Source organism: Streptomyces sp. NPDC037126 (genome assembly GCF_055605965.1).
Genome location: NZ_JBVJTD010000001.1, coordinates 1 through 230686 on the forward strand (window position 1 = coordinate 1; position 230686 = coordinate 230686).

The 230686-nt window shown below is 71.9% G+C and carries 189 protein-coding genes, 4 tRNA genes and 6 pseudogenes (1 of these 199 cut by a window edge); 115 read left to right on the forward strand and 84 right to left on the reverse strand.

Annotated elements, in window-relative coordinates; translation table 11 throughout:
* Window positions 1-604: 604 nt before the first annotated feature.
* From ACZ7FF_RS00005 to ACZ7FF_RS00015, 3 genes are all read right to left on the reverse strand, one after another.
* Window positions 605-1060: a DUF7144 family membrane protein gene (locus ACZ7FF_RS00005; RefSeq protein WP_470808132.1), complete on the reverse strand. Its 456-nt coding sequence runs from the start codon at window positions 1058-1060 to the stop codon at window positions 605-607.
* A gap of 360 nt (window positions 1061-1420) precedes the next feature.
* On the reverse strand, window positions 1421-2323 hold the full coding sequence (locus ACZ7FF_RS00010; RefSeq protein WP_470808133.1) for an NmrA family NAD(P)-binding protein: 903 nt from the start codon (window positions 2321-2323) through the stop codon (window positions 1421-1423).
* 188 nt (window positions 2324-2511) lie between these two features.
* Complete coding sequence (locus ACZ7FF_RS00015) at window positions 2512-4086, reverse strand: MFS transporter (RefSeq protein WP_470808135.1); 1575 nt, start codon at window positions 4084-4086, stop codon at window positions 2512-2514.
* A 236-nt stretch (window positions 4087-4322) separates the two neighbouring features.
* Between ACZ7FF_RS00015 and ACZ7FF_RS00020 the strand changes: the two genes are divergently transcribed.
* Window positions 4323-4919, forward strand: a complete 597-nt coding sequence (locus ACZ7FF_RS00020; RefSeq protein WP_470808137.1) for a TetR/AcrR family transcriptional regulator — start codon at window positions 4323-4325, stop codon at window positions 4917-4919.
* A gap of 695 nt (window positions 4920-5614) precedes the next feature.
* On the opposite strand, the gene ACZ7FF_RS00025 is transcribed toward ACZ7FF_RS00020, so the two are convergent.
* The 4 genes and pseudogenes from ACZ7FF_RS00025 to ACZ7FF_RS00040 form a co-directional block, all read right to left on the reverse strand.
* Window positions 5615-5917: a hypothetical protein gene (locus ACZ7FF_RS00025; protein ID WP_470808139.1), complete on the reverse strand. Its 303-nt coding sequence runs from the start codon at window positions 5915-5917 to the stop codon at window positions 5615-5617.
* On the reverse strand, window positions 5914-6645 hold the full coding sequence (locus ACZ7FF_RS00030; RefSeq protein ID WP_470809537.1) for a GntR family transcriptional regulator: 732 nt from the start codon (window positions 6643-6645) through the stop codon (window positions 5914-5916). Before ACZ7FF_RS00030 ends, ACZ7FF_RS00025 begins: the two co-directional genes overlap by 4 nt.
* 8 nt (window positions 6646-6653) lie before the next feature.
* A pseudogene (locus ACZ7FF_RS00035) lies at window positions 6654-6879 on the reverse strand (hypothetical protein).
* Window positions 6880-7395: 516 nt separating this feature from the next.
* On the reverse strand, window positions 7396-7680 hold the full coding sequence (locus ACZ7FF_RS00040; protein WP_470808140.1) for a hypothetical protein: 285 nt from the start codon (window positions 7678-7680) through the stop codon (window positions 7396-7398).
* 79 nt (window positions 7681-7759) lie between these two features.
* Between ACZ7FF_RS00040 and ACZ7FF_RS00045 the strand changes: the two genes are divergently transcribed.
* The 4 genes from ACZ7FF_RS00045 (at window position 7760) to ACZ7FF_RS00060 (ending at window position 11584) form a co-directional block, all read left to right on the forward strand.
* Entirely contained in the window at window positions 7760-8515 is a 756-nt protein-coding gene (locus ACZ7FF_RS00045) for a GntR family transcriptional regulator (RefSeq protein WP_470808141.1), read from the forward strand.
* Window positions 8516-8798: 283 nt separating this feature from the next.
* Window positions 8799-10463, forward strand: a complete 1665-nt coding sequence (gene ettA, locus ACZ7FF_RS00050; protein ID WP_470808142.1) for an energy-dependent translational throttle protein EttA — start codon at window positions 8799-8801, stop codon at window positions 10461-10463.
* Between the two features lie 6 nt (window positions 10464-10469).
* Window positions 10470-10907, forward strand: a complete 438-nt coding sequence (locus ACZ7FF_RS00055) for an acyl-CoA thioesterase (RefSeq protein WP_470808143.1) — start codon at window positions 10470-10472, stop codon at window positions 10905-10907.
* Window positions 10904-11584, forward strand: coding sequence for a DUF8185 domain-containing protein (locus tag ACZ7FF_RS00060; protein WP_470808144.1), 681 nt, complete (start codon window positions 10904-10906; stop codon window positions 11582-11584). Before ACZ7FF_RS00055 ends, ACZ7FF_RS00060 begins: the two co-directional genes overlap by 4 nt.
* 109 nt (window positions 11585-11693) lie before the next feature.
* Here ACZ7FF_RS00060 and ACZ7FF_RS00065 read toward each other — a convergent pair.
* A pseudogene (locus tag ACZ7FF_RS00065) lies at window positions 11694-12896 on the reverse strand (FtsX-like permease family protein); the annotation flags it as partial.
* 149 nt (window positions 12897-13045) lie between these two features.
* Window positions 13046-13450: a globin gene (locus ACZ7FF_RS00070; RefSeq protein WP_470808145.1), complete on the reverse strand. Its 405-nt coding sequence runs from the start codon at window positions 13448-13450 to the stop codon at window positions 13046-13048.
* Window positions 13451-13528: 78 nt separating this feature from the next.
* Here ACZ7FF_RS00070 and ACZ7FF_RS00075 point away from each other — a divergent pair, with 78 nt between their 5' ends.
* The gene (locus ACZ7FF_RS00075; protein ID WP_470808146.1) at window positions 13529-14506 is read left to right on the forward strand and encodes a methyltransferase domain-containing protein; all 978 of its coding nucleotides are present in this window, start codon (window positions 13529-13531) and stop codon (window positions 14504-14506) included.
* A gap of 13 nt (window positions 14507-14519) precedes the next feature.
* On the opposite strand, the gene ACZ7FF_RS00080 is transcribed toward ACZ7FF_RS00075, so the two are convergent.
* The 15 genes from ACZ7FF_RS00080 to ACZ7FF_RS00150 all read right to left on the reverse strand — a co-directional run bounded on the left by ACZ7FF_RS00080 (window position 14520) and on the right by ACZ7FF_RS00150 (window position 34846).
* Complete coding sequence (locus ACZ7FF_RS00080; RefSeq protein WP_470808148.1) at window positions 14520-16517, reverse strand: FHA domain-containing protein; 1998 nt, start codon at window positions 16515-16517, stop codon at window positions 14520-14522.
* A gap of 57 nt (window positions 16518-16574) precedes the next feature.
* Complete coding sequence (locus ACZ7FF_RS00085; protein WP_470808150.1) at window positions 16575-17906, reverse strand: vWA domain-containing protein; 1332 nt, start codon at window positions 17904-17906, stop codon at window positions 16575-16577.
* A gap of 111 nt (window positions 17907-18017) precedes the next feature.
* The gene (locus tag ACZ7FF_RS00090; RefSeq protein WP_470808151.1) at window positions 18018-19340 is read right to left on the reverse strand and encodes a PP2C family serine/threonine-protein phosphatase; all 1323 of its coding nucleotides are present in this window, start codon (window positions 19338-19340) and stop codon (window positions 18018-18020) included.
* A 3-nt stretch (window positions 19341-19343) separates the two neighbouring features.
* Window positions 19344-21806 (reverse strand): serine/threonine-protein kinase, encoded by a 2463-nt coding sequence (locus ACZ7FF_RS00095; protein ID WP_470808152.1) that lies wholly within the window; start codon window positions 21804-21806, stop codon window positions 19344-19346.
* Window positions 21803-23077, reverse strand: coding sequence for a hypothetical protein (locus tag ACZ7FF_RS00100; protein WP_470808154.1), 1275 nt, complete (start codon window positions 23075-23077; stop codon window positions 21803-21805). The genes ACZ7FF_RS00095 and ACZ7FF_RS00100 overlap by 4 nt, the downstream gene beginning before the upstream one ends.
* 41 nt (window positions 23078-23118) lie before the next feature.
* A complete protein-coding gene (locus ACZ7FF_RS00105) occupies window positions 23119-24150 on the reverse strand; it encodes a glutamate ABC transporter substrate-binding protein (protein WP_470808156.1) in 1032 nt (343 codons plus the stop codon).
* A 14-nt stretch (window positions 24151-24164) separates the two neighbouring features.
* Window positions 24165-25598 carry a hypothetical protein gene (locus tag ACZ7FF_RS00110; RefSeq protein ID WP_470808157.1) on the reverse strand — a complete coding sequence of 478 codons (1434 nt, stop codon included), beginning with the start codon at window positions 25596-25598 and terminating at the stop codon, window positions 24165-24167.
* A 254-nt stretch (window positions 25599-25852) separates the two neighbouring features.
* Window positions 25853-26848, reverse strand: coding sequence for an N-acetylglucosamine kinase (locus ACZ7FF_RS00115; RefSeq protein ID WP_470808158.1), 996 nt, complete (start codon window positions 26846-26848; stop codon window positions 25853-25855).
* Complete coding sequence (locus tag ACZ7FF_RS00120) at window positions 26839-28104, reverse strand: 6-phospho-beta-glucosidase (protein WP_470808159.1); 1266 nt, start codon at window positions 28102-28104, stop codon at window positions 26839-26841. Before ACZ7FF_RS00120 ends, ACZ7FF_RS00115 begins: the two co-directional genes overlap by 10 nt.
* Before the next feature lie 7 nt (window positions 28105-28111).
* Window positions 28112-29008 (reverse strand): carbohydrate ABC transporter permease, encoded by an 897-nt coding sequence (locus ACZ7FF_RS00125; protein WP_470808160.1) that lies wholly within the window; start codon window positions 29006-29008, stop codon window positions 28112-28114.
* Window positions 29009-29010: 2 nt separating this feature from the next.
* Entirely contained in the window at window positions 29011-29952 is a 942-nt protein-coding gene (locus tag ACZ7FF_RS00130) for a carbohydrate ABC transporter permease (RefSeq protein WP_470808162.1), read from the reverse strand.
* Between the two features lie 2 nt (window positions 29953-29954).
* The gene (locus tag ACZ7FF_RS00135; RefSeq protein WP_470808163.1) at window positions 29955-31298 is read right to left on the reverse strand and encodes an ABC transporter substrate-binding protein; all 1344 of its coding nucleotides are present in this window, start codon (window positions 31296-31298) and stop codon (window positions 29955-29957) included.
* A gap of 47 nt (window positions 31299-31345) precedes the next feature.
* Window positions 31346-32557: an ROK family transcriptional regulator gene (locus ACZ7FF_RS00140; RefSeq protein ID WP_470808164.1), complete on the reverse strand. Its 1212-nt coding sequence runs from the start codon at window positions 32555-32557 to the stop codon at window positions 31346-31348.
* A gap of 587 nt (window positions 32558-33144) precedes the next feature.
* A complete protein-coding gene (locus ACZ7FF_RS00145) occupies window positions 33145-33555 on the reverse strand; it encodes a Uma2 family endonuclease (protein ID WP_470808166.1) in 411 nt (136 codons plus the stop codon).
* A 190-nt stretch (window positions 33556-33745) separates the two neighbouring features.
* Window positions 33746-34846: a mechanosensitive ion channel family protein gene (locus ACZ7FF_RS00150; protein WP_470808167.1), complete on the reverse strand. Its 1101-nt coding sequence runs from the start codon at window positions 34844-34846 to the stop codon at window positions 33746-33748.
* 325 nt (window positions 34847-35171) lie between these two features.
* On the opposite strand from ACZ7FF_RS00150, the gene ACZ7FF_RS00155 reads away from it, so the two are divergent.
* Window positions 35172-35708: an HNH endonuclease gene (locus ACZ7FF_RS00155; RefSeq protein WP_470808168.1), complete on the forward strand. Its 537-nt coding sequence runs from the start codon at window positions 35172-35174 to the stop codon at window positions 35706-35708.
* Between the two features lie 104 nt (window positions 35709-35812).
* Here the strand turns inward: ACZ7FF_RS00155 and ACZ7FF_RS00160 are convergent.
* From ACZ7FF_RS00160 to ACZ7FF_RS00170, 3 pseudogenes are all read right to left on the reverse strand, one after another.
* Window positions 35813-36073 (reverse strand): annotated as a pseudogene (locus ACZ7FF_RS00160) (ABC transporter permease); the annotation flags it as partial.
* Window positions 36061-36677, reverse strand: a pseudogene (locus tag ACZ7FF_RS00165) (ABC transporter ATP-binding protein); the annotation flags it as partial. The pseudogenes ACZ7FF_RS00160 and ACZ7FF_RS00165, both read right to left, overlap by 13 nt.
* Window positions 36674-37039: pseudogene (locus ACZ7FF_RS00170) on the reverse strand (PadR family transcriptional regulator); the annotation flags it as partial. The pseudogenes ACZ7FF_RS00170 and ACZ7FF_RS00165, both read right to left, overlap by 4 nt.
* A 134-nt stretch (window positions 37040-37173) precedes the next feature.
* Here ACZ7FF_RS00170 and ACZ7FF_RS00175 point away from each other — a divergent pair.
* The 3 genes from ACZ7FF_RS00175 to ACZ7FF_RS00185 are packed head-to-tail and all read left to right on the forward strand — an operon-like array spanning window position 37174 to window position 39868.
* Window positions 37174-37431, forward strand: a complete 258-nt coding sequence (locus ACZ7FF_RS00175; RefSeq protein WP_470808169.1) for a hypothetical protein — start codon at window positions 37174-37176, stop codon at window positions 37429-37431.
* Window positions 37432-39534, forward strand: a complete 2103-nt coding sequence (gene malQ / locus ACZ7FF_RS00180; RefSeq protein ID WP_470808170.1) for a 4-alpha-glucanotransferase — start codon at window positions 37432-37434, stop codon at window positions 39532-39534. It begins immediately after the preceding gene.
* A gap of 58 nt (window positions 39535-39592) precedes the next feature.
* Entirely contained in the window at window positions 39593-39868 is a 276-nt protein-coding gene (locus ACZ7FF_RS00185) for a hypothetical protein (RefSeq protein WP_470808171.1), read from the forward strand.
* 218 nt (window positions 39869-40086) lie between these two features.
* On the opposite strand, the gene ACZ7FF_RS00190 is transcribed toward ACZ7FF_RS00185, so the two are convergent.
* The gene (locus ACZ7FF_RS00190) at window positions 40087-40644 is read right to left on the reverse strand and encodes a TetR/AcrR family transcriptional regulator (RefSeq protein WP_470808172.1); all 558 of its coding nucleotides are present in this window, start codon (window positions 40642-40644) and stop codon (window positions 40087-40089) included.
* Between the two features lie 128 nt (window positions 40645-40772).
* Here ACZ7FF_RS00190 and ACZ7FF_RS00195 point away from each other — a divergent pair, with 128 nt between their 5' ends.
* Window positions 40773-42272, forward strand: a complete 1500-nt coding sequence (locus ACZ7FF_RS00195; RefSeq protein WP_470808173.1) for an FAD-dependent monooxygenase — start codon at window positions 40773-40775, stop codon at window positions 42270-42272.
* A gap of 108 nt (window positions 42273-42380) precedes the next feature.
* Here ACZ7FF_RS00195 and ACZ7FF_RS00200 read toward each other — a convergent pair whose 3' ends face one another.
* The gene (locus ACZ7FF_RS00200; RefSeq protein WP_470808174.1) at window positions 42381-42878 is read right to left on the reverse strand and encodes a MarR family winged helix-turn-helix transcriptional regulator; all 498 of its coding nucleotides are present in this window, start codon (window positions 42876-42878) and stop codon (window positions 42381-42383) included.
* 126 nt (window positions 42879-43004) lie between these two features.
* Here ACZ7FF_RS00200 and ACZ7FF_RS00205 point away from each other — a divergent pair, with 126 nt between their 5' ends.
* The 3 genes from ACZ7FF_RS00205 to ACZ7FF_RS00215 all read left to right on the forward strand — a co-directional run bounded on the left by ACZ7FF_RS00205 (window position 43005) and on the right by ACZ7FF_RS00215 (window position 45879).
* On the forward strand, window positions 43005-43976 hold the full coding sequence (locus ACZ7FF_RS00205; protein ID WP_470808176.1) for an EamA family transporter: 972 nt from the start codon (window positions 43005-43007) through the stop codon (window positions 43974-43976).
* A gap of 68 nt (window positions 43977-44044) precedes the next feature.
* Window positions 44045-44950 (forward strand): DMT family transporter, encoded by a 906-nt coding sequence (locus ACZ7FF_RS00210; protein ID WP_470808177.1) that lies wholly within the window; start codon window positions 44045-44047, stop codon window positions 44948-44950.
* A gap of 17 nt (window positions 44951-44967) precedes the next feature.
* Window positions 44968-45879 (forward strand): LysR family transcriptional regulator, encoded by a 912-nt coding sequence (locus ACZ7FF_RS00215; RefSeq protein WP_470808181.1) that lies wholly within the window; start codon window positions 44968-44970, stop codon window positions 45877-45879.
* 191 nt (window positions 45880-46070) lie between these two features.
* Here ACZ7FF_RS00215 and ACZ7FF_RS00220 read toward each other — a convergent pair whose 3' ends face one another.
* The gene (locus ACZ7FF_RS00220) at window positions 46071-46547 is read right to left on the reverse strand and encodes a DUF1203 domain-containing protein (RefSeq protein WP_470808186.1); all 477 of its coding nucleotides are present in this window, start codon (window positions 46545-46547) and stop codon (window positions 46071-46073) included.
* 113 nt (window positions 46548-46660) lie between these two features.
* Here ACZ7FF_RS00220 and pepN (ACZ7FF_RS00225) point away from each other — a divergent pair, with 113 nt between their 5' ends.
* Complete coding sequence (gene pepN / locus ACZ7FF_RS00225) at window positions 46661-49234, forward strand: aminopeptidase N (RefSeq protein ID WP_470808187.1); 2574 nt, start codon at window positions 46661-46663, stop codon at window positions 49232-49234.
* A gap of 133 nt (window positions 49235-49367) precedes the next feature.
* Here the strand turns inward: pepN (ACZ7FF_RS00225) and ACZ7FF_RS00230 are convergent, their stop codons facing one another.
* A complete protein-coding gene (locus ACZ7FF_RS00230) occupies window positions 49368-50387 on the reverse strand; it encodes an aspartate-semialdehyde dehydrogenase (protein ID WP_470808189.1) in 1020 nt (339 codons plus the stop codon).
* Between the two features lie 330 nt (window positions 50388-50717).
* Here ACZ7FF_RS00230 and ACZ7FF_RS00235 point away from each other — a divergent pair, with 330 nt between their 5' ends.
* The gene (locus ACZ7FF_RS00235) at window positions 50718-51275 is read left to right on the forward strand and encodes an RNA polymerase sigma factor (protein WP_470808190.1); all 558 of its coding nucleotides are present in this window, start codon (window positions 50718-50720) and stop codon (window positions 51273-51275) included.
* Between the two features lies 1 nt (window position 51276).
* The gene (locus ACZ7FF_RS00240) at window positions 51277-52272 is read left to right on the forward strand and encodes a hypothetical protein (RefSeq protein WP_470808192.1); all 996 of its coding nucleotides are present in this window, start codon (window positions 51277-51279) and stop codon (window positions 52270-52272) included.
* Window positions 52273-52394: 122 nt separating this feature from the next.
* Here ACZ7FF_RS00240 and ACZ7FF_RS00245 read toward each other — a convergent pair whose 3' ends face one another.
* A complete protein-coding gene (locus ACZ7FF_RS00245; protein ID WP_470808194.1) occupies window positions 52395-55688 on the reverse strand; it encodes a S8 family serine peptidase in 3294 nt (1097 codons plus the stop codon).
* Between the two features lie 156 nt (window positions 55689-55844).
* The gene (locus ACZ7FF_RS00250) at window positions 55845-56387 is read right to left on the reverse strand and encodes a CGNR zinc finger domain-containing protein (RefSeq protein WP_470808195.1); all 543 of its coding nucleotides are present in this window, start codon (window positions 56385-56387) and stop codon (window positions 55845-55847) included.
* Window positions 56388-56533: 146 nt separating this feature from the next.
* On the opposite strand from ACZ7FF_RS00250, the gene ACZ7FF_RS00255 reads away from it, so the two are divergent.
* The 5 genes from ACZ7FF_RS00255 (at window position 56534) to ACZ7FF_RS00275 (ending at window position 61675) form a co-directional block, all read left to right on the forward strand.
* Window positions 56534-56980: a VOC family protein gene (locus tag ACZ7FF_RS00255; RefSeq protein ID WP_470808197.1), complete on the forward strand. Its 447-nt coding sequence runs from the start codon at window positions 56534-56536 to the stop codon at window positions 56978-56980.
* Between the two features lie 2 nt (window positions 56981-56982).
* Window positions 56983-57870: a pyridoxamine 5'-phosphate oxidase family protein gene (locus tag ACZ7FF_RS00260; protein ID WP_470808198.1), complete on the forward strand. Its 888-nt coding sequence runs from the start codon at window positions 56983-56985 to the stop codon at window positions 57868-57870.
* Window positions 57871-57879: 9 nt separating this feature from the next.
* A complete protein-coding gene (locus ACZ7FF_RS00265) occupies window positions 57880-58362 on the forward strand; it encodes an NUDIX hydrolase (RefSeq protein ID WP_470808199.1) in 483 nt (160 codons plus the stop codon).
* 200 nt (window positions 58363-58562) lie between these two features.
* Window positions 58563-60314: a TIGR03767 family metallophosphoesterase gene (locus ACZ7FF_RS00270; RefSeq protein WP_470808200.1), complete on the forward strand. Its 1752-nt coding sequence runs from the start codon at window positions 58563-58565 to the stop codon at window positions 60312-60314.
* Window positions 60315-60475: 161 nt separating this feature from the next.
* Window positions 60476-61675, forward strand: coding sequence for a glycosyltransferase (locus ACZ7FF_RS00275; protein WP_470809539.1), 1200 nt, complete (start codon window positions 60476-60478; stop codon window positions 61673-61675).
* A gap of 80 nt (window positions 61676-61755) precedes the next feature.
* On the opposite strand, the gene ACZ7FF_RS00280 is transcribed toward ACZ7FF_RS00275, so the two are convergent.
* Together ACZ7FF_RS00280 and pepN (ACZ7FF_RS00285) are read right to left on the reverse strand one after the other, a co-directional pair.
* A complete protein-coding gene (locus tag ACZ7FF_RS00280; RefSeq protein WP_470808201.1) occupies window positions 61756-62823 on the reverse strand; it encodes a hypothetical protein in 1068 nt (355 codons plus the stop codon).
* A gap of 207 nt (window positions 62824-63030) precedes the next feature.
* Window positions 63031-65619 carry an aminopeptidase N gene (gene pepN / locus ACZ7FF_RS00285; RefSeq protein ID WP_470808202.1) on the reverse strand — a complete coding sequence of 863 codons (2589 nt, stop codon included), beginning with the start codon at window positions 65617-65619 and terminating at the stop codon, window positions 63031-63033.
* A 139-nt stretch (window positions 65620-65758) separates the two neighbouring features.
* On the opposite strand from pepN (ACZ7FF_RS00285), the gene ACZ7FF_RS00290 reads away from it, so the two are divergent.
* Window positions 65759-66421, forward strand: coding sequence for a mycothiol-dependent nitroreductase Rv2466c family protein (locus ACZ7FF_RS00290; RefSeq protein ID WP_470808204.1), 663 nt, complete (start codon window positions 65759-65761; stop codon window positions 66419-66421).
* Between the two features lie 310 nt (window positions 66422-66731).
* On the opposite strand, the gene ACZ7FF_RS00295 is transcribed toward ACZ7FF_RS00290, so the two are convergent.
* From ACZ7FF_RS00295 to ACZ7FF_RS00305, 3 genes are all read right to left on the reverse strand, one after another.
* The gene (locus ACZ7FF_RS00295; protein WP_470808205.1) at window positions 66732-68159 is read right to left on the reverse strand and encodes an FGGY family carbohydrate kinase; all 1428 of its coding nucleotides are present in this window, start codon (window positions 68157-68159) and stop codon (window positions 66732-66734) included.
* A gap of 18 nt (window positions 68160-68177) precedes the next feature.
* Entirely contained in the window at window positions 68178-69200 is a 1023-nt protein-coding gene (locus ACZ7FF_RS00300) for an NAD(P)-dependent oxidoreductase (protein WP_470808206.1), read from the reverse strand.
* A gap of 78 nt (window positions 69201-69278) precedes the next feature.
* The gene (locus ACZ7FF_RS00305; RefSeq protein WP_470808207.1) at window positions 69279-70112 is read right to left on the reverse strand and encodes a DeoR/GlpR family DNA-binding transcription regulator; all 834 of its coding nucleotides are present in this window, start codon (window positions 70110-70112) and stop codon (window positions 69279-69281) included.
* Between the two features lie 174 nt (window positions 70113-70286).
* Here ACZ7FF_RS00305 and ACZ7FF_RS00310 point away from each other — a divergent pair, with 174 nt between their 5' ends.
* Together ACZ7FF_RS00310 and ACZ7FF_RS00315 are read left to right on the forward strand one after the other, a co-directional pair.
* A complete protein-coding gene (locus ACZ7FF_RS00310; RefSeq protein ID WP_470808208.1) occupies window positions 70287-71729 on the forward strand; it encodes an FGGY-family carbohydrate kinase in 1443 nt (480 codons plus the stop codon).
* Window positions 71726-72334: a histidine phosphatase family protein gene (locus tag ACZ7FF_RS00315; protein ID WP_470808209.1), complete on the forward strand. Its 609-nt coding sequence runs from the start codon at window positions 71726-71728 to the stop codon at window positions 72332-72334. Before ACZ7FF_RS00310 ends, ACZ7FF_RS00315 begins: the two co-directional genes overlap by 4 nt.
* A gap of 109 nt (window positions 72335-72443) precedes the next feature.
* Here the strand turns inward: ACZ7FF_RS00315 and ACZ7FF_RS00320 are convergent, their stop codons facing one another.
* The 8 genes from ACZ7FF_RS00320 to ACZ7FF_RS00355 form a co-directional block, all read right to left on the reverse strand.
* Window positions 72444-73091 (reverse strand): superoxide dismutase, encoded by a 648-nt coding sequence (locus ACZ7FF_RS00320; protein WP_470808211.1) that lies wholly within the window; start codon window positions 73089-73091, stop codon window positions 72444-72446.
* 125 nt (window positions 73092-73216) lie between these two features.
* The gene (locus ACZ7FF_RS00325) at window positions 73217-74599 is read right to left on the reverse strand and encodes an amino acid permease (RefSeq protein ID WP_470808212.1); all 1383 of its coding nucleotides are present in this window, start codon (window positions 74597-74599) and stop codon (window positions 73217-73219) included.
* A gap of 120 nt (window positions 74600-74719) precedes the next feature.
* On the reverse strand, window positions 74720-75610 hold the full coding sequence (locus ACZ7FF_RS00330; protein ID WP_470808213.1) for a TauD/TfdA dioxygenase family protein: 891 nt from the start codon (window positions 75608-75610) through the stop codon (window positions 74720-74722).
* An 11-nt stretch (window positions 75611-75621) separates the two neighbouring features.
* The gene (locus ACZ7FF_RS00335) at window positions 75622-76962 is read right to left on the reverse strand and encodes an LLM class flavin-dependent oxidoreductase (RefSeq protein ID WP_470808214.1); all 1341 of its coding nucleotides are present in this window, start codon (window positions 76960-76962) and stop codon (window positions 75622-75624) included.
* The gene (locus tag ACZ7FF_RS00340) at window positions 76959-77693 is read right to left on the reverse strand and encodes an ABC transporter ATP-binding protein (protein ID WP_470808215.1); all 735 of its coding nucleotides are present in this window, start codon (window positions 77691-77693) and stop codon (window positions 76959-76961) included. The genes ACZ7FF_RS00335 and ACZ7FF_RS00340 overlap by 4 nt, the downstream gene beginning before the upstream one ends.
* The gene (locus tag ACZ7FF_RS00345) at window positions 77669-78514 is read right to left on the reverse strand and encodes an ABC transporter permease (protein ID WP_470808216.1); all 846 of its coding nucleotides are present in this window, start codon (window positions 78512-78514) and stop codon (window positions 77669-77671) included. The genes ACZ7FF_RS00340 and ACZ7FF_RS00345 overlap by 25 nt, the downstream gene beginning before the upstream one ends.
* Window positions 78511-79554, reverse strand: coding sequence for an ABC transporter substrate-binding protein (locus tag ACZ7FF_RS00350; RefSeq protein ID WP_470808217.1), 1044 nt, complete (start codon window positions 79552-79554; stop codon window positions 78511-78513). Before ACZ7FF_RS00350 ends, ACZ7FF_RS00345 begins: the two co-directional genes overlap by 4 nt.
* A gap of 206 nt (window positions 79555-79760) precedes the next feature.
* Window positions 79761-80960, reverse strand: coding sequence for an ROK family protein (locus tag ACZ7FF_RS00355; RefSeq protein WP_470808218.1), 1200 nt, complete (start codon window positions 80958-80960; stop codon window positions 79761-79763).
* A gap of 448 nt (window positions 80961-81408) precedes the next feature.
* Between ACZ7FF_RS00355 and ACZ7FF_RS00360 the strand changes: the two genes are divergently transcribed.
* Window positions 81409-81990 (forward strand): biotin transporter BioY, encoded by a 582-nt coding sequence (locus ACZ7FF_RS00360; RefSeq protein ID WP_470808219.1) that lies wholly within the window; start codon window positions 81409-81411, stop codon window positions 81988-81990.
* A 79-nt stretch (window positions 81991-82069) separates the two neighbouring features.
* On the opposite strand, the gene ACZ7FF_RS00365 is transcribed toward ACZ7FF_RS00360, so the two are convergent.
* Entirely contained in the window at window positions 82070-83497 is a 1428-nt protein-coding gene (locus ACZ7FF_RS00365) for an amino acid permease (RefSeq protein ID WP_470808220.1), read from the reverse strand.
* 269 nt (window positions 83498-83766) lie between these two features.
* Between ACZ7FF_RS00365 and ACZ7FF_RS00370 the strand changes: the two genes are divergently transcribed.
* Window positions 83767-84252, forward strand: a complete 486-nt coding sequence (locus ACZ7FF_RS00370) for a ribose-5-phosphate isomerase (protein ID WP_470808221.1) — start codon at window positions 83767-83769, stop codon at window positions 84250-84252.
* Between the two features lie 77 nt (window positions 84253-84329).
* Window positions 84330-85139, forward strand: coding sequence for an Fpg/Nei family DNA glycosylase (locus ACZ7FF_RS00375; RefSeq protein WP_470808222.1), 810 nt, complete (start codon window positions 84330-84332; stop codon window positions 85137-85139).
* Window positions 85140-85208: 69 nt separating this feature from the next.
* Here ACZ7FF_RS00375 and ACZ7FF_RS00380 read toward each other — a convergent pair whose 3' ends face one another.
* Window positions 85209-86450 carry a GNAT family N-acetyltransferase gene (locus tag ACZ7FF_RS00380; protein ID WP_470808223.1) on the reverse strand — a complete coding sequence of 414 codons (1242 nt, stop codon included), beginning with the start codon at window positions 86448-86450 and terminating at the stop codon, window positions 85209-85211.
* A 175-nt stretch (window positions 86451-86625) separates the two neighbouring features.
* Between ACZ7FF_RS00380 and ACZ7FF_RS00385 the strand changes: the two genes are divergently transcribed.
* Both ACZ7FF_RS00385 and ACZ7FF_RS00390 read left to right on the forward strand, forming a co-directional pair.
* Window positions 86626-87798, forward strand: coding sequence for a SpoIIE family protein phosphatase (locus tag ACZ7FF_RS00385; protein ID WP_470808224.1), 1173 nt, complete (start codon window positions 86626-86628; stop codon window positions 87796-87798).
* A 78-nt stretch (window positions 87799-87876) separates the two neighbouring features.
* Complete coding sequence (locus ACZ7FF_RS00390) at window positions 87877-88320, forward strand: HD domain-containing protein (protein WP_470809540.1); 444 nt, start codon at window positions 87877-87879, stop codon at window positions 88318-88320.
* Window position 88321: 1 nt separating this feature from the next.
* Here ACZ7FF_RS00390 and ACZ7FF_RS00395 read toward each other — a convergent pair whose 3' ends face one another.
* Window positions 88322-89431, reverse strand: a complete 1110-nt coding sequence (locus ACZ7FF_RS00395; RefSeq protein ID WP_470808226.1) for an acyltransferase family protein — start codon at window positions 89429-89431, stop codon at window positions 88322-88324.
* Between the two features lie 512 nt (window positions 89432-89943).
* On the opposite strand from ACZ7FF_RS00395, the gene ACZ7FF_RS00400 reads away from it, so the two are divergent.
* Window positions 89944-90138 (forward strand): hypothetical protein, encoded by a 195-nt coding sequence (locus ACZ7FF_RS00400; protein ID WP_470808227.1) that lies wholly within the window; start codon window positions 89944-89946, stop codon window positions 90136-90138.
* A gap of 594 nt (window positions 90139-90732) precedes the next feature.
* On the opposite strand, the gene ACZ7FF_RS00405 is transcribed toward ACZ7FF_RS00400, so the two are convergent.
* Window positions 90733-90803, reverse strand: a tRNA-Gly gene (locus tag ACZ7FF_RS00405).
* A 161-nt stretch (window positions 90804-90964) separates the two neighbouring features.
* Between ACZ7FF_RS00405 and ACZ7FF_RS00410 the strand changes: the two genes are divergently transcribed.
* From ACZ7FF_RS00410 to clpX, 5 genes are all read left to right on the forward strand, one after another.
* A tRNA-Pro gene (locus tag ACZ7FF_RS00410) sits at window positions 90965-91041 on the forward strand.
* Window positions 91042-91220: 179 nt separating this feature from the next.
* Window positions 91221-92591: a trigger factor gene (gene tig / locus ACZ7FF_RS00415; RefSeq protein WP_470808228.1), complete on the forward strand. Its 1371-nt coding sequence runs from the start codon at window positions 91221-91223 to the stop codon at window positions 92589-92591.
* Window positions 92592-93030: 439 nt separating this feature from the next.
* Complete coding sequence (locus ACZ7FF_RS00420; RefSeq protein WP_397987296.1) at window positions 93031-93636, forward strand: ATP-dependent Clp protease proteolytic subunit; 606 nt, start codon at window positions 93031-93033, stop codon at window positions 93634-93636.
* 67 nt (window positions 93637-93703) lie between these two features.
* Window positions 93704-94369 carry an ATP-dependent Clp protease proteolytic subunit gene (locus ACZ7FF_RS00425; RefSeq protein ID WP_470809542.1) on the forward strand — a complete coding sequence of 222 codons (666 nt, stop codon included), beginning with the start codon at window positions 93704-93706 and terminating at the stop codon, window positions 94367-94369.
* A gap of 169 nt (window positions 94370-94538) precedes the next feature.
* A complete protein-coding gene (gene clpX, locus ACZ7FF_RS00430; RefSeq protein ID WP_470808229.1) occupies window positions 94539-95825 on the forward strand; it encodes an ATP-dependent Clp protease ATP-binding subunit ClpX in 1287 nt (428 codons plus the stop codon).
* A 66-nt stretch (window positions 95826-95891) separates the two neighbouring features.
* Here clpX and ACZ7FF_RS00435 read toward each other — a convergent pair whose 3' ends face one another.
* Window positions 95892-96881: a hypothetical protein gene (locus ACZ7FF_RS00435; protein WP_470808230.1), complete on the reverse strand. Its 990-nt coding sequence runs from the start codon at window positions 96879-96881 to the stop codon at window positions 95892-95894.
* A 137-nt stretch (window positions 96882-97018) separates the two neighbouring features.
* Here ACZ7FF_RS00435 and ACZ7FF_RS00440 point away from each other — a divergent pair, with 137 nt between their 5' ends.
* The 11 genes from ACZ7FF_RS00440 to ACZ7FF_RS00490 all read left to right on the forward strand — a co-directional run bounded on the left by ACZ7FF_RS00440 (window position 97019) and on the right by ACZ7FF_RS00490 (window position 112525).
* Window positions 97019-99643, forward strand: a complete 2625-nt coding sequence (locus tag ACZ7FF_RS00440; protein WP_470808231.1) for a valine--tRNA ligase — start codon at window positions 97019-97021, stop codon at window positions 99641-99643.
* 173 nt (window positions 99644-99816) lie between these two features.
* On the forward strand, window positions 99817-101331 hold the full coding sequence (gene folC, locus ACZ7FF_RS00445; RefSeq protein ID WP_470808233.1) for a bifunctional tetrahydrofolate synthase/dihydrofolate synthase: 1515 nt from the start codon (window positions 99817-99819) through the stop codon (window positions 101329-101331).
* Window positions 101332-101341: 10 nt separating this feature from the next.
* Window positions 101342-101698: a DUF4233 domain-containing protein gene (locus ACZ7FF_RS00450; protein ID WP_470808234.1), complete on the forward strand. Its 357-nt coding sequence runs from the start codon at window positions 101342-101344 to the stop codon at window positions 101696-101698.
* Between the two features lie 66 nt (window positions 101699-101764).
* Window positions 101765-102178 (forward strand): nucleoside-diphosphate kinase, encoded by a 414-nt coding sequence (gene ndk, locus ACZ7FF_RS00455; RefSeq protein ID WP_470808235.1) that lies wholly within the window; start codon window positions 101765-101767, stop codon window positions 102176-102178.
* 271 nt (window positions 102179-102449) lie between these two features.
* Complete coding sequence (locus ACZ7FF_RS00460) at window positions 102450-103469, forward strand: rod shape-determining protein (protein WP_071374336.1); 1020 nt, start codon at window positions 102450-102452, stop codon at window positions 103467-103469.
* Between the two features lie 163 nt (window positions 103470-103632).
* Complete coding sequence (mreC, locus tag ACZ7FF_RS00465) at window positions 103633-104571, forward strand: rod shape-determining protein MreC (RefSeq protein WP_470808236.1); 939 nt, start codon at window positions 103633-103635, stop codon at window positions 104569-104571.
* A 13-nt stretch (window positions 104572-104584) separates the two neighbouring features.
* Window positions 104585-105262, forward strand: coding sequence for a rod shape-determining protein MreD (gene mreD, locus ACZ7FF_RS00470; RefSeq protein ID WP_470808237.1), 678 nt, complete (start codon window positions 104585-104587; stop codon window positions 105260-105262).
* A gap of 167 nt (window positions 105263-105429) precedes the next feature.
* Entirely contained in the window at window positions 105430-107688 is a 2259-nt protein-coding gene (gene mrdA / locus ACZ7FF_RS00475) for a penicillin-binding protein 2 (protein ID WP_470808238.1), read from the forward strand.
* Window positions 107685-108881 (forward strand): rod shape-determining protein RodA, encoded by a 1197-nt coding sequence (gene rodA / locus ACZ7FF_RS00480; protein WP_470808239.1) that lies wholly within the window; start codon window positions 107685-107687, stop codon window positions 108879-108881. The genes mrdA and rodA overlap by 4 nt, the downstream gene beginning before the upstream one ends.
* 112 nt (window positions 108882-108993) lie before the next feature.
* Window positions 108994-110493 (forward strand): CYTH and CHAD domain-containing protein, encoded by a 1500-nt coding sequence (locus ACZ7FF_RS00485; RefSeq protein ID WP_470808240.1) that lies wholly within the window; start codon window positions 108994-108996, stop codon window positions 110491-110493.
* A gap of 70 nt (window positions 110494-110563) precedes the next feature.
* The gene (locus ACZ7FF_RS00490) at window positions 110564-112525 is read left to right on the forward strand and encodes a TIGR03960 family B12-binding radical SAM protein (RefSeq protein WP_470808241.1); all 1962 of its coding nucleotides are present in this window, start codon (window positions 110564-110566) and stop codon (window positions 112523-112525) included.
* A 757-nt stretch (window positions 112526-113282) separates the two neighbouring features.
* Here ACZ7FF_RS00490 and ACZ7FF_RS00495 read toward each other — a convergent pair.
* From ACZ7FF_RS00495 to ACZ7FF_RS00505, 3 genes and pseudogenes are all read right to left on the reverse strand, one after another.
* Entirely contained in the window at window positions 113283-114542 is a 1260-nt protein-coding gene (locus ACZ7FF_RS00495) for an SNIPE associated domain-containing protein (RefSeq protein WP_470808242.1), read from the reverse strand.
* Window positions 114543-114658: 116 nt separating this feature from the next.
* Window positions 114659-115939: a hypothetical protein gene (locus ACZ7FF_RS00500; RefSeq protein ID WP_470808243.1), complete on the reverse strand. Its 1281-nt coding sequence runs from the start codon at window positions 115937-115939 to the stop codon at window positions 114659-114661.
* A gap of 653 nt (window positions 115940-116592) precedes the next feature.
* Window positions 116593-117048, reverse strand: a pseudogene (locus ACZ7FF_RS00505) (transposase); the annotation flags it as partial.
* 698 nt (window positions 117049-117746) lie between these two features.
* On the opposite strand from ACZ7FF_RS00505, the gene ACZ7FF_RS00510 reads away from it, so the two are divergent.
* Together ACZ7FF_RS00510 and ACZ7FF_RS00515 are read left to right on the forward strand one after the other, a co-directional pair.
* Window positions 117747-118634, forward strand: coding sequence for a hypothetical protein (locus tag ACZ7FF_RS00510; protein ID WP_470808245.1), 888 nt, complete (start codon window positions 117747-117749; stop codon window positions 118632-118634).
* 47 nt (window positions 118635-118681) lie between these two features.
* Window positions 118682-118954: a hypothetical protein gene (locus tag ACZ7FF_RS00515; RefSeq protein WP_470808247.1), complete on the forward strand. Its 273-nt coding sequence runs from the start codon at window positions 118682-118684 to the stop codon at window positions 118952-118954.
* Between the two features lie 70 nt (window positions 118955-119024).
* Here the strand turns inward: ACZ7FF_RS00515 and ACZ7FF_RS00520 are convergent, their stop codons facing one another.
* Complete coding sequence (locus ACZ7FF_RS00520; RefSeq protein ID WP_470808248.1) at window positions 119025-120638, reverse strand: recombinase family protein; 1614 nt, start codon at window positions 120636-120638, stop codon at window positions 119025-119027.
* Window positions 120639-121181: 543 nt separating this feature from the next.
* Between ACZ7FF_RS00520 and ACZ7FF_RS00525 the strand changes: the two genes are divergently transcribed.
* Window positions 121182-122792 (forward strand): MFS transporter, encoded by a 1611-nt coding sequence (locus ACZ7FF_RS00525; protein WP_470808249.1) that lies wholly within the window; start codon window positions 121182-121184, stop codon window positions 122790-122792.
* A gap of 163 nt (window positions 122793-122955) precedes the next feature.
* On the opposite strand, the gene ACZ7FF_RS00530 is transcribed toward ACZ7FF_RS00525, so the two are convergent.
* The 5 genes from ACZ7FF_RS00530 to ACZ7FF_RS00550 all read right to left on the reverse strand — a co-directional run bounded on the left by ACZ7FF_RS00530 (window position 122956) and on the right by ACZ7FF_RS00550 (window position 127003).
* Window positions 122956-123453, reverse strand: coding sequence for a hypothetical protein (locus ACZ7FF_RS00530; protein WP_470808250.1), 498 nt, complete (start codon window positions 123451-123453; stop codon window positions 122956-122958).
* Window positions 123454-124435: 982 nt separating this feature from the next.
* Window positions 124436-125206: a TetR/AcrR family transcriptional regulator C-terminal domain-containing protein gene (locus ACZ7FF_RS00535; RefSeq protein ID WP_470808251.1), complete on the reverse strand. Its 771-nt coding sequence runs from the start codon at window positions 125204-125206 to the stop codon at window positions 124436-124438.
* A 226-nt stretch (window positions 125207-125432) separates the two neighbouring features.
* Window positions 125433-125855, reverse strand: a complete 423-nt coding sequence (locus ACZ7FF_RS00540; RefSeq protein ID WP_470808253.1) for an arsenate reductase ArsC — start codon at window positions 125853-125855, stop codon at window positions 125433-125435.
* Between the two features lie 30 nt (window positions 125856-125885).
* Complete coding sequence (locus tag ACZ7FF_RS00545; protein ID WP_470808254.1) at window positions 125886-126626, reverse strand: aquaporin; 741 nt, start codon at window positions 126624-126626, stop codon at window positions 125886-125888.
* Window positions 126623-127003: an ArsR/SmtB family transcription factor gene (locus tag ACZ7FF_RS00550; protein WP_470808255.1), complete on the reverse strand. Its 381-nt coding sequence runs from the start codon at window positions 127001-127003 to the stop codon at window positions 126623-126625. Before ACZ7FF_RS00550 ends, ACZ7FF_RS00545 begins: the two co-directional genes overlap by 4 nt.
* Before the next feature lie 79 nt (window positions 127004-127082).
* On the opposite strand from ACZ7FF_RS00550, the gene ACZ7FF_RS00555 reads away from it, so the two are divergent.
* On the forward strand, window positions 127083-127553 hold the full coding sequence (locus tag ACZ7FF_RS00555) for an ArsI/CadI family heavy metal resistance metalloenzyme (RefSeq protein ID WP_470808257.1): 471 nt from the start codon (window positions 127083-127085) through the stop codon (window positions 127551-127553).
* A gap of 78 nt (window positions 127554-127631) precedes the next feature.
* Here the strand turns inward: ACZ7FF_RS00555 and ACZ7FF_RS00560 are convergent, their stop codons facing one another.
* The 3 genes from ACZ7FF_RS00560 to ACZ7FF_RS00570 are packed head-to-tail and all read right to left on the reverse strand — an operon-like array spanning window position 127632 to window position 131525.
* Entirely contained in the window at window positions 127632-128186 is a 555-nt protein-coding gene (locus tag ACZ7FF_RS00560; RefSeq protein WP_470808259.1) for a flavin reductase family protein, read from the reverse strand.
* Window positions 128183-130300, reverse strand: coding sequence for a tetratricopeptide repeat protein (locus ACZ7FF_RS00565; RefSeq protein ID WP_470808260.1), 2118 nt, complete (start codon window positions 130298-130300; stop codon window positions 128183-128185). Before ACZ7FF_RS00565 ends, ACZ7FF_RS00560 begins: the two co-directional genes overlap by 4 nt.
* A complete protein-coding gene (locus tag ACZ7FF_RS00570) occupies window positions 130287-131525 on the reverse strand; it encodes a hypothetical protein (RefSeq protein WP_470808261.1) in 1239 nt (412 codons plus the stop codon). The genes ACZ7FF_RS00565 and ACZ7FF_RS00570 overlap by 14 nt, the downstream gene beginning before the upstream one ends.
* Before the next feature lie 712 nt (window positions 131526-132237).
* On the opposite strand from ACZ7FF_RS00570, the gene ACZ7FF_RS00575 reads away from it, so the two are divergent.
* The 9 genes from ACZ7FF_RS00575 to crcB (ACZ7FF_RS00615) all read left to right on the forward strand — a co-directional run bounded on the left by ACZ7FF_RS00575 (window position 132238) and on the right by crcB (ACZ7FF_RS00615) (window position 139398).
* A complete protein-coding gene (locus tag ACZ7FF_RS00575) occupies window positions 132238-132597 on the forward strand; it encodes a transposase (RefSeq protein ID WP_470808263.1) in 360 nt (119 codons plus the stop codon).
* Between the two features lie 351 nt (window positions 132598-132948).
* Window positions 132949-133563 carry a nucleotide-binding protein gene (locus tag ACZ7FF_RS00580; RefSeq protein ID WP_470808265.1) on the forward strand — a complete coding sequence of 205 codons (615 nt, stop codon included), beginning with the start codon at window positions 132949-132951 and terminating at the stop codon, window positions 133561-133563.
* Window positions 133560-133790 (forward strand): hypothetical protein, encoded by a 231-nt coding sequence (locus ACZ7FF_RS00585; RefSeq protein ID WP_470808267.1) that lies wholly within the window; start codon window positions 133560-133562, stop codon window positions 133788-133790. Before ACZ7FF_RS00580 ends, ACZ7FF_RS00585 begins: the two co-directional genes overlap by 4 nt.
* Before the next feature lie 240 nt (window positions 133791-134030).
* Window positions 134031-134555 carry a hypothetical protein gene (locus ACZ7FF_RS00590; RefSeq protein ID WP_470808268.1) on the forward strand — a complete coding sequence of 175 codons (525 nt, stop codon included), beginning with the start codon at window positions 134031-134033 and terminating at the stop codon, window positions 134553-134555.
* 169 nt (window positions 134556-134724) lie between these two features.
* Entirely contained in the window at window positions 134725-135879 is a 1155-nt protein-coding gene (locus ACZ7FF_RS00595; RefSeq protein ID WP_470808269.1) for a DUF4331 family protein, read from the forward strand.
* Entirely contained in the window at window positions 135879-136952 is a 1074-nt protein-coding gene (locus ACZ7FF_RS00600) for a tetratricopeptide repeat protein (protein ID WP_470808270.1), read from the forward strand. Before ACZ7FF_RS00595 ends, ACZ7FF_RS00600 begins: the two co-directional genes overlap by 1 nt.
* Window positions 136953-136999: 47 nt before the next feature.
* Window positions 137000-138334: a Dyp-type peroxidase gene (locus ACZ7FF_RS00605; protein WP_470808272.1), complete on the forward strand. Its 1335-nt coding sequence runs from the start codon at window positions 137000-137002 to the stop codon at window positions 138332-138334.
* A gap of 198 nt (window positions 138335-138532) precedes the next feature.
* Window positions 138533-139027 (forward strand): fluoride efflux transporter CrcB, encoded by a 495-nt coding sequence (gene crcB / locus ACZ7FF_RS00610; protein ID WP_470808273.1) that lies wholly within the window; start codon window positions 138533-138535, stop codon window positions 139025-139027.
* Entirely contained in the window at window positions 139024-139398 is a 375-nt protein-coding gene (gene crcB, locus ACZ7FF_RS00615) for a fluoride efflux transporter CrcB (RefSeq protein ID WP_470808274.1), read from the forward strand. Before crcB (ACZ7FF_RS00610) ends, crcB (ACZ7FF_RS00615) begins: the two co-directional genes overlap by 4 nt.
* Before the next feature lie 100 nt (window positions 139399-139498).
* Here crcB (ACZ7FF_RS00615) and ACZ7FF_RS00620 read toward each other — a convergent pair whose 3' ends face one another.
* Window positions 139499-140071, reverse strand: a complete 573-nt coding sequence (locus ACZ7FF_RS00620; protein WP_470808275.1) for a winged helix-turn-helix transcriptional regulator — start codon at window positions 140069-140071, stop codon at window positions 139499-139501.
* Window positions 140072-140156: 85 nt separating this feature from the next.
* On the opposite strand from ACZ7FF_RS00620, the gene ACZ7FF_RS00625 reads away from it, so the two are divergent.
* Both ACZ7FF_RS00625 and ACZ7FF_RS00630 read left to right on the forward strand, forming a co-directional pair.
* Window positions 140157-140858 carry an SDR family oxidoreductase gene (locus ACZ7FF_RS00625; RefSeq protein WP_470808276.1) on the forward strand — a complete coding sequence of 234 codons (702 nt, stop codon included), beginning with the start codon at window positions 140157-140159 and terminating at the stop codon, window positions 140856-140858.
* 32 nt (window positions 140859-140890) lie between these two features.
* Window positions 140891-141316, forward strand: a complete 426-nt coding sequence (locus ACZ7FF_RS00630) for a tautomerase family protein (RefSeq protein ID WP_470808278.1) — start codon at window positions 140891-140893, stop codon at window positions 141314-141316.
* A gap of 9 nt (window positions 141317-141325) precedes the next feature.
* On the opposite strand, the gene ACZ7FF_RS00635 is transcribed toward ACZ7FF_RS00630, so the two are convergent.
* From ACZ7FF_RS00635 to ACZ7FF_RS00645, 3 genes are all read right to left on the reverse strand, one after another.
* Window positions 141326-142267, reverse strand: a complete 942-nt coding sequence (locus ACZ7FF_RS00635) for a D-2-hydroxyacid dehydrogenase family protein (protein ID WP_470808280.1) — start codon at window positions 142265-142267, stop codon at window positions 141326-141328.
* A gap of 117 nt (window positions 142268-142384) precedes the next feature.
* The gene (locus ACZ7FF_RS00640; RefSeq protein WP_470808281.1) at window positions 142385-143590 is read right to left on the reverse strand and encodes a cytochrome P450; all 1206 of its coding nucleotides are present in this window, start codon (window positions 143588-143590) and stop codon (window positions 142385-142387) included.
* Between the two features lie 669 nt (window positions 143591-144259).
* Window positions 144260-144925 carry a DUF4097 family beta strand repeat-containing protein gene (locus tag ACZ7FF_RS00645; RefSeq protein ID WP_470809543.1) on the reverse strand — a complete coding sequence of 222 codons (666 nt, stop codon included), beginning with the start codon at window positions 144923-144925 and terminating at the stop codon, window positions 144260-144262.
* A 232-nt stretch (window positions 144926-145157) separates the two neighbouring features.
* Between ACZ7FF_RS00645 and ACZ7FF_RS00650 the strand changes: the two genes are divergently transcribed.
* Both ACZ7FF_RS00650 and ACZ7FF_RS00655 read left to right on the forward strand, forming a co-directional pair.
* The gene (locus ACZ7FF_RS00650) at window positions 145158-145901 is read left to right on the forward strand and encodes a helix-turn-helix domain-containing protein (RefSeq protein WP_470809544.1); all 744 of its coding nucleotides are present in this window, start codon (window positions 145158-145160) and stop codon (window positions 145899-145901) included.
* Window positions 145902-146135: 234 nt separating this feature from the next.
* Entirely contained in the window at window positions 146136-146813 is a 678-nt protein-coding gene (locus ACZ7FF_RS00655; protein ID WP_470808283.1) for a GAP family protein, read from the forward strand.
* Between the two features lie 43 nt (window positions 146814-146856).
* On the opposite strand, the gene ACZ7FF_RS00660 is transcribed toward ACZ7FF_RS00655, so the two are convergent.
* Window positions 146857-147798 carry a YhjD/YihY/BrkB family envelope integrity protein gene (locus ACZ7FF_RS00660; RefSeq protein ID WP_470808285.1) on the reverse strand — a complete coding sequence of 314 codons (942 nt, stop codon included), beginning with the start codon at window positions 147796-147798 and terminating at the stop codon, window positions 146857-146859.
* A gap of 162 nt (window positions 147799-147960) precedes the next feature.
* On the opposite strand from ACZ7FF_RS00660, the gene ACZ7FF_RS00665 reads away from it, so the two are divergent.
* On the forward strand, window positions 147961-150420 hold the full coding sequence (locus ACZ7FF_RS00665) for a SpoIIE family protein phosphatase (RefSeq protein ID WP_470808286.1): 2460 nt from the start codon (window positions 147961-147963) through the stop codon (window positions 150418-150420).
* A 96-nt stretch (window positions 150421-150516) separates the two neighbouring features.
* On the opposite strand, the gene ACZ7FF_RS00670 is transcribed toward ACZ7FF_RS00665, so the two are convergent.
* Both ACZ7FF_RS00670 and ACZ7FF_RS00675 read right to left on the reverse strand, forming a co-directional pair.
* Window positions 150517-151422, reverse strand: a complete 906-nt coding sequence (locus tag ACZ7FF_RS00670) for an NADP-dependent oxidoreductase (protein ID WP_470808287.1) — start codon at window positions 151420-151422, stop codon at window positions 150517-150519.
* 107 nt (window positions 151423-151529) lie between these two features.
* Entirely contained in the window at window positions 151530-152600 is a 1071-nt protein-coding gene (locus ACZ7FF_RS00675) for an alkene reductase (protein WP_470808289.1), read from the reverse strand.
* A 239-nt stretch (window positions 152601-152839) separates the two neighbouring features.
* On the opposite strand from ACZ7FF_RS00675, the gene ACZ7FF_RS00680 reads away from it, so the two are divergent.
* From ACZ7FF_RS00680 to ACZ7FF_RS00700, 5 genes are all read left to right on the forward strand, one after another.
* On the forward strand, window positions 152840-153436 hold the full coding sequence (locus ACZ7FF_RS00680) for a MarR family winged helix-turn-helix transcriptional regulator (RefSeq protein WP_470808290.1): 597 nt from the start codon (window positions 152840-152842) through the stop codon (window positions 153434-153436).
* A gap of 38 nt (window positions 153437-153474) precedes the next feature.
* Window positions 153475-155109 (forward strand): serine hydrolase, encoded by a 1635-nt coding sequence (locus ACZ7FF_RS00685; RefSeq protein ID WP_470808292.1) that lies wholly within the window; start codon window positions 153475-153477, stop codon window positions 155107-155109.
* 175 nt (window positions 155110-155284) lie between these two features.
* Complete coding sequence (locus ACZ7FF_RS00690; RefSeq protein ID WP_470808294.1) at window positions 155285-155773, forward strand: DUF485 domain-containing protein; 489 nt, start codon at window positions 155285-155287, stop codon at window positions 155771-155773.
* 26 nt (window positions 155774-155799) lie between these two features.
* Window positions 155800-157380, forward strand: a complete 1581-nt coding sequence (locus ACZ7FF_RS00695; protein ID WP_470809545.1) for a sodium/solute symporter — start codon at window positions 155800-155802, stop codon at window positions 157378-157380.
* Between the two features lie 427 nt (window positions 157381-157807).
* Window positions 157808-158221 (forward strand): STAS domain-containing protein, encoded by a 414-nt coding sequence (locus tag ACZ7FF_RS00700; protein ID WP_470808296.1) that lies wholly within the window; start codon window positions 157808-157810, stop codon window positions 158219-158221.
* Between the two features lie 67 nt (window positions 158222-158288).
* Here ACZ7FF_RS00700 and ACZ7FF_RS00705 read toward each other — a convergent pair whose 3' ends face one another.
* From ACZ7FF_RS00705 to ACZ7FF_RS00715, 3 genes are all read right to left on the reverse strand, one after another.
* Entirely contained in the window at window positions 158289-159572 is a 1284-nt protein-coding gene (locus ACZ7FF_RS00705; protein ID WP_470808297.1) for a phosphatase PAP2 family protein, read from the reverse strand.
* 318 nt (window positions 159573-159890) lie between these two features.
* Entirely contained in the window at window positions 159891-161234 is a 1344-nt protein-coding gene (locus ACZ7FF_RS00710) for a serine hydrolase domain-containing protein (protein WP_470809547.1), read from the reverse strand.
* Window positions 161235-161383: 149 nt separating this feature from the next.
* A complete protein-coding gene (locus ACZ7FF_RS00715; protein WP_470809549.1) occupies window positions 161384-162343 on the reverse strand; it encodes a M56 family metallopeptidase in 960 nt (319 codons plus the stop codon).
* 283 nt (window positions 162344-162626) lie between these two features.
* Here ACZ7FF_RS00715 and ACZ7FF_RS00720 point away from each other — a divergent pair, with 283 nt between their 5' ends.
* Both ACZ7FF_RS00720 and ACZ7FF_RS00725 read left to right on the forward strand, forming a co-directional pair.
* Window positions 162627-163259, forward strand: coding sequence for a phosphatase PAP2 family protein (locus ACZ7FF_RS00720; protein WP_470808299.1), 633 nt, complete (start codon window positions 162627-162629; stop codon window positions 163257-163259).
* A gap of 196 nt (window positions 163260-163455) precedes the next feature.
* Complete coding sequence (locus tag ACZ7FF_RS00725) at window positions 163456-166002, forward strand: amino acid permease (RefSeq protein ID WP_470808301.1); 2547 nt, start codon at window positions 163456-163458, stop codon at window positions 166000-166002.
* A gap of 98 nt (window positions 166003-166100) precedes the next feature.
* On the opposite strand, the gene ACZ7FF_RS00730 is transcribed toward ACZ7FF_RS00725, so the two are convergent.
* The 4 genes from ACZ7FF_RS00730 to ACZ7FF_RS00745 all read right to left on the reverse strand — a co-directional run bounded on the left by ACZ7FF_RS00730 (window position 166101) and on the right by ACZ7FF_RS00745 (window position 169259).
* Window positions 166101-166403 (reverse strand): SHOCT domain-containing protein, encoded by a 303-nt coding sequence (locus tag ACZ7FF_RS00730; protein ID WP_470808303.1) that lies wholly within the window; start codon window positions 166401-166403, stop codon window positions 166101-166103.
* 4 nt (window positions 166404-166407) lie between these two features.
* A complete protein-coding gene (locus ACZ7FF_RS00735) occupies window positions 166408-166884 on the reverse strand; it encodes a DUF6325 family protein (protein ID WP_470808304.1) in 477 nt (158 codons plus the stop codon).
* Window positions 166885-166991: 107 nt separating this feature from the next.
* On the reverse strand, window positions 166992-167861 hold the full coding sequence (locus tag ACZ7FF_RS00740; protein WP_470808306.1) for a YhjD/YihY/BrkB family envelope integrity protein: 870 nt from the start codon (window positions 167859-167861) through the stop codon (window positions 166992-166994).
* 192 nt (window positions 167862-168053) lie between these two features.
* Complete coding sequence (locus ACZ7FF_RS00745) at window positions 168054-169259, reverse strand: alpha/beta hydrolase family protein (protein WP_470808308.1); 1206 nt, start codon at window positions 169257-169259, stop codon at window positions 168054-168056.
* 182 nt (window positions 169260-169441) lie between these two features.
* Here ACZ7FF_RS00745 and ACZ7FF_RS00750 point away from each other — a divergent pair, with 182 nt between their 5' ends.
* The 9 genes from ACZ7FF_RS00750 to ACZ7FF_RS00790 all read left to right on the forward strand — a co-directional run bounded on the left by ACZ7FF_RS00750 (window position 169442) and on the right by ACZ7FF_RS00790 (window position 183730).
* Window positions 169442-170041, forward strand: a complete 600-nt coding sequence (locus ACZ7FF_RS00750; RefSeq protein WP_470808310.1) for a hypothetical protein — start codon at window positions 169442-169444, stop codon at window positions 170039-170041.
* A gap of 145 nt (window positions 170042-170186) precedes the next feature.
* Complete coding sequence (locus ACZ7FF_RS00755; RefSeq protein WP_470808312.1) at window positions 170187-170963, forward strand: TIGR03936 family radical SAM-associated protein; 777 nt, start codon at window positions 170187-170189, stop codon at window positions 170961-170963.
* A gap of 263 nt (window positions 170964-171226) precedes the next feature.
* Window positions 171227-175471, forward strand: coding sequence for an Rne/Rng family ribonuclease (locus tag ACZ7FF_RS00760; protein ID WP_470808314.1), 4245 nt, complete (start codon window positions 171227-171229; stop codon window positions 175469-175471).
* A 339-nt stretch (window positions 175472-175810) separates the two neighbouring features.
* Entirely contained in the window at window positions 175811-176131 is a 321-nt protein-coding gene (gene rplU, locus ACZ7FF_RS00765) for a 50S ribosomal protein L21 (protein ID WP_392069235.1), read from the forward strand.
* 14 nt (window positions 176132-176145) lie between these two features.
* Entirely contained in the window at window positions 176146-176400 is a 255-nt protein-coding gene (gene rpmA / locus ACZ7FF_RS00770) for a 50S ribosomal protein L27 (RefSeq protein ID WP_020940020.1), read from the forward strand.
* A 121-nt stretch (window positions 176401-176521) separates the two neighbouring features.
* Entirely contained in the window at window positions 176522-177970 is a 1449-nt protein-coding gene (gene obgE / locus ACZ7FF_RS00775; RefSeq protein WP_470808317.1) for a GTPase ObgE, read from the forward strand.
* Between the two features lie 484 nt (window positions 177971-178454).
* Complete coding sequence (locus ACZ7FF_RS00780; RefSeq protein ID WP_470808319.1) at window positions 178455-179951, forward strand: D-ribitol-5-phosphate cytidylyltransferase; 1497 nt, start codon at window positions 178455-178457, stop codon at window positions 179949-179951.
* Window positions 179952-180103: 152 nt separating this feature from the next.
* Window positions 180104-182209 carry a hypothetical protein gene (locus ACZ7FF_RS00785; RefSeq protein WP_470808320.1) on the forward strand — a complete coding sequence of 702 codons (2106 nt, stop codon included), beginning with the start codon at window positions 180104-180106 and terminating at the stop codon, window positions 182207-182209.
* A gap of 360 nt (window positions 182210-182569) precedes the next feature.
* Window positions 182570-183730 (forward strand): glycosyltransferase family 2 protein, encoded by a 1161-nt coding sequence (locus ACZ7FF_RS00790; RefSeq protein ID WP_470809551.1) that lies wholly within the window; start codon window positions 182570-182572, stop codon window positions 183728-183730.
* A 59-nt stretch (window positions 183731-183789) separates the two neighbouring features.
* Here ACZ7FF_RS00790 and ACZ7FF_RS00795 read toward each other — a convergent pair whose 3' ends face one another.
* A complete protein-coding gene (locus ACZ7FF_RS00795; RefSeq protein WP_470808321.1) occupies window positions 183790-185208 on the reverse strand; it encodes a polysaccharide pyruvyl transferase family protein in 1419 nt (472 codons plus the stop codon).
* Between the two features lie 212 nt (window positions 185209-185420).
* Between ACZ7FF_RS00795 and proB the strand changes: the two genes are divergently transcribed.
* From proB to ACZ7FF_RS00820, 5 genes are all read left to right on the forward strand, one after another.
* Window positions 185421-186527, forward strand: coding sequence for a glutamate 5-kinase (gene proB, locus ACZ7FF_RS00800; protein ID WP_470809552.1), 1107 nt, complete (start codon window positions 185421-185423; stop codon window positions 186525-186527).
* Window positions 186528-186647: 120 nt separating this feature from the next.
* On the forward strand, window positions 186648-187073 hold the full coding sequence (locus ACZ7FF_RS00805; RefSeq protein WP_470808323.1) for a hypothetical protein: 426 nt from the start codon (window positions 186648-186650) through the stop codon (window positions 187071-187073).
* A gap of 72 nt (window positions 187074-187145) precedes the next feature.
* The gene (locus ACZ7FF_RS00810; RefSeq protein WP_470808324.1) at window positions 187146-188432 is read left to right on the forward strand and encodes a glutamate-5-semialdehyde dehydrogenase; all 1287 of its coding nucleotides are present in this window, start codon (window positions 187146-187148) and stop codon (window positions 188430-188432) included.
* A gap of 108 nt (window positions 188433-188540) precedes the next feature.
* A complete protein-coding gene (locus ACZ7FF_RS00815) occupies window positions 188541-189101 on the forward strand; it encodes an SCO2584 family spore wall biosynthesis protein (protein WP_470808325.1) in 561 nt (186 codons plus the stop codon).
* Between the two features lie 89 nt (window positions 189102-189190).
* Window positions 189191-190258 carry an SCO2583 family membrane protein gene (locus tag ACZ7FF_RS00820; RefSeq protein WP_470808327.1) on the forward strand — a complete coding sequence of 356 codons (1068 nt, stop codon included), beginning with the start codon at window positions 189191-189193 and terminating at the stop codon, window positions 190256-190258.
* Between the two features lie 58 nt (window positions 190259-190316).
* On the opposite strand, the gene ACZ7FF_RS00825 is transcribed toward ACZ7FF_RS00820, so the two are convergent.
* Complete coding sequence (locus ACZ7FF_RS00825; RefSeq protein WP_470808328.1) at window positions 190317-191432, reverse strand: M48 family metallopeptidase; 1116 nt, start codon at window positions 191430-191432, stop codon at window positions 190317-190319.
* A gap of 103 nt (window positions 191433-191535) precedes the next feature.
* Here ACZ7FF_RS00825 and ACZ7FF_RS00830 point away from each other — a divergent pair, with 103 nt between their 5' ends.
* The 9 genes from ACZ7FF_RS00830 to ACZ7FF_RS00870 all read left to right on the forward strand — a co-directional run bounded on the left by ACZ7FF_RS00830 (window position 191536) and on the right by ACZ7FF_RS00870 (window position 196885).
* Window positions 191536-191700, forward strand: a complete 165-nt coding sequence (locus ACZ7FF_RS00830; protein WP_470808329.1) for a hypothetical protein — start codon at window positions 191536-191538, stop codon at window positions 191698-191700.
* A gap of 144 nt (window positions 191701-191844) precedes the next feature.
* Window positions 191845-192000, forward strand: coding sequence for a hypothetical protein (locus tag ACZ7FF_RS00835; RefSeq protein WP_470808330.1), 156 nt, complete (start codon window positions 191845-191847; stop codon window positions 191998-192000).
* A gap of 56 nt (window positions 192001-192056) precedes the next feature.
* On the forward strand, window positions 192057-192752 hold the full coding sequence (gene nadD / locus ACZ7FF_RS00840) for a nicotinate-nucleotide adenylyltransferase (RefSeq protein ID WP_470808332.1): 696 nt from the start codon (window positions 192057-192059) through the stop codon (window positions 192750-192752).
* 16 nt (window positions 192753-192768) lie between these two features.
* Window positions 192769-194484, forward strand: coding sequence for an LCP family protein (locus tag ACZ7FF_RS00845; protein ID WP_470808333.1), 1716 nt, complete (start codon window positions 192769-192771; stop codon window positions 194482-194484).
* 102 nt (window positions 194485-194586) lie between these two features.
* Window positions 194587-195030: a ribosome silencing factor gene (gene rsfS, locus ACZ7FF_RS00850; RefSeq protein ID WP_470808335.1), complete on the forward strand. Its 444-nt coding sequence runs from the start codon at window positions 194587-194589 to the stop codon at window positions 195028-195030.
* Complete coding sequence (locus ACZ7FF_RS00855) at window positions 195030-195698, forward strand: histidine phosphatase family protein (protein WP_470808337.1); 669 nt, start codon at window positions 195030-195032, stop codon at window positions 195696-195698. Before rsfS ends, ACZ7FF_RS00855 begins: the two co-directional genes overlap by 1 nt.
* A 95-nt stretch (window positions 195699-195793) precedes the next feature.
* Window positions 195794-195866 (forward strand) — tRNA-Ala (locus ACZ7FF_RS00860).
* A gap of 593 nt (window positions 195867-196459) precedes the next feature.
* Window positions 196460-196693: a hypothetical protein gene (locus ACZ7FF_RS00865; RefSeq protein WP_006136074.1), complete on the forward strand. Its 234-nt coding sequence runs from the start codon at window positions 196460-196462 to the stop codon at window positions 196691-196693.
* Between the two features lie 119 nt (window positions 196694-196812).
* Window positions 196813-196885 (forward strand) — tRNA-Ala (locus tag ACZ7FF_RS00870).
* 119 nt (window positions 196886-197004) lie between these two features.
* Here the strand turns inward: ACZ7FF_RS00870 and ACZ7FF_RS00875 are convergent.
* Both ACZ7FF_RS00875 and ACZ7FF_RS00880 read right to left on the reverse strand, forming a co-directional pair.
* Window positions 197005-198615, reverse strand: a complete 1611-nt coding sequence (locus ACZ7FF_RS00875) for an NADH-ubiquinone oxidoreductase-F iron-sulfur binding region domain-containing protein (protein WP_470808338.1) — start codon at window positions 198613-198615, stop codon at window positions 197005-197007.
* Entirely contained in the window at window positions 198612-199904 is a 1293-nt protein-coding gene (locus ACZ7FF_RS00880; RefSeq protein WP_470808340.1) for a cytochrome b/b6 domain-containing protein, read from the reverse strand. The genes ACZ7FF_RS00875 and ACZ7FF_RS00880 overlap by 4 nt, the downstream gene beginning before the upstream one ends.
* A 401-nt stretch (window positions 199905-200305) precedes the next feature.
* Between ACZ7FF_RS00880 and leuS the strand changes: the two genes are divergently transcribed.
* The 8 genes from leuS to holA all read left to right on the forward strand — a co-directional run bounded on the left by leuS (window position 200306) and on the right by holA (window position 211755).
* A complete protein-coding gene (gene leuS, locus ACZ7FF_RS00885; protein ID WP_470808342.1) occupies window positions 200306-203188 on the forward strand; it encodes a leucine--tRNA ligase in 2883 nt (960 codons plus the stop codon).
* Between the two features lie 137 nt (window positions 203189-203325).
* Complete coding sequence (locus ACZ7FF_RS00890; protein WP_470808343.1) at window positions 203326-204069, forward strand: hypothetical protein; 744 nt, start codon at window positions 203326-203328, stop codon at window positions 204067-204069.
* Window positions 204070-204141: 72 nt separating this feature from the next.
* Complete coding sequence (locus ACZ7FF_RS00895) at window positions 204142-204987, forward strand: DegV family protein (RefSeq protein ID WP_470808345.1); 846 nt, start codon at window positions 204142-204144, stop codon at window positions 204985-204987.
* Between the two features lie 125 nt (window positions 204988-205112).
* Window positions 205113-206243: a ComEA family DNA-binding protein gene (locus ACZ7FF_RS00900; RefSeq protein ID WP_470808347.1), complete on the forward strand. Its 1131-nt coding sequence runs from the start codon at window positions 205113-205115 to the stop codon at window positions 206241-206243.
* A gap of 952 nt (window positions 206244-207195) precedes the next feature.
* Window positions 207196-209085, forward strand: coding sequence for a ComEC/Rec2 family competence protein (locus tag ACZ7FF_RS00905; RefSeq protein WP_470809553.1), 1890 nt, complete (start codon window positions 207196-207198; stop codon window positions 209083-209085).
* A gap of 83 nt (window positions 209086-209168) precedes the next feature.
* Window positions 209169-210005, forward strand: a complete 837-nt coding sequence (locus tag ACZ7FF_RS00910; protein WP_470808349.1) for an arylamine N-acetyltransferase family protein — start codon at window positions 209169-209171, stop codon at window positions 210003-210005.
* 280 nt (window positions 210006-210285) lie between these two features.
* Window positions 210286-210531, forward strand: coding sequence for a hypothetical protein (locus ACZ7FF_RS00915; RefSeq protein ID WP_470808351.1), 246 nt, complete (start codon window positions 210286-210288; stop codon window positions 210529-210531).
* 234 nt (window positions 210532-210765) lie between these two features.
* Entirely contained in the window at window positions 210766-211755 is a 990-nt protein-coding gene (gene holA, locus ACZ7FF_RS00920; RefSeq protein WP_470808353.1) for a DNA polymerase III subunit delta, read from the forward strand.
* A 580-nt stretch (window positions 211756-212335) separates the two neighbouring features.
* On the opposite strand, the gene rpsT is transcribed toward holA, so the two are convergent.
* Window positions 212336-212596, reverse strand: a complete 261-nt coding sequence (gene rpsT, locus ACZ7FF_RS00925) for a 30S ribosomal protein S20 (RefSeq protein WP_470808354.1) — start codon at window positions 212594-212596, stop codon at window positions 212336-212338.
* 226 nt (window positions 212597-212822) lie between these two features.
* On the opposite strand from rpsT, the gene lepA reads away from it, so the two are divergent.
* The 4 genes from lepA to hemW all read left to right on the forward strand — a co-directional run bounded on the left by lepA (window position 212823) and on the right by hemW (window position 220180).
* The gene (gene lepA, locus ACZ7FF_RS00930) at window positions 212823-214697 is read left to right on the forward strand and encodes a translation elongation factor 4 (RefSeq protein ID WP_470808356.1); all 1875 of its coding nucleotides are present in this window, start codon (window positions 212823-212825) and stop codon (window positions 214695-214697) included.
* 261 nt (window positions 214698-214958) lie between these two features.
* Entirely contained in the window at window positions 214959-216833 is a 1875-nt protein-coding gene (locus ACZ7FF_RS00935) for an AMP-dependent synthetase/ligase (RefSeq protein ID WP_470808358.1), read from the forward strand.
* Window positions 216834-217099: 266 nt separating this feature from the next.
* Window positions 217100-218920 (forward strand): SpoIIE family protein phosphatase, encoded by a 1821-nt coding sequence (locus ACZ7FF_RS00940; RefSeq protein WP_470809554.1) that lies wholly within the window; start codon window positions 217100-217102, stop codon window positions 218918-218920.
* Window positions 218921-218947: 27 nt separating this feature from the next.
* Window positions 218948-220180 carry a radical SAM family heme chaperone HemW gene (gene hemW / locus ACZ7FF_RS00945; protein WP_470808360.1) on the forward strand — a complete coding sequence of 411 codons (1233 nt, stop codon included), beginning with the start codon at window positions 218948-218950 and terminating at the stop codon, window positions 220178-220180.
* A gap of 48 nt (window positions 220181-220228) precedes the next feature.
* Here the strand turns inward: hemW and ACZ7FF_RS00950 are convergent, their stop codons facing one another.
* Together ACZ7FF_RS00950 and ACZ7FF_RS00955 are read right to left on the reverse strand one after the other, a co-directional pair.
* A complete protein-coding gene (locus tag ACZ7FF_RS00950; protein ID WP_470808361.1) occupies window positions 220229-221089 on the reverse strand; it encodes a DUF3097 domain-containing protein in 861 nt (286 codons plus the stop codon).
* A gap of 34 nt (window positions 221090-221123) precedes the next feature.
* A complete protein-coding gene (locus ACZ7FF_RS00955; RefSeq protein WP_470808363.1) occupies window positions 221124-221846 on the reverse strand; it encodes an MBL fold metallo-hydrolase in 723 nt (240 codons plus the stop codon).
* A gap of 162 nt (window positions 221847-222008) precedes the next feature.
* Between ACZ7FF_RS00955 and hrcA the strand changes: the two genes are divergently transcribed.
* From hrcA to ACZ7FF_RS00995, 8 genes are all read left to right on the forward strand, one after another.
* Window positions 222009-223025: a heat-inducible transcriptional repressor HrcA gene (hrcA, locus tag ACZ7FF_RS00960; protein WP_470808365.1), complete on the forward strand. Its 1017-nt coding sequence runs from the start codon at window positions 222009-222011 to the stop codon at window positions 223023-223025.
* Window positions 223026-224162: a molecular chaperone DnaJ gene (gene dnaJ, locus ACZ7FF_RS00965; RefSeq protein WP_470808366.1), complete on the forward strand. Its 1137-nt coding sequence runs from the start codon at window positions 223026-223028 to the stop codon at window positions 224160-224162.
* Window positions 224163-224362: 200 nt separating this feature from the next.
* Complete coding sequence (locus ACZ7FF_RS00970) at window positions 224363-225439, forward strand: nitronate monooxygenase (protein WP_470808368.1); 1077 nt, start codon at window positions 224363-224365, stop codon at window positions 225437-225439.
* A complete protein-coding gene (locus ACZ7FF_RS00975) occupies window positions 225436-226182 on the forward strand; it encodes a 16S rRNA (uracil(1498)-N(3))-methyltransferase (RefSeq protein ID WP_470808370.1) in 747 nt (248 codons plus the stop codon). The genes ACZ7FF_RS00970 and ACZ7FF_RS00975 overlap by 4 nt, the downstream gene beginning before the upstream one ends.
* A 17-nt stretch (window positions 226183-226199) precedes the next feature.
* On the forward strand, window positions 226200-226592 hold the full coding sequence (locus ACZ7FF_RS00980) for a VOC family protein (protein ID WP_470808372.1): 393 nt from the start codon (window positions 226200-226202) through the stop codon (window positions 226590-226592).
* Window positions 226593-226679: 87 nt separating this feature from the next.
* On the forward strand, window positions 226680-227225 hold the full coding sequence (locus ACZ7FF_RS00985) for a hypothetical protein (RefSeq protein WP_470808374.1): 546 nt from the start codon (window positions 226680-226682) through the stop codon (window positions 227223-227225).
* 46 nt (window positions 227226-227271) lie between these two features.
* Window positions 227272-230493: a S41 family peptidase gene (locus ACZ7FF_RS00990; RefSeq protein WP_470808376.1), complete on the forward strand. Its 3222-nt coding sequence runs from the start codon at window positions 227272-227274 to the stop codon at window positions 230491-230493.
* Window positions 230494-230551: 58 nt separating this feature from the next.
* Window positions 230552-230686: the 5' end (the start) of a histidine triad nucleotide-binding protein gene (locus ACZ7FF_RS00995; RefSeq protein ID WP_470808378.1), read on the forward strand. It continues 219 nt past the right edge of the window; only the first 135 of its 354 coding nucleotides appear in the window; it begins with the start codon at window positions 230552-230554; the stop codon falls past the right edge of the window.

Consider the following 230686-nt stretch of genomic DNA (forward strand, 5'->3'; position numbering starts at 1 on the left):
AGACACGCCGCAACGACGCGCACAGAAAAGCCGATCACGGCCACTGTCAACCATCAGCTGGGACCGAACTGTCAAGCATCACCCGGGATCGGACACAAGCGCCTCATCCCGACGGGATAAAACCTTCTCTCCTTCATCAAGTGCCCGCGCAAGGCGCGGGCTGGCCCCTGGGCCCGGCCCCCCACACGCCTACGGCGCAGGGGCCCGGGCCCTGGGGCCGCAGCGAGCTACGGCCCCGAGTCGAGACCTGGACGGGCAAGCCGCGGTCAGAACAGTGCCTCCGGCGGGGGATCGGCCGGCACCGGGATGGAGGGGGACCGTCGCCGACCGCAGGTCCGTCGTGGCGGATGCTGGGGGCTCCCATCCCGCACACCATCGACCCAGGCAGAGCCGAGCAGACGCGGCCCCTGGCGTCCAGTCGTTCGTACAGTGGCGCGCTCCACCTGGACGCCAGGAACCACGCCCGCTCCACGGTGTGTGGGTCGACGGCGTACGGGATGGGAGCTTAGGCGGCGGGCAGCTGAAGCCGTGTCTACCGTCTGCGCTGTCATCCCACTGTTGGTCTATCCGTCCTGATTCCAGTCAACAATCGCCCCGTCCGGGTTCACTGACCGCCTCTGGTCTCGATGTGGACCCTCGTCAGCGCAAACAGGATCAGGAGGTCGAGTGTCATCACGGGGATGGCCCACAACGGGTAGTACGGAACGAACATGAACTGGGTGATCAGGCTGATCGCTGCCACCGCTACACCGGCCCCGCGACCCCAGCTCTGGCCTAGCAGGACTCCCAGGCCGGCAATGACGAGAGCCACTCCGATCACAAGGTGGATCCAGCCCCAAGCCGTCAGGTCGAACCGGTAGGCGTACCGGGACGCGGCAAACAGGGAGTCCTGTGCGATTCCGGATGCGCCCATCAGAATGCTGAGGGGCCCGCTGAGCATCATCAGGATACCGGCGAACGAGGAGGCATCGATCATTTCGCTGCCGCCGGGCCCCCCGTGTCGCTGTGTCCTGTTCGGCGCCGTTGTCATGGCCGCAGCCTTCCTGTACAGCGCGGTCACCGACGCACACTGCCCGTGCGAAGCCAGCCACGCTCCCCTGACAGCATCACCGCGATCCTTCGGCACCGCGACTGCAACCCACGTCGCCGTGGCTGAACCATGCGCCCGGACCTGTCCAGGAGGCCGTGAACCCATGACATCAATGCCTGACACCAACAGTCGCGGCCATCGGCGGTTGACGTCGGACCTCAGCGAACCATCGGCCAAAGCACAGAGGCAGTTGATCGAAGCCGATGATGGCCGTAACCGACCTGATAAGGATGAGGCCACAGGCTCAAATCCTGTCAGCCGCACTGAAGCCACGGCCAGGGCCGGCCCCGTGACGGCAGTCGCCCTGGGGCCGGTCGTGGCCGGGACGGCTCAGCCCAGGTAGAAGTCCTTGCGGGCGGCCACGAACGCCTCGATCGACTGGGCGGGGACGCCCGTCACGCGCTCGACATCGTCGGCCGTACGGTCGTAACGGTTGTCCCGGTGCAGCTGGGCCATGGTGGCGACGTGCTGTTGAAGGTGCGGTGGCATCCCCAGCTTCGGGAGCTGGGCCTCCCACCGCTCCAGCGGCAGGTCCACGTAGGACACCGGACGTCCCAGCGCCGAAGAGAATTCTGCGGCCAGCTCCGTCATGTCGACCGAGCGCGGTCCGGTCAGCTCGTAGACCTGTCCGATATGCGGAGCCGGGTCGCGCAGCACGGTCGCGATGACCCGGGCGACGTCGTCCACGGCGACGGGAGAGGTGCGTCCGGTGCCGAACGGCAGGGCGATCGTGCCGCTCTCCTGGATCGAACGCGCGGCCATCGTGGTGAACAGGGGGGTGTCCAGGAACGCTGTCGGCCGGATGTGCACCACGGGCAGGCCCGACCAATTGAAGACCTGCTCGGCCAGCCAGTGCAGGCGCTGTTGGTGCGACTCCTCGGTACTGGTGGCGGTCATCTGTGACACCGTCATCTGCGACAGGTCGATCAGGGCCTCCAGGTTCCCGTACTCCTTCGCAACGGAGGCCACCACAGTCGCCGCCAGCAGGTGGTCCGGCGACACGCGCATCGCGAAGTACATTCGCGTCACGCCCTGCAACGCGACCGCTACCGTCTCGGGCCGGGTCAGGTCGCCGATGACGACCTCCGCACCGAGTGCCCGCAGCTCAGCCGAGCGCTCGTCCTCGCGGCGGACCATGAAACGCACCGGCACATCCTGAGCGCGCAGTTGTTCGAAGACCGTGCGGCCCACGCCGCTGGCACCGGGGATGAGAACAAGGTTGTCGGCAATCATCAGTCGACCTCTCTCGGAGTAGTGGAATAACTGGGTTGAGGTGTGGTCAGAGCCTCAGTGGAGCTGTCGGCGAGCGTCCGCAGCGCGGTCTCGATGACGGGGTATCCGCGGCGGCGGCACTGCGGGCATGTCCCCGCCGGGCGGTCGCCTCTGGTGTGTCGCGGGACGGTGCGTGATCACCCGTGGGTTCAGACGGTCTGGCGCCGGGACTTCTCACCGCCGGCGGCCACTGCGGCGCCCCTGCCCGGCAGGAAGAGCAGCACGACGGCCGCGCCGACCAGGGCGACGGCCGCCGACCCCATGGCGGTGATGTGCATGGCGTGGATGAAGGCGTCGTGCGCGGGCCGTACCAGCGCCCTGCCGGCCGGTCCCAGCTGCTCCGCGACGGTAAGGGTCGCCTGGACGGATTCACCCGCGGCGTGCCGGTCGGAGACGGGCAGTACGCCCAGGTGGCCGTCGATGCCGTTGCGGTATGTGGTGGACAGCAGCGACCCCAGCACCGCGACCCCCATGGCTCCACCGACCTGCCGGAAGGTGTTGTTGACCGCGGACCCCGAGCCGGCCTTCTCCCGCGGCAGCGACGACATGATCATGACGGTGGCGGGCGGCATCACATGGGCCATCCCCGTGCCCATCAGGAAGAACAGCACTTCCAGGACCCAGATCGGAGTGTCCTGGCCGAGCAGTAGGAAGCCAGCGAAGCCCACGGCGGTCAAGGCGAGGCCCGCGGCGCACACGGCGCGGGCACCGAAGCGGTTGACGACCAGCCGGGCCCGCGGGGCGAAGAACATCTGGGAGGCGGCCAGCGGCAGCACGAGCAGACCGGACTGCAGGACGCTGTAGCCCCGAACGCTCTGGTTGTAGAAGACGGAGAAGAACGTGACGCCCATGAGGGCGAAGAAGACCAGGCCGATGGCAGCGACGGAGGCGGAGAACCGCCGGTTGCGGAAGTAGGCGACATCAAGGGCCGGATGGTCGCTGCGGGCCTCGTACACCACGAAACCGGCGAGGACCGCCAGGCCGCCCAGGATTGTCGCCCACGCTTCGGGCCGGGTGAAGTCGCCCAGCTCGCCGCCCTTGATGATGCCGTAGACCAGCACCGCCAGACCGACGATCGACAGCAGCACGCCGACCGGGTCAAGCCTGCCGGGCCTGGGATCCTTGGAGTCGGGGACGATCGCCACCATCGCGGCCATCGCGGCGGCCACGATCGGCACATTGACCAGGAAGACCGAGCCCCACCAGAAGTGCTCCAACAGGACGCCGCCCGCGATGGGGCCGGCGGCTATGGCGAAACCGACCACACCGGTCCAGATGCCGATGGCCTTGGGCTGCTCCTCGGGCTCGAAGACGTTCATGATGATCGCGAGGGTGGCGGGCAGGATGAAGGCGCCGCCGAGGCCCATCACGGCGCGGAAGGTGATCAGCTGCCCTGGGGAGTCCGACAGCGCGGACAGCACGGATCCCGCGCCGAATACCAGCATGCCGAAGAGCAGCACTTTCTTGCGGCCGAGGCGGTCACCGAGCAGCCCAGCGGTGAAGAGCATTCCGGCGAAGACCAGCGTGTAGGAGTTGACCGCCCACTCCAGCTGGCCCTGGGTGGAGCCGAGTCCCGTGGGAGCGGGCTGGGCGATGGTCTTCATCGCCACGTTGAGGATCGAGTTGTCCAGCATCACCACCAGGAGGCTGCAGGCAAGCACGGTCAAGATGACCCAGCGTCGGCGGTGGACCACCTCGGAAACCCTCCGTCGCTGGGCAGGCAACGTGGACGCCGCGGAAGTCGAGGAATCGGTGGGTGGTGATGCCACAGGGGGCCTCCAGTGCTGTCGCTGGTTCTGCGATGGCGAGGCGGAGACCGTAGGCCTCGGATGGCCGGAGGAGGCGCAAGGCCCCACTTGATCCACCGGGAGATCTCACCAAACACAAATAGATGTCGCAACTAATCTAAACAAGGCTTAGGATAGATGGCAAGCGACATCCATTCGAGGAGAGTGATTCCATGGGCCGTGTGTCCCAGGCGCAGGCACAGGTGAACCGGCAGCGTGTCGTAGCCACCGCCTCCCGGATGTTCCGCGAGAAAGGCACTGCGGTCAGCGTCGCCGACCTGATGAAGGCCGCCGGGCTCACCCATGGCGGGTTCTACAAGCAGTTCGCCTCCAAGGAGGACTTGGTCGATGAGGCCATCGCCCACGCTTTCGCCGAGCAGGCGGCACACTCGGCGGTGGCACTCGAGGAGCACGCTGCGGAGCGAGAGGCCGCCCGCCGGACGCTGATCGAGGACTACCTCTCGGTCTGGCACCGCGATCACGCCGGGGACGGCTGCCCCGTCTCCGGATTCGCCGCTGACCTCGGGCGCGAGCCCGACCAGGCCGCCCGCGCACGCCACGCCTACATCAATGGAGTACGGAACCGCGCCGCCCGGCTGGCCACCGGGGACAACGACGGCATGGCCCAGCTGTGCACCATGGTCGGTGCCCTCGTCCTCGCCCGCGCCACCCGGGGCAACCCGATCTCCGAAGAACTGCTGCAGGCCGCACGCACGGCTCTCACCGAGAGCGGCACCGGGAGGTCCGAACCACAGCAACGCACAGACTGACCGAGAGCCAGCCGACGTCTACCTCGCGAAACCGACGCCGACATCCTCGGCAAGAGCGCGGACCCCGACGTCACCGGCGACGGCTGCTGCACCAGCCGGCCCACCCGGGCGACAGCGGCGGCAAGGGGCTGTAGCTGCGGCTGAACAGCAGCTCTCCGCAAATGCGGTGGTGGTTGCAGTACAGCAGCGAAGCACGGCAACCACCCCGACCGCAGCTAACTACCAGCGGCCCCCGGCCCCATGACCAGCCTCCTGGACTGCAATAGTTGCGTGGCGGATACGTCGGGGGTCGTGCCAGACGCATGCCAGATCGTGCGGTGAACCACGGGGAACACCGGGGATTCGAACCACCCGCCCAGCGGACGTTCTCCTTTTCAGGCCCGGTCAGCACCGCAGCGAGCCCAGGATCACCTCAGCTTCCCAAGCTGATGGCTCAGGCAAGTGGGGGTGCGGCGAGACACACGCGCGCCTGGTCGGTCGTCGCGCCCCCCGTCGTGACTGACTTTCGTCGGCTGAGGCTCAGATGCTCGTGCGTTGCGACGGTGCCGTCTCGATCAGGGCGAGCGCACGGCGTATCGATCAGGACCAGTAGAAGACTCAACAGGGAGAGGAGCCCGGAGCCTTGTCCGGGCTCCTCTCCCTGTGCGCACTGAAAGGACTGCTGCCGCTGGCAGCCGTCGTTGCCGACGGTTCCTTCAGGAGCGCTGAGGTTCGCTCGCCGCCAGGAGGCGACCGCGGCTGATCGCTACGCGGAGTACGTCTCGCAGGGATCCAGTCAGCTTGTCGGCCAGGAGGCGCACTTCCTCGGAATCTGAGTCTTCGGCGCTGAGGGTTTCCGAGGCCTGGTCCAACAGTTCGGCAGCCATGCCGAGTTGTACTGCCTCGATGTTGTCCGCCAGGCGGGACATGTGGCCGTTTCCGTCGTCGGTGCTGAGGTAGCAGGGTTTGCCCTCCCGGCCCGACCACGGGAGGAGTCGCAGTTCGTTCCGTGCCGTCATCCCTGCGTCTTCCTCTCATTGATCATGTGGTGGGTGGTGAAGACCGCGTCGACGCGATCTCCCGGGAACCTCAGGAGCGCGGCCTCGACGGCTCGCCCGGCCGCGTCGGCTGCAACGCGTGTGATCGCGAGGACCGCCGAGACTGAGCTGATACGGAGGGTCGACACCTCATCTGGTGTCGGGAGGCGGGCGGAGACCGTCTCCCGGACTTCTGCCGGCGGAGGGTTCAGCACGGGGGAGCTTGCTTCCGCCCGCCCGCGTGGGAATCCGTCGCCGAGCACTGCAAGTGGCGCCAGGTCGTGCGGGACGTAGATGCGGGCCAGGCTGTGCGGGGACTCTCCCTCGTGGCTGATGCAGAGGAATTCGGTCAGGGGGCTGCCGTTCGGGACCCGCAACAGGGATGTCAGATTCCCGCGCGCGCCCATTGCAGTGGTGCGGACCGTGACGCGCAGATCCGCGTCAGTGGCGGTGCGGGGGTCCAGCGTGCCCCACCCTCCGACGTATGTGATCTGGCGGAGGGGACGGCGGACGAAGTTTCCCTTGCCGTGGATCTTCTCGACGAGGCCTTCACGCTGAAGCACGGTGAGAGCGCTCCGTAGCGTCGCCGTACTGACCTTGTATTGCTGGGCCAGTACGGACTCAGATGCCAGGCGTTCGCCGGGCTTGATGCGGCCGGTCGTGATCTGGTGCCGGAGGTCGTCGGCGATGCCGTGATGACGAGAGGGCATGGAGCCGATCACCGCCTTCTCATCATCCGCACGGCAGCGAGCCGGGTCCGTGTGTGTATGGTCAGCAGCTCGCCCGACTCGAAGAGAAGTTGCTTTGCTCCGTTGGGCAGTTGGAAGAGGTTGCCTACACGGTATGCCTGGCCACCGACCTGGATGATGTCGCCGCGCCGAACGGTGGTCGCGGTGACCCTCGACGTTGGATGCCAGCGCGCCGCCGGGGACAAGGGGGCTCACCGCTTCACCTCCGTGGGCGCGGACGGGACGAACGTCGAGTGGCACGGGCAGTCGCACGTCTCGTAGACAACCGGCAGGTCGACCGGTGCCGGGGCGGGGGAGGACTCCGCGCAAGCGGGGTGCGTACCGATCCGGCATGCGGTCGATCGGTAGGGGACGGCCGAGGCGTCCTCGATGTGGGGCTGTTGACGGGAAGGCATCAGCGGGCCCCCGCTAGGGTCGACCAGGCTTCAGCCGGCAGATGGGAAGCGACGACCACTGCGCGCGGCCGTGCTCGCTTCTCCCAGGCCAGCACGTACGGGCGGACGAGCGCGTTTTCCTCGCCCCTGAGCGGGTGTCGGTGGTTCGCGCTGTCGGGAGCCTGGCCCAGGACAACCGTCGACGTGTCAGCGGACACGGGGAACGTGAGGGCGGTCGGCGGCCGGGAGGGCTTTAAGCGCCTGCGGTGCCTGCCCTTGGGGGCGTACCGCGCTCTGGTGAGCGAGACGGCACGGCGGATACGGTTGAGCACGCTACTCAGCTCCTATCGCTGATGGCATGTCCCCCGACATCGCCCGTCGTGGGGACCGCTTTGCGTACGACCGCCCAGAGGGTGCGGCCGTTCAGGCTGGTGGCGACGAGACCGAACCGATCGGCTTCCGCCACCGCTTCCAGGACCTCCCGCCATAAATCGGCGGAGAGCGAGTCCGGCACTTCCGCTTCGACCGACGCGTACCGGTCGTGCTCCTCAACGCGCGCGGGGAGCCCGGCGGCGGACAGCCGGGCGGCGATGGCCGCCGCGCTAACTCCCGTAGCGGGCACAGGGCAGCCTCCGTCAACCGGCGATCACTTTCAGTGAACCTAGTTAACTAGGTTAGAGCTAGTGGACTAGATTTTCCATATGCCTGAGCAGCCGCCCTATCTCCGTATCGCCGACGAACTCCGGCGGCGGATCGCGGAGCACGTATGGGAGCCCGGGGACCGTCTGCCGTCCCGCGCCCAGATCGGCCAGGAGTGCGGCGTGGGCGAGAACGTCGTCCGCCGCGCGCAGGAGCTGCTGATCTCCCAGGGTGTGCTGGAAGGCCGCGCAGGGTCGGGCACGTACGTCGCCGAGCCCCGGAAACGGGTCCGGGTCGTCCGGTCGTCGGCCCGGGAGCAGCCCAGCGGATCGCCGTTCCGCACGGATATGAAGGCCGTGGGCAAGCAAGGCGATTGGGAGAGCCGGACCGATGCCAAGGTCCCGGCGCCGGCGGACATCGCGGCGCGGCTCGGCATCGCCGAGGGTGAGCTGTGTGTCCGGACGACGTACGAGTTCCTGGCCGACGGCAGGCCAGTGCAGTTGTCCACGAGTTGGGAGCCGTACGACCTCACGGCCGGCACCCTCGTCGTCCTCCCTGAGGGAGGGCCGCACGCCGGAGCGGGTGTCGTGAATCGCATGGCCGCGATCGGCGTCACGGTAGGCCACGCCGCGGAGCAGCCCGAGCCGAGGCAGGCGACCGCAGAGGAGGCGTCGATACTCGGCATCCAGAAGGCCGCGCTCGTCACGCACATCCGGCGGACGTACTACAGCGACCAGGGACGGCCTGTGGAGACGGCGGACATCGTCGTGCCCGCCACTCGCTGCGAGATCGTTTACGAGATCCCGATCAACCGTTAGCCGACAGTCGACGGCGAGCCCGCCCCCCGATGCCCAATAGGTCTGGCGCGGGCATGCCCGTTCAGTGCCCGATCGATGTCCCGCGCTGGGCCGTCCCTGGGCCGTGCGAGGGTGCCCGAGGCCGATCGTTGACGACCGACGGTGACAAGTGAGGCAGAGGCGCCAACCAGGAAACCCCAGGTCACAGCCCCCGAACCAAACGGGTTAACACCCAAGCCTGGCGTTCAGGCAAGATGGGGTGTATCTGCCCACTGCCAGATTTCAAGCTGCCGGACGGTTTCTCTTGGCTGAGTTCATTTACACCATGCGCAAGGCGCGCAAAGCGCACGGCGACAAGGTGATCCTCGACGACGTCACCCTGAGCTTCCTGCCGGGAGCGAAGATCGGTGTCGTCGGCCCGAACGGTGCCGGTAAGTCGACCGTGCTGAAGATCATGGCCGGTCTCGAGCAGCCGTCCAACGGTGACGCCTTCCTGTCGCCGGGCTACAGCGTGGGCATCCTGCTCCAGGAGCCCCCGCTGGACGAGGCGAAGACCGTCCTGGAGAACGTCCAGGACGGCGTCGCCGAGGTCAAGGGCAAGCTCGACCGGTTCAACGAGATCGCCGAGCTGATGGCGACCGACTACTCCGACGCGCTGCTCGACGAGATGGGCAAGCTGCAGGAGGAGCTGGACCACGCCAACGCGTGGGACCTCGACGCGCAGCTGGAGCAGGCCATGGACGCCCTGGGCTGCCCGCCCGGCGACTGGCCCGTCACCAACCTCTCCGGTGGCGAGAAGCGCCGCGTCGCGCTGTGCAAGCTGCTCCTGGAGGCGCCCGACCTGCTGCTCCTCGACGAGCCCACCAACCACCTCGACGCCGAGTCGGTGAACTGGCTGGAGCAGCACCTGGCCAAGTACCCGGGCACCGTCGTGGCCGTGACCCACGACCGGTACTTCCTGGACAACGTCGCCGGCTGGATCTGCGAGGTCGACCGCGGCCGCCTGCACGGCTACGAGGGCAACTACTCCAAGTACCTGGAGACCAAGGCCACCCGTCTCAAGGTCGAGGGCCAGAAGGACGCCAAGCGGCAGAAGCGGCTCAAGGAAGAGCTGGAGTGGGTGCGGTCCAACGCCAAGGGGCGTCAGGCCAAGTCCAAGGCGCGCCTCGCCCGGTACGAGGAGATGGCCGCCGAGGCCGACAAGATGCGGAAGCTGGACTTCGAGGAGATCCAGATCCCGCCGGGCCCGCGCCTGGGCAGCGTCGTGGTCGAGGTCGACAAGCTCAACAAGGCCTTCGGCGAGAAGGTCCTGGTGGACGGCCTCAGCTTCACGCTGCCGCGCAACGGCATCGTGGGCGTCATCGGCCCGAACGGCGCCGGAAAGACCACGCTGTTCAAGATGATCCAGGGCCTGGAGACCCCGGACTCCGGCGACATCAAGGTCGGCGAGACCGTCAAGATCTCCTACGTCGACCAGAGCCGTGAGAACCTCGACCCCAAGAAGACGCTGTGGGAGGTCGTGTCCGACGGGCTCGACTACATCAACGTCGGCCAGGTCGAGATGCCGTCCCGCGCCTACGTGTCCGCCTTCGGGTTCAAGGGCCCGGACCAGCAGAAGCCGGCCGGCGTCCTCTCCGGTGGTGAGCGCAACCGCCTCAACCTGGCGCTGACCCTGAAGCAGGGCGGGAACCTGCTGCTCCTCGACGAGCCCACCAACGACCTCGACGTCGAGACCCTCTCCAGCCTGGAGAACGCGCTGCTGGAGTTCCCCGGCTGCGCCGTGGTCGTCTCCCACGACCGGTGGTTCCTCGACCGGGTCGCCACGCACATCCTCGCCTACGAGGGTGAGTCCAGGTGGTTCTGGTTCGAGGGCAACTTCGAGTCGTACGAGAAGAACAAGATCGAGCGGCTCGGCCCGGACGCGGCCCGTCCGCACCGCGCCACCTACAAGAAGCTGACCCGGGGCTGATCGATCTTGCGCCACCTCTACCGCTGCCCGCTGCGCTGGTCGGACATGGACGCGTACGGACATGTCAACAACGCGATCTTCCTCCGCTACCTGGAGGAGGCCCGTATCGACTTCATGTCCCTCCGGGACAAGGAGTCGAAGGACGGGTCCGTGGTGGCACGCCACGAGATCGACTACCGGCGCCAGCTCGTCCACCGGCCCGCGCCCGTGGACATCGAGCTGTGGGTCACGGAGATCAAGGCCGCGTCCTTCACCGTCTCCTACGAGGTGAAGGACGCGGACACGGTCTACGTGCAGGCCGCGACCGTGGTCGTCCCCTTCGACTTCGAGGCCGGGCGGCCCCGGCGGATCACGCCGCTGGAACGCGAGTTCCTGCAGAAGTACACGGACGGGACCGGCGCGGACGAGGACGGCGCTGAGGACGGGAAGGCCGTCGCCGCATGACGGTGCTGCACCTCGCCGACGAGACGGAGGCGGCGGATCTCGCCGCCTTCCTCTCCCGGCTGCTCCACTACGACCGTGGGGCGGCGGTGCGCCTCCAGGCGGCCGGCACCGCGCTCGCCGTCTTCGGGCGGCCGCCGTCCTTCGAGGTGCTGGCCGTGCGCGCGGTGCGGCTGGCGAAGCCGTACGAGGACGGCCTCGACGTCACCCTCGACGTGACCGTCTCCGCCGGTGAGTTCCTGGAGTCCGTGGACGAGCGGGCGGCCACCGCGGCCGTACCGGCCGCGGTCACCGGGCCGCCGTGGGCCGGTGTGCTGCCGCCGCGCGGCGGCTGGCGGCCCGAACCGGGCCTGCCCGCCCCGGACGCGCTGCGCGCGACCGTCGCCGCGGCGGTCGCCGAGTTCCGGTCGCGTACCGAGGAGCTGGCGCCCGGGCTGCGCAGCCGCGCGGAGCTGGACCGGATCGGGCGGGACATCTGGTCCCGGGAGACAGGGCACACCCGGCTCCCGGTGCGGGCCGTGCACGCGGCACAGTCCCTGGGCTTCCTGCGCCCGGCGACGGAGGCCGCCGACACGGGTCTGTACTCCTCGGGGGCGTGGCTGCGGCTGCGCACCCCGTACGGCTCCGTCGCCGTCCGGCGTGCGGGGCTCGGCGCCCTCGGCGTCACCGTCGGCCGCTGACCCGCCTCAGCGCTCCCCGCTGTCGTCCGGCCACACGCCGATGTGGTCGGACTCCAGTTCCAGGGCCACGCGTTCACGCATGTCGAGGGCGCGCAGATACTCGGCGGGCAGCCACCGCGACGGCGACCGCCCAGACGCCGGGGCCGCCGGCCGGGGGCAGGGTGAGACGCAGGCCGAGGCGGGCCAGCGGGCCGTGGCCGGCCAGGAGGGCGGTGAGGGGGCCGGCCAGGAGTGGCGCCGCGACGGCCGCGGGGAGGGCGAGGAGGGCGGCCTCGGCGGCGGCGAGGAGGGCGATCCTGGAGCGGGAGGCGCCACGGGCCCGCAACAGCCGGGTCTCCTCGGCCCGTTCGCCGCTCAGCAGCCGGGCCACCAGCAGCAGCGCGTACCCGGCGAGGAGCACGAGCAGCAGCGCGACGATCAGCAGGGTCGAGCGGGCGACGAGCAGCGAACGCTCCACCCGGTCCAGGACGTCCGGCAGCGAGGTCTGCGCCATCGTCGTGCCGTGCAGCGCCGGCCGCGCGGGCAGCCACGCGCCGCCCGTCCTCGCCGCCGAGCGCAACCGCCCGATCCGCCCGGTCACCGTCCGCGAGAAGTCCGCCGACGCCAGCCACGCCGTCGTCCCGGCGCTGACCCGGCCGCCGATGAGGACGGAGGGATCGGTGAGCAGCGGGCCGTACGTCGTGAAGCCGGACGTCCGCACCCCGCGGCCGAGCATGTCGTCGAGCTGCCAGTACGGCGCGGTCACCGAGACGGGCCGGTACAGCCCGGTGATCAGCACCCGCACCGGCGGGCCGCCCAGCCGGTCGGTCAGGGTGAGCCGGTCGCCGGGCCCCAGCCGCAGCGCCCGGGCGGCGGTCTGCGGGAGGGCGGCCTCGACCATGCCGTCGGTACGGCGCGGGAGCCGTCCCGCGGCCGGCCGCACCTGGGTGAGGTCCAGCGCCGCGAGGTGGGTGAGGTCCGGGTCGCCGGAGCGGTCCGCAGGCGGTTGCAGCGAGCGGGGCAGCGCGTAGGGGCCCGAGCGGCGCAGCGTCCGCAACGTCACCGGCAGACCGTCGAAGGTCCGGCGCGCGCCCTCGCGGACAGCGGCGTCGGCGGCGGTCCGCTCCGCGGGCGGCACCTCCGCCTTGACGATCAGCGCGGTCCCGGCCGCGTTGCGCGGGTCGCCCAGCACATGGCGCAGCGAGGCGTCGCCGATCGCCCCCGAGTACGCGGTGAGGGTCGCCAGCACCGCGGTCGTCAGCACGACGGTGAGCAGCGCGGCGCCCAGCAGCAGGCGGTGCGCACGCGCGCGTGAGAAGACGAACCCCGCCACCCGGCCCCCGTATGCCCGGACTTCCAGACCTTCGGGCGATGCTCGCAGAGCGAACCGGCTCCGGGTAAGCGGTCGTCGACCGGTCTATACCGGATCGTGACCGGAATCCGGCGAAGAGTGACCGGAATCCGGCCTTCAGCGGCGGCCGATCAGTCCGGGGTGTTGACCATCGAGGCGGCGGCGTACGTCAGGTAGTTCCACAGCGTCCGCTCGTGCTCCTCGGAGAGCCCGAGGTCGTCGACGGCCACCCGCATGTGCCGCAGCCACGCGTCGTGCGCCGCACGGTCCACCGTGAACGGGGCGTGCCGCATGCGCAGCCGCGGGTGACCACGGTTCTCGCTGTAGGTGGTGGGGCCGCCCCAGTACTGCATCAGGAACAGCGTCAGCCGCTCCTCGGCCGGGCCCAGGTCCTCCTCCGGGTACATCGCCCGAAGGAACGGGTCCGCGGCGACCTCCTCGTAGAAGCGGTGGACGAGACGGCGGAAGGTCTCCTCCCCGCCGACCTGCTCGTAGAAGGTCTGCTCCTGAAGCGTGCCGCGCCGAATCTCATTCACCCGTCCATGGTCTCAGACGCGGTGACCGAGGACCCGGGGCCCGGGACCGAGGGAGCGGGGCGCCCCTAGGGTGGGGTCATGGGCGCCTACGACACGGAGACCGAGGAGCTCGCCGCCGCCGAGCGGGCCGCGCTGGTGCGGGAGATCGACGCCGAGGGCGCCTGGGCCGGGGACCCGCTCTGGCGGGAGGCGTTCGCCGAGGTGCCCCGGCATCTGTTCGTGCCGTACTACTACGTCGCCGGGGCGCACGGCTACGAGCGCCACTGGGGCGAGAGCCCGGACCGCGCCGCGCGGGAGCGCTGGGTGCGCGGCGCCTACGCGGACGTGCCCCTGGCCACCCGGCTGCGCGACGGCGAGCTGCTGTCCTCCAGCAGCCAGCCCTCGCTGATGGCGCGGATGCTGGTCGCGCTGCGCGTCGGGGACGGCGACCGGGTCCTGGAGGTGGGAGCCGGCACCGGTTACAACGCGGCCCTGCTCGCCCACCGCCTGGGCGAGGACGACCTCGTCACCACCATCGACCTGGAACCGGAGATCACCGAGTCGGCCCGCCGGCACCTCGCCGTCGCCGGATACCGGCCGGCCGTCGTCACCGGCGACGGAGCACGCGGGGTGCCCGAACGGGCCCCCTTCGACCGGATCATCGCGACCTGCGCGCTGGCCGGGGTGCCGCGCGCCTGGCTCGCCCAGTGCCGCCCCGGCGCCCTCGTGCTGACCCCGCTGGCCACCGGGCTGCTCGCCCTGACCGTGCGGGACGCGGAGCACGCCGAGGGCCGCTTCCTGCCCTCGGCCGCCTACTTCGTACCGCTGCGCGGCGAGGGCCGGGCGGAGCCGGAGAGGGTGTCGCTCGCCGGGCTGCCGGACCGCGCCCGTGACCAGGAGCCGTTCCGCTTCCTGCTCGCGCTGACCCGGGGCGGCATCGATCCGCGGGCGGCCTACGCGCTGTGGGAGCGCGAGGGCGAGCCGGACCGGGAGCGGTACGGCGTCACGGTCGCCGGCGAGCGGGCCTGGGCGTGGCTGGACGGACCGGAGGGGCCGTACGCCTGGCCCCTCCCGTGACGTGCCCGGCGGCTCAGCCCCGGCGGACGGTGATCGTCGTCCAGGCGCCCACGTGCACCCGGTCGCCGTCCCGCAGCGGAACCGGCACGAACGGCTGTATCGGCTCCTCCGACATGTTGACCGTGGTGCCGTTCGTCGAGTTCTGGTCGACGACCGCCCAGTTGCCGTCCGGCTGCTGCACCAGCACCGCGTGCTGGTGCGAGACGCCCGGGTCCTCCGGCGGCGTCGACAGGTCGATGTCGGGGGTGTCACCGGTGGAGTGCCGGCGGCGGCCGATGGTCACCTGGTTGCCGCTGAGCGTGCGCTGCTGCTCCGGCGAGTACGCGGGCAGGTTGAGGCCGGCGGCCTCGGGACCCGAGCGGTGCATCATCGCCATGAAGTAGTCGCGGTCGGGTCCGACGGTCGCGGTCCAGGTGGCCGGCTGTGCGGCCCCCGGGAAGCCGGAAGCGGGCGGGGCCTGGGTGGCACCGGGCTGCGGGTAGCCGTACCCGCCGCCCTGGCCGCCCTGTCCCGGCACGGACGGGCCGGCGGACGACGGCGGGGAGATCACCCAGTCGTCGTCACCGCCGCCGAAGGAGGGACCGCCGGACGGACCGCCGGCCGGGGGCCGGCCGGTCTCCTGCGGGAAGGCGGGCGGCGCGGGCGGTCCGGACTGCTGGAACGCCTGCGCGGGACCACCGGGGCCCGCGGGCGGGGTCGGGCCGGGCGGCGGCGGAACCGGACGCGAGGGGTCACCCCCGAAGCCGGAGGGCCCGGACGGGCCACCGGGCCCACCGAACGGAGAGGGGGCACCGGAGCCGGGGTTGCGCTCTCCGCCGAAGGGGGAGGGGCCACCGGCGCCGGGGCCTTGGCCGGGTCCGTTGCCGAAGGGGGAGGGGCCGTCGGAGCCTTGGCCGCCGCCGAAGCCGGAGGGACCGCCGGGGCCGCGCTCGCCGCCGAAGCCGGTGTTGCCACCGGAGCCGGGACCGCGCTCGCCGCCGAAGCCGGTGTTGCCACCGGAGCCGGGACCGCGCTCGCCGCCGAAGCCGCTGTTACCGCCGGAGCCGGGGTTGCGCTCTCCGCCGAAGCCGGAGGGACCGCCGGGGCCGCGCTCGCCGCCGAAGCCGGTGTTGCCACCGGCGCCGGGGCCGCGTTCGCCGCCGAAGCCGCTATTACCGCCGGACCCGGGGCTGCGCTCTCCGCCGAAGCCGGAGTTGCCGCCGGCGCCGGGGTTGCGCTCTCCGCCGAAGGGGGAGGGGCCGCCGGGGCCTTGGCCGGGTCCGTTGCCGAAGGGGGAGGGGCCGTCGGAGCCTTGGCCGCCGCCGAAGCCGGAGGGACCGCCGGGGCCGCGCTCGCCGCCGAAGCCGGTGTTGCCACCGGAGCCGGGGCCGCGCTCGCCACCGAAGCCCGAGGGGCCACCAGACCCGGGACCGCGCTCGCCGCCGAAGCCGCTGTTACCGCCCGAGCCGGGGCCGCGGTCGCCGCCGAAGGCGGACGGGGCGCCGGGGCCCCTGTCGCCGCCGAAGTTCGGGGGCGGGGTGGGGCCCGGGGAGGTCGGGGGGCCGGACGGGGTGCGGTCGCCGCCGAACGGCGTCGGGCCGGAGGGCTCGCTGCCGAAGGACGGGATCGGCTCGGCGGGCCGGTTCATCTGCGAGGGCCGCGAGCCCTGGTACTCGTACCCGTCACCGCCACCGTAGGTCGCGCTCGGCGGCTGGAAGCGGGGCTGCGCCGTGCGCGGCGCGGCCGGGGTGTACGAGGTGGCCGTGTTGGTCAGGAAGTTCCACCGGCACTCCTCGCAGAACGGCGCGCCGCCCTCGCGGGGCGTACGGCACTGCGGGCACAGCTCCGGCTCCGGGGACGACGGAGACGGCGGGCGTCCGCCGGCCGGGCCGCCCTGCGGGGGCGGGAAGCCGTAGCCACCCGCGGGCGGGGGCGGCGGCGGGGGCGGAGGTACGGCACCGGCCATGCGGTGACCGCAGACCTCGCACCAGTCGTCGGAACCCGACTGGTGTCCGTTCGGGCAGGTCGGCATGTCGGTGCTTCCCCTTCTCCCAAGGCTAGGTCTGGATGTCCTGGGCGTCGTCCAGAGTCACTTCTTTACACGAACAGTCTTTGTGGACCGGGTCTCCAGAGTCATTTCATCCGCCTCCGCGACCTTCGCCTTCAACCGCACAGTACCTGTCGCGGCATCGACCACGTCCACCACCTTCGCAAGCAGTTTCGCAGTATCCGCGTTCCCCGAGGCACTCGCGAGCTGAACCGCCCGCCCCAGTTTGGCCGTTGCTCCATCGAAATCGCCCGCTTTGCGAAGGTCGAGGCCCTGCTGGATGGCCTGTGCCAGTTCGGCCTGCCCGGTGTAGTGGGCGACCTGCGGGTTGATCGAGGTGGAGGCCGCCATGTCGTCCGTCCACACGGCCCGTACGAGCCCCTGCGCACCGAGGTTCTGTACGGATCCGTCCGGTTGCGGGACGACCAGGGAGATCCGGGCGGCGAGCATCTCCTGGCCGATGTGCGCCGCGGGCACCTCGACGCACACGTGGTAGTCGCGGGACTCGTCGCCCCAGGACCCGGTGGGGTAGTCACCGGCGCGCGGTCCCGCCTCGGTGCGCCGGCCGGTCAAGTCCTCGACGCTGGGCGCGACTTGCTTGACGTACCGGATGGTGGTGCCGACCGGCGTCCAGACCCGCAGGGAGACGTCGGCGACCTCCTTGCCCATCGCCGTCTCCATCATCCGCGTGAAGTCGGCGGCCAGCCCCGCCGGATCGGCCACGATGTCGGCGGTGCCGAGCAGCGCCGAGGCGATCCCTGTGACTTCTTTCACTTCCCAGTCGGTGCCCACGCCCCGCGCGTCACAGGTGAACCGCCCGGCGCACGCGTCGAGCGCGGCCCTCAGATCCTCGGGGGACTCGTGCTCGTTGCGGCCGTCGGTGAGCAGGATGCCGTGCCGGATGGTGACGTCCGCCGAGGACAGCAGCCGGTCGGCGAGCCGCAGCCAGGTGCCGATGGCCGTGCCGCCGCCCGGGCCGAGCCGGCGCAGCGCGTGCTTGGCCTGCTCGCGGGTGGTGGCGTCGGCGACGGCGAGCCGCCCGCCGCCCGGGTAGACCTCCGTGGCCACGTGGGTGCCGCCGATCACCGCGAAGTGCGTGCCGTCGCGCAGGGTGTCGATCGCGGCGGCCGTGGCGTCCCGGGCGTTGCGCATCTTGGCCGGCGGGTAGTCCATGGACCCCGAGCAGTCGACCATGACCGCCACGGCGGCGGAGGACCGCCGCCCGGGCGCGGCGACGGCGGTGCCGACGGTGCCGCCGCCCGTCGCCGTCACCGTGGCGATGGCGTTGACCTCGCGGCCGCCCTCGGGCAGGTACTCGTTCTGGTACACGTCCACCGAGAACTGCGGCACGTTCGGTTTCGCGAAATTGGCCATGCTTGATCGCATCCCCCTCGGACACCTCGCGCGGGCGAGGCGATGACGTCGGACGGACCGGTCCCCTCCGGTCCGTCGAGGCTCCCCGTGCGGCATGCGCCGCTTTCGGCCTCAGGCCGATCCTGCCCCCTGCGGCGGCGCGGGGAACGGCAGGACCGCCACTGTTACGTTGTCGTGGCCCCCGCCGTCCAGGGCGTGGCCGACCAGCACCCGGGCGCTGTGCAGCGGACGGGCCGCGGCGTCCGCCGGGACGGTCTCGGACATCTCCGCGGCCGTCTCGGCGTAGTTCCACAGGCCGTCGGTGCACACCACCACCACGCCGGGCCGGTCCGGCTTGAAGGAGGCGGTGTGCGGGTCCAGTTCGTAGGCGTCCGCGCCGAGCCAGCCGGTGATCGCGTGGGCGCGCTCGTCGGCGTACGCCTCGGCCTCGCTCATCAGGCCGGCGGCGACCATCTGCGCGGCCCAGGAGTCGTCCTCGGTCAGCCGGGCGGGCGGCGCGCTGCGGTCGTCCGGCACCCAGTAGGCGCGGCTGTCGCCGACCCACCCGACCACCAGCAGCCCGGAGGCGACCACCGCGCCGACGATGGTGCAGGCCGGGGAGTTCTGGTGCGGGGCGTGCTCGCGGGCCGTGGCGGGCTCCTCCGCAAGGGCGTTGACGGCCTGCGAGGCGGCCACGATCGCCTCGTGCATGGCCGCCTGCGGGTGCGTGCCCCGCGGCAGCGCGGACAGCAGGGTGTCACCGGCGGCCTGGACGGCGGCGGCCGACGCGTCGTCGGGACGGGTCGCCGAGGACACGCCGTCGCAGACGACCGCGAGCACGGCCGGGGTGCCGTCGGGCAGCGCGGTGTGGCCGACGGTGAAGGCGTCCTCGTTGCGGTGGTGGCGCAGGCCCCGGTCGCTGACGGCGGCCACCGGGCCGGACTCCCGCTCCACGTGGTCGCGTTCGCGGGGCTGCGCGTGTCCGCAGTTCTCGCAGTACCCGTCGGTGTCCACCCGGCCCGCCCGGCAGGCGACACACGTCTGCGCGGGCTCCTCCGACGCGGCCGCGCGCGGGTCCGGGGCCTGGAGCGGGTAGTCGTCGTCGGGCTCCGGCGACCGGTCGAGGCGGACCCCGGAGCCGGTGGGCTCCTGCTCGCCGGGTTCGCCGGGCTCGTGGCCGGGCAGCGGGGTGCCGCCCGAGTCGGTGCCGGGCAGGTCGGCGGGCAGATGCACCGCCGGCGGGGTGCCGGGTCCCTCCGGCTCGGGGGCGGGCCAGGGCATGCCGTCCCCGGACGCGGCGGAGCCGGTCATGGTCAGGGTCGGATGGTCCTGCGGCGGGGCGGGCACCACCGAAAGGTCGTAACCGCACGCGCCGCAGAAGAGGTCACCCGACTCGACGGGTTCGGCGCAGCTCGGGCACTTCGCCACTGCGGCCTGCTGGGGCATCTGCGACATCAACTACACCCACGTCCGGGGGCGGTAACGGTTGGCCCGTTCCACCAGTTCGATCCTCTCCTCGCCGCCGGGTGCCAGCCGGGCCAGCGTGCGGTAGGCGCGCTCCAGGCCGAAGCGGAGGCCCCGCTCGTCCAGACCGCTGCCCAGCAGCACCCGCCCGCCGGCGGCCGGCCCGGCGGTGCCCTGGCCCCCGGAGAGTATCCAGTCCAGCGCGCAGCCGAGCACTTCCGCCGACAACTGCTCGCGGCGGGTCGGGTCCAGGCCGTACGTCTGCAGCGCCTCGACCTGCCCGGCGGCGGCGGTCAGGTCGTCCAGGAACGGTACGTCACCCGCGGTCGCGGTGCGTTGTCTGAGCCGGGCCCGGACGGCGGCGACCCGGGCGGCCGTGTAGTGGATCGAGGACTCCGGCACGGACTCCAGCGTCCGTACGGCGCTGCCCCGGTCCCCGGCCGCGAGCTGCACCCGGGCCAGCCCGAAGGCCGTGCTGACGAAGCTCGGGTCGGTCGCCCACACCAGGTGGTAGTACTCGGCCGCGTTGTCCAACTGACCCAGCACCTCGGCGCACAGACCGAGCGCGAGCTTGGGCGCGGCCTCGCCCGGGAAGGCGTCGTAGATCGCGTCGAAGGCCAGCGCGGCGCGCTCGAAGTCGCCGGTGACCAGGGCGGCCACGCCCCGGTACCACACCACCCGCCAGTCGTCGGGCCGTTCCTCCTCCAGCTCGTCCAGGCCGGCCGGCGCGGACTGGTGGTCGCCGCTCTCCAGCCGGGCGCGGATCTGCCGGAGCCGGGTCTCCACGGTCTGCCGGGGCGCCGCGTCCAGCGCGGCGATCAGCTCGGCCGGCGCGGAGGTCATGAGGCCCGCCAGGAAGCCGGCGTTGGGGTCGGCGGGGTCGACCAGCGGGACCGGCAGCGCGAGGGCGGTGGCGGCGGTGTCCACGGGCTTGACGAGCGCGGCCGCCGCGAGGGGGAGGGGCGCGGAAGTGGCGGTGCGCGCCTGCCGCGTCCCCAGCCGCGACACGTCCCCGTCCAGCCGCGGGAACAGCACGGTGTCCGTGACCCGCACCTCGGGCCCGAACAACGTCGACAGCGCGGGCCGGGCCTGCCCGGTCTGCAGCGAGACGACCTCGCGCAGCACGCCGGTCAACTGCTCGGACATCTCCTGCGCGGAGGCGAACCGGCGGGCCGGGTCGGGGTCGGTGGCGCGGACCAGGAGCCGGTAGAAGGACTCGTACCGCCGCAGGACGTCGATGGTGTCCGGGTCGGGCAGGGAGTCGGCGTAGACGTTGGTGTAGCCCTGGAAGTCGAAGGTCAGCACGGCGAGCGTGCGGCCCACCGTGTACAGGTCGCTCGCCACCGACGGGCCCACGTCGGCGACCTCGGGCGCCTGGTAGCCGACCGTGCCGTAGATCGCGGACTCCTCGTCGTCCATGCGGCGCACGGCGCCCATGTCGATCAGCTTGAGCTGGTCCTCGGTCTGGATGGCGTTGTCGACCTTGAAGTCGCAGTACAGCAGGTTGCGGCTGTGCAGATGGCCGAGCGCCTCCAGGGCCTCGATGCCGTAGGCGCACGCCTGCTCCACCGGCAGCGGGTCACGCCGGCCGTCGGGAGCGCGGCGGGCGTTGGCGATCTCCTTCAGGGACTTGCCGCCGACGTACTCCATGACGATGTAGCCGTCGAGGGAGCCGGTGCGCTGGTCGAGGTGCTCGACGAAGTTGTAGATCCGCACGATGTTGGCGTGCTCGATCTCCGCGAGGAAGCGCCGTTCGGAGATCGCGGCCGCCATCGCGTCCTGGTCGCCGGTGTCCAGCAGGCCCTTGAGCACCACCCACCGGTCGGAGACGGCCCGGTCCACGGCGAGGTAGATCCAGCCGAGGCCGCCGTGCGCGAGACAGCCGGCCACCTCGTACTGGCCGTGCACGATGTCCCCGGCCCTCAGCTTCGGCACGAAGGAGTACGGGTGCCCGCACTTGGTGCAGAACCCCTCGGTGCGGCCGGGCCGTTCGCCCCGGGACCGGCCGACGGGGGCCCCGCAGTCGGACCGCGAGCAGAACCGCTTGCGCTCGGGCACCTCCGGGTCGTCCAGCACCATCGCGCGCGGGTCGGGCCGCGGCACCTGCGGCACGTTGACCAGTCCGGCGCCGAGCCGGCCGCGGCTGGAGGTGCCGGAGGAGGAGCCGGAGCTGCGCACCGACACCGAGCGGCCGGTGGACCTGCCCGACAGGGACCGCGAGAGCCGCCCGGACACCGAGCGCCGCGACTTCGACGACTGCGAGGACGTCCGGGAGCTGCGGGAACTGCCGCTGTCCGGAGCGCCCTTGGCGACCTGGGTGGACGGCGAGCCGACCGCCCCGTTCGCGGCCACCACCGGTGCGAGGCCGCAGGTGTCGCAGTACAGCTCACCGCCGCCGACGTCCTCGTACGCTCCCTCGCAGCCCGGCCGCTGACACCTCTGCCCCGCCTGACTCATGACTGCTCCCCCTTGTGGTCCTCGGCCGCTCCCGGGCCGCCCAGCAGCTCGGCCGCCGCCTGCTGGTAGCGCAGGACGGCCCCTTCGGCCACGCGCAGGTCGCAGGGAGCGCTCCACAGCATGCGGCGGGCCGCGTCGTACCGCTCGACCAGCAGCGGGTCCTCGGCGAGCCCGTGCCGGGCGACCTTCGCCTTGTAGGCGTCGAGCCGGCCGCGCAGTTCGGCGCGGACCGCGAGCGGCGCGGTGACGGCGGTCAACGACTCACGGGCGCGCAGCAGTTCGTCCTCCGCCTTCTGCTCCAGGGACTCCAGGAGCGGGGAGAGGCGGTGCCACTGGGCCTGCCGGCGGTACTCGGCGGCGGTCGCCAGCTGCTCCTGCAGCACGGTCGGCGGTCCGCCGACCACCGGCACCTCGGTGGCGGCGATCTTCGCCAGCACCTCCCCGCGGGCGGTCCGGGCCTCGGCGAGGGTGCGGTCCGCGCGCGAGAGCACGTCCCGCAGCCGGATCAGGCGCGCCTCGGCGTCCTGGCGCACCGTCAGCACGGCGTCGATCTCCCGGCGCACGTCCTCCAGGGCGCGCGCCTCACGGTCGTACACCGTGGTGTCGGGACGGCCGCCGCCCGGGGCCGAACTCCCCTGCGCGGGAACCCAGAAGGCGAGCGGGTCGGAGACGACGTCCTCGCGCAACCCGGTCAGCGTGCGGGTGATCCGTTCCAGGTCGTCACCGGCCGGGTGCTCACCGGGGCGTACGCCGACGGAGTGCGCGAGCCTGCGGGTGCGCTGGAGTTCCGCGGCGAGTAAATCGATCCGCGCGGGCAGCGCCGACCAGACCGCGTCGGCGGTGACGACCAGGTCCAGGCTCGCCGCGTACAGCTCGTTCATCCGGTCCACCAGCGAGGCCAGCGAGAAGCTCTCGCTCAGCCGGCCGTTCCCCGCGACCGTCACGGACGTCCCGCGCAGCAGCCCGGTCAGCTCGACCAGGTCCTCGCGGCTGGACCAGCGGCGCCGGGCGCGGATCTCCCGGGCGCCGCGCAGCGCGGCCGTGTACGCGTCGAAGTACGACCACAGCAGGGTGATCTGCGCGTCCGCGGTCTGCCAGCGTTCCCGGGTGACGCCGGTCAGTGCCGCGCCCTCCAGGAGTCTGCGGCCCGCGTGGTCCTGCAGGGCCAGCAGCGAGGTCTCGATCGCCTCGTGCTCCTGGCCGAGCCGCGCCAGCGCACGGTCCACCTCGTCCCGGTCCATCACCGGCCCGGCGGGGTCCGTGACGCCCATCGATCACCTCTCACGTGCTGTGTGTTCCGGTCGGGTGTGGCTCAACTGGTGCGCAGGTACTGCGGCGCGGGCGGCTTGGACGCCGACGAGTCCTTCCCCAGTGTCGCCGACAACCACTTGTCGTACGACGCCTGCCAGCCGTTCGCCCGGTAGTCGACCAGCACGCGGTTGACCCGGCGCACCAGATCGGTCGCGTCCTGCTTCATCGCCACCCCGTAGTACTCGGTCGTGAACGCCCCGCCCTTGAGCTCGACGGTCGGGTCCTGGGCGGCCTGGCTGGCGGCGAGCGCTCCGTCGGTGACCACCGCGTCCACCTCGCCGAGCTGCAGCCGCACCAGGCAGTCGAGCTGGTTCGGGACGGTGGTGGAGATGTCGGTGGAGGCGGGCAGCGCGCCGGCCTTCCGGTCGGCGTCCAGCTTGGCGTACGCCGTCGAGCCGGCGGCCGTGCACACCCTCTTGTGCGCGAGGGTGCCGTTGTAGCCGGTGACGGAGGACGACTTGGGGGCGAGGACCTGCTGTCCGGTCTTGAAGTAGGGCGCGGAGAAGGCCACCTGGGACAGCCGGTCGCAGGTGATCGTCATCGTGCGCACGACCATGTCCACCCGGCCGTCCTGGATCGCCGGGATGCGCTGGCTGGTCGGTATGGCCTTGAACTGCACCGCGTCCGGGTCGCCGAGGATGTCCTGCGCGATCCGGTGCACCAGGTCGATGTCGAAGCCCTCCAGCTCCGCGCCCGCGGTGTTCGGGTTGCGGTAGCCCCAGTGGTAGCTGTTCTGGTCGACGCCGACGATCAGCCTGCGCTTGGCACCCGTACGCGCCTTGATGGCGTCGATCGTGGGCCCGTCCGCGCCGGACGGGGAGAGGGTCTGCTGCTGTGCCTCGGAGTCCTTGCAGTCGCCGGCGCGGGCCTGGCTGCCCTCGACCACCTTCTGCCCGACCCGGGCCATGGCGTGCCGCGGGGTCTGGGTGCGCGGCAGCAGCAGGACGAACGCCAGCGCCAGGGCGCACAGGACCGCCATCGCGCCGACCCCGCCCCAGCCCCGCAGGGCGGCCCGTACACGGCTCGCGTACATCGTCGCGCCCCCTGTCACCGGTACTCCGAAAGCCTGCGCCCGATGCCGGCCACCGCGCCCGCGGCGGCCAGCACGGCGAGGACGGCCGCGCCGACCGGCAGGCCGGTCATGGCGTCGAGTCCGTCACCGGCGGCCCGCTGGAACTCGTCCTGCTCGTGACCGATCGCCAGGGCGAGGTTGCGGTCGACGCTGTCGAAGCACTCGCCCGTGGCGCCCTTGGCCCCGATGACCTTGTCCAGGGCCTCCTGGTAGTTGCCGTTCTCGTCCTCGGTGCGGGCCGCGGTGTGGCGCTGCTTCCACACCGCCATGTTGCCCTCGGCCGCCTTGACCGGCGCGGTGCCGCCCGTGTCGTCGGCGAGCGTCTCCGCCTGGCTCAGTCCCTTGCCGAGCACGGCCATGTCCTTGTCGAAGTCGTAGTAGTAGGCGTCGTACACCTGGCCGCCCACCGTGACGGTCTCGGCGCCGCGCGCCACCAGGCTCAGGTTCTCGTTCCCGCGCGCCTTCAGGGAGGCGATCCGGGCGTCGTGCAGGACGTTCAGGGAGCGGACGCCGTGGTCGAAGGAGCCGTTCAGCTCGGAGCGGGCGACCGCGTGCCCGACGACCAGCCACAGCAGGGCGATCGTGGTGGCGGCGCTGGCGGCGACCAGGCCGTGGTTCAGCACGCGGTTGGTGCGGCGGTAGGTGCGGTGCTGGACCCAGCCGAGCCCGGCGAGCGCCACCACCCCGAGCGCGATGGCCGCCCAGGGGTACGGCGTCGCGTCCCCGTAGTCGGCGTCGAGCCGGGCGTTCTCCTTGGTGTAGAGGTCCTCCGCCGCCGGGAGCATCTCCTGCTGCATCTTCTCGTTGGCGTAGCGCAGGTAGGCGCCGCCCACCGGATAGCCCTGCCGGTTGTAGGTCCGGGCGCGCTCGACGAGGCCCTTGTACTCGGGCAGCAGCCGGTTCAGCCTGGCGATGGTCGCCTCGGAGGCCGAGCCGGGCTCGGCGTTCGCGGCGGCCGTCACGAGTCCGGACGCCGCCGTGCTGATGTCCTTCTCGTACCGGTCGCGGGTGGCGGCCGTCTCCTGGCCGCCGGCCAGGAAGCCGCTGGAAGCCGCCGTGTTGGCGTCCGCCAGCGAGCGGTAGATGTCCGCGGCGCCGGAGCTGAGGGGCTGGCTCCTGTGCAGTACGTCGTCGGCGGCGGCCGCCCGCTCACTGGTCTCCCAGGCGGTGACCGCGCCGAAGGCGACGACCAGCAGGGCGAGGACGGCGCCGATGATCCGCAGCCGGCCGGGCTCGGTGGTCGCGGCGGCCCGCAGCCGCTCGGTCGCCTCGGCGAAGGCGGTGCGCCGGGCGGGCGGCGCGGGCGGGACCGCGGGGGCCGGACGGCCGGGCTGTGCGGGGATGCCGGGGGCGACGGGCACGCCGGGGCCCACCACCGGTGGTGCCGCGCTCTTCGGCGGGTGTGTCACTCGAGACCTCCCCCATGGTCATCCGTTCGCCGCCAAGTATCGCCGCACGGACCGGCATTCCGCACCGGCCTTCACTGGATCTTGATCGGATCGCAGCGTGCCCGACGGCGCGCGGCGCCGGGCGCACCACCCTCCGCAGAGGAACACGCGGGCCATGACGAAACGGTTCCCCGGTCCGGCGTGCGCCCGTCGAACTGAAGAACCGTTTCGCTAGGTGCGTGCGCCGATGCGCTGGACGGACTCGCGCGCCCCGGTCAGCGGTCGTCGCCCGGTCCGGGGGACCGCTCCCAGTACCCCCGCGCCCGCTCCTGCGCCGCCGCGTCCGCCCCGAGCCGGTCCAGGCCCAGCAGGGCCGCGCCGAGCACCGGGCTCGCCGCGACCACACGCACGCAGGCCTTGGGGGCACGGTCCGCGAGGAGGTCGCGGACCGTGTCGTCGAGCAGCGGGTGGCCGGCCGTCAGGACGCTGCCGCCGAGCAGGACCGGCGTCTCCTCGCCGAGGAGGTCGAGGCGGGTCAGCGCGACCGCGGCCATCACCGTCACCTCCTCGGCCAGGCGGTGCACGATCGACCGGGCCACCGGGTCACCCTCGGCGGCGGTCGCGAACAGCACCGGCGTCAGCTCGTGCCGCCGCTCGTGCGCCACCCGCTCCAGGTGCAGGGCCTCGATCAGCGCGTACATGGTGGCCAGCCCGAAGTGGGCGGGCAGGGTGCGGGCCAGGGCCGTCGGCGCGCCCCTGCCGTCCTCCGCGCGGGCCGCGTGCCACAGCGCCTCCTCGGACAGGCCCCAGCCGCCGCCCCAGTCGCCGGAGATCCGGCCGATCGCCGGGAAGCGGGCGGTGCGGCCGTCGGGGCGCATGCCCACGCAGTTGATGCCGGCACCGCAGACGACCGCGACGCCCCGGGGCTCGGCCACACCCGCCCGCAGGATCGCGAACGTGTCGTTGCGGACCTCCACCGTCGCCCCCCACGCGCGCGCGTGCAGCGCGCTCGCCAACTGCTCCTCCTCCACCGGGAGATCGGCGTTGGCCAGGCACGCGGAGACATGGCCGGCGGACGTGAGGCCCGCCCGGCCGAGCGCCCGGACCACCGGCTCGGCCAGCGCGTCCAGCGCCGCCGCCACGCCCACCGCGGGCGGCCGGAAGCCCCCGCCGCGGGCCGTGGCCAGCACCGCGCCGTCGGTGCCCACCACGGCCACGTCGGTCTTGCTGTTGCCGGCGTCGACGGCGAGGACGGTCGAGGTCAGGCCCACGCGAGGTGCTCCCGGTTGTGTGCGATCAGACGGTCGGTGAGGGCTTCGGCGAACTCGTACTGGCCGATCAGCGGGTGGGCGAGCAGCGCCCGGAAGACCCGGTCCCGGCCCCCGCGCAGCGCCGCCTCGAGCGCCAGTTCCTCGTACGCGGTCACGTTGGCGATCAGGCCCGCGAAGAGGGGGTCGGTCTCCGGTACCGGCAGGGGCGCGGCCCCCGTCGTGCCGACGGCCGCCTGGACCTCGATCACCGCGTCGTCGGGGAGGAAGGGGAGCGTGCCCCGGTTGAGCGTGTTCACCACCTGGTAGGGACTTCCGCCGCCGCCGAGCAGGGCGGCCGCCAGGTCCACCGCCGCCTCCGAGTAGTAGGCGCCGCCCCGCTCGGCGAGCAGCGCCGGCTTCTCGTCCAGCGCCGGGTCGCCGTACATCCGCAGCAGCTCGCGCTCCATGGCGGCCACCTCGGCGGCCCGGGAGGGCTTGGTGCCCAGTTCCCGTACGACCTCGTCGTGCGCGTAGTAGTAGCGCAGGTAGTAGGAGGGGACCACGCCCAGCCGGTCGAGGAGGGCGCGCGGGATGCGGAGGTCGCCGGCGACGGCCTCGCCGTGCTCGGCGAGGAGCTTCGCCAGCACGCTCTCGCCCTCGGGGCCGCCGAGGCGCACGTCGGTCTCCCAGGTGAGGTGGTTGAGGCCCACGTGGGACAGGTGCACGTCCGCCGGGGACACCCCGAGCAGGCCCGCGAACTTCCGCTGGAAGCCGATCGCCACGTTGCACAGCCCGACCGCCCGGTGCCCGGCCCCGAGCAGGGCGCGGGTGACGATGCCGACCGGGTTGGTGAAGTCGATGATCCACGCGCGCGGGTTGGCGCGGCGGACCCGCTCGGCGATGTCCAGGACCACCGGGACCGTGCGCAGCGCCTTGGCGAGGCCGCCGGCGCCGGTCGTCTCCTGGCCGATGCAGCCGCACTCCAGCGGCCAGGTCTCGTCCCGTTCGCGGGCCGCCTGTCCGCCCACGCGCAGCTGCAGCAGCACGGCGTCGGCGCCGTCGACGCCCGCGTCCAGGTCGGAGGTGGTGACGATCCGGCCGGGGTGCCCCTGCCTGGCGAAGATCCGGCGGGCCAGGCCGCCGACCAGTTCCAGGCGTTCGGCCGCCGGGTCCACGAGGACCAATTCCTCGACGGGCAGGGTGTCGCGCAGACGGGCGAAGCCGTCGACGAGTTCAGGGGTGTAGGTCGAACCGCCGCCGACCACGGTGAGTTTCATATCGGGGTTAACCCTTCACTCCGGTGAGTGTGACGCCCTCGACGAACGCCTTCTGGGCGAAGAAGAACACGAGGATCACGGGCGCCATGACGAGCACGGTCGCGGCCATGGTGAGGTTCCAGTCGGTGTGGTGGGCGCCCTTGAAGGACTCCAGGCCGTAGGAGAGGGTCCAGGCGCCCGGGTTCTCGGACGCGTAGATCTGCGGCCCGAAGTAGTCGTTCCAGGCGTAGAAGAACTGGAACAGGGCGACGGCGGCGATGCCCGGCTTCGCCATCGGCAGGACGACCCGCAGCAGGGTGCGCAGGTCGCCGCAGCCGTCCACCTTCGCGGCGTCGACGTACTCGTTCGGGATCGTCATCAGGAACTGCCGCAGCAGGAAGATGGAGAACGCGTCGCCGAACGCCATCGGGATGATCAGCGGCCACAGCGTGCCGGACAGGCCCAGCTGCTTCGCCCAGAAGAGGTACATCGGGATGATGACCACCTGCGGGGGCAGCATCATCATCGAGATCACCAGCATGAGTGACAGATCGCGGCCCCGGAAGCGGAACTTCGCGAGCGCGTACGCCACCGGCAGGGACGACACCACGGTCAGCACGGTGCCGAGGCCCGCGTAGATCAGGGTGTTCTTCCACCAGGTCAGGAAGCCGGGTGTGTCGAGGACCTTCCGGTAGTTGCCCCACTCCCAGGTGTGCGGGATGAGGTCCCGGCTCAGGGCCTGGGTGTCGCTCATCAGCGAGGTCAGCAGCACGAACACGAAGGGCAGCACGAAGAAGAGCGCGGCGGCGACTCCGAGGCAGTGCACCGCGATCCACTCCAGCAGGGCGCGGCGGCGGGCCGTGCGTTCGGCGCCGGACACCGCGGACGGAGCCGGCTTCACCGGCTGGTCGAGTACTTGGGTCATGGTCAGTCACCTGCCTGGATCAGGCCGCCCCGGCGCCGCATCAGCAGGGTGGTGAACGCCATCGACAGGGCGAAGAGCACGAGGGCGACGACACAGGCCGAGCCGTAGTCGAAGCGCTGGAAGCCGAGGTTGTAGACGAGCTGGGGGAGGGTGAGCGTGGACTTGTCCGGGTAGCCGGGCTCGAACTGGGTGCCCGCGCCCTGGATCACGCCCGAGGCGACCTTCCCCGCGATCAGCGGCTGGGTGTAGTACTGCATGGTCTGGATCACGCCGGTGACGACCGCGAACATCACGATCGGGGAGATGTTCGGCAGGGTGACGTACCGGAAGCGCTGCCACGCCGAGGCGCCGTCCAGTTCGGCCGCCTCGTACTGCTCGGCCGGCACGTCCAGCAGCGCGGCCATGAAGATGACCATCAGGTCGCCGATGCCCCACAGGGCCAGCAGCGTGAGGGCCGGCTTGGACCAGGCCGGGTCGTTGAACCAGCCCGGCGCCGGGATGCCGATCTTCTCCAGGACCGAGTTGACAGGGCCCGTACCGGGGTTGAGCAGGAAGGCGAAGGCCATGGTCGCGGCCACCGGCGGGGCCAGGTACGGCAGGTAGAACAGGGTGCGGAAGACCCCCGCCCCGGTCTTGATCCTGGTGATGAGCAGGCCGATGCCCAGCCCGAACACCACCCGGAGCGTCACCATCACCACGACCAGCCACAGCGTGTTGCGCAGCGCGGGCCAGAAGAGCGGGTAGTGCTCGAAGACGTAGGTCCAGTTCTTCGCGCCGCTCCACGTCGGCGGCCGGAAGCCGTCGTAGTGCATGAAGGAGAAGTAGACCGTCGAGATCAGCGGGTAGGCGAAGAAGACCGCGAAGCCGATCAGCCACGGCGACATGAAGGCGAGTGTGCGGAGCGCCGACCGGCGGCGCTTCGACGCGTAGGTGATCGCGCTCATGGTCACTTCGCCTGCGCGATGTCCGTGTCGATCTGCGCGGCCGTCTTCCTCAGGCCGGCCTTCAGGTCGGTGGCCTTGCCGCTCTCGTAGTCGTAGCCGAACTGCTGGATGGTCACCAGGTACTGGCCGCCGTTGATGGAGGCGGGAGAGGTGGTGGAGTCCGGGTCGGAGGCGATGTCCAGGAAGGTCTTGAAGCGCGGGTCGTACTTCAGCTTCGGGGACTTCAGCGCGGCCAGCGTGGAGGGCACGTTGTGCAGGTCGTTGGAGAAGCCGACCACGGCGTCGGTGTCCGTGGTGATGTACTTGACGAACTCCCAGGCGGCGTTCTGCTTGTGGCTGCCGGCCGCGATGCCCGCGACGGTGCCGGTGATGTAGCCCTTGCCGTACTGCGCGACCTGGTCGTCCGGCACGGGCAGCGGGGCGACGCCGATGTCGAACCTCGGCTTGGCGGCGAGGGCCATCCCGAGCCGCCACTCGCCGTCGAGCTGCATGGCGACCTGGCCGGTGTGGAAGGGGTGCTTGGGGCCCCACTCGTCGCCGAGGGTGGCCCGGAACCTCTCCAGCCTCTGGAACCCGCCGAGTTCGTCCACGAGCCGCTTCTGCAGCGCGAAGCCCTTCTCGAAGGCGGGGTCCGTGGCGAGGGCCGACTTGCCGTCCTTGGCGAAGTACGTCGGCGAGAACTGGGCGAAGTAGTGCTCGGTGGTGGACTCCCAGCCGTGGTAGTCCGGCATGAACCCGAGCTGCTTGTACGAGCCGCCGTCCGGGATCGTCAGCTTCTTGGCGTCGGCCTCGAACTCCGACCAGGTCTTCGGCGGGTTCGCGATGCCCGCCTTCTCGAACGCCGTCTTGTTGTAGTACAGCCCGTACGCGTCCCCGAGCAGCGGCACCGTGCAGCGGTTGCCGTCGAACTGGGTGTACTCGTTCATCGGCTTCGGGAAGGTCCGCGCGGGGTCGATCCCGGCCTTCTCGAAGAAGGGGTTGAGGTCGACCAGTGCGCCCGAGGAGCAGAACTTGCCCACGTTGTTGGTGGTGAAGGAGGAGATGACGTCGGGGGCCTTGTCGCCGCCCGAGCGCAGCGCCTGGTTGATCTTGTCGTCTGTCATGTTGCCGACGACGTTCACGTGGATGTTGGGGTGCGCCTTCTCGAAGCCGGCGACCAGCGCGTCGACCGCCTTCACCTCGTTCGGCGCGCTCCAGGCGTGCCAGAAGTTGATCGTCGTGTTCTTCGACGGGTCGTCCGTGGCGCCGGAGTTCGACTGGCCGGTGCACGCGGCGGTGAGCAGTACGGCGGAGGCGGTCAGGGCAAAAGCCGCTTTTCGGGCGACTCCGGGTATGGGTGTGGGCATGACGAGGTCTCCCTGGGACGGGGTCGGGAAAGGAGGGGGCGCGGCGCTCAGCGCGAGGTGTCGAAGACCTCGTCGCGGGTGGTGGCGAGCGCGGACTCCAGCGCACCGCGCAGTACGGGGTGTTCACGGACGTCGCCGACGACGAGCCGGGGGCGGGCCGCCGCCAGCTCCTCCAGTTCGGCCTGGACGAGGGCGCGCAGCACCTCGCCGCCGGCCGTCAGGGCGGAGCCGCTGAGGACGACGAGTTCGGGGTCGAGGACGGAGACGAGCGAGGCGAGACCGGTGGCCAGCCGGGTCGCGTAGGTCTGGAGCAGCTCCCGGTGGGGGCCGCTCGTGTGGTCGGCGGCCAGGGTCACGAGCCGGGCCGCCGCCTCGGTGCAGGGGCCGGACGGCACGTCCTCGATGCCGAGTTCCCGGGCCAGCTTCGGCAGCGCCTGGGAGCCGGCCAGCTCCTGGTAGCCGCCGCTGTTGGCCTTGGTCACCTGGCGCACCAGGGGCGTGCCCGGCACCGGCAGGAAGCCGACCTCGCCCGCGCCGCCGGTCCAGCCGCGGTGCAGCCGGCCGCCGAGGACCAGGGCGGCGCCGAGGCCCTCCTGGTTCCACAGCAGCACGAAGTCCGCGTGGCCGCGGGCCGCGCCGAGCCGCTGTTCGGCGATGGCGACGAGGTTGACGTCGTTCTCGTACTCGACCGGCATCGGGAGCGCCGCCGCGAGGTCGTCGAGCAGCGCGGGGGAGTGCCAGCCGGGCAGGTGGGAGGCGTAGCGCAGCCGCCCTGTGTTGGGGTCGAAGGCGCCGGGGGTGCCGATGACCAGCCGGTGCACCTCGTCGCGGGCCAGGCCGGCCGCCTTTACGGCGCCGTCGAGGGCGTCGGTGACCTGCCGGACGACCGGCTGCGCCGGCCGCCGTCCGGGGGTGGGCAGCTCGTACTCGCCGACCGTGCGGCCGGTGATGTCGGCGACGGCGGCGCGGATGCGGTCGGGGGTGACGTCCAGGCCGGCCGCGTGCGCCGCGCCCGGATTGACCGCGTACAGCTGGGCGTTGGGGCCGGGGCGGCCCTCGCTGGTGCCGGTGACCCGGACCAGGCCGGCCGCCTCGAGGCGAGCGAGCAGCTGGGAGGCGGTGGGCTTGGAGAGGCCGGTGAGCTTGCCGATCCGGGTGCGCGACAGCGGGCCGTGCTCCAGCAGGAGGTCGAGGGCGGCGCGGTCGTTCATGGCGCGCAGGACGCGCGGCGTGCCCGGCGTACCGGCGGTTCCTGCCATCGGGGTCGACACCTGCCTTTCCAGCCGCCCAGCTTTTCAGTGACCCGGGGACGACGTCCAGTCTTGATCATCCGGCCGTCGGAAAGATCACAGTTAGGAAACTTTCCTATTGGGGTGGGAGGAACGTAAGCCCAGGACGAAGGGGGCGTCAATAGACAACGCTGCCGCGGCGGCCGACTTGTTGCGCGAGAGGCGGTCACGAGTGCGTCACGGGAGTGGTTTCCGCTGGTCAGCACACTTACAGTCGCTGTGCACCGGAACGGGCGCAGTGGGTCGGGGGCTGCTGGGCGGGCTGTGGGCGGCCGCCGTGGGGAACTTCCTGCCGATCGTGGCCATCCAGATGGTCGACCAGGCCTCGCGCGACGCTCGGCGACGTCGGCGTCGTCCCGCTGATCTGGGCGGCGCTGTGCCTCCTCGGCGCGCTGTACGTGCGCGGCGCCCTGGTGCGCGGGGCCCGGGGCACTGACGCGGGGACCGGGCCGACGTCGGGCGGCCGTCTTCGTCGCGCTGTGCCAGGTGGCCCGCCTTGCGGAACCTGACCGGAAGTGAGCGGGGGCGCGACTTCCGTCGTCGCCCCCGCGTGCCGCTCAGCCCCCCACGAACGGGGCGGTGTCCAGGGTGGGATAGGGCGCCGGGAGAGGCAGGGGCGCACCGAGGTCGACCTTCGTGTCGGTGGCGTAGTACGCCTCGGTGGGATCGTCGCCGGGCAGGACCGGGTCCCTGTAGCAGTGGGCCGTCCCGGAGTGGCGGTCGATGAGGACGTGAACCGGGACTCCGGCGGCGGCGTAGGTGCGGAACTTGGGGCCGGTGTCGGTCTCGTGGTCTGTGGAGGTGACCTCACCCACGAGGGCGACCATGTCGATGGGGTACCAGCCCTTGTGGGCCTTGCGGTACGACTCGTCGAGTTCGGTCGGCCTGCGACGACGGACGTAGAAGTCCGGAACGATCAAAGCCGTCGTTCTGCCGTCGTCGTGGGCGGCACGGTAGCCGTTGCCCATACCGGCGAGACGAAATCCGGCGGCCCGGAACTGGAAGCCAAGCTCGAAAGCGCCGTCATTCCTCGTCGCGCTGATGCCAGGCTAAGCCCACGCCCGGCGCCCCGGCAGAACGATGGGGCACCTCCCGCGCGTCCGCGCCGGGGTGCCCCATCTGTTCACTCGAACGAGTGTGCTGAGCCGTTCCGCTCGTCTACCTGCCCGGGGTCGCGGGCGGGGGGATCGGGGCCGTGGCCTTGGTCTGGGGGGACTCCGCGTTGGCGTAGGCGGAGGGGGCCGCCACCGCGGCGGTCGGGTCCGGGGTGTCCTCCAGGTCCTCGACGGCCGTCGCGCCGCCCACGATGCGGATGCTCGCGGCGTCGAACGCGCGCTTGATGCGCCAGCGCAGTTCGCGCTCGACCGGGACCGCCTTGCCGGGCATCGTCCTGGCGGAGACCCGGACCACCATGGAGTCGATGAGCACGGAGTCCAGGCCGAGGACCTCGACCGGGCCCCACAGCAGCTCGTTCCAGGGCTCTTCCTTGGTCAGCTTCTCGGCGACCTCGTCGAGGGTGGCCCTGACCCGGTCCAGGTCCTCCGCCGCCCGCACGGTCACGTCGACCCCGGCCGTGGCCCAGCCCTGGGAGAGGTTCCCGATCCGCTTGACCTCGCCGTTGCGGACGTACCAGATCTCGCCCTCGGAGCCGCGCAGCTTCGTCACGCGCAGCCCGACCTCGATCACCTCGCCGGAGGCCACACCCGCGTCGACCACGTCACCGACGCCGTACTGGTCCTCCAGGATCATGAACACACCGGACAGGAAGTCCGTGACCAGGTTCCGCGCGCCGAAACCGATCGCCACACCGGCGACTCCGGCCGAGGCCAGCAGCGGCGCCAGGTTGATCTTGAAGGTGGACAGCACCATCAGCGCGGCCGTGCCGAGGATCAGGAAGCTCGCCACCGAGCGCAGCACCGACCCGATCGCCGCCGACCGCTGCCGGCGCCGCTCGACGTTGACCAGCAGCCCGCCCAGCGCGCTGCCCTCCGAGACCTGCGCGGCGCGGCCCATCCGGTCTATCAGCTGGCTGATCGCCCGCCGCACCACCGCTCTGAGCGCGACCGCGACCACCACGATCAGCAGGATCTGCAGACCCATCGCGAGCCACGTCGACCAGTTCTGCTCGACCCAGCTCGCCGCGTTCGTCGCGCTCTCCTGGGCGTCCTGGAGCGACGGCACGGCCGGCGCCGTCGAACCCGACGGGGACGGGGACGGTGACGCACCGGCGGCCGACAGGACCACGGGCAAGGACGACACGGCAGGTACCTCCAAGGTGCTGCGCGGTCCGTACCGGCAGGGCGGTCAATGTCTGCAAGGTCACGAAAAGATCACCGGACGGACAGGACCACCACACTAACGGGGCCTTGCGTGTGTCCCGCGCGGATCCGCCAAGGAGGGCTCAGGAGAGACGGGGCTCACCCCGGCTTGAACCGGCCATGATCCGGGGGATGAATCAGGTGTGGTCGAAAACACTCCCAGCCCGTTACCGGGACATGGTGGCGCTTCCACCAGGCATGAGGGGAGACTGACTGCAGATCGTCCCGGCGCGAGCCACGCGCCGCCGACGCCCAAGGAGGCACCCGTGCCGCATGTCCTGGTCCTCAACGCGTCGTACGAGCCACTCGGCGTCGTACCGCTCCGCCGCGCGCTCATCCTCGTACTGGAGAACAAGGCCGTCTCCCTCGAGGAATCCGGCGCCTTTATGCACAGCGCAACCGTCACAGTCCCCGCACCCAGCGTGGTCCGGCTCAAGCGTTTCGTCCGGGTTCCCTATCGGGGGCCCGTTCCTCTTACCCGTCGAGCGCTCTTCGCGCGGGACGGGGGCCGGTGCATGTACTGCGGTGGCGTCGCAACCAGCGTCGACCACGTCATCCCGCGCAGCCGCGGGGGCAAGCACGTCTGGGACAACGTGGTGGCCTCCTGCCGCCGCTGCAACCACGTCAAGGCCGACCGCCACCTCGTCGAGCTGGGCTGGCGGCTGCACCACAAACCCGCACCGCCCACCGGACTGGCCTGGCGCATCATCGGCACCGGCCATAGGGACCCGCGCTGGCTGCCCTACTTGCAGCCGTACGGCGCGGACGACGCTCTGGCCCGGATCGACGGCATCTCCGCGTAGTCGGTCCGGGCTTTCGCACACCCGGGGCGGTCCGCCCCGGGCCGCAGGCGTGGTCCGGCCCCGGGAGTCCCCCGTGCCCCCGGGGCCGGCCGGTCACGCGCCGCTCACGCGTGGCGCAGCTCGGCCGGGCGCACCGAGCGGCGCAGCAGCGGCAGCGAGGTGGCCGCCGCCAGCAGGCAGCCCGCGTACACACCCACCGGGACCGGCAGCGCGGCGTACGGCACGCCCGGGGTGAGGCGGTCCTGGACGAGCGAGGCGTACCAGGTCCCGATCGCCGTGCCCCCGGCGCCCGCGAGCGCGACCGCGGGGGCGAGCGGCAGCGCCCGCGGCACCCCGGCGGCGACCTGGGCGGCGAGCCCGCGACGCGGGCCGTGTGCACCAGGGCCGTCATCACCTGCTCGCTCGCCGGCGAGTCCAGGGCCCCGGTCGGCTCGTCCGCGAAGACCACCTTCGGGCCGGTCACCAGTGCCCGGGCGAGCGCGGCCCGCTGGGCCTGGCCGCCGCTCAGCTCGCCCGGCCGTGCACCCCGAACCGCTTCAGCCACTCCCCGGCCCGCTCCCGGGCCTCGGCGCGGCCGTACCCGGCCAGCATCAGCGGCAGCGCGACGTTGTCCACGGCCGTCAGCTCGGGAACCAGCTGCCCGAACTGGAACACCACCCCGAAGTCGTCGCGGCGCGGCTCGCTCAGCCGCTTCTCCGGCAGCCGGTCGAGCCGCAGCCCGTCGTAGGTCACGGAGCCCTCGTCCGGCCGTACGATCCCCGCCAGGCAGTGCAGCAGCGTGGACTTGCCGCTGCCGCTGCCGCTGCCGCTGCCGCTGCCGCTGCCGCTGCCACTGGCCCCGGTCACCGCGAGCCGTTCGCCCGCGTGCAGCTCCACCGAGGCCCCGCGCAGCGCCGGCGTCGTGCCGTGCGCCGTGACCAGGCCCCGGCCCGCCAGGAGCGGCACCGAGGCGTCCCCGGGTTTGCTCATGCTGTGTCGACCTCCGCGGTCAGAGTGGTCAGCCGGGCCGCCGTGGTGTTCATCCAGCGGAGGTCGGCGTCGAGGTGGTCGAGGGCGTAGTCCGCCGAGAGCACGGTCGACAGGTCGGCGCCCGGGGCCGTCTTCACGGCCGTGAGCTCCCGCATCCGCTCCATGTGGGCGGCCCGCTGGGCGCGCAGATAGGCGGCCGGATCGCCGCCGGCCAGGATCGAGACGACGACCTTGGCGAAGATCTCGTTCGCCAGGAAGGGCGCGGGCGGGGTGATCTCCCCGGCCCAGACGGCCAGTTCGCGCGCTCCGTCGTCCGTTGAGTGAATAGTGAACCTGCCGCGTGGTCGCCCCGGGGAGAATGTGACGAGTGGCATGTTGTTCCCTTCTGTACGTCTGCCGCAGCGCTCACGGGGTAGGGCTGCGATACACGCAAGGGCCTGGCCGGCGTGACCCGCAGGTCAGGTCGTAGGCCGCCGTACACGACAAGGAGGCCCCCGTGGCCGCACCGGCGCGACTCTCGATCCCGGCCCAGTGGAAACACGAGGCGAAACCCCTGGCGGAGCCGTCCGCCGAGACCGACCCGGCACGCCTGTGCGTCTTCAGCGCGGAGAGCGCCAGCGTCCAGGCGCCACTGACCAGCGAACCGCCGCTGCCCGACGCCGAGCCCCTGACCAGTGAGCCCCCGCTCGCCGACGCCACCCCGCTGACCAGCGAGTCCGACCCCGTCCCGGACTTCTTCGGCGCGGGGCTGTAGATGGCCGGGGCGTTCGAGGACGAGGAGCTGTCCCGGCTCGCCGGGCTGCACGGGGTCGCCACCTCCTACAGCCCCGCCCCGGGCCGTACCGTGCCGGTCCCCGCCTCCGCCGTGGCCGCCGCCCTGGCCGCCCTCGGCGTCGACGCGGGCACCCCGGACGCCGTCCGCGCCGCGCTCGCCGCACGCGAACGCGAGCTGCGCGAGCGCCTGCTGCCGCCGACGGTCGTGCACTGGGCCGGCGATCCGGCGGGCCCCGCCGCCCTCGCCGCGCTGCCGCCCGGCACCCGCCTGCGCGTGGAGACCGAGCAGGGAGAGGAACGGGAGGCCGCCGCCGGCCTCCCGCTGGACGCCGCCGGCCTCCCGCTGGGCATCCACCGGCTGACCGCCACCGCGCCCGACGGGCGCACCGGCCACGCGCACCTCGTCGTCGCCCCCGACCGGCTGCCCGCCCCGCCCGGACGCTGCCACGGCCTGCTGGTCCAGCTCTACTCGCTGCTGTCCGGCCGCTCCTGGGGCATGGGCGACCTCGCCGACCTCGCCGAGCTGGCGGGCTGGGCCGGACGCACCGCCGGAGCCGGGTTCGTCCAGGTCAACCCGCTGCACTCGGCCGTGCCCGGAGCCCCCACCGACCCCTCCCCGTACCGGCCCTCCTCGCGCCGCTTCCCCGACCCCGTCCACCTGCGGATCGAGGACGTCCCCGAGTTCGCGTACGCCGCGGACCGCGACCGCCTCGGTACCCTGCTGGAGCGGGCCGGGCGGCTGCGCGCCGCCGTCCTCGACAAGGGCGCCCTCATCGACCGCGACGCGGTGTGGGAACTGAAGCGGGAGGCACTGGAGATCGTCCTGCGCGTCCCCCTCGCCCCCGGCAGGCAGGCCGCCTACGACGACTTCCGCGCCGCCCACGGCCAGGCCCTGGACGACCACGCCACCTGGTACGCCCTCGCCGAGACCCACGGCTGCGACTGGCACGCCTGGCCGGACGGCCTGCGCGACCCCCGCTCGGCGGCCACCGCGCGGGCCCGCGCCGACCTCGCCGACCGCGTCGACTTCCACACCCGCCTGGCCTGGCTCACCGACGGCCAGCTGCGCGCCGCCCAGCGCGCGGCCCGCGAGGCCGGCATGCCCGTCGGGATCGTGCACGACCTCGCCGTCGGCGTGCACCCCGCCGGCGCCGACGCCTGGGCCCAGCAGGACGTGTTCGCCGCCGGCATGTCGGTCGGCGCGCCCCCGGACGCCTTCAACGCCCGCGGCCAGGACTGGGGTCTGCCGCCCTGGCGCCCCGACCGGCTCGCCGCCTGCGGTCACGCCCCCTACCGCGACCTGCTGCGCGCCCTGTTCCGCTACGCGGGCGCCCTGCGCATCGACCACGTCATGGGCCTGTTCCGGCTCTGGTGGGTCCCGCAGGGCAGCCCGCCCACCGAGGGCACCTACATCCGCTACGACGCCGAGGCCATGCTCGCCATCCTGGCCCTGGAGGCCGGCCGGGCCGGGGCCGTGGTGATCGGCGAGGACCTCGGCACCGTCGAGCCAGGCGTCCGCGAGACGCTGCAGCGGCGCGGGGTGCTCGGCACCTCGGTGCTGTGGTTCGAACGCGACTGGGAGGGCGACGGGCACCCGCTGCCGCCCGAGCGCTGGCGCGCCGACTGCCTGGCCACCGCCACCACCCACGACCTGCCGCCCACCGCGGCCCGGCTCACCGGCGACCACGTCGACCTGCGCGACCGGCTCGGCCTGCTCACCCGCCCGGCGGTCGAGGAACGCGCCGAGGCCGTCGCCGACATCGCGGAGTGGCTCGCCCTGCTGGGCAGCCTCGGCCTGCTCGACAGCCCGGCGGCCGGCCCGCCCGGCTCCGACGAGGAGGAGGAGATCCGCGCCGTCCACCGCTTCCTGCTGCGCACCCCGGCCCGGCTGATCGGCGTCTGGCTGCCGGACGGCGTCGGCGACCGGCGCCCGCAGAACCTGCCGGGCACCTGGGACCAGTACCCGAACTGGCGGCTGCCGATCGCGGACCACTCGGGCCGGCCGGTGCCGCTGGAGGAGCTGACGGCCTCGCCCCGGCTCCGGGCCCTGCTGGCGGTGCTCAGGGAGGGCAGGTTGCCATGATCCCGCGGTACGGGACCCCGGACGCGCGTCCTTCCGGGTGATTCGCTAACTTGAATGCGTGGACAAGAAGAACGCCCTGCGCGCCGGCGCCCTGGCCGCCGGTACGACGCTGATGATGCTGCTCATGTCGTCCCCCGCGCTCGCGCTGACCCGCGACGACGGTGACGACCCCGGCCCGGGCCTGAGCGTCGTCCAGACGCTGGGCCTCTACGTGCTGATCCCGCTCGCCCTGTTCGCCGTCATCACCGGCCTGGTGATGCTGCTGGACAAGTCGCACGTCAAGAAGGACACCACCTCGTCCGACGTCGACGTCAAGTCCGGCGCCAAGGTCTGACCTGACGACCACACGGTTCTCCCGCCGGGGGCGCCCGTCATCCCGGTACGCGCACGCAGCCGTACCCGGGTGAGACGGGCGCCCCCGGCGTTTTTCCTCACCGGCCCGCCGCGCGTCCGCCGTGCGGACCCGCGGCCCATTCGCCGTGCGGATCCGCGGCCCACTTTCCCCGCGAGCGCGCGGCTCACTTCCCGTAGGTCTCCGTACGCGCCCGCGTCTCAGGGGTTCGGTGCGGTGAGGTAACGCTGCAGCGTCGGCCCCAGCCACGCCACCAGCTCCTGCCGGGACAGCTCCGTGGCCGCCGGCAGCCGCAGCACGTAGCGGGTCAGGGCCATCCCGAGCACCTGCGCGGCGCACAACGCGGCCCGCGTCGGCACCTGCTCCGGGTCGGGGCACACCTGCCGGGCCACCGGCAGCAGCTGCTCGCGGAAGATGCCCTGCATCCGCTCGGCGCCGGCCTGGTTGGTGACCCCGACCCGCAGCACGGCCCGCAGCTCCTCGTTCTCCTCCCACAGGTCGAGGAAGTGGCCCACGAGGGCCTGCCCGACCTCCTCCCGCGGCACCCGCGCCATGTCCGGCATGCGCAGGTCGAGGGCGACGGCCGCCGCGAAGAGTCCCTCCTTGCTGCCGAAGTACCGCATCACCATCGACGGGTCGATGTGCGCGTCCCTGGCGATGGCCCGGATGGTGGCCCGCTCGTAGCCGTCGGCGGCGAAACGCTCGCGGGCCGCGGCGAGGATGGCGGTTCGGGTGGTGTCGGAGCGGCGTACGGTCATGCCAACGAGCGTAGGCCAACATGCGTAGGCCAACAAGTGTTGACCCTCCGGGAGTGCGGGTCTACTGTTGCCAACAAGCGTTGACCAACGGATGTTGGCCAACGGACGTTGGCACCCAGGAGGCCATCATGACCGGCACCACGGGAAACATCGGTACCGCGGGACTCACCAGCGAAAACGTCATCGTCGTCGGCTGCGGCCCGACCGGTCTGCTGCTCGCCGGCGACCTCGCCGCCGCCGGTGTCCCGGTCACCGTCGTCGAGAAGCGCCCCCACGGGATCAGCAACCTCTCCCGCGCCTTCGTCCTGCACGCCCGCACCCTCGAACAGCTCGACGCCCGCGGACTGGCCGACGAACTGGAGGCCGCGGGCCGGCCCCTCGACAGCCTGCACCTGTTCGGCCGCCTCGCCATCGACCTCGCCGCCCTCCCCTCCCGGTTCAACCACCTCCTCGTCATCCCGCAGTACGAGGTGGAGAAGGTGCTGGAGCGGCGGGCGGTCGAGGCGGGCGTCGGCTTCCGGTACGAGAGCGAGCTGACCGGACTCACGCAGGACGCGGACGGGGTGACGGTCGAGGTTCGTGGGCCCGGGGGGCGGACGGAGACCCTGCGGGCCGCCTACGTCGTCGGGGCCGACGGCATGCGCAGCGCGGTGCGGGAGGCGGTCGGGCTGCCGTTCCCGGGCCGGTCGGTGATCCGGTCCGTCGTCCTCGCCGACGTCAGGCTGGCCGAGAAGCCGGGGAACCTGCTGACGGTCAACGCGGTCGGGGACGCGTTCGCCTTCCTCGCGCCCTTCGGGGACGGCTACTACCGGGTGATCGGCTGGCACCGGGGCCGCAACGTCCCGGACACCGAGCCGCTGGACCTGGCGGAGATCAAGGAGATCACCCGGCTCGCCCTCGGCCGGGACTTCGGGATGCACGACGCCCGCTGGATGTCCCGCTTCCACAGCGACGAGCGGCAGGCGCCGGCCTACCGGGTCGGCCGGGTCTTCCTCGCCGGGGACGCCGCCCACGTGCACACCCCGGCCGGCGGCCAGGGCATGAACACCGGGCTGCAGGACGCGGCCAACCTGAGCTGGAAGCTGGCCGCGGTCGCCGGCGGCCACGCGGACCCCGAACTGCTCGACAGCTACCAGGCCGAGCGGCACCCGGTCGGCAGGGCGGTGCTGCGCAGCAGCGGCGGGATCGTCCGGATGGCCATGGCCAAGCGCCTCTGGACGCTCGCGGGCCGGGCCGCGCTCACCACGTTCCTGAACGCCGTGGGACCCGCCCGCCGCAAGGTCGCCGGCCAGGTCACCGGCCTCGGCTACCGCTACCCCGCACCCCGGGGCGCCCACCGCCTCACCGGTACCCGGGTCCCGGACGTCCGCCTGGCCGGCGGCACCCGGCTGTACGAGGCCCTGCGCGGCGGCCGCTTCGTGCTGATCACCCCGGAGCCGTACGAGGCGGGTGCCGGCCGTGCGGACCGCCTGGCCGTGGCCCGCTGGGCGAGCGGCCGTCGTACGACGCTGCTGGTGCGCCCCGACGGTCATGTCGCCTGGGCCGCCGACGCCGCACGGCCCGCGACGGTCGAAGCGGCGGTGGCCCGGCACCTCGGGGCCGGTGTCGGCGCGGGCGCCACGGCCTGACCATGGGGCGTCGGCCCGCGGGCCGACGCCCGGCGGCGCTACGGGCGCCCGGCCGGGCGTACGGACGTGGCGGCGTACGGACGCGGCGGCGGGCGGCGTCCGGTCCGGCTAGTCCGCGGTCGTGCGCAGCAACTCGCGCAGCAGGTCGGCCAGTCGGCCGGCCTGTTCGTCGTCGAGGCCGGACAGGGCGGCCGTCTGTTCCGCCAGGCCCGCGCCGACCGCGTCGTCGATCAGGCGCAGGCCCTCGTCGGTGAGCGTGACCTGGAGGCCGCGCCGGTCGTGCGGGTCGGGGGAGCGGCGCAGCAGCCCGGCGCGCTCCAGCTTGTCCAGGCGGCCTGTCATCCCGCCGGTGGTGAGCATCAGTGTGGCCGACAGCTGGCGCGGCGAGAGGGTGTGGGGCTCGCCGGAGCGGCGCAGGGTGGCCAGCACGTCGAACTCGCCGCGGGAGATGCCGTAGGGCTCGTATGCCCTCTCCATGCGGTCGCCCATGGCGCGCGCGAGCCGGAAGACGCGGCCGAAGACCTCCATCGCCCGGGTGTCGAGGTCGGGCCGTACCTGCCCCCACTGCTCGACGATCGTGTCGACGGGGTCCTTGCGCTGCTGCATGCGGCGAGTATCCGCCGCGTCCCGGTCGCCCGCAAGAAAGTGGCTTGACGGTAAGTAGCTTAGAGCTAAGCTAATCAGTGCTGATTGGCATTACCCGTGCCCACTTCCTCCGGAAGGGTGCCCACCATGGCCGCTCCACGCGCCGCCCGCCCCGCCGCACTGATCGCCCTCACCGCCCTGGCCCCCGTCTCCTGGGGGACCACCTACGCCGTCACCACCCAGTTCCTGCCGCCGGACCGCCCCCTGTTCACCGGCCTGATGCGCGCCCTGCCGGCCGGGCTGCTGCTGCTCGCCCTCACCCGGGTGCTGCCGCGCGGCCTGTGGTGGGCGAAGGCGGCCGTGCTCGGCGTGCTCAACATCGGCGCCTTCTTCCCGCTGCTGTTCGTCGCGGCGTACCGGCTGCCGGGCGGGACGGCCGCGGCCGTCGGCTCGCTCGGACCGCTGTTCGTGGTCGGCCTCTCGGCGCTGCTGCTCGGGCGGCGGCCGGCCGGGCGCGCCCTGCTCGCCGGGCTCGTGGCCGCGTTCGGGGTCAGCCTGGTCGTCCTCAAGGGGGCCGGCGCCCTCGACGCCGTCGGCGTGCTCGCGGCCGTGGCCTCCACCGCGGCCATGGCCGCCGGGACGGTGCTGACCAAGCGGTGGGGCCGCCCGGACGGGGTGGGGCCCCTGGCGCTGACGGGCTGGCAGCTCACCGCGGGCGGCCTGCTCATCGCGCCGCTCGCCCTGCTGGCCGAGGGCGCCCCGCCCGCGCTGGACGCGCGCGCGGTCGGCGGCTACCTCTACCTAGCCCTGGCCAACACGGCCCTCGCCTACTGGCTGTGGTTCCGCGGCATCGGCCGGCTCACCGCCGTCCAGGCCGGCTTCCTCGGCCCGCTGTCCCCGCTGACCGCGGCGGTCGTCGGCTGGGCGGCCCTCGGTCAGGCGCTCACCCCCCTCCAACTGGCAGGCATGGCGCTGGCGTTCGGCGCGACCCTGGCGGGCCAGTTCGCCGGGGGCGGAAGGCGGACCGTGCGGATCTTCGCCGCCCGATCCTTCAGTTCCACTGAAAAGAACGCTCGAAAAGATTCGATGGACCTGATGGATGGCGCGCTGCGACGGTAGGGGCACACCCCACTGGACACACCCCACCGGGCACATCCCACCGGGCACATCCCACCGAAAGGAGCTCCGTGGCCGCCGTCCTGCCCAGGACCACCATCACCTCCCGCAAGGCCGCCGCCCCCGCGGCCGGCCTCGCCCTCGCCGCCCTCGCCACCCTCGTCTGGTCCGGCAGCTTCGTCACCTCCCGAGGGCTGCACGACAGCGTCCCACCGGTCCAGCACGCCTTCTGGCGCTGGGTGATCGCCCTCGCCGCGGTCGCCCCCTTCGGCGCCCGGGAGGCCTGGCGGCAGCGGGCCAGGCTCCGCGGGCACGGCCGCTACGTCCTCCTCGCCTCCCTCCTCGGCGTCGCCGTCTACAACACCCTCGTCAACCAGGCCGGACTGACCACCCCGGCCCCCGCGATGGGCATGATCATGGCCGCCTCGCCGGTGCTGATGGCGGTCTTCGAGCGGCTGGGCGGCGCCCGGCTCGGCGCCCGCCGCACCACCGGGCTGCTCGTCGCCTGCGCGGGCGTGGCCCTGCTCGTCGGCGGCGGGGCGCACTTCTCGTCCGGCGGCCCGTGGATGATCGCGGCCGCCTGCTGCTTCGCCGGCTACAGCGCCCTGCTGCGCCACCGGCCCGCCGAACTCGGCGGCACGGGCTTCCTGTTCACCACGTTCCTCGTCGGCACGGTCCTCCTGCTGCCCGCCGAGGCGGCGAGCCTCACCCTCCAGGGCGGCTTCCCCGTGAGGCCCGGCACGGTCCTGCCCCTCCTCTACGTCGGCGTGGCCTCCTCCGCCGTGGCCTTCTTCGCCTGGAACAGGGCCGTCGCCCTGATCGGTGCGACCCGCGCCGGGATCGTCTACTACCTGCAGCCGGTGTGCGTGGCCCTGCTGTCCTGGGCGCTGCTCGGCGAGACCACGGGATGGCCCCAGCTGCTGTCGATGGCCCTGATCCTCGGCGGGGTCGTGCTGGGGGCGGCGTCCCGCGGCTGAAGCGGTACCGTGCCGCCATGGCCGAGTGGGACCTCCGCAAGCTGCAGATCCTGCGCACCCTGCGGGAACGCGGCACCGTGACCGCGACGGCCGAGGCCCTGCACATGACGCCGTCCGCCGTCTCCCAGCAGCTCACCAACCTCGCCCGGCAGCTCGGCGTGCCCCTGCTGGAGGCCCACGGCCGCCGGGTCCGGCTCACCGACGCGGCCCGGCTGGTGCTGACCCACGCCGAGGCGGTGTTCGAGCAGCTGGAGCGCGCGGAGACCGCGCTGGCGGCGTACACCCAGGGTGAGGCGGGCGAGGTCCGGGTCGGCGCCTTCCCGACCGCCGTACCCGCCCTGGTGGTGCCCGCCGTACGGGCCCTGCGGGAGGCCCACCCCGCCGTGACCGTGCGTGTCCGCGAGGCGGAGGCCGCCGAGGCCTGCGAGCTGCTGGCCGCCGGGGAGGTCGACCTCGCCGTGTCGCTCGCGGCCGAGGCCCCCGGCGCCGCCGACCCCCGCTTCACCCGCCTGCCCCTGCTCGCCGACCCCCTCGACGTCGCCCTGCCCCCGGGCCACCCCCTGGCCGCGGCCCCCCGCCTCGGCCTCACCGACCTGGCGGCCGAGGACTGGATCTTCGGTGGCAGCGGCCCCTGGTCCGACATCACCCGCCGTGCCTGCGAGGCCGCCGGTTTCAGTCCCCACCAGGGCCACTCGGCCTCCGGCTGGACCGCGATCCTCGCCATGGTGGAGGCGGGCATGGGAGTGGCCCTGGTGCCCCGGACGGCGGCGGTCCGCCGGGACGGGGTGGTGATGCGCGAACTGGGCGCGGACCGGCCGGTACGGCACGTGGTGGCGGCGGTGCGCAGGGGCGGTGAGACCGGCCGTGCGGTGACCCGCGTACTGGAGGCCCTCCGGGACGCGGCCGCGGCGACCGCCGGCCCGCCGTGACCGCGGGCCCCTGACCAGGAGGGGCTTCGCGGGCGACCGGCGGCGCGCCCTGACCGCGGGCCCTGATCCGCAGGGGCCCGGTCCCGGGGCCGGCCGGCGCCCGCCCTGACGTCGGCCCTGGACCAGGGGGCGGTAGGTCCCGACGCCGGCCGCCGGCCCGCCGTGACCGCACGCCCCTGACCAGGAGGGCCCTAGCCCCGGGGCACCTCGTACAGGAAGCACCCGTACTCCACCGCCCGGACGTGCACCAGGGCCACCTCCGGGTCGGCGAAGGCCTCCGTGAGGGCCGCCTCGAAGCTCTCCGGGGGTTCCACCAGGCGGCCGCCGAGGATGCGGCCGCCTGCCGAGTAGCGGCGCAGGGTGCGGTGGGCGCCCGTGAAGGGCAGCGCGGTGCCGGACGGCCCCGGGCACCGCCCGGCGTGGATGAAGACCGGACCCTGCTCGTCGTACGCCCCCGGATCGGCCCCCGTCGCCGCCGCCCAGCGGCGCAGCGGCGCGTACGAGACGAGGGCGATCAGCTCGCCGGGCCCGCTCGGCCGCAGACAGCAGCGCAGCGGGGAGCCGCCCTCCTCGTCGGCGAAGGGGGCGAGGGGACGGCCGGCGTCGTCGGCGGCGCGCAGCTCCTCCAGGACCCGGGACGGAACGGGCCGTGCGGTGTATGTCGTCATACGGCCCAGCGTTCTGCGCCGGCGCCCCGCTGACCGGCGGTATCCGGACATCGCGCTCCCCGTGGATCCCATGGAAGGATGACGCAACCGACACATAACGAGGAGATGACCGCGTGCCTGGCACAAACCTGACTCGCGAAGAGGCGCGGCAGCGGGCGGAGCTGCTCACCGTTGACTCGTACGAGATCGATCTCGACCTCTCCGGCGCGCAGGAGGGCGGTACCTACAGGTCCGTGACCACGGTGCGCTTCGACGTCGCCCGGGGCGACGTCGCGTCCTTCATCGACCTGGTGGCGCCGGCCGTCCACGAGGTGGTCCTCAACGGCGACCAGCTGGATCCCGCCGAACTCTTCAGCGACTCGCGGATCGCCCTGCCCGGCCTGCTGGAGGGGCGCAACATCCTGCGGGTCGTCGCCGACTGCGCGTACACCAACACCGGCGAGGGCCTCCACCGGTTCGTCGACCCCGTCGACGAGCAGGCCTACCTCTACACCCAGTTCGAGGTCCCGGACGCCCGCAGGGTGTTCGCCTCCTTCGAGCAGCCCGACCTGAAGGCCACCTTCCAGTTCACCGTGACGGCGCCCGAGGGCTGGACCGTCATCTCGAACTCGCCGACGCCCGAGCCGAAGGACAACGTCTGGTCCTTCGAGCCGACGCCGCGCATCTCGACGTACATCACCGCGCTGATCGCCGGCCCGTACCACTCCGTGCACAGCGTGTACGAGAAGGACGGCCAGTCCGTGCCGCTCGGCATCTACTGCCGTCCCTCGCTCGCCGAGTTCCTCGACTCGGACGCGATCTTCGAGGTGACCCGGCAGGGCTTCGACTGGTTCCAGGAGAAGTTCGACTACGCGTACCCCTTCGCGAAGTACGACCAGCTCTTCGTGCCCGAGTTCAACGCGGGCGCCATGGAGAACGCCGGTGCCGTCACCATCCGCGACCAGTACGTCTTCCGGTCCAAGGTGACCGACGCGGCGTACGAGGTCCGCGGCGAGACGATCCTGCACGAGCTGGCCCACATGTGGTTCGGCGACCTGGTCACCATGGAGTGGTGGAACGACCTGTGGCTGAACGAGTCGTTCGCCACCTACACCTCCATCGCCTGCCAGGCCGCCGCGCCCGGCTCGAAGTGGCCGCACTCGTGGACCACGTTCGCGAACTCGATGAAGACCTGGGCGTACCGGCAGGACCAGCTGCCGTCCACCCACCCGATCATGGCCGACATCCGCGACCTGGACGACGTCCTCGTCAACTTCGACGGGATCACCTACGCCAAGGGCGCGAGCGTGCTCAAGCAGCTCGTGGCGTACGTCGGCGAGGACGAGTTCTTCAAGGGCGTGCAGGCCTATTTCAAGCGGCACGCGTTCGGCAACACCCGCCTGTCCGACCTGCTGGGCGCCCTGGAGGAGACCTCCGGTCGCGACCTGAAGACCTGGTCGGAAAAGTGGCTGCAGACGGCCGGCATCAACGTCCTGCGCCCGGAGGTCGCCACCGACGCGGGCGGGGTCGTCACCTCCTTCGCCGTCCGGCAGGAGGCCCCGGCGCTGCCCGCCGGCGCCAAGGGCGAGCCGGTCCTGCGCCCGCACCGCATCGCCATCGGCCTGTACGACCTGGACGCCGCCACCGGCAAGCTGGTGCGCACCGAGCGGATCGAGCTGGACGTCGACGGCGAGCTGACCGCGGTGCCGCAGCTGGCCGGCCGGCCCCGCCCGGCCGTCGTCCTGCTCAACGACGACGACCTGTCGTACGCCAAGGTCCGTCTCGACGAGGAGTCGCTGAGGACGGTCACCGAGCACCTCGGCGACTTCGAGCAGTCCCTGCCGCGCGCCCTGTGCTGGGCGTCCGCCTGGGACATGACGCGGGACGGCGAGCTGGCCACCCGCGACTACCTCTCCCTCGTCCTGTCGGGCATCGGCAAGGAGTCCGACATCGGCGTCGTGCAGTCGCTGCACCGCCAGGTCAAGCTGGCGATCGACCTGTACGCGGACCCGGCGGCCCGCGAGGCCCTGCTGACCCGGTGGACCGACGCCACGCTGGCCCACCTGCGCGCGGCCGAGGCGGGCAGCGACCACCAGCTGGCCTGGGCGCGGGCCTTCGCGGCGACCGCGCGCACCCCGGAGCAGCTTGACCTGCTCGACGGCCTGCTGGACGGTACGCAGACCGTCGAGGGCCTGGCCGTGGACACCGAGCTGCGCTGGGCGTTCGTGGAGCGGCTGGCCGCGGTCGGCCGGTACGACGAGGCGGAGATCGCCGGCGAGTACGAGCGGGACCGGACCGCCGCCGGTGAGCGGCACGCGGCCACCGCCCGCGCGGCCCGCCCCACGGCGGAGGCCAAGGCGGAGGCGTGGACGTCGGTCGTCGAGTCCGACAAGCTGCCCAACGCCGTGCAGGAGGCCGTGATCGGCGGCTTCGTGCAGACCGACCAGCGGGATCTGCTGGCGTCCTACGCCGAGCGGTACTTCGAGGTCCTGAAGGACATCTGGGACTCCCGGTCGTACGAGATCGCCCAGCAGATCGCCACCGGCCTGTACCCGTCGCTCCAGGTCTCCGCCGAGACCCTGGCGAGGACGGACGAGTGGCTGGCGGCGGCCGAGCCCAACGCGGCCCTGCGCCGCCTGGTCTCGGAGTCCCGCTCGGGCGTCGAGCGTGCCCTGAAGGCCCAGGCGGCGGACGCGTCGGCCGCGTAGCCGTCCGTACGCACGTCCACGAGGGGCGCCCGGCACCACGCCGGGCGCCCCTCGCGCCGTTCACGGCGGGAATCCGCGCCCGGGCACGCGAAAGGGGCGGCCACACCACGGTGACCGCCCCTTCGCGGGTGACCTAGCCGGCGGACAGCTCCGCCGCGACCAGCTCCGCGATCTGCACCGCGTTCAGCGCGGCGCCCTTGCGGAGGTTGTCGTTGGAGACGAAGAGGGCGAGGCCGTTGTCCACCGTCTCGTCGGAGCGGATGCGGCCGACGTACGACGGGTCCTGGCCGGCCGCCTGGAGCGGGGTCGGGATGTCCGAGAGGGCGACGCCCGGGGCCTTCGCGAGCAGCTCGGTGGCGCGCTCGGGGGAGATCGGGCGGGCGAAACGGGCGTTGATCTGGAGGGAGTGGCCGGAGAAGACCGGGACGCGCACACAGGTGCCGGAGACCTTCAGGCCGGGGATCTCCAGGATCTTGCGGGACTCGTTGCGCAGCTTCTGCTCCTCGTCGGTCTCGTTCAGACCGTCGTCCACGAGGTTGCCGGCGAAGGGCAGCACGTTGAAGGCGATGGTGCGCTTGTAGACCGCGGGCTCGGGGAAGTCGACCGCAGCGCCGTCGTGGGTGAGCCTGTCGGCCTCCGCGGCGGTCTTCTGCACCTGGCCGTGCAGCTCGGCCACGCCCGCGAGGCCCGAGCCGGACACCGCCTGGTACGTGGCGACGACCAGCGCCTCCAGGCCCGCCTCGTCGTGCAGCGGCCCGAGGACCGGCATCGCGGCCATCGTGGTGCAGTTCGGGTTGGCGATGATGCCCTTGGGGCGGTCGGCGATGGCGTGCGGGTTCACCTCGGAGACGACCAGCGGGACCTCGGGGTCCTTGCGCCAGGCGGAGGAGTTGTCGATCACCACGGCGCCCTGCGAGGCGACCTTCTCGGCCAGCGCCTTGGACGTCGCGCCGCCCGCGGAGAAGAGCACGATGTCGAGGCCGGTGTAGTCGGCGGCCGCCGCGTCCTCCACCGTCACGCCGTCCAGCACGGTGCCGGCGGAGCGGGCCGAGGCGAACAGGCGCAGCTCGGTGACCGGGAAGTTCCGCTCCACGAGGATCCTGCGCATGACCGTGCCGACCTGACCGGTGGCTCCGACGATTCCGACCCTCACGACGACTCCCTGTGTGTGTCTCTTGCATGACCGGGGCTTTTCCATCATGCGGCCCACCCCGGTCCGGCTGTCCAATTCTTTGCGGGGCGTGCCCGAGGAGTGGGACACGACCATCCGGCGGGCGGTTCCTCACCTCCGCCCAGCGCGCCGCTGAGCTGGAGATATTCCCTCAGCCGGGCGCCCGGGCCGCAAGCTGTGCTGTCCCGTCCCTGCCCGGCCGGGTGTCGGCCACACGGCGGTGTGACGTACGCCTCCGCGGGGTGCCGGAGCGGGTTCGAACGTTTCCGGCCGCCGCCGCGTCGTAGGGGCGGACGCGGGAGGGGGTGGCTTGTGCTGCGCGGAGGGGCGCGTCGCGACCAGGGGGCGTACGCCGGCGGTACGGACCGTGTGGACGATACCGCCGGCGATCCGCTGGACGCGGCCCAGGAACGCCGGGTGCGGGCGGTGCTCGCCCTCGGCGGGGTGCCGCAGTCGGACCTGCCGGACGGGGTGCAGCAGGTCCGGCTGCGGCTGCTGGAGCGGACCGCGAGCGGCCGGGAGGCGCCGCGGGACGTGTCCGCGTGGGCGGCGGTGGTCGCCTCCAACCTCGCCATGGACTGGCACCGGGCCAATCGGCGGAGGGAACGGCTGGGGGAGCGGCTGGCCGCGCTGCGCCAGCCCGCGCAGGCCTCCGGCGAGGAGACGAGTCTGCTCTCGCTGGCCCTCGCCCGGGGACTGGACGAACTGCCCCACGCCCAGCGGCAGGTGATCGTGCTGCGCTTCTTCGCCGACCTGCCCGTGCGGGACATCGCCGAGGAGCTGGGCGTCCCCGAGGGCACCGTCAAGAGCAGGCTGCACACGGCCGTCCGCGCCCTGCGCGACCGGCTGCACGAGGACGAGGTGGTGTGACATGACCGCCGGACACGACGACGCGTGGGCCGACCGGGCGGCCGGGACCACCGGTGAACCACGGGGACACGCCGGTGTGGACGCCCTCATGGCGGCGGTCACCGGGGAGCCCCTGCCCGAGGAGGCCCGGCGGGACGCCGCGCTGGTCGCGGAGCACCGGGCGGCCGAGGCCGATGTGGCGTTGCTGAAGGACCAGCTGGTACGGCTCGCGGAGGCGCTCACCGGGGAGCCCCGGGCCCCCGAGGCCGCACCGGCCCCCGAGGCCGCATCGGCCCCCGGGGGCGCGTCGGCATCCGGGGATGCGCGGGTGTCCGAGGGCGCGCCGGCGGCCGGGGGAGTGCCGACGCCCGGGAACGCGCGGGCGCACGAGGGCGCGCCGGTGCCCCGCGGGTCCGTACGCCCCCGCAGGCGTGCACGGGACGGCGGCCGTCCGTACGGGTCGCCACGCCCGGCGGCGCCCGCCGGGCGGCCCCGGGCCCTGCGCCTCGCGCTCGGCTCGCTCGCCGGGGTGGCGGCCTGCTCGCTGGTCGTCGGTCTCGGGTGGCTGGTGACGCACCCGGCCGGCGGCGCGGACGCCGGCGCCGCGGGGGCCAAGAGCGCGGCCGGGGCCCCGGACAAGGTGTCCGGGGACGGCGGACGGCCGTCCGATCCGGAGCGGGAACTGGCGTGCTCGAAGCTGGTCGTGGAGGGCACAGTGGCCGGGGTGCAGCCGCGGCGGCCGTCCCCCTGGAGCCGGATCACCCTGACCGTGATCCGCTCCTACAAGCCGGTGTACGGGCCCGCGCACGCACCGGCCGAGGTCCGCTTCCTGCTGGACGGCGGTGCGGAACCGGCACCGCGCAAGGGGCAGCACGTGCTCGTGCGGGTCGGCCGGGGCGAGCCGGGCGCGAGCCTGTGGGCGGTGGGCGACGCCCGCGTGGCGGCCGACCGCGCCTGGATCGAGCAGGCGCTGCCGGGATCCCGGCACATCACCTGCCCCTCCGACCGGTCCTCCTGAGCGGAGGCAAGGCCGCACCGGCCTTTTGAGCGGCGGCCTCCTGAGCGGAGGCGGCCGGCAGACGAGGAGGCGGGGCGGGTGTCCGTCCGGACACCCGCCCCTTCCATGACACCCGCCACCCGTTACGGTGTGATGTTCTCGATCTTCACGCTGCCGACGCCCGCGACCGTGCCGCGCGCGTTCACCAGTTGGACCTGGCCGAAGAACTCACGGCCCGCGGGGGCCTGTGCGGCCGCCGTGACCTGACCGCTCACCGTGGCCGAGTCGCCCGTGCCGAGCTTCACCGCCGCCGAGTCGACCGTGACCGAGCCGAGCGCGGAGGAGAAGAACACGTCCCGGTAGTCGTAGTCGGTCGAGCCGGACGGGACCGAGTAGCCGACGACCTTGATGGTGTACGTGCCGGCGGCCGGGGACGGGATGGAGACCGCCTCCTCGGAGTCGCCGTCGGCGGACTGCGCGACCTGGGCGCCGTTCGCGTCGTACACCGTCAGGTCGAGGTCGGCCGCGGTGTCCGAGACGTTGCCGATGGCGACGTCCAGGGACTTGGCGCCCGCCGGGACGTCCACGGTGGTGGTCTGCGTCTCGCCCTGCTTGATGGACGGGCGGGCGGTCTTGGAGGAGCCGAGCGGGCCGCCGGCCGGCTTGCCGTCGAGAGCCGCGTAGTTGTTGGTCACCTTCCAGGTGGCGGTGGCCGCGGTGCCCACCTTCGCCTCGGGCACGGTCACCGTCTGCGGGTCGAAGGCCGCGCCGAGCACGCCGACGTCCAGCCGGTAGGGATTGTCCAGCAGCGGGGACGTGCGGCGGGCCTCCACCTCGACCTCCCAGACGCCGGGCTGCGGGTCGGCGTAGGAGCGCACGTCCGGCCTGCAGCCGTTGCCGTCGAGGTAGTTGGGGTAGCAGTACGGGGTGCCGGTGTTGTCGACCGGCGTGCCGTACGGGTGGATCGCGATGAAGCGGGTCTGGCTCTTGTCCTTGAGCCCGCCGATCGCGACCTCCAGCGACTTCGCGCCCGCGGGCACGTCCAGGAAGTACGACTGCGTGCTGTTGCGCTGCACCGAGCCGGACACCGAGTAGGTGTGGTGCACGGGGGCGGACACCACGACCGTGGTGAGGATCTGCTTGTCGATCCCCGCCGTCCCCGGGTCGTCGACCTCCAGGATCGCGCTCTTGATGCCCGCCGACGTCGGGGCCGCCTGGACCCGCACCGTCACCGGCTGGTTCAGCGGCAGCCTCACGGCGTCGTCGCCGACGATCCGGAAGGTCCGCCCGGCGTTGTTCTCGAAGTGCAGCTCGTGCCGGACGGCCTGGTCCGGGCCGGAGGTGCGGGTGACGGTGATGTCGTACGTCTTCTTCCCGCCCGCCTTCAGACCGCCCTCGCGGTCGTACAGGCCGGTGCCGAAGCCGGGGGTCTTCAGGGCGAAGTCGAGCGCGGTGTCGACCGGGGCCTTCACGGTGTAGTCGTGCGCGTCGGCGCCGGCGCGGATCACGTCCCACGCGTCCACGATGTCGATCAGGCCCGCGCCCTCCGCGTAGGCCTGGACGCCCTTGATGTGGTCGGCCGTCGAGGTCAGGGCCGTGCGCAGCCGGGCGGGCGTGAGGTCGATGCCCTTCTGCTTCGCGGCCGACAGCAGCAGCGCCGAGGCGCCCGCGGCCTGCGGGGAGGCCATCGAGGTGCCCTGGAGCATGGAGTAGCCGGCCGGCAGCGAGTAGCCCGCCTCGGCGACCGGGGAGCCGGGCAGCCAGGTCTGGGTGGCGTTGATCGCGGCGCCGGGCGCGGTCAGGGTCGGGGTGAAGCCGCCGTCCTCACGCGGGCCGCGCGAGGAGAAGGGCATCATCTGGTACTTCTTGTCCACGGCGGAGCCGTAGTTCGCGGCCCAGGTCTCCTTGGAGACGGCCGCGCCGACCGAGATCACCTTGTCCGCGAGACCGGGGTCGCCGATGGTGTTGGCGCCGGGGCCGGAGTTGCCCGCGGAGATCACCAGCTGGACGCCGTAGGTGTCGATCAGGCGGGTGTACAGCTCGGAGCGCGCGTTGTTGCCGTCGTTCAGCGCGGGCAGACCGCCGATCGACATGTTGACGATGTCGACGCCCCGGTCGGCGACGAGGTCGATCATGCCCTCGGTGAGGGCCACGTTGGTGCAGCCGCCGGTCCAGGTGCAGGCGCGCGAGGAGACGATCTTCGCGCCGGGCGCGGCGCCGTTCATCCTCCCGCCGAACAGGCCGTTGGCGGCCGTGATGCCGGCGACGTGGGTGGCGTGCTCGGACTCGATGACGCCGATGTTGACGAAGTCCGCCTTCTTGCCGACCCAGGAACCGCCGTAGGGGTCCATCGGGACGTCCTTGCGGATCTGCACGACGAACGGCACCCGCTCGGCCACGTCGGTCTTCGGGTCGTCGGTGCCGAAGTACCCGACCTGGTAGCCGTCCTTGTACGGCTTCATCGGGGTGTCGTCGGTGAAGTCGTGGTCGTTGTCCAGGTCGACGGTGACGGTGCCGGCGGCCGGGTCGTACAGCACGCCCCAGCTGTCGGTGGTGTCGCCGTCGCGGTTGAGGTCGCCCTTCTCGTCGCCGCCGGTGGTCGCGGACTCCTTGAAGGTGCTGATCTCGTACGAGCCGGCGGGCGCCGTCCAGGTCGCGCCGCCGTAGCCGAAGCTCGGGCCGGAGACCGCGGTGACCATCGGGCGCCAGGTCGCGTCGCCGTCCACGATGGGGTCGGTCGAGGTGACCCAGTCGACGATCTTCCGTTCGCCGGTGGTGGTCTTCTGCAGCGCCGGGTGGGCGAGGTCGACGCCGGAGTCGAGGATGCCGATGGTGATGCCCCGGCCGTCCCACTTGGGGTGGTCCTTGACGAAGTCGACGGCACCGGTCTCGTGGGAGGGGTTGTACGGGTTCTCGGCCGGGGTGTTGCGGCCCGGAGCCGGGTATGTCGCCGTTCCCGTGGCCGACTTGGTGCCGTTCGGCGCCGGGTCGTCGAGCGGGATCTCCTGCTTGAGGTCGATGGCGTGGACCGAGGAGAGCTCGGCGGCGGCGGCGATGGCCGCGTCCGCCCTGGCCGTCGGGACCGTGGCGCGGACGTAACCGAGCTTGTCGTAGGTGCGGCCGACCGAGCCGCCCTTGACCGCGTCCAGCTCCTCGGCGACCTGTGCGGTCCGGCCCGGGGCTGTCGCGATCATCATGGTGACGTTCTTGTCGCCTTCGGCCTTGGCCTCGGCGAGCAGGTCGGCGTCGTCCGAACCCAGTTTGTCGTGGGCGGACTTGACGCCGGGGTCGGTGGTTGCTGCGGGCGGTGCGTCCGCGGCGAGGGCCAGGGGTATCGGCCCGGCCGCGGAGAGGGCGGCGACCACGCCGACGGCCACGGCCATGCGGGCCAGGCGTCTCGGACCGGGTATCGGATCACGCTGGGGCGTGTCAGTCATCGGCATCCCTTGTAGGTAAAGGAACGAGCGGACGAGAGCGCTCAGCTTTACCCAAGGGACAGTTCTTTTGGGTTCGTTGACCGAAACGATATCTACGTATGGGGAAAACCCGCGATGGGGAATGGGCGGATCGGCCCTACATCGTCAGGGATGTGCTCAGCTTTCCTTCGAACGCGCGTAGTGGCGGGACGCCTTGGCGCGGTTGCCGCACGCGGCCATCGAGCACCAGCGGCGGGTGCCGTTGCGGGACGTGTCGAAGAAGTGCAGGACGCAGCCGCCCCCGGCGCAGGCGCGGATCCGCTCCGGGGCCCGGGTCAGCAGATCCAGGTAGTCGCGGGCGGCCAGCCAGGCCGGGCCCCACGAGGGGTCGGCGAACTCGGGTTCCTCGGCGGGGCCGTCGGTGGTGAGCCGGGCCCGGATCCGGCCGTGCGCGAGGACGGCGTCCACGAGCGGTGCCGCCTCGGCCGGTGATCCGTCCACCGCGGCCTCGAGGGCCTCGCGTGCCTCGCGCAGATGACGCAGCACGTCCGCGTCGGCCGGGTGGTTTCCGGCCAGCCCGTTGCCCGCGAGCCACACCGCCAGCCCCTCGGTGCCGGCGAGCAGGTCCCGGGTGGCGCCCTCCTGGTTCCACCGGGTGTTGAGCAGGTCGAGCGCGAGCGGCTCGCCGGTGAGGGGGCGGGGATCGCGGACGGTGGGCATCGGGCACTCCTCCTTGGCTAACCACTCAAGGGTATGTGACCGGTTGACGCCCCCGTCGCTAACCGTCTAACTTGATTGAGACGGTTAGACAGCTCGGGGGTCTCCGGCGGACGGTCCGGGGCCCCGGCAGCCCGAAGGGAAGAGCCATGACCCCGCGCATCGCGCACACCGGCCTGAACGTCACCGACCTCGACCGCTCGCTCGCCTTCTACCGGGACGTCCTCGGCTTCGCCCTGCTCGCCGAGGGCAAGGAGGAGGGGCGGAGGTACGCCATGCTGGGCGAGCCCGGCGGCGCGCCCCTCGTCACCCTCTGGCAGCAGGCCGAGGGGGCCTACGACCGCGACCGGGCCGGACTGCACCACCTCGCCTTCACGGTGGACTCGGTCGAGCGGGTCCGGGAGTACGAGCGGGCGCTGCGGGAGCACGGCGCGGAGTTCGCCCACGAGGGCGTGGTCGCCCACCGCGAGGGCGGGACCTCGGGCGGGATCTTCTTCCACGACCCTGACGGCAGCCGCCTGGAGATCGGGGCTCCGCTCGGCCCGGAGGGCGCTCCCGCACCGCACGACTCCGCCCCGACCTGCGGCTTCTTCTAGACATGAGCGTCTACCACGCGGGTTCGCGGGCCCTGCAGGACCTGGCCGGCGTCCGCGACCGCGCCGAGCACGTCGGCCACTCGCTCGGGCAGGGCATCAGACCGGTCGCCGCGGCCTTCCTGGAGATCCAGCCGCTGCTGGTCGTCGGCGCTGCGGACCCGGTGACGGGCCGGGTGTGGGCCTCCGCGCTCACCGGCACCCCGGGCTTCGTCCGGGCCACCGGACCCCGGCAGATGTCCGTGCGCACCCCGCGTCCGGACGACGGCCCGGACCCCCTCCGTACGGCCCTGCGAACACCCGGCACCCGGGTCGGCACCATCGCCCTGGACCCCCGCACCCGCCGCCGCATGCGGCTCAACGGCCGGCTGAGGCCCACGCCGGGGGGTTTCGCGGTCGAGGCGGACCAGGTCTTCTCCAACTGCCCCAAGTACATCCAGCGCCGGGAGAGCTACGAGACGGTCGCCCGCCGGACACCGGGCCGCGCCGAACGCCGGACCCGACTCACCCCGTCGGACGCGGAGTTCGCCGCCGCGGCCGACACCTTCTTCCTGGCCACCGTGCACGACGGCGGCGCCGACGCCAGCCACCGCGGCGGCAACCCCGGTTTCCTCAGGGTGGTTTCACCGAACGAGCTGGCCTGGCCCGACTACCCCGGCAACGCCATGTTCCTCACCCTGGGCAACCTCCGCACGGACCCGCGCGCCGGCCTGCTCCTGCTCGACTGGACCACCGGCACCACCCTCCAGCTCACCGGGGAGGCACACACCGAGTTCTCCGCCGACGGCGGCCGGACGGTCCGCTTCACCCTCACCGAGGCCCTGTGGACCCCCTCCGCCCTGCCGCTGCGCTGGTCCGCGCCGGAGTACTCGCCGGCCAACCCCGGCGGCTAACGTCGTCGGATGCGAAGGAAACTGAGGGTGGCGGCCTACGCCGTGTGCGTGCGCGACGGACAGCTCCTGCTCGCTCGTTCACCGGGACTCGACGGCACGCCCGAGTGGGTGCTGCCGGGCGGCGGGATGGAGCACGGCGAGGACCCGTACGACACCGTCCGCCGCGAGGTCACCGAGGAGACCGGCTACCGCATCGCGGTGACCGGCCTGCTCGGCGTGGACTCCCGCCGCTTCCACCTCCCCCGCAGGCGGCTCACACCGGTGACCGACCGCCACGCCCTGCGCCTGATCTACGAGGGCGAGATCGCCGGCGGCGAACTCCGCCACGAGGTGGGCGGATCCACCGACTTCGCCGCCTGGCAGGACCTGGCCGCCGTACCCTCGCTCACCCGCGTCCGGATGGTCGACGTGGCGCTGCGGCTGTGGCGCGAACGCCCGGCTCACGGACGGCTGGAGGAGCATCCCCTACCCCGCCAGATGAACGAGGAGTGACCGGCCCCCGGCCGCCCGCGATCCACTCCGTGACCGCGGACCCCACCCCGTGATCCACGTACGGTGATCGGCGCTGCGCGTTGCCGCCGCGTTCACGCACAGGTCATCCCCACTGCCAACGATCCAGAGCGAGCGGGGCGTTCGCGCCTGCGACGGCCCGCGACCACTGCCGACGCGTTCGCACCCGGGGAGACCGCGCCATGTCGCGCACACGCTCTGTCGCCACCTCCGTTCTGGGGGTCAATCGCCGTACCGTCCTCGCCGCCGCCGGAGCGGTCTCGCTCTCCGCGGGCGTCGGCTACGCCCTGCGCCCCACCGACAGCGAGGCCGCCACCAACGGTCAGGCGCCCGTCGCCCACTCCCGGCAGGCCGCTCCCGCGGCCCCGCTCGCCCCCTACACCAAGGGCACCACGCTCGCCTCCGTGGCCACCCCGCACGGCGGCTCCGGCTACCGGCGCCTGGGCGACGGCCCCGGCTGGGCGCGGGTGGTGCGCAGCGAGCTGGCCACGCCCAAGTCCGGCCGGGCCGGCCGCCGTACCGCGCTCGCCGCCTTCGTCCAGTTCACCGACCTGCACCTGCAGGACGTCCAGCACCCGCTGCGGCTGGAGTACCTGCGCGCCTCCGACCCGCACGCCTGGCGCCCGCACGAGGCGCTGACCGTGCCCGGTGCCGTCTCGCTCGTCGAGCGGGTCAACGCGCTGCGCGGCGCCCCCGTCACCGGTGCCCCGCTGCACTTCGTCATGACCACCGGCGACAACACCGACAACAACGCCCACTCCGAACTGGAGTGGTTCATGAAGGTGATGAGCGGTGGCCGCATCACCCCCGACTCGGGGCGGCCGGGACACTACGAGGGCGTGCAGAACAGCGGTCTGAATCTGTACTGGCAGCCCGACTCCGCCACCCGAGACGGCGACAAGACGCTCGGCTTTCCGCACCTCGCGGGCTTCCTGGCCGCCGCGGTCCGCGACGTGCGCAGCCCCGGCCTCAACCTGCCCTGGTACTCCACCGTCGGCAACCACGACGCCCTCCCGCTCGGCTGCTACGGCTCCCACGGCGACCCCTACCTCGCCGAGGCGGCCATCGGCGGCAAGAAGCTGATGAGCGTCACCGCGGCCGAGGCCAAGAAGCTCCAGGACGCCATCAAGAACGCCAAGGACCCCAAGGGCGCCGGCTACCGCGACTTCCTCAAGGCGCACGCCCGCTCCATGCGCTCGGTCACCCCGGACGAGAAGCGGGCCCCGTACACCCAGGCCGACTACCTCAAGGCCCACCTCGATCCGGCGTACCAGGGTCACGGCCCGGCCGGCCACGGCTACTCCTCGGCCAACCTGGACGCGGGCACCCAGTACTACGCCTTCCGCATCTCCGAGGACGTCATCGGCATCAGCATCGACACCACCGACGCCGGCGGCCACTACGAGGGCTCCATCGGCACCGCCCAGCTGAAGTGGCTGGACAAGACGCTGAAGGACAACAAGGACTCCTACGCCGTCGTCTTCAGCCACCACACCAGCAAGACGATGGACAACACCCGCCCCGACCCGGCCCGCCCGGGCGAGAAGCGGCACGGCGGCGCCGAGGTGATCTCGCTGCTGAGCGCCCACGCCAACGTGCTGGCCTGGGTGAACGGCCACATCCACAAGAACGTGATCACCGCGCACCAGGCCTCAGGCGGCCGCTCCTTCTGGGAGATCTCCACCGCCTCGCACGTCGACTACCCGCACCTGGCGCGCATCATCGAGCTGGTCGACAACAAGGACGGCACGATCTCCCTGTTCACCACCCTGATCGAGTCCGCCGCGCCGCACCGCACCGACTTCGCGGACCTCTCCCAGACCGGCCTGGCCGCCCTCTACCGGGAGCTGGCCTACAACGCCCCCGGCGCCAACAAGGCCCTCGCGGGCACGGCGGCCGACCGCAACACGGAGCTGGTCCTGAAGAAGGGCTGATTCTGTCAGGCACCGTTTCATTCGCGTCATGACGAGTTAACGCGTACGCAATGTCCGTACCGCCTCATATCGGCTAACCCGCTATGGACGGGTATGGCTCGATCTTCTCGATCATTTATGCAAGGCGGGTGGTCGTCGTGCGCGTAGGGCACGGACTGCGTGTGCTGTCGGTCTACGAGGGCTTCTTCTCCGGAGGAGCCCGGATCGTGCACAGTGACGTCGTACGGGGACTGGCCGAGGGCGGCCAGTCCCACCGGGTGCTGAGCATCCATGGAGAGGTCCACCGCGAGGCCACCCGGCAGCGCATGGAGGACGACCGCTGCTACCGGGCCCTGACGGCCGGCGGGGTCCGCGTGACCTCGTTGGGCCGCAGCGCGGGCCTGGTCGACGGGGCACTCGCGGCGAACGTTTTCAGCGGGCCGGAGCTGGCCGAAACGGCCCGGGTGACGGCCGGCGCGGACGTGATCCTCTCGCTGAAGGAGCAGCCGCTCGCCCTGCTGAACCAGGCGGGTCTGCCCCGCCGCCCGGTCGTGGTCGGCCTGCACCGCTCCGACCCGGAGAACCAGGGGCCCGCGCTGGACGAGCTGAAGGCCGCGATCGCCGACGGCACGGTGGTGGCGTGCGTGTGCTGCGCCGAGTCGACGCGGCGGGCGTACGAGGCCGCCGGCGTCCCCTCCGGGCTGCTGCACGTCATACCCAACGGTGTCGACCTGCTCCGCTTCCGGCCGGACGCCGCGGCGCGGCTCGCCTTCCGGGCCTCCCTCGGCATCCCGCCCGGCGCCCCGGTGATCGTCTTCGCCGCCCGCTACGCCGCGATGAAGAACGTCCCCCTGCTGCTCGCCGCCGCCCGCACTTGGCTGGCCCGGGAGGGCGGCGGGCACGTGGTGATGTGCGGGGCCGGGATGACGGACGCCAACCCCGCCCTGTGGGCGGACCTGGAGATCGCCTTCGCCGGCGACCGGGCCCTCGCCGGCCGCGTCCACCTGCTCGGCGTGCGGCACGACATGGAGGCGGTGTACGCCGGATCCGACGTCGTCGCCCTGACCTCCGTCTCCGGCGAGGCGGCGCCCCTGTGCCTGATCGAGGGCATGATGTGCGGCGCGATCGCGGTGACGACGGACGTCGGCGACAGTGCGGCCATCGTGGACGGCCTCGGCTACGTGACCCCGCCGGACCCGGCCGCCGTCGCCCTCGCCTGGTCGAGCGCGGTTGCGAGCCGCGCGGACCTGCTGCCGGCGCTGGAGCGCAGCCGTGAGCGGTTCAGCCGTACGCGGATGATCGCGGCCTACGCCGCCCTGCTCGACGAGGTGTGCGGGACCCGCCAGGGCGAGGTGCTCGGGGTGCCGGAGGCCGAGCACTGAGCCGCCCGGGAGCCCGAGGAGGGGCCACCGGCGTGCCGGTGGCCCCTCCTCTCCCCTCCTGATGCCCACCCGGTCCGTCACTACCGGGGCAGCACCACGACATAGGCGGCCGGATCGCGGTCGCCGGAGGCCATCAGGGCCGTGCGGACCACCGCCGCCTGCTGTTCCATCGCGTCCCTGAGCTTCCTCGGCGTGACGTGGACGACCGTGATCCCCAGGCGTTCCAGGTGCTCGCGCTTGCGCGCGTACTCCGACCACTGGGCGTCCTCGTCCTCCCGGTGGCCCGCGTCCTCCCGGTGGCTCGCGCGCGGCGCGCGGGTGTCGAGCTCGACGGCGACCGCCTGGTCGGGCCAGTACGCGTCCAGGCCGCCGAGGTGGGGGCCGCCGGGCAGGCGCAGGTCCACGTTCCAGACCGGGTCCGGGAGGCCGTACTCCCGGACCATCCGGAAGAGGCGGTCCTCGGCGATCGCCCGGCCCTCCGCCAGCAGGGAGTCCACCGCCTCCACCACGTGCGGGCGGGTGAGCAGCCGCGCCTGGGTCAACTCGCGGACCACGGCGGCCGGTTCGCAGTGTCCGCCGCGCACCGCCTCGGTCAGCAGCCGGCGCACCGCCTCCGCGTCCGTCAGGTCCGCCACCGCGTCCGCCAGTGCCCGCGGCACCGGTGCCACCGGCAGGCCCGTCACCGCCCGGGGCGTGGGCAGGGCCGGGGTGCGCACGACCCGGACGTAGCCCGTGGAGCGGATGCGGCGCAGCCGGGGCACCAGGACGTCGACGCGGTCCAGGGAGACCAGCGGCGGGGTGGCGGAGAAGCCGTACAGGGTGAGGGCCGCCAGGCCCGTGAGCATCGCCTCGGCGTAGACCGGGCGGTGCGGGGACTTGGCCGTCGGCTGGGCCGGGACGCCGGGCGAGGACTCGCGGGCCGCGTACATCAGGGCCCCGTGCAGCCGCTCCTCGCTGGTCGGGGTGCCCGGGTGCAGCAGGACGACGTTCGGGAGCAGCTGACGCCAGGGGCCTTCGGGGCGGCACTGCTCGCTCAGCTCGGCCGTCGTCACGCCGTGGGCGCGGAGCTGAGCGGTGGTCAGGACGCGGCGGTGCACCTCATTGAGGTGGCGCAGGGGGCGGGGGGAGAGCGGGGTGTCGTGCGTCATGGCGTCGAATTTCCCGCGCCCGGTCCCACCCGTAACCGGTGTTACACGCTCGTCGAGGAATGCGGACAAGGCGGGACTAAAGGTCAGGTGTTCGGGTGCCGAGTAGGCACGGAAAACCCCTGGTCCGCTCGGGTGCGGACCAGGGGTTACGGGTGTGATTGACTGGATTCCGTAACGGTCACCGACCGGGGAAGCTCAGGCCAAAGCTCAGTGGCCGGCCGCCTCCGCGTCGCACGCCTGTGCGCGCAGCGCCCGCGCCAGGTCGTCCCGCGCCTCCAGCACCAGCCGCCGCAGCGCCGGCGCCGCCTCCCGGTGGGCGTCCAGCCACGCGTCCGTCGCCTCCAGGGTCTCCGGCCGGTCCTGGTAGGAGGGGAACAGCCCCCGGACGACGTCCATGCCGATCTGGATCGAGCGCTCCCGCCACACCCGCTCGATCGCCGCGAAGTACTTCTCCGCGTACACCGCCGTCAGCTCCCGCTGCGAGGGCCGGTCGAAGCCCGCGATGGTCGCCTCCACCAGCGCGTTGGAGAGGGAGTCGGACTCCACCACCTGCGCCCACGCCTGCGCCTTGACCGCCGCCGAGGGGCGGGCCGCGAGGCAGCGGACCTGGTGGCGCTTGCCCGACGCGGTGTCGTCCCGGGCGAGTTCGGCGGCCAGCGCCGGCTCGTCGGCCACCCCGTACGCGGCCAGCGGCTCCAGGAACGCCCAGCGCAGCTCCTGGTCCACCTCCAGGCCGTCGACCGCCGACGTGCCGTCCAGCAGGTCCCGCAGCAGGGTCAGGTCGGGCTCGGCCGAGGCCATGGTCGCGAAGAAGCGCGCCCAGGCCAGCTGGTGCTCACTGCCCGGTCCGGCCGCCCGCAGCTCCCGCAGCGCGCCCTCGGCGAGCAGTGCCCCGCCGGTCTCCCGCCACGCGGGCGCCGCGTAGTGCACCAGCGCCGAGTGCGCCCACGCGTGCAGCATCTGCAGCACGCCGATGTCGGACTCGCGGCCCGCGAACCGCAGCACCAGGCCGACGAAGTCCCGCGCCGGGAGCAGCCCGTCCCGGGTCAGGTTCCACAGCGCCGACCAGCACAGGGCGCGGGCCAGCGGGTCGGTGATCGCGCCCAGGTGCTCGCGCAGGGTGACCAGGGACGTCTCGTCGAAGCGCGCCTTGCAGTACGTGAGGTCGTCGTCGTTGACCAGCACCAGCGCCGGCGCCTCGGCACCCGCCAGGTCCGCCACGACCGTGCGCGGGCCCTCCACGTCCGTCTCCACCCGCGCGTACCGCTCCAGCGCGCCCTCGGCCGTGAGCCGGTACAGGCCCACCGCGACCCTGTGCGGGCGCAGCTCGGGGTGCGACTCGGGGGCCTCCTGGAGCACCGCCAGCTCGGCGATCCGGCCGCCCTCGGTGTCCAGCAGCACCTGCGGGGTCAGCGAGTTCACCCCGGCCGTCTGGAGCCAGGACCTGGACCACGCCGTCATGTCCCGGCCGCTGGTCTCGCCCAGCACCGAGAGCAGGTCGCCGAGGCGCGTGTTGCCGTACGCGTTGCGCTTGAAGTACCGGCGGGCGCCCTCCAGGAAGGCGTCCTGGCCGACGTACGCCACCAGCTGCTTGAGCACCGAGGCGCCCTTGGCGTAGGTGATGCCGTCGAAGTTCAGCTTGGCGTCCTGCAGGTCGCGGATGTCCGCCGTGATCGGGTGCGTGGACGGCAGCTGGTCCGCGCGGTACGCCCAGGCCTTGCGGCGGTTGGCGAAGGTGATCCAGGCGTCCTGGAAGCGGGTCGCGCCGACGTTCGCGAACGTACCCATGAAGTCGGCGAAGGACTCCTTCAGCCACAGGTCGTCCCACCACACCATGGTGACCAGGTCGCCGAACCACATGTGCGCCATCTCGTGCAGGATCACGGTGGCGCGGGCCTCGTACGACGCCTGCGTCACCTTCCCGCGGAAGATGTACTCCTCGCGGAAGGTCACGAGTCCCGGGTTCTCCATCGCGCCCAGGTTGTACTCCGGCACGAACGCCTGGTCGTACTTCCCGAACGGGTACGGGTAGTCGAAGTGCTCGTGGAAGAAGTCCAGGCCCTGCTTGGTGACCAGGAAGACGTCGTCGGCGTCGAAGTGCGGTGCCAGACCCTTGCGGCACATCGCGCCGAGCGGGATCTCCAGCTTCGAGCCGTCCTCCAGGACCCGCTCGTAGTGGTCCGTCACGTAGTGGTACGGGCCCGCCACCACGCAGGTGATGTACGTCGAGATCGGCTTCGTCTCCGCGAACCGCCACACCCCGTCGGCGCGTTCGCCCGCGCCGTTGCTCCACACCGTCCAGCCCTCGGGCGCCCGCACCTCGAAGCGGAACGGCGCCTTGAGGTCCGGCTGCTCGAAGTTCGCGAACACCCGGCGCGAGTCGGCCGGCTCGTACTGGGTGTAGAGGTAGACCTCGCCGTCCTCGGGGTCGACGAAGCGGTGCATGCCCTCACCGGTGCGCGAGTAGGCGCACTGGGCGTCGACCACCAGCTCGTTCTCGGCGGCCAGGTCCTCCAGCACGATCCTGGAGCCGTCGAAGACCTCGCTCGGGTCCAGGTCCTTGCCGTTGAGCGAGACGGCGGTCACGGCCGGCGCGATCAGGTCGGCGAAGCTGGACGCGCCCGGCTCGTTGCAGCGGAAGCGGAGGGTGGTCACCGAGCGGAAGGTGCGCGGCCCGCCGTCCCCGTCCCCGTCGCCGACCGCGGACCTGAGGTCCAGGGACACGTCGTATCCGTCGACGGACAGCAGGGCGGCCCGCTCCCGGGCCTCGTCGCGGGACAGATTCTCACCTGGCACGGGTGCACTCCCTTGTGATCACGTGGATGAGGGCTGAACAGGACCGATCCTGCCATGTGCACCTGACACGAGTCGCCTGGGAATGCGGGTGCCGGGGACGTCGTTGATCCTTCAAAAGACCGTTTCGCTGAGGAGCGCCATGCCCGAGACCACGACTCCGTCCGGCAAGACACCCGTCGACTTCTGGTTCGACCCGCTGTGCCCCTGGGCCTGGATGACCTCCCGGTGGGTGCTGGAGGTGGAGAAGGTCCGCGACATCGAGGTCCGCTGGCACATCATGAGCCTCGCCGTCCTCAACGAGAACAGGCTGGACGAGCTGCCCGAGGAGTACCGGGAGATGCTCGCCACCAAGGCCTGGCAGCCGGTGCGCGTGGTCACCGCCGCCTGGCAGAAGCACGGCGAGCACGTGCTCGGCCCCCTCTACACCGCGCTCGGCACCCGCTTCCACAACAACGGCGAGGGCGCCACCCTGGAGGCCATCGCCGGGGCGCTCGCCGACGCCGGCCTGCCCGCCGAGCTGATCGAGTACGCCGAGCAGCAGGACTTCGAGTTCGACGCGGAGCTGCGCGCCTCCCACAAGGAGGGCATCGAGAAGGTCGGCCAGGACGTCGGCACCCCGGTCATCGCGGTCCCCGGCGCCGACGGCGAGCAGCTCGCCTTCTTCGGCCCGGTCGTCACCCCCGCCCCGAAGGGCGAGGACGCGGCCCGCCTGTGGGACGGCACCCTCGCGGTCGCGTCCGTGCCGGGCTTCTACGAGATCAAGCGGACCCGCACCAAGGGCCCGGACTTCAGCAACCTGTAGACGAACGCGAACGCGCGGGGCCCGGCCCGTGCACGGCCGCTCGGCGAACGCGCCGCGCCCAGCTTGCTGGGCCGGTGCGTGAGCGTGCCGGGCCCGGCTTGTTCGGGCCGGTGTCGAGCGTGCCGGGTTCGGCTTGTTCGGGGGCCGCCGGGTGGGTCTGCCGGGCCAGCCCCGGCCCGCGAACGCGCCGGATCCGCTCGTGTGGCGGCCTGCGGGCGAACGCGTCGGGTCCGGTCGTGTAGCGGCCTGCAGGGTGAGCGTGCCGGGTCTGCTCGCTTGGTGGCTCGCAGGGCGAACGCTCGGGACCTGCTCAGTGCCGGGTGCGGGCGCGGGCGGTGGTGAGCAGGCGCAGGTGCTCCTCGTGCTCCTTCGCGTAGTAGGCCGCCCGGTCCGGGTCCGGCTCGACGAGGAGGGCCGGCTCGGTCCAGGCCGCGGTGTCCAGCGGGACCCCGTACCGCCCGGCCGCCGCCAGCACCGCGCCCCGCGCGCCGACCTCGCCCTCCACCACCCGCAGCGGCCGGCCCAGCACATCGGCCAGCAGCCGCGTCCACGCGGGGCTGCGGGTGCCGCCCCCGCACACCGCGAGCGTGCCCGTCAGGCCCGCCGCCGCCAGGCAGTGCCGGGCCGCGTGGCCGATGCCCTCGCAGGTGGCCCGGACCAGATCGGCGGGCGTCGACTCCAGTGACACACCGAGCAGTTCGGCCCGCAGCCCCGGTTCCACGAACGGCGCCCGCTCGCCGGAGGGCGCGAAGTACGGCAGCACCCGCACCCCGCGCGCACCGGGCGGCGAGGACTCCAGCAGCCCGTCCACCTCCGCGTGCCGGACGCCCGTCGTGCGCAGCACCCAGTCCAGCGCCGCCGTGCCGACCATCGCGGGCATCGCGCGCAGCCGGTGCCCCGGCCGGTCCGTGGAGATGTACAGCCCCGCCGGTTCGCCGCCCAGGTCGAGCCCGGTGGTGGCGACCAGCGCGGCCAGACAGGTGCCGACGATCAGCAGCCCGTCCCCGGGTGCGGTGACCCCGGCGCCGAGCGCACAGGCGGGCAGGTCGTAGGGACCGTTCGCCAGCCGGGTGCCGGCCGGCAGCCCCGCCCCGCACGCCCCGCCCGTCGGGACCGGGTCGGCGACCGGCGCCAGCAGCCCTTGCCGGTGGGCGAGACCCAGCAGTTCCACGGCCCGGTCGTCGTACGAGCGGGTGCGCGGGTCCAGGAACGGCATCGACGCGTCCGACACGTCGGTCACCGCCCGCGCGGCGCCGGTCAGCCGCTGGAACACCATGTCCTTGCAGGCGACGGCCGCCGCGGCCGCGTCCAGCGCCGCCGGCTCGTGCCGGTCCAGCCAGGCCAGCAGCGGGCCCGGACAGCCCGGGAACAGCGCGCTGCCGGTGCGCCGGAAGAGGGACTCGAAGGTGCCGTCGGCCAGCCAGCGGTCCACCAGCCCGTGGGCCCGGCCGTCCATCCAGGAGATCGCCGGCCGCACCGGACGGCCCGCCGCGTCCACCAGCCACACCCCGTCGCCCTGCCCGGTCAGCCCCGCCAGCTCCACCGGCCCGGCCACCGCCGCGGTCAGCTCGCGCAGCACGGCGACGACCGCCCCGTACACCTCACCCATGTCCTGCTCGACCGCACCGCCCCGCATGTCCAGGCCCACCGGCCGTGCCCGGACGGCCAGTTGGCGGCCGGCCCGGTCGAACGCCGCGGCCTTCACCACGGACGTCCCCGCATCGATCCCGACGAACAAGCCCGCCTCCCGGTGCCTTCAGGTCAGACAGTGCGCGAGCGGCTCGCCGCGCACCCATCGGCCCACCTCGGCCGCCGCGATCCGGGCGGCCTTCTCCGCCACCGCGCGGCTGGCCCCGCCCAGGTGCGGGGTCAGCACCACCCGCCCGGCCCACGCGCGAAGCGGCGAGTCCGGCGGGAGCGGTTCGCGGGCGTAGGTGTCCAGGGCCGCCGCCGCGAGCCGCCCGTCCTCCAGCGCCCCGCACAGCGCGGCCTCGTCCAGCAGCGCCCCCCGGGCCGAGTTGACCACCACCGCGCCGGGCGGCAGCAGCGCCAGCTCGCGGGCGCCGATCAGCCCCCGGGTCTCCGCAGTGAGCCGGGCGTGCAGGGTGATCACCCGGGAGCGCCGCAGCAGGTCGTCGAGCGAGGACAGGCGCAACCCGTGCACCTCGCCGCGCACGTACGGGTCGTACACCATCACCCGCGCCCCGAACGCGCACAGCACCCGCGCGACCCGGCTGCCGACCGCGCCGTACCCGACGAGTCCCACGGGCAGGTCCTCCAGCTCCAGGCCGCTGCGCTCGTACGTGTAGTACGCCGCCCCGCCCCAGCTTCCCCGCCCCGCGAGGAGGTCATGGGCCTGCGGGATGCGGCGCAGGGCGGCGAGCAGCAGGCCGACGGTGAACTCGGCGGTGGCGGCGGCGTTGCGGCCCGGCGCGGAGCACACCCGGACGTCGTGCCGCCGGGCGGCCTCCAGGTTGACGTTCACCGGGCCGCCCCGGCAGACGACGACCAGCCGCAGCTCGGGACGGGCGGCGAGGACCCGCGCGGTGACCGGCCCCATCTGGGTGACCAGCACGTCGGCGCCGGCGAGGGCCGCGATCAGCTCGTCCTCGGCGTCGCTGGCCTCGCTCACCTCGGCGACCGGCCCGAACGGTTCGAGCGGCCAGCCCAGGGTCAGCTCGCGCACGTCGCACACGGCCTCCCGGGCGAGCGCCGCCGCGATCAGCGACGGCAGGACGAAGTGGTCACCGGCGGCCACCACACGCACACTGGAGTTCATCGCGTACTGTCTCCCGTCTCGGCGTACTGTCTCCGCTCTCGGCGTCGAGGACACGGCCGGGCACGGCCACCGCGCGGCTCACCCGGCCCCCGGGCGGACGTCGGCCGCCCCGGGGCCCGTGGCGCAGACCTCGTAGCGCACCTCGTGCTCGTCCAGGTCGCGCAGCGCCTCCGGGGAGGCGCCGTCGTCCACCAGCAGCCGGTCGAAGCGGTGGAGCGGGGCGACCCGGTGCAGGGCGACCCGGCCCAGCTTGGTGTGGTCCACGAGCAGGACGCTGCGGGCGGCCGCGTCGAGCATCGCCCGCTTCACGGAGACGATGTGCTGCTCCTGGTGGTAGGCCTGCCCGCCGTGCACGCCCGACGTCGACACGAAGCCCACGTCCACGCGCAGCTGCTCGACCGCCTCCACGCAGGACACCCCGAGGAAGGACGAGTGCAGCCGGTCGTAGTCCCCGCCGAGCGCCAGGAGGTGGAGTCCCCGCCGGCCGGCCAGCAGGGTGATCGCCTCCAGGAAGTTGGTGACGACCGTGAGCGGGGTGATCTCGCCGAGGCAGAGCCGCCGGGCCACCTCCAGGGCGGTGGTGGAGTCGTCCAGGAGGATCGCCATCCCCGGTTCGACCAGCCGCAGCGCGTGTTCGGCGAGCGCGGCCTTCTGCGGGCGCATGGTCTTCAGCCGGTACTGCACGTTCGACTCGAACACCCCGGACGGCTGCGCGGTCACCCCGCCCCTGAACTTGCGCACGACGCCCTGCCGTTCGAGCTCGTCCAGGTCCCGGTGGACGGTCATCAGACTCACCCCGAACCGGTCGGCCAGCTCGGCCGCGGTGACCGTGCCCTCGGCGAGGACGAGTTCGGCCATGGCGGTCTGCCGGGCGGCGGGCCCCTGCGGCTGCTCCTGCTGTGCACTGCTCATCGCGCGCTCTTCCCGATCCCTCGCCGCGCCGGGGTGACACGGTGAGTCGAGTCGACAACAGAGCGTGTAACGGCGATCGGGGTCCGTCAATCCCTTGTGCACGGGGAGAACAAGGGGAAATCTCATAGAGGCGTGGGAAGTTCACAGTGCCCGTCGCGAGGTCCGGGAGGGCGGATGGCGTTGGCATGGCTCGGGATCGACCTCGGCACCCAGGGAGTGCGCGCGCTGCTCGTGACGGCCGGCGGCAGCGTCCTCGGCGGCGGTTCGGCGCCCCTGGTGCGCGGCCGCCGGGAGGGTGCCCGGCACGAGCAGGACCCGCTGGAGTGGTGGCAGGCGGTGTGCACGGCCTGCCGGGGCGCGCTGGACGGCGTCCGGGCCCGGGTCGGCGGGGTCGCGGTGTGCGGAACCTCGGGGACCGTGCTGCTCACCGACCGCACGGGCAGCCCGCTGGGCCCCGCGCTGATGTACGACGACCGGCGGGCGGCCCGGGAAGCGGGCCGGCTGCGCGCGACCGGTCTCGGGGTGCAGGACGCCTGGGCGCTGCCGAAGGCGCGCTGGCTCGTCGACCGGTACGGTCCGGGGCTGGTCGCGCACCAGCCGGACGTGATCACGGCGCGGCTGGCGGGCCGCCGGGTCCCCGCCGACTCCAGCCACGCCCTGAAGACGTCGTACGACGTGGAGCGCGGCCGCTGGCCGGACATCACGGGCCTGCCCGAGGGCGCCCTCCCGGACGTCGTACGCCCCGGCACCCGGCTCGGCGAGGTCTGCCGGGCCGCCGCCGACGCCACCGGCATCCCGGCCGGCACCCCGGTCGTCGCGGGCATGACGGACGGCTGCGCGGCCCAGATCGCCTCGGGCGCGCTGCGCGAGGGCGCGTGGAACTCGGCGCTGGGGACGACGCTGGTGCTGAAGGGCGCCTGCGCGGAGCCGGTCCACGACGCGTCCGGCGTCGTGTACAACCACCTCGCCCCGGACGGCACCTGGCTGCCCGGCGGGGCCTCGGGAGTCGGCGCCGGCGTCCTCACCGCCCGCTTCCCGGGCGCGGATCCGGCCGCGCTGGACGCCCGGGCCGCCGGCTTCGAACCGTCGACCGCGGTCGCCTACCCGCTGGTGTCACCGGGGGAGCGTTTCCCCTTCCACGCCCCGCAGGCCACCACCCTGCTCCTCGGCGACCCCGAGTCCGACGCCGACCTGTGGGCCGCCCTCCTCCAGGGCGTGGCCCTCGCCGAACGCCTGTGCCTGGACTACCTGCACCACCTCGGCGCGCCCTTCGGCGGGACCCTCGCCTTCACCGGCGGCGCGGCCCGCAGCGCCTACTGGAACCAGCTGCGCGCCGACGTCCTCGGCCGCCCGGCCCGGGTGCCGGAGCGGACCGAACCGGCCCTCGGCATGGCGGCGCTCGCCGCCTACGGCACCGGGGCCGGCACGGGCCTCGCGGAGGTCGCCGACGGCATGGTCCGGGTGCGCACGACGGTCGAGCCGCGCCCCGGCCGCACGGCCCGGTTCGCCGAGCCGTACGCACGGCTGGTGGGGGAGCTGGAGGCGCGGGGCTGGCTGCCGGGGGCGGTGGCGGCGCATGCGCTGGCGCGGCTGGAGCGCCATACTTCGGGCGCATGACCTCGACCCTCCTGCTCGCCCGCCACGGCCGGACCGTCTGGCATGCCGAGAACCGCTACGCGGGCGTCAGCGACGTCGCCCTCACCGACACCGGTCGCGCGCAGGCCGAGGCGCTGGGGCGGTGGGCCGCCGCGCACCCCGTGGACGCGGTGTGGACCTCGCCGCTGTCCCGGGCGGTCGTCACCGCCGAGCCCGCCTGCCGGGCCCTGGGACTCGTCCCGCGGCGCGAACCGGGGCTGCGGGAGTGCGACTTCGGGGTGCTGGAGGGCCGGACCCTCGCCGAGTTCGAGGCGCAGGACCCGAAGGCGGCGCGGGCGTTCAGGGACGATCCGGTGGCGCACCCCTTCCCGGGCGCCGAGGATCCCCGGGCCGCGGCCGGGCGCGGGACCGGGGCCCTGCTGCGGATCGCCGCCGCGCACCCCGGCGGACGGGTCCTGGTCGTCGCGCACAACACCCTGCTGCGGCTGGTGCTCTGCTCCCTGCTGCACATCCCCCTGGCCGAGTACCGCAGGGTCTTCCCGGCGCTGCGCAACGCGGCCGTGAGCGAGCTGCGCGTCGAGGGGGAGCGGGCCGCGCTGCTGTCGCTCAACGTGCCCTGCGCGTGAGGAAGAAGGCCCCCGTGAGTCACGTCCTCACGGGGGCCTTCCTTCATCCGCCCGCCTGCGTGAAGGGTGAGAAGACGATCACGGGGCGGGACGACCCGGGGGGCACGGCTCAGGGGGCGAGCAGCAGGACGTCCGCGCGGGACCTCGCGGCCTCGTGGCGGCGGGCGACGTCCTGCCAGTCGACGACCTGCCACATGGCCTCGACGAAGTCCACCTTCTGGTTGCGGTACTGCAGGTAGAAGGCGTGCTCCCAGGCGTCGAAGACGAGGATCGGGGTGGCGCCCTGGCCGACGTTTCCCTGGTGGTCGTAGACCTGCTCCACGATCAGGCGTCCGCTCAGCGGCTCGTACGCCAGCACGCCCCAGCCCGAACCCTGGGTGGTGGCCGCGGCCTTGGACAGCTGGGCCCGGAAGGCGGCGAAGGAGCCGAAGGACTCGGCGATCGCGTCGGCCAGCCCGCCCACCCCGTCGGCCGCCAGCGGCTCGCCGCCCCCGTCCTTCGGGCCGGTCATGTTCCGCCAGTAGATCGAGTGCAGGATGTGCCCGGACAGATGGAAGGCCAGGTTCTTCTCCAGGCCGTTGACCGAGCCCCACGCCTCCTTCTCCCGGGCCTCGGCCAGCTGCTCCAGCGTGTCGTTGGCGCCCTTCACATAGGCCGCGTGGTGCTTGTCGTGGTGCAGCTCGATGATCTCGGGGCTGATCACGGGGGCCAGCGCGGAGTAGTCGTAGGGCAGCTCGGGCAGCGTGTAGACGGGCATGGGTGTCCCCTCCGGGAAGCTTATTGCAAGTTAGTTGCAACTGCACGCTAGCAACAAGAAGGTTGGGGCAACGGAAAGGCCCCCACGTGTCGCACGTGGGGGCCTCGACGGTGGGGGAGCCGGCGTCAGCGCCGGGCGCGCAGCCGCTGCCGGGCGTACCCGACCGCCGCCAGGAACAGGGTCATGCCGCCCGACGAGTAGAGCTGGACCCGGGTGTCCGGCTCGCGGGCCATCAGTACGAAGATCGCGGCCATGCCGGCCAGCGCCACCCAGGTGAGCCACGGGAACGCCCACATCCGCACGACGAGCCTTTCGGGCGCCTCGCGCTCGATCCGGCGGCGCAGCAGCAGCTGGGAGACCGCGATGAAGATCCAGACGACCAGGATCACCGCGCCGATCATGTTCAGCAGCCAGGGGAAGACGTCGTTCGGGCGCCAGTAGCTGAGCAGCACGCAGACGAATCCGAAGAAGCAGGAGGTGAGGACGCCGATCCGGGGGACCCCGCCGGACAGCCTCGCCAGCGCCTTGGGGCCCTGGCCGCGCTCGACCAGCGAGTAGGCGATGCGCGAGGAGCCGTAGATGTTGGCGTTCATCGCGGACAGCAGCGCCACGAACACCACCACGTTCATCAGCTGGCCCGCGCCGGGGATGCCCAGATGGTCGAGCGTGGCGACGTACGGGCCCTTCGTCACGACCTCCTTCGAGTCCCACGGGACCAGGGTCACCACGACGGCCATCGAGCCGATGTAGAAGAGGGCGATGCGCCACATCGCCGTGCGCACGGCGCTCGCCACGCCCCGCACCGGGTCCTGCGACTCGGCCGCGGCGATCGTGACCGTCTCCAGGCCGCCGTACGCGAAGACCGAGGCGAGCAGGCCGATGACCAGGCCCTCGCTGCCGTGCGGCAGGAAGTCGGTCAGGTTGGCGGCGCCCGGCGCGTGCGTGCCCGGGAGCACGCCCGTGATGGCGAGCACGCCGAGCACCAGGAACAGGGAGATCGCGCCGACCTTGAGCGCGGCGAACCAGAACTCGAACTCGCCGAAGTTCTTCACCGCGGCCAGGTTCGTGCCGCAGAACACCACCATGAACAGCGCCACCCACATCCACTGCGGGGTGCCCGGCAGCCAGCCCTGGGCGATGTGCGCCGCGCCGATGCCCTCCAGGCCGACGGCCGTGCAGAGCAGGACCCAGAAGGACCAGCCGGCGGCGAAGCCGGCCCAGGGCCCGATCGCCCGCTCGGCGTGGGCCGAGAAGGAGCCCGACGACGGGTACGCGGCCGACATCTCGCCGAGCATCCGCATGACCAGCATCACGAGGAGACCGGAGACCGTGTAGGCGATCACGATGGACGGGCCGGCGGCGGCGATGCCCGCACCGGACCCGACGAAGAGGCCCGCGCCGATCACCCCGCCGAGGGCGATCATCGACAGGTGGCGCTGCTTGAGGCCGTGGGAGAGCGTGGCGCTCTCCTCCTGTGGCGGTGTCTCGGTGCGGGTGCTGCTGGGCATGGGCGCGGCTCTCCCCGTGCAATAGGCGGGTAAAACGCCCACAGTCTGGGCGGCCCGTCCGCTCACACGAAGGAGCCGCCCAGTATCCGGACACCCCCCGCACGGAGGGTGAGGCTCCGGTTACGCCGCCACGGTGGTGTAGTGCGAGGCGTCGCCCTCGATCGAGTAGCTCTCCTTGCCCTCGACGCCGGCCGGGACGTCACCGGCGACCGTCACCCGGTGCAGCCGGCGCGGCTGCCCGTCGTAGTTGTCGACGGCGTAGTGCTGGGTGATGCGGTTGTCGAACAGCACCAGCTGGCTTTGCGACCAGCGCCAGCGCAGGACGTTCTCCGGACGGGTGACGTACGCCTGGAGCAGTTCCAGGACCTTGCGGGACTCGCCCACCGACAGGCCCGTGATCCGCTGGGCGAACCCGCCGATGAACAGCCCGCGTTCACCGGTCAGCGGGTGGACGCGGACCACCGGGTGGGCCGTGCGGTACTTGATGGAGGTGAACCGCGCCCGCTGCGCGGCCTGCTCCTCGTCGATCTCCTCGGCAGGCACCGCGTAGTCGTGGTCGTTGGTGTGCTCCGCCCACAGCGTGTCGGCGAAGCGGCGCAGCGGCTCCGGCAGGTCGCGGTAGGCGGCCGCCGCGTTCGCGATCAGGGTCTCGCCGCCGTACGACGGGACGGTGAGCGAGCGCAGGGTGCTGGCCTGCGGCGGGTTGAGGACGAAGGTGACGTCCGTGTGCCAGTGGTTGGCGCGGCCCCGCTCGCTGTCCACGGGCAGCACGTTCGGGGCGCCGTCGACGGCGCCGACCGTCGGGTGGGCGGTGGTGAGCTCGCCGAAGTGCCGGGCGAAGGCCTGCTGGCCCGCGTCGTCCAGGTCCACCTCGTCGAAGACCAGCGCCTTGTGGACGTTGAGGGCCTCGCGCAGCGCGGCGACGTCCTGCGCGGCGAGCGGCCGGGCGATGTCGACACCCGAGACACGGGCGCCGATGCGTGCGGTGACCTTGGTGATCTCCAGGGACATGGGGGTTCCTTTCAGGCGAGGGCGGGAGCGGGGGCGAGGTACTGGTTGGCGGGGCGGGGCAGGCCGTAGCGCTCCCGCAGGGTCTGCCGGCGGCCGTACCCGGTCCGCAGCAGTCCCCGGGCGCGCAGGATCGGGACGACGTGCTCGACGAAGGCGTCGAGGCCCGAGGGCAGCACGGCGGGCATGATGTTGAAGCCGTCGGCCGCTCCCTGGGTGAACCAGGTGCCGATCTGGTCGGCGACCTGCTCGGGCGTGCCGGCGAAGGTGAGATGGCCGCGTCCGCCGCCGAGCCGGCCGATCAGCCCGCGGACGGTGAGCCGCTCGCGCCGGGCCAGCTCCACCACGAGCGAGTAGCGGCTCTTCGCGCCCTCGATCTCCGACTCGGGCGGCAGGTCGGCGGGCAGCGGCGCGTCCAGTTCCAGGGTGCCGGCGGGCAGTTGGAGCAGGTTCTCCAGGCGGGCCACCCCGTGGTCGTGCACGATGTGGTCCTCCAGCAGCCGCTCCGCGGCCCGCGCCTCCGCCTCGGTGGAGCCGAGGACGGGGACGATCCCGGGCAGCACCTTGATGTGCTCGGGGTCCCGTCCGGCCCGCGCGGTCAGGGACTTGAGGTCGGAGTAGAAGGCCCGGGCGCCGGCGAGGGTCTGCTGGGCGGTGAACACCGCCTCCGCGTACCGGGCGGCGAAGCGCCTGCCGTCCTCGCTCGATCCCGCCTGCACCAGCAGCGGGTAGCCCTGCGGGGTGCGGGGCACGTTGAGGGCGCCCGCCACACTGAAGTACGTCCCCCTGTGCCGGGGCGGGTGGATCTTGCTGTCGTCGCCCCAGACGCCGGCCGCCTTGTCGGCGACGACCGCGTCGTCCTCCCAGCTGTCCCACAGCTTCAGGGCCACGTCCAGGAACTCGGCGGCGCGGGCGTACCGCTCGGCGTGCGCGGGCTCGGCGTCCAGGCCGAAGTTGCGGGCCGCCTCGGCGCCGGCCGTGGTCACGATGTTCCAGCCCGCCCGGCCGCCGCTGACGATGTCCAGGGAGGCGAACCTGCGGGCCAGGTTGTAGGGGGAGTTGTAGGAGGTGGAGGCGGTGGCGATCAGGCCGATGTGCTCGGTCGCCGTCGCCAGCGCGGTCAGCAGGGTCAGCGGCTCCAGGGCGCCGGCCGGGCGCTGGGCGAGGTTGTTCCACAGCTGCGGGCCGTCGGCGAGGAAGAGGCTGTCGAAGGTGCCGCGTTCGGCGGTCCGCGCGAGCCGCACGTAGTGCCGCAGGTCGACGTGCGCGTGCGGATCGCTCTCCGGCAGTCGCCACGACGCCTCGTGGTGGCCGGTGTTCATCAGGAACGCGTTCAGGTGCAGCCGGCGGGTCATGCGTGGTCCTCCGTGACGCCGAGGGCGGCCAGCAGCCGCTCCCGGTACTCGCCCAGCACCGGCTCGCGGTAGGAGCGCGGGTGGGGGTGGTCGATGGTCAGGTCGAGGCCGATCCGGCCGTGGTCGAGGACGAGGACCCGGTCGGCGAGCACGATCGCCTCGTCCACGTCGTGGGTGACGAGCAGCACGGAGGGCCGATGGCGCTCCCACAGCTCGCGCAGCAGGTGGTGCATCCGGATCCGGGTGAGCGCGTCCAGCGCGCCGAACGGCTCGTCGGCCAGCAGCAGTTCGGGCTCACGCACCAGGGAGCGGGCGAGGGCGGCGCGCTGGGCCTCACCGCCGGACAGCTCACCGGGCCAGGCCCGTTCGCGTCCCCCGAGCCCCACCTCCGCGAGGGCGGCCCGGCCGCGTTCCCCGGCGTCCTGGCCGTCCAGGCCCAGCAGCACGTTGTCCAGCACCCGGCGCCAGGGCAGCAGCCGGGAGTCCTGGAACACCACGGAGACCCGCTCGGGCGCGGTGAGCCGCCCGGACCCGCTCACCCCGTGGTCGAGTCCGGCGACGGCCCGCAGCAGGGTGCTCTTGCCCGACCCGGAGTGCCCGAGCAGGGCCGTGAACTGACCGGCGGGCAGGTCGAGATCGATGCCGTCGAGGACGGTACGGCTCCCGAAGGACCGGGTCAGGCCCCGCAGCCGGACGGCGGGACGGGTCAGCTGCTCAGTGTGCGGCGCCACGACAGCACCCTCCGTTCGACGAGACGGACCACGCTGTCGGAGATGAGGCCGAAGACGCCGTAGATCAGCAGGCCGACCAGGATGACGTCGGTCCGGCCGTAGTTCTGCGCCTGGAACATCATGTAGCCGAGGCCGCTGGTGGCGTTGATCTGCTCCAGCACCACCAGGCTCAGCCAGGAGCCGGTCACACCGAGCCGGAGTCCCACGAAGAATCCGGGCAGCGCGCCGGGCACCACGACCTGGCGGACGAAGGCGAACCGCGACAGGCCCTGCACCTCGGCGAGTTCGACGTACCGGCTGTCGATCCCGGTCAGCGCGGCGTGCGTGTTCAGATAGATCGGGATGTAGACGACGATCGCGATGACGGCGATCTTGAAGGTCTCCCCGATGCCCAGCCAGAGGATGAGCAGCGGGATCAGACCGAGGGTGGGGATCGCCCGGTTGAGCTGCACGGTCCCGTCGATCAGCGCCTCGCCGGTGCGGCTGAGCCCGGAGGCGAGCGCGAGCAGCACCCCGGCGGCGAGGCCGATCACGAAGCCGTACCCGGCCCGCTCCAGGGAGGTCAGCACGTCGGTGGGGAGCGTGCCGCCGGTCCACAGCCGTCCGGCGGTCCGCAGGACCGTCCAGGGCGCGGGGACGGCGGCCGGGTCGAGGGACCCGGCCGCGGAGGCGGCGGCCCACAGGGCGAGGAACGCCAGCGGGCCGATCAGCCGGGCGGCGGGCAGCCGGCGGCCGGGGGAGAGGCGTCGGCGCCGGCGGACCTGGGGAAGCTCCCCGGCCGCCGTCGCCGGTACGGCGGTCGACGTGGTCACGGCGGTCATTTGCGGTACTCCTCGGGTACGGCCCTGGCGGCGATCGGCTCGAAGCGGTGGTCGAAGAGCGAGGAGACGTCGAACCTCTTCACGAACCCGCCCTCGGCGAGCAGATCCGCGGTCTCCTGCTCCCACCTGATCGCCTCGCCCCAACCGGGCGGGAACAAGGGCTTGTTGGCCAGCTCGGTGATGCTCCGCGCCTGCGCGGGGGTCAGGTTCTGCGTCTTGACGTAGAACTGCTCGTTCCACGCGTCCGGGTGCTCGTACGCCCACACCTGGCCCCGCGCCCACTGCGGGATGTACGCGGCGACCGCGGCGGCCTTCGCCGGGTCGTTGAGCACCGACTGCGGTGCCCACAGCAGGTTGAGCAGGTCGACGACGTCGGTGTCGATGGTGCGGGCGCCCTTCGCCTCGTACTGCTTGAGGTAGGCGGGCGCCTGGCTGATGGCGAGCGGCGCCACGTCGACCTGCCCGGACTGCAGGGCGGTGAGGAACTGGTTGCTGGTCAGCGGGACCAGCTTCACCTGGTCGTAGCCCAGGCCCGCCTTCTTCAGCGCCCGCAGCAGGACGACCCCCTGCGCCTGGCCCTGCGAGAAGGCCAGCCGCGCGCCCTTGAAGTCGTCGACGGTGTGGATGTCGCTGCCGGGCCTGGTGGCGAAGAGGTAGTTGGGCCTGCGGGTGAGGTCGATCGCCACGATCTTCGCGTCGTAGCCCTGGTAGTGCGCCTGGATCGGCGGGATGCCCGCGTTGTCGGCGAGGTCCAGCGACCCCGCGCGGAAGGCGTTGATGACATCCGGGCCGGCCCCGATGTTCGGCCAGTCGGACACCGTGAAGGGCAGCGCGGGCAGCTTCGCCAGCCTGAACTGCAGCTGCTGCTGGCCCAGATAGGAGGCGATCTTCAGGCGGGTGCCGGCCGGGACCTTGTCCGCGAGCGGCGCGGTCGCGGCGCCCTTGGCGTCGGCCGAGGCATCGCCCTTGGCGCAGCCGCTGAGACCCGCCACGGCGGCGGACGCGCCCAGCACGGAGGTGAGAAAGGTACGACGGTGCATGGGAGTACTCCCAGGAGTCAAAAGACGGAAAAGCGGAAGGAATTCCGGTGGGAAAGGCCCGGCGAAGGAAAACTCACACAGCGGGAAACACGCGCTTCACGCGCGGCAATGTGTCAGCAACAGAAGGTGCGACAGCTGGTGAGGGGGCTCATGACCAGGATGTTCTCGGCCATGAGCGCCCCCTGTCAACATTCCGAGTTTCTGAATTAAATAGCCTCAGGCCACGCGCCCAGCGGATCCCGGAACAGCGCGTCGAGGATCACCGAGCCGCCCGCCACCGCGAGCACGGAATCCGGGAAACTCGTCGGTGTCACCGCCGCGGACCGGTGTTCCCCGACCGCCTGGCGCAGCGCGTCCAGGCAGTCCTCGAAGTGGACGACGCCCACCTCGGTGACGACGACGGTCTCCGGGTTGAGCACGTCGAGCAGCAGCCCGGCGGCCCGCCCGGTCGTCCGGGCCCGCTCCACCAGCAGCCGCCGGGCCAGCGCGTTCCCGGCCGCCGCGGCCGCCACCACGTGCATCGGGTTGGCCGAGTCGATCACCCCGGCCGCCCGGGCCCGCCGGCACAACGTCCCCTCGCCCAGCTCCACTTGGAGGCACCCGGTACGGCCGCACGCGCACGGCTCGACGCCGCCCGGCACCGGCAGATGGGCGATGGCGCCGGCCGCGGACCGGGGCCCGTGGTGCACCTCGTCGTTGGTGGCGAAGGCCGCGTCGACCATGTTGCCCACGAACAGGTGCAGCATGCTCCGGCTGCCCCGGGCCCGCCCGAACAGCCGCTCACCGTTCACCAACGCCCGCGCGTGCCCGTCCACATGGACCGGCAGACCGGTGCGCGCGCCCAGCAACTCCCGCACCGGCACCTCGCGCCAGCCCAGCAGCTCGTGCTCGACCACGCAGCCCGTCTCCCGGTCCACCCAGCCGCCGGCCGCGACCCCGACGCCCAGCGGCCGGCGGCCCGGTGCCGCGTCGAACAGCGCCGTGAGCCCCTCGGCGGCCCGGGCCAGCACCCGGCCGGGGTCGGTCCGGTCGTGCTTCAGCTCCCGCGCCGCCACCACCCGGCCGCGCAGATCGAGCAGCGCGACCGTGGTGTACGGCACGGCGAGGTGCACCCCGCCCACCACGAACCGGCCCTCGTCCAGGTCGAGGGGCACGTGCGGGCGGCCCACCCCGCCCGAGCGGCGGGGCACGGCGGACTCCCGGATCAGGCCGAGTCCGGCGAGCCGGGCACAGTGTTCGGTGACCGACGCGGGCGAGAGCCCGGTCAGCCGGGCGACGGTGCTGCGCGCCACCGGCCCGTGTTCGAGGACGGAGCGCAGCACGAGGCTGGCGCTGGTGCGCCGCCGGTCGCTGTCGGCGGCGCGCGGAACGGGGGAGGCAAGGGTGGATGCCGCGGTACGGGGCATGAAGAACCGTCCTGGGGAACGGGGCCGACACGTCGCGGAAGGCAGCGGGCGCGCCGGAGACCGCCGCTACCTCGGACGGCGACAGGTGGCCGTGCCCTGGCGTCGCAGGTCGACGTAGCGACGCGAGGTGAGGTACCGGGCCTGGGCAACCATGCGTCCGAAGCTAGCAAAGCGCCCCCGCGCTGCCCAGACGGCGACCGACGGGCGAGACGGGCTCCCGCGGGGCTTTGGTGATTCCCTACAGATCTGGTGCGGGGTCGGGGAGTGAGCTGGACGTCCCCACCTCCGTGACGGGTATCACGCCTGACCCCGTGTAAGCGGCATGCTTTGTACGAAGGTCACGAAGGCGCCGCTCGACCCTTTGTCGAGCGCCGACGGTGATCGGTTCGAGGGTGCTGGGATAGCGTCGCGATGTTCCGACGTGTCCACACCACACCGTGGAGTCCCCATGAGCACCGCCACCGTCACCGCCCGTCCGGGCGCCGTCCTCGCCGACCTGCTGCCCGCGTCACGTGTCCGTGACGTCGCCCTCGTGCTCGGCGGCGCCGTGCTCACCGGCCTCGCGGCCCAGCTGTCGGTGCCCGTGCCCGGCTCCCCCGTGCCGGTGACCGGTCAGACGTTCGCCGCGCTGCTCGTGGGCACCGCGCTCGGCGCCCGCCGCGGCTTCCTCTCGCTCGCCCTGTACGCGCTCGCCGGTGTGGCCGGTGTGCCGTGGTTCGCGGGCGGTGCCTCCGGCGCGGGGTCCGTCTCCTTCGGCTACGTCCTCGGCATGCTGCTCGCCTCCGCGGCCGTGGGCGCCCTGGCCCGCCGCGGCGCCGACCGCTCCCCGCTGCGCACGGCGGGCACGATGGTCCTCGGCGAGGCGATCATCTACGCGGTCGGCGTCCCGTACCTGGCCCTGGCGGCCCACCTCTCCCTCTCCCAGGCCGTCGCCGCCGGCCTCACCCCGTTCCTGATCGGCGACGCCCTCAAGGCCGCCCTGGCGATGGGCGCCCTGCCCGCCGCCTGGAAGCTCGCCGGCAGGCGCTAGGCGCCCACGCCGTAGACACGCAAGAGGCCCGTCGGGCCGAGGTGATCCTCGGCCCGACGGGCCTCTTGCGTGTGTGGGGTCAGCCGGTGGTGACCTTCTCGGGCTCCTCGACGGTGGGGGCCGCCGTGCCGCGGCGGGACTGGACCGCCTCCTTCACGAAGGCGATCACCACCACGGCCACCGCCACGGCCACCGACAGGATCACGGTCTTGAAGCCGCTGCTCGGTCCCTCGGTGTCGGTCAGCATGTAGCCGAGGACGAACACGATCAGCGCGGCCGTGGCCCAGGTCAGGTACGGGTACAGCCACATCTTCACGACGAGCTTCTCCGGCGCCTCGCGCTGGATGATCCTGCGCATCCGCAGCTGCGAGAAGCAGATGGCCAGCCACACGAACAGGGCCACCGCACCGCTGGAGTTGAGCAGGAAGAGGAAGACGGTGTCCGGGTACTTGTAGTTGAAGAAGACCGCCAGGAAGCCGAAGACGACCGAGGACAGGATCGCCGCCATCGGCACGCCCCGGGAGGTGGTGCGGGCGAACGCCTTCGGCGCGTCACCGCGCTGGCCGAGCGAGAAGGCCATGCGGGAGGCCGTGTAGAGGCCGGAGTTGAGGCAGGACAGCACCGACGTCAGCACGATGACGTTCATGATCTCGCCGGCGTGCGCGATCCCGAGGGAGTTCAGCGCGGCGACGTACGAGCCCTGCGACTGGATGGTCGGGTCGTTCCACGGCACCAGCGAGACCACGATGAGGATCGAGCCGAGGTAGAAGACGCCGATGCGCCAGATGATGCTGTTCGTGGACTTGGTGACCGCACGCTGCGGGTCCTCGGACTCGCCGGCCGCCAGGGTGGCGATCTCGCTGCCCATGAAGGAGAAGACGACCAGCAGCACACCGGTGAGGATCGAGCCGGGACCGTGCGGCAGGAATCCGCCGTGCTGCGTGAGGTTGCCGAAGGAGGCCTTGTCCGCGTGCACGCCGGGCAGGACGCCGAAGACGGCGAGCAGGCCGACGACGATGAACGCGCCGATCGCCACGACCTTGATGCCGGCGAACCAGAACTCGAACTCGCCGTAGGAGCCCACCGAGACCAGGTTGGTGGCGGTGAGCACGGTCATGACGATGAGGGCCCAGCCCCACTGCGGCACGGCCGGTACCCAGCCCGCCAGGATCTTGGCGCCCGCGGTCGCCTCGACGGCGAGCACGACGACCCAGAAGAACCAGTAGAGCCAGCCGATGGAGAAGCCGGCCCAGCGGCCGAGCGCCCGGTCGGCGTGTGCGGAGAAGGAGCCGGAGGTCGGGTTGGCGGCCGACATCTCGCCGAGCATCCGCATCACGAGGACGACGAGGGTGCCGACGAGGGCGTAGGACAGCAGAATGCCCGGGCCCGCCGTGGCGATGCCCGAGCTGGAGCCGACGAAGAGTCCGGCACCGATCACACCGCCGATGGCGATCATCGTCAGGTGGCGGTTCTTGAGTCCTGCTTGAAGTCCGGAACCAGGGGTCATGGACGGAATTCCTTTGCGCCGGTGGAGCGGTTCCCGTACGAGCGGGGGGTGCCGTTGTGGGGCGAGGTACGGGGATTCGCACGAGCGGTGTACGAGTTGGTCCAGTGAATCCGAGGCGATCGAATTCGGGAACCTCTGAATCCGGATTGTTACTTGAGGTTTCCTTGAGGTTCTATGGTCTGGCTCACAATCGCGTGTGCCCGTCCACGGCGCCTGGGGTGCCGCCACCCGGGGCTGCTGCCCGTAAACAGCCGTGTCACACTCGTTCCATGCGCGTGTATCTCGGCTCCGACCATGCGGGCTACGAACTCAAGAACCACCTCGTCGAGTGGCTCAAGGCGGCGGGGCACGAGCCCGTCGACTGCGGGCCGCACATCTTCGACGCCCAGGACGACTACCCGCCCTTCTGCCTCCGTGCCGCGGAGCGGACGGCCGCGGACGCCGACGCCCTCGGCATCGTGATCGGCGGCTCCGGCAACGGGGAGCAGATCGCCGCGAACAAGGTGAAGGGCGTGCGCGCCGCGCTCGCCTGGAGCGAGGAGACGGCCGGTCTCGGCCGCCAGCACAACAACGCCAACGTCGTGGCCGTGGGTGCCCGTATGCACAGCACGGAGGAGGCGACGAAGTTCGTCGAGGTGTTCCTCGACACCCCGTTCTCCGGTGACCCGCGTCACATCCGCCGCATCGACATGCTCTCGGCGTACGAGACGACGGGCGACCTCCCCCCGATCCCGGCGCACCACCCGCAGCCGTAGCGAGCCCGCCCACCCGGTCCGCCCGCCGAGCGAGGCGGGCGGACCGGGTGGGAGAGACAGGAAAGGACAGCGCAGCCTTGCCGGAAGGGCACACGATTCACCGGCTGGCCCAGGACTACGCCGAGCGCTTCCGAGGCACGGCACCCCGCGTCAGCAGCCCGCAGGGCAAGTTCTCCGACGCGGCCGCTCTTCTGGACCGCGCCGAGCTGACCGCCACCGAGGCCCACGGCAAGCACCTCTTCCTGCGCTTCCGGGACGCCGACTGGGTCCACATCCATCTCGGCCTCTTCGGCAAGGTCGGCTTCGGCACGGTGCCCGCGCCCCCGCCCACCGACACCGTCCGGCTCCGGCTCGCCAACGACACCGCCTACGTCGACCTGCGCGGCCCCACCACCTGCGCGCTGATCACCGGCACCGAGAAGCAGGCGGTGCACGCCCGCCTCGGCCCCGACCCGCTCCGCGAGGACGCCGACCCGGCCGAGGCGTACCGGAAGATCGCCCGCAGCCGCACGACGATCGCCGCGCTGCTCATGGACCAGAAGATCGTCGCCGGCGTCGGCAACGTCTACCGCGCCGAGGTCCTCTTCCGGCACGGCATCGACCCCTACCGGACCGGCAGGCAGATCACCGCCGGCGAGTGGGACGCCATCTGGGGCGACCTCGTCGGGCTGATGCGCGAGGGAGTGCGCAGGAACCGGATCGACACCGTCCGGGACGAGCACACACCGGAGGCCATGGGCCGCCCGCCCCGTGTGGACGACCACGGCGGCGAGGTGTACGTCTACCGCCGGGCCGACCGGCCCTGCCACATCTGCGGCGACGGGATCCGCACCGCCGGCCTTGCCGCCCGCAACCTCTTCTGGTGCCCCACCTGCCAGCGCCGGTGACCTCGTGAGGCGACCGGAAAGGTGCGCCGCGAGCCTTCCGGCAGATCTTTCCGGTCACGGCACCGGGGTCTAGAAGCCGTGCGGCAGCCAGGGCGCCACCGGTGAGCCGAACGCCACCGACGCCTCCGTGAGCGCCCCGGCCCGCAGCTCCCGCACCCGCCCGGCCGACGCCAGCGACAGCAGGGACACCCCGCCGAGGTAGGCCGCCCCCAACTCCCGCACCGTCAGGGAGAGTTCGGGCGTGTCCGTCGTACGCTCGCAGGACGCGCCCTTCGGGTCCCCGGTCAGCCGCCACCGGCCCGTGTTCCAGGGACAGAAGGTGTCCTCGACCTCCAGCACGACGTCCACCGGCGCCTGGTACGTACGGGCCGCGAGCGCCGCGCCGACGTCGACGAGCCGGACGTAGCAGTCGTCCCGCAGCCGCGGCCGGCAGCGGCGGGTGTCGGAGACCCGGTACTGCCAGCCGTCGTCGACCGGCCGCCCGTCCACCGACAGGGTCGTCATCAGGTCGACGCCGAACAGGAAGCGCCACAGCGCCGCCTCGATCACGGGATCGAGCGCGGCCACGTCCCTCAGCTTCAGCGTGCCGTCGTGCCCGCTCTCGCCCCAGCTGAGCTTGGTGCGGAAGCGGGCGTACCCGGTCACCCGTCCGTCCCGCTCGGCGACCACGCACTGGAGCGCAGACGCCCCGTCGCGCCAGCTCTCCGGGTCGAGCACCCCGGCCCGCTCCCAGCCGGGCCGCCGGGCCAGCATCCCGGGCCGCAGCGGCACCAGCTCCGCGTACACCGCCTCGCAGGCGTCGAGGACGTCGGCGGGCGCCGCGTATCGCAGCCGGACCTCCTCGGTCCCGGCCTGCGGCGACAGGGTCACCCGGCCGGTGTCGATCTCGGCCGCGATCCGGAAGGTCGCGGCGCCGTACCCGAAGCGGCCGTAGATCGCGGGCTCGGACGCGGTCAGCAGCGCCAGCGGCTCGCCCAGCGCGCGGACGTCGTCCAGCTGGCGGCGCATCATCGAGGTCAGCACCCCCCGGCGGCGGTGCGTGGCCGCGACGGCGACCATCGTCACCCCGGCCGCCGGGACCGAGGCCCCGCCCGGCACGGTGATCCGGAAGCTGAACGCCCCCGCCGTGCCGACCACCTCGTCCCCGTCCCACATGGCGAGGGAACGGTCGAACTCGGTGAGGGACCTGTCCAGTTCGCGCTCCTCCTGCGGCGCGGCACTGGCACCGAAGGCGCGGTACAAGGTGTCGTACCACCGGTCCCACTCGGACTCGCGCAGCACCCTCAACTCGGTTCCCCGGTCAGTCCCCATGACCCATGCCTAGCAGCGCATCGCGGGACGAGCCAGTCAATTTCTCCCGGTCGGCGGCGCGAGGGCCGCCGGTGCCGTTCACTGTGAGGACCACATGAGAAGTCGAGCCCCGCACGGGGGACAAGTGGGACCTCCCGTGCCAAGCGGCCGGTGCGATGGATAGGGTCCCGAACTAATGGCAGCAGGACGAGAGCGGCGCGCGAAGGCCGAGACGTTCACGGCCCGGTGGCGCATGCTGTGGCACCGGGCCCGCGTCGGGCTGCGCAGAAGTGCCGTCGACTACTTCCGCGGCGACGGTTCCGACTGGATCGCCTTCGCCGGTCTGCTGCTGACGATCCCGGTCCTCGCGGCCATGACCCTGGCCGACTCGGTGTGGTGCTCCCCGGCCACCCTGGTGCTGCCGATCGTCGCGGGCGGACTGCTGCTGCGCCCGGCCAGCCTGCTCGGCCTGTACGCGACGGGCGCCACCGCGCTGATCGTGGAGTCCGTGCGGCTCGGCCCCTACACCGAGGGGCCCTCCCGGGTCACCCCGGGCGTGGTCCTGGTGGTCGCCGCGTGCGGCTTCTTCGGCCTGCTGACCGCACAGTTCCGCAGCCGGGTCGGGGTGCCCTGGCGGCGCGGCGGCACCATGCTCTTCGACCTGCGCGAGCGGATCCGGGTGCAGAGCAAGCTGCCGAAGCTCCCGCAGGGCTGGCACCACGAGATGGCGCTGCGGCCCGCGGGCGGCCAGTCCTTCTCGGGCGACTTCGTGGTGGCCGCCCGGACGAACGGCGGCCGCACCCTCGAGGTCGTCCTCACGGACGTGTCCGGCAAGGGCATGGACGCCGGGTCGCGCGCCCTGCTGCTGTCGGGCGCCTTCGGCGGCCTGCTCGGCTCGCTGCCCCCGCACGCCTTCCTGCCGGCGGCCAACGGCTACCTGCTCCGCCAGGACTGGGACGAGGGCTTCGCCACCTCCATCCATCTGGTCCTGGACCTCGACTCCGGGGACTACGAGCTGTACTCCGCGGGCCATCCGCCGGGGCTCCAGCTGAGCGCGGGCAGCGGGCGCTGGGAGGAGAAGGCGGCCGAGGGGCCGCTGCTCGGCGTGTACGACGGCGCCCAGTTCGACCCCGTGAAGGGCTCGCTGCGCCCCGGCGACGTGCTGATGCTGTTCACGGACGGCCTGGTGGAGACCTCCGACCGCGACATCGTCGAGGGCATCGACCGGCTCACCGGCGAGGCCGATCGCTATGTCGCCGGCGGCTTCCACGGCGCCGCCTGGCACCTGATCGAGGCGGTCGCCAAGGACGTCAACGACGACCGGGCCCTCCTCCTGATCTGCCGCGAGTCCTCGGCGATCCCCCGCTGACCGGTTCGCCGACGCCCGGCCCCCTGGGCCGTACCGCCCGGTCCGGGGGAGACTCGGGGGGTGACCGAGACACCTGTGATGCTCACTCTCGCCGAGGTCGAAGCCGTTGCGCGGGCGGCCCACGAGGGGCAGACCGACAAGGCGGGGCGGCCGTACGCCGAGCACCTCGCGGCCGTCGCGGCGGGCGTGCGCGCCCGTGGCGGGGACCCGGAGCAGATCGCCGCGGCCTGGCTGCACGACTCCGTCGAGGACGACGCGCTGACCCGCGACTGGCTGGCGGCCGCCGCCCTGACCCCGCGCACCAAGGCCATCGTGGACGCCCTCACCAAGCGGCCGGGGGAGGGGCCGGCGGCCTACGCGCGGCGGATCCGCGCCGTCCCGGGCGCCCGGCTGGTGAAGGAGGCCGACCTGGCGCACAACGCCGACCCCGGGCGCCTCGCCGTCCTGGACGAACCGACCCGGAAACGACTGACCGAGAAGTACGCACGGATGCGCGCACTCCTCGGTCCCGGGCCGGACTAGCTCAGACGGCGGCCGTCGCCCGCTCGCCCCGCTGGCGCTCGCGGGCGAGTTGGGCGGCGTCCTGCTTGAACGCCCACTCCATCCGCGGCTCCATCGCGAAGCGGAACACCCGCTGCACGGGCGGGGTGCACAGCAGCGTGACGGCCGCGCCCGCGAGCAGGGTCACCAGGATCTCGCCGAGCGGGCGGTGCAGCGAGGCGTGGTCGAACCAGCCCCGGTAGTCGGCGAACTTCACCAGGAAGCCGTGCAGCAGATAGCCGTAGAGGGTGCCCGCGCCCAGCGCCGTGAACCACGTCCTGCGTCCCGGGACCCACGAGAAGAAGCAGGCCGTCAGCAGCAGCGAGCAGCCCATCATCGCGAGCGTCATCACCGGGCCGCACCACCAGGGGGCGCCCAGCTCCTGGGCGGAGTCGCGGTGGTAGAACCACGCGGTGTTCATGCGCGGCACCGCCCACCAGCCGAACAGCAGCGCCGCGGCGAACACCGGCACCGCGGCGATCCGCACCGAGCGGCGGCGCACCAGCCGGAAGTGCTCGGGCTTCAGGCACAGGCCGAGCACGAAGTACGGCAGGAACTGCAGCACGCGCTGGAGGTCGAGGTCGTCCCCGATGTTCGGCGTGACCGACGCCAGCATGGCGACGCCGAGGGCCACCGGCAGCGGCCAGCGGACCAGCTTCCAGATCGGTGTGGTCAGCCGCCAGATGAACAGGGCGCACAGGAACCAGGTCAGGTACCAGGGATCGAGGAGGCTGATCTCCTCGTGGGAGCCGACGACGAGGTTCTTGAACAGCGGGTACGCGGTCTCGAAGAGGACGTACGGCACCACGACGCCGGTGAGGAGCCGCTTGAGCCGGTCCGGGCGCATGTCGAAACTGCGCGAGAAGAAGCCCGAGATGATGATGAACGCCGGCATGTGGAAGGCGTACACGACGGTGTACACGCCCTCCAGGATCCGGCTGTCGCCCTTCAGCGGCTCCCACGAATGCCCCATCGCCACCAGCACGATGGCCAGGTACTTGGCGTTGTCGAAGAACGCGTCGCGCTGTCCGCCGGGTCTGTCCGGCTTCGCCTGCCGCTCCTGCGTGCGCAGCGGGGTGCGTGGACCGGGCACTCCGTCCACCGGCGACTGTGCCGGGGGGAGCGGCCCTGGGTTCTGGCCGGGGGACGAGGCGGCGTCAAACATCTCAGGCACCCTAGCGTCGTCTGTGGGATTTCGTAAAACTCCCGCAGTCTTTCCTGGTTATCGCCTTCGGGTACCCCCTGATTTAACGAACTTGCCTCCTCTGTCTACGTGATGATGCGCACACAGAAGCCCTTCATTCACCCATGATGTCCCGATTCATCCCCTCTAATTAGGGCATACGGCACCTCTGTGCCATCAATTCGAATTACCTGCGCACGGGATGTGTGGACACGGAAACGAAGTCGCGTAATTCCTGGTGGAGTCGTGGGTGGGCGCCCGTCGAATTACCGTGCGGGGCGTCGCCCGCCCCGGGACACGCGCCCGACATCCTGTCAGCCGCCGCATAGAGCAGCCGGGTTGGTGGCACGATGGTTCTGGCGGGGGTGCGCGGGCTCGTACCTCCGGGCCGGGAGAGGGACCGACCGAGGGTGTGATCAGTTGTGGCCATTTCACTGTCTGTGGTGCTGCTGTTGGCGATCATCCTGGTGGTGCTGATCCGAGGGGGGAACATCAAGGCCGGTCCGGCCATCGTCGCGATCCTCTTCGGCTTCTTCCTCGCCTCGACGGGCATGGCGCCGTCCATCGACCGCTTCCTGAACTCGATAGCGGAGTCGATCAACTCGATCAAGTTCTGACCCGCTGAGTCGACGGGGGGCGCACGGGCCCGCCGCCGCGCCACCCGGATCCGAACCGAGGGCCGCCCGGGGCGGCGGCACGGGCACGGCGCACCCCGCCCCACCGCCGGCCCGCGCTGAAGGCCGCCCGCGGCCGCCACGCGGCCGCCACCGTGCTCCACACCGTCCCGCTTCACGCCGCCGGGCTCCGCACCGCGGGGCTTCACGCCGTCCGGCTTCACTCGTGCGGGGGACATCCGCCGCCGCGATCAGGGCGCACATGGCCACCGTGGACGGCCGCGAAAGCCACGGAAGGCAGGAAGGCGCGGACAGCCGAGGAAGCCAAGGGCGGCCGCGAAAGCCACGGACGGCCGAGGAAGCCGAGGGCGGCCGCGAAAGCCACGGACGGCCGAGAAAGGTGCAGAGGCCGACCCCGTCCCGCGGGGTGCCCCCGCCGGCCCGGCCCCGTCGTCCGCCTCCGCCCCTGCCGCAGCTCACCCCGGCCGCCGTCCCCTCCGCCATCCGGGAGGTCCGCTCCCCGGGCCTGCGGCACCTGCGCAAACGGCCAGGGGCCCGGCCCCGCCGAAAGCGGAACCGGGCCCCTGGGCCTCTCAGAGCGGGCGACGGGAATCGAACCCGCGTAGCTAGTTTGGAAGACTAGGGCTCTACCATTGAGCTACGCCCGCACCACTGCGCCGCAGGTCGGTGACCGCGGCACTGCAGGCATCGTAGCGGGTCGCCCGCCGCTGAGGCCAACGACTACCGCCACGGAGACACCACGCGCGCCGCCTCGGAGAATGCGGCCGACGCGGTGGGCCCGGCGATGTACCCTACGTCTCGCACCAGACGGGGTGTGGCGCAGCTTGGTAGCGCGTCCGCTTTGGGAGCGGAAGGCCGTGGGTTCAAATCCCGCCACCCCGACCACCGGCGCGCGACGCCCCGATGATCGCCTTTTGGGGCGCTGACCGCCTGCGGTTACTATGCAAGCTGCGCGCCCGTGTGTCCCGGCCCACTCGGCCTACGAACTCCCCCGGGCGGCGAAATCCGCCGGACCAGTCTGGCTCCGGCAGAACCCGAGAAGTCAGCCACAAGGAGACCGAACCGTGAAGAGCGCCGTGGAGACCCTGAACCCGACCCGGGTTCGGCTCACTGTCGAGGTGCCCTTCGAGGAGCTCAAGGACAGCCTCGACGCGGCGTACAAGAAGATCAACCAGCAGGTCACGGTGAAGGGCTTCCGCAAGGGCAAGATCCCGGCCCGCGTCATCGACCAGCGGTTCGGTCGCGGTGCGGTGCTGGAGGAGGCGGTCAACGACGCGCTCCCGAAGTTCTACACCGAGGCGGTCAACGAGGCCGAGCTCAACGTGCTGGGCCAGCCCGAGGTCGACATCACCGAGCTGAAGGACGGCGAGACGCTGAACTTCACCGCCGAGGTCGACGTCCGTCCCGCCCTGGAGATTCCGGACTACTCCGGCATCGAGGTCGAGGTCGACGCCGTCGAGGTCACCGACGAGGACATCGAGAAGTCGGTCGAGCAGCTGCGCGAGCGCTTCGCCTCCACCTCGCCGGTCGAGCGTGCCGCCGAGGACGGCGACGTCGTCACCATCGACCTTGAGGCCAAGGTCGACGGCGAGGTCCTCGAGGACGGCATCGCCAACGGCGTCTCCTACACCATCGGCTCCGGTGAGCTGCTGGACGGTATCGACGACGCCGTCAAGGGCCTGTCCGCCGACGAGGAGGCCACCTTCACCTCCGAGCTGAAGGGCGGCTCCGCCGCGGGCAAGGAGGCCGAGGTCTCCGTCAAGGTCACCCAGGTCGCCGCCCGCGAACTGCCCGAGCTGGACGACGAGTTCGCGCAGCTCGCCTCCGAGTTCGACACCCTGGAGGAGCTGAGGGCCGACAGCCGCAAGCGCCTCGCGAACATGAAGCAGTTCGACCAGGCCACCCAGGCGCAGGAGCGCGTCCTGGAGAAGCTGCTCGAGCTGGTCGAGGTCCCGGTCCCCGAGAAGCTGCTCGAGGACGAGGTCAACACCCGCAAGCACAACCTGGAGCACCACCAGCTCGGCCAGATGGGCCTCACCCTCGACAAGTACCTGGAGATCCAGGGCAAGACCGCCGAGGAGTTCGAGACCGAGACCCGCGAGGCCGCGGTCAAGGGCATCAAGACCCAGTTCGTCCTCGACGAGCTGGTCAAGAAGGAGCAGCTCAACGTCAACCAGGAGGAGCTCACCGAGCACCTCATGCGGCGTGCGGCCTCCTCCGGCATGTCCCCCGACCAGTTCGCCCAGGCCGTCGTCGAGGGTGGCCAGGTGCCGCTCCTCGTCGGCGAGGTCGCCCGCGGCAAGGCCTTGGCCGTCGTGGTCGAGGCCGCCACGGTGAAGGACACCAACGGCGAGGTCGTCGACCTGGACGACGAGGAGGAGGAGACCGAGGCCGCCGAGGCGTCGGAGACCTCCGAGGAGAACGCCGAGGGCTGAGCGGCCCCGCGGCGCCTCTGAAGCGCGTACGACGGGCCCCCGGGACTGTGTGCTCCCGGGGGCCCGCGTCGTACCCCCGGGACCCGCCCGGCCGAACGCGGAACCGTTCCCGCGGGGGGAAGCCGGACCGGCCGCCTGCAAGGCCGGCGGCCCGTCCGCCGTGTGCCGCTCCGTCGCGGGGCGCGACCGGCCGTACACGGCCCGCGAGCCCGGTGGGGGCCGCTCCGCACCCCCCGGATCCGGACCCGGCCCCACCGCGGAGCCGCTACGCCCCCGGCGAACACCCCCATCTCCGGGATTCCCCGAAGGGGCCTGAGCGTTAGGGTCCATGAGTACGGGGGCAGGGGAGTCTCCTGAAACCCCCGCCAGCCCCCGGCAGGACGACGTGAGACGGCCCGGCGCCGTCGTAAGACGAGCAGGTGGATACGTGACGAATCTGATGCCCTCCGCCGCCGGCGAGCCTTCCATCGGTGGTGGCCTCGGCGACCAGGTCTACAACCGGCTGCTCGGCGAGCGGATCATCTTCCTCGGCCAGCAGGTTGACGACGACATCGCCAACAAGATCACCGCACAATTGCTGCTCCTCGCCGCCGACCCCGACAAGGACATCTACCTCTACATCAACAGCCCCGGCGGCTCGGTGACGGCCGGCATGGCGATCTACGACACCATGCAGTACATCCCGAACGACGTGGTCACCATCGCCATGGGCATGGCGGCCTCCATGGGCCAGTTCCTGCTGACCGGCGGCGCCGCGGGCAAGCGATTCGCCCTGCCGCACGCCGACATCATGATGCACCAGGGCTCCGCGGGCCTCGGCGGCTCGGTCACGGACATCAAGATCCAGGCCGAGTACCTGCTGCGCACCAAGCGGCGCATGGCGGAGCTGACCGCCCTGCACTCCGGCCAGACGTTCGAGACGATCACCCGCGACGCCGACCGCGACCGCTGGTTCACCCCGGAAGAGGCCAAGGAGTACGGTCTCATTGACGAGATCATCACGAACGCCTCGGGTGTTCCGGGAGGCGGTGGCACCGGTGCCTGACCGGCCCGGCCACGCCACGCACCGCCACGACCCCAGCCTCCAGAACGCCACCAGGACGGTGAACCCCATGACCAACTTCCACGGCGCCGCCAGCGGCATGTACGAAGGGCCCCGCCCCGACAACCGCTACGTCATCCCGCGCTTCGTCGAGCGCACCTCCCAGGGCATCCGCGAGTACGACCCGTACGCGAAGCTCTTCGAGGAGCGCGTGATCTTCCTGGGCGTCCAGATCGACGACGCCTCCGCCAACGACGTGATGGCGCAGCTGCTGTGCCTGGAGTCGATGGACCCGGACCGGGACATCTCGATCTACATCAACAGCCCCGGTGGCGACATGACCGCCCTGACGGCGATCTACGACACGATGCAGTTCGTGAAGCCCGACATCCAGACGGTCTGCATGGGCCAGGCGGCCTCCGCCGCGGCGATCCTGCTGGCCGCCGGCACCCCGGGCAAGCGCATGGCGCTGCCGAACTCCCGTGTGCTGATCCACCAGCCGGCCGGCTCCACGGGCCGCGGTCAGCTCTCCGACCTGGAGATCATCGCCAAGGAGTTCACCCGGATGCGTGAGCAGCTGGAGAACATGCTGGCGAAGCACTCGAACCAGCCGATCGAGAAGATCCGCGAGGACATCGAGCGCGACAAGATCCTCACGGCCGAGGAGGCGCTGGAGTACGGCCTCGTCGACCAGATCATCTCCACCCGCAAGCTGAACAACGCCGAGGTCCGCTGAGGCGGAGCGGCGCACTTTGTGCCCCTCTTGGCGGGGTTCACGTCAAAGTGAACCCTGCCAAGGGGGGCCCGAACACCGGGCCCGGCAAGGTACCGTCGGACATAAGGCAGCACCAGGAGCCGCTGGACCCCAGTGTCCAGGCGTCTCCCAGGCGAAGGGGAAGCACACCGTGGCACGCATCGGTGACGGCGGCGATCTGCTCAAGTGCTCGTTCTGCGGCAAGAGCCAGAAGCAGGTCAAGAAGCTCATCGCAGGGCCCGGTGTGTACATCTGCGATGAGTGCATCGATCTCTGCAACGAGATCATCGAGGAAGAGCTCGCGGAGACCAGCGAGGTGCGCTGGGAGGAGCTGCCCAAGCCCCGCGAGATCTACGAGTTCCTCGAGGGCTACGTGGTCGGCCAGGAGGCCGCCAAGAAGGCCCTGTCGGTCGCGGTGTACAACCACTACAAGCGGGTCCAGGCGGGCGAGAACGGCGGCGCGAGCGGCCGTGACGACGCCATCGAGCTGGCGAAGTCCAACATCCTCCTGCTGGGCCCCACGGGCTCCGGCAAGACGCTCCTCGCGCAGACCCTCGCGCGCATGCTGAACGTCCCGTTCGCGATCGCCGACGCCACGGCGCTGACCGAGGCGGGCTATGTGGGCGAGGACGTCGAGAACATCCTCCTCAAGCTGATCCAGGCCGCGGACTACGACGTCAAGAAGGCCGAGACCGGGATCATCTACATCGACGAGATCGACAAGGTGGCGAGGAAGAGCGAGAACCCCTCGATCACCCGGGACGTCTCGGGCGAGGGCGTCCAGCAGGCCCTGCTGAAGATCCTCGAGGGCACCACCGCCTCCGTCCCGCCCCAGGGCGGCCGCAAGCACCCGCACCAGGAGTTCATCCAGATCGACACGACGAACGTCCTGTTCATCGTGGGCGGTGCCTTCGCCGGCCTGGAGAAGATCATCGAGGCCAGGGCGGGCGCCAAGGGCATCGGCTTCGGCGCGACGATCCTCTCCAAGCGCGAGCTGGAGTCCAAGGACGTCTTCGAGGACATCATGCCGGAGGACCTGGTCAAGTTCGGCATGATCCCCGAGTTCATCGGCCGTCTCCCGGTGATCACCTCGGTCCACAACCTCGACCGCGAGGCGCTCCTGAAGATCCTGGTGGAGCCCCGCAACGCGCTCGTGAAGCAGTACCAGCGCCTCTTCGAACTCGACGGTGTGGAGCTGGACTTCGAGCGCGAGGCGCTTGAGGCCATCGCCGACCAGGCCATCCTCCGCCAGACCGGCGCCCGCGGACTGCGCGCCATCATGGAGGAGGTCCTCCAGGGCGTGATGTACGAGGTCCCGTCCCGCAAGGACGTCGCCCGCGTGGTCATCACCGCCGACGTGGTCCTCTCCAACGTCAACCCGACCCTCATCCCCCGCGACGCGCGCGGCCGTGGCTCGGGCGAGCAGAAGACGGCGTAACCGCCACCGGCGTACGGAAGGGGCCCCGGTCGACCGACCGGGGCCCCTTCGCGCGTCCTGCGGCCGTCAGGCCTTGACGCGGACGTCGTTGCGCAGCTTGGCGGCCGTGTCCGCGAGGTCCTGCATGCTCGCGCCCTTGCCGGACGCCAGACCGGCCACGTCGAACGAGAGGACCATGGCGACGGTGCTGTGGTCGCCCCAGATGCAGATCGGCACGGCCACGGTCTTCGGCAGGCCGGATCCCGCGCTGTTGTTCGTGACCTGGCTCTCCTGGCACTTCATGATGCCGTTGCTGAAGCCCGACGGGGACATCGTCTCCGGGGAGCCGACGAGCTTGCCCTTGGTCTGGTCGCCGCTGGTCTGCTTCTCGGACTCGGTCTTCATCTTGGCGAACATCGCGTCGACGGTCGCCTCGGGGTCCTTGATGGTTCCGTACGCGCCCTCGAACGACAGGCTCTTGGCCGTGAGACCGCTGCCCGCCTTGTAGCCGGCCTGCACGCCCTTCGCGTCCTGGACCCCGGCCGTCTTGAAGTTCGCCATGTCCTCGTCGCTCACCGAGGAGCCACCGCCCTCGTCGGCGGACTGGGTGTACTGCCCGCCGAGGACCGACTGCGGCGTGATCAGCTTGTGCGGGCCGTCGTCCGCGACGCTAGCGCCGCCGCTGCCGCCGATGAGGAAGTACGCCGCGACCGCGATCACCGCCACCACGGCGACCGCGACGATGACGAGGGCCGTCTTCTTGCCGCCGCCGCCCGACTGCGGCGCCTGCGGCATGCCGTAGGGCTGCTGGCCGTAGGGACCCGGCTGCTGGCCGTATCCCGGCTGCTGCGGCGCGCCCTGCTGCGGGTAGCCGTACCCAGGCTGCTGAGGTGCCTGCTGGGGGTAGCCGTAGCCGGGCTGCGGAGCCTGCGGCTGCTGGCCGTACGGACCGGGCTGACCCGGCTGCGGCTGCCCGTAGGGCCCCGGCTGGCCGTACGCACCAGGCTGCCCAGGCTGGCCGTAGGGACCCGGCTGCTGGGGTGGCTGGCCGTACGGGCCCGGCTGGTTGTTGCTCATTTCTGGGTTCCCCCTAGGACGCTTATGTGTTCCTGACATCCTGGACCAGGCCCGGAAACCGCACGGCACCGGGGGCCGCACCGTTACAGAACAAACGCGTTTCGGGACCGCCCCGTGACACCTCTAAACTGACCCCCGTGACCGAGAACGCTCATCAGCAGCCACCCGCGCCCGACTCCGAACTGCCGACCCAGTACGCGCCGGCCGATGTAGAGGGGCCGCTGTACGAGCGCTGGGTAGAGCGCGGTTACTTCGAGGCGGACGCGAAGAGCGACAAGCCGCCGTACACGATCGTCATCCCGCCGCCGAACGTCACGGGCTCGCTGCACCTCGGGCACGCCTTCGAGCACACCCTCATCGACGCCCTGACCCGCCGTAAGCGCATGCAGGGCCACGAGACGCTGTGGCAGCCCGGCATGGACCACGCCGGCATCGCCACCCAGAACGTCGTCGAGCGCGAGCTGGCGAAGGAGGGCAAGTCCCGCCACGACCTCGGCCGTGAGGACTTCGTCGAGCGCGTCTGGCAGTGGAAGGGGGAGTCCGGCGGCCAGATCAGCGGTCAGATGCGCCGCCTCGGCGACGGCGTCGCCTGGTCCCGCGAGCGCTTCACCATGGACGAGGGCCTCTCGCAGGCCGTCCAGACCATCTTCAAGCGGCTCTACGACGACGAGCTGATCTACCGCGCCGAGCGCATCATCAACTGGTGCCCCCGGTGCCTCACCGCGATCTCCGACATCGAGGTCGAGTACCAGGACGACGACGGCGAGCTCGTCTCCATGAAGTACGGCGACGGCGACGAGACCATCGTCGTCGCCACCACCCGCGCCGAGACCATGCTCGGTGACACCGCCGTCGCCGTTCACCCGGAGGACGAGCGGTACCGGCACCTGGTCGGCAAGCTCGTCAAGCTGCCGCTGACCGCCCGCTCCATCCCGGTCGTCGCCGACGCCCACGTCGACCCCGAGTTCGGCACCGGCGCCGTCAAGGTGACCCCGGCCCACGACCCGAACGACTTCGAGATCGGCCAGCGGCACAACCTGCCGTCGCTCACGATCATGGACGAGCACGCCGTCATCACGGCCCACGGCCCCTTCCAGGGCCTGGACCGCCTGGAGGCCCGCTCCGCCATCGTCGCCGCGCTGCGCGCCGAGGGCCGGATCGTGTCCGAGAAGCGGCCGTACGTCCACTCCGTCGGCCACTGCTCGCGCTGCAAGACCACCATCGAGCCGCGGCTGTCCATGCAGTGGTGGGTCAAGGTCGGCCCGCTCGCCAAGGCCGCCGGTGACGCGGTCCGCGACGGCAAGGTCAAGATCCATCCGCAGGAGATGGAGAAGCGGTACTTCGACTGGGTCGACAACCTCCACGACTGGTGCATCTCGCGGCAGTTGTGGTGGGGCCACCGCATCCCGGTCTGGTACGGCCCGAACGGCGAGGTCGTCTGCGTCGGCCCCGACGACGAGGCTCCCACCGGCGAGGGCTGGCACCAGGACACCGACGTCCTCGACACCTGGTTCTCCTCCGGCCTGTGGCCCTTCTCCACCCTGGGCTGGCCCGAACAGACCGAGTCGCTCGCGAAGTTCTACCCGAACTCCGTCCTGGTCACCGGCTACGACATCCTCTTCTTCTGGGTCGCCCGGATGATGATGTTCGGCCTGTACGCGATGGACGGCACCCCGCCGTTCCACACCATCGCCCTGCACGGCATGGTCCGCGACCAGTTCGGCAAGAAGATGTCGAAGTCCTTCGGCAACGCGGTCAACCCGCTGGACTGGATGGACAAGTACGGCTCCGACGCGCTCCGGTTCACCCTCGCGCGCGGCGCCAACCCGGGCGTCGACGTCCCGATCGGCGAGGACTGGGTCCAGGGCTCCCGCAACTTCGCCAACAAGATCTGGAACGCGACCCGCTTCGCGCTGATGAACGGCGCGACGGTCGACGGCCCCCTGCCCGAGGCGTCGAAGATGTCGGCGACCGACCGCTGGATCCTCTCCCGGCTGAACTCGGTGGTCGCCGAGGTCGACGCCCACTACGAGGACTTCCAGTTCGCGAAGCTCTCCGACGCCCTCTTCCACTTCGCGTGGGACGAGGTCTTCGACTGGTACGTCGAGCTGTCCAAGACCGTCTTCCAGGCGGGCGGCGAGCCGGCCGAGGTCAGCAAGCGGGTCCTGGGCGAGGTCCTCGACGTCACCCTGAAGCTGCTGCACCCGGTCGTCCCGTTCGTCACGGAGACCCTGTGGACGACGCTCACCGGCGGCGAGTCGGTCGTCGTCGCCGAGTGGCCGAAGGACAGCGGATTCCGCGACCCGGCGGCCGAGCGGGAGATCGAGAGCCTGCAGTCCGTCATCACCGAGGTCCGCCGCTTCCGCGCCGACCAGGGCCTCCAGCCCGGCCAGCGGGTCCCGGCGCGCCTGACCCTGGACGGTACGGCCCTCGCCCCGCACGAGGCCGCCATCCGCCAGCTGCTGCGCCTCCAGCCGGAGGGCGACGCCTTCACCGCCACGGCCACCCTTCCGGTCGCCGGCGCAGAGGTCGCCCTCGACCTGTCCGGCACGATCGACGTGGCGGCCGAGCGCAAGCGCCTGGCCAAGGACCTGGCCGCCGCCGAGAAGGAGAAGGCCCAGGCCAACGCCAAGCTCGGCAACGAGGCGTTCCTCGCCAAGGCCCCGGAGAACGTGGTGGACAAGATCCGCACCCGCCTCGCCAAGGCCGACGAGGACATCGCCCGCATCCAGTCCCAGCTGGAGAGGCTGCCGCAGGCGTAGGCGGCCGTACGGCACCGAAGGCCCCGGCGCCCTTGAGGCACCGGGGCCTTCGCACACCCCGACGGGCGCGGGGAACCGCGCGACCGGCCATGACGGGCCGCGCGGGAGACCGGCGAGACAAGCCACCCCATACCGGCGCCGCGAAGGCACCGCCCGCTCCGTAGACTGGCCCCGTGAGCGAGCACCCCGGCACCAGTGACACGCCCGACCCCCTCGACGGCTTCGACGAGATCATCGACGAGGAGACGAGCCGCGACCCCGACCTCGCCGTGATCGAGGCCGGCAGCCGCACCCTGCGAACCCAGGGCGGGCAGCCGTACGCCGACGTACCCGCGCGGCCGGAGGACCCCGAGGTCGACAGGGCCCTGCGCGAGGTCGAGACGGAGCTGGCCACCCGCTGGGGCGAGACCAAGCTGGAGCCCTCGGTCGCCCGCATCGCCGCGCTCATGGACGTCCTGGGCGAGCCGCAGCGGTCGTACCCCTCGATCCACATCACCGGCACCAACGGCAAGACCTCCACCGCCCGCATGATCGAGGCCCTGCTCGGCGCCTTCGAGCTGCGCACCGGCCGCTACACCAGCCCGCACGTGCAGTCGGTCACCGAGCGGATCAGCCTGGACGGCGCCCCGGTCACGGCCGAGCGGTTCATCGAGACGTACCAGGACATCAAGCCCTACGTCGAGATGGTGGACTCGCAGCAGGACTACCGCCTGTCCTTCTTCGAGGTGCTCACCGGCATGGCGTACGCGGCCTTCGCGGACGCGCCGGTCGACGTGGCCGTCGTCGAGGTCGGCATGGGCGGCAGCTGGGACGCCACCAACGTGATCGACGGCGACGTCGCGGTCGTCACGCCCATCGACCTGGACCACACCGACCGCCTCGGCGGGACGACCGCGGAGATCGCCGGCGAGAAGAGCGGCATCATCAAGCAGGGCGCCACCGTCATCCTCGCCCAGCAGCCGGTGGACGCCGCCCAGGTGCTGCTGAAGAAGGCCGTGGAGGTCGACGCGACCGTGGCCCGTGAGGGCCTGGAGTTCGGCGTCGTCGACCGGCAGGTCGCCGTCGGCGGGCAGATGCTCACCCTGCGCGGCCTCGGCGGCGAGTACCCCGAGGTGTACCTGCCGCTGCACGGCGCCCACCAGGCGCACAACGCGTCCGTCGCCCTCGCCGCCGTCGAGGCGTTCTTCGGCGTCGGCGCGCAGCGCGCCGAGCCGCTGGACACCGACACCGTCCGCAAGGCGTTCGCCGCCGTGTCCTCGCCGGGCCGGCTGGAGGTCGTGCGCCGCTCACCCACGGTCGTGCTGGACGCCGCGCACAATCCGGCGGGCGCCCACGCCACCGCCGAGGCCGTGCGCGAGGCGTTCGACTTCAGCCGGCTGATCGGTGTGGTCGGCGCGAGCGGCGACAAGAACGTGCGGGGGCTGCTGGAGGCCTTCGAGCCGATCTTCGCCGAGGTCGTCGTCACCCAGAACTCCAGCCACCGCGCCATGGACGCGGACGAGCTGGCCGCCATCGCCGTCGAGGTGTTCGGCGACGAGCGGGTCCAGGTCGAGCCGCGGCTGCCCGACGCCCTGGAGGCCGCCATCACGCTGGCCGAGGAGGAGGGCGAGTTCACGGGCGGCGGTGTGCTCGTCACCGGTTCCGTCATCACGGTCGGCGAGGCCCGGCTGCTGCTGGGAAAGGGCTGAGGCTCACAGAATGCGTACGCTCTGTTCGTCCACGCTGATCGGCGAGTTCTTCGTCATCGGCTTCGCCGGGCTCGTCGCCATGAAGGACCCGGGCCTGTCCGTGTCCACGGTGTGGCTGGTCAGCGGGATCGCCATGCTGCTGTGCGTGCTGCTGTGCGGCATGGTGACCCGTCCCGGCGGGGTGGCCCTCGGCTGGGCCCTGCAGATCGCCCTGGTCGCCTCCGGCGTCTTCGTCCCGACCATGTACTTCATGGGCGCGGTGTTCGCGGCGCTGTGGTGGGCCTCGGTGCACTACGGCCGGAAGGTCGACGAGGCCAAGGCCCGCTTCGCCGCCCAGAGCGGCTCCTCCACGGCTGACGCTGCGTAACGGGCGCACCGACACGCCCTGTAACCTCGTCCCACCGCAGACGTCCGTCCCAGAAGGAGTCCCCCCGTGAGCCAGCGCACCCTCGTCCTCCTCAAGCCCGACGCCGTCCGTCGCGGCCTGACCGGCGAGATCATCAGCCGTATCGAGCGCAAGGCCGGCTGGCAGGTCACGGCGCTGGAGCTGCGCACCCTGGACCGCGCCACCCTGGAGCAGCACTACGCCGAGCACGTCGGCAAGCCGTTCTACGAGCCGCTGGTCGAGTTCATGTCCTCCGGCCCCGTGGTCGCCCTGATCGTCGAGGGCGAGCGGGTCATCGAGGGCGTGCGCCAGCTGGCCGGACCGACCGACCCGATCGCGGCCGCGCCCGGCTCCATCCGCGGGGACTACGGCGTGATCGTCCGCGAGAACCTGATCCACGCCTCCGACTCCGAGGAGTCCGCCGAGCGCGAGGTGAAGATCTTCTTCCCCGGCCGCGCGTAACGCTCCCGGCAGTCACGCCGTGAGGTCCGGGGGCCGCCCCCGGGCCTGCCCTTTCATGCATGGGTACCGGCGATTGAGGGAACGAGCGAACCCGAACGCCCGTCTCCACAAGCGAGGCGGCCCGCCATCTGGTGACAATGGCGGAGACCCTCGCGCAGTGTTCGTGCAGGCCCGTTTACGATGGAGCCCTTCACGTCACAGCACCCGCCTCGCCGACCTGATATGCCCTCAAAAGCTCGGGAAGGCCAGATGAATCCGGATGGGGAACTCAATGTCGTTCATCGGCCGTGACATGGCTGTCGACCTCGGGACCGCCAACACGCTGGTGTACGTCAGGGGTCGCGGGATCGTACTCAACGAGCCGTCCGTCGTCGCGATCAACACGAACACCGGTGGCATCCTGGCGGTCGGCGCCGAAGCGAAGAAGATGATCGGCCGGACGCCGGGCAACATCGTCGCCGTGCGGCCGCTGAAGGACGGTGTGATCGCCGACTTCGAGATCACCGAGCGCATGCTCCGCTACTTCATCCTGAAGATCCACAAGCGGCGCTACCTCGCTCGTCCGCGGGTCGTCGTCTGCGTGCCCTCGGGCATCACGGGCGTCGAGCGCCGCGCGGTCATCGAGGCGTCCACCCAGGCCGGCGCCCGCCAGGTGCACATCATCGAGGAGCCCATGGCCGCGGCCATCGGCTCCGGCCTGCCGGTCCACGAGGCCACGGGCAACATGGTGGTGGACATCGGCGGCGGCACCACGGAGGTCGCGGTCATCTCGCTCGGCGGCATCGTCACCGCGCAGTCCATCCGGGTCGCCGGTGACGAACTGGACAACGCGATCATCCAGTACATCAAGAAGGAGTACAGCCTCCTGCTGGGTGAGCGCACGGCCGAGCAGATCAAGATCACGATCGGTTCCGCGTACGACCTCGACGCCGACGAGCACACCGAAGTCCGCGGCCGGGACCTGGTGTCCGGGCTGCCCAAGACCGTCGTCATCTCGGCCGCCGAGGTCCGCAAGGCGATCGAGGAGCCCGTCAACGCGATCGTCGACGCGGTCAAGACGACCCTCGACAAGTGCCCGCCGGAGCTGTCCGGCGACATCATGGACCGAGGAATCGTTCTGACCGGCGGCGGAGCCCTGCTGCGCGGGCTCGACGAGCGGCTGCGGCGCGAGACCGGCATGCCGATCCACATCGCCGAGGACCCCCTGGACAGCGTCGCGCTCGGATCCGGGAAGTGCGTCGAGGAGTTCGAGGCGCTCCAGCAGGTCCTCGACGCCCAGCCGCGCAGATGAGGTAACACTTCGATTCCGCCGTACGAGACGTTCTCCTCTCGTACGGCGGATCGTTGATTAGAGGCATAAGCTCCCCCAAATGGGCCCCGTGGGTTTGCGTTTCACGCAAACGCACCGCAAAGGGCTCCCGAATTCCTATTGAGGAAGGGCACGGCCGCCGCACGTGAGGGACACGAAAGAGAGCCGGCTGCTCCTGGTCCTGCTGATCGCCATCGCGTTCGCGTTGATCACGGTGGACATCCGAGGGGGCCGGAACTCCCCGGTCGACGGCGCCCGGCAGGCCGCGGCGGCGGCCTTCGGCCCGGTGGAGAACGGACTGTCCTCTGTGGTCGATCCGGTCGGCAACGCCGTCTCCGCCATCCGTGACTCCGGTGGCCGGCACAGCCGGCTCGCCGCGCTGGAGAAGGAGAACGCGGCCCTCAAGGCGAAGCTCGGCAGCGACGACCGCAACCGCAGCCGGCTCAACCAGCTCGACCGCATGCTGAAGATCGCCGGCGAGGGCCAGTACGGCATCAAGGGCGCCCAGGTCATCGCCATAGGATCGGCGCAGGGCTTCTCCTGGACCATCACCATCGACGTCGGCGCCAACGACGGCATCAAGCGGGACATGACCGTCCTCAACGGCGACGGCCTGGTCGGGCGGGTCACCACGGTCGGGCCCGACACCTCCACCGTGCTGCTCGCCAACGACCCCGACTTCACCGTCGGCACCCGCATGGAGGGCAGCGACGAACTCGGCTTCGCCTCCGGGCAGGGCGACCGCCCGCTGCGCGTGGAACTGCTCAACGGCCAGGCCGAGGTGAAGAAGGGCGACCGGCTCGTCACCTTCGGGTCCGAGGCCGACAAGCCGTTCGTGCCCGGCGTGCCGGTCGGCGTGGTCTCCCGCGTCGACCCCTCCGGCGGCGGCCTGACCCGCACCCTCTACGTCACCCCCTACGTCAGCTTCACCAAGCTCGACATGGTCGGGGTGGTCGTCGAGGCCCCGAAGAAGGACCCGCGCGACGAGGTCCTCCCGGCCAAACCGAAACCGGTGCCGACACCGACGGTGACCGTCACCGTCACCCCGTCCGCCGGCGCGAACGCCAACGACCAGCAGCAGTAGGAGCTGAATCCCCATGCGTGTCAACCGGATCCTGCTCTCCACCGCGCTGGTCGTCGTCGCCCTGGTGATCCAGGTGAGCGTCCTCGCCCGGCTGCACCTGCCGGGCGCCGTCCCCGACCTGCTGCTGCTCACCGTCCTGGGCCTCGCCATGGTCTACGGCCATGTCGGCGGCGCCCTCGTCGGCTTCGGCGCGGGCCTGCTGGCCGACCTCGCCCCGCCCGCGGACCACGCGGCCGGCCGCTACGCGCTCGTGCTCTGCGTGACCGGCTACTTCGCCGGGCTCATCAAGCCGGAGAGCGGCCGCCTGAAGTCGGTGACCGGCCCGATGGCCGTCGTGGTCGCCGCCGCGATCGGCTCCACCCTGCTCTACGCCGGGGTAGGCGCCCTGGTCGGCGACACCGCCGCCCGCCATGTCGGCCTGCCCGGCCTGCTGTTCTCCGCCGCCCTGTACGACCTGCTGCTCGGCCCCTTCGTGGTCCCGGCGATCATGTGGCTGGCCCGGCGCGCCGACAACGATCCGCTGACCGAGACCGCCACCTCCGCCAAGGCGAGCGACATCTCCTCCGGCTGGCTCTCCTCCGGCACGGGCCTGCGGATCGGCAGCCAGCGCTCCGGCCTCGGCGCGCTCAAGGCCAAGGCCCGCACCCGCTCCGCACGGGTCGGCCGCATCAAGGGGGTCAAGCGGCTGTGAAAGCGAGTCAGACGGGCACGGGGCCCGAGCGGTTCACCCGAACGGGGCGGCCTTCGCGGAACGCGGCCTCACAGACTGATCGTTCATCATGCGTACGCACGCGGTCGGTTCGCACACACGCGCCGCGCGCACAGACGTCCGTGCACTGAGAGGGGGAGGCAGCAGCAGTGACCAACATCCCCGAGACCGGTCGGACCCCACGGGTCCAGATCAGGCTCGTCGTGATCCAGATCCTCGTCCTCTCCCTGCTCGGCACGCTCGGCGGCCGGCTGTGGTACCTCCAGATCCGCGAGGGCGCCCAGTACCAGAAGGAGGCGTCCGGCAACCACGTCCAGCAGGTCGTCCAGCCCGCCGTGCGCGGCGACATCCTGGACGCCCGGGGCGTGCCCCTCGCGGACAACGAGACCCGCCTGGTGGTCTCCGCCTCCCGCACCGACCTGCTGAAGCAGCGCGACGACGGCAAGGCGGTCCTGACCAAGCTGGCCGGGATCCTCGGCATGAAGGCCGACGACGTCATGCAGAAGGTCCGCCTCTGCGACGCCCACACCCCCCAGCCCTGCTGGAACGGCTCGCCCTACCAGCCGATCCCGATCACCGACGAGGCCACGCCCCGGCAGGCCCTGCAGATCCGGGAGCGCTCCGAGGACTTCCCCGGCATCACCGCCGAGCCCGAGGCCGTGCGCCGCTACCCGGGCCCCGGCAAGTCCAACACCGCACAGGTCCTCGGCTACCTCTCGCCGGTCACCGACGACGAGATCCAGAAGGCCAAGGACACCAGCTCGCCGTTCCTGCGCTCCGACATGGTCGGCCGCTCCGGCCTGGAGCGGGAGTACGACAAGGAACTGCGCGGCAAGGCCGGCGTCACCCGCTACGAGGTGGACAACCTCGGCCGGGTCATCGGCAAGGCCAAGACGGACGCGGCCCAGTCCGGTTCGAACCTGGTCACCAGCATCGACTCCCGGGTGCAGCGCGTCGCCGAGTACGAGCTGGACAAGGCGATGAAGGCCGCCCGCGGCCAGTTCGACAACATCACCGGCGAGAACTACAAGGCCGACTCCGGTGCCGTCGTGGTGATGGAGGCCAAGACCGGCCGCATCGTCGCCATGGCCTCGGCCCCCACCTACGATCCCAACGTCTGGGTGGGCGGCATCTCCGCCAAGGACTACAAGGACCTCACCGGCAAGGACTCCGACTACCCCCTGCTGAACAGGGCCATACAGGGTCAGGCCGCACCCGGCTCGACCTTCAAGGTGGTCTCCACGGCCGCCGCGGTCCAGGCCGGATACGCCTGGGACGGCGGCTACCCGTGCACGAGTTCCTACTCGGTCGGCGGCCAGGTCTTCAAGAACTTCGAGGGCGAGAACTTCGGCGACATCTCCCTCGGCCGCGCCCTCGAGGTCTCCTGCGACACCGTCTTCTACGGCCTCGCCGACCGGGAGTGGAAGCGGGACGGCGGCATCAACCCCAAGAAGGGCCAGCCGAAGGACTACTTCTTCAAGACGGCCCACCAGTTCGGCCTCGGCCAGGAGACCGGCGTCGACCTGCCCAACGAGGTCACCGGCCGCGTCCCCGACCGCCAGTGGAAGCTGAACTACTGGAAGGCCAACAAGGACGCCTGGTGCAAGTCCGGCAAGAAGGACGGCAGTTACGTCGAGAAGATCGCCTACGAGAACTGCCTCGAAGGCAACAAGATGCGCGAGGGTGACGAGATCAACTACTCCATCGGCCAGGGCGACACCCTCGTCACGCCGATCCAGGAGGCGATGATCTACGGTGCCGTCGCCAACGGCGGCACCGAGTACGCGCCGACCATCGGCAAGGCGGTCATCAGCGCCGACGGCAAGTCCGTCCAGGAGATCAAGCCCAAGGTGCAGCGCAAGCTGCCGGTCACCCAGGCCACCCTCAAGGGCATGGACGACGCCTTCGCGGGCGTCATCACCCGCGGTACGGCCGCCTGGAAGTTCAACGGCTGGCCGCAGGACAAGATCCCGCTGCACGGCAAGACCGGTACGGCGGAGGTCTACGGCAAGCAGACCACCTCCTGGCTGGCCACCTACTCCAAGGACTACACGGTGATCATGACGATCGCCCAGGCCGGTACGGGTTCCGGCGCCTCCGGTGAGGCCGTGCGCAACATCTACAGCGCGCTCTACGGCGTCCAGGGCGACGGCTCCGTCGACAACAAGAAGGCACTGCTGCCGCAGCCGCAGCAGGGCCTGCCGAAGGTCCGCACGGACGGCACCATCGCCGCGCCGAAGGTCTCCGGCGACCCGGGCAAGGACGCCGAGGCCTCCCAGAAGGACAACCCGAGCAACGGCAGCGACCAGCAGCCCGCCGCCACCGCCTCGCCCACCACGGGCGGCCGCAACACCCGCAGGCGACCACGCGGGAACCGCGGCAGGGGAAGCCGGAGGATGCCCTCATGACCGGCGCGAACAGCTTCTCCGTCTCCGGGTACGGCCCCGAGCGGGCCGGCTGGACCAGGATCTTCGCCCGCGACTCACTGGCCCGCCGCCTCGACTGGCCCATCCTGCTGTCCGCGGTCGGGCTGTCGCTGATGGGCTCGCTGCTGGTCTTCTCGGCGACCCGCAACCGCACCGAGATCAACCAGGGAGACCCGTACTTCTTCCTGGAACGGCACCTGATGAACCTCGGCATCGGGTTCGCCCTGATGCTCGCCACGCTCTGGCTGGGCCACCGCGCCCTGCGCAACGCGGTGCCGATCCTCTACGGGCTGTCGGTCCTGCTGGCCCTGGTGGTCCTCACCCCGCTCGGCGCCACCATCAACGGCCAGCGCAACTGGATCGTGGTCGGCGGCTTCTCCATCCAGCCCGCCGAGTTCCTCAAGATCGCCATCATCCTGGGCATGGCGATGCTGCTGGCCGCGCGGGTGGACGCGGGCGACAAGCCGTACCCGGACCACCGCACCGTGGCGCAGGCCCTGGGACTCGCGGCCGTACCGTGCATGATCCTGCTGCTCATGCCGGACCTCGGCTCGGTCCTGGCCATGGTGGCGATCATCCTGGGCGTGCTGCTCGCCTCGGGCTCCTCCAACCGGTGGGTCTTCGGCCTGCTCGCCACCGGCGTGGTCGGCTGCATCGCCATCTGGCAGCTGCACATCCTGGACCAGTACCAGATCAACCGCTTCGCGGCCTTCGCCAACCCCGACCTGGACCCGGCCGGTGTCGGCTACAACACCAACCAGGCCCGCATCGCGATCGGCTCCGGCGGGCTGACCGGCGCCGGGCTCTTCCACGGCTCGCAGACCACCGGCCAGTTCGTGCCCGAGCAGCAGACCGACTTCGTGTTCACCGTCGCGGGGGAGGAGCTGGGCTTCCTCGGCGCCGGCCTCATCATCTTCCTGATCGGCGTGATCCTGTGGCGGGCCTGCCGCATCGCCCGCGACTCGACCGAGCTGTACGGGACGATCGTCGCCGCGGGGATCGTCGCCTGGTTCGCGTTCCAGTCGTTCGAGAACATCGGCATGACCCTCGGCATCATGCCGGTCACCGGCCTGCCACTGCCCTTCGTGTCCTACGGAGGATCATCGATGTTCGCGGTATGGGTGGCAGTGGGGCTGCTCCAGTCGATCAAGGTCCAGCGACCCATGTCGGCGTGAGACGCACCAGGCACTTCACGAGGCCGTTCACGAGGTGATGGAGGGGAGTCTTCCCGCCATTCACCCGGAACGGCCTCTGCCGCATCGGCCCACGGCGCACTAGATTCGGTTCATGGCGGATGCGAAACGCGAGATCGAGCGCAAGTACGAATCCGATGACAGCGGGCTGCCCGACCTGACGGGAGTCGGCGGGGTGGCGGCCGTCCTGGACAAGGGCCTGGTCGACCTGGACGCCACCTACTACGACACCGCCGACCAGCGGCTGGCCGCCGCCCACCTCACCCTGCGCCGCCGCACCGGCGGATCCGACGCGGGCTGGCACCTGAAACTCCCGGTCGCCCCCGGAGTCCGCGACGAGATCCAGGCCCCGCTCTCCGACTCCGTCCCCGAGGAGATCGCCGCCCTCGCCCGCTCCCGGGTCCGGGAGGCCGAGCTGATCCCCCTGGTCCGGCTCCGCTCCGCCCGCGACGTCCGCCACCTGGTCGACGCCGACGGCGCCGTGCTGGCCGAGGCGAGCATCGACACCGTCACCGCCGAGCGGCTCACCGGCGAGGGCGGTGCCGCCCAGTGGACCGAGATCGAGGTGGAACTGGCCGACGACGGCGACCCGGCGCTCCTCGACCAACTGGAGAAACGGTTGAGCAAGGCAGGCGTACGACCGTCCGCCTCGCCGTCCAAGCTGGCCCGCGCCCTGGAGCAGACCCCCGGCGCCCATCGCAAGGCGGCCAAGCCCCGCAAGCCGGTCACCGCGGGCGATCACGTCCTCGCCTACCTCCGCACCCAGCGGGACGTACTGGTCGAGCTCGACCCCGCCGTCCGCCGAGACATCCCCGACTCCGTGCACCGCATGCGGGTCGCCACCCGCCGGGCCCGCAGCACCCTGCGCACCTTCCGGGGCGTCCTGGACCGGGAGGTCACCGACCCCGTGGGCGCCGAGCTGAAGTGGCTCGCGGGCGAGCTGGGCCTCGACCGCGACCAGGAGGTACTGGCCGAACGCCTGACCGAAGCCCTCGACGCCCTGCCGCCCGCCCTGGTCGACGGACGCGTCCACGACCGCCTCACGTCCTGGGCCGAGAACCGGCACGGCAGCGCCCACGCCCACCTCGCCGGCGTCCTCGACTCGTCCCGCTACCTCGCCCTCCTGAACACCCTGGACGCCCTCCTCGCCGACCCGCCCCTGCGCAAGACGGCGGCCGGGAAACCCGGGAAGGCCCTCACCAAGGCCGTGCACAAGGACCTCGCCAAGCTCACCACCCTGGTGCGGCACGCCCTGAAGGCGCCTCCCGGCCATGAACGCGACCTCGCCGTCCACGAGGCCCGCAAGAAGGCCAAGCGCACCCGCTACGCGGCCGAGGCCGCCATCCCCGCCCTCGGCGCCCCCGCCCGCTCCCTCGCCTCCTCCATGAAGTCCCTCACCAGCCTCCTCGGCGAACACCAGGACAGCGTCATGGCCCGCGGGACCCTCCGGGAACTCTCCGCGGTCGCCCACGCGGCGGGCGAGAGCGCCTTCACCTACGGCCTCCTCTACGGCCGCGAGGAGCAGCGAGCCGCGGCGGCGGAGGCGGACCTCCCCGGCCTCTGGAAGAAGATCAAGGCAGGGGTGTCCCTCTGAGCGTTCGGGAGAGGCCTTCGGCCGGGTTACGCTGAATGGTCACCCCTGTCAGCTCATGAAGGTTCGCGAGATGCCTGTCGAGTCGGTTTTCCCGCAGCTCGAAGCTCTGCTCCCCCACGTGCAGAAGCCGATCCAGTACGTCGGCGGAGAGCTCAACTCCACCGTCAAGAACTGGGACGAGTGCGACGTCCGCTGGGCGCTCATGTACCCGGACGCGTACGAGGTCGGCCTGCCCAACCAGGGCGTCATGATCCTCTACGAGGTCCTCAACGAGCAGGAGGGCGTCCTCGCCGAGCGCACCTACAGCGTGTGGCCGGACCTCGAGGCGCTGATGCGCGAGCACGGCGTGCCCCAGTTCACGGTCGACACCCACCGCCCGGTGAAGGCCTTCGACGTGTTCGGCCTCAGCTTCTCCACGGAGCTCGGCTACACGAACATGCTCACCGCCCTGGACCTGGCCGGCATCCCCCTGGAGTCCAAGGACCGCACGATCGACGACCCGATCGTGCTGGCCGGCGGCCACGCCGCCTTCAACCCCGAGCCGATCGCCGACTTCATCGACGCGGCCGTGATCGGCGACGGCGAGCAGGCCGTGCTCGACATGACCCGGATCATCCGCGAGTGGAAGGCGGAGGGCCGCCCCGGCGGCCGCGAGGAGGTCCTCTTCCGCCTGGCGAAGACCGGCGGGGTGTACATCCCGGCGTTCTACGACGTCGAGTACCTGCCGGACGGCCGCATCGCCCGCGTCGTACCCAACAAGTCGGGCGTCCCGTGGCGCGTGTCCAAGCACACGGTCATGGACCTGGACGAGTGGCCCTACCCCAAGCAGCCCCTCGTGCCCCTCGCCGAGACGGTCCACGAGCGCATGTCGGTGGAGATCTTCCGCGGCTGCACGCGCGGCTGCCGCTTCTGCCAGGCCGGCATGATCACGCGCCCGGTGCGCGAGCGCTCGATCACCGGCATCGGCGACATGGTCGACAAGGGCCTCAAGGCGACCGGGTTCGAGGAGGTGGGCCTCCTCTCCCTGTCCTCGGCCGACCACTCCGAGATCGGCGACATCGCCAAGGGCCTGGCCGACCGGTACGAGGAGGACAAGATCGGCCTGTCCCTCCCCTCCACCCGCGTGGACGCCTTCAACGTCGACCTGGCGAACGAGCTGACCCGCAACGGCCGCCGCTCCGGTCTCACCTTCGCCCCCGAGGGCGGCTCCGAGCGCATGCGCAAGGTCATCAACAAGATGGTCTCGGAGGAGGACCTGATCCGCACGGTCTCCACCGCGTACGGCAACGGCTGGCGTCAGGTGAAGCTGTACTTCATGTGCGGCCTGCCGACGGAGACCGACGACGACGTCCTCCAGATCGCCGACATGGCGACCCACGTCATCCAGAAGGGCCGCGAGGTCTCGAGGTCGAACGACATCCGCTGCACGGTCTCGATCGGCGGCTTCGTCCCCAAGCCCCACACTCCCTTCCAGTGGGCCCCGCAGCTGTCGGCGGAGGAGACGGACGCCCGTCTCGAGAAGCTCCGCGACAAGATCCGCGGCGACAAGAAGTACGGCCGCTCGATCGGCTTCCGCTACCACGACGGCAAGCCGGGCATCGTCGAGGGCCTGCTCTCCCGCGGTGACCGTCGCATCGGCGCCGTCATCCGCGCGGTCTACGACGACGGCGGCCGCTTCGACGGCTGGCGCGAGCACTTCTCCTACGACCGCTGGATGGCCTGCGCCGACAAGGCCCTCGCCACCTTCGGCGTCGACGTCGACTGGTACACCACCCGCGAGCGCACCTACGAGGAGGTCCTCCCCTGGGACCACCTCGACTCCGGCCTCGACAAGGACTGGCTCTGGGAGGACTGGCAGGACGCCCTCGACGAGACCGAGGTCGAGGACTGCCGCTGGACCCCGTGCTTCGACTGCGGGGTGTGCCCGCAGATGGATACTTGGCCACAAGTAAGCAACAGCGGCAAGAAGTTGCTGCCACTGACGGTCAAAAACGCTGGTCAGGCGCCCGCTGCGAGTGGTCACGAGCACTGAGGTGATTGACGCACTCGATCGGGTGATGGAGGCGCTGGCGGGGGTGAGCGAGGAGGAGGTCGCTGCGGCGTTGGCTGCGGCCGGTGCTTCGAGCTCTCGTCCGTCGGCGCCGCCGGTGTTCTCTCGGACGCCGCTGCCGGGCCCTGGACGAGCTCCGCACATTGTCTCCGAGGTGGAGTGGGTCTGAGGTCCGTTCCAGGTCTGTGCGCGACTGCGTGGCCCCGCGAGCCCCCTTCCTTGAGGGAGGGACCCGTCGGTGTTCTGTGACTCCTGAATTCGTGGGCGGCGCCGTAGAGTGCCCAACTCACGTCGGATCCCAGCCGATGCCTGACGTTCTGGTCCCAGGTGATGCTTGGCCGCCTAGACAGCGTAGGGAGCCCCGTGGGGCTTGTTCGCTTTCACGTTACGGACCGGGACGTCGGTCGTGCCCCGGATCACCCGGCCCTGGCCGTGCAGGTCGACGGTGATTGTGGAGTCCGACACGTGCACGGTCACGGTCAGGACAGAGCCTACGGCGGGGGATTGGCCGGCACCCCGATGGAGGGGACGCCGTTCGCGGCCGCGGGTCCGTGGCGGTGTGGAGGGGGTGCTCCCATCCCGCACGCCATCGCACCAGGCAGAGCCGAGCAGACGCGGCCCATGGCGTCCAGGCTGTTCGTACAGTGGCGCGCTCCACCTGGACACCACGCGCTGATGGGTTGCCAGGCTCGGAGGACGCGGATGCTGCTAGTGCTGTCCCCGACGCCTCCGACCATATTCAGCTTTGCTGCGGCCAGCGGCTACGGCTCTGGAAGTACTCGAGAGCCGCGGGTTCCTCCGTGAACTCAAGCAGGCCGCCTACTTTGTCTGCCAAGAGTGCTCGAACCTCGGATGGTGTGGCGAAGAAGAACTCGCGTCGCTCGTTTACGAAGTTGACGCGTCGATCGGCGAACGCCTTATGGAGTTCGGACTCCAGTGTCACGGCGTCCTCGGAAAAGAACATGGCATGGACGTCGTACCGGAACGGCACTGAAGCATCACCGAGCTCCCTGACGCGGTCCATCGGTTCAAGGCGGCGGGTCATGCCGATCTTGACGATGTTTGGGCCGAACGCGCCAATGTTGGAGATGACGTATACATAGCCGGCGCGAATGTTGGCGATGCGGTAGTCGTTGGCTGCGATGGCATTTTCGATGTCCGCGAGGCGGCGGGAGAGTTCGGTGACAGCGGCGTCGTCCCCTTTGGCGCGGAGGGATTCCAGGACGCTGATGTAGTGCGCTCGCTCTTTCTCGAGACGCTCCTTCTCGGCGGCCAATTCTTGCTCAGCTCGGCGCTGTTCGCGGAGAAGTTGGCGCTCCTGGCGGGCGCGTTCGCGCTCTTCCTGAACCTTCATCTGGAAGTCAGCAGTCAGTTCGAGCTCGGCGATTCGCAGAGCGTGATACTCGGGGTTGATCCGCATCTCCATGATCGCCCCTAGCTTCTCAATCGCCGTGACCGCCGACTCCAGCCGCTTCTGCGCGGTGCGTACGTTCCCTGACCTCAGCGAGCGCACACAGTTGTCGGCCTCCGCGTTGTAAGCCCGTAGCATCAGCTTGGACAGATCACCAATCAGTTTCCGTCCTCGTGCCAGAGATCCATCGAAGGTAAACAGGTCGGCGGCGAGGATCGCGCGACCGCTCTTGATGACGTCATCGATTTGGCCCTCGAGGCTGCGGAGCCGGTTCTTGTAAGCCGCCGCGCTCTCCAGAGGATGGTGGTAGCGATAGATGCCGACGTCCTGCAAGGCGCGCTGGTCGCTGAGATCGATCACATCGGCGCCACTTTGTGCAGTGGCGAGCGCGGCTTCGAGATCAGCGATACGGGCCAACAGCGGCGCTGGGTCGACTCCGCCCAACGGTAGCGCAGTCGGGGGGCCAGCAAATGTCTGGTCTGGCCTAGTTCCCGGTGTCCCTTGCGTCGCGCCGGTGGGGGCTTCGGCGGTTGACGCGGTGGCGGACTCGCCGACGTCGTTGTCCGATTCGGACTCGTCGTCGGACACGAAGAGGTGCCAGCCAGGTGGTGGGGCCGGCCAGGCCGGGTCTGGCTTCCATCCTGGCGGAGGAGTCCACCCCTCGGGCGGCGTCGGCCACCCTGGCGGTGAGTTGAACCGCATCGTCACTTTCCTCGAACGCGGATGCCGCGACTGGTGTCTGCTGGCACTAGGTCGAATGGCGACTTCGACATCGCGGCCCCGAGGTGCTGCAAGGTGGCCTGCGGGACAACTCTTGCCAGATCGAACCCGTTGAAGGTCTCGCGGTCCGCAGCGACGACGGCAAGAGGAACGGTGGTCGGGAGTCCGGTGGCGGGGTCGATTGTATCGACGCCGACCGTTAGTGCAACCGAGTGGATTTTGCCAGCACGGTCAGCCTCGAAGACTTCATGCAGACTGCGAACTGCAACTTGCCAGACCGCGTTCGCGTATCGTTCCTTCTTCTCGCGAATCGGCAGGGCAGTTGAAGTTATCTCGTCCTTCGCCTTCACATATCGGTAGCCCTTCACTGAGGGTACGGCTGAGGGCTCTGGAACACTGACTGTAAGCGTGAGTTCTCGCGATGCGAGATTGAACGCATGCTCGTGCTCGACCCGGAAGACCTCGGGGTAGAGCGAGTTGGACAGGACGATGCCGACATACTCCTCGATGGCGGATTCGACATCGAAGGCAAGATCGTTGATGAGCTTGGTGAGCTCGGCGTTGTGAGCTGACGCCTCAGCCTCGCGCTTCTCGCATTCCTGCTTGTATTTCTTCTCGGCGGCAAATAGTAGCGCCACGCGCTTGGCTTCCTTCTTCTCGCGCTCGGCCACTGCCTTGACGTAGCGGTTGTGGAGAGCATCCCTGGAGAGCTCCCAGTCGCCATGCGCCTTCTCAAAAGCGGCCTTGGCCTCCTCGATGGCTCGTTGGTGCCGCTTCTTCCCGCCAAGCACGGCTGAGAGGCCGCTGGGTGCAGTCGGCTCCTGATACACGGGCTCAGGGGCGTACTTCGGCTCCGCGACCTCGGGCGTAGGGACAGCCAGGCCACCAGGCTCGAACGGAGGATGCTCAACCTGCGAGATCTTCAATGCTTCGAGATCGACGTAGTCGTCCATCTCCAGGGCCCAGGCAAGCAGACTGTCGATATCGGCGAGGTCGCTGGCCAGATCGGTGTTCATGGACTCGACCTCGGCGAGACGGCACTCCAACTGGAGCCGTGCGGCCTCACGCTCCGCGGCCTTCTTCTCGGCGGCAGAGGCTCTCGCTGCCGCCGCCTGCGCGCGCTCGTGTGCCTTCCTGGCTCGTTCGGCTTCGCGCTGCGCTGCAAGATGAGCACGATGGGCGGCCGCCTCCTGCTGCCGTCGACGCTTCTCCGCCTGCTGAGCCTGGTAGTTCAGCTCCGCGAAGAAACCGCGACGCCTGCCCATGACATCCCCCCAGAAGACCCGGTGCCTAGGACTCGATCCCTATGAGTTTCACCGTAGCGACGATCACTGCCGCTGGAAAGTTGATCCAGGATTTAGGGCGGAGTCGCCGCAGGTGCCGGCCCTGTCCCTGGGTCAGGTGTTGCCCGCTGCCTTCGCGGTGCAGGCTGCGTCGACCCCACGTGTTCAGCCGCGGTGCTGACCTGACGTCCTGACTGAAGAACGGTGCCTCCCACCTGCGGTGCTCTGGCTTGTCTAGATCAAAACCGTCGAAGAGAAGAGGCGTCCAACCAGTGCAGGCCACCGAATGGGATCACCGGGCTGCAGCCCTGAGTGCCAGCCCGCACTCGATGTGGCGCGAGTGTGGGTGCCTTCCTGTCCGCAGATGGATACTTGGCCACAAGTAAGCAACAGCGGCAAGAATTTGCTGCCGCTGACGGTCAAAAACGCTGGTCAGGCGCCCGCTGCGAGCGGTCACGAGCACTGACGTGAGCGAGGCACTCGATCGGGTGATGGAGGCGCTGGCGGGGGTGTGTGAGGAGGAGGTGGCGGCTGCGCTGGCTGCGGCCGGCGCTTCGGTCCCTCGCCCGTCGGCGCCTTCGGCGCCGTCTCGGACGCCGCTGCCGAGCCCTGTCGGCACTCCGTGGATCGTCTCGATCGAGCGGTCGGGCCTGCCATTCCGCCATGCCCTCCATCACCGCGTCGGTGATCGTGGAGATGGTCTGCTTGGACACCTCCGCGCCGTATACCTCGGCCAGATGAGCCGATATCTCCCCGTGTGTGAGGCCCTTCGCGGACAGCGACAGCACCATTTCGTCCACGCCGGTCAGCCGGCGCTGCCGCTTCTTCACGAGCTGCGGCTCGAAGGTGCCGGCGGTGTCCCGGGGCACCTTCACCTCGACCGGGCCCACGTCGGTCAGCACGGTCTTCGAACGGGTGCCGTTCCGGGAGTTGCCGCTGTTCCGGCCTGCTGCGTCGTGCTTGTCGTAGCCGACGTGATCGGTGATCTCGCCCTCCAGGGCGGACTCCAGCACCCGCTTGGTCAACTGCTGCAGCAGCCCTCCCTCGCCGGTCAGCTGCAGCCCTTCGGAACGGGCCCGGTCGACCAACATCGAGATCAACTGCTCGTCCGACACCGCCTCCGCGGCCGACTCGACGACCGGCTCCTCCACCGTCTCGTGCTCGCTGATGGTCTCGCTCATTTCAGGCGTCTCCTTGATCATCGGATCCGCCGTCTATTGGACACTCCCGGGCAACACCGACCTACCCGACGCAATTACGGAACGGAACTGGCGCTACGTCGGCTCCGGCCATACCCCCGGCGCTGTCCTCATCGCGGCCGGCATTGCCGAAGATCTTGCCGAGTCTCGACGGCTCGGCCTGGAAAGGAGGCAAGAGGGGGAGTGGTGCCGTTGACCGCTCCGACCGAACGTGAACATGGGGAATCTCGGTGCTCGTCGCTGCCTCGGGCTGATGACGAGACGGCCGTGAGCCTGATCGAGAGTGAGATTGTGATCGTTGACGATGACGGCACGGAAGAGCCGTTCGATCCTGCGTCGTGGTTCAGGTGAGCGACGTCACGTAGGAGTGTTTAGGTGCCGCCCCATTCGACGAATACTGCCGATTGCCCGAATCATCCCCCTTAGGGAAATGTAAGTTCACCATCCAATGGCCAAGTATGAGTCAAGACTTGAGTTCACTGTCGGATGGGAGGGGTGTATTCCGTTTCGAACGTTTGCGCTTGATCGTGTAGAAGTTGATCGGCCCGCATTGACCAGCGGGCCCGCAATATCTTCTGGGGGAAAACTTCATGCGCAGACGTGCAATAGCCGGCCTTTCCATCCTTGCCGGTGCAGCCGCTCTGACCACGACTCTGGCACCCGCCGCGGCAGCTGACGCGAACCACACCGCCTCTCGTGCTGCGACGGTGATCGAAAAAGCAACCGGGACGGCCAACCTGCGGTCGACTGCCCTGGACTCGCCGGTGAACGGCGCCCAGGTGACGCTCCCCGCTCGCGGTGATGAGCCCATCACTGCAACGAAGGGTGACACGACCGTCTCCCTCACGCTGCCGGCGACCGGAGCTAAACAGCAGTCCAGCACGGACGACACGAGCGTCTTCGCGGGGAATGACGCGTCCGTGACCGCGGCCGCGCAGGCGACCACTGATGGCGGCTTCCGCGCCCTGTTCACACTCAACGACGCCAACGCTCCGCGCCAACAGTCGTTCACGCTCGCCCTCCCCACCGGGGCTACGATCCGTCAAACCGCCGAGGGCGGACTGGTTGTCTTCAACGCGGACGGAACGATCATCGGTGGCCTGGAGACCCCGTGGGCCAAGGATGCCAACGGCAATGCTGTACCCACGACCTACACCGTTGACGGCGACACCGTTACACAGACGGTCACTCCGGTTGGCGACACGGCCTTCCCGGTGGTCGCCGACCCCAAGTGGTCGTGGGGAATCATCAGCGGCACCGTCTACTTCAACAAAAAGGAAACGTCTCACCTGGCCGCGAACTCGGCCTTCGTGGGTCTCCTCTTTGCCGCAGCGCCGCCGCCGTTCGACGCGTACGGCGCGCTCAACGCGGCGAATATTTCCCGGGTTGCCTGGAACGCCAACTCCGACCACAAGTGTGTGGAGGTAAAGGTGCCCACGTTCCTTCCGTACGAATACTCCGGCGGCAACTGCAAGTAGACTGCGTCTTGGAACGGACATCTGTCCGTAGAGAGAGGACTTAGGACATGGAAGCTTTCGCCGGACCGTCCATCCTCATCTTGGCTGCGGCGGTCATCCTGGCAGTCAAGTACCGCCGGCGCATGGCCGGACAGCAGCCGTTGCGAGTCACGTCCACCATGTCCGGCCGTATCGCCGTCGCGGTGGCCTTCCTTGCGGGGTGTGCCTGGGCGTGGTCCCAGGGCCCGTCCGTCATCAACGCCGGTGTGTTGGGCCTGGGCCTGGCCCTTCTGGTGGGCGCGGCCGCCGAGTTCTTGGTGAGCAGGACAGCGCGACGCTGACGAGCCGAGATTCGTCGCAGAGGGCCGGAGTCCATGACCACCCGGCCCTCTGCGTATCTACGCCGACGTATCAGAAGGCTTCCGCGAAGTCGTCCTCTCGTATCACGAGCCGCTCACGTACGTCCCTCGGCACCAGTAGGCGGAGGTGCACCTTCGGGGCTCGCACCCTCGGTACCTTCGTGCGGGTGACCTCGCACCGGATGCCGACTCGGCGCAGGTCTGCGGCCATGGCTTCCATGCCGCCTTCCTGCCAGTGTTCGCGGAAGGTCTTACCGCCGTGGACGTTGACCCACCGGTCCTTGGCCGTCTCGGGGTCGATGGCTTCCAACTCCACGATGAGCTTGTCGAGCGTCGCCTCTGCCTGCTCCTTCGTGAACCGGGTCTTCGTGTACCGGCCTCCGGGTTCGAGTTCTTTCATGTAGAGAGCGATGGACTCTTGAAGGCGCTTGATCTCCCGCCGTACCTCGGCACCCTCGGCGTACTGGCGAACCTGCACCGGGAAGTCACCGAGGACCTTGAGCACGTCCTCCACGAGACGCTCGTAGACCTCGTCAGGGTTGGGTGCGCCGAGTCCGCCGCTCTTGCAGTTGCGGCACCGAAGGTAGTGGTAGATCCCGAACTTGTTGTTCGTGATCTTCACGGTCATGTTCGTCTTGCAGTCGGCGCACAAGAGCACGCCGAGGAACTGAGTCGCTCCGCCGGCACGGCGCGGAGGCTGGTTCTTCTTGCGCTTGTCGAGAGCGGCGCCGAGGGTCTCGAACTCCTCCTCGGTGAAGATCGGGGGAGCAACCTTGATCGGCCTGCCGTCCTTGCCGAGGATCGCCTTTGATCGCCGTTGCCCTCCCTGCTTGTCCTCCTCTACTCGGTAGCCCAGAAGCGCAGGGTTACGGAGGCGGCGGTGGAGCGTTGCCACGGTGAGCCCCTGGCTCATGAGCCCGGACCGCTTCAGGCAGCGCACCATGAAGCTGGCGGAGCGTCCTCGGAGTGCCATACGTCGAGCCCAGTGCAGTGCCTTGTGGGCATCGGGGCCTATGACGAGGACGGGCTTCCCCGAGTGGTCCTCACCCGTAACGTAGCCGTACGTCGGCTTGCCGATGATCCATTCTTCCTGGGTCTTCGCGTAGTCCCACAGGCTGGTGACCCGGGTGGAAGTGTTGGCTGCTTCGATCTCGGCGATACCGCCAATGATCGTGACCATGATCTTCCCGGCGGTCGTTGTCAGATCAAGGCTGTCGTTCTTCGAGACGAGGTTCTTCCCGCGTTTCAGACTCCACTCGATCATCGTCGAGAGATCAGAGAGGCGGCGTACGAAGCGATCGAGCTTCCAGAACAAGAGCTCATCGAACTCGGGGGAGCGGTTGTTCAGCCAGTCCCCGAGTTCCTTCCTCTTCCACGGCGGAACCTTCGTTGCCGACACATTCAGGTCCGAAGCGACGCCGACGACTCGGCAGCCTCGCTCCCTTGCCAGGATGCGAAGGTCAAGCTCCTGTCGCACCGGCGACGTGGTCTCGTCCGTCAATACGGACAGACGGACGGATAAGAGAGCCCGAGGAGCGTCCTCGGGTAGTGGAGCCTCAGCGGCCTTCAGCTCCTCCAGGAGCGCGAGATCTGCCTCGGTCCACTCGGCCTCAACCGAGTACTGCCTCTGGTCGGCCGCTGTGCGTTTCCGCGTACGTGTCCCCATACCTGCGACCGTAGGGCTGGATTTGCCCGTGTGTCCATATGCCCGCAGATGGACACCAGCATCCAAATCGGCCCGACCGGCAAGAAGCTCCTGCCCCTTACGGTCAAGAACACTGGTTCGACACCGGCTTCGAGTGGTCATACGCACTGAGGTGGGCGAGGCGCTCGATCGGGTGATGGAGGCGCTGGCGGGGTGGAGCGAGGACGAGGTGGCTGCGGCGCTGTTGGCGATCGACACCGTGGGTTCTCGTCCGTCGGCGCCGTCAGCGTCCACTCGGACGCCGCTGCCGCCCCCTGGAAGCGCTCCGCACATCGCCTCCGAAGTGGAGTGGGTTTGAGGCCCGGCCAAGCCGGTCCCCGGGGGCCGCTCCGGCCCCGCCCCTCTTCAGTCGGGCCTCTGCCCCGCTTGCTGCCCGGCGGCGATGGACTGGAAGTGACCGCAGTGCTCCTCCTGGACCAGTTGACCGGCCTGATGCCCGCCAAGCGGTTGATCCGTGTGGTGTGGTCGAGGGTCGGTCCCCCGGGAGGCTGAGATGCTGCGCGCATGACTCCCGGAACTGGCATTGCCGAGAGTTCGGCGAGAGCGCGGCTCGTCCTTCTGACGCTCGCTGCCGGTCAGTTTCTGATGGCGCTCGACAGCTCCGTCATGAATGTCTCGATCGCGGCGGTGGCCGCTGATGTCGGCACGACGGTGACCGGGATCCAGGGCGCCATCACGGCGTACACGCTCGTCATGGCGATGTTCATGATCCCCGGCGGCAAGGTCGGTGCGCTGATCGGCCGAAGGCGCGCGTTCATGATCGGCTGCTGCATCTACGGGTGCGGCTCCCTCACCACGGCGTTCGCACCGAATCTCCCCGTGCTGCTGGTCGGCTGGTCACTCCTGGAGGGCCTCGGGGCGGTGCTCATCCTGCCTGCGGTCGTGGCGCTCGTGGCCGGCAACTTCGTCGCCGAACGACGTGCCGCCGCCTACGGACTCGTCGCGGCCGCGGGTGCCGTGGCGATCGCACTCGGACCGCTCATCGGAGGTTTCGCAGCGACGTACCTTTCCTGGCGATGGGTGTTCGCCGGTGAGGTCCTGGTGGTGATCGGCATCCTGTTGCTCGCTCGCCATCTCGCTGACGTGCCGAACGACAAGCGTCCACACATCGATCTCGTCGGCACCGTGCTGTCCGCGCTCGGGCTCGGCACCTTCGTCTACGGGGTGCTGCGCTCCGACGAATGGGGCTGGTTCCGGCCGAAGCCCGATGCCCCGTCGTGGCTCGGAATCTCGCTGGTCGTGTGGCTGATGCTGACGGGCGTGCTTTTGATCTGGCTCTTCGTCGCGTGGGAGGCCCGCCTCGTCGAGCAGCGCCGGGAGCCGCTCATCGATCCGGCCCTGCTGCACAACAAGCAGCTCACCGGCGGCTTGACCATGTTCTTCTTCCAGTACCTCGTCATGATGGGCGTGTTCTTCGTCGTACCGCTCTACCTGTCCGTCGCTCTGGGCCTGTCCGCGCTCGCGACCGGCGCGCGACTACTGCCTCTGTCGCTGACTTTGGTGGCAGCCGCCACTCTCATCCCACGCCTCCTCCCGGACATCTCACCGAGGCGGGTGGTTCGGCTCGGGATCGTCGCGATGTTCGCCGGCGCGGTGATCCTCATGGCTGCCCTCGACACGGGCGCCGGAGCGGAGATCGTCACTGTCCCCCTCCTGCTCATCGGGGCCGGCATGGGACTGCTGGCGTCCCAGCTCGGCTCCGTCACCGTCTCCGCGGTGCCGGACGAGCAGAGTGCGGAAGTCGGCGGCGTGCAGAACGCCGTCACCAACCTCGGCGCCTCCATCGGCACGGCACTGGCGGGATCGATCCTGCTCGCCGTACTCACCTCCTCGTTCTTGACCAACGTCGAGCAGAATCCGGCCGTTCCGGCCAGGGTGACGAACGAGGCGGTGATCAAACTTCAGAGTGGTGCGACGTTTCTGTCGGACGCCCAGCTCAAGACCGCTCTCGATGAAGCGGGCACGAATCAAAAGGTGGCCCAGGCCGCGCTGGAGGCCAACGCCGACGCCCGGTTGGACGGCCTTCGTGCAGCGCTCGCGATCCTCGCGTTCGCCTCTGTCCTGGCGATGTATTTCACCTCGAGGCTCCCCACTGCTCAGCCCCGCTCGGTGTGACCCGGCACATCCGACCCATCATCGAGGGCGGGTGGATCGCTGCCTCCCCCGCACTGCCGCTGGGGAGACCTGCACCGGCTGCCCCTTCCGCCGCATGGAACCGGCAATCTGCATACACCCGAGGCCTCTGGAACTCACGCTGCCAAGGTGAACCATCCCCTTTTCAGGACGTGCCGCATATGGGCGAGGTCTCAGGGGCCCTGTTCCAGAACTCGCCAAGGTCGACCATTCCGGCCTCAGTCGCGGCTGGTTTCCAGGCGCCGCTTGTCAGTGATCCCCCGCTGGTGCGGATCCAGCTCAAGCCGCTGCGGTCCACGAACTCCAGCCACAGCGTGGATAGCTCAGCGGCTGTGACATGCGCAGAAGGGACTCGGCTGTGCATGCTGGCAACCAGCGCATCGTCGGGAATCTTGATCTCCTTGCACGGAGGCAAGGTGCGCAAGTCCCACCACAAGTGCCTTTCTGGGAGGAACAGCGCCATGTCCACAGGATGCGGCACACCGTTCATCACGACCACTGCCGATGGAGTCCGATAGAAGTCGATCTGCTCGGCAGAGGCCCTGCGGCTCGGTTCGGCCGCACGCCGCTCGTCTTCGCTGGCGCGTTGCTCGGCCCTGATCCCCAGGATCAGCCCGCCGAGCGCTGCGAGGACGGTGATCACTGCACCCACAACCCTGCCGATGGCGACCAAGGTCGGTTTGGGTGACTCGGAGTCAGCCGAGGCGTCGTCGTTTCGCAGGGGGCTGGTCCGCACGGGCGTAGCCGGATTGTCAGGACCGAGACCGTCCGCAGGGCCCGTCGGAGTGGGCTCGCCGTCCCCAAGTTCAGCTCGCCCCGCGGTACTTGCTTCAGCCACGTGACGGATCCTACAAGGACAGTTGCCGTCCGGGAGTCAAACCGGACAGCATGAACGACCGATGCCGTCAGGGCGGCCAGGCGATCCGGACCGGCCGCCATCGGGGCGCCTGCCATCCACCTCATGAAGCGGTCGACAGGGAGACGAGTGGCGCTCCACAGAAGTCGAGCCGGCCCTGGTCCAAGCGGCCTCAACCGGCGACGGCAGACAGAGGCTCCCTCAGTCGATCGCTGACCGCCCCTTGCCGCGCAGTCTTGTCCTCAGCCCACGGGGTACTTCGAAATGGTGATCAAGGTGCCAGACCCGGTTGGACTGACCTGGACGGTCCCCCCGTCGCTGCCCCGCTTGGCGGCAATGTTGGCGAACTGACCCTGATGCTGGGAAACCGTCTGCCGGCCGTCTCGGGCCAGAGCGTCAGCGTAGAAAGCTCCCACCTTGCTGACCGAGTCGCGGGAATGCAGCACGGTCGTCCCACCGGCGTGCCTGTCACCGTGGCGCCCGGACATGTGGCCACGGAGTCCGAGGGCGTCTCGGGCGACGCCGCCGGCGGTGAGGTGTGGGTGGGGGTTGCCGTCGGCGCGGGGGTGGAGTTGCTGGAACACGCGCCGAGTGTCATGGGAACCGCGGTGAAACCCGCTGCTGCGATGCTGGGAATCTTCCTTTTCGCAGCGCCTCCCGTAGGCCTGCCACACACGTGCCCGGCCCCGGAACCACAATTTCCATCATCCCCGGCCCCCGCTCCATGGCAACCGCGCGGCGGGCGTTGCCGGGGCGGCATGGGACGTTGCTAGCGGGACCTGTGCGCGATGAGGTGGGCGAGGCCGTCCAGGATGCGCTGCAGGCCGAAGTCGAAGGCGTGTTCAGGGCTGTACACACTCTGGTGGGCCGCGCCCGCGGCGCTTCCGACGCGGGTGGCGAGGGGGAACCGGGCCGGATCGAAGACCTTCGCCAGGAGCGGTGCGTGGACGGCCCACCACTGCTCGTCGGACATGGCGCTGTCGCGGGCGGCCGCCTGGGTGTCGAGGTCGGCACGGGCGACGGACTGGACGAAGCCGAGCAGGAAGGTGAGGGCCGCGTCCATCTCGACGTCGTCGAGCCCGAGGCCGTCGAACGCGGCCAGTTCGTGTTCGTACTTGGCCATGAGCCCGGGGCCGAGCGGTGGGCGCGTGGTGGGCAGGGTGGCCACCCAGGGGTGGCGCTCGTACAGGTCGCGGTTCTCGTGCGCGACGGCCGCCACCCTCGTACGCCACGGGGCGGCCGTGCGATCGGTGCGAGGCATCCGCAGATAGGCGGTGTCGAGCATGAGGTCGAGCAGCTCCGTCTTGCCCGGCACGTACGTGTAGAGCGTCATCGGCGTGACGCCCAGCCGCTGGGCGACGCTGCGGATGGTCAGGGCGTCCAGGCCACCGGAGTCGGCGAGTTCGGTGGCCGCCTGGACGACGGCGTCGACGGTCAGGCCCTGTTTGGGGCCGCGCCGGGGGGCGCCTTGCCCGGGCTCGCGCCACAGCAGTTCCAGGGTGCGGGCCGGGTCGTCTGCGCCGCTTCGTTCCTTGGCCATGCGCCCATCCTCTCCCCTGGGGGCCCTGGGTCCGCACACCCACACTCTTCTACTCTGTACGCCGTATCTTGTACGACGTACAGATATAGGTCGACGAGCCCAGCGGTGGCGTCGAAGTGGTCCCAGGCCGAGACGGTGGCCTCGAAGGTGGACTCGCCCTCGTCGATGCCGAGCCGGTAGATCCCCAGGACCTCGTCGGCGCGCTCGGGGCGCATGGCCGCCACACTCACTCCTGGCTCGCCGGGGCGATCTCGTCGAGCAGACCGCGGACGCGCTTCTCGATCTCGTCGCGGATGGGCCTGACGGCGTCGACGCCCTGTCCGGCCGGGTCCGGGAGCGCCCAGTCGAGGTAGCGCTTGCCGGGGAAGACGGGGCAGGTGTCGCCGCAGCCCATCGTGATGACCACGTCGGACGCCTGGACGGCCTCGACCGTGAGCACCTTGGGCGTCTCGGCGGAGATGTCGATGCCGGCCTCCGACATCGCCTCGACGACGGCCGGGTTGACCGTGCCGGCGGGCGCGGACCCGGCGGAGCGGACCTGTACGCGGTCACCCGCGAGGTGGGTGAGGAACGCCGCGGCCATCTGGGAGCGCCCGGCGTTGTGGACGCAGACGAACAGCACGGACGGACGGTCGGCGGAGGTGTTCATGGCCGGTGTGTCTTTCTGGGCGGAGGCCGGTCAGGGCGCTGTCGGGGCGAGTCCGGGTTCGCCCGGGAGGGGAGTGGGGGCGGTCTGTACGGGTGCCGGGCGTCCGAACACCGCGTACACCAGGCCAAGTCCCAGTGCTGCGCCCACCAGTTGGGCCGCGACGAACGGGGCGAGCGAGGTGGGTGCGATGCCGGCGAAGGTGTCGGTGAAGGCCCGGCCGATGGTGACCGCCGGGTTCGCGAACGAGGTGGAGGACGTGAACCAGTACGCCGCGCCGATGTACGACGCCACGGCCACCGGGCCGAAGTGGGCGCGGCCGGTGCGGGCCAGGCCGAAGACCAGCAGGACCAGTCCGGCGGTCGCGACGACCTCGCCCAGCCACAGGTGACCCGAGGAGCGGTCGTGGGTGGACCACCGCACCAGCGGCCTGCCGAACATGGCGTCGGCCACGATCGCGCCGACGACGGCGCCCGTGATCTGGGCCGGGATGTACGCGGCGACGTCCCGCGCGGTCGTTCCGTCCTCGCCGCGGCGGCCGCTGAACCAGGCCGCTAGGGTGACGGCGGGGTTGAGGTGCGCACCGGAGACCGGGCCGAGCAGGGCGATGAGCACACCCAGGCCGAAGACCGTGGCCAGCGAGTTGGCCAGCAGCTGCACGCCGACGTCCCTGCTCAGCTCGGTGGCCTGGATGCCGGAGCCGACGACCACCGCGACCAGCGCGGCCGACCCCACGGCTTCGGCGACGGCCCGGCGGGCCGGCGAGGCGTTCACGTGGCTGCCCCGGCCGGCTGCGTCGTCCTGAGGAAGGCGGCGAGGCGGTCGAGGGTGGCGGGCAGCGCCCAGTAGTAGACCCACGTGCCGCGGCGCTCGCAGTCGATCAGACCGGCCTGCCGCAGCAGCTTGAGGTGGTGCGAGATCGTCGGCTGGGACAGCTCGAAGGCCGGCGTCAGGTCACAGACGCAGACCTCCCCGCCCGACCGTGAGGCGATCATGGACAGCAGGCGCAGGCGTACCGGGTCGCCGAGCGCCTTGAACAGCCTGGCCAGCTCCGCCGCCTGGTCGTCGTCCAGGGGAGCGGTCACCAGCCCCGGGCAGCAGGCGCCGTCCTCTTCGCCCTGCCCGAGCACCACAAGCTCTTGCTTCGACATGTGCCTATGTTGACAGTCTTCGATGCAGCGCACAAGCTTGCATCGATAGACGTCAATGCAAGCCGATGGGAGCCCTGCCATGTCCCGTGCTCAGCTCGCCCTGCGGGTCAGCGATCTCGACGCGTCGATCACCTTCTACTCGAAGCTGTTCGGCACCGAGCCGGCCAAGCGGCGCGAGGGCTACGCCAACTTCGCCATCGCCGAGCCCCCGCTCAAGCTCGTCCTCATCGAGGGCGAGCCCGGCGGGGAGACCCGCCTCGACCACCTCGGCGTCGAGGTCGAATCCACCGACCAGGTGGAAGCCGCCACCACCCGCCTCAGGGACGCCGGCCTCGCCACCTTCGAGGAGAGCGACACCTCCTGCTGTTACGCCCTCCAGGACAAGGTCTGGGTTTATGGCCCCGGCAAGGAGCCCTGGGAGGTCTACGTCGTCAAGGCCGACGCCGACACCCTCGGCAGGAGCGCCGACCCCGAGGCCACCGGTGACGGCTGCTGCACCTCCCCGGCCGCCGAACCGACCTCCTCGTCCACGGGCTGCGGCTGCGGCTGAACGCTCGGCTTCCCGCCTCGGCCGCAAGGTTGATCGGCCGCGGTGGCGCTCTGCCACCGGTCTTCGAGGGCCTCCTCGTCACCTCCTCGTGAGCGGGCCCGCGTGGTAGGTGCCGTCGGCGAAGAGCAGGGCGCGGTGGGCCGTGCGGGCGTGGTGCTCCACGGTGCCCAGGAGGATGAGGTGGTCACCGGCGGGGACGATGTCGCCGCGGCGGCAGCACAGGGTCGCGGCGGCCCCTCTGATCAGCGGCTCTCCGTGCGGTCCCGGCAGCGTGTCCAGGTCCTGGAAGCGGTCGCCGGGTCCGGCGAACCGGGCCGCGAGATCGCGCTGGCCGGCCGCGAGCACGTTGACGGCGAAGTGGTCGGCGGCCGTGAAGGCGGGCCGGCCGCGCGAGGAGAGGGCGAGGCACCACAGGATCAGGGGCGGGTCGAGCGAGACGGACGTGAAGGAGTTGACGGTCACCCCGGCCGGGGCGCCGTGCGGGTTCGCGCAGGTGACCACGGTGACTCCGGTGGCGTACCGGCCGAGGACGTCGCGCAGCGCACGCCGGCCGGGACCGGCCGGTTCGGCACGCCGCAGCGCCGAAGCGGCCGTGTCCCCGGGTGCCACGGCCGCGCCCGGTACGGTCGTCACGCGGCGTCCGGCCGGCCGCGCAGCGCGGCGAGCGCCTCGGCGATCTCCGCGTCCTCGGGGTCGAGCACGGCGGCGAGTTCGAGGTCGTCGAGGGCCTCCTGGCGTCCGCCGGTCTCCTGGTGGAGGAAGGCGCGGTTGTAGCGCAACGCGGCGTCCTTCGGGTCGAGTTCGACCGCGCGGCACAGGTCCTGGAGCGCGTCGTGCGGGCGCCCCGCCTCGTAGCGGACGGCGGCCCGGCCCGACAGGGCGCTCACCAGGTCGGGGTCGGCCTCCAGCGCCCGGTCGTACGCGGCTTCCGCCTCGCCCGGCTCGCCGCTCTCGGCGAGCGCCCGTCCGACGGCCGCGTGCAGATGGGCGTTGCCGGGTTCGAGCCGCAGTCCGGCGCGGGCGTCGGCGAGTGCCGCCGCGTGGTCCCCGGACTCCAGACGGATGCCGGCGCGGTTGATGTACGCGTCCACGAACTCCGGGTCCTGCTCGATCACATAGCTGAAGTCGGCGAGTGCCCCTTCGACGTCCCCCTCGCTCAGCCGCAGGTCGCCACGGTTGTAGTAGATCTCGGGGAACGGCGGCGACAGGCTGAGGGCGCGTGAGTAGTCGGCGAGCGCCTCCTCGTTGCGGCCGAGCCTGCGCAGCAGGTTGCCCCGCTCCAGGTAGTGCTCCGCGTGGTTGGGGTCCTGCTCGATGACGACCGCGTAGTCGGCGAGGGCCTCGTCGAGCCGGCCGAGGATCGAGTACACGCGGGCGCGGTTGTTCTTGAGGACCGAGCGGTGCAGGCGGTGCTCGTCCGGGGTGAGCCGCCGGTCGAGGTCGTCGACGCACTCGGTGACCAGGCGCAGCGCTTCCTGGGGGTCGCCGAGGTTGACCTCCACGAGGGCCCGGCCGTTCTTGTAGAAGGCACTCTGGAAGGCGCGTTCGACCCGGTCCCCGAGCAGCGACGCCGTGGCGATCGCGCTGTTGAGCAGTGCCTTGGCCTTCTTCTCGTCGCGGTCGGCGGGGTCGTTGTGGCGGGTGTAGAGCATGGCGGTGGAGTAGGCGCACGCCATGTGCACCGCCGGGTCGGTGGACAGCAGCCGCGCCTCGTCGTAGACGGCCTCGGCCTCCTTGGTCCGGCTCAGGATGGACAGGGCGAGGCCGAGCTGGACGCCGAACCTCCACCACTGCCTGGTGTCCTCGCGGCCGTTCACCAGGTGTTGGCCGCGGCGGCCGTAGTCGACGACGGCGTCGTAGAAGCCGTTGACGAGGCAGTGGTCCGAGGCGGCCCACAGCGCGGGCACGGCCTCGGCCGCCGGGGCGCTGCCGCGTTCCAGGTGGTACGGGAGTGCGCCCAGGGTGAGCGAGAACTCCTCGGTCCGGCGCAGCTCGGCGGCGCGGCGGTCGTGGAGGGCGGCGCGTTCGGCGGCCGGCAGCGCCTCGTAGACGGTGCGGGCGCCCTCGCCGCCGGGGCCGTCGAGCAGTCCCTCGGCGGCGACCCAGCGCCATGCGGGGTCCTCCCCGGCCGCCGCGGGCCCGGTGGCGGCCTCCCGCGGGGGGAGCGCGGTGGTGTGGCGGTCGAGCGCGGGGGCCAGGACGCCGTCGGGGTGCGGGGCCTTCGCGCCGCACAGGACGACGGTGAGCACGTTCGGGTCGAGGCGGCGGACCAGCGTGGCGAGGAACTCCTCGTCGGTGGCCTCGGCGTGGTCGACGTTCTCCACCACCAGGCACCGCGGGCCGTCGTGACCGAGGGCGGGCAGCGCGTCGCGGACGAACTCTACGAGGCCGTTCGCGATCCGCCGGGTGCGCAGCCGGGCGTAGAAGCGCGTGCGCTCGGCGGGGAGCGCCATGGATGTCAGGGTCTCCCGCGAGTTGGGCACGACGGGTGTCAACTCGGGTGCCACCGAGAGGATTTCGATGTCGTGGCGGCGCACGAGTCCGGGGTCGGCGGCGAGTACGCCGGGGACGAGCGCCCGGACGACGGTGCCGGCCGCGGTGTACGGTCCGCGCAGTCTGCGGTGGGCGTCGACGGTGGGCAGGAGCCGGGGCGGCAGCGGGTGGCCGTCCGCGGTGGCGGCCCGGTCGTGGCGGGTCGCGCCGTACAGCCTCCGGTGGCCGGGGAGCGCGGCGTCAGCCTGCTGCATGTGCGGTCTCCTTTGCGGTCGGGGCGGTGGTGCGGGTGCGGCGCCGCCAGGCGCGCAGGGCCAGGTAGGCGGCGAAGACCGGCTCCCAGAAGTTGATGACGAGGAACGTCAGCACGTCGGCGGCGTTGGCCGGCGAGAAGTCCGTGTCGAGCTTGTGGACCGCGACCTCGGTCAGCCGGATTCCGGTGGGGATCGCGGCGGTCAGCAGAGTGACGGTGAGGAAGGCGTAGCCGGCCACCATGAGCCACGAGTACCAGCGCGCGATCTGACGGTCGCGCTCGGTCCACGTGCTCTCGTCCACCAGGCGTTCGGGCCTGCGCAGCAGCCGCATCAGGCGGTTGCGCAGCATCTGGCGGGCCGTGGTCTGCAGGTCGTTGCAGCCCAGCACCGTGATGGCGAGGTAGTACAGGTCGGTGCGCAGGAAGAAGTAGAACTGCCAGACGAGCCGCAGTACGACCGCGAACGCCATCGACAGCAGCAGCCGCCGGACGACGGCGGTGGCGCCCGTCGTGTCCCGCAGGGCGGCGGCGACGAGGGTCAGGCCGCTGATGACCAGGACGTCGGTGATCATTCCGGCGAGCATCGGCAGGTACCGCTTGCGGCGGGGCACGGCGACCAGGCCGTCCAGGGCGGTCACGAACACCACGTAGTAGAAGCGGCGGCTGATGGACAGCGTGGAGTGGAGGCCGAGCCGGCGTCCCGCGAGGGCGTGGGCGGCCTCGTGGAGCAGGATCCATGGCACCTGGCCGAGGACGATGCCGAGGGTGAGCAGCACCAGGGAGCGGCGGGTGAAGAACAGGTTCTGGTAGTGGGGGGCCAGTTCGGGCCGCCGGACCATGGCGATCACGGCCGCGAGCACGAGCGCCCCGTAGAGCAGCCACGCGACCGGTGAGAAGACGGCGGCGCCGAGCCGCTGCCAGCGCACCGGGCCCGCGGCCGCGGCCACCTGCTCCCCGTCCCCGACCACGAGCTCCAGTTCCTCGAGGACCTCCAGGAACTCGGCCATGTCGACCTGTTCGCCGTATTCCTCCGTGTACCACCGCGCCGCGGCGTTCGGCGGTGCGCCGGCCTCCAGGCGGCGCAGCAGCGCGGCGCCGTCGGGCGGGAAGAGGCCGTAGGAGTCGATGTCGGCCCGGCCGACGGTGACTTCCTCGCCCTCCTCGAGATAGGTGAGCGGATGCAGCCGCACAGGTCGGTCGAAATCCCGGGACGGCGTTGTCGTCACTGCCTCACCTCACTGGTCGGCGGCCGGTGTGCGGTGCGCGCCGGGCGGCAGGGCCCGGCGCGCACCCGCCTGGGATCAGGCGTTGTTGGTGCCGCAGCAGTACGCGGACGCGGCGGCGGACGTCAGACGGACGGTCCCGGCCTTGCGCACGGCGATCTTCTTCATGGGGATCTCCTTCTCTGCGAAGTGGTGCACAGCGCCGCCGGGGATCCGGACGGCGTACCCGATGGCTCGGGTGCTCGTGGGAGAAAGCGAAAAGGAATGCCCGACAAGGCCGGGCGGTGCTGCCCCAGAAATTCGCTCAGGCGCTGGATCAATAGCCGTGATAAAGGACCGTGAACACGACTGCGCTTGTTCCTTGCGATCTCTTTCGAAGACCGTTTTCACAGCATCAGGATTCGGCCCCCCGATTCGTCCCCCGATTCGACGCTCGACAGATTTACATCCGCTGGCCAGGCATGTCAACGGGCCGTGCGCGCAGATTAGTAGGCAGTTCGGAGGGCCTTCGTGCCACTGCCGCCAAGGGGAATTGAACGTTCAGTCATGGGTGCCGGGAGCGGTGGACAACGGCCGTTGCGCGGGCCATAGTCGGCGCATCGAACGTGGTTTCGGCCCAGTGGCGCGTGAATGCCTGTCTCACGTGGTTCCGCCGATCACGCATTAGATCGTGCGCACGGAATGGGGAAGCCGGGCGCGGGAAAAAGGGGGGACGATGAAATATGAGCTGGCCCGACGGCTGGTGCCGGACGGGATGTGGGGTGTGGTCGAACCACTGCTCCCGGGTTTCACCGGGCGGCGGCAGGGCGGCGGTACGGCACCGCTGGACGAACGGCGGGCCTTCACCGCGGTGGTGTACGTGGTCACGTCCGGGTGTTCCTGGCGGCAGTTACCGCCCTGGTTCGCGGTCTCCTCGGCGACGGCGCACCGCCGGTTCATCACCTGGACACAGTCGTCCCTCTGGGAACGCCTGGCGGAGGCCGCCACGGCCCACCCCGACGAGCTGTGGATCAACGACGTCGTGGCCGCGGCCCGCAGCAGGGCCGCCTCGCGGGCCGTTCTGGACGAGTCCTGACGTCCACCACGTGAGATGCGCACGATGTCGGTAATGTCCGTTCGCGGTGCGGCGGCGGTGTGCCGGTTCGCCCGCGCCGCCCGTGCGTGTCCCGGGACCCCGGAACGCCGGTGACGTCACCGGCCGTGACCGGTACACGTCATTCCGGCGGGTTCGCGCGGCGGTCGCGGCCCGATGCGCCCCGCGCCCTGCCGCCGGCGCCGGCCCCTCTCCGTCGCGGGGGTCCGTGTTAGCCCGCGGGGCTGATTCGCCCGCGCCGCAGGGTGAAACGGGCGCGACGGGTCCGCGCCGCCCGCGGCCGTCGGCGCCCGGCCGTTAGCGTCGGCTCCTGTGCCGCTGAGCTATGCATTCGTGAACCTCAAACCCGGGGTGGGCAAGACGACGAGCGCCGTCTGGCTGGCCCACGCACTGCACGCGTCGGGCCTGTCACCGCTGCTCGTGGACAGCGACCCCGCCTCCTCCGCGCTGCGCTGGAGCGAACTGGCGGGCGGCTTCCCGTTCCCCGTGCTCGCCCTTCCCGTGGGCGACGTGCACCGGCGCGTGAACGACTTCCTCGACAACCGGCAGGCGGTGGTGTTCGACGCCCCGCAGCTGGAGGACCACGCCCAGATCGCCCGGGGCGTCATGAGGTACGCCGACGAGTGGATCGTGCCCGTGACCCCGGCCCCCATCGAGCTGGACCGCATGGCGCCCATCGACCGCGAGATGGACGACATGCAGTCCCTGCGCTCCCGTCAGGCACGGGCCGCCGTCCTGCTGAACCGCACCAACCGCCCCGACGCCACGCGCACCGGTCCCGACGCCGATGCGCGGGAGGCCCTGGCCGAGCGGGGCTTCCACGTGCTGTCCACCCACATCCCGCGCCTGGACCTGTACTCGCAGTCCTTCGGCAGCCGCGTCGAGGTGGAGGGCACCGCGTACATGGACCTCGCCGAGGAACTCGTCAAGCGTCAGGACACGGTATGAACCAGCGCAAGGACGCCTACCGGGCCGCGATGCAGCCGCGCCCGGACGCGCCGGCCCCCTCGTCCCCTCCCAGGAGGGTCACCACACTGGACACCCGCTACGTCAAGGTGACCGTCGAGCTCGACCCCGCCCTCGCGCGGGACCTCACCGACTGGGCCGGACACCCGCTGGCCGCACTCGTGCGCATGAGCGAGGCGGTCCTACGACCGCTGCGGCAGGACCGATGAGCCGACCCCGGCCCGGGACGCCGGGAACGGCAGGGACGCCGGGCGCCTGACACCCGGCGCCACGGCATGTCACGGACCACGCCGTGGCGCCCGGCGACACGGTGGCGGCCCACGCGCGCGTGATCGTGTTGCCGACGCCCCGGAGGACGACAAGGCTGGTCATGGGCAGAATCCGAACGACCGCGGCACAGGGAGGGAGCCCGCAGACCGGCACACACAAGATCAAAGGGAGAGGGAGTCATGGCGACACAGAGATCCGACACGCCGGCGACTCCGACGGACGCCGTGCCGACCGTGTCCAGGCAGCCCGACGGCCTCGGGAAGCGGGTCGGGGAGGTGGCGGAGATCACCGTTCTCCTCGATGCCGAGCCGGGCGGGGCGGAGAGGTTCCGCCGGAACGCCGCCAAGATCCAGGACGACGCCTTCCACTACGAGAAGCTCGTCGGCACCGTCCACGACTTCCGCGTCACGTTCATCAACAACGACACCCAGGTCATCGGCGCGGTCACCTACGACGGTGACTTCAAGGCGTACATGACCGACATCTTCGCCAACGCCGGACCCTGGTTCGACGAGATGTTCGCCGGTGTCATCGAGGGCTATCCCGGGGCCAGTGATCCCGGCATCGTCGACTGGCTGGCGCCGAAGATCGTGGAGGCCGACATGTGGTACGCCTCCCATCCGGACATGACGGTCGAGGACACCGAGAAGGCGCAGAAGGTCACGGCCGCGTTCAACACGCTGCTGGACACGGCGGCCGACTAGCGGCACGACCACCGGCGCCCACGGCCGCCCCGGCCGGCCGCCGCAGGGCGCGTGCCCAGCAGGCGTCTCCCGCCCCGGGTGCCGCGGGCCCCGGCCCCGACACCGTCATCCAGGCGGCCCGGCAACGGCGGTCACCATGCCGGGCCCCTCCAGCGAAGGCCGCACCGTCATGTCCGACCACCTCTCCGGCACCCGCGCCGAGGTCGATCCAGCCATCGACCTCACCGATCTCTACGCCTTTCCCAGCCCCTCCCGGACGGGCCGGCTCGTCCTCGTCATGGACGTCTTCCCCAACGCCCGCCCAGGGGCCCTGTTCTCCGACGCCGCCGCCTACCGGTTCCGTCTCCGTCCCGTCGACATCGGGGCCGATCACCCCGGTTCGCTCTTCCAGCTCGGCGCCGACGAGTACGTGATCACCTGCACGTTCTCCGGCCCGGTCGAGCCGGACACCGACGAGGAGGTGACGCAGCGGGGAACGTGCGTGCTCCCGGACGGCGAGTCGGTCGAGTTCCGGGTGAACGACGAGCGGGGCGGTGGGGGCCGCGGCGCACGCGTCTACGCCGGGTTGCGGCTGGACCCCTTCTTCATGGACGTCGCCAGGGAGGTGGCCACGCGGGCCGAGCGGCGGCTCGCCTTCGTCCCGCACGGCACCAACACGCTGGAAGGGGTCGACGTGCTGACCGTCGTCGTCGAGTTCGACGTCGCCGGGCAGCTCGGGCCGGCCTCGGGCACCGTGTTCGCCGTCGCCGCGGAGACCGTCACGGCCGGCCCCTATCCCGTACGCCTCGAGCGGCTCGGCCGCCCGGAGGTGAAGAACGTCCTGCTGTCGGAGAACGGGGTCGACACCGCGAACACGGTCGTGGACCTGCGCGACCTCTACAACGACGAGGACCCGTTCCGGCCGGGTTCGCGCCACCTGGCCGCCTACCGCTCGCGGCTGAACGCCAACCTGGCCTTCTTCGACGGTCTGGACGGCAAGCTCGACTGGCAGACGGACCCGGACGGGACGCATCCGCTGACCGGCCTGATGCTCGCCGACTTCCTCGTCGTGGACGTGGCCAGGCCCTACGCCGAGGACGGCTTCCTCGAGATCGAGCGCGCCCTGCTGGAGGGGCGGTCGTACGCGACCTGTGGCGGCCGCTCGCTCAACGACGACGTCATCGACACGCTGTACACGCTGATCGTCAACGCCTTCCACGGCCCCCGGGTCAGCGACGGCGTCGACCGGGCGACCGCGCCGGCCTCGCGGGAGTTCCCGTACCTCGCGCCGCCCAACCCCGATCCGCCCACGCCAGTGGCCCTCCCGACGGCCGCCGCAAGCTGATGAGGAGCGGCTCCGCGACGGCCGGCGGGGTGGGCGCCGGGGCACGTCCCGAACTCGTCGGCGGTCCGGTGACGACGGCCGGTGTGATCGCGATGGGCAACCTCGGGGCGCGCATCGAGGGCCTCACCGACCGTGCGGCACGGGGCGGCCTGACCGGCGACGGGTGGGGCGAACTGGTGGAGCTGACCGCCCTGCGCGCTCACGTGCTCGGCCGCATCGACGAGGCCGAACGCGCCGAGTCGCTGGCGCAGGTGTTCATCGAGCAGGCGCCGGGCGACCCGCGCTCCCGTGTGGCCCGCGCCAGGGTGGCCGCCCTCTTCCACCGGTTCCCGGCGGCGTGGGTGGATCTCGACGCGGCGGCCGCGCTGGGACTCGACCGACGCCGCCTGGACGAGGAGCGGGCCGTCCTCCATCAGGCGGCCGGGCGGTACGACGAGGCGCTCGCCCTGCACCGGCACGCGCTGTCGGGGCGGCACGAGTTCGGTGCCCTCGCCGCCCTCGCCCGTTGTCACGCCGAGCGCGGCGAGGTGGCCGAGGCCGAGAGGTGGTTCCTGGCGGCGCGACAGGGCTACCGCGGGATCAGTCCCTTCCCGCTCGCGGTGCTCGAATTCCACTGTGCGCAAGGGTGGTTGTCCGAGGGAGACCCGGAACGCGCCCGCCTCTGGCTGGAGTCGGCGACGGGCCGGCTGCCGGACTACGTCCCGGCGCAGGGCCGCCTCGCCGGGATCGACGCCGCCCGGGGCGAGGCCGCCGCGGCGATCGGACTGCTGCGGCGGCTCGCGCTCGACAGCGACGATCCGCAGTACGAGGCCCAGCTCGCCGGTGTCCTGGGCGAGACGGGGGCATGGGAGGAGGCGCGGTCCTGGCGCGAGCGGGCCGCGTCCCACTACGAGAGGTTGATGGAGTACCACCCCGAGGCGTACGCCGATCACGCCGCGGAGTTCTGGCTGACGGTCGGCGACGATCCCCCGCGGGCCCTTCGGCTGTCGTTGCGCAACCTCGCGCTACGGCCGACCCCGCGGGCCCGCGCGCTCGTCGACCGCGCGAGACGCCGTGCCGGACAGCACCCGTAGACGCATCGGCCGGCACGGACCCGCCGATGCCCGACCCAGGGGACGACATGACGACGGTCGAAGGCCCGTCTCTGCGACTCGACGACATCCAGGGCATCGTGCTGCGCACCCGCCCGTCGCCGTACGTCGGCACCTACCTACTGCTGCGGGTGGACGACCCCGTCGCCGGGCGTGAGCTGATGGGACGCCTGGCCGGTCTGGTCGACTCCGCCGCCGACTGGTGGCAGCCGCCCCTGCCGGCGCTCCTCAACGTCGCGGTGACCTACCGGGGGCTCGAAGCGCTCCGGGTGCCGCAGGCCTCCCTGAACAGCTTCCCCGAGGAGTTCCGGCAGGGCATGGCGGCACGGGCCGAGTTCCTGGGCGACGTCGGCGAGAGCGCGCCCGCGCGCTGGGAGCCGCCCTTCGGCACCGGTCAGGTGCACCTCGTACTGTCCCTCGTCGCCGCCGACCAGGAGTCGCTGGCGGTCGTCCTGGAACGGGCCCGCCAGGCGCGCGAGCAGCTTCCCGGCGTCCAGGTGGTGTACCGGCAGGAGCTGTACCAACTGGCCTCCGGGCACACCAGTTTCGGCTACAAGGACGGCATCAGCAATCCCGCGGTGGAGGGCAGCGGCGCGGACAACCCACCGGGTGGCGGCCCCCTCCTCAAGGCGGGCGAGTTCGTGCTGGGCTACCCCGACCAGACGGGGAACCCGCCGCCGATGCCCGAGCCGGACATGCTGGGGCGCGACGGCACGTTCGTGGTCTGGCGCAAGCTGCACACCCGCGTCGCCGCCTTCCGGCGCTACCTCCGCGACAACTCCCGCGGCCCGGAGGAGGAATCTCTGCTCGCCGCGAAGATCGTGGGGCGCTGGCCGAGCGGAGCGCCCCTGATCCTGGCGCCCGAGCACGACGATCCCGGCCTCGGGGCGGACGAGCGGCGCAACAACGACTTCGTGTACGCGTCCGACCCACACGGCGCGCTCTGCCCCCATGGCGCCCACGCCCGGCGCGCCAATCCGCGTGACTCGGAGATCCTCGGTGACGTCGACTTCCACCGGCTGATCCGGCGGAGCACCAGCTACGGGCCGCCGCTGCCGGCCGGCACCCTGGACGACGACGGCGCCGACCGCGGCATCGTGTTCGTCGCCGTCAACGCCCACCTCGACCGCCAGTTTGAGTTCGTGAAGTCGCAGTGGTTCAACGACGGCAACTTCACCGGCCTCGACGTGGAGAAGGACCTGCTCACGGGCGACAACGACGGCTCGGGCACCTTCACGGTCCCGCAGCGCCCCGTCCGCCGCCGCCTGCACGGCGTCGACCGTTTCGTCACCACCCGCGGCGGCGAGTACTTCTTCCTGCCGAGCCTCGGCGCCCTCCGCTGGCTGGCCGGCCTCGACCCCTGAGCGCGCCCGGCGGATGATCGCCGACGGCGGCTCGACGGCGGTCTGTACCCTGGTGGTGAGCGGCGTCCCCCGAGGGGTGCCGCGCGGCGGTGGGGCTCGCCGTACCCGAACCGCGGCACAGGTGCCGCCGACAGTCCCTACTTGTGACGGAGCGCGCCCGTGCGTACGGGCGCCGCACGAGTAGGAGACGCGACGCCGATGACCGTCCCGCGCCATCAGTCGACCGAGCCCATGGATCCGGACGTGGATCTGTCGGTACCCGCCCAGCGCCGTGAACTCGCCCGCGGACAGACACCCGTGATCGCCGCCGTCGCCGTGGGCGGTGCGCTGGGGGCCGCGGCCAGGTACGGGGCGGCGCTGCTCTGGCCCACGCCTGCCGACGCCTTCCCGTGGACCACCTTCGTCGTGAACGTGCTCGGCTGCGCGGTGATCGGCGTGTTCATGGTGATCATCTCCGAGATCGTGACCGCGCACCGGCTGGTGCGCCCCTTCTTCGGGACCGGTGTGCTGGGCGGCTTCACGACGTTCTCCACCTACGCCGTGGACATCCAGCGCCTGGTGCGCGCCGGCCACGCCCGCACCGGCCTGGCCTACCTGGCCGCCACCCTGCTCGCCGCGCTCGCGGCCGTGTGGCTGGCGGCCGCGGCGACCCGCTACGCCCTGCGACGCGAGGTGGAGGAGGAGGCGGAGTGAACCTGCTGCTCGTGGTGGCCGGCGCGGTGGTGGGGGCGCCGCTTCGCTATCTGGCCGACCGCGCCGTACAGGCCCGGCACGACACCGTCTTTCCCTGGGGCACCTTCGCCGTCAACGTCACCGGCTGCCTGGTCCTGGGGCTGCTGTCGGGCGCGATCACCGTCGGCGTCGCCTCCCCGTCCGCGCAGCTGCTGCTGGGCACCGGGTTCTGCGGGGCCCTGACGACGTACTCGACGTTCTCGTACGAGACGCTGCGCCTGGCGGAGGCGGGTGCGCGGTTCTTCGCCGCCCTCAACGTCCTCGGGAGCGTCGTCGCAGGGCTCGGCGCCGCCTTCCTGGGCGCGGCCCTCGCCCAGGCGCTGTGGGCATGAGGCATGAGTGATCACGGCCCCTTGCGCAGGCCCGCGGATCGGGCGGGCTGTGGGCGTGCCGGGGTGCGGCGGCCTCACCGCCCGCTGTCCGGCCGGAGCCTCATCCGCGCCCGTGCTCGCCGTGACCGGTGGAGCGGCGGCCCTCGGCGCCGTCGCCTTCCCCGGCGTCGCCGGCCGCGGCCGCGAGCGCCGCCCGGCGGGCGGGGTGCAGCCGGATCTCGATGTCGTCGGACGTCGCCTCAGGCGCCGGGTCGGCGGTCACGCGGACCCGTACCGGACGGCCGGTGCCGGCCTCGACGAACGACAGGGGCGGGCAGCCGTCCTGCAGGTGCGCGTCGCCCCACTGGATCAGCGACAGGAAGACCGGCAGCAGGTCCTCGCCGGCCGGGGTCAGCCGGTACTCCTCGCGGGCCCGGCTCCCCGGCTCCCGGTAGGGGACCGGGGCGACGATCCCCGCGGCCTTCAGCTGTGCGAGCGCCCGTGACACCGCGGGTGCCGAGGCGCCGATCCGCGTCACGAAGTCGTCGAACCTGGCCGTGCCGTAGAAGCACTCCCGGACCACCAGGAACGCCGTCCGGGTGCTGAGCAGGTTCAGCACCCGCCCCGCCGAGCATCCGTCACCGATCGGCCACGGATCCCGGTCGCGCAGCCGTTCCTCGAAGTTCATCGCCATGCCGCCAGTGTAACTAACGCTTGCGTTATCCAGCTGCTCGTGATTCCCTCTCACTAACGAATGCGTTACCCAGATGGGAGTTGCCATGGTTTCGGTGGCGGACAAGGTCGTCCTGGTGACCGGCGGCCGGCGGGGGCTCGGCGCGGCGCTGGTGGACGAGGTGCTGGCGCGCGGGGCGCGAAAGGTGTACTCGACCGCGCGCTCGGCGCACACCGACGACCGCCCGGAGGTGGTCACCGCCGAGCTGGAGGTCCGCTCGGCGGCCTCGGTCGCCGCCCTCGCGGATGTCGCCACGGACGTCGACATCGTGTTCGGCAACGCGGGCGTGCTGCTGCCGGCTCCGCTGCTGACGGGCGACTTCGAAGACGTCACCACGACCTTCGACGTCAACGTCCTCGGGCTGCTGCGGGTGGCGCGGGCCTTCGCGCCGGTCCTGGCCGCGAACGGCGGGGGTGCGCTGGTGAACATGCACTCCGTGCTGTCCTGGCTGGCCGGGAGCGGCGCCTACGGGGCGTCCAAGGCGGCGGCGTGGTCCGTCACGAACTCGCTCCGGCTCGAACTGGCGAGCCAGAACACCCAGGTCGTCGGCGTGCACGCCGGATTCATCGACACCGACATGGTCTCCTCCATGGACATGGCGAAGGCGACGCCGGCCGACGTGGCCGCGCGGATCGTCGACGGCCTGGAGGCCGGGGCCACGGAGGTGCTCGCCGACGACGTCACCGCCGCCGCCAAGGCGGCACTGCCCGGGCCCGTGGAGGGACTGACCCTGTCCTTCGCCCGCTGACCTCGCGTACCCGACACCCAAGGAGCACCGACATGCCGCTGTGGACCGTCCACCACACCCCCGGGATCTTCACCGGCGAGGAGAAGCACCGGCTCGCCTCCCGCATCACCGACCACTACGAGAAGATCGGGCTGCCCCGGTTCTACGTGGTCACGCTGTTCCACGAGACCCGGCCCGAGGACTTCTACGTCGGCGGGGAGCCCGTCACGGCCGGGGTGCGCATCACCATCGACCACATCGCCCGCCGCAATCCCGACCAGGAGAGCCGGCGCCGGACCGCCCAGTGGGTCAAGGACATCCTGCAGCCCGGCCTCGAAGGGAAGGCGGGGCTGCACTGGGAGTTCCACGTCGACGAGACCAGCGAGGACCTCTGGATGATCAACGGGCTCGTGCCGCCGCCCGGGGGCTCCGACGCCGAGAAGCACTGGGCGGAGACCAACTCGGCCGCCCCCTACTGACGGCGCCCTTCACGTCAGCGTGCGGATCGGGGAGCCGGCGGTCCAGGCCGCGATGTCCTCGACCGCGTCGCGGTAGAAGATCTCGTACAGATCCCGGCTCACGTAGCCGATGTGCGGGGTCACCACGGCGTTGGGCGCGGAGCGCAGGGGGTGGCCGGCGGGCAGCGGTTCGCGGTCGAAGACGTCCAGTGCCGCCCCCGCGATCGTCTCCTCGTCGAGGGCCCGCAGGAGGGCGGACTCGTCGATCACGGGCCCCCGTGACGTGTTGACCAGGATCGCCGTGGGTTTCATCAGGCGCAGTTCGCGCTCGCCGACCAGCCCGCGGGTCCGCTCGCTGAGCACGACGTGGATGCTCAGCACGTCCGAGCGGGAGAACAGCTCGTCGCGCGGGACGTGGGCCGCGCCCTTCGCCCGGGCGTCCTCCGGTGTGAGGTTCTGGCTCCACGCGATGGCGTCCATGCCGAACGCCGCCCCGATGCGGGCGACCTGGGTGCCCAGCCGGCCCAGGCCCAGGATGCCCAGGGTGGCGCCGTGCAGACTGGTGCCCAGTCCCACCTGCCAGCCGCCGGAGCGCACGGACGCGACCTGCTGCGGGATCAGACGTGCCGCGGAGAGGATCAGGCCCCAGGTGAGTTCGACCGTCGGGTGCGCCGCATACCCCGTGCCGCAGACGGTGATGCCCGACGCCCGGGCGGCGCCGACGTCGATCGCCGCGTTGACGGGCGCGGTGGTGACGAGCAGCCTCAGCCGCGGCAGCCGGCTCAGCGTCGACGCGGGGAACGGTGTGCGCTCCCGCATCGCCACGGCCACGTCGTAGTCGCCCAGAGCCGCCACGGTCGCCTTCTCGTCCTCGAACGGCCTGTTGAAGACGTCCACTGGGGCATCCAGGGAGCCCCAGTCGGCCAGGCGCAGGGCGACATCCTGATAGTCGTCCAGGATCGCGACCCTCATCGCCGGTCCCCGGCGCCCGGGTCGGCGTGGGTGCAGGAGCCGGGGGAACGTGACATCGCGGTCCTCCCTCCTCCGTTGACCGGGATCGCGGGGCTCACCGGTCGCTCAACGCGGCGCTCAGTCCGTGAGGCCCTCGATCGCCACGGGAAGGTGCCGGGGGCCGCGCAGCACCGCGTTGGCGCGGTACGGCGGCGGGTCCTCCAGCAGCCCGGCGAACCTGACCCGGCGGAACAGTTCGGGCACGGCCGCATGGAGTTCGATGCGGGCGAGGGGTGCGCCGAAGCAGTAGTGGATGCCGGTGTAGAAGCCCAGGTGCTCGTTGTCCTTGCGCTCGGGATCGAACCGGTCGGGGTCCTTGAAGCGCTTGGGGTCACGGTTGGCCGCGGCCAGCATGAGCCAGACCGATGCCCCCTTGGGGATCGTGGTGCCGGCGACCTCGATGTCGGCCAGGGCGGTGGTCCACGGGACGAACTGGACGGGGGACTCGTACCGCAGCACCTCCTCGATGAGCGGGACGGCCAGGTCCGGATCCTTCTGGAACCGTTCGAGGAGGTCGGGGTGGCGCAGCAGGGTCAGGGTCGTGTTGGTGATCGCGTTGACGGTGGTCTCGTGGCCCGCGACCAGCAGCAGCACCGCGGTGGCCTCCAGGTCCTTCGGTGTCATGGTGGGAGCGAGCGCGCTGAGCATCCCGGGGCCGGGGTGGCTGCGTTTGGCCTCGATCAGATCGCTCAGGTAGGCGCCCATGTCCTCGTGCGCCCGCTGCGCCTTCTCCGGGCCGCCGTTGTCGCCGGAGTGGGGATCGAGTCCCGAGGCCAGTGCGTCCGCCCAGCCGTGGAAGCGCGGCTCGTCCTCGCGCGGAACGCCGAGGACCTTGCAGATGGCGGTGACGGGGAGGGGGTAGGAGAAGTCCTCGACGATGTCGACCTGGTCCTTTCCCTCGAAGGCGTCCAGCAGATCGGTGACGACCCTGTCCAGGTCCGCGCGCAGGTCGTCGAGGAACCTGGGGCTGTGCGGGGGACCGAACGGCCGGTTGACGGTGTCGCGCAACCGGTCGTGGACGGGCGGGTCGGTGAAGATGAAGCTGGGCGGCATGCCGCTCTGTGTCGGCTGCCCGGGGCGGGCCTGGCCGGGCGGGCGGTTGCTGGTGTCGTTGCTCAGCCGTGGGTCGTTGGCCAGGTTCCGCACCTCGTAGTAGGTGCTGACCAGATAGGTGCCGTCCTCCTCCCGGTAGACCGGGGTCTTACGCAGTTCCGCGTAGAGCGGGAACGGATTGGCGCGACTGGCGTAGTCGGTGATCTGCGCGGAGATGGTGCCGGACGTCATGGCGTCTCCTCGGGGCTCCGGGCGGGGAAGGGGGAATCGGACACTCGGCGCGGGCGGACTCCGCACGCGGTTCGCCCGGTGTGCGGCCCGTCGGTGCGACCGCGGTCCCAGGGACGGGCGGACGGGGACCGGGGGAGTCCGGGCCGGCCCGCCACGGCGCCCCGGCCCGGCGGTCGGCCGGCACCCGGGTGGAAACGGAAGGCCGGTCGCGTACCCGGGTGGGAACGGCGCGCCGGCCGCGATCCGCCGCCTGGACCCCGGCCGCTCGGCTCCGTCGGAGAGCGCCGCGGTGACGACGCGGCCGCGGTACCCGCGCACCGCGGCCGGGCGCTCCCCGGCGATCGTTCTCTGGGCGACGACCGGACGGCCGCCCGGCGAGCCTCATCCGGAACCCGCTCCCTGGACGGGCCGCGCGCCGCAGGCACCGCGGCCCTTCTGCTCGGTCCACACGATCGGTTGGTATGCCTCCCCTTCAGCATCGACTTCTTCGAGGGGCCTCGCAATCCGGGGCCAAAGGCATGGCGAGCCGTCTCCCGATCACGGGTGCTCGGCTGATTCCCGCTGGTCAGGAGCGGTCCGGCCGACTGCCTCGGGTCCCGCGTGCACGGGACCCGAGGATCGGAGGACCGGGACGGCGACGACCGGGCGGGCCGGTCCCGGTGCCGCCCTTCAGAGGCCCCGGGCGGTGATGTCGCCGTGCGAGGTGGTGGCGCGGATGTCGAGCTCGGTGGTGCCGTCGTTCTTGAGGGAGTTGCTGACGCGGCCGTAGCCGGTGCCCGCGTCCAGGGCGGCCGAGACACCGGCGGCGGCGCCGACGGTGATGTCGCCGGACTCGGTGCGGAGCACGACCGTGCCGCGCACGGCCTCGGTGATCCGGATGCTGCCCCGTGTGGTGCTGATCTGGGCGGGGCCGCCGAGCCGGCCGACCTCGACGTCGCCGTCGACCGCGGTGAGGCGGACGCTCGCGGCCTCGTCGATCTTGATATGGCGGTACGCGCCTTCGAAGAAGACGTCGCCGAGTCGGCCGACACCGCGCAGCTCGCAGGCGTCGGTCCTGGCCTCGACGCGTGAGCCGGCGGGCAGCTGGACGGTGACCTCCACGGAACCGGAGGGCCCGAAGAGCTGGTTCCCGGGCTCGGGGGTCCGGATCCGCAGGACGCCGTCGGCGTAGGAGACGGTGGTCTGTCCGGCGGTCTCGACGTCGCGGCCCTTGGCGGGGTTGGCGGGCAGGACCTCGACCGTGGTGTCCGCGCGGTCGGCGGCGATGAACTGGATACGTCCCGCGGCGATGTCCACGACGGCGGAGACCGGGGCGGTGGTGTCGAACTTCTGCATCATGCTCTCCTGTGCTCGCTCGTGGTTTCTGATGAACGAAACGCTACGTTGCTTTCCATAGAACGGCAACACATTCGTTGCACTTCATCAGCATTCATGCAGTTGGGAGCGGCAAAACCGTTGCAACAGTCGGACGGCTAACGCAACGTGCAGGGGTCCTTCATTGCAATGGATGACAGTGAACGCTATGGTGGCGATCAAGTACCGCCGCAGTGACCAGCAAGGAGACGCGATGCCGGGAGGCAGGCTCACCCAGCAGGAACGCCGGCAGATCGCGCTGGGGCTGGCCGACAGCCTCCCCTACGCCGAGATCGCCCGGCGTCTCGACCGTCCGACCTCGACGATCACCCGTGAGGTGATGCGCAACGGCGGTCCCACCGCCTACCGCGCCGACCTGGCCCACCGCGCCACCGAGCGCCGCGCCCACCGGCGCCGGCCCGCCGCCTCCCGGGACCCGCGGTCGGCCCCCCAGGCGCACGGACGCGACGCCGAGGCCGTCGCCGAGTACGAGGAGACGCTCACCACCGTCCTCATGGCCACGGGCCTGCCCAAGATGGCGGCCCGGGTGCTGACCTGCCTGTTCACGTCCGACACGGGCAGCCTCACCGCGTCCCGGCTCGCGGAGCGCCTCCAGGTCAGCCCGGCGTCCATCTCCAAGGCGATCGCCTTCCTGGAGAGCCAGAGCCTCGTACGCCGGGAGCGCGACGAACGCCGCCGCGACCGCTACATCGTCGACGACGAGCTCTTCTATCAGGCGACGGTCGCGAGCGCCCGGTCCAACGACCAGCTCGTCGCGACCGCACGCCAGGGAGTCGCCGTCCTCGGCCCGCACACCCCCGCCGCCCACCGGCTGGAGAACATCGCCCGCTTCCTCGACTTCATCAGCGAGAGCATCACCCGCGCCGCCGAACAGGCCCGCGAAGTCCTGCACACCAGGATCGACACGACGCCGGAGGACGTGCCGCCGGCGGAGTGACGACCTGTCCCGAACCGGGCCCCGCGCGGACGGCGGACGGGCGGAACCGGCCGTACGGACGGCGTCTTCGGCAGGCCGCGTCCTCCGGTGCTTCCGTGCCTCGGCGACGGGAGGCTCCTGTGACGCCGGTGGCTGGAGTGTGTGGTGTGGGTGATCCTTGAGAGGTGACCGGGGCGTTCCCGGCGGTGGCGTGGGCCGCGGGACGTGCGGTTCCTCGATGTGCCGGAGGCGCGCATGGGTGACGTGCTGGGCAACGTGCTGGGCCTGGCGGCCGGCGTCGCCGTCAGTCCGCTTCCGATCGTCGCCCTGATCATCGTGCTGGCGACGCCCCGTGGCCGCCTGAACGGACTGGTGTTCACCGGGGGCTGGCTGGTGGGCCTGTCGGCCCTGGGCGCGGTGATGCTGGCCATCGGCGGCAAGGGGGACTCCAGCAGCCACGGGCACCCGGCGGACTGGGTGGGCGCCCTCAAACTCGCCCTGGGCGTGGCGCTGGTCCTGTTCGCCGTACGGCTGTGGCGCCGTCGCCCCACCGACGCCACGCAGGCGCGGCTGCCCCAGTGGATGGCCGCGATCGACCGGTTCACGCCGGGGAAGACGTTCCTCCTCGCCCTTCTGCTGTCCGCGGGCAATCTGAAGAACGCCCCGCTGACCATCGCCGCGGCGGTGTCCATCAGTTCGTCGGGGATCCCGGTCGGACAGCAGGTCGCCGCGCTGGCGATCTTCGTCGTCGTCGCCTCCCTCGGACTGCTGACCCCGCTGGGGGTCTTCCTCGTCATGGGGGAGCGGGCGAGAAGCATGCTGGGCGACTGGAAGGAATGGGCGGCGCGGCACAACGCGGCCATCATGGCGGTGCTCTTCTTCGTGTTCGGCCTCAAGCTGCTCGGCGACGGCATCGACGTGCTGGCCACCTGACCGTGCCGACACCGGCCGCCGAGCGCGCCCGCGGCCGGCGGTGTCACGGGGGCCCGGTCCGCGCCCGCAGCGGCGGCGGGCTGCCGAGGCGGCGGGCCAGCGGCGGCTCCTGCGCCGCGACGGCGCCCGCGCTGATGCTGATCGCGACCGCCACGCAGACCACGATCAGCCACGACAGCACGATGAACACCGAGCCGAGGGGGCCGTACTCCGCGAGGGTGCGGTTGAGCGCCTTCGGCAGGTACAGCCGGGCGGTCACGCTCAGCGCGGTGACGGCGACGGCCGTGATCACCGCGCCGGGCAGCAGGGGCCGCCAGCCGATCAGGCCGCCGAGCAGCAGGTGCTGGGTCCACCACCACAGACCCGTCAGACCCACCAGCGTGATCGGGATGCCCAGCCAGGCCCCGACGCCGAACCCGTCGCGCATCGGTCCCTGCACCAGCAGCGCGCCGAGCCACAGCACGAGCCAGGCGACCCAGCGCCAGGGAGCGATCCTGGTCCCCGCCCGGGGGATCTCCCAGGCCCGTTTGCACAGCCGCTGCATCGCCCTGCTGACCGCGGTGGCCGAGAGCAGCACCATCAGCCCGCCCACCGCGCCGGTCGCCTGCCGCAGGTTCCCCGTCGTGGGCGCCAGCGCGTGCACGAGCTGGGCGTTCGCGGCGCCGTTGATCCCGAAGGCCGTACGGACCGAGGTGATGAGCTGGTGCCGTACCGCGGGCGGGGCGTACGCGCCGACCACGAAGAGCAGCGGGACCGCGGTCAGGAAGCACTGGGCCGCCAGACGCGTGGCGGAGTCGAAGATGTTCACCGACACCATGCGGTCCGCGAGATGGGTGACCACCGGGAACCGGATCGCCGCCCGGGCGTGCGCGGACCGGGCGGAGACGGCCAGCCGGTGTGCCCGGCCGCGCAGTCGGGACGTGTCGCGGGCTCCCCGGGGCGCACGGAGCACGCGCCGTCGCGGCACCCTGCCGGTACTGGGCATGACGTCGCTCCTTCCCACCACCCCAGGGTGGGAGACCCGGCGCTCCGCGGCACGCCGGGCCGCGGGAGCGCCGTGAGGACGATCTTCCGCGGGCCGGACGCGAGGGTCGCGAACGGGCGCCGAGGGGAGGAACATCGGAGGCACGGAGGCAAGGTGGTGGCTATGGGGACACCGTCGATGCTGTTCAGCGAGAGTCCGGACGATCCGTTCGCTCTCGGGCGTGGCGCCGCGGCGGTACTCGACGATCACGGAACGGTGGTCGGCTGGAGCACCCGTGCCCAGGAGCTGCTCGGCTATTCGGCCAAGGAAGTGATCGGACGGCCGTGGCGGGACCTCCTGGTCGACGCCCGTGACATGCCCGCCGCCCGCACCGTCGCCGTCGACGCCATGAGGACCGGAGGCTGGTTCGGCGTCCTGCCGGTCCGGCACCGCGAGGGGCAGCGGGTGGAGATGGGCTTCCGGGCCCGCGCGGTCGTGCGGGACGAGGACAGCCAGGAGTGGCTCCTGGTCGGGGCCCCCGCCGCGGACGTCATCGCCTGGGAGCGGGACCGCGCGCTCCTGGACGGCCTGTACCGCAGGTCGCCGATCGGCCTGGCCACCTACGACACGGACCGCAAAGTGATCCGGATCAACCGCGCGATCGCCAAGGCGAGCGGTGTCCCGCCCGAGGCGCCGGTGGGCCGGCGCCCCAGCGAGTTCATGGTCGACGAGGACGGGGGGCCGGCCGAGGAGCGGGTGCGGCACGTCCTGGAGACCGGCGAGCCGTTGATCTTCACGGAGCAGTCGGCGCGGGCACGCCATGAACCGGGCCGGGAGCGGATGGTGTCCGTCTCGGCGTTCCGGATGGAGGACTCCGCGGGCCGGGTCCTCGGCGTGGCCGAGACGATCGAGGACGTGACCCAGCGCTACCGGGCCCGCCGCAGACTCACCCTGCTCAACGAGGCGAGCGCCCGGATCGGAACCTCGCTGGACGTGACGCAGACCGCCCGGGAGCTGGCCGAGGTGGCCGCCGAGGGCCTGGCCGACCACTGCTCGGTCGACCTGCTCAGGGCGGTGACACACGGCGACGAACCGTCGCGCGGTGTGGCAGGGCCGCTGCTGCGGGTGGCTCTCTCGCCCCCGGACCACCGCATCCCCTTCCAGGAGGGCGAGGTGGTCCCGCTCTTCCCGGAGTCCCCGCAGGCACGGTGCCTGGCCGAGCGCCGGCCGATCCTCGAACGGCTGCTGTCGCTGCGTCCCGAGTGGTACGCCATGGACAGGCGGCGGATCGAGGTGGCCCTCGGGCTCGGCGTCCACTCGCTGATCGTGGTGCCCCTGGTCGCGCGCGGTCTGGTCCTGGGCGTGGTGAGCCTGTGGCGGGCCCGCCACTCGGAACCCTTCGAGGAGGACGACGCCGCGGTGGCCCAGGAGTTCTCCTCGCGCGCGGCCGTCTGCATCGACAACGCACGCCGCTTCACGCAGCAGCAGAACGCCGCCCTGACGCTCCAGCGCAGTCTGCTCCCGATGGCGGCGTCGGACCTGCCTGCCGTCGAGGTGGCCTGCCGGTACCTCCCGGCCAGCCAGGAACCGGGTATCGGCGGCGACTGGTTCGACGTGATCCCGCTGTCGGGAGCCCGCGTCGCCCTCGTCGTGGGGGACGTGGTCGGCCACGGGATCCACGCCGCGGCCTCCATGGGCCGCCTGCGGGCCGCCGTGCGGACCCTGGCCAGCCTCGACCTGGAACCCGACGAACTGGTGGCCCGGCTGGACGATCTGGTCAGCCTCCTGGCGAACGAGCTGGAGGCGAACGGCAGCCGGCCGCCCGTCGAGCAGATACTCGGCGCCACCTGCCTGTACGCCGTCTACGACCCCGTCTCCCGGCGCTGCTCCCTGGCCCGGGCCGGCCATCCGGCACCGGTGCTGACCACCCCGGACGACCAGGTGACCGTGCTCGACCCGCCCGCCGGGCCGCCGCTCGGCCTGGGCGGGCTGCCGTTCGAGACGTACGAGCTCGATCTCCCGGAGGGCAGCCTGCTCACGCTGTACACCAACGGCCTGCTGGAGGCGCGCAGCGGCGACGTCGACGCCGCTCTGGAGAAACTGGGCGAATGCCTCGCGCACTCCGGCGATCCGCTGGACCGCACCTGCCACGCCGTGGTGGAGGCGCTGCTGCCCGCCGAGTACGTCCCCTCCGACGACATCGCGCTGCTCGTCGCCCGCACCAAGGTGCTGCCCCCGGAGAACGTCGCCGCGTGGCAGCTCCCCCTGGAGGCGACCGCCGCCGCCCGGGCGAGGGAGCTGACCACGGCGAAGCTGGCCGAATGGGGGCTGACGGAGCTGGCCTTCACCACCGAGCTGGTCGCCAGTGAGCTGGTCACCAACACCTACCGGTACGCGGACGGCCCCGTCACCCTGCGCCTGATCCGTACGCACTGCCTGATCTGCGAGGTGTCCGACAGCAGCCACACCTCCCCGCACCTCAGGCGGGCCCGCAGCATGGACGAGGGCGGACGCGGGCTCTTCCTGGTGGCGCAGCTCACCGAGCGGTGGGGCACCCGCTACACCCACGACGGCAAGACCGTGTGGACGGAGCAGCCCCTGCCCTGCGCCGACCGCCGCGAGGCACCGCCGAGGACCTGCTGACCGGTCGGCCCCCCGCGGTGCCCGGGCGGGTGCTCAGACGTGCTGCCGGTCGAGGAAGTCGGTGACGAGCTTCTGCCACGCGGTGGGCGGGCGCGGTCAGGGCAGCAGGACGGCCTTGCCGCGGTTGCGGTGGGCCTCCAGGTCGGCGTGGGCCTGTGCGGCCTCCGCGAGGGGGTAGGTGCGCCAGATCGGCACCGAGAGCGCGCCGTCGGCGGCGAGTCGTGCCAGCTCCGGCAGGGACTCCCCGGCCTCCTCGCCGCCACCGGCGCTGAAGCGGACGCCGTGCTGGGCGGCGGACATGTCGGCGATGGTGATGACGTGCGCGCTGTCGCCGGTCAGGGCGACGGAGTCGGCGAGCACACCGGCACCGGAGGCGTCGAACACGAAGTCGACCCCCTGCGGGGCCGCGGCCTTCACCCGCTCGGTCCAGCCGTCGCCGTAGCGGACCGCGGTGGCTCCCAGCCCGGTGACGCGCTCGATGTCGTGCTCACCGGCCGTGCCGACGACGGTGATGCCCCGGGCGACGGCCAGTTGCACCGCGACGGTGCCCACGCTGCCGCCGGCGCCGTGGACGAGCAGGGTCTGCCCCGCCCCCACACCCAGCTGCGCGAGGACCCGGGCCGCGGTGCGGCCGACCGTGACCAGCGAGGCGGCGGCCTCCCACGACAGCGCCCCGGGCTTGGCCACCGGCCCGTCGAGCAGGGCGTACTCGCTGTAGCTGCCGCCGACGGCGGAACCGAGGACCTCGTCGCCCACGGCCGCCCCGGCCCCCTCGCCCACGGCGTCGACGACACCGGCGGCGTCCAGGCCGGGCGTCACGGGGAAGTCGGCCGGGACGGCGCGCGTCATCAGGCCGGACCGGATCTTCATGTCGAGCGGGTTGACGGAGGCGGCCCGCACACGGATCCGGACCTGGCCCGGACCGGGCTCCGGCGCGGTGACCTCCGACAGCCGCAGGACGTCGGGCGTGCCGTACTCGGAGAACGTGATCGCTTTGGACATCGTGAACTCACTTCCTGGTGGGAGCAGATGGTGGGGGCGGTGGAAGCAGGCGGGCCGGGGCCGCGCGTCTCCGACTCACTGTGCGGCCGTGCCGGCGGGACCGCCGCTCAGGCGGTCAGGGTGGGGTAGTCGGTGTAGCCGCGGTGGTCGCCGCCGTAGAAGGTGTCCTGGTCCGGGGCGTTGAACGGACCGCCTGCGGCGAGCCGCCGGGGCAGGTCGGGGTTGGCCAGGAACAGCGCCCCGTAGGCGACCATGTCCGCGCTCCCGTCCTCGACCAGCTTCAGCGCGTCGGGGCCGGTGACGTCGGGGTGGGTGAACGGGTTGAGGACGAACGTGCCGCGCCAGGCCTTGCGCAACCGGGCCGTCAGCTCGCGGTCCGGGCCCTCCATGAGGTGGAGGTAGGCCGGCTCCAGGCCGGCGATCCGCTCCAGCAGCGCCTCGTAGACCTCTGCCGGGTCCTCCTCGGAGATGTCGTTGTACGGGTTCCCGGGCGAAATCCGCAGTCCGACCCGGTGTCCGCCGATCGCCTCGGCCACGGCCGTGACGACCTCCACCGCGAACCGGATCCGGCCCTCGGTGGTGCCGCCCCAGGCGTCGGTGCGCAGGTTGGTGCCGGGCGCGAGGAACTGGTGGAGCAGGTAGCCGTTGGCGCCGTGGATCTCCACGCCGTCGAACCCGGCGTCGACGGCGTTGCGGGCCGCGTCGGCGAAGTCGGCGATCGTCCGCCGGATCTCCGTCTCGCTCAGCTCCCGAGGCGTCACGAAGTCCTTCGGGCCCTCGTGGGTGAAGACCCGGCCCTTGGCGGCCACCGGCGACGGCCCCACCGGGACCAGTCCGTCGGGCAGCAGGCTCGGGTGGCCGATCCGGCCGGTGTGCATCAGCTGGGCGTAGATCACCCCGCCCTCGCGGTGCACGGCGTCGGTCACGGTCCGCCAGGCCCGCACCTGCCCGGCCGTGTGCAGGCCGGGGGTGTCGGGGTAGCCCTGGCCGACCGGGGAGGGCTGGACGCCCTCGGTGACGATCAGCCCGGCGCCGGCGCGCTGGGCGTAGTAGGTCGCCATCAGCTCGGTCGGCTCGGCGCCGGGGCCGTAGGCGCGGCTGCGGGTCATCGGCGCCATCGCGATGCGGTTGGCCAGGGGCTTGCCGCCCAGTTCGATCGGGTCGAAAGCGGTGGTCATGACGTCTCCTCGGGATGAGTGCGGTGCGGGCGCTCCGGTGCCCGTACCTCGCGGTTGCCTGTCCGAACAAGTAAATCATCTGTCCGAACAGGTAAATCCGGAGGATTCATTCCGAGGGTGGAATGTGATGCTCGTCACGTGCTCTGACGTGCCCATTCGTCCCTCAGGGTGTCTTTCGCCCGCGAGAGCGCCTGTTGGGAGGTAGGATCAGCTTGCTCGGACAGGGAAGTGAGGAAGAGATGGCGCAGTCCAAGGTGGAGGCCGGACCCGGACCGGGGTCCGAGGGTGCGGGGCAGGAGGCGACCGTCCCGGTGCCGGCCGCGGCGGGAGGCGGCCCGATCAGTCACGCGATCTTCCGCCTGGCGCGCCTGCACCGCATGTTCGCGGGACAGCTGCTGCGCCGCATCGGCCTTCATCCGGGCCAGGAGCTGGTCATGATGCACCTGTGGGAACTCGGTCCCCAGCGGCAGGCCGACCTGGTGCGGCTGATGGACTCCGACGCCGCCACCATGACCCGCACCGTCCGCCGCCTGGAGCAGGCCGGCTTCGTGCGCCGCCGTCCCTCGCCCACCGACAAGCGGGCCTCGCTCATCGAGCCCACGGCGGCCAGCCACGCCCTGCGCCGCGAGGTCGAGCAGGTCTGGGCCCAGCTGGAGGAACTCGTGGCGGCCGACCTCGACGACGGCGAACGGGCCGCCGCACTGGGGACGCTGGAACGCCTGGAGCGCAACCTGGTGCGGGCCGCCGGCTCCATGGGCGCGGACACCGGGAGCCGACGTCACGTCGGGCGATCATGCCGGTCCTCCGGGTGCGCCGGCGCTGCCCGTATGTCTTAGATGTACGCGTCTGTCCGGTCCCTGAGTGTGGGGGAATCATGGCGTGTCGGATTCGTGGGGGAAGGCTGCGCCGGCAGGTGCGGGTGGGCGCGGCGCTGGTGTCCCTGGGCGTGCTCGGTGCCGTCCAGTCCGGGTGCGCCGACGGGGTGGACACCGCCGACGGCGCTTCGTCCGCCGGCGCTTCGCTCGCCCCCGCGCCACCGCGGCAGCCGCCGCCCCAGCTGACGCCGGCACAGGTGACGGCGGCCGTGGACCGGCTCGACGGCCTGGTGCGGAACGCGATGCGGCAGACCGGGGTGCCGGGCGTCGCCGTGGGCGTCGTCTACCGGGACAAGGTGGTGTACGAGAAGGGCTTCGGCGTCCGCGAGCTGGGCAGGAGCGGCAAGGTCGGCCCCCGGACGGTCTTCCAGCTGGCCTCGGTGTCGAAGCCGTTGTCGTCGACCGTCGTCGCCGGGGCCGTGGGACGCAAGGTCGTCGGCTGGGACGATCCGGTGGTCGCCCATGACCCCGGCTTCGCGCTCAAGGACCCCTACGTGACCGCGAACGTGACGGTCGCGGACCTGTTCTCGCACCGCAGCGGACTGCCCGACCACGCCGGCGACCTGCTGGAGGACCTGGGGTACCAGCGCGACTACATCCTGCGGCACCTGCGGCTGGAGCCGCTGGCCCCGTTCCGCGCGACCTACGCCTACACCAACTACGGACTCACCGCGGCGGGGGTGGCGGTGGCCGACGCGGCGGGGACCAGCTGGTCACGACTGGCGGCGAACACACTGTTCAAGCCCCTGGGGATGGACCACTCCAGCTATCTGCGCGCCGACTACGACAAGGCCGCCGACAAGGCGTCGGCCCACGTCGAGGCGGACGGCCGCTGGAAGCCCTCCGTCACCGAGAACGCCGACAGCCAGGCGCCCGCGGGCGGCGCGAGTTCGAGCGTCGAGGACCTCACGAAGTGGATGCGCCTGCAACTGGACAACGGTGCTTTCCACGGGAGGCAGTTGATCGCCCCGGCGGCCCTGGACGAGACCCGCGTCCCGCACTCCGTCGCCATGGCCCCGCTCGCCCCCGCGGGTGAGCCGGGCTTCTACGGGCTCGGCTGGAACGTCGGTTACGACGACCGCGGACGGCTGCGCCTCAACCACTCCGGCGGCTTCGACCTGGGCGCCGCCACCGTGGTCACCCTGCTGCCCGGCGAACGGCTCGGCATCGTGGTGCTGACGAACGGGCAACCCGTCGGCGTGCCCGAGGCGGTGGCCGCGGCGTTCTTCGACATCGCCGAGAACGGCAGGCCGACGGTCGACTGGCTGCCGTTCTTCCGCAAGGTGGTGGGGGTCGCCGCGTACACGCCCAAGTCCCCGACGAACTACGCCGAGCGGCCCGCCGGCGCCACCCCGGCCAAGGCCGCGGACGCCTACACGGGCACCTACGCGAACACGTACTACGGCCCGCTCAACGTCACCGGCGACGCCCACGGCAACCTGAGCATGACACTGGGCCCGCGGAAGATGTCGTTCCCCCTGACGCACTACACGGGCGACACCTTCAGCTACCGGACACGGGGCGAGAACGCCGCCGGCCTGTCCGGCGTCACCTTCCACACCCGCTCCGGCCGGGCCACGAGCGTCACCGTCGGGCACCTCGACGCAGGCGGGCTGGGCACCTTCAGCCGCTGAGGGCCGCGGCGCCCGTGGGCGTACGGTCGCGGAGCCGCCGCCGGGAGTGAGCAGGAACACACCGACCGCTCGGTACGTGAGAAGCCTCGCGCAACCGCGTACCTGCGGGTAGCGTGCGCACACCCCCCGCTCCCTGCGGTCCGCACGGGCCCTGAACCACGCAAGGAGAGACGGGATGACAGACGCGTTCTCGTCCCCGGAATACCAACCGCGCCACCCGGCACCGCCGTACCAACCGCGCCACCCGGCACCGCCGTACCACCAGCCGTACGACCCGTCGTACGATCCGGCGTTCCCGTACCCCGCCCATCCCTGGCAGCCGGAACCCCGGGGCGGGAGGACACCGCACGCGCCGGCGCCCGACCGGCACGGCGACCTCCGTCTGCTGCGCGGCGCGTACCGTTCGCAGCGGCGGGTGGCGACCTTCACGGCCCTCGGCTACTTCACGGTCTTCCTCGTCCTGTCCGCCTTCGCGCCGTCGCTGATGGCGGGCACGGTGTCGGGCGGACTGTCCCTGGGGCTGCTGCTCGGCCTGCTCCAGATCCCCGTCGCCTGCCTGGCGATCGGGCTGTACGAGTACACGGCGCGCCGGAGGGTCGACCCGATCGCGCGCCGCATCCGCAGGCAGGCCGACGCGGAGGCCGGGCGGGGGACGTCGCGGTGACCGGATTCAGCAGTTCCGCACAGGCCATGTCGCTGGTGGCGTTCACCGCGGTCGCCACGATCACGCTGCTGCTGTGCGTGATGACGGGCCCCGACCGGGACGACCTCGACGAGTTCTACACGGGATACGGGTCCCTGTCGCCGATGCGCAACGGCCTTGCCATCGCCGGTGACTACATCTCCGCGGCGACGGTCCTGTCCACCAGCGGGGTCATCGCCATCTTCGGGTACGACGGCGTCGTCCTGGCGCTGAGCATCGCGCTCTCCCTCATGCTGCTGATGTTCCTGCTGGCCGAACCGCTGCGCAACGCGGGCCGGTTCACCATGGGCGACGTGATCGCGCGGCGCATGCCGGGACGGGCGGTGCGCATGGCCGCGTGCGCCGCCACCATCCTGGCCCTGGTGCCGATGATGCTGGTCCAGCTCGCGGGCACCGGAGACCTGCTGGCGTTCATCCTCGGCTTCTCCGGCGACTCGCTGAAGACCGGGTGCGTCATCGGGATCGGCGCGCTGATGATCAGCTACGCGGCGATCGGCGGCATGAAGGGCACGGCCCTCGTCCAGATCCTGAAGATCATGATGCTGCTCGGGTCCGGCGCGGTCGTCGCCGTACTCGTCCTGCGGCAGTTCGACTGGGACCCGGGCGCGCTGCTGGCCGCGGCGGGGCGGCACAGCGGGACGGGGTCGGCCTACCTCCACTCGGGCCTGGAGTTCGCGGGCGGGCCCAGCCCCCGGCTCGACATGATCAGCACCGAGCTGACCGTCGTCCTCGGCAGCGCGTGTCTGCCGCACGTCACCATGCGCATGTACACCGCGGGCAGCGCCCGGCAGATCCGCCGCTCGATGTCGTGGGCGGTGCCGTGCGTGGCCCTCTTCATGCTGATCATCACGATCGTGGGCTTCGGCGCGACGGCGCTGATCGGGCGGGCGACGATCGCGGGCGCCGACCCGCAGGGCACGACGGCCTATCTGCTGGGCTCCCGGGCGGCGTTGGGGGCGGACGTGTCGACGGCGGAGACGCTGCTGTTCACCACGGTGACCACGGCGCTCTTCCTCACCCTGCTCGCCTCGGTCGCCGGGATGATCCTGGCCTGCGCCAACACCCTCGCCCACGACGTGTTCGCCGCCCGCAAGCGGGAGACGGCCCCGCGCCGCGAGATGACGCTGGCCCGCGTGTCCGCCCTCGCGGTCGGTGTCCCCACCATCCTGCTGGCCACCATGGTCCAGCATCACAACCTGCAGCCGCTCGCCCTGCTGTCGGCCTCCATCGGCGCCTCCGCCCTGGCACCGGCGCTGGTCTACAGCCTCTTCTGGCGCCGCTACACCCGCACCGGCCTGCTGTGCACCCTGCTCGGCGGCGCCCTGTCCACCGTCGTCCTCATGACCGGCACCAATCTGGTCTCCGGCTCGCCCTTCTCCGCCTTCCCGAACGCCGACTTCAACTGGTTCCCGTTCACCACCCCGGGACTGGTCTCCGTCCCCCTGGGCTTCGCCCTCGGCTGGGCCGGGACGATGCTCTCCGGACGGGAGAAGGCGGAGGAACAGCGCCGGCAGTACGAGGCGGTCGAGGGCTGGATCCTCGCCGGAGCGAGCCGCCGGCAGGGCTGACCCGCCGCTCCACGACGGGCCGCGGCCGGCTCGGGGGACCGGCCACGGCACCGCCTCGGCCAGGCAGCGAAGAGGAGGAGCGCGCCTGGGCAGGGTTGCGGGTTGCCGGGCGGCCGCGTCGCATGCGCGGCCGGACGGGTGATCGTGGGCGGGCCCGGCACGCCGCGACCCGCCGGGCACGCGTGTCCCCGGGCACCCTCGCGGTGTTGTTCATGCCTGAGGGCCCGGCCCCGGAGAGCGGCCGGGCCCCGCGGCGCCTGCCGCGTCGGCCACGCGTGGCGCCCGTTCGGCCGCACCATGGCGTGAAAGACAGGGGTGTGAAGGACAAGGTGCCGAGTGCGTCGGGCAGAGGCCGCTCCGGCCGGCGAACCACGGGCGGGTGCCGGGCCGTCCACGGCGCCCGCCCGTATGCCATGAGCGAGGCACGATGACGAGCCGTTCGGCCCTGACGGCGCTGCCGGTCACCGACCGGGTGACGGTGGTCTGCCTGGCGGGGGCGCTGGATCCCGGGACCTGTGCACAGCTCGAACGGGAACTGGTCCGGCACCTGGAGCGGGCCGCCCGGCAGGGACGACGGCTCGTCCTGGACATGGCGGACGTCCGGCTGTTCAGCCCCGCGGCCTGCCGGACCCTGCGGCGCAGCACCGACCACCTCGCCCACGCCCCGGTCCTGGTGGTCGCGGCGGCGCCGGGAGTCCGCGAGGCGCTGCGGCACACGCCGCTCGCCGGCGTCCGCCTGTACGACACCCTCGGCCTGGCGCTCCTGGTACCGGCGCACCGTGGTGCTGGACGCACTCGAATACCTGCACCAGCACCGCCGGAACAGCCCTCCGGAGGGTGACGGCGGCTCATGACCACCCTTCGGGCCCATCCCCTTCACCGGACGGGAGCACCGCCCGGGCAGCCGCTCAAACCGGTTCGGGCTGCGGTTCCGGCCGCCGCAGGGGAGCCGCCCGGGGTTCCCACAGCCTGGTGGTCCGCACATAGCCGCGGATCACCGAGGCCAGGGCCAGGAGCAGGAGCGGTCCGAACACCCACGGATGCTCGGCCATCTTCAGCGGCAGACAGCGATACGACACCAGGAGCGCGACGAAGACCGTCGCGCCGTAGACGACCAGCCGGATTCCCGACCGCTCCCAGCCGCGTTCGACCGAGCGCAGCGCCGCCTCCACCGTGAGCGCGAACACCACTCCGGCGACGAGGTCCACGCCGTAGTGGTAACCGAATCCCAGCGTCGCGCAGAGCGTGGCGACCAGCCAGAACGTTCCCGCGAAACGCAGAATCCGCGGGCCCTTGCGGGAATGGATGAAGATCGCCGTGGCCCACGCCGTGTGCAGGCTGGGCATGCAGTTGCGGGGGGTCGTCTCGTCGAACGGTATGGGGTGCGGGGGCACGACGGGCGAGGGCGTGTTCGGCCACAGGCCGGCCACCGCCCAGTGCCCGCCGCCGTCGCCGAAGGCGAAGACCGGTCCGACCACCGGGAAGACCATGTAGACGGCCGGTCCGAGGAGGCCGATGACCAGGAAGGTGCGCACCAGGTGGTGGCGCGGGAAGCGGCGTTCGGCCGCCACGTGGCGCAGCTGGTAGAACGCGACGACGACCGCGGCCACCGCGAGCTGGATGTAGACGTAGTCGAGGACATGGGCGCCGATCGGGCCGGTGGCCCTGACGACCCGGCCCGCCAGCCACGACGGGTTGCCGAGCGCGTGGTCGGCTGTCGCCACGTACTGGTCGAGCACCGTGGGGTGGGTCCTGGACGTGATGAGCAGCCAGGTGTCACCGGTCTTGCGGCCGGTCACCAGCAGCAGGCCCAGTCCGACGCCCTTCAGCAGCAGGACGCGTTCGCCGCCGGTGCGGCGCGTGACGGCGACGACCGCGCACCCCAGGATCACCCACAGCGCGCCGTTGCCGAAGGGGTGGCCGTCGGTCACCCTGATGCCGGCCGCCCACCGCACGAGCGCGAAAACGATGTCAATGCCGATCGCGGCGCCGGCCGCGATGAATCGTTCCCGCCAGGTGAGCACCACCATCGTCAGCGCCATGCTGGCGTACAGCAGGAAACCGGACTTGGGAGGGAACACGACCTCCCGCACCTGGTTGGTGATCGGCCCGGGCAGGCCGTAGTGGCGCGCGATGATCTCCAGTGCGACGAGGAATCCGAGAACGCCCACGCCCGCCGTGACCCACAGCATCGCTAGTGGCTGGTCCCACGCGACGGACTTGACTCTGCGGCTTATTCGGGAAAGCGCACGCGATGCTACAGGTATCAATTGTTTGGCCGATTTGTTAGTTGTGTCCGGAACGGGTCGCTTTTCATGCCGAAGGCGCGGATTGGATCATGCTATCCGAGCGGTTCGGGGCGATTTCGCCCGGCAACGGGGGACCCGCGCCGAGGGCGTCGGTGTCCGGCACGGCGTGCGGGCGTGGCGGGGGCGTCGGACTGCATGCCGGGATCTTTTCAATCCCGTTCAGCTCTTGGCCACCCCATTGTTGAGGAAAGTCGTGCACCCCTAGCCGGTGGGGAGGGCGAGACCGGCGTAGACCTGGTTCAGGACGGTGGGCAGCAGCGCGTCGGCCGTGGTCCGGCCCTCCGGCGTCAGGGTCAGGTTCGTCCAGATCACGAGCGTGACGTCGTGCTCCGGGTCGTAGCCCATGAAGGAGTTGTAACCGGGCAGTTCACCGCCGTGGTAGTACATCGCGGCGCCGGGGCCGAAGCGCTGGTGGGTGATGCCGTACCCGTACGACTGCCCGCCGGGCACCCCCTCGGCCCGGAGGCTGTGCAGCCACTGCCTCTGGAGCGCCGGGCCGAGGACCCGGCCCGACACCAGGGCCCGGATCCAGGTGGCGAGGTCGTCGGCGGTGGAGACGGCACCTCCGGCGGCGGTGGCGTAGGAGGGGTTCATGTACGTGTCGTCCCTCGGCAGCAGCTTCCCGGACCGGGCCGCCGCCCGAAGGGCCGCGGGATAGGGCCGGTCGGTCAGCGCGTAGGCCGTCGAGCCGTACATGTAGCCGTGGGCCGAGGGTGCGGGCAGGGACGCGTCGCCGGCGGCCGGCAGCGAGGTCCCGGTCAGGCCGAACGGGGCGAACAGCCGGCTCCGGAGCTGCCGGGCCAGCGGGCGGCCGCCCGCCTTCTCGGCGACGAGACCGAGCAGGACGTAGTTGGTGTTGCTGTACTCGTAGGACGTGTCGGGCGCGAAGTTCGGCGGGTGACGGAAGGCGATGGCCAGCATCTCCGTCGGTGTCACGGCCCGGCGCGGGTCGGCGTCCAGGCGGGCCGAGAGCTCAGGCGACTTGGAGTAGTCGTAGAGACCGCTGCGCATGTCCAGCAGCTCGGCGAGGGTGATGTGCCCGCCGTTCGGCACTCCGGGCACGTAGGCCGACACCGGGTCGCTCAGCCGTAGCCTGCCGTCCTGCGCCAGCAGCAGGATCAGTGCGGCGGTCATGGTCTTGGTGTTGGAGGCGATCCGGAAGTGGTCGCCCGTGGTGGGGGTCCGCGCCGTGCCCAGCCGGGCCGTGCCGGTGGTCGCGCGGAAGGTTCCCTGCGGAGTGCGCACCAGGACGACCGCGCCGGGAACCATGAGCCTCTTCGCCGCACTCGCCACGGCGGACCGGAGCGCGGCCGGATCGATGTGCCTCAGCGCCGGCGCAGCGGGGGCCGAGGTGCTCGTGGCCGCGGGGGGTACGGCCGACCGGTCGGGCGGGGTGGAGGTGCTCGTGGCCGCGACGGGGGTGGCCGACGGGTCGGCAAGGGCCGCGTGCCCCGTCCCCGAGGGCGCTCCACAGCCCGCGACCAGCAGGGCCACACACGATGCCGGCAGCGCCAGGCGTCGGCTCCTGCGCGACGGCCCGTGCACCCCTCCCGTCCGGCGCGCGCGCCTCGGGGCCTCTTGGTCGGTTCGGGAATCGCTCATGTCCCACGGCCCCCATGGTCGGCGGTCCACGGCCAGCTTCTCGCAAGGGGGATCTTATTGCTTTTCGGCGTATATGCAGATTTGCGGATGGCTCAGTGGGTGCCCGCGAGTTCCAGGAGCACGTGCAGATCGTGGGCGGCCGCGAAGGCGCACAGCGCGCTGGAGCCGACCACCGCGAGCGCCACGGCCAGGGGGAGCGCGGCGTGGCCGAGCGGCAGCGGGCGGACGGGTGCCGTGAGGAGGGCGGCGACCCGGCGGGGAACGGGGCCGGCGGTGGCCAGGGGGTCGCGGCGCCTGCCGAGCAGGCCGAGCACGGCGGCCGTGAGACGGCGCCGGGAGGGGTGCCTGGACGTCGCCAGAGCGGCCTTGCCGACCGCGCGGGCCACCTGCCGCCGGTCGCCGCAGGCGATCACGGCGCCCTCGTCCGCCCAGCGCTCCACGGTGTACGTGACGGCCGCCGCCACCGGTCTGAGCAACGGATTGAGGGCGACGGCCAGATGGGTGACGGCGACGAAGGCGTAGTGGTGGCAGCGCAGATGGGCGGTCTCGTGCGCGAGCATCGCCGCGCGGTCGGCGTCGTCGAGCGCCTCCAGCATGCCGGTGGAGACGACGACCCGGCCGGGGAGGCCCGGGAGCGCGTAGGCGTCGGGGGCGTCCTCGGTGACGACGACCTGCTGGTCGGGCCCCGGGAGGCAGGCCGCTTCGAGTGCCGCGGCGGCGAGCGCGCGGATCCGCCGCCAGAGCATGCGCAGCCCCGCCGCTGCCGCCGCGGTCAGCACCACACCCGCGGCGACCGCCTCGGTCACGGACACGGAGTCGCCCGACCGCACGGTGGACGGCGACCAGTTCCCGAGCCGGGCCGCCGGTGACCAGGCCACCAGCCCGGCGGCCACCAGCACGCCTAGCGCGGCCAGGCTGAGCGCGGCCAGGGCCAGGGCGACCGTCGTGAGCAGCCAGGTCGCCAGGCGGGGTTCGAGCCGGTCGGCCAGCGGCCGGGCCGTCAGCGCCGCGGGCAGGGGGAACAGCAGCGGCACGTAGGCCAGGAGGTGCATCAGCACGGCGGCCGGCCCCCTCCCCGGTGCGACGCCCGGCGGCACCCGCGCCGGGGGTTGCGCACCCCGGCCGCCGGCTGGGGACGGGGGCGGTCGCCGGGAAGCCGCCGTGAGTTCACCGATTGGCCACCTTCCCCGCCATCGTCTACAGTCACGTAGACGTTCTACATCACGTAGAAGATCACCGCCAAGCCTGCCGTCCGTGCCGGCGGCCGCGCGCCCGGCGGGGGCCACCGGACGTGGTACGGGCCCGCAGGCCTGAGCACCTGGGAGATTCCACCCGATGATGCACCTCGCATTCGACGGATCCGGCGTCGACGGTTCGCTGTTCACCGCCGTCACAGGCTTCGCCCGTCATACGAAGTGGCTCAACACACCGCTCGCCCTGTGGACCAACGCGGGCCTCGGAGTCTTCGCCGTCCTGATGCTCCGGGGCTGGTGGACCGCCCGTCGCCGGGACACCGCCGCCATGACCCGGGCCCTTGCCGCGCCCGTCGCCGTCGTGTTCGCCTTCGCCGTCGCCGAGGTCGCCAAGAAGCTGGTCGCGGAGGTGCGGCCCTGCTACTCGATGCCCCACGACTACTTCGTCGACGCCTGCCCGGCACGCTCCGACTACGCCTTCCCCAGCGGCCACAGCACCACCGCGTTCGCCACCGTCGCCGCGCTGTGGCTGCTCGACCGCCGGCTGTCCGCCCTCGCGGCCGTCTTCGCCCTGTTCGAGGGCTTCACCCGCGTCTACCTCGGCGACCACTACCCCCACGACGTGCTGGGCGCGGCCGTCATCGCCCTGCCCGTGGCCTATGTCGTGAGCCGCGTCCTCGGGCGCGTCGCCGTTCCCCTCGTCGCCCGCCTGAGCACCGGGGTGCTGAGCCCGGTGCTCACCGCCGCCCCCGTCGGAGCCCGCGCGGCCCGATGACTTCGCGGGCGCGCCGCGGCCCCGCGCACCGGCGCCGCGGCGCCGGTGACTTCCCCGCTCGCCCCGCGCTGTTGCGCGGGGCCGTGGCCCCGCGTTGGAATCAAGTGTGAGGCTCTTCGGCAGTGCCGTGTCGGCCGGCCGCCCCGCGCCAGGCACAGGGGCCGGTCGCAAAGGGCTCAAGTCCAACGCCCTGGGCATGTTCTCGTCGGTCGCGATGGGCCTGGCCTCCACCGGCCCGGCGTACAGCCTCGCGGCCACGCTCGGCATCATCGTGGCCGGGGTCGGGCTGCAGGCGCCGATCGTCACCATGCTGGCGTTCATCCCGATGCTGCTGGTCGCGTACGCCTTCCGGGAGCTCAACGCGAGCAACGCCGACTGCGGGACCACCTTCACCTGGGCCACCCGCGCCTTCGGGCCGCGCACCGGCTGGATGGGCGGCTGGGGACTCATCGTCGCCAACATCATCGTGATGGCGAACCTCGCCGGCGTCGCCGCCTCCTACGGCTTCCGGCTGGTGGGCCGGGACGACCTGGCCGAGAACCGGCTGTGGATCACCGTGGCCGGTGTCGTCTGGATCGTCCTGCTGACCGCGATCTGCTACGTCGGCATCGAGTTCTCGGCGGCCGTCCAGCGCTGGCTGCTGTGCCTCGAAGTCGTGATGCTGATCGTGTTCGCCGTCTCCGCGCTGGTCCGCGTCTACACCGACCCTCCCGCGACGGCGATCCACGTCTCCGCCTCCTGGTTCAACCCCTTCGAGGTCTCCTCGGTGAAGGCCCTGACCTCGGGCGTCCTCGCCGGGGTCTTCATCTACTGGGGCTGGGACACCGCGTTCTCGGTCAACGAGGAGACCGTCGACAGCACCCGCATCCCGGGCCGCGCCGCGGTCCTGTCCACCGTGCTGCTCCTGGCCATGTACGGGCTGGTGTCCACCTCGGCGCAGGCGTTCGCGGGAGTCGGCACGGCGGGTGTCGGGCTCGGCAACGCGCACAACTCGGACGACGTGCTCTCCGGGCTCGGCGAGGCGGTCTTCGGGAGCCGCAGCACGGGGCTGGTCCTGTCGAGCCTGCTGATCCTGATGGTGCTGACCTCCGCCCTGGCCTCCGCCCAGACCACCATCCTGCCGCTGGCCAGGACCGTGTTCTCCATGGCGGTCCACAAGGCCGTCCCGTTCCGGTTCGCCCGGGTCCACCGGAGGTTCCTCACCCCGACCTGGGGAACCGTCGGCATGGGCGCGACCTCGATCGCCGTGCTGCTCCTGCTGTCGGCGTTCAGCCAGAACCTCCTGGCCGACTCGATCGACTCGGTCGGGCTCGCGATCGCGTTCCAGTACGGGGTCACCGGCTTCGCCTGCGTCTGGTACCACCGCAAGATCCTCACCCGCAGCGGCAAGGACCTGGTCTTCAAGGGCGTGCTGCCCGGGCTCGGCGGGCTGATCATGCTCCTGCTGTTCCTCTACGCCGCCTTCGTCGTCTACGCCAGCCCCAGCTACGGCACGACCACCGTCCATCTGCCGCTGATCGGGAAGGTGGGCGGGGTCAGCGTGCTGGGCCTGGGCGCGCTGCTGGTCGGTCTGCTGCTGATGCCGGTGGTCACCCGTGGCCACACGGTGGCCCTCAAGCTCCAGCGGAGCCTGCTCCCCGGCCGGCTGCCGCACCATGCCGCCGTCGACGCGGCGAGCGTCTACCAGCCCGCCGACAGCGGCTCCGGGGTGGGCGGCGACTGGTACGACGTCATCCCCCTGTCGGGCACCCGGGTCGGCCTGGTCGTCGGGGACGTGCTCGGCCACGGCCTGCGCGCCGCGGCCACCATGGGGCAGCTGCGCACGGGGGTGCGCGTGCTGGCCCGGCTGGACCTGAGCCCGGACGAGCTGCTGTCCCGCCTCGACGACCTGGTCGACCAGGCCGCGTACGAGCGAGGGTGGGGCCGCGGCCCCCACCACCGCAGGCTTCCGGCCGACGAGGCCCTCGGCGTGACCTGCCTGTACGGGGTGTACGACCCCATCTCGGGCAAGTGCAGCCTGGCGCGGGCGGGGGAGCCGGTGATGGCGGTCGTCGGGCCGCAGGGGGACGTGGAGTACCCGGAGCTGCCGCCCGGACCGCCGCTGGGCATCGGCGGCCTGCCGTACCAGAGCGTGGAGCTGGAGTTCGCGCCGGGCAACGTCGTCGCCCTCTTCACCGGCGGCCTGCTCCAGGCGGCCGACAGCCGCGAGGAGGGGCTGGCGCAGCTGTCCGGGGTCCTCCGCGACTACAGGAGATCCCTGGACGAGCTGTGCGACCGGGCGGTGAGCACCATGCTGCCGGGACCGGTGGACGTGGACGCGACGCTGCTCGTGGTCCGCCCCCGCCTGCTCGACCGCAACCAGTTCGCCCAGTGGGGCCTGGCCCCGGACCCGGCGGCGGTGGCCACCATCCGCACCGCGGTGACCAAGCAGCTCAACGACTGGGGGCTGGACGAGCTGTCGTTCACCACCGAGCTCATCGTCAGCGAACTGGTCACCAACGCCATCCGCTACGTCGGCGGCCCGATCGAGGTGCGCCTGATCCGCGACCGGACCCTGATCTGCGAGGTCTCCGACACCGGCCACACCACGCCCAACCTGCGGCACGCGGCGAGCGACGACGAGGGAGGCCGGGGCCTGTTCATCATCGCCCAGATGACCGAGCACTGGGGCACGCGCTACACCCGCACCGGCAAGACCATCTGGACCGACCAGACGCTGCCGTCGGACGACGGCCTGCGGTGAGCCGCCCGGCGACCGCGTGGACGACGGCGTGGACGGCGAGGGGGCGGACGTCGAAGGCCCCGGCCGCGGGGCGGCCGGGGCTTCGTGCCGTGGTGGGGTCAGCCGAGGACGGCGCGCTTCTGGGCGGCGAACTCCTCGTCGCTCAGCACGCCCTGGCTGCGCAGCTCGTTCAGCTCCTTGAGCTGGTTGATCTTGGCGGTCATGTCGTCCTCGGTGGACGGCGCAGGCGGAGGCGGCGCGGCCGGGGCAGCCGGCGGGGGCGCCGCGGGCGGGGGATAGGCCTCCTGCTCGGCCTGGGCGGCCCAGCGGCCCGCCTGCCGGCGTGACACTCGGTTGGACACCGCCGTGGCGGTTCCTGCGACGACCGCGGTGCGTGCGACACCGCGAAGCAGTCCGGGCATGGTCTCACCTCCGGGGTGATGCCGACGCGGGTTCGGGGGCCCGGGACTCGGCCTCCTCCAGTGACGCGATCAGCGCCTGGACCGGGATGCGTCCGGCCGCGACGAGCTGGGCGCCACCCCGACGGAGCGCCACCGCCAGGGGTGCCGCCCACAGGTTCTCGTACACGACGATCGCGGCCGAGTTGCCGGGCTCCAGCGCCGTACCGGCCTCGTCGAGGTCGGACTGGTCCAGCAGCCCGGAGGCGGCACCGGCGAAGACGGTCAGGTCCATGTCTCCCTCCAGGTCGCCCAGGTCGAGCGCGATGACGGTGCCGTCGCTGTCCTTGCGCACGAACATGAGGTCGAGGACGCGGATGATCCCGCGGTCGACGAGGTCCACGAGCAGGGGCAGTCCCTCACCCGTCATGCGGTGGCCCGGGAACTCCACGACCAGGTAGTCGACGGGGCCCATCTCGTCGATGCCTTCGCTGTGTGCACTCATGCGGATCAACTCACTAGGGGTCTCGGGGCGGGCCGGGCTCCGCCTGTGTCGTCCCCAGCGTGTCCCCGCCGCGCACCGCGGGCCTCACCCCGCGCGGGTGAGCCGGCTCAGCGGCCGGGCGGGTCGCCGGGGGAGCGGTGGCGCGACACCTGCCGGCGGACCGTGCGCCAGCGGGACCGGGTCTGCTCCACGACCTCGTCCCACTGCCGGCGGACCTCGTCGTCCGGCGTGCGCCCGCCGTGTTCGATCCGGACCAGTTCCTCCCGTACCTCGCGCCCCACCACCGCCGACCCCACGACGACGAGCATGACCGCGAACAGCGCCGAGATCATCGCGAACACCGCGCCCACCACCCCGTAGCGCTTGGCCGAGGAGTTGAACAGGATCGGCATGTAGACGCTCGCGCCCACCGAGTAGAGCCCCGTCGCGACGGCCGCCGTGACGCCGAAGGGGATCAGGTCCCGCCAGCCCACGCGCCGGGCGGACAGCAGCACCGCGCTCCACACGAGGAAGACGGCGGTCAGCGGCAGCTCGCAGGCCACGGCGATCAGGTGCGTCCGGCCGTCCGCCGGGAAGGCCGCTTGGAGCAGGGTGCTGAGCGCCGCGTAGACGATCGCCGAGAGCAGCCACCACAGACCGTTGCGGGTGTTGCGCACGCTCAGCGGTCTGAGCTCCCACGTCTGCTCGAACAGGCGCTGCAGGGCCCGGGTGAAGCTGAGCGCCGAGACGGCCAGGAACAGCACCCCGAAGACACCCCCGCTCGTGCTCTCCTGGTCGGAGGAGAACAGCGAGTCGACCGCGGCGGCGCCCGCACCGGTCAGGCCGTACCGCATGATGATGTGCTCGGCGACGTCGTACGACGTGACGCTCTTCAGCACGGTCGCGCCGATGATCGCGAGGGGCACCAGCGCGGTCAGGGCGCTGGAGGCGAGGGCCATGGAGCGGTCGAAGCCCGCGACCCGCTGGAACCGGCTCATGACCCGCAGCGTGAAGGCAGGACGCAGCCAGAACGTCAGGGTCCTGAGCAGGCGCCGGCCACCGTTCTCCGCCGTCGTGCCCTCCGTGGGGATCGGATGCAAGGGGCGCCGCGAGCCTAACGGGCCGACGCCCCCGCCGCCCGGCCCGACACGGGCGGCTGCCCCGGTCGGCCGTCGCCCGCTCCTGCGGCGCTAGACCGAGGCCGTCCGCCCGTCCAGCCAGTCGAAGACACGCTGTTCGAACAGGGCGCGGCCCATGGGCTCGCAGTGCAGGTGCGCCCCCTCGTCCTCGGTGAAGCGGACCAGCTCCTTCGGGCCGGGCAGCAGGTCGTACAGCTGCCGTGAGGCGCCGGGCCAGAAGTGCTCGCCGTCCGGGTCCGTGATGAGCAGCGGCGTGCGGATCCGGTCCACGACGGGCGTGACGTCGTACCGGGAGACCTCCGTCAGCAGGTCGAACGGCGAGCCGCCGCCGTACGGCTTGGCCCGCCGGCGCCACATCGCGGCGAGCGCGGGGTCCTGGCTCAGGCCCTCCTCCAGGAAGCCGTCGAAGGCGGCGCGCTCACCGGCCTCCCACAGGTCGCGCAGCTCCTGGCCGAGGTGGGGCCACCAGCTGTCCGCCACGCGCACCACCCCGGGGTCGGCGACCGCGGCGGCGATCCGGTGCTCGAAGGCGAGGGCGCGCGGCACCCAGTACCCGGCCTGGCTGACGCCCGCCAGGACGATCCGCCGGGGATCGACGTCCGGACGGGAGAGGAGGAAGTCGACGACGGGGGTGACGACGTTCTCCCAGTCGTGCCGGAAGGTCACCCCCCGCTCGAAGAGCATCGACTGCTGGCCCGGGCCGTCGAAGAGCAGGACCCGGTAGCCGCGGGCCACCGCGGGCGCGCCGAGCAGCGTCCAGGCGGCGCTGACCGGGCCGTCGCTGCCGTTGTTCGCGATCAGCGTCGGCAGCGGACCGGACGCGCCGGGCGGGCCGACCAGGTAGCCCGGCAGGGACGTGCCCTCGTACGGGATCGCGACGGGCTCGGCCGGCGGGTCCCAGGCCCCCAGGAAGCGCTCGAAGCACGCGCGGTGCTCCGGGAACACCTCGGCCAGCCGTTTCTCCGGTTCGGCGACCGCGTCGACGCTCACCAGGGCCGTGCCGAGGTATCCGGCGGCGCGCAGCCAGGCGTCCCGGGCGCTCACCGTCCGCCCCTGCGCCGTGCCGCGTTCGGCCCGGTCGCGGATCCCGCGCCCCAGCTCCGCCCAGGCCGTGAACCACGCCTCCCCGTCCCCCTCCGCCACGGCGGCGGCGGTCGCCAGCACCTCGCCCACGTCGGCGCCCTGCCGCCAGGCCGAGCCCAGGGCGAGCCGGATCTCGTAGTCGAACTGGACGTTCTCGCTGAATCGGTAGGTCATGGCGGCTCCCGGACGGTCCGAACCGGCTCGCGTTCGGACCGCGGCCCCCGCGGCGCGAGCGGTCCGCTCCCACGGTAGGAGCGGTCCGCTCGGTGCGCACCGCGGGCGGCATGCGGCTCGCGCCGGGCGACCGCACGATGGGAGGGAAGGGAGCCGGCCGGACACCCGACGGGAGGGACTCCATGGTTCAGCAGACCGAGACGAAGGCCCCGGCCAGGAAGCCCGCCAGCACGGGCGGCGTGTTCCTCTCCTTCGCGCCCTGGATCATCTTCGGCGTGGTCGCCAGTCCCAGCACCTGGGAGTACGCGGCACTCGCCGCGCTGATCGCCTCGATCGTCCTGTCGGGCCAGGACATCCTGCGCGGCGGGATCCACCTACTCGACATGGTCGCCATCGTGTTCTTCGCCGTGCTGACCGTCCTGGCGCTCGCCGTGGACCGGTCGCAGCTGGTGTGGGTCGAGACGTACGCCCAGGTCATCTCCAACGGGGTCGTGGCCGCCGTCGCGCTCGGGTCGCTGCTCAAGGACCCCTTCACCGCGCAGTACGCCCGTGAGCAGACACCCCGCGAGCTGTGGGACTCGCCCGTCTTCCTGCACATCAACCGGGTGCTGACCCTGGCCTGGGGAGTGGTCTTCGTCCTCATGGCCCTCTCGACCTGGCTGGCCATCCTCGTCCCGTCCATGGACGACTGGTTCAACTGGGTTATCCCGGTGGTCCTGCTGGTCGCGGTGATCAAGTTCACGGCGCGCTACCCGGACTCCTACAAGGCCCGCCTGTCATAGTCCTCGGTCCCGGCGGCCGCCGGGACGGACCGGCGGGAACCTCAGGGCCGCGCGGCACGTACTCTTGGTAGCAGTACGACCGCTCTCACGAAGGACTAGGACACTGGGCAAGCGACAGCCCGAAGGCCCGCCGCCCGCACCCGCGGTGCAGCGCATCCGACTGCGCTACACCAAGCGCGGCCGCCTGAGGTTCACCAGCCACCGAGACTTCCAGCGCGCCTTCGAGCGTGCGCTGCGCCGTGCCGAGGTGCCCATGGCGTACTCGGCCGGGTTCACGCCGCACCCCAAGGTGTCGTACGCCAATGCCGCACCCACCGGCACGGGCAGTGAGGCGGAGTACCTGGAGATCGCGCTGACGCAGTCGCGCGACCCGGAGCCGCTGCGCGTCCTCCTCGACGAGTCGCTGCCCGCCGGGCTCGACGTCGTCGAGGCGGTCGAGGCGCGGACCTCGGGCCTCGCCGACCGGCTGACGGCCTCCGTCTGGGAGCTGCGGCTGGCCGGAGTCGACCCGGCCGACGCCGCCCGCGCGGTCGAGGCCTTCAACCGGGCCGAGACCGTCGAGGTGCGGCGCCAGACCAAGAACGGCGTCCGGACCTTCGACGCCCGCCAGGCTGTGGCGAGTCTGGAAACGCACGGTTCGCCGGCTGATAGGCCGACCGACCAGCCCTGTGCGATACTGCGGCTGGTTGTTCGGCACGTGACGCCTGCCGTACGACCCGACGACGTCCTGTCCGGTCTCCGCGCCGTGGCCGACCTGGCGCCGCCGGTCCCCGCAGCGGTGACCAGGCTGGCGCAGGGGCTGTTCGATGAAGAGACCGGCACGGTGACCGACCCGCTCGCGCCCGACCGCGAGGCAGCCGAGGCCATGACGGCCGTACCGGCTGCCGCCGCGACGGCGCCGACGCCGGAAGGTCCCGCGTAGGGACGGACGTCGTAGCGCCGCCCTCGTACTCGGGAGCCACCTGGGTCGGGCAGCGCACCGACCAGAAGACTTTCGCCAGGCCGTACCGACAAGGCGTACGGAACCGGCGAGACAGGACACAGAGTGCTCCCGTGCGGCGCCCGCGCCCCGGACGGCGGCCATCGCGCATTCGCGCGGGCCGCGGACGTCAACGGCGGACGGTCCTTCGTGACCGCCGCCGGACCAGGCGCGGCGCCCGGGAGCCTGACGGGAGAAACGCCCGCATGCTCGAGCCGACCGAACCCAACGAGGGTTCCGAACTGAACACTCCGAGCGACACCCTGCCGCCGCGCAGGCGTCGCCGTGCCGCCTCGCGCCCGGCGGGTCCGCCCGTCGCGGACGCCGAGGCGCCCGCCGAGGTCACCCTCCCGGCCATACCGGCCGCGGACTCCGACGAGGTCACCGAGGCCGCCTCGGTCGACGAGGCCGCGGAAGCGGTGGAGAGCGAGGAGGCCGCAGTGGTGGCCGAGACCCCGGAGACGGAAGAGGCCGCCGAGGAGGCCGCACCCGCGGCCCGTCCGCGGCGCCGTGCCACGCGCCGTGCCTCCGCCCCCGCCGGGGCGCCCACCACCGCCGAGGCGGTCGAGACCGTCGTACCGGCCGAGGCCGAGGCGGCGCGGCCCGCCGCCGTCGCCGAGGGCGGCGAGGTCGTCGTGGGCGAGGAGGCTGCGCCCCGCCGCACCCGGCGCCGTGCCACGCGCAGCGTGACCGCGCCGACCGCCGAGGCCGAGACCGCCGCTCCTGCGGAGGCCGCCGCCCCCGCCGAAACCGTGGAGGCCGCCGAGCCCGCGCCCGCCGCCGAGGAGGCCGCGCCGGCCGCCCGTCCGCGTCGCCGTGCCACCCGTCGCGCGACCGCTCCCGCAGGCGGGCCCGCGTCCGCTGAGGGTGCGGAGACCGTGGTGCCGGCCGCCGTCGAGGCGGTGCAGGTGCCGCAGGAGCCGGTCGCCGTGGAGGCACCGGCCGCCGAGGAGGCCGCGCCCGCAGGCCGTACCCGCCGACGTGCCACCCGCCGCGCCTCCGCGCCCGCCGGGGCACCGAAGGCCGCCGAGACCGAGGCTGTCGAGACCGAGGCCGCCGTCGCGGAGGCCCCGGCCGCCGCCGAGCCGGCCCCCGCCGCCGAACAGCCCGCCGAGGCCGCTCCCGCCGAGGAGGCCGCTCCGCGCCGCACCCGGCGCCGGGCCACCCGCCGGGTGTCCGCGCCCGTCGAGGCCGCCGCCGAGACCGAGGCCGAGGCGCCCGCCGCGCAGGCCGAGGCCGGCTCCGGCGCGCAGACCCCGGAGGTCCCCGTCACCACGCACACCACCGAGCCCGCCCAGGCCGCCGAGCCCGCCCCGGCCGCCGCCGAGGCCGGTGCCCCGCGCCGCGCCCGGCGCCGGGCCGTGCGCCCCGCGTCCGGGTTCGCCGAGCCCGCGCGCTCCGCCGCGGCAGGCGCCGCCGAGTCGGACGAGGCCGAGGCCCCGCGCCGCCCCGCCCGCCCGGCCGTCGCCGTCTTCCAGGCGCCGGTGTTCACCGAGCCGAGGTTCCAGACCCCGCAGCGGGCCGCGGCCGAGGCCGCCGCCGAGGCCGCCGACGTGGAGGAGCCCGAGGAGTACACGGAGGAGCGCGCGGACGCCGACTCGCGCCGCCGCCGTCGCCGCAGGGGCGCCGCCCCGGCCGAGGAGGCACAGGCCGCCCCGGCCGCCGCCGCTGCCGCGGAGCCGGAGCAGGCCGCGGAGCCCGCCGAGGACGAGGGCGAGGAGGCCGAGGAGGCGGAGGGCGCCGACGGCTACGAGGAGTCCGGTTCGCGCCGCCGTCGCCGCCGTGGCGGCCGTCGCCGCCGTCGCGGTGACGCCGCCGAGAGCGAGGACGGGGACGCCGAGGGCGACGAACTGGCCGCCGAGCAGGCCGCGCAGGACGCCGAGGACACCGCCGAGCAGGAGGAAGAGGACGCCGACGAGGGCCGCGACGAGGAGTCCGGCGGCTCCAGCGCGAGCAGCCGCCGTCGCCGCCGTCGCCGCCGTCGCGCCGGGGACACGTCCACCGAGGCCGAGCCGTCCGACGACGACCCCGAGCGCACCGTCGTCAAGGTCCGCGAGCCCCGCAAGCCCGCCGAGCCGTCCGACGAGGTGCAGTCCATCAAGGGCTCGACCCGTCTCGAGGCGAAGAAGCAGCGCCGCCGCGAGGGCCGTGAGCAGGGCCGCCGCCGCGTCCCGATCATCACCGAGGCCGAGTTCCTGGCCCGCCGCGAGGCCGTCGAGCGCGTGATGGTCGTCCGCCAGCACGGCGACCGCACGCAGATCGGCGTCCTGGAGGACGGCGTGCTCGTCGAGCACTACGTCAACAAGGAGCAGGCGACCTCGTACGTCGGCAACGTCTACCTGGGCAAGGTCCAGAACGTGCTGCCGTCGATGGAGGCCGCGTTCATCGACATCGGCAAGGGCCGCAACGCCGTCCTGTACGCCGGTGAGGTCAACTTCGAGGCGCTGGGCATGGCCAACGGCCCGCGCCGCATCGAGGCCGCCCTGAAGTCCGGCCAGTCGGTCCTCGTGCAGGTCACGAAGGACCCGATCGGGCACAAGGGCGCGCGTCTGACCAGCCAGGTCTCCCTGCCGGGCCGCTACCTCGTGTACGTCCCCGAAGGCTCCATGACCGGCATCAGCCGCAAGCTGCCCGACACCGAGCGGGCCCGGCTGAAGACCATCCTCAAGAAGATCGTCCCCGAGGACGCGGGCGTCATCGTGCGCACCGCCGCCGAGGGCGCGAGCGAGGACGAGCTGCGCCGGGACGTCGAGCGGCTGCAGGCGCAGTGGGAGGACATCCAGAAGAAGTCCAAGAACGGCAACGCCCCGACGCTGCTGTACGGCGAGCCGGACATGACCGTCCGGGTCGTGCGGGACATCTTCAACGAGGACTTCTCCAAGGTCGTCGTCAGCGGCGACGAGGCCTGGGACACGATCCACGGGTACGTCTCGCACGTCGCGCCCGACCTGGCCGACCGTCTGTCGAAGTGGACCTCCGAGGTCGACGTCTTCGCCACCTACCGGATCGACGAGCAGCTCGCCAAGGCCCTGGACCGCAAGGTCTGGCTGCCCAGCGGCGGTTCGCTGGTGATCGACCGGACCGAGGCGATGGTCGTCGTCGACGTCAACACCGGCAAGTTCACCGGTCAGGGCGGCAACCTGGAGGAGACGGTCACCAGGAACAACCTGGAGGCGGCCGAGGAGATCGTGCGCCAGCTGCGGCTGCGCGACCTCGGCGGCATCATCGTGATCGACTTCATCGACATGGTCCTGGAGTCCAACCGCGACCTGGTGCTGCGCCGCCTGCTGGAGTGCCTGGGCCGCGACCGCACGAAGCACCAGGTGGCCGAGGTGACCTCGCTGGGCCTGGTGCAGATGACCCGCAAGCGGGTGGGCCAGGGCCTGCTGGAGTCCTTCTCCGAGACCTGTGTCCACTGCAACGGCCGCGGTGTCATCGTGCACATGGAGCAGCCGAGCGCGGGCGGCGGTGGCGGCGGCAAGCGCAAGAAGCGCGGCCGTGGTGGCGAGGTGCACGAGCACGTGCACGAGACCGCCGCGGTGGCCGTGGAGACGGGCGAGGCCGTCGAGCCGGAGACCGAGGCGGCCGCCGAGGTGGCCGCCGAGGCCGCCGAGCCGGTCGCGCTGCCCGCGCCCGACTTCGCGCCGGACGAGGAGCTGTACAGCAGCGTCGCCGAGGCGGAGGCGGCGGCCACCCGTGGCCGCAGCCGTCGCCGGGCGAGCCGCCGGGCGTCCGCTCCGGCCGGTGCGCCCCGGGCGGAGAAGGCTCCCAGGGCGGAGCGGGCCGAGGCCCCGCGCGAGGAGGCCGTCGAGGCTCCGACCGCCCAGGACGTCACCGCCGAGGCGGCGGCGGCGCGCCCGGTGCAGCCCGAGACGGCCGCCGAGGCCCTGACCGAGCCCGCGGCCGCCGAGGACCAGGTGGTTCCGGCGCCGGAGGCAGAGGCACCGGCCGAGGAGGCCGCGCCCAAGGGCCGCACGCGCCGCAGGGCGACCCGGAAGGTGTCCGCGCCGGCCGGTTCCCCCGCGGGTGCCGAGGCGGCCGTGGTGACGGTCGCCGAGTCCGCGCCCGAGGCCCTGGCCGAGGAGCCCGCGGCCCCGGCCGCGGTCGAGGAGGCGCCCGCCGAGAGCGCCGCCCCGGCCCGTCCGCGCCGCCGTGCCGTGCGCAAGGCCACCGCGCCGACCGCGTCCGAGGAGACGGCCGTCGTGGTCGTCCCGTCGGCCGCGTCGGACGACACCGAGGCACTGGCCGAAGAGGTCGCGGTGGCCAAGAAGACCGCCCGCAAGGCGGCCAAGAAGGCCACGGCGAAGAAGGCCGCCACGAAGAAGACGGCGGCCAAGAAGACGGTCGCCAAGAAGGCGACGGCCAAGAAGGCGGCCAAGACCGCCAAGACGGCCGCGGCCAAGACGACGGCGAAGAAGACCGCGGTCTCCGCCCCCGCCGACGAGGCCTGACCTCCCGGCGTGCGGCCGGCCGGTTCCGACCGGCCGGCCGCACGTCACCGAGCCCGGCCGGGCCCCACGGGGCCTGCCGGGCTCGCCCCCGCGGGCCGTTCGAAGAGGCCGGCCGCGGGGCCCGGTTCGGTTCTCAGTGACCTGTTGCACAGCCGAGGGGCCCGGTTTGACCCCCTCGGCCGAGGACCGTAACCTTGACCGTCGGCGTGTGACTGAGCACGCCACATCTCCGTAAACCTCTTCCTCCCGGACGCAAGGCTGGCCGGGAGAGGTCGCCCATGGTGTTTCCAGGGCGGCTGGCCTGCGGGGGTGCCGTTTCCGAGCGAAAGAGAGATCCGCGTGTACGCCATCGTGCGCAGCGGTGGTCGCCAGCACAAGGTTGCTGTCGGCGACATCGTCGAGGTTGACAAGATTTCCACCGCCAATGTTGGCGACACGGTCGAGCTCTCGACCCTGCTCGTTGTCGACGGCGACGCTGTGACCAGCGACCCGTGGGTGCTGGCCGGCATCAAGGTCCAGGCCGAGGTCGTGGACCACCACAAGGGCCAGAAGATCGACATTCTGCGCTACAAGAACAAGACCGGCTACCGCCGTCGTCAGGGCCACCGCCAGCAGTACACGGCGATCAAGGTCACGTCGATCCCCGCGGCTGCGAAGTAAGGGACTGAGGAGAAATGGCACACAAGAAGGGCGCATCGTCCACCCGGAACGGTCGCGACTCCAATGCCCAGCGGCTCGGCGTGAAGCGCTTCGGCGGTCAGGTCGTCAACGCGGGTGAGATCCTGGTCCGCCAGCGCGGCACCCACTTCCACCCCGGCGCCGGCGTCGGCCGTGGCGGCGACGACACGCTGTTCGCCCTGCAGCCGGGTGCGGTGGAGTTCGGTACCCACCGTGGCCGCAAGGTCGTGAACATCGTTCCGGTCGCCTGAATCATCTGATTCGGCACCGAACACTTTCGCGAGGCGGACCTCACTTCCCGATCGGGAAGGCGGGTCCGCCTTTCGCGCGTTAGTACCTAGACATACCCGTACTTCCTGGAGGCACTGAACCATGACCACCTTCGTGGACCGCGTCGAGCTGCACGTCGCCGCGGGTAACGGAGGCCACGGCTGTGCCTCCGTCCACCGTGAGAAGTTCAAGCCGCTCGGCGGCCCGGACGGTGGCAACGGCGGCCGTGGCGGCGACGTCATCCTGACCGTGGACCAGTCGGTCACCACGCTGCTGGAGTACCACCACTCCCCGCACCGCAAGGCCACCAACGGCAAGCCCGGTGAGGGCGGCAACCGCTCCGGCAAGGAGGGCCAGGACCTGGTCCTGCCGGTCCCGGACGGCACGGTCGTCCTCGACAAGGCGGGCAACGTGATCGCCGACCTCGTCGGGCACGGCACGTCGTACGTCGCCGCGCAGGGCGGCCGGGGCGGCCTCGGCAACGCGGCGCTGGCCTCCGCCCGCCGCAAGGCCCCCGGCTTCGCGCTGCTCGGCGAGCCCGGGGACCTCCACGACATCGTCCTGGAGCTGAAGACCGTCGCGGACGTGGCGCTCGTCGGCTACCCGAGCGCGGGCAAGTCCTCGCTGATCTCGGTGCTGAGCGCGGCCAAGCCGAAGATCGCGGACTACCCGTTCACGACGCTGGTGCCGAACCTCGGTGTCGTCACCGCCGGTTCGACCGTCTACACCATCGCCGACGTGCCGGGTCTGATCCCGGGCGCCAGCCAGGGCAAGGGCCTCGGACTCGAGTTCCTGCGGCACGTGGAGCGGTGCAGCGTGCTCGTGCACGTGCTGGACACCGCCACCCTGGAGTCCGACCGCGACCCCGTCTCCGACCTCGACATCATCGAGGAGGAGCTGCGGCAGTACGGCGGTCTCGGCGACCGGCCGCGGATCGTCGTCCTGAACAAGGTCGACGTGCCCGACGGCAAGGACCTCGCCGAGATGGTCCGCCCCGACCTGGAGGCCCGCGGCTACCGCGTGTTCGAGGTGTCGGCGGTGGCGCACATCGGGCTGCGGGAGCTGACCTTCGCGCTCGGTGAGCTGGTCGCCAAGGCGCGTGCCGCGAAGCCCAGGGAGGAGTCGACCCGGATCGTCATCCGGCCCAAGGCCGTGGACGACGCCGGCTTCACCGTCAGCCGCGAGGAGGTCGGCGGCGAGCCGCTGTTCCGGGTGCGCGGCGAGAAGCCCGAACGCTGGGTGCGCCAGACCGACTTCAACAACGACGAGGCCGTCGGCTACCTCGCCGACCGGCTCAACCGCCTCGGCGTCGAGGAGCAGCTGATGAAGGCGGGCGCCCGCAACGGCGACGGCGTCGCCATCGGCCCCGAGGACAACGCGGTCGTCTTCGACTGGGAGCCCTCGGTCATGGCCGGTGCGGAGATGCTCGGCCGCCGTGGCGAGGACCACCGCTTCGACGGGGAGCGCCCCGCGGCACAGCGCCGCCGGGACAGGCAGGCGGAACGGGACGAGTCGCTCCGCGAGTACGACGATTTCGACCCGTTCGAGTAGACCGAACCGTGCGGCGCGGAAAGGATCCCGGTCCTCTCCGCGCCGCACCGCTCTGTCCCGGTTCGGCGGGGCCGGTGAATCGATCTCTTACCCTGGCCGAGACCGAAATGCTGCGGAATCTTGATGTGGAATTCCGCGGCAATGGGGCGCCCGGTGAGCGGTATTTCCATCCCGTTCGCAACGGTGCCGTGCCGCATATGAAGAACCTGTGCGGCCCCGCACCGGGACCGGAGGACCGTCACCCCCGTCGCTGCCAGGGCCCCGGCGCGCCTGGGCGCAGTGTCTTCACGCCTCCCGTGTCACACCTGTGGACTTACTCACAGCAAATTCACAGGGATTGACGGCGTTCCTCGTCCAATCACCGGGCGTGCAAGGTGAATGACAGGTTGCGCTCGGATATGCATGGGATGTCGCTCACCTTGCACTCCCCTTACCTAAAGTGGGAGCATTTCACGGTTCCCTGTCGCCCCAAGGTAGGTCCTCTGTGTCCCAGCACATAGCCAAGCCCCGTACCACCGCAGTGATCCTGGCCGGTGGCACCGGCCAGCGGGTGGGTCTGTCGATCCCCAAGCAGCTGCTGAAGATCGCCGGCAAGGCAGTCATCGAGCACACCCTCACCACCTTCGAGAGGGCCGACTCGATCGACGACGTCATCGTGCTGATGGCGCCGGGGTACGTACCGGACATCGAGAAGATCGTCGCCAAGGCCGGGTTCACCAAGGTCACGAAGATCATCGAGGGCGGCTCGACCCGCAACGAGACCACCGAGCGCGCCATTTCCGCCCTCGGTGAGGGCCTGGCCGAGGGCGAGGACCGCAACGTCCTCTTCCACGACGCCGTGCGCCCGCTGCTCTCGCAGCGCGTCATCGACGACTGTGTGACCGCGCTGGAGCGCTACCAGGCCGTCGACGTCGCCATCCCGTCCGCGGACACCATCATCGTCACGCGCACGCACGGCGAGGACGGCGAGTTCATCACCGAGATCCCGGACCGCTCCCGGCTGCGCCGCGGCCAGACCCCGCAGGCCTTCAAGCTGTCCACGATCCGCCGCGCCTACGAGGTCGCCGCCGGTGACCCCAACTTCCAGGCGACGGACGACTGCTCGGTGGTCCTGAAGTACCTGCCGGACGTGCCGATCCACGTCGTCGCGGGCGACGAGTACAACATGAAGGTGACCCAGCCGGTCGACGTCTTCATCGCCGACAAGCTCTTCCAGCTCGCCTCCACCGCCGCGCCCGAGCAGAACGGCGAGGAGGCCTACCGCGAACTCCTCACCGGCAGGACGCTCGTCATCTTCGGCGGCTCCTACGGCATCGGCAAGGACATCGCGGAACTCGCCGAGTCCTACGGCGCGACGGTCTACGCCCTCGGCCGGTCCACCACCGGCACCCACGTGGAGAACCCGGAGGAGGTCGACGACGCGCTGTCCAAGGCGTACGCGGAGACCGGCCGGATCGACTGCGTCGTCAACACCGCGGGCGTGCTGCGCATCGGCAAGCTCGCCGAGACCGACAACGCCACCATCGAGGAGGCGCTGAAGGTCAACTACCTGGCCCCGGTGCAGATCGCGCGCTCCTCCTACAAGTACCTGGCCGAGACCAAGGGCCAGCTGCTGCTGTACACCTCCAGCAGCTACACCCGCGGCCGCGCCGAGTACTCCCTCTACTCCTCCACCAAGGCCGCCATGGTGAACCTCACCCAGGCGCTGTCCGACGAGTGGGCCGGCGACGGCATCCGCGTCAACTGCATCAACCCCGAGCGCACCGCCACCCCGATGCGCACCAAGGCCTTCGGTCAGGAGCCGGCGGGCAGCCTGCTCTCCTCCGAGGCCGTGGCCCGCACCTCCCTGGACGTGCTGCTGTCGGAGCTGACCGGCCATGTCATCGACGTCCGCCAGCAGGACCCGACGGCCGGTGCCGCCAAGGCCTCCGGCTTCGAGCAGGCGCTGGCCTCGGTGCTGGACCGTCAGGACGGCGTGTAATGATCAGTAAATAGATTTTAGGAATTCAGGCCTCTGGGTTCGCTCATTCACCGGGCGTTCGCAGGGGCCTGAATCCGTACACCGCGAAACCACCGGCATCTCCGGCATTTCTGAACAAAACCGGCACTCCCCCTCCCAGAGCAGGTTTCCCCGTGATATCCACCGCTATTCGCGTAGCCCGGGTGGGCAGCGCGGCCGAGCTGGCCGCGGCGGCCCTCATGATCCTGGGCTTCCCGGCGCTCATGCTGGCCGCGCTCGTCCCGAGCATCCCTGCCTTCGCGGCCGCGGCCGTCGTGACGTACCTGGCGGACCACTATCTGCACCGCAAGGGCAGCTACCTGATCAACCGCCTCAGCAAGGTCCGGGCCGGCCTGTCGATCCGCTTCCTGATCCGACAGCTGCTGCTGATCCTGCTGCTGGCCCGGCTGTCCCACGCGGACGACCTGATCTTCTACGGCGCCGTCGCCTGCTTCATCGCCTTCTACGGCCTCCAGGCCCCGCACGGCGCGCTGGTCACCCTCATCCGCAACCGCCGCCGGATGCCGGTCGCCACCCGCAACGTCGACCTGAAGTCCCGCATCCGCATCCCGGACGCCCCGCCGCGCGGCCTGCTGCACCGCAGCGCCGAGAAGATGCTCCACCTCGACCTGTTCGCGGTCGCCGGCATCCTGGTGGCCGCGGCGCTGGACTCCTCCGCCCCCGGCTTCGCCGGCATCGGCCTCACCGCGGCCTTCGGCGTGCTGTACGTCCTCGTGCTCGTGCCGTACGTCCGCGGCCGGAAGATCCCGCCGAGGGCCGAGGTCGTCCTCGCCGCCGTCGACGACTGGCTGGCCGGCTACAAGCCGGAGACCGTGCTGTACTTCTCCGGCTCCAAGGACTCCGCGTACCAGGTCAACATGTGGCTGGAGACGATGGAGCAGCTGGAGTCCCGGCCGCTGATCATCCTGCGCGAGCGGGCCATCCTGAACAACCTCGCGCCCACCACGGTCCCCGTCATCTGCGTGCCCGGAGGGGTGCACCTGATGAACATGGACCTCTCGACCGTGCGCGTCGCCCTGTACGCGGCGAACGTCGGCAAGAACATCCACCTGCTGCGCGTGCCCACCATGAAGCACGTCTTCATCGGCCACGGCGACAGCGACAAGCTCGCCAGCGTCAACCCGTTCAGCAAGGTGTACGACGAGGTGTGGACCGCCGGCCGCGCGGGCCGCGACCGCTACGCCATCGCCGACGTCGGCGTCCGCGACGACGACATCGTCGAGGTCGGCCGCCCGCAGCTCGCGCCCATCCAGGGCTGGGCGGGCGTGCCCGAGGGCCGCATCCCGACCGTGCTGTACGCCCCCACCTGGGAGGGCTGGGACGGCAACCCCGGCAACACCTCGATCGTGCTCGCCGGCGAGAACATCGTGAACAGGCTGGTGCAGGCCGACCCGCCGGTCCGCGTCCTGTACAAGCCGCACCCCTTCACCGGGACGGTCAGCAAGGAGGCCGGCGCCGCGCACCGGCGGATCACCGCGCTGGTCGAGAAGGCCGCCGCCGCGCGCGGCGCCGACCCCCGTTTCGCCGTGGACGCCGCCGCGACCGCGCGGGCCAGGTCCGAGCTGGCCCGCATCGAGGCCCGGCTCGCCGAGCTGGCCGGCGCCGGCGGCGAGAAGGGCGACGAGGCCGAGGCCACCCGCGACGGCGTCGTCGACGTGCGCAGGCACGAGGAGACCGCCCGGCTGCGCGCCGAGTGGAACGACGCCTACTGGCGCTCCTTCCCGTCGTCCGAGCACCGCGTGATCACGGGCGCCGAGCCGCGCCTGTACGACTGCTTCAACGTCTCCGACGCGATGGTCTCCGACATCTCCTCCGTGGTCTCGGACTTCATCGCGAGCGGCAAGCCGTACGCCGTCACCGACTCCGCCGAGCTGGGCTTCGAGGAGTTCAAGCGGCAGAACACGGCCGTGCGTGCCGCGGTCGTCCTCGCCAACGGCGCGGCCGAGCTGGGCGGCCTGCTGGACGCCGTGCGCGACCCGTCGGCCGACCCGCTGGCGGACGCCCGCGGCGAGCTGAAGCGGTACCTGCTGGGCCCGGACGAGCCGAAGTCCATCGACCAGTTCAACACCGCGGTGGCCGACCTGGCCCTCAAGGCGGACGCCCGCAACGTGGGCCAGCAGTCCCGCCTGGCCGGGACCGAGGAGTCCGGGCTGGCGGGCGCGGTGCCCGGACAGCGGGCCGCGTCGGCCGACGACACGGAGGGTGTCAGCACGAACTGACCGCACCGCGTCGAGGGCCGGCCCCGGGAGAGATCCCAGGGCCGGCCCTTTTCCGTCCCGCCGGCCCCGCCCGTTGTTCAGGATTCTTACCGGAAGCTCTTACCCCGGCTCCCGGACGAAGGTGAGTGATTCTTACCGACCCTACGTACTGTCGGGTGGCAGCAGGGTGGCGTCCTCGTCCGCCACACCCCGTGTGACGTGCGCCACTGATCATCGGGCGCGAGGCAACCGCTTCCATCGGTCGTCCGTCTAACACGTTGCCATTGAGGCGAAACGTGGGGAATGTTCCATGGGTAAGGGGGAAGTGTGACCGTCGTGACGCAGCCTGATGTGACGGTGATCATCGGGGCGTACGAAGCGATGCCGTACCTGGTCGAGTGCCTGGCATCCGTCGAGGCCCAGACCATCGACTCGGCACGCCTGGAGGTCATCGCCGTCGACGACGGCTCCACCGACGGCACCGGCGACTGCCTGGAGGAGTTCGCCGCCCGCGCCCCCATGTCCGTCACCGTGATCCGCCAGGAGAACTCCGGCGGCCCGAGCGGCCCCCGCAACGTCGGCCTCGGCAAGGCGGCCGGGCGCTACGTCTTCTTCCTCGACGCCGACGACCGGCTCGGCCCCGAGGCCCTGGAGCGCATGGTCGCCATGGCCGACGAGAACGGCACCGACGTCGTCCTCGGCCGGGTCGAGGGCGTCAACCGCATCGCGCCCAAGGTCATGTGGGCCAAGACCCTCCCGCGCACCGACGTCTTCTCCTCCAACATCAAGTTCACGCTGAGCGCGCAGAAACTCTTCCGCCGCGACCTGCTGGAGCGGCACGGCATGCGGTTCGACGAGTCGCTGTGGACCGGCGAGGACGCCCTCTTCACCATGGAGGCGTACCTGCGCGCGGACGGCGTGTCCGTCCTCGCCGACCACACCTGCTACTACCTGGTCGGCCGCGACGACGGCAAGCACGTCACCAAGACCGGCAGCTACACGCTCCGCTTCGACTCCGCGCGCGCCCTGATGAAGCTGGTCGCGGACATGGTGCCGGCCGGGGACAGGCGCGACACCCTCATGGTCCGGCCGTTCCTGATCACCCTGCTGCCGCAGTTCGGGCCCAGGTTCCTGAAGGACAGCGAGGAGGTCCGCCGGCACAAGCTGGAGCTGGCCGCGCCGCTGATGGACGCCTACTGGACGCCCGGCGTGGCCCGCCGCCTGAAGGTCCACGAGCGGCTGCGGCTCCATCTCGTCGCCCTGCGGCGGACCGAACTGCTGCTGGACGTCGTGGAGTTCGTCAAGGCCAAGAAGCAGGCCGCGGCCCTCCTGGAGAAGCGCGGCACCCGCGTCTACCTCGTCTACCCGCACTTCAGGTCCAAGAAGGCGGGCATCGCCGACGACATCTACCTCGCCGAGCCCCGCGAGGCCCGCGCCTTCGAGGGCTACCGCGAGGCCGCCGCCAACTCCTTCCTGCGCAGGGCGGTCCGCAAGGTCCGGCGCACCCTGTCGGCGAAGGACTTCAAGGCCGCGGCGGCCTGACGGAGGGCCCCGCAGTCACCGCCCGCCCGTTCAGGCAGCGGCCCCGCGCCCCGTGTGCGTCACTGCTTGCCCGACTGGAGGGCTCGCCGGATGGGGCGGCCCACCACCCGGCGGGCGCGCCGGTAGACGGACGCGCTCGGGGCGGTCGGCGCACCCTGCGCCTTGCGGGCCCGCGTCAGCTCCTTGCGCAACTGGGCGTTGTCCTGGGTCAGTTCGCTGACCTGGGAGTGCAGCCAGCCGAACCGGCTGCTGAGCGAGGCGAGGTCGGTGTCGTTCCAGGGCCGGATGCCCGGCGGGAACGACAGCGAGCGCATCCGCTCCTCGAAGGCCGCGCCGCCGTCGCCGTGCGTGAACGTGTTCCGCAGCCCGTTCCTGTCCAGGAACGAGACGAACCGCTCGAACCGCTCGGTGTGGTTGCCGACGAGCCCGCCGAAGTCGGCCTGCTCGTACAGCAGCGCGGGGTCCGCCGCCCGGGGGTCCTTCACGACCTGGTCCAGCCGCCGGTGCGGGATCTCGAAGTAGCGGCACAGCTCCAGCGTGCGGGAGTCGCCGCACAGCACCGTCGCGGGCGTGCCCGCGAGCAGCGCGGCGATGTTGCCGTGGATGCGGGAGCCGAAGGAGAAGTCGAAGTCCCGCAGGTCGTCGATCCAGGTGATCGGGTCGACGTACACCCGCACCTTGTCCTCCCGGTACATCGGGTGGTCCGGGTGCGTCGGCATCGCGGTCAGCCCCGAGTTGGGGTCCGTCAGGTCCCGCCAGTGCAACTGCCGTGCGTCGCTGAGGTTCTGGCCGATGAACCGCAGGTTCGGATACCGCGCGTGGGCGTGGTCGACGACGGAGCCCAGCCCCTGTTTGCGCACCGCGCTGTGCGAGCCGTTGACCGCGATCCGCGAACCGGCCGTCAGCTCGGGCACCCGCCTGCGCACGTCGAGGCTGCGGCCGTGCATGAACAGCGAGGGGCAGCCGATGACCTCCACGTCCCGGAAGCCCATGTCCCGCAGGTACTGCTCGGTGAACTCCCCCCGCACACCGATCGACGAACTGCGCTCCAGCACCGCCGTGCAGAACTCCCGTACGGTCGGCTCGATCCGCTTCAGCCGCGCCGGGTCGTAGCTCACCCCGGTCTGCGCGCCCACACCGAGCACGACCACCGGTATCCGCAGGCGGGAGATGAGCCGGGTCAGCCGCGCCAGCGCGGTCTCGAAGGACGGGCGGAAGGCGTTGGCGAGCGGCACGACGAAGGCGTCGTACTCCTCGTTGATGCGCGCCGCCGCGGCCACCTCGGTGCGGCCGCGGTTCGAGACGACCTCGGTGTCCGGCGTCTGCAGGATCTTGTGCGCCGCGTCCTGGAAGATCAGGTTGCCGGAGTTGGTGGCGATCACATCCTGGTGCAGGGCCTCTTCCGCCGACAGGACGTCGTAGGGGTTCTTGCCCGATCTGAGCAGGATGCGCTTCGGTTGGGGAACGGTAGGTGACACGACGATCACGTTAAATTTGTCAGAGATTTAATTTCTATACACAACCAGCACAACCTTTTTGCCGTAAGCAAACCGTGAGCAAACGACTACAGGACGGCCGTCCGGGGGGTGGACCGGCGCGCACCGGACGATCCCCTTCGCGTAGATTGCCGGACAGAGGCAGCCGGGACGGGCGAGGGGACAGCAGGCAAGTGGCAAGCGCAAGGCAGGCCGTGGTCGAGGCCCGCAGGATCGTCGTCAAGGTGGGCTCCTCGTCGCTGACCACCGCCGCGGGCGGTCTGGACGCCGACCGCGTCGACGCGCTGGTCGACGTGCTCGCCAAGAGCCGCAGCGGTGGGGAGAAGGAGGTCGTCCTCGTCTCCTCCGGCGCCATCGCCGCGGGGCTCGCCCCGCTGGGGCTGCGCCGCCGCCCCAGGGACCTCGCCCGCCAGCAGGCCGCCGCCAGCGTCGGCCAGGGCCTGCTCGTCGCCCGCTACACCGCCTCCTTCGCGCGCTACGGCGTCCGCGTCGGCCAAGTCCTGCTCACCAGCGACGACATGAGCCGCCGCGCCCACCACCGCAACGCCTCCCGCACCCTCGACAAGCTCCTCGCGATGGGCGCCTTCCCGATCGTCAACGAGAACGACACCGTCGCCACCGACGAGATCCGCTTCGGCGACAACGACCGCCTCGCCGCCCTCGTCGCCCACCTCGTCCACGCCGACCTCCTCGTCCTCCTCTCCGACATCGACGGCGTCTACGACGGCGACCCCAGCCGGCCCGGCACCTCCCGGATAGCCGAGGTGCGCGGCCCGGGGGACCTCGCGGGCGTCGAGATCGGCACCGCCGGCAAGGCGGGCGTCGGCACCGGCGGCATGGTCACCAAGGTCGAGGCCGCCCGGATCGCTGCCGCCGCCGGCGTCCCGGTGGTGCTCACCAGCGCCGTGCACGCCGCCGAGGCGCTCTCCGGCGGCGACACCGGCACCTACTTCCACCCGACCGGCAGGCGTTCCGCCGACCGGCTGCTGTGGCTCCAGCACGCCTCCACCCCGCAGGGCGCGCTGACCCTGGACGACGGCGCCGTGCGCGCGGTCGTCGAGCGGCGCACCTCGCTGCTGCCCGCCGGAATCGCCGCGGTCGAGGGGGAGTTCAACGCCGGCGACCCCGTCGAGCTCCGCGACTCGGCCGGGCGCGCGGTGGCCCGCGGGCTCGTCAACTTCGACGCCAGGGAGATCCCCCGGCTGATCGGGCGTTCGACCCGCGAACTGGCGCGCGATCTGGGTCCGGCGTACGAACGCGAGGTCGTACACAGGGACGACCTGGTGCTCCTGCACTCGTAAAACGGGACGTAACGAGGGCCCCCGGTGGGGGACGTTCCGTAAAACCGCCCCGCGGTGCCTTGGGGCCTGCTCAACTTTGTCTCGGAGACACGTTCCGAGCGCTGGGTGAAGGAGGCCGTCGTGAGACGAGTGCGCCCTGGGGTGGCAACCCGCGGTGCTCTGACGAGCGTCGCGGCCGGGGACACCTATCAGGAGCCCAAGGACCTGCCCCGGCTGTGGCACGTCACCCTCAGCGTCGCCGGTCAGGACGTCCCGCTCACGGACCTGCGGCGGGCCCTGGAGCAGCTGGCTCACGACCACCCCTTCCTCCTGACCAGCAGATACGCCGGCGACCACGCTGAGATCCGGTACTGGGAGGAGGCCCGCGACCTGCACGACGCGGCCGCCGTCGCGCTGCGCCTGTGGGGCGAGCACCGCCAGAGCGCGGGACTGCCCCCGTGGGAGATCGTCGGCCTCGAGGTCATCGACCGGGAGACCTACCACCAGCGCATCGCCGAGGGCTACGGCCCGCCGCCCGCGACGCCGGTGGGGGTCCACCCCTTTTGAGCACTCCTGAGACCTTGTCTCATGGTTCGGGATGAGCGGTGACCCGCCCACACCGCGCACTACCCTTCCCTCATGACCACGCTCTCGCCGTACGACTCGATGTCCCCGGTCACCCAGGCCGCCTACCGGGCCAAGGCCGCCGCCGCCGACCTCGCGCCGCTCCCGCGCGCCGTGAAGGACGACGCGCTGCTCGCCATCGCCGACGCCCTGGAGGTCCGGACCAGCGAGATCGTCGAGGCCAACGCCGCGGACGTGGCCAAGGCCCGGCAGAGCGGCACCAGCGAGGCCATCGTCGACCGGCTCACCCTCACCCCCGAGCGGGTCCGGGCCATCGCCTCCGACGTCCGCGACGTCGCGAAGCTGCCCGACCCGGTCGGCGAGGTCGTCCGCGGCTCCACCCTGCCCAACGGCATCGACCTGCGCCAGGTCCGCGTCCCGCTCGGCGTCGTCGGCATCATCTACGAGGCCCGCCCCAACGTCACCGTCGACGCCGCCGCCCTCTGCCTGAAGTCCGGCAACGCCGTTCTGCTGCGCGGCTCCGCCTCCGCCTACGAGTCCAACGCCGCCCTCGTCCGGGTGATCCGGGACGCCGTCGGCGGCGCCGGGCTGCCCGCCGACGCCGTCCAGCTGGTGCCGGGGGAGAGCCGCGAGAGCGTGCGCGAGCTGATGCGCGCCCGGGGTCTGGTCGACGTGCTGATCCCGCGCGGCGGCGCCTCCCTCATCCAGACCGTGGTCAACGAGTCCACCGTCCCGGTCATCGAGACCGGCACCGGCAACTGCCACGTCTACGTCGACGCCCGGGCAGACATCGACACGGCCGTCGAGATCCTCATCAACTCCAAGGCCCACCGGGTCAGCGTCTGCAACGCCGCCGAGACCCTCCTCGTCCACCAGGACATCGCCGCCGAGTTCCTGCCGCGCGCCCTGGACGCCCTCGCCGACGCCGGCGTCACCGTCCACGCCGACGAGCGGGTCATGGCCTACGCCGAGGACTCCAAGGCCACCGTGGTCGAGGCCACCCCGGAGGACTGGGAGACCGAGTACCTGTCCCACGACATCGCCGCCGCCGTGGTCGACTCCCTCGACAAGGCCGTCGAGCACATCCGGCTGTGGACCTCCGGCCACACCGAGGCGATCGTCACCACCTCGCAGCAGGCCGCCCGGCGATTCACCCAGCTGGTCGACTCCACCACCGTCGCCGTGAACGCCTCCACCCGGTTCACCGACGGCGGCCAGTTCGGCTTCGGCGCGGAGATCGGCATCTCCACCCAGAAGCTGCACGCCCGCGGCCCGATGGGCCTGCCCGAGCTGACCAGCACCAAGTACATCGTCACCGGCGACGGGCACGTGCGCCGCTGAGCCTCTCCCGGACGGCCCGGCCGGCGCGCGTGCGGAACGGCGTCTCATCTGGCGGATGAATTTCCATACCGTCTGCCCAAATTGACCCCCCAGGTCTACTCTGGAACCGTGCCGGAGGACGTGGGGGGCGCGCCGTTCCCTGACGGCTGGGAGCCCGACGACGACCACGACCACGGGGTGTCGGACGAAGAGTTCGCCTCCGTGGTGTTCGACGAGGCCTTCGTGCAGGCGGCGACGATCCATGAGCCGACCGCCGTCGAACGCCTCCTGGCCGCGGCGCAGGCCAGAGCCGAGGCCTCCGAGGCGGAGGCCCGCCGCGCCCGCACCAGAGGCGAGCGCTACAGCCCCGAGGGCACCGATCTAGGCCAGGACCGCGACGACGACGACCTGGACGACACCTACCTTCTCGACGACGACCACAGCCCCTTCGGGGGCTACGGCAGGCAGGCCCGCTGGCACCGGCCCGTGGCCTGGGTGCTCGCCGTCGTGATGGGCATCGGCATGGTCGCGCTCGCCTTCGCGGCGGTCTACCGGGGTGCCTCCTCCAGCACCCGCGAGCGGGTGCCCGCCCCCGCCTCCACCGGCCTGGAACAGGGCGGCGCCGCCGCCCCCTCCGCCTCCGCCGACTACTCCCAGCACGCCGCCTCGGCGACCCCGCGCTCCCCCTGAGCAGCCCCCGGGGATTCTGGTGAGAACCTGTCAGAAGTTGTCGTACAGCGGGGCGTTTACCCGAGGCCCCCGAGACCCACTCTGAAAGTATGGGCGGGCCTGGAGACCCACCGGAGGGGACACCCGAGGGCGGCCCCGGCGGTGCAGAGGACGAGTACCGATCCGTCGTGTTCGACGAGTCGTTCGTCCGCGCTGCCCGCCTCCAGGAATACTCCGCCGACGAGCGGATGGCCGACCACGCGCCCGCCGTACGCCGCCGCCCGCCCCTGCACCGGGGACTGACCCGGCAGGCCCTGATCCTGGCCGTGCTGATCGCCGTCGCCTTCGGCACCGCGGTCTACATGGGCGTCCGCCACCCCTACGGCTCCACGGGGGCCCGGCGGCCCGTCGAGCCCGCGCGGCTGTCCGTCATCCCGCTCGCCCCGCAGGGCAAGGTGCCCGGCGGGACGGACGCCGAGAGCCTGTACGCGCACAGCCCCGCCGCCCAGTTCGACGTCGGAGCCGAGGGCATACCGCTGCCGGCCTCCCGGGACACCGCCCACTTCTCCGACAGCCAGGTCGTGGCCGCGCTGACCACCGCCAAGGACTACATCGTCCGGTCCTCGCTCTACCCCGAGGTGCTCACCGGCCGCGAGGTCGGCCCCGCCCGGTCCCTCGTCGACTCCGACCAGCTCGACCAGTTCGACCAGAGCTTCGACCACCCGGCGGCGGACGGGCGGCACACCCCCACCGGCTGGCTGGTCCGCCTCGACCCGGCCCGGGCCCAGCTGGCCGACGACCGGATCCGCGTCCAGGGCAACCTCCAGGCCACCGAGACCGACGCCGCCACGCTGGAGATCACCGCCGACCACACCTTCGTCTACGCCCTGCGCCCCACCGGCGCCGCCGGCGCGCCGGTCTCCCTCTTCACCGTCCGCCGCGAGCTGACCTTCCGCTTCGACCGCGACGACCTGCGCACCCACCAGGTCCAGCTGGTCTCGGCCTACGTCCAGGCGGGCCCCCTGTCCTGCGCCGAGGACTCCGCCGCCTACCTGCGGCCCCTGCTGGCCGGCCAGACCGCCCGAGCGGGCGGCCCCGCCGGCACCGACCCCTACGAGTCGGACGGCGCCACCGCCCTGTGCGGCACGCTGGCCGCCGGGGCCGAGCCGAAGGTGTGAGCGCCGGGCGCCCACCGGGCGGATCGGCGTGCGGCGCCGGGACCCACCGGCGCAGCCGCTACTCGCCGTCCCCCTCAGGCGTGTCCGAGGTGTCCGCCGGGCCATTCTTCGGGTCGTCCTTCGCCGGGGGAGTGCCCGTGAAGCCGGCGAAGCCGCGCCGGACCCGCCCGCCCAGGTCGCCCGCACCGCCCGCGAGGTCCGAGACCAGCTTCATCAGCGGGTCCTTGGAGGCCTTCACATCGCTCGCGTAGCTCGCCGCCGACTCGCGGAACGAGTCGCCGACGGAGGTGTCCTTGTCCTCGGCGCGCCGCGGGTAGTGGCCGTCCATGATCCGCTGGTAGTCCCGGGACTCCGCCCACTTCTTCAGCTCGGCCGCGCGCACGGTGGCGAACGGGTGCGAGCGGGGCAGCACATTGAGGATCTTCAGCACGGAGTCGCGCAGGTCGCCCGCGGAGTCGTACTCCTCGGCCTGCTCCAGGAAGGCGTCCACGTTCATCTCGTGCAGATGGTTGCCGCCCGCGATCTTCATCAGGCCCCGCATCGACGCCCGGACGTCCTGGCCCACCAGCAGCCCGGCCCGGTCGGCGGACAGCTCCGACTTGCGAAACCACTCCCGCAGCGCGGTGATGATCGTCATGATCGCCAGGTTGCCCAGCGGTATCCAGGCGACCTTCAGCGCGAGGCTCGTCAGGAACAGCAGGATCGTGCGGTAGACGGAGTGCCCGGACAGGGCGTGGCCCACCTCGTGCCCGACGACCGCCCGCATCTCCTCCTCGTCGAGGAGTTCCACCAGACCCGTGGTGACCACGATGATCGGCTCGTCCATGCCGATGCACATGGCGTTCGGCTGCGGGTCCTGGGTGACGTACATCGGCGGGACCTTCTCCAGGTCCAGGATGTAGCAGGCGTCCAGCAGCATGTCGTTCAGATGGCCGAACTGCCGCTCCGAGACGCGCACCGAGTCGGACAGGAACAGCAGTCTCAGGCTCCGCTCCGGCAGCAGCCCGCTGAGCGCCTTGAACACGGTGTCGAAGCCGCTCAGCCTGCGCAGCGCGACCAGGGCCGAGCGGTCGGCCGGGTGCTCGTACGCCCGCGAGGAGATTCCCGGGAAACGGGTGCGCGACCGGCTCGGCACCCGCTCGTGCCCGCTCTGCTGACGGCCGTCGTCGGACATGTCTTCCCCCATGTGCGTGTGAGTGCCCACTGAGCCCCCGAAGCAGGGCCCAGCCTAGGCGGAGATACCGTGGACGGGCAGTAGAGCCGAAGGAGTCCACATCATGGAGCACCACCCCGCAGCCGCCCGGCTGACCGAGGCCGCCACGAGCGCAGTCCAGCAGCACGGGACGGGAGACCTGCTCCGTATCGTCTTGGTCGTGATGGTCCTGGGCTGCGCACTGACCGCCTGGTTCCTGCTGCGCGGCTACAAACGGAAGGACGACTGACGGACGGCGAAAGTTCCCCGCCCGGGGTCCGCCCGCCGCCACCGTCCGTCCCCAACGGCGGAGTCGGCGTGATCGCCGAACGGCCGCCCGCATACGATGAGCCGTCGTCTTTATCCCGCCCACACGCGATAGGTCCTGCCGAAGATGAGCCTTCACCGTGCCGCTGCCCAGTTGGTCACCCTCGCCGAGAGCGAGGGCGGTCACCACAACAGCCTGAACCCGGCCGTCACCGGCGGCTGCGCCCTCGGCATCCTGCTGCTCCTGCTGTGGATCACCACCCGCTTCAACCGCGACCGCTGAGCCGGGACCCCGTCCCCGGCCGGAGGCCCGAGGCCGGGCCGGTAGGGTCTGCACGCATGGGAGAGCAGGACATGCCTACCGGTCCGGTGCACGACACGGCCGACGACACGGTGAAGCACCCGCGGTACCGGCAGCACCGGCCGGGTCACGGCCCCGCCCACACGGGCAAGCGCCGTCTCGGCGTCATGGGCGGAACGTTCGACCCGATCCACCACGGGCACCTCGTGGCGGCCAGCGAGGTCGCCGCGCAGTTCCAGCTGGACGAGGTGGTGTTCGTCCCCACCGGCCAGCCCTGGCAGAAGTCCCACCGCACGGTCTCCCCGGCCGAGGACCGCTACCTGATGACGGTCATCGCGACCGCCGAGAACCCGCAGTTCTCCGTCAGCCGCATCGACATCGACCGCGGCGGTCCCACCTACACCGTGGACACCCTGCGCGACCTGCGCGCCCTCAACCCCGACACGGACCTGTTCTTCATCACCGGCGCCGACGCCCTCGCCCAGCTGCTGACCTGGCGTGACAGCGAGGAGCTGTTCTCGCTCGCGCACTTCATCGGTGTCACCCGCCCCGGGCACCAGCTGAGCAACCCCGGCCTGCCGGAGGGCGGCGTCTCGCTCGTCGAGGTGCCGGCGCTCGCCATCTCCTCCACGGACTGCCGTGCGAGAGTCGCCAAGGGAGAACCCATCTGGTACATGGTGCCGGACGGAGTCGTGCGCTACATCGACAAGCGCGAGCTGTACCGCGGCGAGTGAGCCGAGAGGGGCACCGGTGAACGACCGATACGACGAGGGTGACGCGGGCCACGGCGCCGGCCCGTACGAACTCGTCGGCTACGACGAGTACGGCCGGCCCATATACCGGCAGGTCCCGGCGCAACCGGCTCCAGGGGCGGCCTACGACCCGTACGCCCAGCAGCAGGGCTACGGTTACGACCCCTACGCGGGCGGCGCCCGGCAGCCCGCGCCGCCCTACGACGCGTACGACACCGGTCAGCAGCCCCAGGCGCCCTCGTACGACCCGTACAACGGCTACGACAACTACGGCACCCCCGCGCGCGGGACCGCCCCCGGGTACGACCCCTACGGGCAGGCGGCGAGCAGCGGGCAGCAGCCCCGGGTCGCCGAGCAGACCGCCCACATCCCGCAGCAGGCCGGCCCCGCGGAGGGCGCACACGGCCCCCAGGAGACCGAGGACACCGACGAACGGGACTACCACACCGAGCAGTTCGCGTTCGTGGAGGACCCGGACGGCGACTCCGAGGACGTCATCGACTGGCTGGCGTTCACCGAGAACCGCACCGAGCGCCGCGAGGAGGCCCGCCGCCGCGCCCGGAGCCGGCTCGTCGCCCTCGCCGTCGTCCTCGCCCTCGTCGCCGCCGGAGGTGTCGGCTACCTCTGGTACGCCGGGAAGCTGCCCGGCCTGTCCTCCTCCGGCGCCAAGGCCGGCGCGGGCACGCCCGTCGCCGCCCAGAAACGCGACGTGATCGTCGTCCACCTGCACAACACCGGCAAGAGCGGCACCTCCACGGTGCTGCTGGTCGACAACGCCACCACCAAGCAGGGCACCACGGTCCTGCTGCCCAACTCACTGGCGCTGACCGACGACGACGGCTCCACCACGACCCTCGCCAAGTCGGTGTCCGACGACGGCTCCTCCGGCACCCGCGACCAGATCGACACCGTCCTCGGCACCAACATCCAGGGCACCTGGCGCCTCGACACCCCCTACCTGCAGAACCTCGTCGAACTCGTCGGCAACATCGACATCGACACCGACGCCGACGTGCCCGACCCGGACAGCAAGAAGAAGGGTGCCGAGCCGCTCGTCCACAAGGGCTCCGACCAGACCCTCAGCGGCAAGATGGCCGTCGCCTACGCCACCTACCGCGCCGCCGGGGAGTCCGAGAACGCCCAGCTGCAGCGGTTCGGCCAGGTTCTTCAGGGCGTCCTGCGCAAGGTCTCCTCCGACCCGGCCGACGCGACGGTCACCGTGCAGAGCCTCGCGCAGATCCTCGACCCCTCGCTCACCGACAAGGACCTCGGCGCCTTCCTCGCCAAGCTCGCCGACCTCGCCAAGAGCGGCGACTACAGGACGGCCCTGCTCCCCGTGCAGGCCGACGGCACGCTGAGCGCCCGGACCAGCGACAGCGTGGTGAAGGACATCCTCGGCGGCACCGCCAAGAGCCCCGCCGCCGGTTCCGCGGTCCGGGTCTCCGTCCAGAACGCCACCGGCGTGAAGGACGACACCGAGAAGGCCCGCGTGGTGCTCCTCAACGGCGGCTTCACGTTCCTGGAGGGCGGCAGCGGCTCCGGGACCCGGGCCACCTCGCAGGTGCTCTATTCGGACGCCTCGGACAGGCAGAACGCCACCGAGGTCGCCAAGACCCTCGGCCTGCCCGCGGGCTCCGTGACCAAGGGCACGGTCTCCTCGGGCGCCGACGTCTCGGTGGTCCTGGGCCAGGACTACCGTCCGTCCGCCTCCTGACCGACGGCCGGGCGCCCCATGTGCATACCGTAATCACGTGGGGTGCCCAGGGCGGTCCGTGAGACCCTTGAGGTCTAGTGACCGCCGACGGAAAGCCATGTAGTGACCGCCACCGACCGTTCCCTTGATCTCATCAACACCGCCGCCCAGGCAGCGGCCGACAAGCTCGCCCACGACGTCATCGCCTACGACGTCAGCGACGTCCTGTCGATCACGGACGCCTTCCTGCTGGCCTCGGCGCCGAACGACCGCCAGGTCAAGGCCATCGTCGACGAGATCGAGGAGCGCCTGCAGAAGGAACTCGGCGCCAAGCCGGTCCGCCGTGAGGGCGACCGCGAGGCCCGCTGGGTCCTGCTCGACTACGTGGACATCGTCGTCCACGTCCAGCACAGCGAGGAGCGCGTCTTCTACGCCCTGGAGCGGCTGTGGAAGGACTGCCCCGAGCTCGAGCTGCCCGCCGACGCCAGGGCCACCCGCGGCAAGGCCGAGGAGCACGCCAAGCTGCAGGCCGCCGAGGCCGATCAGGAGCCTGGCGGGGAGTGGTGATGAGCGCCACCGGTGAGGTGACCGACCGCAAGGACCGCGGCCGCCGCATCATCCTGTGGCGGCACGGCCAGACCTCGTGGAACGTGGAGCGCCGCTTCCAGGGCAGCACGGACGTCGAGCTGACCGAGACCGGCATCGGCCAGGCCCGCCGCGCCGCCCGGCTGCTCGCCTCCCTGGGGCCCGACGCGATCGTCTCCTCGGACCTGCAGCGGGCCGCGGACACGGCCGCCGAGCTGGCCGCCCTCACCGGTCTCGACGTCACCCGTGAGGAGGGCCTGCGGGAGACCTACGCGGGCGTCTGGCAGGGGCTGACGCACGACGAGATCATCGCCCGCTACGGCGAGGAGTACGCCGCCTGGAAGCGCGGCGAGGCGATCCGCCGCGGCGGCGGCGAACTGGAGACCGAGGTCGCCGACCGCGCCGCCCCCGTCGTGCTGGGGCACGCCGAGAAGCTGCCCGAGGAGGGCACCCTCGTCGTCGTCAGCCACGGCGGCACCATCCGCACCACCATCGGCCGGCTCCTCGGCCTGGAGCCCCCGCACTGGGAGAGCCTCGGCGGCCTCTCCAACTGCTGCTGGTCCGTGCTCGGCGAGGGTGCCCGGGGCTGGCGCCTGCTGGAGCACAACGCGGGCACCCTTCCGGAGCCCGTCCTCGGCGACGACGACTGAGCCGCCCTGGGAGCCCGCCGGACCCGGATTTCACTTTCTGGCAGGTCGCAGGCTAGAGTTCTTCTTGTTCGCCCCGCCGAGCGGGAAGAACACCAGGGGCTATAGCTCAGTTGGTAGAGCGCCTGCATGGCATGCAGGAGGTCAGGAGTTCAATTCTCCTTAGCTCCACTGATCGACACTCTGTGGAGTTGTCAAAGATCGGTGATGAAGATCCCGTTCCCGCGAGGGGGCGGGATCTTCTGCTATTCCGCCGGGCGATCTCACCCGTCACGGACAGTGAAGCACCTGCCACTGACAACGGGTCCGGGCCCGCCGCGGGACCGGCGGTCACCCGGCCCGTCCGGCGATCGGCTGATCGGCGCCGCGTCTTTCGGCACACTGTTCCGGAGCGGCTTGAGTCACTCGGCGCCCTGCGGTCGTATAGCTCTGCGGAGGCGTTTTCCGTATGCGCCCGGGCGCCGGCCGCAATGGCGGCGGTGGGAGCCGTGTCCGGACTGGTACTGAGGCGTCGCTGACCGTATTGGCCCGGCCGTGGCAGAATCAAACGGCCGGCAGGGGGCGCGGCCCGACGGGAGGGAGAAGCGATGCCTGCGAGCATCCTTGGGGAGGGTGGCCACCTCCTCGGTGCGGCGTTGATACGGGACACGACCACCCGTCTCAGCTGCCCTTCCTGCGGTTCCGCGCGCGTGGCCCAGGTTCTCGGCGACAACGGTGGAATCTCCTACGTGTGCACGGCCTGCGGCCACAGCTGGAGCTGATCGATGGGTGCACACAGGCGAAAGTGCGACTGGTGCGGCAGCGGCACGCCCATCGTCCGTGACATGGAGCCGATCAATCCCGACTACCAGTACTGGTGCGAGGAATGCGCGCGGGCGCTGATCATAAAAGGCGACCCGATCGAGACGTACCGGGAACTGGAGGGTGAGCCGATCTACGGGCGCCTTCTCGAGGAGCACTGCACGCTCAAGAGGTTCTACTCCTTCGTCACGGCCTAACTCGGTGCAAACCGGGCATAAGTCCACCAAGGGGGTGGAGCGGAAACCGATTTGGTGCTGCACCGCTGGGGCCTGTAATGTTTACGACGTCGCCAGGGAAACCGGGCGGAACAAGGCGAGGGGCTATAGCTCAGTTGGTAGAGCGCCTGCATGGCATGCAGGAGGTCAGGAGTTCAATTCTCCTTAGCTCCACAGAAGTCGAAGGCGGACCATCCCACGGATGGTCCGCCTTCGACGTGTTGCACGACACAGCACGTGCCGGACGACCACGGCGGCCCACCCGAGCCGGGTGACCCGCCGTGGTCGTGTGCTCAGCGGCCGAGAGCGCGCCTGCCCCGGCCCTGGGACAGGACCGGGAGGTTGCGCGAGGGCGCCTGCCCGCGCGTGTCCTCCTCGAGGCGCAGGGCGAGCGCCGGGCAACGGCGCACCGCGCGCAGCGCCTTCGCCTCCGCGTACCGCGGTACCTGCGCCTGGGCGACGGTCGGGAAGCCGTCGGCGCCGAGTTCGAACACCTCCGGGAGGATGTCGGCGCACAGTCCGTGGCCCCGGCACAGCGTCCAGTCGACGTAGATCTTCTGACGGCTCCCGCCGGCTTCCTCGGGCTCTCCGCCACCCGGGATGCCCGTGGGGACCTTGCCCCCCTCGAAGAGCGGCAGAACGCCCTCCACGGGCCGTCCGCAGCCGTTTCCGAGGACATGGGCGGCCAGGTCGTCGGTGAACGCCTTGATGGTCGACTCCAGGAACATCGCCGAGCCGTCCGGATGCGAACACGCGCCACGGCGCTTGACGTTCTTGGCGACCTGCTTCAGCGCCTCCAGCGCGGCCGGGCCGCCGCCGTTCAGGATGTCCTCCATGCCGCGCGCGGCCGCGGGCAGCCCCAGGTAGCAGGGACCGCACTGGCCGGCGCTCTCCTCGGCCAGCCACTGCGCCACGCGTAGCGACTCGCCCAGTGGGCACGTGTCCTGAGTGATCGGCAGGATCGCCCCGGCGCCGAGCGATCCGCCCACCGCGTCCAGGGAGTTGCGGGAGACGATCGCCTCGTCGACGGTGGCCGCGTCGATCCACTTGCCGTGGTATCCGCCGGTCAGCACGCCCTGCGGCACCGGCGGGGCGCCCGCCAGCTGCAGCACGTAGCGCAGCGGCACGCCCGTGGGGACCTCGATCACCATCGGGCGCGCGACGGCGCCGGACACCGTCAGCATGACGGTGCCGGGCTCGTCGTACAGGCCGGTGTTGCCGTAGCGCTCGGGGCCGATGCGGGCGGCGATGGCCAGCTGCGCGAACGTCTCGGCGTTCGACAGCAGCGTGGGCGCGCCGCCGACGCCGCTCTGCGAGGCGCTGATCTTGCGGCCGGGCGGGATCGCCGGGCCGCCGTCGACCGAGCGGATCAGTGACGCGGCGGCGCCGGTGACCATGCGCACCGGGTTGCGCTGCACCCATGCGCGCAGCGCCGATCTGCGGCTGTTGCTCAGGCCGCGTTCGGCGAGCGCGGCCTCCATGGAGCGCTGGGTGGACTCCCGGGTGACGCCGATGACGAGCGTGCGCGCGCCGAGCGCCTCGGCGCACAGCAGCGCGCCGTCCAGGATGAGGTGCGGGGCACGGTTGATGAGCACCGTGTCCTTGCGGCAGGCCGGTTCGTCCTCGCTGCCGTTGACGACGACGACGGGCCGTACCCCGCGCTTGATCGCCGATTCCGCGACCGAGCGGAGCTTCTTGTGGAAGGGGAAGCCCGCTCCGCCGCGGCCCCTGAGGTTGATGCGTTCGGCGAGCTGCGCGAGCTGTTCGCCGCCCAGGGGGTCGAGCGGCCCGTGCACCTTCAGGTGCATGGGCAGGTCGAGCCGCTCCACAAGGTCGAAGCCCGACGTGAGCTGGGGAAGACCGACCACGCGGACTTCTGGGACGTCGGGCAGGGCCTCGTTCACCTATAGCCTCCGGAAGGCGTGTTCCAAGGTTCGCCCGAACCCGGTGCGTCGAACGAGGCGCCCGGGGGTGGTTCATTGGCGGGACCGCTGTTGTACGTGTCGTTCGAGTTGTACGCGCCGTACCGGCCGTTCGTCTCACCGGTGTCGTACACGTCACTCGCGTCGTACGGGCTCGCGCCCGAATTGTTGTAGGCCGGGATGGTGCATCCGGTGTCGACCAGCGGGTCGTACGCCGAGCGCGGGGCCTCGCCGACCGGCGGCGGGGACGGGATCGGCCAGCTCCCCGAGGTGCTGGAGGGGCCGTCCATGCGTGGCATGGCCCCCGTGGCCTGCATGTCCAGCGGCAGGTCCATGCGGGCGGTCTGGTCGGCCCCGTACGGCGCCTGGGGCGGGCCCGGCGTCGTCGTGGCGCGGTAGGCGGCCGCGAAGCCCGACGCGGGCTCCTGGGCCGGTGCCGCGGGGGACTGGTACAGGGGCGCGGAGAAGGACGCCGTCGACTCGGCGGGCGACCGCCTCGCCTCCCGCCGGCTCTCGTAGCCGGGCAGCCCCGACTCCGCCACCCGGGAACGGCTCGCGTCCAGCTCGTCGAGACCCGGCCGCTCCGAGCTGCCGAACAGCGCCACCATCCGGTCGGCGACCCTGCGCTTGAACGGGCGCGGGGCGGCGCGCAGCGCGAGGGCGGCCATCACGCCCAGCAGGGACAGGCTGTAGAGGATCACGAAGATCGCCTTGGCCGAGCGACCCGCGTAGAGGCCGTGGATCAGCGCCGCGCACCAGGCCGGGTAGGCCAGCATGTGCATGGCCCGCCAGCGGGCGGCGACCGGGGCCGGGGTGGCGAAGTTGCTGCGCAGGGCGCCGGTGATGCCCACGAAGATCATCAGCAGGCCCGCGAGCGAGCCCAGCCCGATCAGGCCGCCGATCCCGGTGAGGCCCTGCGAGAACGGAACGACCGCGGCGATCAGCTGCGTGTGGCCGAGCGCGACCTTCGTGGTGATGTGCAGCAGCAGGAACGCGATCGAGGCGACCGCGGTCGTCCGGTGCACCGCCTGGCCGACGATCCGCTGCCGCGTGTTCAGGAAGATCCGGTCCTGGGCGACCAGGCCCCAGATCACCGAGCAGCTGAGCGAGACCAGGGACAGCACGCCCGCGCCGAAGTTCAGGAAGTCGCGGAACTGGTTGCCTCCGACCAGCACGACCACGGGTATGAGCAGCAGGACGACAGCCGATGCCACCCCATAGGCCGAGCGGCCCGGTTTGGGGAGGGAGCTGGTACTACGACGAGGGTTCATGGGGGCACTCCGAGCAGTTTCGGGAAAGCGGTCCCGCTGCCGAACTCTAAGTGGCGTCATACCGATCAGTACGAGAGTTTGCGTTATTGCGTTGTTATCAACGCATCATCTGATTACTGGGTGTCCCTTAGCGGACGGTACGCGAAGTAATTCTTGACCTTGGTTCAGTTCTGACGGGGTTCTGGCATGTCCACAGGGGATACGGAAGCGCGTCGCGGCTTGCTCAAGGCCTGCGGTACCCTAGCGCCATGCGTGCCGTACGCCTTCTGCTTAGCGGGCCGCGCTGATCAGTACCGACCCCCGGTCGAACCCGTGAGGTCGGCATCGGCGCGGCGTCCCCTCCTGTGCGAGGGGATTTTTCGTTTCCGCAGGCAGAGACGATCGATGGAGCTTTGAGGATCATGAGCGAGACGAACCCCGCTGCCGCCACAGCCATGTCGGCGGAGGCCGCGCCGCACCGCTACACGGCCGCCATGGCAGCCGACATCGAGGCACGCTGGCAGGACTTCTGGGACGCCGACGGCACGTACGCGGCCCCGAACCCCAAGGGTGACCTGGCGGGCGACGCCGACGTGGTCGCCAGGCCCAAGAAGTTCATCATGGACATGTTCCCGTACCCGTCCGGTGCGGGTCTGCACGTCGGCCACCCGCTGGGCTACATCGCCACCGACGTCTACGCCCGGTTCCAGCGCATGACCGGCCACAACGTCCTGCACACCCTGGGCTTCGACGCCTTCGGCCTGCCCGCCGAGCAGTACGCCGTGCAGACCGGCACGCACCCGCGCGTATCCACCGAGGCCAACATCGAGAACATGAAGGCCCAGCTGCGCCGGCTGGGCCTGGGTCACGACAAGCGCCGGTCGTTCGCCACGATCGACCCTGAGTACTACAAGTGGACCCAGTGGATCTTCCTGCAGATCTTCAACTCCTGGTACGACGAGGCGGCGGACAGGGCCCGCCCGATCTCCGAACTGGTCGCCCTGTTCGAGTCCGGTGAGCGCGCGATCCCGGGCACCACGCGCGCGTGGAGCGAACTGAGCGCCACCGAGCGCGCCGACGTCCTGGGCGAGTACCGCCTGGCATACGCCTCCGACGCGCCGGTCAACTGGTGCCCCGGCCTGGGCACCGTGCTGGCCAACGAGGAGGTCACCGCCGACGGCCGCTCCGAACGCGGCAACTTCCCGGTCTTCAAGGCCAAGCTGCGCCAGTGGAACATGCGCATCACCGCCTACGCCGACCGGCTGCTGGAGGACCTGGAGGAGCTGGACTGGCCCGAGGCCATCAAGCTGCAGCAGCGCAACTGGATCGGCCGCAGCGAGGGCGCCCGCGTCGACTTCCCGATCGACGGCGAGCACATCACGATCTTCACCACCCGCCAGGACACCCTGTTCGGCGCCACCTACATGGTGCTGGCGCCCGAGCACCCGCTGGTCGAGAAGTTCACTCCCGAGACGTGGCCCGAGGGCACCCACGAGGTGTGGACCGGCGGCCACGCCACCCCGGCCGAGGCCGTCGCCGCCTACCGCGCGCAGGCCGCCTCGAAGTCCGACGTGGAGCGCCAGGCCGAGGCCAAGGACAAGACCGGCGTCTTCACCGGCGCGTTCGCGACCAACCCGGTCAACGGCGAGCGGATCCCCGTCTTCATCGCCGACTACGTCCTGATGGGCTACGGCACCGGCGCGATCATGGCCGTCCCGGCGCACGACGCCCGCGACTTCGCCTTCGCGCGCGCCTTCGAGCTGCCCATCCGGTGCGTGGTCGAGCCGACCGACGGCCGCGGCACCGACACCTCGGCCTGGGACGACGCGTTCGCCTCGTACGACGCGAAGATCGTCAACTCCTCCGGCGAGGGCGTCTCCCTGGACGGCCTGGGCGTCGCCGACGCCAAGGCCCGCATCACCGAGTGGCTGCAGGCCGGTGGCATCGGCGAGGGCACCGTCAACTTCCGCCTGCGCGACTGGCTGTTCAGCCGCCAGCGCTACTGGGGCGAGCCCTTCCCGATCGTCTACGACGAGGACGGCATCGCCCACGCGCTGCCCGAGTCGATGCTGCCGCTGGAGCTGCCGGAGGTCGAGGACTACAGCCCGCGCACCTTCGACCCCGACGACGCCGACACCCAGCCCGAGACGCCCCTGTCGCGCAACGAGGACTGGGTCAACGTCACGCTGGACCTGGGCGACGGGCCGAAGCGCTACCGCCGCGAGACCAACACCATGCCCAACTGGGCCGGTTCCTGCTGGTACGAGTTCCGCTACCTGGACCCGCACAACGAGCGGGAGCTGGTCGACCCCGAGATCGAGCAGTACTGGATGGGCCCGCGCGAGGGCCAGCCGCACGGCGGTGTCGACCTGTACGTCGGCGGCGCCGAACACGCCGTGCTGCACCTGCTGTACGCCCGCTTCTGGTCCAAGGTCCTGTACGACCTGGGGTACGTCTCCTCCGCGGAGCCGTTCCACAAGCTGTTCAACCAGGGCATGATCCAGGCCTACGTCTACCGCGACAGCCGCGGCATCGCCGTGCCGGCCGCCGAGGTGGAGGAGCGCGACGGCGCCTACTACTACCAGGGCGAGCAGGTCAGCCGGCTGCTGGGCAAGATGGGCAAGTCGCTGAAGAACGCGGTGACCCCGGACGAGATCTGCGCCGAGTACGGCGCCGACACCCTGCGCCTGTACGAGATGGCCATGGGCCCGCTGGACGTCTCCCGCCCGTGGGACACCCGCGCGGTGGTCGGCCAGTTCCGGCTGCTGCAGCGGCTGTGGCGCAACATCGTCGACGAGAACACCGGCGAGGTCACCGTCACGGGCGGGGAGGCGGACGAGGACACCCTGCGCGCCCTGCACAAGGCGATCGACGGCGTGCGCCAGGACCTGGAGGGCCTGCGCTTCAACACCGCCATCGCCAAGGTCACCGAGCTGAACAACCACCTGACCAAGGCGGGCACGGCCGTGCCGCGCCCGGTCGCCGAGGCCCTGGTGCTGATGGCCGCCCCGCTGGCCCCGCACATCGCCGAGGAGCTGTGGCGCCGGCTGGGCCACACCGACTCGGTCGTCCACCGGGACTTCCCGGTCGCCGACCCGCGGTACGTGGTCGACGAGAGCGTGACCTGCGTCGTCCAGATCAAGGGCAAGGTCAAGGCCCGCCTGGAGGTGCCGCCGGCCATCTCCGAGGAGGAGCTGGAGAAGGTCGCGCTGTCCGACGAGAAGGTCGTCGCGGCACTGGACGGTGCCGGTATCCGCAAGGTGATCGTGCGGGCGCCGAAGCTGGTGAACATCGTTCCCGCGTAGTGACCGGGGGCCGTACGACGGCTCGGGGTAGTCCCCTACGGGCAGGTTCGGGGTTTTTCTGGAACTCCGGACCTGCCCGCTGCGTTTACCGTGGAGAGCACAGCGGCGTGCGCCGCGCCGGCCGGAGGAGGAGCGTCGTGGAAACAGTCATCGCCGTGTTCGCACTGCTCTTCCTGCTCTTCGTCGGCCTGGGCGCGTACGCCACGATCAGAGCGGTCGGCGCCGCCAAGCGCGGAGTGGACCGGACGATCGCCCAGGCCCGCCGCACGGTCGAGGACCACACGCTGCGCGCCAAGTCCTTCGCCCAGCCAGGTCCGGCCGGCGAGATAGCCCAGCTGCGGCTCGCGCTGCGCACCTCGATGCGCGCCACCCAGGACGCCCTGCACGCGGGCGTGGCCGAGGACGAGTCGCTGAAGGAGTCCCTGGGACTCTTCGAGCGGCTCAGCGCGCACGGCCGCGAACTGGACGCCGACCTCAAGCGGCTGGAGACCGAGCCCGACCGGGCCGAGCTCGCCGCGCGACTGCCCGGACTGCGGAGCCGCGCCGAAAGCATCACCAAGTCCGCGGACTCGCTGCGCTGGGCCGCCCGCGACCGGGCCCGACGCTTCGCCGAGGACGATCTGGGCTCGCTCAGCGCGCAGATCGACATCGAGGCGGACGCCCTGCGCCACTGGACGCGGCCCGAGCCCGCGCAGGCGCCCCCGCCGTGGCCCGGGACGCCCGGGCCCGCCACCGAGGACGGCCAGACCGGGCACCGGAGCCGCCCCCGGACCTCCGGCGCCCGTCCCGCCGAGGAGCCGGCACCCCGCGTGATCACCCCGTCCTCGCCGCGCCCCGCCTACCCCTGGCAGAAGAAGCCCCGCCCCGAGAGCACCACCTGAGCGAGCCGCTCCAAGCACCCGCCACGGGGGCCGGACTGCCGCGCGAGCACTACGGCAGGTAACCTCCAGCTCATGTCCTGCCATGTCGCGATCGTCACCGATTCCACGGCCTACCTGCCGCCAAGGACGATGGAGCGCCACGGCATCACAGCGGTACCCCTGACCGTGGTCCTCGGCGACCAGGCGCTCGAAGAGGGCACCGAGATCTCCACCCGCTCCCTGGCCCAGGCGTTGCAGAAGCGGCGCTCCGTCACCACCTCCCGGCCGAGCCCCCAGATGTTCGCGGAGACCTACCGCAGGGTCGCCGAGTCGGGCGCGACCGGCATCGTCTCGCTGCACCTGTCCGCCGAACTGTCCGGCACCTACGACGCGGCCGTCCTCGCCGCGCGGGAAGCGCCGGTACCCGTAAGGGTGGTGGACACCGGGATGGTCGCGATGGCCCTCGGTTTCTGCGCGCTCGCCGCGGCCGGGGTGACGGAGGCCGGCGGCACCATGGACGAGGCCGTCACCGCCGCCGAGAAGCGTGCCGCGGGCACGTCCGCCTACTTCTACGTCGACACCCTCGACTATCTCCGCCGTGGTGGCCGCATCGGGGCCGCGCAGGCCCTCCTCGGTTCCGCGCTCGCGGTCAAGCCCCTGCTCCAGCTCGGCGGCGGCCGCATCGAACTGCTGGAGAAGGTCCGCACGGCGTCGAAGGCCATCGCCCGCCTGGAGGAGATCGCCGCCGAGCGGGCGGGGAGCGCCGAGGTCGACATCGCCGTCCACCACCTGGCCGCACCCGACCGCGCCGCCGCCCTCGCCGACCGGCTGCGGGTACGGGTTCCGGGCCTCGCCGACCTGCATGTCAGCGAGGTCGGAGCGGTGATCGGGGCCCACACCGGGCCGGGACTGCTGGGAGCGGTGGTCTCGCCCCGCTGACGTCGGGCCCCGCGGCCGTCCGCAACTTCACCCTTCCGGGTGGTGGAGTTTTCCACAACCATGCCGAGATCCCCGGGAATTGACCAAGATCATCGCGAAGTGACGGGATGTCCCATTCTCGTCACATGGCACTTCGATCACGTTCCCGCACAGCCACTCCGACCAGCGGTCCCGGCCGCGGCCCCGCGTCCGACGGCCGCGTCCGCCACCGCCCCGCAGATCACCGCCTCGCAGGTCACCGCTCCGCCGATCGCCGCACCCGTCATCGGCCGGCCGCGCCGGCGGACGAACTCCGCCGACGGGCGGTGGTCCTCTTCGGCGAACGGTCCGTGCAGTGGCGGGAGTCGGGGAACGCGCCGCCGGACCTGACCCGGTCCACGAGCACGGAGACGGCCACGGTCACGGGCCGGGCGCCCGGGCTGAAACCAGGTGCGGCCGCGTCGACGGTCACGAGGCGCCCGCCCGCACCCGCGCGGACGCTGCCGACCGACGAGGCCGAACCGGACGGTGCCGGGGACCCGTTGAAGCCGAGGGACTCTGCCGTCCCGGGCTGGCGCGAGCGGGCCGGGCTGGCGTTGCGGGAGCGGCTGCCGCTGTGGTTGCAGCTGCGCTGCGGGGTGGAGCGGCGAGGGGTCGTGGCACTCACCGTGGTGCTGGTGGCCGCCGCGGTCTTCGCCGTACAGCACTTCTGGACGGGCCGCGCACAGTCCGTGAGCGCCCCTCAAGTGGTGCGCGCACAGGCGCCCTTCGCACGCGGGGACGGCGACGCGAAGGCCCGCGTGGACGGGGCTGCTTCGGCGACGCCGGGCGGGGAGATCGTCGTGGACGTCAGCGGCAAGGTCCGGGAACCGGGGATCCAGCGGCTGCCGGCAGGCTCCCGCGTGGCCGACGCGCTGCGGGCCGCCGGGGGCGTCCGCCCGGGAGTGGACACCGAAGGGCTCAACCGGGCCCGCTTCCTGGCCGACGGCGAGCAGGTGGTCGTCGGGGCGCCGGCGGGGGCAGCGGCGCCACCGCCCGGCCAGGCCGGTGGGGTGGGGTCCGGACCGTCCGGCACCGGCCCCGCGACCCCGGTCTCCCTCAACACCGCCACTGCGGAGCAGCTCGACACGCTGCCGGGAGTCGGCCCCGTACTGGCCCAGCACATCATCGACTACCGCACCCAGCACGGCGGTTTCCGCTCGGTGGATGAACTGCGCCAGGTCAACGGCATCGGCGCCCGCCGCTTCACCGATCTGCGGAACCTGGTGCGGCCATGAGCGGCACGCCCGGCGACGGGCTGCGCGTGAGAACGGGGCGGCAAGCGGCACCCGAGGCGGCCGTCGGCCATGGCCCAGCCGGCGGCCACGCCGGTGACCCTGGTACCGGTGCGCGCGGGACCATGCCCGTGAACCCGGCCGGTCCGTCCGTCAACCCGCACGAGCCACCCGGGAGCCGCCCCGGACCCATGGACCTGCGACTGGTGCCACCCGCGCTCGCGGCCTGGGCCACGGCTGCCCTGACGCTGGACGCACCGGCGGGCTGGATCGCCGGGATCGCGGTCGTGTGCCTCGTCGGCGGGGTCGTCCTGCTGTCGGTGCGGAGAGCCGGACGGACCGCGCACGGCGCGCGGGACCGACGGGTCGCGCGGGCCGGGCCGGCGGATCGTCCGTGGCCGGCGTGGGCACGGGCTTCGGCCGCCGCCGTACTTCTCTGCGCGGCCGCCGCCGCGGTGTCGGCCGGTCTGCACGGCGCCGATGTGCGGCGCGGCCCGGTGCCCGTACTGGCCCGGCGGTACGCGTCGGTGACCGCCGAGGTCGAGGTGACCGGTGACCCCTGGCTCAGCAGGCCACGGGTGCGCGGCGACCACTCGGCACCGGTGTCGGTGCTGGCCCGGGCGGACGTGCGGCGCGTCGAGGAGGGCGACGGGAGCAGCGAACGGACGCGGACACCGGTGCTGATGGTCATCGGCACGGACGTTCCGGCACCGAAGGAGGCTGTCGCCGGAAACGGGGGTGCCTTCCCACCGTCCTTGCCGAAGGGGACTGCGACGGGCCACGGGGGCTCCCGGGGCGGGCAGGCCGTGTGGCTCCGCGTGCTGCCGTCCACACGGTTGAGGGTGAGCGGGCGGTTGGCGCCCTCCCTGGCGGGCGGTGACCGGACGGCGGCCGTGCTGCGGGTGCGCGACCGGCCGGGGCCGCGGATCGTGGGGGACCGAGCGGGCCGCAACGGCTGGCGGGGCGGTTACGGGCCGGACTGCGGGAGGCGGCCGAGAGCCTCTCCGGGGACGCGCGGGCGCTGCTTCCCGGGCTGGTCGTCGGAGACACCTCCGGGATCACGCCCGAGCTGGACGCGGCCTTCAAGGAGACGGACCTGGCCCATACGCTCGCCGTCTCCGGCAGCAACCTCACCATCCTGCTCGCCCTGCTCATCGGCCCGCCCGGGCTGGCCCAGCAGGTCGAACGCCGTGGCATCGCCCCGCGACTGGGGCTTTCCCTGCGGGCGACCGCTCTGGTCGCCGGAGCGCTCACGCTGGGGTTCGTGGTCGTGTGCCGCCCCGACCCCAGCGTGCTGCGGGCCGCCGGCTGCGGCGCGGTCGCCCTGCTGGCCCTGGCCACCGGGCGCCGCGGATCCCTGATCCCCGCGCTGGCCACGGCCGTCCTGTTGCTGGTGCTGTACGACCCGTGGCTGGCCCGCAGTTACGGCTTCCTGCTCTCCGTGCTGGCCACCGGGGCGCTACTGGTACTGGCGCCGGGCTGGAGCGAGGCGCTGCGACGGCACCGGGTACCGCCGAGGCTCGCCGAGGCACTGGGGGCGGCCGCCGCCGCGCAGGCCGTGTGCGCGCCGGTGGTGGCGGTGCTGTCGGCCCGGGTGAGCCTGGTGGCGGTGCCGTGCAACCTGCTGGCCGAGGTGGCCGTGGCACCCGCGACGGTGCTGGGCTTCGGCGCGCTCGCGACGGCACCGGTGGCGATGCCGCTGGCCAAGGCCTTCGCGTGGTGCGCGAGTTGGCCGACGGGGTGGATCGCCGGGGTCGCCCGGACCGGGGCGGCGCTGCCCGGCGCGGGAGTGGACTGGCCGGGCGGCTGGCCGGGGGCGCTGCTGCTCGCGGTGGTCACCGTGGCCGTCGTCGCGGCCGGGCGGCGGTTGCTGCGGCACCCGTGGTGGTGCGGGCTGCTCGGGGTGCTGCTCCTGCTGGTGGTGGTGCGGCCCGCACCGTTGACCAGGGTGCTTACGGGCTGGCCACCGCCGGGGTGGCGGTTCGCGATGTGCGACGTGGGCCAGGGTGACGCGACCGTGCTGGCGGCGGGCCCGGGAGCCGGGGTGGTCGTGGACGCCGGGCCCGATCCGGCGCTCGTCGACCGCTGTCTGCGGCAGCTGGGCATCACTCGCATCCCCCTGCTCGTGCTGACCCACTTCCACGCCGACCACGTGGCGGGCCTGCCCGGAGTCCTCAGGGGCCGCTCCGTGGCCGCGATCGAGACCACAGGGTTCGAAGAGCCCGCGGACGAGGCCGAGTTCGTCAGGAGGGAGGCGGCCGCGCGGCACATCCCGGTCACACGGGCCGTCGCGGGGGAGGAGCGGCGCACCGGACCGCTGGACTGGCGGGTCCTGTGGCCCCCACCGGACACCGGGCCACCTCCGGACACCGGGCCACTTCCGGACACCGGGCCGCCCCCGGGACCGGGGGTTCCTCCGGCCGGACCGGGGGTGCCTCCGGCCGCACCGGCCGCCGCACCGGAGCTGGACGGCCCGAACGACGCCAGCGTCGCGCTGCTCGTCCGCACGGGCGGACTGAGGATGCTGTTGCTGGGGGACCTCGAACCTCCGGCCCAGCAGGCGTTGCTGCGGTCCCCGGCGGCGGCCGAACTGGCCGGAGTGGACGTACTGAAGGTGGCCCACCACGGCTCGGCCCATCAGGACCCCGACCTGATACGGCTCGTGGCTCCCCGGGTGGCCCTCGTCTCCTGCGGGGCCGGCAATCCCTACGGCCATCCGGCACCCTCGACCGTGGCCGCGCTGCGGACCGGTGGGGCGGTGGTGCTGCGCACCGACCGGGACGGGGCGCTGGCGGTCGGCGGGTCCGGAGGGGCGGGTGGGGAGCTGCAGGTGACGAGGGAGTGAGGGGGGCGGGGCGTGGATCGTGCGACGGGAGGTGGGCGCGCGGCCGGGTGATCGCCCAGACTGGGGGCATGAACACTGGGGGCATGAACTCGGCACAGATCGACGCCTATCTCCGCCGGCTCGGGGCCGCCCGCCCGGAGCGAGCCACCGGGGAGGCGCTGCGCGAACTGCATCTGCGCCATCTGCGGACCGTGCCCTTCGAGAACCTGTCGATCCACCTCGGTGAGGAGATCGTGCTGGAGGAGAAGCGGCTGCTGGACAAGGTGACCGTGGCCCGCAGGGGTGGGTTCTGCTACGAACTGAACGGCGCGTTCGGCGCGTTGCTCGCCGCCCTCGGCTACGAGGTGGAGCTGCTCGAGGGTCGGGTGTACGGCGACGAGGGCAGGCTGGGGATTCCCTACGACCATCTCGCGCTGCGGGTGCGGACGGTGGACGGTGACCTCTGGCTCGCCGACGTCGGGTTCGGGGCGCACAGCCACCACCCGCTGGCGTACGCGGAGCGGGGAGAACAGGCCGATCCGGGCGGTGTCTTCCAGGTGGTGGAGGCCGGACCGGACGCGGCCGGGGCGCGGGGCGGGGCCGACTCGACGGCGCGGGACCTGGACGTCGTACGGAACGGCGAGCCCCAGTACCGGCTGGAGACCCGGCCACGGGCGCTGGCGGACTTCGCGGCCGGCGCCTGGTGGCACAGCACCTCGCCGCTGTCGCACTTCACCCGGTCGCTGGTCTGCTCACGGATCACCGGGGACGGGGGGAGGATCACGCTCAGCGGGCGCACCCTGACCACGACGGCGGCCGACGGCACCCGCGAGACCCGGGACCTGGACACGGACGGGGAGGTGCTGAGGCTGTACCGGGAGCGGTTCGGGATCGAGCTGAGCCGTGTACCCACGGTGCGGGAGCGGAACACGGGCAGCTAGCCCGGGTGCGGCCTCGAGGGACGGAACGCGGCCCGGGCTCTGGCTGGGCGGATCGGCCCGAGTGGATCGGCCCGCGTGGACCGGCCCGAGTGGATTGGCCCGGACGAACCGGCCCGGACGAACCGGCCCGGACGAAGCGGCCCGGACGAACCGGCCCGGGCGGATCGACCTGGGCGAACTGGCTCGAGTGGACCAGCCCAGGCGGCCCGGCCCGGACGGATCGGCCCAAGTAAATCGGCCCAGGCGGATCGGGCGGTATGGGGTGCCGGAGAATGTCGCCGTGAGCGATGTGAGACATGTGCTGGTGCTGCCCGACCGGGACGCGGCGGAGGAGGCGGCCGAGACGCTCGGGGAGCGCTTCGGCATCGACGAGGAGCCGCGGCTGGTCCGGGACGCGCTGGCCGGGGAGGACGACGCCGAGGACGCCCAGTGGCTGATCGTCCTGCGGGACGAGCACGAGCGGCTGGACCCGGAGGAGCTGGACGAGTTCGCGGGGGAGTGGGACGGCTGGCGCGAGGAGCCGTAGCCGCCGGCGGTGTCCCGGGGGTCCTGCCGTCGCGGCGGCAGTGAGCGCCGGTGCCGGGACCTGAGGGAAACGACGGCTCGGCGCGGCGTCCGGCGGCCTCCGGGAGGGTGCGGTGTCCCTCCGCGAAGGTGCAGCGCCAGGGAGCGGGCGCGGTGTGGGTGGAGCGATGCCGGGGCGGCGTCCGCGGCCGGAGTCGGCGGGGCGCTGTCAGTGGGGCGTGGGATGCTTGTCGCGATGGCCAGGAAGACTGCGAACGACGACCTTCTCGCCCCGGTGACGCTCGCCGTGGGGCAGGAGGACCTGCTGCTCGACCGCGCGGTGCGGGAGGTGGTGGCCGCCGCCAGGGCTGCCGACGCCGACACGGACGTACGGGACCTGACCCCGGACCAGTTGCAGCCCGGCACGCTCGCCGAGCTGACCAGTCCTTCGCTCTTCGCCGAGCGCAAGGTCGTGGTCGTGCGCAACGCGCAGGATCTGTCGGCCGACACGGTCAAGGACGTGAAGGGCTATCTCGGGTCGCCCGCCGAGGAGATCACGCTCGTGCTGCTGCACGCGGGCGGTGCCAAGGGCAAGGGACTGCTCGACGCGGCGCGCAAGGCGGGTGCGCGGGAGGTGGCCTGCCCGAAGATGACCAAGCCGGCGGACCGGCTGGCGTTCGTGCGCGGGGAGTTCCGGACGGCGGGCCGGTCGGCGACGCCCGAGGCGTGCCAGACGCTGTGCGACGCCATCGGCAGTGATCTGCGGGAGCTGGCCTCGGCGGTCTCGCAGCTGGTCGCGGATGTCGAGGGGACGATCGACGAGGCCGTGGTCGGGCGCTACTACACCGGGCGGGCCGAGGCGTCGAGCTTCACGGTCGCGGACCGGGCGGTGGAGGGCCGTACGGCGGAGGCGCTGGAGGCGCTGCGGTGGTCGTTGGCGACGGGGGTGGCGCCGGTGATGATCACCAGTGCGCTGGCCCAGGGCGTGCGGGCCATCGGGAAGCTGTCGTCCACCCGGGGCGGTCGGCCGGCCGATCTGGCCCGGGAGCTGGGGATGCCGCCGTGGAAGATCGATCGGGTGCGCCAGCAGATGCGAGGGTGGACGCCCGACGGTGTTTCGGCGGCCATGCGGGCCGTCGCGGAGGCCGACGCGGGGGTGAAGGGCGGGGGCGACGATCCCGAGTACGCGCTGGAGAAGGCGGTCGTGGTGATCGCCCGCGCGGCCCGTTCACGCGGCCGGGGATAGCGACCGGAGGCTCCGCCGTGCAGCCCCCCGGGAAACTGCGGCACAGCCCCGCCCGAGCCCGGCACCACCCAAGCCCGGGGGCTCACCCCGCCCGAGCCGAGCCCCGATCCCGCCGGCGCCCAAGCCTGGGGACACGGCCCCGCCCGAGCCCGACACCACCCAAGCCCGGGGGTTCACCCCGCCCGAGCCGAGCCTCGAGCCCGCCGGCGCCCAAGCCTGGGGACACAGCCCCGCCCGAGCCCGGGGGTTCACCCCGCCCGAGCCGAGCCCCGAGCCGAGCCACACCCAAGCCCGCACCCAACCCCATCAGCCCCCAGGCCCCATCAGGCCCCCGCAAGGCCCATCCCCCTCTGAACCGTCCCCGCCAAGCCCGGGCTCCCGCCGAACCCGGCCCCAGCAAGCCGAGAACCCCGTCACCCGCCCTGGGGAAGGGAAGGTGACGGGGTTCCGGTTCGAGATCTTGAGCCCGTACCCGCGTGGCGAACGCAGGCCGCGTACAGGCTCGGGGTGCCGGGAGGGAGCGGATGAGAGAGGGCCCGCTCTGGGTCCTTCCGGCGGTCAGATCAGAAAGGAATCAGCCTCAGAGAGACGCGACCTTGGAAGCAAGCGCCGACTTCTTGTTGGCGGCCTGGTTCTTGTGGATGACGCCCTTGGAGACGGCCTTGTCGAGCGCACGCGCGGCAGCGCGCTGCAGCTCGGTGGCCTTCTGGACGTCACCCGCGGCAGCGGCCTCGCGGGCCTTGCGGATCGCGGTCTTCAGGGAGGACTTGACGGCCTTGTTGCGCAGCCGAGCCTTCTCGTTGGTCTTGATCCGCTTGATCTGGGACTTGATGTTCGCCACGAAGGAGCCTTTTCAGGTTCAGGCGCGGGGCCGCTCGGGTCCCGTGCCGGTGATCCAAAATTTCTCTGACGCGCCTCGGGCCGAGAGGGCATGAGGCACAGCCATCTACAGTACCAGTGGCCCTGCGAGCGGCCCAAAACGGTCCCCGGTCCCTCCGCGTGGGACCATGGAGACTACGTATCGATCCGACCCGAGGCATAAGGCGCCTCAAGAGACAGGACCCTGCGTGCCCGCGACCCCTAACCATGTGCCCGAGCCGAGCCGTACCGCCCCGGCTCTGATCCGCAACTTCTGCATCATCGCGCACATCGACCACGGCAAGTCCACGCTCGCCGACCGCATGCTCCAGCTGACGGGCGTGGTCGAGCAGCGGCAGATGCGTGCTCAGTACCTCGACCGGATGGACATCGAGCGCGAGCGCGGCATCACGATCAAGTCCCAGGCGGTGCGTCTGCCCTGGGCCCCGACCGAGGGCCCCGACCAGGGCACGACCCACATCCTCAACATGATCGACACCCCGGGGCACGTCGACTTCACCTACGAGGTGTCGCGGTCGCTCGCCGCCTGCGAGGGGACCATCCTCCTCGTCGACGCCGCCCAGGGCATCGAGGCGCAGACCCTCGCCAACCTCTATCTGGCGATGGAGAACGACCTCACGATCATCCCGGTCCTCAACAAGATCGACCTTCCCGCGGCCCAGCCGGAGAAGTTCGCCGAGGAGCTGGCCAACCTGGTCGGCTGCGACCCGGAGGACGTCCTCAAGGTCTCCGCGAAGACCGGTCTCGGCGTGGACGCGTTGCTGAACAAGGTCGTCAAGGAGATCCCGGCGCCGGTCGGGGTCGCCGACGCGCCGGCCCGCGCGATGATCTTCGACTCCGTGTACGACTCCTACCGCGGTGTCGTGACGTACGTCCGTGTCATCGACGGCCAGCTCAACAAGCGCGAGCGCATCAGGATGATGTCGACCGGCGCCACCCACGAGCTGCTGGAGATCGGTGTCAGCTCGCCCGAGATGCTCCCGGCCGACGGCCTCGGCGTGGGCGAGGTGGGCTACCTCATCACCGGTGTGAAGGACGTGCGCCAGTCCAAGGTCGGTGACACCGTCACCAGCCAGAGCAAGGGCGCCACGGAGGCACTCGGCGGGTACAAGGACCCGAAGCCGATGGTCTTCTCCGGCCTGTACCCGCTGGACGGCTCGGACTACCCCGAGCTGCGCGAGGCGCTCGACAAGCTGCAGCTCAACGACGCCGCGCTCGTCTACGAGCCGGAGACCTCCGCCGCGCTCGGCTTCGGCTTCCGCGTCGGCTTCCTCGGCCTGCTGCACCTGGACGTGATCCGCGAGCGGCTGGAGCGGGAGTTCGGGCTCGACCTGATCGCCACCGCGCCCAACGTGGTCTACCGCGTGCTCATGGAGGACGGCAGCGAGCACGTCGTCACCAACCCGAGCGAGTTCCCCGAGGGGAAGATCGGCGAGGTGTACGAGCCGGTCGTGCGGGCCACGATCCTGGCGCCGACCGAGTTCATCGGCTCGATCATGGAGCTGTGCCAGACCCGGCGCGGCACCCTCCTCGGCATGGACTACCTCTCCGAGGACCGGGTCGAGATCCGCTACACCCTGCCGCTCGCCGAGATCGTCTTCGACTTCTTCGACCAGCTGAAGTCCAAGACGCGCGGCTACGCGTCGCTGGACTACGAGCCCACCGGCGAGCAGACCTCCAGCCTGGTCAAGGTCGACATCCTGCTGCACGGCGACAAGGTGGACGCCTTCTCGGCGATCACCCACAAGGACGCCGCGTACGCGTACGGGGTGCGGCTCGTCGCCAAGCTGCGCGAGCTCATCCCGCGGCAGGCCTTCGAGGTGCCCATCCAGGCAGCCATCGGCTCCCGGGTCATCGCCCGCGAGACCATCCGCGCCATCCGCAAGGACGTCCTCGCCAAGTGCTACGGCGGCGACATCTCCCGTAAGCGCAAGCTGCTGGAGAAGCAGAAGGAAGGCAAGAAGCGGATGAAGATGGTGGGTTCGGTGGAGGTTCCGCAGGAGGCCTTCATCGCGGTCCTCTCCAGCGATGACAGCGCGGGGTCGGGCAAGGGCAAGAAGTAACCAAAGGTAACGACCTGGTGTGCCCGCAATCAGGGCACAAGGGGGCCCGTCGTGTGAAAGCGCGGCGGGCCCCTACGCGTGCGTAGCGTTGCTCTGAGTGGAAAGTGACAGGCCGAAGCCCCTTACGCAGCGGCCGGTCGCCCCTTACCCTGATGCCTGCTCGATAGTTACTCGCGAGTTAAACAACAAGCCCGAACCCCCACCGTGAGTTAATCCAGCCGCACCGAGTACAGCCGCACTGTCGCGGGCCCGGAGGATGTCGTGAGCGACACACAGACCCTGATCGAGAACCGCCCGCCGTCCGTGGCGGCCCTCTTCCTGGAGCGAGTGGCGGCCACACCGGATGCGGAGGCATACCGCTATCCGGTGCCCCCGACCTCCGGGCAGGGCCCGGACGACTGGAGGTCGCTGAGCTGGGCGCAGGCGGCGAACCGGGTCTTCGCGATCGCGGCCGGGCTCATCGAACTCGGCGTCCAGCCGGAGCAGCGGGTGGCACTGGCCTCCTCCACCCGCGTGGAGTGGATCCTCGCCGACCTCGGCATCATGTGCGCCGGCGGCGCCACCACCACGATCTACCCGCAGACCAACGCCGACGAGTCCGCGTTCATCCTCGCCGACTCCGAGAGCCGGGTGCTGATCGCCGAGGACGCGGCCCAGCTCGCCAAGGCGGTCGAGAAGCGCGCCGAGCTGCCCGATCTCACCAAGGTCGTGGTCGTGGACCCGGCCGGTGTCGAGAGCGGCGACTGGGTGATCACGCTCGCCGAGCTGGAGCAGCGCGGCGCGGCCTACCTGGAGGAGAACCCGCAGCTGATCAAGGAGCGGGTCGGCGCGATCGGCAGGGAGCAGCTCGCCACCCTGATCTACACCTCCGGCACCACCGGCCGCCCCAAGGGTGTGCGCCTGCCGCACGACAACTGGTCGTACATGGCGAGGGCGATCTCCGCGACCGGCCTGGTCGGCCAGGACGACGTGCAGTACCTGTGGCTGCCGCTCGCGCACGTCTTCGGCAAGGTGCTCACCTCCGGCCAGATCGAGGTCGGTCACGTCACCGCCGTAGACGGCCGCGTCGACAAGATCATCGAGAACCTCCCGGTGGTGCAGCCGACGTACATGGCGGCCGTGCCGCGGATCTTCGAGAAGGTCTACAACGGGGTCGCCGCCAAGGCCCGCGAGGGCGGCCCGGCCAAGTACAAGATCTTCCAGTGGGCCGCGGAGGTCGCCCGCGAGTACGCCAAGGCGAGCCAGGACAACTTCCGGCGCACCGGCAACCGCACCGTGCCGTTCGGCCTCGCCGCCAAGCACAAGGTCGCCGACACCCTGGTCTACGGCAAGCTCCGCGAGGCCTTCGGCGGCCGCCTGCGGGCCTGTGTCTCCGGTGCCTCCGCGCTCTCCCCGGAGATCGGCTACTTCTTCTCCGGCGCCGGCATCCACATCCTGGAGGGCTACGGCCTCACCGAGTCCTCCGCGGCCTCCTTCGTCAACCCGGGCGAGGCCTACCGCACCGGCACGGTCGGCAAGCCGCTGCCCGGCACCGAGGTCCGCATCGCCGACGACGGCGAGATCCTGCTGCGCGGCCCCGGCATCATGCAGGGCTACCACCGGCTGCCCGAGAAGACCGGCGAGGTGCTGGAGTCCGACGGCTGGTTCCACACCGGCGACATCGGCGAGCTGTCCCCCGACGGCTACCTGCGCATCACCGACCGCAAGAAGGACCTCATCAAGACCTCCGGTGGCAAGTACGTCGCCCCGGCCGAGGTCGAGGGCCAGTTCAAGGCTGTGTGCCCGTACGTCTCCAACATCCTCGTGCACGGCGCCGACCGGAACTACTGCACCGCGCTGATCGCCCTGGACGAGCTCGCGATCGCGGACTGGGCGAAGGAGAACGGCCTGGAGGGCAGGCCGTACGCCGAGATCGTCGCGGCGCCGCAGACGGTCGAGATGGTCGACGGCTACGTCAAGCAGCTCAACGAGGGGCTGCAGCGCTGGCAGACCATCAAGAAGTTCCGGCTGCTGCCGCGTGACCTCGACGTGGAGCACGGGGAGATCACGCCGAGCCTGAAGCTGAAGCGGCCCGTGGTGGAGCGGGAGTACAAGCACCTCATCGACGAGATGTACTCCGGCACCAGGGAGCAGTAGGCACCCCGCCGGGGGGACCGCGGGCCGTCTCGTGGCCGGCCGCGCGGTTCCCCGCACCCTCGGGGCGTTCGCCAGGCCCCGCCCCCCCGCACCCATCGGGGCTTGGTCAGGCCCCGCCCCCGCACCCCTCGGGGGCGTTCACGCCCGGCCTCGCCCGAAAGTTTCGTCTTCTGACACACCCATAGCACGGTTCTCGGCCACGACTGTCCACTTCGGTGACTCAACGCTTATACGCGCCCCCTGTCTGTCACCCTGGCCGCATGGACATGGCGGCCATACCCACGCAGCGGGAGAGCGAGGACCGGGCCACTGGGGCGCGCGGACGGGCCACCCTGTCCGGGAGCCCGCTCGCGCCCGGGTCCGCACGCGCACTGGTGCGGGCCGCCCTCATGGACCAGCCCGAGGTCGCGCCCCGGCTCGTCGACGACGCCATGGCCGTGGTCAGCGAGCTGGTCACGAACGCCGTCGTGCACGCGGGGACCGACGTGGAGGTCGACTGGTGCCTGGAGGACACCGGCGCGTTCGTCGTGGAGATCAGCGACCAGCACCCCTCCCGCGCGCCACGCGACGCGGCCGCAGGCGAGGCGCCGTACGACACCCCCGAGTACGGGCGGGGCCTGCGCCTGGTCGCCACGCTCGCCGAGTCCTGGGGCGTCACCTACCGTTCCGGTGCCAAGACCGTCTGGGCCCGGCTGCCCCCGGGCGGCAGCGAGGCGCCGGACGGCGCCGGACAGCAGGACGCCCTGACGGCCGCCGAGGACCTGGCCCCGCAGCCGCAGCGCGCCGAGGGGGACCGCGACTGGCTGGGCCGGGGCGCGCTGTCCTTCCTGGCCGAGGCCTCCGACCTGCTCGCCGGGCAGCTGGACGAGAACCTGGTCGCGGCCCTCACCGGCCAGCTGATCGTGCCCCGGCTCGCCGACTGGTGCGCGGTGTGGCTGGAGGACGAGGCATCCGTGCGCGGCGGCGCAGGCGGCGGCCCCGCCCGGGTCTGGCACGCCAGCGAGAACCGCATCGAGGAACTGCGCTCGGCCCTGGAGAAGGAGCCGCCGGCCCCGCGGGACGGGCTGCGCTCCGGCCCCGAGGAGTATCCGTGGCCCGGCCACGCGCTCGGCCCCCAGGGCACCGACGGGACGGCGCTGTCGTACCGGCTGATCGCGGGCGGCCGGCCGCTGGGCACGCTGGTCATCGGCCGGTGCGGGCTCGCGCGGTTCCCCGACGAGGTGACCGGGCTGATCGAGGACCTCAGCCGCCGGGTGGCCCTCGCCATCGGCGCGGCCCGGCAGTACGCCCGCCAGGCCACCATCAGCGCCGTCCTGCAGCGCGGCCTGCTGCCCGGCGCGGTCGCCGAGATCCCCGGGGTGAGCAGCGCCCTCGTCTACGAGCCCTGCGACAAGGGCGGCCCCAGCGGCGACTTCTACGACCTGTTCCCGGCGGGCGACGGCCGCTGGTGCTTCGCCGTCGGCGACGTCCAGGGCAAGGGCCCCGAGGCGGCGGTCGTGATCGGCCTCGCCCGCCCCTGGCTGCGTCTTCTGGCCCGCGAGGGCTACCGGGTCGCCGACGTCCTCGACCGGCTCAACCAGCTCCTCCTGGACGACGCCACCGAGGCCGCCGACGCGGCCGCCCGCGCCCTGGTCGCCGTGGGCGGCCGGCCCGTGGTCCCCGGGGACGGCCCGCAGACCCGCTTCCTGTCCCTGCTCTACGGGGAGCTGACCCCGTACGACGGCGGGGTCCGCTGCACCCTCGCCTCCGCCGGGCACCCGCTGCCGCTGGTGCTCGGCCCGGACGGCGCCGTGCGCACGGCCGCCCGCCCGCAGACCCTGCTCGGCGTGGTCGAGGACGAGACCTACACCAGCGAGACCCTCGACCTGCGGCCCGGCGACAGCCTGCTGTGCGTCACCGACGGGGTGACCGAGCGGCGCTCCGGCTCCAGCCAGTTCGACGACGGCGACGGGCTCGCCCGCGCCCTGTCCGGCTGCGCGGGGCTCAGCGCCGACCTGATCGCGGAAAGGATCCGCCGCCTCGTGCACGACTTCGGGGGCGGCCTGCCCGACGACGACCTGGCCCTGCTGGTGCTCCAGGCGGAGTGACGGCGCCGGTGCTGGACAATGGAGGGCATGCCCTCCGCACTTCCCGACGGCGAGCCCGTCCCCGGCGACGGCGCGCTGCCCGCGTCCGCGCTCGCCGGGGCCGCGTCCCGCCCGCTCGGCTTCTACCTGCACGTCCCGTACTGCGCCACCCGCTGCGGCTACTGCGACTTCAACACCTACACCGCGACCGAGCTGCGTGGCACGGGCGGGGTGCTGGCGTCCCGCGACAACTACGCGGACACCCTCGCCGACGAGATCCGCCTGGCCCGGAAGGTCCTCGGCGACGACCCTCGCCAGGTCCGCACGGTCTTCGTCGGCGGCGGCACACCCACGCTGCTGGCCGCCGAGGACCTGGTGCGCATGCTGGGGACCGTCCGCGACGAGTTCGGCCTGGCACCGGACGCGGAGATCACCACGGAGGCGAACCCCGAGTCCGTCGACCCGGCCTACCTCGCCGCGCTGCGCGAGGGCGGCTTCAACCGGATCTCCTTCGGGATGCAGAGCGCCAGGCGGCACGTGCTGCGCGTGCTCGACCGCACCCACACCCCCGGCCGCCCCGAGGCGTGCGTGGCGGAGGCGCGGGCCGCGGGCTTCGAGCACGTCAACCTCGACCTGATCTACGGCACGCCGGGGGAGGGCGACGACGACTGGCGGGCCTCCCTCGACGCGGCGATCGGCGCGGGCCCCGACCACGTCAGCGCCTACGCGCTGATCGTCGAGGAAGGCACCCAGCTGGCCCGCCGCATCCGCCGCGGCGAGGTCCCGATGACCGACGACGACGTCCACGCCGACCGCTACCTGATCGCCGAGGAGACCCTGTCCGCGGCGGGCTACTCCTGGTACGAGGTCTCCAACTGGGCGACCTCCGAGGCGGGCCGCTGCCTGCACAACGAGCTGTACTGGCGGGGCGCCGACTGGTGGGGCGCCGGACCGGGGGCGCACTCGCACGTGGGCGGGGTGCGCTGGTGGAACGTCAAGCACCCGGGCGCCTACGCGGCGGCCCTCGCCTCCGGCCGCTCACCGGGCGCCGGCCGGGAACTGCTGTCCGACGAGGACCGCCGGGTGGAGCGGATCCTGCTGGAGCTGCGGCTCAGCGAGGGCGTGCCGCTGTCCCTGCTCAAGGAGGACGGCCGTACGGCGTCCCGCCGCGCGCTCGCGGACGGGCTGCTGGAGCCCGGCCCCTACGACGAGGGGCGCGCGGTGCTGACCCTGCGGGGACGGCTGCTCGCGGACGCGGTGGTGCGGGACCTGGTGGACTGATCGCCCCACGGGGAGGGACCGGCCGTGGTCACCGGTACCGCGGCCGGGTCACTCCGGCGCGGTGACGAAGTCGATCAGCTGCTCCACCCGCCCCAGCAGCTCCGGCTCCAGGTCCTTGTACGAGCGCACCCCGGACAGGATCCGCTGCCAGGCGGCCCCGGTGTTCTCCGGCCAGCCCAGGGCGCGGCACACGCCCGTCTTCCAGTCCTGGCCGCGCGGGATCACGGGCCAGGCCCCGATGCCCAGGGACGAGGGCTTCACGGCCTGCCAGACGTCGATGTACGGGTGGCCCACGACCAGGGCGTGCTCGCCGGTGACCGACCGGGCGATGCGCCACTCCTTGCTGCCCGGCACCAGATGGTCCACCAGGACGCCGAGGCGGGCGTCCGGGCCCGGGGCGAACTCCGCGACGACGGCCGGCAGGTCGTCGACGCCCTCCAGGTACTCCACGACCACGCCCTCGATGCGCAGGTCGTCGCCCCAGACCCGCTCCACCAGCTCGGCGTCGTGCCGGCCCTCGACGTAGATGCGGCCGGCGCGGGCCACGCGCGCGCGGGCGCCGGGCACGGCGACCGAACCGGAGGCCGTGCGGGTGGGCCGTGCCGGGCCCGAGGACGGGCGTACGAGGGTCACCACGCGGCCCTCCAGCAGGAAGCCGCGCGGCTCCAGCGGGAACACCCGGTGCTTGCCGAAGCGGTCCTCCAGGGTCACCGTGCCCGCCTCGCAGCGGATCACCGCGCCGCAGAACCCGGTGCCGGGCTCCTCCACCACCAGGCCCGGCTCCGCGGGCACCTCGGGCACCGGCGCCGGCTTCTTCCAGGGCGGGGTCAGGTCCGCGGAGTACGTACGAGGCCGCGGGCCCGAGGGGCCCTCGCTGGAAGGGCGGTGGCGGGAGACGGGTGGGCGCATTCGGATGACGATAGGAGAAGCACCGCGCCGGCGCTCACGACACGCCGAAGCGCGCCGCCAGCGCGTCCCGTTGACGTCGTACGAAGTCCGCGCCCACCACCGCGCCGTGACCGGGCACGTACAGCGCGTCCTCGCCGCCGAGCGCCAGCAGCCGGTCGAGGGCGTCCGGCCAGCGGGACGGCACCGCGTCCGGGCCCGCCTGGGGCTCGCCGGACTCCTCCACCAGGTCGCCGCAGAAGACCACCTCCCGGGGACCCGGCACGCACACGGCGAGGTCGTGGGCGGTGTGGCCCGGGCCGACGTTGGCCAGCAGCACCTGCCGGCCCGCGCCGAGGTCGAGGGTCCACTCGCCGGAGACCAGGTGCCGGGGCGGGGCCAGGGCGTCCACCGCCTCGTCCGCGTCCGCCGCCGCGAGGCCGTTGCCGACCGCGTCCCGGCGCAGCTCCTCCCGCTCCTGGGCGAAGACCGCGTCGACGCCGACGGCCGCGTACACCCGCGCCCCGGCGAACGCGGCGGCGCCGAAGACATGGTCGAAATGGGCGTGGGTCAGCGCGAGATGGGTCACACGGCCGCCGGTCAGCTCCTCGGCCCGGGCCCGCAGCCGGGCGCCCTCGGCCAGACTCGACCCGGCGTCCACCATCAGTGCCGTACCCTCGCCGAGGACCAGCCCCACCGTGCAGTCCCAGCCGGGCAGCCGGCACCGTCCGACCCCGTCCGTCAGCCGCTCCCACCCGAGCTCTTCCCAAGTCACCGTCATACCGCGACGCTAGCCGTACGGACGGCCGGGACGGGGCCGACCTTGCCCGGGGTGCACCCCCCGGCCGTACACTGGCCGGGGAAGACTGGCACTCACATGCGAAGAGTGCCAGGTGGGACAAATCGCCGGACTGAGGGGACGACGTGCTGGAGGTGCGCGCGGATGCTGAGTGAACGCAGGCTTCAGGTGCTGCGCGCGATCGTCCAGGACTACGTCGGCACCGAGGAGCCGGTGGGCTCCAAGGCGCTCACCGAGCGGCACAACCTGGGGGTCTCCCCGGCGACCGTCCGCAACGACATGGCGGCCCTGGAGGACGAGGGGTACATCGCCCAGCCGCACACCAGTGCGGGGCGCATCCCCACCGACAAGGGCTACCGGCTCTTCGTGGACAAGCTCGCGGGCGTCAAGCCGATGACGGCGCCCGAGCGCAGGGCGATCCAGAACTTCCTCGAGGGCGCCGTCGACCTCGACGACGTCGTGGCCCGCACGGTGCGGCTGCTCGCGCAGCTGACCCGGCAGGTCGCCGTCGTGCAGTACCCGTCCCTGACCCGGTCCACCGTGCGGCACGTGGAGCTGCTCTCGCTCGCGCCCGCGCGGGTGATGCTCGTGCTGATCACGGACACCGGCCGGGTCGAGCAGCGGATGGTCGACTGCCCGGCGCCGTTCGGCGAGGCGTCCCTGGCGGACCTGCGCGCGCGGCTGAACAGCCGGGTCGCGGGCCGCCGCTTCGCGGACGTGCCGAAGCTGGTCGAGGACCTGCCCGACGCCTTCGAGGCCGAGGACCGGGGTACGGTCTCCATGGTGCTCTCCACCCTTCTGGAGACACTCGTCGAGGAGAACGAGGAGCGGCTGATGATCGGCGGCACCGCCAATCTCACCCGCTTCGGACATGATTTCCCCCTGACGATCCGGCCCGTCCTGGAGGCACTGGAGGAGCAGGTCGTGCTCCTCAAGCTCCTCGGCGAGGCGAAGGATCCGGGCATGACCGTGCGCATCGGGCACGAGATCGCCCACGAAGGACTCAACTCCACCTCCGTGGTGTCGGTGGGCTACGGTTCGGGCGGCGAGGCGGTTGCCAAGCTCGGCGTGGTCGGACCGACCCGCATGGACTATCCGGGAACGATGGGAGCGGTACGCGCAGTGGCACGGTACGTCGGACAGATCCTGGCGGAGTCGTAAGTGGCCACGGACTACTACGCCGTTCTCGGCGTGCGCCGCGACGCGTCGCAGGAAGAGATCAAGAAGGCCTTCCGTCGGCTCGCCCGCGAGCTGCACCCGGACGTCAACCCGGATCCGAAGACCCAGGAGCGGTTCAAGGAGATCAACGCCGCTTACGAGGTGCTGTCGGACCCGCAGAAGAAGCAGGTCTACGACCTCGGCGGCGACCCGCTCTCCCAGTCGGGCGGCGCGGGCGCGGGCGGCTTCGGGGCCGGTGGCTTCGGCAACTTCTCCGACATCATGGACGCGTTCTTCGGCACGGCGTCGCAGCGCGGGCCGCGCTCGCGCACCCGGCGTGGCCAGGACGCGATGATCCGGATCGAGGTCGAGCTGGACGAGGCGGCCTTCGGGACGACCAAGGACATCCAGGTCGACACCGCGGTCGTCTGCAACACCTGCAACGGCGAGGGCGCGGCCCCGGGCACCACCGCACAGACGTGTGACATGTGCCGCGGCCGCGGCGAGGTCTCGCAGGTGACCCGGTCCTTCCTGGGCCAGGTCATGACCTCCCGGCCCTGTCCCCAGTGCCAGGGCTTCGGCACGGTCGTGCCGACCCCCTGCCCGGAGTGCGCCGGCGACGGCCGGGTCCGCTCGCGCCGCACCCTGACGGTGAAGATCCCGGCCGGTGTCGACAACGGCACCCGGATCCAGCTCGCGGGCGAGGGCGAGGTCGGCCCCGGCGGCGGTCCGGCCGGCGACCTGTACGTCGAGATCCACGAGCTGCCGCACTCCACCTTCCAGCGGCGCGGCGACGACCTGCACTGCACGGTCACCATCCCGATGACCGCGGCGGCGCTCGGCACCAAGGTGCCGCTGGAGACCCTGGACGGTCTGGAGGAGGTCGACATCCGCCCGGGCACCCAGTCCGGCCAGTCGATCCCGCTGCACAGCCGGGGCGTCACGCATCTGCGCGGCGGCGGCCGGGGCGACCTGATCGTCCACGTCGAGGTCACGACCCCGACCAAGCTCGACCCCGAGCAGGAGCGCCTGCTGCGCGAACTGTCCAAGCTCCGCGGCGAGGAACGCCCCCAGGGCCAGTTCCAGCCGGGTCAGCAGGGCCTGTTCTCCCGGTTGAAGGACGCGTTCAACGGGCGCTGACGCCCGGCGGTGCTGCGGCCGGGGGTCCGGGGGTCGCCCCCGGGAAGGCACAGCCAGCCGGGTCGGCAGGGCCTGTTCTCCCGGCTGAAGGACGCGTTCAACGGGCGCTGAGAAGAGTGCCGATCGGTGAGGCTGCCCCTGGCTTATGCCAGGGGAAGCCCGGATTCGGACTTGTGCACAGGACGTGACAACATGCGGTCATGTCCTCCGCGCTGACCGATCTCTTTCCCCACCCGATCGTGCAGGCCCCCATGGCGGGCGGTGTCTCCGTCCCGCAGCTCGCCGCCGCCGTCTCCGAGGCCGGCGGCCTCGGGTTCCTCGCCGCCGGATACAAGACCGCCGACGGCATGTACCAGGAGATCAAGCAGCTGCGGGGGCTCACGAGCCGCCCCTTCGGCGTGAACGTGTTCATGCCGCAGCCGGCCAACGCCGAGTCCGGCGCCGTGGAGATGTACGCCCACCAGCTGGCCGGCGAGGCCGCCTGGTACGAGACCGAGCTGGGCGATCCGGACAGCGGCCGGGACGACGGCTACGACGTCAAGCTCGCCGTCCTCCTCGACAACCCGGTGCCGGTGGTCTCCTTCCACTTCGGCGTGCCGGGCGAGGAGGTCCTGGAGAGGCTGCGCCGGGCCGGCACCCTCACGCTGGTCACGGCCACCACCGCCGAGGAGGCCCTCGCGGTGGAGCGGGCGGGTGCGGACGCGGTGATCGCACAGGGCGTGGAGGCCGGCGGTCACCAGGGAACGCACCGCGACATACCGGAGATCGACGGTTCCGGCACCGGCCTCCTGTCGCTGGTCACCCAGATCCGGGAGAGCGTGCGCATCCCGGTCGTCGCCGCGGGCGGCATCATGCGCGGCGGCCAGATCGCCGCGGTCCTCGCCGCGGGCGCGAGCGCGGCCCAGCTGGGCACCGCCTTCCTGGCCACCGCCGAGTCCGGCGCCCCGGCCGTGCACAAGCAGGCGCTCACCAACCCCCTGTTCGTGCGCACCGAGTTGAGCCGGGCGTTCTCCGGCCGCCCGGCGCGCGCCCTGGTCAACCGGTTCGTGCGCGAGCACGGCCCCTACGCCCCCGCCGCCTACCCGGAGATCCACCACCTCACCGCCCCGCTGCGCAAGGCCGCCGCCAAGGCCGGGGACGCGCAGGGCATGGCGCTGTGGGCGGGGCAGGGCCACCGGCTGGCCCGGGAGCTGCCCGCCGGACGGCTCGTGGAGGTGCTGTCCGACGAACTCGCCGTCGCCCGGACAGCGTTGTCGGCCAAGGGAGGCCTGAGATGACCGCCCCGGTCTTCGTCGTCGAGCACTTCGACCCCGACGGCCACCGCTATGTCCTGGACGGCCCCGAGGGCCGCCACGCCGTGTCCGTCAAGCGGCTGCAGCCCGGCGAGGAGGTCGTCCTCACCGACGGCGCCGGACGCTACGCCGTGTGCGAGGTGATCGGCAGCGAGGGCAAGGACCGGCTGGTCGTGCACATGGGCGGGATCTCCGAGGAGCCCGCGCCGAGCCCCCGCATCACCGTCGTCCAGGCCCTGCCCAAGGGCGACCGGGGCGAACTCGCCGTCGAGACGATGACCGAGACCGGCGTCGACGCCATCGTGCCCTGGCAGGCGGCCCGCTGCATCACCCAGTGGAAGGGCGACCGGGGGCTGAAGGCCCTCGGCAAGTGGCGGGCCACCGCCCGCGAGGCCGGGAAGCAGTCCCGGCGGGTGCGCTTCCCCCAGGTCGCGGACGCGGCGACCACCAAGCAGGTGGCCGCACTTCTCGCCGAGGCCGACTTCGCCGGGGTGCTGCACTCCGACTTCGAGCACGTGCGCAGGACGCTGGCCACCGCCGAACTCCCCACCGAGGGCGAGATCGTGCTGGTCGTCGGCCCCGAAGGCGGTGTCGCCCGCGACGAGTTGGCGCTGTTCGAGGAGGCGGGTGCCAAGGCGTACGTGCTGGGTCCTACCGTGTTGCGCACATCCACCGCCGGCACCGCCGCCGCGGCCCTTCTGCTGGGACGCACCGGCCGCTGGTCCTGACACACCTGGGGGACAGCATGGAACTCGCCCAAGTACGGCTCCTGGTCACCGACTTCGCCGCCTGCTACCGCTTCTACGCCGACGTCCTCGGCCTCAAGCCGCAGTCGGGCGCGGACCAGGGCCCGTACGAGAAGTTCAGCCCGCACGCGGGCTCCGCGGGCATCGCCCTGCAGGACCGCGCGATGATGGCCGAGGTGCTGGACGAGCTGGGCGAGACCGCCACGGGCCACCGTTCCCTGGTGGTGCTGCGCGTGGACGACCTGGACGCCTACTGCGCGGAGATCACCGCGCGCGGCGCGACGCTGCTGAGCGGCCCGGCACCCATGACCGAACGGATGCGGGTGGCCCACCTCAAGGACCCCGAGGGCAACCTGGTCGAACTCCAGCAGTGGCTGCTGCTGCGCGGCTGACGGCGTCCTCGGGGTCCGCTCTCCCGAACGGGTGAGTGGCCGTATGCGGCCTTCCGCCCCGTGCGCGTCGGTGGCACGCTGCCGTGCATGGGGGTTTTGCGACGGATGCGGCGCGGGACGCGGGCGATGGGTGTCGCGGGGCTGGCCGTACTGGCCGGCGGTGCCGTGGTGGCCTGCCAGCCGGACGACCTCGGCTCGGCGAGCGTCGCCTACACCACCGACACGACCGCGACGGCACAGCTGAAACGGCAGCACGTGGACGTCAGCTGGCTGACCTGCACCGGCAGTTACGACAGCGGCGGCCCGGCCGCCGGGACCCCCTCGCCGGCCGAGACCACCGTCGTCTCGGTCGACTGCCAGGGGGAGACCAAGGACCGGCGGAAGATCACCGTCACCGGCCGGGTGACCAAGGCCGTCGACGGGGCCTGCGTCCGCGGGAACCTGACGGCCCGGGTCGGCGGTCGGCAGGTGTTCCACGTCAGCGGGCTCGGCGACTGCGCCGCCACACCCGGCCCGACGTACCGCCCGCCCACCTACCGGCCCGGCGGCGGACAGCCGACCGTCACGGTCACCGTCACCCGCACCCTCTGGTGCAAGGGCGACCCGACCTGCTGGCCCGTCGAGGGCAAGTGATCGGAAAAGAGGGACGGGACGGGCTACCGCTGCGTACAGTGACGGGGTGACTCAGGGCGCTTCGACAGGAACCTCCGGCTACCTCCGATTCCCGCACCTGCACGGCGACTTGGTGACCTTCGTCGCCGAGGACGACGTATGGCTGGCACCCCTCGACGGGGGCCGGGCCTGGCGGGCCGGTGCCGACAACGTGCCGGTGAACCATCCCCGCATCTCGCCCGACGGCGCGACCGTCGCCTGGACCTCCACCCGCGACGGCGCCCCCGAGGTGCACATCGCGCCGGTGGACGGCGGCCCGGCCAGGCGCCTGACGCACTGGGGCAGTCCGCGGACCCAGGTGCGCGGCTGGACCCCGCAGGGCGAGGTCCTCGCGATCAGCACCGCCGGCCAGCCCAGCTCCCGCCGCACCTGGGCCCGTGCCGTCCCGCTGGACGGCGGACCCGCCACCACGCTGCCGTACGGACCCGTCGGCGACATCGCGTACGGCCCGCACACCGTGCTGCTGTCCGCGTCGATGGGCCGCGAGGCCGCCAACTGGAAGCGCTACCGGGGCGGCACGGCGGGCCGGCTGTGGATCGACCGGGGCGTCCCCGACGGGGAGGGCGCCGGGGAGTTCGTCCGGCTGCACGAGGAGTTGGACGGGAACATCGAGTACCCGATGTGGGTCGGCGACCGGATCGCGTTCCTCTCCGACCACGAGGGCACCGGCGCCGTGTACTCCTCCCTCGCCGACGGCTCCGACCTGCGCCGGCACACCCCCCTCGACGGCCACTACGCCCGGCACGCCGCCGCCGACGGCGGCCGTGTCGTCTACTCCGCCGCCGGCGAACTGTGGCTCCTCGACGACCTCGACGGCGTGGAGCCGCGCCGTCTGGAGGTCCGGCTCGGCGGGCCGCGGGTGGACCTGCAGCCCTTCCCGGTGACGGCCTCCCGCTGGTTCGGATCGGCCACCCCCGACCACACCGCGCGCGGCAGCGCCGTCGCCGTGCGGGGCGCCGTGCACTGGGTCACCCACCGCTCCGGACCCGCCCGCGCGCTCGCCGCGCGGCCCGGCGTACGCGCCCGGCTGCCCCGCACCTTCCGCACCGAGGGCGAGGAGTGGGTGGTGTGGGTGACCGACGCCGAGGGCGAGGACGCCCTGGAGTTCGCGCCCGCCACCGGCGTCGCCGTCGGCGCCACCCCGCGCCGGCTGGCCGCCGGACGCCTCGGCCGGGTCCTGGAACTGGCCATGGCCCCCGACGGCAGCCGGGCCGCCGTCGCCTCCCACGACGGCCGGCTGCTGCTGGTCGAGCGGGAGACCGGCGAGGTGCGCGAGGTCGACCGCAGCGAGGACGGCGACGTCGGCGACCTCGCCTTCTCACCCGACTCGGCCTGGCTCGCCTGGTGCCACCCCGGAGCGCGCCCGCTGTGCCAGCTGCGCCTCGCCAACACCACCGACCTCTCCGTCACCGAGGCGACCCCGCTGCGCTTCCAGGACTACGCGCCCGCCTTCACCCTGGACGGCAAGCACCTCGCCTTCCTCTCCAACCGCTCCTTCGACCCGGTCTACGACGAGCACGTCTTCGACCTGGCCTTCGTGGAGGGCACCCGCCCCTACCTGATCACGCTGGCCGCGACCACGCCGTCCCCGTTCGGGCCGCAGCGGCACGGCCGCCCCTTCGAGACCTCCGACAAGGAGGAGACGCCGGACAGCGAGGGCGTGCCGACGACGCGGATCGACCTCGACGGCCTCGCCGACCGCATCGTGCCCTTCCCGGTGGAGGCCGCCCGCTACTCCAACCTGCGCGCCGCCAAGGACGGGCTGCTCTGGCTCCGGCACCCGGTGCGCGGCGTCCTCGGCGCCTCCCGCGCCACGCCCGACGACCCGGATCCCAAGACCGAGCTGGAGCGTTACGACCTGGCCCAGCAGCGACTGGACCACCTGGCCGCCGACGCCGACCACTTCGAGATCAGCGGCGACGGCAAGCGGGCGCTGCTGTGGACCGACGGCAAGCTGAAGGTCGTCCCCAGCGACCGGCGCGCCTCGGGTGACGAGGACAGCGACTCCAACATCACCGTCGACCTGAGCCGGATCCGGCAGACCGTCGACCCGGCCGCCGAGTGGCGGCAGATGTTCGAGGAGACGGGCCGCATCATGCGGGACCACTTCTGGCGGCCCGACATGGGCGGCGTCGACTGGGACGGCGTCCTCGACCGCTACCGGCCCGTCCTCGCCCGTCTCGCCACCCACGACGACCTGGTGGACCTCCTGTGGGAGGTGCACGGCGAACTCGGCACCTCGCACGCCTACGTCGTCCCGCGCGGGGGCTCCGGCGGCGCCCGCCAGGGGCTGCTCGGCGCGGACGTCTCCCGCCACGACGACGGCAGTTGGCGCATCGACCGCGTCCTGCCCGCGGAGACCTCCGACCCGCTGGCGCGCAGCCCGCTCGCCGCGCCGGGGGTGGCCGTCCGGCCGGGGGACGCGATCGTCGCCGTGGGCGGACAGCCGGTCGACCCGGTGACCGGCCCCGGCCCGCTGCTGACCGGCACCGCAGGGAAGCCCGTGGAGCTGACCATCTCGCCCTCCGGCGGCGGTGACCACCGGTACGCCGTCGTGGTCCCGCTCGCGGACGAGGAGCCGCTGCGCTACCACGACTGGGTCGCCGGCCGGCGGGCGTACGTCCACGAGCAGTCCGGGGGCCGGCTCGGCTACCTCCACGTGCCCGACATGCAGGCGCCCGGCTGGGCCCAGATCCACCGCGACCTGCGCGTCGAGGTGGCCCGCGAGGGCCTCGTCGTCGACGTGCGCGAGAACCGCGGCGGACACACCTCCCAGCTCGTCGTGGAGAAGCTCGCCCGCCGGATCGTCGGCTGGGACCTGCCGCGCGGCATGCGGCCCGAGAGCTACCCCAGGGACGCGCCCCGCGGCCCCGTCGTGGCCGTCGCCAACGAGTTCTCCGGCTCGGACGGGGACATCGTCAACGCGGCCATCAAGGCCCTCGGCATCGGCCCCGTCGTCGGCACCCGCACCTGGGGCGGCGTCATCGGCATCGACAGCCGCTACCGCCTGGTCGACGGCACCCTGGTCACCCAGCCCAAGTACGCGTTCTGGCTGGAGGGTTACGGCTGGGACGTGGAGAACCACGGCGTCGACCCGGACGTGGAGGTCGTCCAGGCCCCGCAGGACTGGGCGGCGGACCGGGACACCCAGCTGGACGCGGCGATACGGCTCGCGCTGGAGGCCCTGGAGACGGCACCCGCCAAGACCCCGCCGGTCCTGCCGGGCTGAGGGGCGCCGGCGACTACGATTCCCCCGTACCGATCATCGGCGAAAGTGAGCGCAGCGTATGGCCGGCGAACCGCAGGACGACTGCCTGTTCTGCAAGATCGTCGCGGGTACGATCCCGGCGACGATCGTCCGCGAGACGGAGACCACCGTCGCCTTCCGGGACATAAACCCCCAGGCGCCCACCCACGTCCTG

Coding starts and splice junctions, on each gene's coding strand:
- ACZ7FF_RS00090 (WP_470808151.1), bottom strand. CDS start 19,340: ATGTCGCAGATGCCCCAGCAGGCCGCAGTGGCGAAGTGCCCGAGCTGC.
- ACZ7FF_RS00685 (WP_470808292.1), top strand. CDS start 153,475: ATGGCGTGTCGGATTCGTGGGGGAAGGCTGCGCCGGCAGGTGCGGGTG.
- ACZ7FF_RS00540 (WP_470808253.1), bottom strand. CDS start 125,855: ATGAACACCTCCGCCGACCGTCCGTCCGTGCTGTTCGTCTGCGTCCAC.
- ACZ7FF_RS00600 (WP_470808270.1), top strand. CDS start 135,879: ATGAGGAGCGGCTCCGCGACGGCCGGCGGGGTGGGCGCCGGGGCACGT.
- ACZ7FF_RS00565 (WP_470808260.1), bottom strand. CDS start 130,300: ATGCAGCAGGCTGACGCCGCGCTCCCCGGCCACCGGAGGCTGTACGGC.
- ACZ7FF_RS00635 (WP_470808280.1), bottom strand. CDS start 142,267: ATGAGGGTCGCGATCCTGGACGACTATCAGGATGTCGCCCTGCGCCTG.
- ACZ7FF_RS00670 (WP_470808287.1), bottom strand. CDS start 151,422: ATGTCCAAAGCGATCACGTTCTCCGAGTACGGCACGCCCGACGTCCTG.
- ACZ7FF_RS00645 (WP_470809543.1), bottom strand. CDS start 144,925: ATGCAGAAGTTCGACACCACCGCCCCGGTCTCCGCCGTCGTGGACATC.
- ACZ7FF_RS00435 (WP_470808230.1), bottom strand. CDS start 96,881: ATGAGCAACAACCAGCCGGGCCCGTACGGCCAGCCACCCCAGCAGCCG.
- ACZ7FF_RS00200 (WP_470808174.1), bottom strand. CDS start 42,878: ATGCAGCAGCGCAAGGACCCCGTCGACACGATCGTCGAGCAGTGGGGG.
- ACZ7FF_RS00515 (WP_470808247.1), top strand. CDS start 118,682: ATGGAAGCTTTCGCCGGACCGTCCATCCTCATCTTGGCTGCGGCGGTC.
- ACZ7FF_RS00300 (WP_470808206.1), bottom strand. CDS start 69,200: ATGAACTCCAGTGTGCGTGTGGTGGCCGCCGGTGACCACTTCGTCCTG.
- ACZ7FF_RS00105 (WP_470808156.1), bottom strand. CDS start 24,150: ATGTACGCGAGCCGTGTACGGGCCGCCCTGCGGGGCTGGGGCGGGGTC.
- ACZ7FF_RS00030 (WP_470809537.1), bottom strand. CDS start 6,645: ATGCCCTCTCGTCATCACGGCATCGCCGACGACCTCCGGCACCAGATC.
- ACZ7FF_RS00010 (WP_470808133.1), bottom strand. CDS start 2,323: ATGATTGCCGACAACCTTGTTCTCATCCCCGGTGCCAGCGGCGTGGGC.
- ACZ7FF_RS00750 (WP_470808310.1), top strand. CDS start 169,442: ATGGTTCAGCAGACCGAGACGAAGGCCCCGGCCAGGAAGCCCGCCAGC.
- ACZ7FF_RS00205 (WP_470808176.1), top strand. CDS start 43,005: ATGGCCGCTCCACGCGCCGCCCGCCCCGCCGCACTGATCGCCCTCACC.
- ACZ7FF_RS00460 (WP_071374336.1), top strand. CDS start 102,450: ATGTCGTTCATCGGCCGTGACATGGCTGTCGACCTCGGGACCGCCAAC.
- ACZ7FF_RS00085 (WP_470808150.1), bottom strand. CDS start 17,906: ATGGCCAATTTCGCGAAACCGAACGTGCCGCAGTTCTCGGTGGACGTG.
- rpmA (WP_020940020.1), top strand. CDS start 176,146: ATGGCACACAAGAAGGGCGCATCGTCCACCCGGAACGGTCGCGACTCC.
- ACZ7FF_RS00820 (WP_470808327.1), top strand. CDS start 189,191: ATGGGCGGGCCTGGAGACCCACCGGAGGGGACACCCGAGGGCGGCCCC.
- ACZ7FF_RS00260 (WP_470808198.1), top strand. CDS start 56,983: ATGAGCGTCTACCACGCGGGTTCGCGGGCCCTGCAGGACCTGGCCGGC.
- ACZ7FF_RS00680 (WP_470808290.1), top strand. CDS start 152,840: ATGGCGCAGTCCAAGGTGGAGGCCGGACCCGGACCGGGGTCCGAGGGT.
- ACZ7FF_RS00075 (WP_470808146.1), top strand. CDS start 13,529: ATGGGCGCCTACGACACGGAGACCGAGGAGCTCGCCGCCGCCGAGCGG.
- ACZ7FF_RS00045 (WP_470808141.1), top strand. CDS start 7,760: ATGCCTGAGCAGCCGCCCTATCTCCGTATCGCCGACGAACTCCGGCGG.
- ACZ7FF_RS00265 (WP_470808199.1), top strand. CDS start 57,880: ATGCGAAGGAAACTGAGGGTGGCGGCCTACGCCGTGTGCGTGCGCGAC.
- ACZ7FF_RS00025 (WP_470808139.1), bottom strand. CDS start 5,917: ATGACGGCACGGAACGAACTGCGACTCCTCCCGTGGTCGGGCCGGGAG.
- ACZ7FF_RS00360 (WP_470808219.1), top strand. CDS start 81,409: ATGAGCACCGCCACCGTCACCGCCCGTCCGGGCGCCGTCCTCGCCGAC.
- ACZ7FF_RS00690 (WP_470808294.1), top strand. CDS start 155,285: ATGACAGACGCGTTCTCGTCCCCGGAATACCAACCGCGCCACCCGGCA.
- ACZ7FF_RS00555 (WP_470808257.1), top strand. CDS start 127,083: ATGTCCCGTGCTCAGCTCGCCCTGCGGGTCAGCGATCTCGACGCGTCG.
- ACZ7FF_RS00705 (WP_470808297.1), bottom strand. CDS start 159,572: ATGCTGTGGGTCACGGCGGGCGTGGGCGTTCTCGGATTCCTCGTCGCA.
- ACZ7FF_RS00625 (WP_470808276.1), top strand. CDS start 140,157: ATGGTTTCGGTGGCGGACAAGGTCGTCCTGGTGACCGGCGGCCGGCGG.
- ACZ7FF_RS00255 (WP_470808197.1), top strand. CDS start 56,534: ATGACCCCGCGCATCGCGCACACCGGCCTGAACGTCACCGACCTCGAC.
- ACZ7FF_RS00895 (WP_470808345.1), top strand. CDS start 204,142: ATGTCCTGCCATGTCGCGATCGTCACCGATTCCACGGCCTACCTGCCG.
- ACZ7FF_RS00590 (WP_470808268.1), top strand. CDS start 134,031: ATGGCGACACAGAGATCCGACACGCCGGCGACTCCGACGGACGCCGTG.
- ACZ7FF_RS00335 (WP_470808214.1), bottom strand. CDS start 76,962: ATGACCCGCCGGCTGCACCTGAACGCGTTCCTGATGAACACCGGCCAC.
- ACZ7FF_RS00345 (WP_470808216.1), bottom strand. CDS start 78,514: ATGACCGCCGTGACCACGTCGACCGCCGTACCGGCGACGGCGGCCGGG.
- ACZ7FF_RS00315 (WP_470808209.1), top strand. CDS start 71,726: ATGACCTCGACCCTCCTGCTCGCCCGCCACGGCCGGACCGTCTGGCAT.
- ACZ7FF_RS00390 (WP_470809540.1), top strand. CDS start 87,877: ATGCTCACTCTCGCCGAGGTCGAAGCCGTTGCGCGGGCGGCCCACGAG.
- ACZ7FF_RS00675 (WP_470808289.1), bottom strand. CDS start 152,600: ATGACCACCGCTTTCGACCCGATCGAACTGGGCGGCAAGCCCCTGGCC.
- ACZ7FF_RS00975 (WP_470808370.1), top strand. CDS start 225,436: ATGACCGCCCCGGTCTTCGTCGTCGAGCACTTCGACCCCGACGGCCAC.
- ACZ7FF_RS00595 (WP_470808269.1), top strand. CDS start 134,725: ATGTCCGACCACCTCTCCGGCACCCGCGCCGAGGTCGATCCAGCCATC.
- ACZ7FF_RS00500 (WP_470808243.1), bottom strand. CDS start 115,939: ATGGGCAGGCGTCGCGGTTTCTTCGCGGAGCTGAACTACCAGGCTCAG.
- ACZ7FF_RS00715 (WP_470809549.1), bottom strand. CDS start 162,343: ATGCACCTCCTGGCCTACGTGCCGCTGCTGTTCCCCCTGCCCGCGGCG.
- ACZ7FF_RS00575 (WP_470808263.1), top strand. CDS start 132,238: ATGAAATATGAGCTGGCCCGACGGCTGGTGCCGGACGGGATGTGGGGT.
- ACZ7FF_RS00910 (WP_470808349.1), top strand. CDS start 209,169: ATGAACTCGGCACAGATCGACGCCTATCTCCGCCGGCTCGGGGCCGCC.
- ACZ7FF_RS00630 (WP_470808278.1), top strand. CDS start 140,891: ATGCCGCTGTGGACCGTCCACCACACCCCCGGGATCTTCACCGGCGAG.
- ACZ7FF_RS00195 (WP_470808173.1), top strand. CDS start 40,773: ATGACCGGCACCACGGGAAACATCGGTACCGCGGGACTCACCAGCGAA.
- ACZ7FF_RS00330 (WP_470808213.1), bottom strand. CDS start 75,610: ATGTCCCTGGAGATCACCAAGGTCACCGCACGCATCGGCGCCCGTGTC.
- ACZ7FF_RS00880 (WP_470808340.1), bottom strand. CDS start 199,904: ATGAACCCTCGTCGTAGTACCAGCTCCCTCCCCAAACCGGGCCGCTCG.
- ACZ7FF_RS00855 (WP_470808337.1), top strand. CDS start 195,030: ATGAGCGCCACCGGTGAGGTGACCGACCGCAAGGACCGCGGCCGCCGC.
- ACZ7FF_RS00900 (WP_470808347.1), top strand. CDS start 205,113: ATGGCACTTCGATCACGTTCCCGCACAGCCACTCCGACCAGCGGTCCC.
- ACZ7FF_RS00215 (WP_470808181.1), top strand. CDS start 44,968: ATGGCCGAGTGGGACCTCCGCAAGCTGCAGATCCTGCGCACCCTGCGG.
- ACZ7FF_RS00320 (WP_470808211.1), bottom strand. CDS start 73,091: ATGCCCGTCTACACGCTGCCCGAGCTGCCCTACGACTACTCCGCGCTG.
- ACZ7FF_RS00135 (WP_470808163.1), bottom strand. CDS start 31,298: ATGCCCACACCCATACCCGGAGTCGCCCGAAAAGCGGCTTTTGCCCTG.
- obgE (WP_470808317.1), top strand. CDS start 176,522: ATGACCACCTTCGTGGACCGCGTCGAGCTGCACGTCGCCGCGGGTAAC.
- ACZ7FF_RS00305 (WP_470808207.1), bottom strand. CDS start 70,112: ATGAGCAGTGCACAGCAGGAGCAGCCGCAGGGGCCCGCCGCCCGGCAG.
- ACZ7FF_RS00100 (WP_470808154.1), bottom strand. CDS start 23,077: ATGGGCGTCACGGACCCCGCCGGGCCGGTGATGGACCGGGACGAGGTG.
- crcB (WP_470808273.1), top strand. CDS start 138,533: ATGACCGTCCCGCGCCATCAGTCGACCGAGCCCATGGATCCGGACGTG.
- ACZ7FF_RS00980 (WP_470808372.1), top strand. CDS start 226,200: ATGGAACTCGCCCAAGTACGGCTCCTGGTCACCGACTTCGCCGCCTGC.
- ACZ7FF_RS00760 (WP_470808314.1), top strand. CDS start 171,227: ATGCTCGAGCCGACCGAACCCAACGAGGGTTCCGAACTGAACACTCCG.
- ACZ7FF_RS00370 (WP_470808221.1), top strand. CDS start 83,767: ATGCGCGTGTATCTCGGCTCCGACCATGCGGGCTACGAACTCAAGAAC.
- holA (WP_470808353.1), top strand. CDS start 210,766: ATGGCCAGGAAGACTGCGAACGACGACCTTCTCGCCCCGGTGACGCTC.
- ACZ7FF_RS00535 (WP_470808251.1), bottom strand. CDS start 125,206: ATGGCCAAGGAACGAAGCGGCGCAGACGACCCGGCCCGCACCCTGGAA.
- ACZ7FF_RS00145 (WP_470808166.1), bottom strand. CDS start 33,555: ATGGGCAACGGCTACCGTGCCGCCCACGACGACGGCAGAACGACGGCT.
- ACZ7FF_RS00365 (WP_470808220.1), bottom strand. CDS start 83,497: ATGACCCCTGGTTCCGGACTTCAAGCAGGACTCAAGAACCGCCACCTG.
- ACZ7FF_RS00985 (WP_470808374.1), top strand. CDS start 226,680: ATGGGGGTTTTGCGACGGATGCGGCGCGGGACGCGGGCGATGGGTGTC.
- ACZ7FF_RS00655 (WP_470808283.1), top strand. CDS start 146,136: ATGGGTGACGTGCTGGGCAACGTGCTGGGCCTGGCGGCCGGCGTCGCC.
- ACZ7FF_RS00745 (WP_470808308.1), bottom strand. CDS start 169,259: ATGACCTACCGATTCAGCGAGAACGTCCAGTTCGACTACGAGATCCGG.
- malQ (WP_470808170.1), top strand. CDS start 37,432: ATGGCCGGGGCGTTCGAGGACGAGGAGCTGTCCCGGCTCGCCGGGCTG.
- hrcA (WP_470808365.1), top strand. CDS start 222,009: ATGCTGAGTGAACGCAGGCTTCAGGTGCTGCGCGCGATCGTCCAGGAC.
- ACZ7FF_RS00325 (WP_470808212.1), bottom strand. CDS start 74,599: ATGCCCAGCAGCACCCGCACCGAGACACCGCCACAGGAGGAGAGCGCC.
- ACZ7FF_RS00130 (WP_470808162.1), bottom strand. CDS start 29,952: ATGAGCGCGATCACCTACGCGTCGAAGCGCCGCCGGTCGGCGCTCCGC.
- ACZ7FF_RS00520 (WP_470808248.1), bottom strand. CDS start 120,638: ATGGGGACACGTACGCGGAAACGCACAGCGGCCGACCAGAGGCAGTAC.
- ACZ7FF_RS00095 (WP_470808152.1), bottom strand. CDS start 21,806: ATGAGTCAGGCGGGGCAGAGGTGTCAGCGGCCGGGCTGCGAGGGAGCG.
- ACZ7FF_RS00280 (WP_470808201.1), bottom strand. CDS start 62,823: ATGACGCACGACACCCCGCTCTCCCCCCGCCCCCTGCGCCACCTCAAT.
- ACZ7FF_RS00735 (WP_470808304.1), bottom strand. CDS start 166,884: ATGAGTGCACACAGCGAAGGCATCGACGAGATGGGCCCCGTCGACTAC.
- ACZ7FF_RS00810 (WP_470808324.1), top strand. CDS start 187,146: ATGACCACGCTCTCGCCGTACGACTCGATGTCCCCGGTCACCCAGGCC.
- ACZ7FF_RS00060 (WP_470808144.1), top strand. CDS start 10,904: ATGACGGTGCTGCACCTCGCCGACGAGACGGAGGCGGCGGATCTCGCC.
- ACZ7FF_RS00665 (WP_470808286.1), top strand. CDS start 147,961: ATGGGGACACCGTCGATGCTGTTCAGCGAGAGTCCGGACGATCCGTTC.
- ACZ7FF_RS00450 (WP_470808234.1), top strand. CDS start 101,342: ATGCGTACGCTCTGTTCGTCCACGCTGATCGGCGAGTTCTTCGTCATC.
- ACZ7FF_RS00825 (WP_470808328.1), bottom strand. CDS start 191,432: ATGTCCGACGACGGCCGTCAGCAGAGCGGGCACGAGCGGGTGCCGAGC.
- ACZ7FF_RS00550 (WP_470808255.1), bottom strand. CDS start 127,003: ATGTCGAAGCAAGAGCTTGTGGTGCTCGGGCAGGGCGAAGAGGACGGC.
- ACZ7FF_RS00290 (WP_470808204.1), top strand. CDS start 65,759: ATGCCCGAGACCACGACTCCGTCCGGCAAGACACCCGTCGACTTCTGG.
- rodA (WP_470808239.1), top strand. CDS start 107,685: ATGACCGGCGCGAACAGCTTCTCCGTCTCCGGGTACGGCCCCGAGCGG.
- ACZ7FF_RS00970 (WP_470808368.1), top strand. CDS start 224,363: ATGTCCTCCGCGCTGACCGATCTCTTTCCCCACCCGATCGTGCAGGCC.
- ACZ7FF_RS00730 (WP_470808303.1), bottom strand. CDS start 166,403: ATGCCCGGACTGCTTCGCGGTGTCGCACGCACCGCGGTCGTCGCAGGA.
- nadD (WP_470808332.1), top strand. CDS start 192,057: ATGGGAGAGCAGGACATGCCTACCGGTCCGGTGCACGACACGGCCGAC.
- ACZ7FF_RS00240 (WP_470808192.1), top strand. CDS start 51,277: ATGACCGCCGGACACGACGACGCGTGGGCCGACCGGGCGGCCGGGACC.
- leuS (WP_470808342.1), top strand. CDS start 200,306: ATGAGCGAGACGAACCCCGCTGCCGCCACAGCCATGTCGGCGGAGGCC.
- ACZ7FF_RS00510 (WP_470808245.1), top strand. CDS start 117,747: ATGCGCAGACGTGCAATAGCCGGCCTTTCCATCCTTGCCGGTGCAGCC.
- ACZ7FF_RS00700 (WP_470808296.1), top strand. CDS start 157,808: ATGACGAGCCGTTCGGCCCTGACGGCGCTGCCGGTCACCGACCGGGTG.
- ACZ7FF_RS00485 (WP_470808240.1), top strand. CDS start 108,994: ATGGCGGATGCGAAACGCGAGATCGAGCGCAAGTACGAATCCGATGAC.
- ACZ7FF_RS00720 (WP_470808299.1), top strand. CDS start 162,627: ATGATGCACCTCGCATTCGACGGATCCGGCGTCGACGGTTCGCTGTTC.
- ACZ7FF_RS00385 (WP_470808224.1), top strand. CDS start 86,626: ATGGCAGCAGGACGAGAGCGGCGCGCGAAGGCCGAGACGTTCACGGCC.
- ACZ7FF_RS00725 (WP_470808301.1), top strand. CDS start 163,456: ATGTTCTCGTCGGTCGCGATGGGCCTGGCCTCCACCGGCCCGGCGTAC.
- ACZ7FF_RS00605 (WP_470808272.1), top strand. CDS start 137,000: ATGACGACGGTCGAAGGCCCGTCTCTGCGACTCGACGACATCCAGGGC.
- ACZ7FF_RS00125 (WP_470808160.1), bottom strand. CDS start 29,008: ATGACCCAAGTACTCGACCAGCCGGTGAAGCCGGCTCCGTCCGCGGTG.
- ACZ7FF_RS00790 (WP_470809551.1), top strand. CDS start 182,570: ATGCCGTACCTGGTCGAGTGCCTGGCATCCGTCGAGGCCCAGACCATC.
- ACZ7FF_RS00940 (WP_470809554.1), top strand. CDS start 217,100: ATGGCGGCCATACCCACGCAGCGGGAGAGCGAGGACCGGGCCACTGGG.
- ACZ7FF_RS00270 (WP_470808200.1), top strand. CDS start 58,563: ATGTCGCGCACACGCTCTGTCGCCACCTCCGTTCTGGGGGTCAATCGC.
- ACZ7FF_RS00020 (WP_470808137.1), top strand. CDS start 4,323: ATGGGCCGTGTGTCCCAGGCGCAGGCACAGGTGAACCGGCAGCGTGTC.
- ACZ7FF_RS00250 (WP_470808195.1), bottom strand. CDS start 56,387: ATGCCCACCGTCCGCGATCCCCGCCCCCTCACCGGCGAGCCGCTCGCG.
- ACZ7FF_RS00620 (WP_470808275.1), bottom strand. CDS start 140,071: ATGGCGATGAACTTCGAGGAACGGCTGCGCGACCGGGATCCGTGGCCG.
- ACZ7FF_RS00420 (WP_397987296.1), top strand. CDS start 93,031: ATGCCCTCCGCCGCCGGCGAGCCTTCCATCGGTGGTGGCCTCGGCGAC.
- ACZ7FF_RS00140 (WP_470808164.1), bottom strand. CDS start 32,557: ATGGCAGGAACCGCCGGTACGCCGGGCACGCCGCGCGTCCTGCGCGCC.
- ACZ7FF_RS00865 (WP_006136074.1), top strand. CDS start 196,460: ATGGGTGCACACAGGCGAAAGTGCGACTGGTGCGGCAGCGGCACGCCC.
- ACZ7FF_RS00120 (WP_470808159.1), bottom strand. CDS start 28,104: ATGAAACTCACCGTGGTCGGCGGCGGTTCGACCTACACCCCTGAACTC.
- ACZ7FF_RS00585 (WP_470808267.1), top strand. CDS start 133,560: ATGAACCAGCGCAAGGACGCCTACCGGGCCGCGATGCAGCCGCGCCCG.
- ACZ7FF_RS00425 (WP_470809542.1), top strand. CDS start 93,704: ATGACCAACTTCCACGGCGCCGCCAGCGGCATGTACGAAGGGCCCCGC.
- ACZ7FF_RS00950 (WP_470808361.1), bottom strand. CDS start 221,089: ATGCGCCCACCCGTCTCCCGCCACCGCCCTTCCAGCGAGGGCCCCTCG.
- ACZ7FF_RS00490 (WP_470808241.1), top strand. CDS start 110,564: ATGCCTGTCGAGTCGGTTTTCCCGCAGCTCGAAGCTCTGCTCCCCCAC.
- ACZ7FF_RS00525 (WP_470808249.1), top strand. CDS start 121,182: ATGACTCCCGGAACTGGCATTGCCGAGAGTTCGGCGAGAGCGCGGCTC.
- mreD (WP_470808237.1), top strand. CDS start 104,585: ATGCGTGTCAACCGGATCCTGCTCTCCACCGCGCTGGTCGTCGTCGCC.
- ACZ7FF_RS00080 (WP_470808148.1), bottom strand. CDS start 16,517: ATGCCGACCTGCCCGAACGGACACCAGTCGGGTTCCGACGACTGGTGC.
- ACZ7FF_RS00310 (WP_470808208.1), top strand. CDS start 70,287: ATGGCGTTGGCATGGCTCGGGATCGACCTCGGCACCCAGGGAGTGCGC.
- ACZ7FF_RS00955 (WP_470808363.1), bottom strand. CDS start 221,846: ATGACGGTGACTTGGGAAGAGCTCGGGTGGGAGCGGCTGACGGACGGG.
- ACZ7FF_RS00650 (WP_470809544.1), top strand. CDS start 145,158: ATGCCGGGAGGCAGGCTCACCCAGCAGGAACGCCGGCAGATCGCGCTG.
- ACZ7FF_RS00695 (WP_470809545.1), top strand. CDS start 155,800: ATGTCGCTGGTGGCGTTCACCGCGGTCGCCACGATCACGCTGCTGCTG.
- ACZ7FF_RS00740 (WP_470808306.1), bottom strand. CDS start 167,861: ATGAGCCGGTTCCAGCGGGTCGCGGGCTTCGACCGCTCCATGGCCCTC.
- ACZ7FF_RS00350 (WP_470808217.1), bottom strand. CDS start 79,554: ATGCACCGTCGTACCTTTCTCACCTCCGTGCTGGGCGCGTCCGCCGCC.
- ACZ7FF_RS00640 (WP_470808281.1), bottom strand. CDS start 143,590: ATGACGTCCGGCACCATCTCCGCGCAGATCACCGACTACGCCAGTCGC.
- ACZ7FF_RS00355 (WP_470808218.1), bottom strand. CDS start 80,960: ATGCCCCGTACCGCGGCATCCACCCTTGCCTCCCCCGTTCCGCGCGCC.
- ACZ7FF_RS00835 (WP_470808330.1), top strand. CDS start 191,845: ATGAGCCTTCACCGTGCCGCTGCCCAGTTGGTCACCCTCGCCGAGAGC.
- ACZ7FF_RS00190 (WP_470808172.1), bottom strand. CDS start 40,644: ATGACCGTACGCCGCTCCGACACCACCCGAACCGCCATCCTCGCCGCG.
- ACZ7FF_RS00220 (WP_470808186.1), bottom strand. CDS start 46,547: ATGACGACATACACCGCACGGCCCGTTCCGTCCCGGGTCCTGGAGGAG.
- ACZ7FF_RS00245 (WP_470808194.1), bottom strand. CDS start 55,688: ATGACTGACACGCCCCAGCGTGATCCGATACCCGGTCCGAGACGCCTG.
- ACZ7FF_RS00660 (WP_470808285.1), bottom strand. CDS start 147,798: ATGCCCAGTACCGGCAGGGTGCCGCGACGGCGCGTGCTCCGTGCGCCC.
- ACZ7FF_RS00380 (WP_470808223.1), bottom strand. CDS start 86,450: ATGGGGACTGACCGGGGAACCGAGTTGAGGGTGCTGCGCGAGTCCGAG.
- hemW (WP_470808360.1), top strand. CDS start 218,948: ATGCCCTCCGCACTTCCCGACGGCGAGCCCGTCCCCGGCGACGGCGCG.
- ACZ7FF_RS00830 (WP_470808329.1), top strand. CDS start 191,536: ATGGAGCACCACCCCGCAGCCGCCCGGCTGACCGAGGCCGCCACGAGC.